This window comes from Rubrivivax albus (genome assembly GCF_004016515.1).
GTDB classification, from domain to species: domain Bacteria; phylum Pseudomonadota; class Gammaproteobacteria; order Burkholderiales; family Burkholderiaceae_C; genus Rubrivivax; species Rubrivivax albus.
In genome coordinates, this window is sequence record NZ_SACT01000007.1 from 1 (window position 1) to 222,132 (window position 222,132).

Genomic DNA, 222,132 nt, shown 5'->3' on the forward strand with positions numbered 1-222,132 from the left:
CGGGCCATCACTCGTATCTCCACTGCTTGCTCCTGGGTCAACATCGACGGCCAAAAGGCCGTCAGCTTCGCCCAGGTGGGTCAGATTTACTTCGGCGCAGTGGGTCAGTTTTGCATCGGCGGCGACATATGGTGACTGCCAGGTAGCAGTCGTCGGCGCGGCGCCGATCGCGCCTCGGGAGTGACCGCTCTAGGAAGTGCAGCCGACGTCGGGTGCGGCCGAGACCCGCCACTTTGGACCGAACGACAGCTGCGTCCAAGGGCGAACTGGTACTACCGACCCTGACCCGACATCCGAGGCCCTGGCCGTAATACGGTCGTCGGCCCTGTTCGCGGGTCCGGAGAGAGGTCCCGTAGTGGCGGGCACACATCTGCAGGTGGCTCTCTGGGCGACTGCGGCTTTGCTCAAGGATCTGTCGGCGCGCGCACCGGGGCAGGTCGTGACGACGAAATGGCTGGCGTTGCCCGCGGCTGAAGTTCAGGACCGCGGGCATCCAATCGTCTGCCGCACTGCAGCGCGAAGAGGTACGGATCCGTTGGAGGCTATGCGCCGATGCAGCCACCCAGATCGTCTGGCGATCAGGTACGCCGCCTTCACCTCAAGCCGACGTCCACCCACTCCAGCGTGAAGTGTCCGCTGCCGTCGTTGCGGTAGACCAGGCCGGTCGAGTCGATGCTGGTTCCGCTGGCCAGGTTGTCGGGGAACAGGTCCAGGTCGCCATCGGCGTCGATGTCCTGCACGCGCAGCCACGGGAACCAGTCGGTGCCGCCGAAACCGGGCTCGCCGGTGGGCTTGTCGACATGGGTCGCGGTGACGTCACTGAACTGCCGGTTACCCGAGTTCAGCAGAACCTGCACCGTGCGGCCCATGTAGAAGCCCAGACCCGGGCCGTCGTCGCCGTCACGGGTGCGGTTGAGTACCAGGTCGCGGTCGCCGTCGCCGTCGAGGTCTTCAGCGTCGAAGTCCAGCACCGCGCCGTAGGGTGCGGCGACCGGGATCAACGTGCGCCTGGCCGCGCTGTAGGCCCCGGTCGAACTGCCCCAGTAGATGGCGGTGCGGTCGCCGTCTCGCTCATGCGCGCCCAGCAGCAGGTCGACGAAGCCGTCCTGGTCGACGTCGATCAGTTCGGCGCTGAACACCTTGCCCATGCTGTCGTCGAATCGGTTGGTGACTTTGGTGAAGCCCGCGGCGCCGTCGTTGACGTAGAAGAACGGGTCGGAGCCACCGACGAAGATGTCGATGTCGCCGTCGTGGTCGATGTCGGCAGCCGCGCCGCCATGGTGGAAGCCCACGTCAGGCATGCGTGTCCAGCTGAACGTGCCGGGGGCGGTCTGCAGGATCAGCTTGGGTGCGGCGCCAGGGAACGGGGGAGCGTCGAAGCCGTGGTCGAACACGAAGATGTCGGCAAGTCCGTCGCCGTTGAAGTCGGCCGTGATCGACTTGCGCGCATGCTCGGCCGGGGGCAGTGCGCCGCCAAAGGCCTGCGGCGTGGCGGTCTGCCACGCGAAGATGTCGGCTCCGGTGTTGAAGGTCAGGAAACTGCCGGTCTCGCCGATCAGCAGGTAGTCGCCGGTGGCCATGAAGACATCGGTGTCGCCGTCGCCGTCGGCATCCAGGTAGGCCACCGCGTCGCGCAGGCTGCCCACGCCGGCCGGCGGATGTGGCAGGAAGTAGTACGAGATGCGGATGTCGGGCGCAGCGTTCGTGTACGAGCTGCCGGCGTCGGCGTTCGCCTGCGGCGACAGGCCCAGGTCGACGAGTGCGGAGCCGCCGCCCGACCCACCGCCGGAAGAAGCCGTTTCGTTGCCGCCGCCACCACAGGCAGCCAGGGCCAGCACGGTGGCCACGGCCGTAGCCTTTGTGAATCGCTCGATCCTCATACACGCCCCTACGGTGATTGCCGGTCAGCGCGACCGCCCCAATGGCGCCGTGTGATCCGCAGTGGGCAATCGGCGATTCGTTGGGACAAATGAACCCATGGCCCGCCATCGGTGGCAGACGGCGTGAACGTGGTCACGCGCGTGCCGGTGCTCTGGACGAGGCACTGCGCCCGAACGGCAAGCGCCACGTCAGCTCGACGCAGGAAGTACGGCCCGAGCGGCGCTGCCGAAGTGACGGCCAGTGGATCAGGCTGCGCTGACGGCGGCCCTGCGGTTGCTCCTGCCGCCAAACGTAAAGGACGGCAAGCCAGAAACCCGCCAGCCGACTCCGCCAGCTCTTGGCCGGGAGCGCCAGTTGACTCGCTCGTCAGGTAGCCGCCATTAGGCAAGGCAGCCGCACCAACACAACGGTTGGTGCGGCTGCTGATAGCGACCTCAGATCTCCGTCTGCTCGGAGATCTCCAGCGCGTCATCGACCTCGATGCCGAGGTACCTCACCGTGGACTCGAGCTTGGAATGGCCGAGCAGCAACTGCACGGCGCGCAGGTTCTTGGTGCGCCGGTAGATGAGCGTCGCCTTGGTCCTGCGCATTGAGTGCGTGCCGTAGTCGGCCCGGTCCAGGCCCTGCTCGTCGACCCAGTGGCCGAGGATCCTGGCGTACTGCCGGGTCCCGAGATGTGGCGAGTCGTGCAGACGGCTGGGAAACAGGTAGTCGTCGGGCTCCAGCGCGGCCTGCCTGATCCAGGCCCTTAGCGCCGCCCGTGCCGGCTCGGTGATCTCGAACTGCACCGGGCGTTGCGTCTTGTGTTGCATGACGACCGCCCGAGACGCGACCTGGTCGCCGTGGCACACGTCGCGCACCTTCAGCGCGACCAAATCGCAGCCCCGAAGCTTGCTGTCGATGCCCAGGTTGAGCAGCGCGAGTTCGCGCACGCGGCCCTCCATCTGCAGGCGCACTCTCAGCGCCCAGATGTCCTTGAGCTTGAACGGCGCCTTCTGTCCGACGAGCTTGCCCTTGTTCCAAGGCTCGCGGTGGATGCGGGTTTCGGTTGTGGTGTCCATGGTGGACTCCTCGTTGGCGGCTCGGCGCCGCCGCCCTGACGCCGACGCCAGTAGGCGTCGGATGTCCATCTTTGACATTCCTTGATAAACTGAGAAGCCCCAACCCTAGAGGCCACGCCGTGGGCATGAACGTCAACCTCACCCCGCAACTCGAGGAACTGGTCCGCGCCAAGGTGGCGTCGGGCATGTACACCTCGGCCAGCGAGGTTGTTCGCGAGGCGCTGCGGCTGATGGACGAGCAGGACCGCCTGCGCGCCGCAAAGCTCGAACAGCTTCGGGAGGACGTCCGCCAAGGCTTGGCCAGCGGGGCGTCACAGCCCTGGAGTGCGTCAACGATGAAGTCCGAAGCCCGTGCGCGGCGAGTGCGCAAGACCGCGTAGCCGAGCTGCAGTGGCAAACGTCGTTCGGCGCCCGCTGGCGGCGCTCGACATCCTGGACGTCTGGGATCACATCGCCGATGACGACATGATGGCGGCGGACCGTTGGGTCGACGATCTCGACGCCGCGTTCGGCCGGCTGGCGACGCAACCGTTGATGGGCTCGGGCACGGCCCGAGCTTGCTACGGACCTCAGGAGCTTCCCGTTCCAGCGCTACGTGATCTTCTACGTCCCTCTACCGGACGGGATTGACGTGGTGCGGGTGCTGCATAGCGCCCGGGACATTGATGGCGACCTTCTCGCTGGCAACCCCTGAGAGCTGGCAAGACTCGGAACTGCGCGCACTGCTGTCGTTCGAGGGCCGAGTTCGGCCATGAGCGGTCGCACACGATTGACAGCTATGTGCCCCGGCCCTCGGCCCGGACTTCGTTGTCGACCTTCAGCTTCTTCATCTTCTCCCAGAGGGTCTTTCGACTGATGCCCAGCAGCTCCGAGGTCTTGATGACGCTGCCCCCAGTGCGCTCCAGGGCGCTGCGGATGTGCCGGCGTTCTGCCTCCTCGACCATTGCGTGCAGCGGTGCGAACGCGCCGGACGTGCCTTCGACCGGCGACGCACCGCGCTGCGTCACAGCGGCGTCGGGCACGTCCAGGATGCCTGCTTCGCTGAGCACCACGGCTTCTTCCAGGAACGAGCGCAGCTCCCTGGCGTTGCCCTTCCAGGTCCGGGCCATCACATCGCGCATGAACGCTTCGGACATGGCCATGGGCCGGCCCTGCTCGACGGCGATCTGCTGCAGCATGCGCTCGGTCAGCCAGCGGATGTCTTCCGGGCGCTCGCGCAGCGGCGGCAGCCCTATGCGGATGACGGCGAGCCGGTAGAACAGGTCTTCGCGGAAGGTGCCGGCCGCCATGTCGGCGTGCAGGTCGCGGTTCGTGGCGGCAATGATTCGGAAGTCGCTGCGCGTCACTTTCTCAGAACCCAGGCGGAAGAAACTGCGCTCCTGCAGCGCGCGCAGGAGCTTGGCCTGCATGCTGGCTGTCAGTTCGCCGACCTCGTCGAGGAAGAGCGTGCCGCCGTCAGCGCGCTCGAGGTAGCCTCGGTGCATGCGGGCCGCGCCGGTGAAGGCGTTCTTCTCGTAGCCGAAGAACTCAGCCTCCATCATCGTCTCGGGCACTGCCGCGCAGTTCACCGCGATGAACTCGCCCTGGCCAGCCCGCTCGCCCAGCCGGTGGATCAGCTGGGCCGCCACCTCCTTGCCGACCCCGGACTCGCCAGTCAGCAGCACCGGCACGCGCTGCTTCGCGACCTTGCGCACCAGCGCCTCGGCATGCCGCATCGCAGGCGAGATGCCGAGCACGCTGTCCTCCGGGACGGTCGTGGCCGGCGAGCTGGCCTCCTGGACCATGGCGACCAGGCGCTCGATGTCGAAGGGCTTGGTCAGGTACTCGCGCGCGCCGGCGCGCACCGTGGCCACGGCGTCGTTGACGCTGCCATAGCCGGTGAGGAAAAACCAGGGCAGCTCCCGCTGCGCCGTGGGCAGTTCCATGAACCACTGCGTCGCCAGGCCATCGGTCAGGCGCACGTCGCTGATCACGGCGCTGAAGCCGGCGGGCAGCGCCTCGGCGGCTTCTGCCAGCCTGCGACACCACTGCACCGTGAAGCCTTCGAGCTCGAAGCGCTGCACCAGCGACTCGCCCATGATCGGGTCGTCCTCAATCAACAACAGGCTCTTCATGGGTCTCTCGATTGGGTATCCAGAACACAAGGCGCGTACCCTGCCGGTGCGAGTCGTCGACGTCGAAGCCGCCGCCGTACTGGGTGGCGATCTCCCGGCAGACCCACAGGCCGAAGCCCCGGGGGTCGTCGCCGCTCTCAGCCGCCACCGTGCTTTGCAGGCCCTCCGCGGTGAGCGTCTTGCCGCCGTGGGCGACGCTGAAGCTGACGCGGTCGGCGTCGGCGCGCAGCTCGGCATGCACAGCGCCGGGCTCGCCCGCCGCCGAGACGCCATTGAGCAGCATGTTCAGCATCACCTGACGCAGCGCCGCCGAGGGCACGCGGATGGCGGACTCGACTTCGACGGCGGTCGTGAGCTTCACGTCGCGATGCGACACGTCGGGGTGGGCGAGGGTGACCACGTCGGCGAAGTCGTCGATCTCCAGCGCACGGTCCTCTACGCGCGCCTGTGGTAGCAGGGCCGCCACGGTGGTCTGGATCTGGTTGAGACCGCGCTGCAGCAGGTTGAGCGTGCGCCTGCGGGTCTCCTCTGAGGCGCCATGCACGCTCAGCGTCTGGGTGGCCGTGAGCAGGCCCGCCAGCGGGTTGTTGATCTCGTGCGCTACCGCGGCGGTGATGCGGCCCACGGCGGCCATGCGCTCGGCCGACAGCGCGCGCCGCTCCGCCTGCTGGCGCACCTGCATCTCGGAGATCAGCTGCTCCACCGCCGCGCTGATACGTCCGAGTTCGGGGTCCTTGGTGTGCGGCAGTTGTTCCTTGAGTCGGGCCGGCTCGTCCCGTCCCAGTCGCTCGATCACGCTCGCCATGCTTAGGACAGGGGCTGTCATGCGTCGGCCGATCCACCACCCGGCCGGCAGCAGGATGAAGGCGGCGAGCCCGACGCCGATCAGCGCGGGCTCGGTGAGCGCAGCCCAATCGGCCGCGAACACCGGGGCATCGACCTCGATGTAGGTGAAGCCGAGCACCTGTCCGTCCTCGCTGCGGATGGGTTCGACGAGTGCGATCGATCCGTCTGGCCGGTCGATGCGCAGGCGCTTCGTGACGGCAGCCGGTGAGGGCAGGGTGAAGCCATTGACTGGCTGGCCCATCAGGGCGCTCGCGGTCCGCAGCAGTTGCGGGGCCGAGCTGGCGAAGACCCGGCCTTCGCTGTCGAGCACCGCCGCGCGGGCCTGCCCGGTCGCAGCGCCGGGCAGGAAGGCCGCGGTGTTGCGCAGCAGCGCGAAGACACGCCAGATGTCGTCGGCGGCCAGCAGCGGCAGCGACTGCGCCGACAGCAACTGTGCGGCACGGTCCACCGTGGCCAGCGTGTCGGTGCGCGCGGTGCGGGCGAAGATCTGCGCCGCAACAGCGGTGACCAGCAGCGCCGCCAGCACGACCGCCAGCGACAGCCCCAAGGGGATCTGGACGCGATAGGGCAGCCGCGACAGCACTAGGTTGTCACCCCGGAGCCCGGCACGCTGCGCGCGAGCTGCCGGATGGAATCGAACAGTCCCACCTGGCCGGCGATGAAGCCGTCGAGGTTGAGCGATTTCAGGAGGGCTCGCCCGGCATCGTCCTTCTGCATGTCGAGCAGGCTGCGCCGCAAGGCCTCCATGCGGGCCGACGCCGCACCCGTGGCGGCCACCAGCGGCGGGAAGCCGTGCAGGCTCGACTTCCAAATCACCTCGGTTTGGCTCGCCCCGGCCATGCCTTGCAGCTTCATCGTCTCCCAGACGTACCCGTCGATCGAACCCGCATCCGCCAGGTGCGATGCCACCGCATCGGCCACGTTGCGATGCCCGTGCGCGAAGAACGTGCGCTTGAGGTCCCGCTGGCCGATGCCCGCCTTCGCGAACTCACCCTGGGCCACCAGCCAGCCCGAGTTCGACAGTGGGTCCGAATAGGCGAAGACCTTGCCGGCCAGCGACGACCACCCGGTCACCGTCGAATCGCCCAGCGGTCGGATCAGGTAGGACTGGTAGCTCGGTTGGCCTTGGTAGAGCGGCACGGCCACCAGTTGCAGTTGCGACTGGAAGCGCACGAACGGATAGCCGCAGGTCCAGGCCGCATCGATCTGGCCGTTGAAGAGCAGGTCGTGCACCGTCTGGTATTGGTCGCGCGACACGAAGGTGACGCGGGTGTCGAGGCGCTGCGAGAGGTAGTCGGCCCAGCGCGCCAGGAAGGCAGCCTGGTCCGCCAGGATCACCGCCGTCAGGCCGATGCGCAGCCGCTCCTGGGCCAGCGCCAAGCCCGGCGCAGCCGCCATCACGGCGGCCCCCCTCAGCAGTCTCCTTCTGTGCATGCCACGCTCCGGCGGTTTCGTTTCCGTAACGTACACCCGGCGACTCTCGTTACGCCATCCGGACTAAGCCCTAAGCGCCTGCAGCCAAGTGCTTGATTTCATTGAGTTGGCTTCTTGGCATGTGGCTTGCTGTGCATGAGCCGTTCGGATCACAACACCCCAGGAGACAAGCCATGCAAGAGCACAAGCTCAACCGCCGCATATTCCTCAAGTCCAGTGGCGGCGCTGCGGCCGTCGTCGGCACGGCCGGCGCAGCGCTGGTGCCGGGCGCGGCCCAGGCGGCATCGCCGGCCGGCAGCACCTCGACGAACCTCAACTATCCCAAGCGCAGCGTCGGCAAGGCAGGCGGCATGCCCGTCAACCAGGCCGTCGGCTTCAGTTACCCCGACGCCAGTTCGCCCTGTGTCGCACTCCGCATGGGCTCTGCCGTTCCGGGCGGTGTAGGCCCGAACAAGGACATCGTGGCCTTCAGCTCGCTGTGCACGCACATGGGCTGCCCGGTGGCCTACGACGGCGGCACCAAGACCTTCAAGTGCAGCTGCCACTTCTCCATCTTCGACCCCGAGAACGGCGGCCAGATGGTGTGCGGGCAGGCCACCGAAGACCTGCCGAAGGTGCTGCTGGAGTACGACGCGAAGACCGACACGGTCGCCGCCGTCGGCATCGAAGGCCTGATCTACGGCCGCCAGGCCAACATCCTGTAAGGAGCGCGGCATGAGCACCCAGATCAAGGACCGCATCGCGCTGCCCCCGAAAGACGCGCAGAAGACCAACATGACCTGCCACTTCTGCATCGTGGGCTGCGGCTACCACGTGTACAAGTGGGACGCCAACCGCGAGGGTGGCCGCGCTGCCAGCCAGAACGCGCTGGGGGTCGACTTCACGCGGCAGGTGCCGCCGCTGCAGATCACGATGACCAAGGCGATGACCAACACGGTCACCGACCACAGCGGCAAGCGCTGGAACATCATGATCGTGCCCGACAAAGCGTGCGTGGTGAACAGCGGCCTGTCGTCCACGCGCGGCGGCAAGATGGCCTCGTACATGTACGCGCACGACGGCATCGGCCGCGACCGCCTGAAGAGCCCGCGCATCAATCGCGGCGACCAGTGGCTCGACACCAGCTGGGACAACGCGCTGGCGATCTACGCCGGCCTGACCAAGAAGATCCTCGACAACGACGGCCCGAGCGGCCTGCTCTACGACTGCTTCGACCACGGTGGCGCCGGCGGCGGCTTCGAGAACACCTGGGGCACTGGCAAGCTGATGTTCAGTGCGCTGCAGACGTCGATGGTGCGCATCCACAACCGGCCGGCCTACAACAGCGAGTGCCACGCCACGCGCGAGATGGGCGTGGGCGAGCTGAACAACAGCTACGAGGACGCCCAGTTGTCCGACTGCATCGTCGCCGTCGGCTGCAACTCCTACGAGACGCAGACCAACTACTTCCTCAACCACTGGCTGCCCAATCTCAACGGCGGCACGGTGGACAAGAAGAAGGCCCGCTTCGCGGGCGAGACTGCGGCGGCGGCGAAGATCGTCATCGTCGACCCGCGCCGCTCGGCCACAGTGGCCATCTGCGAGCAGATCGCCGGCAAGGACAACGTGCTGCACCTGGACATCGAGCCGGGTTCGGACACGGCGCTGTTCAACACGCTGCTGACCTACGTGGTCGACCAGGGGTGGCACGACAAGGCCTTCATCGCCAAGTTCACGCGCGGCTTCGACGATGCGATGAAGGTCAACCGCATGTCGCTGGAGGATGGTTCGAAGGCGACCGGCATCCCGGCGGCGAAGATCCGCCAGGCCGCGGAGTGGGCCTACAAGCCCAAGGCCTCGGGACACCGCCCGCGCACCTTCCATGCCTACGAGAAGGGCATCATCTGGGGCAACGACAACTACGTCATCCAGAGCGCACTCGTGAGCCTGGTGCTGGCCACGCAGAACGTCGGCAGGCGGGGCACCGGTGTGTGCCGCATGGGCGGCCACCAGGAGGGCTACACCCGGCCGCCGTACCCCGGCGACAAGAAGATCTACATCGACCAAGAGGTCATCCAGGGCCGCGGGCTGATGTACACGATCTGGGGCACCAACCCGTTCCAGACGACGCTGAACGCCGAGGAGCACCGCCGCGTGCTCGGGCGGCGTGCACAGATCGTCAACGAGGCCATGGCGCGGGCCAAGGGCGCGAGCGTCGAGCAGATGGTGGACATCATCTACGACGCCTGCAAGAACAAGGGCGGCATGTACGTGGTGGGCATCAATCTCTACCCGACCACTCTGGCGGAGGAGGCGCACATGCTGCTGCCGGCCGCGCACCCGGGCGAGATGAACCTGACCTCGATGAACGGCGAGCGGCGACTGCGGCTGTCCGAAAAGTTCATGGACCCGCCCGGCTCGGCCAAGCCCGACTGCCTGATCGCCGCCGACATCGCCAACACGCTGAAGGCGATGTACTTGAAGGACGGCAAGGCCGACATGGCCACGCGCTTCGACGGTTTCGACTGGAAGACGGAAGAGGATGCCTTCAACGACGGCTTCCGCCGCGCCGGCCGTCCCGGCGCGCCACCCATCGACAGCCAGGGCGGCGACACCGGCCACCTGGCCACTTACGCGCTGCTGCGCAAGGCGGGCAACAACGGTGTTCAGTTGCCGATCCAGCGTGTGGAAGGCGACAAACTGATCGGCACCGAGATCCAGTATGCCGACGGCAAGTTCGATACCAAGGACGGCAAGGCCGAGTTCAAGCCGGCACCTTGGAACGGCTTGCCGAAGATCGTGGCTGACCAGAAGGCCAAGCACCGGTACTGGATCAACAACGGACGCGCCAACGAGGTCTGGCAGACGGCGTACCACGACCAGTACAACAGCTTCGTGCGCGACCGCTACCCGATGGCTTACCTCGAGATGAATCCCGAGGACGCGCGCACGCTGGGGGTGGCCGCCGGCGACGTGGTCGAGGTCTTCAACGACTTCGGCAGCACCTACGCGATGGCCTACCCGATGAAGGCCATCAAGGCGGGCCAGACCTTCATGCTGTTCGGCTATATCAAGGGCGTGGCGGGCGACGTGACCAGCCCCTGGGTCGACCGCAACGTGGTGCCGTACTACAAGGGCACCTGGGGCAGCATCAAGCGGGTGGGCAGCGTCGACGACTGGAAGCAGAGCATCAGCTACAAGGAACGGCGCTTCGCCTGAGTGCTGCGTGCTCCGGGGTGCCGGCGGGCACCCCCTTTCGACGAGGACTCTTCCGATGAACATGGACCACGCAGACCCCGGTGAGCGCGAAGGCCGGGGCCGATCGCAGCACACCAGTCCGCCCGCGATCGGCCACGAAGGTGATGCCGTCGGCTTTGCGCAGGCCCTGATCGGGTCGCGCCAGAACGTCTCGCCCAAGCGCCTGGTGGAGCCGGGCCCGACCGCCGAGCAGTTGCACGAGCTGTTGTCCCTGGCGGCTGCGGCGCCCGACCATGGCTTGCTGACGCCCTGGCGCTTCATCATCGTGCCGGCCGGCCAACGCCATCGGCTGGCCGAGGTGTTCGCGCTGACCCTGATCGACCGCGACCCCAGTGCGACGCTCGAACAGATCGAATCGGCCCGCGAGAAGGCCCACCGTGCGCCCCTGCTGATGGTGGCCATTGCGTGCCTCGGGCCTCGCGAGCCGGACACACCGGCGCTGGAGCGCATGGTGTCCATGGGGGCCGCGATCCAGAACCTGCTGCTCGGCGCCCATGCGATGGGCTTCGGCGCCGGCCTGACCAGCGGTCAGGCGATGGCCTCGAAGCGATTGAGCGAGCTGTGCGGACTGGCGGCCGACGAGGTGCCGGTGTGCTGCGTCAACATCGGCACCGTCAGCAAGCGCAAGCCGGGAACCAGGGTTCGCCCCTTGCCATCGTCGTTCGTCAGCGAACTGGGCGGTGGCCAGGCGGCCGGGCGCGTGCAGTAGCCCGTCAGGTGGGCACGAGGGCGCCTGCAGGCAGCGGGGCGCGGACCAGCTTCGACAACTCACCGAGGCCGATCGGTGGCACCGGCAGCCAGGGCAGCGCATACAGCCGCTGCGCGAGGCCTGAGGACATGCGCTCGATCTGCTTGCGTTCACCCGCGAGCCGGGCCTGCAGCAGCGGATCGTGCGTTCCCGCCGCCAGCACGCTCTTGTTGAGCACCCAGGCATAGGGTTCGATGCGGGCGCGGCGCAGGTCGTCCTGCAGCGCGGCGGCCTGGGACACCGGCGTCACCTCGGGCAGGGTCACCAGGATGATCCTCGTGTAAGCGGCATCCTGCAGCCGCATCAGCGGCGTCACGATGCGGGCTCCGCCATGGCCTTCGAACTCGCGCGTCATCTGACGGTGGTAGGCGCCGGTCGCGTCCATCAGCAGCATCGAGTGGCCGGTGGGGGCGGTGTCCAGCACCACGAAGGCGCTGCGGCCTTCGCTGACGATGCGCGAGAAGGCATGGAACACCGCCACCTCTTCCGTGCACGGCGACTGCAGGTCTTCCAGCAGCAGGGCCTGTTCCTGCGCGTCGAGCTGCGGCGACCTGGCGGCCATGATCTTGTCGATGTAGCGCTGCGTCTCGACCTTCGGGTCGATGCGGCTCACCTTCAGGCCCGGCAGGTCGCCATCCAGCGTGCCGGACAGGTGCGCGGCGGGGTCGGTGGTGCTCAGGTGCACGGTCTTGCCACGCTGGACCAGGCCGATGGCCAGCGCCGCGGCGATGGTGGTCTTGCCGACGCCGCCCTTGCCCATGACCATGACCAGGCCGTGACCGGCCGCGGCCAGTTGATCGGCCAGCGCCGCGAGGTCGGGAAGCGGATCAGTCTCTCCGGCGGGTGCCACCGCGCGCAGGGCGACCGGGGCAACGCCGGGGACCAGCAGTGCGCGCAGGGCCGGCAGGCCGACGGTATCGAAGGGGCGCAGAGGCACTCGGTCCTGCGGCAGTGCCCGCAGCGTGGCCGGCAGGGCCTCCACCGCCCGCTGCCCTAGGTCTTCGAGCGCGCAGGCCACCGCGTCACTGCGGTCACTGGCATGGAACACGCCGTTGATCGCCAGGCGCTGGTTGTCCAGCCCCAGCTCGCGCAGTTCGACTGAAGTGCGCGCCGCCTCTTCGATCGCGCCACGGTCGGGCCGGGTCACCACGACGACCGTGGTCTTCGCGGGGTCGCCCAGCGCATCGAGCGCGGCCTGGAAGCGCGCCTCCTGCATCTTCAGTCCCGAATGCGGGCCCAGGCAAGATGCGCCGCGGTCGTTGCCGTCCAGGAATCCGGTCCAGGCCTTGGGCAGGCTGAGCAGGCGCAGGGTGTGACCCGTGGGCGCGGTGTCGAAGACGACGTGGTCCCAGTCTTGCGCGCCGTCGGCCAGCAGGGAGGAGAACTCGTCGAACGAGGCGATCTCGGTCGTGCAGGCCCCCGACAGTTGCTCGCGAACGGTCGACAGTTCCTCGGCCGTCGCGCTCGCACCCATCTGCGCCAGCACGCGCTGGCGGTACGACTCGGCGGCGGTGTCGGGGTCGATGTTCAGGACCGACAGGCCGGGCGCGCCGGGCACCGGCACGGGCGTGTTGTGCAGTTCGATGCCGAGCATCTCGTCGAGGTTCGACGCGGCATCGGTGCTGACGAGCAGCACCTTCTTGCCGGCATCGGCCAGCGTCAGCGCGGTGGCGGTGGAGAGCGAGGTCTTGCCGACGCCGCCCTTGCCGGTGAAGAAGAGGTGCCGGGTCGCGTGCTCGATGAACCCGACGCCGGCCGGCTTGAACCACGCCTGCACCGCTTCGTGCGATGGGATGCCTCCGCTGTGCACCACCCGGCCTTCGATGACGACCGCCGGCGTGACGTGCACGCCGAAGGCCATGATCCTGTCGTGATCCTCGACCTTGACGATCTCGACCTCGACGCCCGCGTCGCGGGCCGTGCGTTCGATGATGCCGATCGTGCTGCGGCACTTGCTGCAGCCTGACCCTAGAACCTTGATCTGCATGACGCGTCCTTTGTGACCACTATGCGCCTTCGCAACTGCGAAACCTTGACGTCAATCATGCGTCCGGCGATGACCTCATCGGTGCGATCGATCGGCCCGGCGGCGTGGCTCAGCCTCTCGCGCCGGCCTCGTACCAGGCCTTGCTCTGGTTCACGAACCGCACCACGAGCAACATCACCGGCACCTCGATCAGCACGCCGACCACGGTGGCCAGCGCGGCACCCGACTCGAAGCCGAACAGGCTGATCGCCGCGGCCACGGCCAGCTCGAAGAAGTTGCTGGCGCCGATCAGCGCCGACGGGCAGGCCACGCTGTGCGATTCGCCGAGCCTGCGGTTGAGCCAGTAGGCCAGTCCGGAGTTGAACAGCACCTGGATCAGGATCGGCACCGCGAGCATCGCAATGACCAGCGGCTGCTTCAGGATGGCCTCGCCCTGGAAGCCGAACAGCAGCACCAGCGTGGCCAGCAGCGCGGTGATGGACCACGGCCCGATTTTCGCGAGCGTGGCGTCGAAAGCCGCCTGTCCTCTGGCCAGCAGCGCCTTGCGCCAGAGCTGCGCGATCACCACCGGGATCACGATGTACAGCACCACCGAGGTGATCAGCGTGTCCCAGGGCACGATGATCGACGACAGGCCGAGCAGCAGCGCGACGATGGGCGCGAAGGCGAACACCATGATGGTGTCGTTCAGCGCCACCTGGCTGAGCGTGAAGAGCGGGTGGCCGTGGGTGAGCCGGCTCCAGACGAAGACCATCGCCGTGCAGGGCGCCGCGGCCAGCAGGATCAAGCCTGCGATGTAGCTGTCCGCCTGGCCCGCCGGCAGGTAGGGCGCGAACACATGGCGGATGAAGATCCAGCCCAGCAGCGCCATCGAGAAGGGCTTGACGGCCCAATTGACGAACAGCGTCACGCCGATCCCTCGCCAGTGCTGCTTCACCTGGCTCAGTGCGCCGAAGTCGACCTTCAGCAGCATCGGGATGATCATCACCCAGATCAGCAGCCCGACCGGCAGGTTGACCTTCGCGATCTCCATCCGGCCGATGGCCTGGACCGGGCCGGGCAGCAGTTGGCCCAGGGCAATGCCCACGACGATGCACAGGAAGACCCAGACGGTCAGGTAGCGCTCGAAGACGCTCATCGGTGCCGGTGCGGCCGGCCGGGCGGGCAGGGCGGCGCTCGACATGGTTCAGCGCGTCCCGATGTCCTTGATCTCTCGCTGGATGGCCATCTTGTCCAGCGACGCCAGCGGCAGCGCCAGCATCAGCTCGATGCGGCGCTTGAGCACGATCGCGGTATCCCAGAAGACCTTGGCCTTCTGCTCGTCAGTGCCCGCGAAGGCGGCCGGATCGGCCACGCCCCAGTGCGCCGTCATCAGCTGGCCAGGCCAGACCGGGCAGACCTCGCCGGCCGCCTTGTCGCAGACCGTGAACACGAAGTCGAGTTCGGGCGCGCCCGGCCGCGCGAACTCGTCCCAGTCCTTGCTGCGAAAGCCATCGGTCGGGATGCGCAGCGCCGACAGGGTCTTCAGCGCGAACGGGTTGACCGACGTGCCCGGGTGGCTGCCCGCCGAGAAGGCCTGGAAGCGACCGCGGCCCAGGCTGTTGAGGATGCCCTCGGCCATGATGGATCGCGCCGAGTTGTGCGTGCAGACGAAGAGCACGTTGTAGACCTTGTCGCTCATGAGGCGTCTCCGTAGGTGGCGGTGGTTCGGTTCAGCAGGTGGTGCATGGGTTGTCGGACGCCACGGGCGCCCCATCGCGGGTGACGCATGAGACGGCCTGGCAGCAGTGCGCCGACAAGTAGGCGAGCAACTCGTTCATGGTGTCGATGCTCGGCCGGTAGATCAGGTGCCGGCCGTCACGCTCCTGCGTGATCAGGCCGGCATACAGCAGTTCCTTGACGTGGAAGGACACGGTCGAGGGTGGGACGGTCAGTTCGCTCGCAATGGCGCCCGGTGTCATGCCGGCGGGGCCAACGCCGACGACGGCGCGATAGATGCGCAGGCGCACGTCCTGCGCCAGCGCTCCCAATGCACGAACGGCGGCCTTCTCGTCCATCACGGTCAGGTCCCCTGGTGTGTCGCGGCTGCGGCGGGCGCCTGGACCTTCCGGTCCAGATCCACGCCCTGGGCCTCGGCGCCATCGAGCGCGGGTCGTTTGGAGACCTGCAAGCGTGTCGGAAGCGCCAGCGTGACCAGCCAGCAGGTCACGAGCAGCACGGCCGACCCGGCCAGCGACCAGGCCAGCCCGCCCCACTGGTACAGCAGGCCCGACAGCAGGGTGCCGAAGAAGCGGCCCAGGGCATTGGCAGCGTAGTAGAAGCCCACGTCCTCGGCAGCCTTCTCTGAACCGGCATAGGCGAGGACCAGGTAGGAGTGGACCGAGGAGTTCACCGCGAAGGCGAAGCCGAACACGGCGAGCCCGGCGACGACGACCCACTCGAGGTTCGGGACCTTTGCGAGCACCAGACCGGCCAGGACGATGGGCACGAGCGCGAGCAGAGTCGACCACAGGCGTGCTGCAGGCACCTCGGCGCTCAGGCCATCGTCGCTGCGCCGGACGATGGCCGGGGCGGCCGCCTGCACCACGCCGTAGCTGATGGTCCACAGCGCCACGAATCCGCTGACCATCGTGAAGGTCCAGCCCGAGGCGTACAGGAACACCGGCACGCCGACCACGAACCACACGTCGCGCGCGCCGAAGAGTGCCACCCGTGCCGCTGCGAGCAGGTTGATGCCGCGGTTCTTGGCGAACAGCTCCTTGGCCGACTTTGAAGCCTTGCTCTTGCCCATCAGCGGCGGCACGAAGCTGACGACGCCGACGAAGACGATCGCCAGCAGCCCGGCCATGATCCACAGCGCGGCCTGGAAGCCGACGGCCTGCAGCAGCAACCCGCCGAGGAAGAAGCCCACGCCCTTCATCGCGTTCTTGCTGCCGGTGAAGAAGGCGACCCACTTGAACAGCTGGCCCGAGGCATCGCCGGCCGTGGCCTTGATGGCGGACTTGCTGGCTGTCTTGGTCAGGTCCTTGGCGACGCCGCAGATGCCTTGCGCCGCGACGACCCAGGCGACCGACAGCGCCACCGACCAGCTCGGCGACAGCGCGGACATGAGCAGGAAGCCGGTGATCTCGGTGAAGAGGCCCACCGTCAGCATGCGCTTGATGCCGTAGCGCGTGGCCAGCCAGCCGCCAATCAGGTTGGCCACCACGCCCATGGCCTCATAGAGCAGGAACAGGAAGGCCAGCGTGAAGGGTGAGTAGCCGAGCCGGTAGAAGTGCAGCAGCACCAGCATGCGCAGCGCGCCGTCGCTGAGGGTGAAGCCCCAGTACGCGGCGGTGACGATGGCGTAGTTGCGGGTGCCCTGGTTCATGGCTGCCTCAGATGCCCTGGCGTTGCATGTGGCAGGCGAGATCGACCATGCGGCACGCGTAGCCCATCTCGTTGTCGTACCAGGCGTAGACCTTCAGCAGCGTGCCATCGGTCACCATCGTCGAAGGCGCGTCGACGATCGAGCTGCGCGTGTCGCGTGCGTAGTCCGCGCTGACGAGCGGGCGCTCCTCGTAGCCGAGGATGCCGGCCAGCGGCCCCTGGGCGGCATGCGCGAACAGGGCATTCACCTCGGAAGGTGTGGTCTCGCGCTTGAGCTCGAACACGCAGTCGGTCAGCGAGGCGTTGAGCACCGGCGCGCGCACGGCGTGGCCGTTGAGCTTGCCCTTGAGCTCGGGATAGATCAGTGCGATGGCGGTGGCACTGCCTGTCGTCGTCGGTGCCAGGCTGAGCATCGCGCTGCGGGCGCGTCGCAGGTCCTTGTGCGGCGCATCGACCATCAGGTTGGTGTTGGTCGGATCGTGGATGGTGGTGATCTGGCCGTGGCGGATGCCGATGGCCTCGTGCACGACCTTGACCACTGGCGCCAGGCAATTGGTGGTGCAGGAGGCGGCGGTCACGATGCGGTGCCGGCCGGGTTCGTAGAGATGCTCGTTGACGCCGACGACGATATTCAGCACGTCGCCGACCTTGACGGGCGCAGCGACGATGACACGCTTGGCACCGCGGTCCAGGTGGCCCTGGATCGTCTCCGGCGTGAGGAACTTGCCGGTGCACTCCAGGACCACGTCGACGCCAGCGTCGCCCCACGGAATCTCCGCAGCGGTGGCATGCGACGAAAAGCCCAGCTGTCGATCGCCGATCCGGATGGCCGACTCGCCTTCCGCGGCGATGCGTTTGCGCCAGCGGCCCTGCACGCTGTCGAACTCCAGCAGGTGCGCGGTGGCGGCGGCGCCGCCCTTCAATTCGTTGAGGTGCACCACCTCCAGGCGGTTGCCTACGCGGGGATCATCCGCGGGGCGTTCGGCCGCGCCCATCGCGGCGCGCAGGGCCAACCGTCCAATGCGTCCCATGCCATTAATGCCAACTCTCACGATCGCTTCTCCCTCGGGAAATCAAACGGTACTTCCATCAGTGTAGAAATGATGGATGACAGTTCGGTGACACGCGCCGACGCTGCCGGCGCTTGCCCGGCGTGCCCGAGCGTTCAGCAGCAGGACGACTGCGACTTCACCGGGATGCTGATCGGCTTGCCTCGGGGGTTCGGCGTGCAACAGGCGGCGGACTCGGCCACGGCCAAGGCAGGGGCAGCCGTTTCGGTCGCGGCCGGCGCGGGCGTGCAACAGGCCGTCGCAGTGGCTCGCGCTTCCGCGGCTTCGTTGAAGACTGGGATGTTGCCCAGCGTGTGGAAATGCTCCCAGGCGATGCCCTGGGGATCGGTGACCCAGTGTTTCTCGCTGCGGGCGTAGCAGCAGGTGGTCTCGCCTTCATCGAGCAACGCAATGTCGGCGGCCTCGGCCCGCGCCTTCAGGGCCGCGAGTTCCTCGGCGTCGTCGGTCTGGAAGCCGAGGTGGTCGATGCCAGCCTTGCTGCCGCGCGTGGAGATGGCGAAGTTGATGCGCGGGTCCTCAAGCATCCACTTGGCGTAGTCGCCCTCGATGCGCGTGGGCTCGGCCGCGAACAGCTTCGAGTAGAAGCCGATGCTCTTGGAGAGGTCGTCGACATGGACGTGGACATGGAATCGCTTCATGAGGTTCTCCGGGTCAGCAGGTGGTGCGGCGCTTGGCGCCGGTGGGTGCGCAGGCCTGGCCCTGGCAGCAGTGCGCCGTGAGGTAGGCCAGCAGATCGTTCATTTGCTTCAGCGCCGGTCGGTAGTGCAGATTGCGGCCGTCGCGCTCGGCGCTCACGAGGTCGGCGTGCATCAGCTCCTTCAGGTGAAAGGACAGCGTGGAGGCCGGGATGTCGAGCATTGCCGAGAGCGCACTGGGCGTCATGCCCTCGGGGCCCGCGCCGACGAGGGCGCGGAACACGCGAAGGCGTGCCTCCTGGGCTAGGGCGGCGAGCGCGGAGACGGCGGCTTTTTCGTTCATAGTTCTAAGGTTATAGAAACATAGTGGAAAGTCAAGGGGCCAGCGACGGCCAGATGTTGCGACAGAGGCGCCAGGCCCATAGGACTGGCTATGAGGGGAATGAGCTCGCGCGGCCCTGAATGCCTGCTATCTGGCATTCGGATTTGCCTTAGCTAGGTCTGCTTTGGGTCGGTAGGTCCAGTTCGCCGCTGGTGACAGCGGTCGTTCGACCGCCGCCACCCACGCGGCGCCGGTAGGCTGTCCGGTCACGAACACGGAGCGGTCATCGGTGTTGCCGCCCCGCGTAGGGCGGCTTGTGGCCAAAGCCGTAGCTCAACCGTCGAGCGCGAGTGGCTGCACCCAGTCTGTAGCTGATGCTCGACGAGGGGTGGCAGCCAACCCACTGCTTCTGGCTTCCCGAAGTCTTGGTCTGCGCCAAAAGCTCCGCCACCAACTCGTTGGCAACTCAGGTCACCGTTCTTCGCTCTCCCCAACCACATCACCACCACCCAGCTCGCGCTCGATCTGCTCGATGCTGGGCAGGCTGGTCTGCAGTTCCGGCGGCAACGATTCCAGCAGCTTGTACTCGGCCACGCCCATGGGCTGTGATTTGTCGCCCAGCGCGTACTCGGCCACGATCTTGTTCTTGCTCTTGCACAGCAGCAGGCCGATGGTGGGGTTGTCGTGTTCGCTCTTCACCTGGCGGTCCACCGCCGTGAGGTAGAAGCCCAGCTGGCCCAGGTGCTCGGGCTTGAACTTGCCTCCCTTGAGCTCGATCACCACGTAGCAGCGCAGCTTCAGGTGATAGAAGAGCAGGTCGATGAAGAACTCGTCGCCGCCCACGTCCAGCAGAACCTGCCTGCCGACGAAGGCGAAACCGGCGCCAAGCTCCAGCAGGAACTCGGTCACGTGGCGCACAAGCGCATGTTCGATGTCGCGCTCCTGCGCTTCGTCGCCCAGGCCCAGGAAGTCGAAGCGGTACGGGTCCTTGATGGATTCCCGCGCCAGGTCCGATTGCGGCGCCGGCAGCGTGGCCGGAAAGTTGGTGACGGCCTGACCGCTGCGCTCCAGCAGCCGGGTCTCGATCTGCATCACCAGCACGTTGCGCGACCAGCCGTGCGCGATGGCCTTGGCGGCGTACCAGCGGCGTGCCTCCGGGCCTGGCAGCTTGTCCAGCAGCGCCAGCTGGTGGTACCAGGGCAATTGTGCAAGCACCGCTTGCACAAACTCGCCGTCGGGCCAGGCCTCGGCAAAGGCGCGCATGTACTTCAGGTTGCGCGGCGAGAAGCCCTTCATGTCGGGGAAGGCGGCCCGCAGGTCCTTGGCCAGCCGGTCGATCACCTTGGTGCCCCAGCCCTGCGCGGCCTGGCGCACCAGGATGTCGCGCCCGATCTGCCAGTACAGCAGCACCAGCTCCCGGTTCACCGCCAGCGTAGCGCGCTGCTGCGCCGTATGGATGCGCTGCTTCAGCGCCACTAGCCAATCGGCATAGCCTGCGGGCGCCGTGCCCAGCCCGGGCGACTTGGTCGGCGCGGGTGGGGTGGGTGCCGGCGCCTTGCCGGTTCGTGGCTTGCTCATGCCGTGGCCCTTCCGATGCTCGCGCCACCGTCGTTGCAGCGTGCTGACTGCTTGGCGAGCGTGAAGTCAGCGACGGCGAAAGGCCGCTGAATCGGGTCCAAGTGGGCTAGGTCGACGGCTTCTGCGTTCATGGGCATCCGCGCGCCCCATGGGCGCTGCGGGATGGTAGCAACCATGGCGTGGCGCTTGGTGGCGGCCATCAGCGGGCCCGGTCCGGGTTTCGTGGGGCGGGGCCAAGCATCGCGTCTTGACGATCACGCGTGGGCTGCGGGGCACGGGCCAGGCTTTGCGCATGATCTCGGATCGCAGCGCCCAGGCGCTGATCCGAAGCTTGTGCTGACCCGGCCAACGCAGCCGCAAGCGCCTGCCACGCGTCCCGCGCCGCGGCGCGGTTGGCGTTGGCCGCGGCACCGGTGCGCTGCCCTGGGCGGGGGAAGGCCAGCCTTTGGGCTTCCGCGGCCTTGATCTGCCACAGCGCGGCGGGCTGACGTCGCGCGCCCCGAGTGGCCTGCCGCGTGGCCTCGGCATCGATGCCCTGCTCGTGCAGCTGCTCGGCGAAGGTCTCGCGCCAGCGGTGCAGGTCGGTCTTGCGCGGGTTGAGCCGCCGGCCCTGGGCCGATTCGGCGCGCACGCTGAGGTGCACATGCGGGTTGGCCTGGTGGTCGTGCAGCACCATCACGTACTTGTGCCCGGCCAGTTCGGCCCGGGCAAAGGCGCGCGCGGCACGCTGCACAGCCAGCGGGTCGGTGCCGCGGGGCATGGACAGCATGATGTTGAAGGCTTCGCGCCGGTGGCCATACTCGGCATCCTCGGGGATCAATGAGCCGCCGAACCGCCACTCGTCTGCCAGGCCGCGCAGGCCCTCACGGCCGTGGATGGCCTCGCCGCGCTGGTCCTCGATCTCCAGACGGCCGTTCTTGCTGATGTAGCGAAAGTGCGCCGCAATGGCCTTCATGCCGCGCCCGCCGCCGGTGACCTTGACCATCACCTGCGGCGCGCGGCGCACCACGGTGGCCCGGATGCGGCCGCGGATGTGGTCAGCGCGTTGCTGCAGGCCCTTGCCCATCAGGCGCGGCGCGGGCCGCGACTTGACGATGCGGTTGCCCGGATAGAAGAGCCGATCACCCCAGGTGACCAGGGCCTGGTCGATGGCGGGATCTGATGGCATCGGTTCTCTCCCGGTTGTCAGCGTGCCCACACGTCGGCGGGCTGTGCCGTGCCGCGGCGTGGCTGCAGATCGGCCAGCACCGTCGATGCCAGGGCCAAGTGGCGCCGAACGTCGGCGTTCAGCGAGGCCAGCATGGCGCGGTAGGGGCGAGCGGCTTCGACGTTCCCTGAAGCCAGCAGCGTGGCCAGCCGGTGGAGGTGCCGGCTTAGGGTGGCCAACTCGGCGGTGGAGGCCATCAGCGCGCCGACATGCGCTTGCCGCGTGCCGCCGTCGGTGAACACCGGCACGCCGGCGGCCAGGCCGGACAGGTAGTCGCCCACGGAAACGCCCGATCGCCTGGCACCTTCGTGGATCCGCCGCGCCTCGGCCGCGCCCATGCGCAGGCTGAGCCTGACCCGGCTGGCGCGGACACGAGTCGGGCTGGTCGATGTCGGATGCGAAGCGGCGTCCTGTGGTGGACCCAGCTGCGCGGCCAGCATGCCGCGGATGAACGCCGACGGGGTGAGGCGCTGCGCCTGCGCACGAGCCAGCAGCGGGGCCTTCAGGCCACGGAGATCGACGCTGAGGCGGTCCCTCGACGAGCGTTCCATGCGAGTCCTCCTGACATGCCGGGCGTGTCAGACATCGGCGCCGCTGCGCCTATCCTGCACTCACCCTTGGATGCAGTCTGGGCTTGGGCACATGCCTGGACGGCGATGATTTCCGCCTGGAAATCAGCGATCCAGGCCGAGTGCCTGCCTTTCTGCTGGAGGGTCGTGGCCCGGTTCCGGCCCACACGCGCAGCGCTGGCGTGCCGAATGCGGTCCGCAGGCGAACCGTCAGCGGGCCGAGAGCGAGCCAACCTCGCTGCAGCGACAGTCCAGGCAGGTCCCGGATCGTCCCGGCGATGAAACTGCGTGCCGATTCATCGCCGCAAGTGTTATGGGCCAAGCCCAGACTAAGCGCACTGCCGAATCACCCTGACGCCGTGGAACTCGCCCCCAAGCTCCCGCCCGGCCGGGCCACCCGCAAGGCGCTGGCCTTCGCGGCCGAGATTCACCGGCTGCGTGCGGCAGGCTATAGCTTCGAAGCCATCCGCCAGGCGCTGCGCGATGCCGGGGTGATCGTCAGCAGCAGCACCGTCAAGCGCGAGGCGGCAAAGCCGCTCGCGTCTGCGCCCTCTGCGCCGTCCATACAGACGGCGCCGCGACCGACAGCCTGTGCGCCGGCGCTGCACCAGGCCAGGCAGACAGTCACTGCACCGTCACCCTCCCCCTACACCGGCGACCCGCGCAGCGGCCGGCAGATTGCCGACAGCTTCATGCAGGGCCGAGTCACCAACCCGCTGATGCAGGAGACCCCCGCCCATGAAAATCGCCGTGATTAGCTTCTCCGGCAACGTCGGCAAGACCACGATCGCGCGCCACCTGCTGGCGCCCCGTCTGCCAGGCGCGCGCATCGTCGCCATCGAAAGCATCAACGCCGGGGACGACGAAGACCACGTGATCCGTGGCCGGCAGTTCGCTGAACTGCAGGAGTACCTGCAGGTGGTGGACAGCGTGGTGGTGGACATCGGCGCCAGCAACATCGAGGACCTGCTGGCGCTGATGCGCCGCTACCGCGGCAGTCACGAGGACTTCGACGCCTTCGTCGTGCCCACGGTGCCCGCGGGCAAGCAGCAGCGCGACACGATCGCCACCCTGGCGGAGCTGTCGCGCCTGGGCATTCCGGCCAGCCGGGTGCACGTGCTGTTCAACATGGTCGACGACGGCACGGAGCTCGAGCGTGTGTTCGAGCCGGTGATCGCGTTCCTGCAGCAATCTTCGGTGGCCACGGCATCGTTGGACTGCCGGCTCGGCGTCAACGAGATCTACGGGCGCGTTCAGGGGTCGGCCGTGAACCTGGCGGACCTGGCTGCCGACCGGACCGACTACAAGGCCTTGATCGCCGCGGCCACCGACAGCGGCGTGCGGCTGGCGCTGGCCCAGCGCCTGGCGACACGGCGGCTGGCCATCGGCGTGGTGCCGGAGCTCGATGCCTGCTTTGCGGCGCTGCAGCTCGGTGCATTTGCCGACCAACATGCCGACGCTGCGTCGGCAGCTGGCGTGAACCCTTGAAGCCAGCCACCACGGCACGGGAGGCCTTGATCGCCGAGGCGCTGGGCGAACTGGCCCGGTTGCTGGACCGTGTGGAGGCGCTGCAAGCCAGGTCGGAAGCATCGCGGCAGGCGCTGGACGACGCGCAGCAGCAGCTGGCCGAGCAGCTCGCCGGATTCGAGGCGCGGATCCAGGCCCTGACCGAGCAGGCGCGGTTGCAAGCCGTGCAGCACATTGTGGCGCGCACGGACGAAGCGGCGCGGCAGGCCATCGATCGGCAAAGCCGCGCGATGGACGACGCGGCGCGCGTGGCCTTTGGCGCCGAACTCGGCGCGACGCTGCAGCGCCTGCAGTCAGCGCTGGCGCGACAGCCCGTCGGCGTGCCGGCCTGGCTCAGCCATGCGGCGACTGCCGCGGTAGCCTCGGCCGCCACCTGGGCGCTCGTCGACCTGCTACGGTTGTTGTAAGGGCCGGCGTCAGCCGGCCTGCGCGCGGGTGTGCCCCATGAGATGGCCCACCGCCAAGCGGTGGGCCACATTGGAGCTTGCGGTTTCAGGCCTTGAGCTTGCGCATCTCCTCGGCCAGCATCCACAAGGCGCGGTTGAGGCTGACACCGCGGTCGATGCTGCCCACCGGCCTTGTCTGCGTCCGGCGGCCCTGCGCGCTGCGGCCCGGCTGGCCGCCGCGGATCACGTTCTCCTGCACGCGCTGGAAGGTGTGCCACAGGCTGTGGCCGATGTCCTCGGGCCGCCGTGCCTCGATCAGCTGCTCGGCCGTCACCGGCGCCGGCTGGTGGCCGCAGGTGTCGGCCACGGCGCGCTCGCCGAAGCGCAGCGCCAGCGCGGCGGTGGCAAAGGCCACCTCCTCCGGCGAGTCGAGCTGTAGGGCCTTCATCGCCTCGGTGTGTTCGCCCACGGCCTCGAACTCGTCCAGCACGCGGAAGGCGCCTTCGATCACCTCGCCCTGGATGTTGCCCTTGTGCGGGATTCGGATGTCCTCCACCACGTCGCCCACCACCAGGCCGTTGCAGCAGACGAAGCGGAACATCCCGGCCAGCATCTGGTAGCTGCTGGCGCCGTCGTGGCTGTTGATGAGGATGATCTCGTTGGCCTCGGCGCGGGCCTGCAGCGCGCCGGCGTGGCCGCCGCGGTGGCGCATGCGGATCATGTGCTTGGTGTAGGCGGCCTTGCCCTCCACCCGGCTGCCGCCCTGGGCCACCATGAAGGGCTCGAAGCCTTCGCGGCGCAGGCCGCGCAGGACCTCGATGGTGGGGATGTAGGTGTAGCGCTCGGAACGGCTGGCGTGCTTGCCGGCGGCGAAGATGGACGGCGCCGCACAGCGCATCTGGTCCTCGGTCAGCGGCTCGTCGGCGCGCAGGACGCGGGTGTTGCGGGCAAAGCGGGTGGCCAGGGTCGGCATCGTGTGCATGGTGTGATCTCCTTCGATCGGATGGGGTGGCAGCGGATGGCGCGGCCGGTCAGGCCTTGGCGCTGCGGCGCGCGGGTCGGGCGTCACGGGCTGGGGCCTGGCCGCTGGTCTCGTGCGCCTGCATGTCGGCCACGAAAGCCTGGCGCCCTTCCCGGGCCTCGCGTTCGGCGCGGGTGTCCAGGTAATCGACCTCGTCGGCCGTGAAGTCCAGGCCGTAGACCGTGGCACCGTCCTTCTCGTAGCGGTGGTTGCGCACCCAGCCGACCACGTTGACGTGCGAGCCCGTGCCCAGGTAGCGGGCGGCGTTCTCCGCCTGCCGGTCCCACAGCGTCCACTGGATGGAGGTGGGTTCGTCCTCACGGGCATCGCCGGCACCGCGGCGCGTATTGCTGATGGCGATGAAGATGGCGCGCGCGATCTTGCCTTCGCGCCCTTCGACCATGTCGTAGCGCACCGGCCCGGCGAGGTGGGCATTGCGCTGGATCACCTGGATGGCAGCCATGGGGCTTCTCCTTGCGATGAGCGGTCAGCCGGGTCCGGATCTGGTGCCCTGAAAACTGATCCTCTCGCTCGGCTCTCCTCGCTCCCGCCCACGGGCGGGCGGGGGGTGGGCATGGCCCCTTCCCTCACGGGAAGGGGTGGGGGATGGGTGAGGGGTCCTTGGCAGCTGTTGCGGTGCGCCGGCTTCCCGGCCCACCGCTTGAAAATCCCCCCACAAGTCCCCCTCGCCCGAAGACGGGGGCTTGTGGGGGGAGCGCGGTGGGACGCCCGGCGCACGGCGGCCTCCCCTTGTCGGGCGGCGCAGCAACGCGAAGCTGCACGCCCGTTCCCGTGCCGCGGCGGCCCTGCGGCCACCGTGCCATCAAGCGGCTGCCAGGCCGCGACTGGCGCGGCGGGCGAGCCGCGGCACGCCAGCTGGGGTGTTGGGTTTCAGCGGCCCGGCATCGGGCGTGGCGGGTGCACGGGGTGGCGATCTGGCCGGCGGGCCGCGAACGGAGCGCAGCGGAGTGATCGTCGCGCCGGCCAGTTCGCCAAGCGGGCCTCGTTCACGCGCAGCGTGAAGGAATCAGGGCCCGCGGTCCCCGGGCACGGGACGGGCCGCGTTGTGTTGCTGCCGGCAGCGCCGGCCTGGCCGTGTTGCGTGAGGGATGGCAGCCCGACAGGGGCGAGACGCCGGCCCTGGCCGGTGGCTCGACGCGCAGCGCAACAGCCCGGCCCCGCGGAGCGGGGACACGCCCTTGCAGTTCGAGGTTTGACGCTGCAGAGCCCCGGCGGCTCGCTACGATGGATGCATCACAAGGGAGGCCCGCAAGTTGAACGCCAATGACAACGACGAATCGAGATCCGTTGCGCTGTACTGGGACTTCGAGAACCTGCACGCGGGCCTCTTCGAGGCCAAGTACAGCGACGGCGCGTACACGAAGCCCGACAACCGCTTCTAGGTTCAGGAGCCCTTGAGCGATGTTCAGGCCCTGGTCGAGCTTGGTGCCTCGTTCGGGCCGGTGGCCATCAATCGCGCCTACGGGAACTGGCAGTACTTAGGCCGCTACCGCGACAGCCTGCTGCAAAGCGCCGTCGAGCTGATCCAGCTCTTCCCGCCTGGCGCGTCAGCCAAGAACAGTGCCGACACCAAGCTGTGCCTGGACGCCACGGAGGACATCGCCCGCTTTCCACACATCGGCACCGTGATCATCGTCGGCGGTGACAGCGACTTCATGCCCGTGGTCAAGAAGATCAAGGCCGCAGTCCGAACGCCGATCGGCGTCGGCAATCGAAGGAACACCAACAAGCACTGGGCGAGGAGTTGACACGAGTTCAGGTACTACGACAGCTTGGTCGAATCGCCCGAGGTCACGGAGCAGTCGGCAACGCAAGCGACGCCGGATGCCTCGGTGCCGCCGCCCTACTACCCGACCGCTGAACTCCTTCGGCGCGCTGTCGGCCTGCTGGCCGAGACCAAGGGCGCGGCCTGGGTGAACACGGGTTCGGTATGGCAAATTGTCGGACCGCAATTCGATGGGTGTCGCCCCGCCATTCTGGCGCTTTGCGGACAACGCCGTCTAGCGCGGGTGTTCGTGTGGTCAGTCTGGATCGCCCCCATTGCGGCAATGAGGTGCCCTCACCTGTTGACGGTTGATCCTCCTGCCCTCCGCCCTCGGCGCCCAGTCCGAGCAGATCGGCCAGGTCGATACCGTGTTCAAGCTCATCGGGTTCGATCACAGGATCAGTGTCGACGCCCATGACGACACCGAGGTTCAAAGCGTCACATCCCACGCTTCGCGTGCCAAGACCGGTGGCATCAAGGGTGGACGGGGCTGGCGGCAGACGAAGCATGGGCTGCCATCACCCGCAGGCAGACGGGGGCGATGTCCTGCCCGAAGCTGGTCAATGTGAAGCACAGCGGTCGGACGACCCGACACGGGGCGTGGAGTGCAGATCTCGTGACGGCGGGTCGCCCGCCAAGAAAACTTGCGCGATCGACTCAACCGGGTGCGCGAACCCCACCACGGACAGAACGCCGCCATTCGCGCATCCACTCGTGGTGGTTGGGTTCAGGGAAGGCATGCAGGCAACTCCGCCTGGTGGCGCGAGGCTTGACCATGTACAAACACCTGCGTGTCCGCATGGCCGTTGGCGATCGCCTCGAGCTATCGAAGGATCAGCACCGGGACATCGCTGAGCCGCAGCAGGCTGGCGGTCGTGCTGCCGAACAGCAGTTGTCGCAGCCGGGAGTGCCCGAAGGCGCCCATCACCAGCAGCGCGGGCGCCTGACGCTTGACGAGTTCAGGCAGTACATGATGTGGCTCGCCAGCAGCCAGTTCCGCCTCCGCATGGGCCCCGGCACTCTGAAGCACGGTCCGCGCCTCCTTGATCTGTTGCCGTGCGGCCGGGGTATCGGGCGCGGCCATGGCCACCAGCACCGGCAGGCCTGCCACCAGCGGGTGCGTCGCCAGCCGGGCCAATGCCTTGCGGGCACCCGGGCTACCGTCAAAAGCCACGACCACCCGCTGCGGCGCCTCGAACGCTTCGGCCGTGGCCACGAGCACCGACGACGACACGCTCCGGATGACGCGCTCGAGGTGGTGTTCGGCGCGCGTGCGGGCTTGGGCGGCAGCATGGTAGTGCTCCCCCAGCACGAACAGGTCGACCTCGCCCTGCAGCTCAATGGCCGTGTCGATGAAGTCACCATGACGCAGCCGCGCATCGAGGCGCCGCGCACCGGCGGCGGCTGCCCGGTTGCGCGCATGGCTGAGCAGTCCGCGCCCGGCGTTGCGCATCGCCACACTTTGCTGCTCGTCCTGGTCGCTCAGTTCCTTCAGCAGAGACTCCTGCGCATCCACCCCGATGGCCCCGCTGAAATCGGTCACGGCGGCCACCTCGGGGTGACGCTCCAACACATGCAGGAACTCCAGGGGGCCATCCAGCCGGACCGCGGCCCAAGCCGCCCAGTCGATCACCGCGTCGGTGTTGCCGCGGGTGTCGATGCAGGCCAGTATCTTGTTCATGGAAGTGTCCTTCAATGCATCAGCTGTTCGACGGCGCCGGGCTTGTCGTGCACTGCGAAGCGATCGACCATCGTGGCACTGGCCTCGTTCAGGCCGATCACCTCGACCTCGGCGCCTTCGCGCTTGAACTTCAGCACCACCTTGTCGAGCGCGCTGACAGCGGTGATGTCCCAGAAATGGGCCCTGCTGACGTCGATGACCACGCGGTCGATGACCTCCTTGAAGTCGAAAGCGTTTATCAGCGTCTCGGCCGAGGCGAAGAACACCTGGCCCACGACGCGGTAGGTGCGCGAGTGGCCGTCGTCGCTGAGGCTGCGGTCCACGCGCAGCACACGTCCGACCTTGTGCGCGAAGAATATTCCCGACAGCAGCACGCCGACGAAGACACCCTTGGCCAGATCGTGCGTGGCCACGGTGACCACCACGGTAGTGACCATCACGACCGACGAACTGGGCGGGTGCTCGCGCAGCTTGCGCACCGAGTCCCAGCTGAAGGTGCCGATGCTGACCATGATCATCACGGCCACCAGCGCGGCCATCGGGATCCTGGCCACCCAGTCGCCGAGGAAGACCACCATCACGAGCAGGAAGGTGCCGGCTGCGAGCGCGGACAGACGCCCGCGTCCGCCGGATTTCACGTTGATCACGCTCTGGCCGATCATCGCGCAGCCCGCCATGCCGCCGATGAAGCCGGTGGCGATGTTGGCCACCCCCTGGCCAACGCACTCGCGGTTCTTGTTGCTGGGGGTGTCCGTCAGCTCGTCAACGATGGAAGCGGTCATCATCGATTCCAGCAGACCGACGACCGCGAGCGTCACCGCGTAAGGCAGGATGATCGTCAGCGTCTCCAGGCTCAACGGCACATCGGGCAGCAGGAACATCGGCAGACTGTCCGGAAGCTGGCCCATGTCGCCCACCGTTCGGATGTCCAGTTCCAGCACCAGGCTCACCGCGGTCAACACGACGATGGTGATCAGCGGAGAGGGCACGGCCTTCGTGACGTAGGGGAAACCATAGATGATGGCCAGCCCGGCCGCCGTCATCGCATAGACCACCCAGCTCACGTTCGTGAGTTCAGGCAGCTGCGCCATGAAGATGAGGATGGCGAGCGCGTTGACGAAACCGGTGATCACCGAGCGCGAGACGAAGCGCATCAGCGAACCCAGGCGCAGCATGCCGGCAACGATCTGCAGCACGCCGGTCAGAACGGTGGCGGCCAGCAGGTACTGCAGGCCATGCTCCTTGACCAGCACCACCATGACCAGCGCCATCGCGCCGGTGGCGGCCGAAATCATGCCCGGCCGGCCGCCGGTGAAGGCGATGATGACGGCGATGCTGAACGAGGCATACAGACCGACCTTGGGGTCCACGCCGGCAATGATCGAGAAGGCAATGGCCTCGGGGATGAGGGCCAGCGCGACGACGAGGCCGGCGAGCAGATCACCGCGGACATTGGACAGCCAGTCCCGGCGCATGGTGGATGACAACATGGATATCACGCGGTCGCCCGCGCCGGCGGCCGTCATTCAAGGGTTTGGAGGGCTCGCGCCCTGGATCGGGCGCAGATGGGGAGGCGGGAGAAGTCTCGACCGCGTGCGCCTAGGGCGGCGTCAGGGTGCAGAAGTAACCGCGCGCGAGTTTCTTGCCGACGCCAAGCGTGGTGAGCCAGGGGCGGTTGCTTGTTTGCTGCACTGCGACAGTCTACCGCACGCGCCCTGAGGAATCCGATTCGAACGTCGCGAGAACCTCCCCGCTGGCGCGACATTCGGCATCCCGTCCCACGAGCCCGTCGGGCTGTGGGTGATGGCCCCGTTGTGGTCGGTACCTATCGGGACGCTACTGGCCGAGTCCGTGAGTGTTCGGGTGATGCCGGGAACATGCCGTCGACAGTGGGCGGCGCCTCGTCAGTTGACCCCAGACGCCGTCAGGAAGCACGACCTCGGATAGCGGTTTGCTCCAAGGCCTCGAGTTCACCACCCAGCTCGATGCTCATGTAGGGCGCGGTCGCTTCAGGCCTGGAGTGGTTACACAACAACCGAACGGCCCACAGGTTCTGGGTACGCCAGGAGATCGGCATTGCGGTTGTCATGGGGATAGCGTCCAAACACGTGGTGGAAGTTGACAGCCAGGTAGGGCAGGATTCGCGCGACTCGGTGGATCACGGCCAGCAGGCACTTCGATGCAGTCTCGCTGACAGTCTGCGGGCCATCAAGCTACATGTAGCACCGGTTAAGGCGGCACTCGTCGTTGAGCTCGAGCTTCATGGCGCCGACCTAGCGCACTATGGCCACTTCGTTCGGGAATGTGCCTCGACGTTAGTCCGCTGCTTGACCTTCGCATCGAGCCCCTCCGGTGGATTCGTCCAACGAATCGCGCCCAGCGCGCTCAAGGAAAGGTCAAGAACGCCAACACGTCGTGCCGGGCCTCATCCAACAGCGCACCGAGCTTTGAGAACCTCCCTCGCAGCCGGTCGGAGCCCGAGCGCAACTGCGCTCGGGCGTTGTCGACCGAGTCCTGCCCATAAACCATGCCGCCGACGCCGGGGTGGTCCTCGCGAGCCTCACCAGTGCTCGCCGCAGCTGCAGTGAACGCATATGCAACGTCGGATTCATTCGTTCCCAGTTGACTTCGGGCTGCCTAGGATGCGTTGCATTCCCCGCTGACCGGAGCCCTGGCATGACCCGTCCATCCCTTTCGACCCCAGCTTCTCATCACGTCGCCGCATCCCTCCTCTCTCGCCTGCCGCGCCTGCTCGCCATCACGGCGCTCGCGCTGGGCACGGCCTGGGCCGCGGCCAAGGACATCACCCTGCTCAACGTCAGCTACGACCCCACGCGCGAGCTGTACAAGGAGTTCAACGCCGCCTTCGCCGCCCACTGGAAGCAGAAGACCGGCGACAACGTCGCCATCCGTCAGTCGCACGGCGGTGCTGGAAAGCAGGCCCGCTCGGTGATCGACGGCCTGGAGGCCGACGTCGTCACGCTGGCGCTGGCCTACGACATCGACGCCATCGCCGAGCGCGCCAAGCTGTTCCCGGCCGACTGGCAGAAGCGGCTGCCCCACAACAGCAGCCCCTACACCAGCACCATCGTGCTGCTGGTGCACAAGGGCAACCCCAAGGGCATCAAGGACTGGGACGACCTGGCCAAGCCTGGCGTCTCGGTGATCACGCCCAACCCCAAGACCTCCGGCGGCGCGCGCTGGAACTTCCTGGCCGCCTGGGGCTACGCGCTGAAGAAGACCGGCAGCGAGGACAAGGCGCGTGACTTCGTGCGCGACGTCTACCGCAACGTGCCGGTGCTCGATTCCGGCGCCCGCGGCTCGACGGTGACCTTCGTCGAACGCGGCATCGGCGACGTCTTCATCTCGTGGGAGAACGAGGCCTTCCTCGCGCTCAACGAACTGGGCAAGGACAAGTTCGAGATCGTCGTGCCGTCGATCAGCATCCTGGCCGAGCCGCCGGTGACGGTGGTGGACAAGGTGGTGGACAAGCGCGGCACGCGCGAGGTGGCCACGGCCTACCTCGAGTACCTGTACTCGCCGGTGGGCCAGGACCTCGCCGGCAAGCACTACTACCGCCCCACGGCACCTGCGGCGCAGGCCAAGTACGCGGCGCAGTTCCCGAAGGTCAACCTGTTCGGCATCGACGAGGTCTTCGGCGGCTGGCAGGCGGCGCAGAAGCGCTTCTTTGCCGACGGCGGCGTCTTCGACCAGATCTACACCGCCAAGTGACGGAGCTCGGGCCGCTGGCGCCCGCGCCTTCCTCGTTTTGCGCATGAACATGCGCGAAACGCTTCTGATGCGAGGACCGCATCGTTCTTACGATGCGGTCCTCGCTTTTTGCAGATCCCATGCCACTCTCACGCGCCCTGCTCCGCCGCCACAGCGTGCTGCCCGGCTTCAACCTGGCCCTGGGCTTCGCGTTGCTGTATGTCAGCCTGCTGGTGCTGATCCCGCTGTCGGCGGCCTTCCTGAAGACCTTCACGCTGACCTGGCCCGAGTTCGTGGACGCCGCCTTCAGCCCGCGCGTGATGGCCTCCTACCGGCTGAGCTTCGGCGCGGCACTCGCCGCCGCCGCACTCAACGCCGTGGCCGGTCTGGTGGTGGCGTGGGTGCTGGTGCGCTACCGCTTCCCCTCCCAGCGCGTGGTCGATGCGCTGGTGGACCTGCCGTTTGCGCTGCCCACCGCCGTGGCCGGCATCGCGCTGACGGCGCTGTACGCCGAGAACGGCTGGATCGGGCAGCACCTGCCGTTCAAGGTCAGCTACACGCCGCTGGGCGTGTTCGTGGCGCTGGTCTTCATCGGCCTGCCCTTCGTGGTGCGCACGGTGCAGCCGGTGCTCGAGGACGTGAGCCGTGAACTCGAGGAGGCCGCCGCCACGCTGGGTGCCAGCCGCTGGCAGACCTTCCGCCGCGTGCTGCTGCCCATCGTGCTGCCGGCGCTTCTGACCGGCTTCGCACTCGCCTTCGCGCGTGCGCTGGGCGAATACGGCTCGGTGATCTTCATTGCCGGCAACATGCCGATGGTCAGCGAGATTGCGCCCCTGCTGATCGTGACCAAGCTCGAGCAGTATGACTACGCCGGCGCGACCGCGATCGCGGTGGTGATGCTGGTGGCCGCCTTCATCCTGCTGGCGGCGATCAACGGCCTGCAGGCCTGGGCGCGCCAGCGCCAGGGGCGGATCTGAACATGTCGACCACCATGAGCCCGCCGGTCCAGCCGCTGGCCGTGGCCGCGCACCGCCGCGGTGCCGCCGAAGAACCCGCCTGGGTGCGCCGCCTGCTGATCGCGCTGGCGCTGGCCTTCCTGGGCCTGTTCCTGTTCGTGCCGCTGACAGCGGTCTTCGTCGAGGCGCTGCGCAAGGGCTGGGAGGTCTACGTCGCCGCACTGATCGAGCCCGACGCGCTGGCCGCCGTGCGGCTGACCCTGCTGGTCGCGGCCATCTCGGTGCCGCTGAACCTGGTGTTCGGTGTCGCGGCAGCCTGGGCCATCGCCAAGTTCGACTTCCGTGGCAAGAACCTGCTGCTGACGCTGATCGACCTGCCGTTCTCCGTCAGCCCGGTCATCGCCGGCCTGATCTACGTGCTCGTCTTCGGGCTGCAGGGCTGGTTCGGCGAGTGGCTGCAGGCCAACGACATGAAGGTCATCTTCGCGGTGCCGGGCATCGTGCTGGCCACGATCTTCGTGACCTTCCCCTTCGTCGCGCGCGAGCTGATCCCGCTGATGCAGGCCCAGGGCATCGAGCAGGAGGAGGCCGCGCGGGTGCTCGGCGCCAGCGGCTGGCAGATCCTGCGCCGCGTGACGCTGCCCAACGTGAAGTGGGCGCTGCTCTATGGCGTGATCCTGTGCAACGCGCGCGCGATGGGCGAGTTCGGCGCCGTCAGCGTCGTCAGCGGTCACATCCGCGGGCTGACGAACACGATGCCGCTGCACATCGAGATCCTCTACAACGAGTACCAGTTCGCGGCCGCCTTCGCGGTGGCCTCGCTGCTGGCGCTGCTGGCACTGGTGACGCTGGTGCTGAAGTACCTGGTGGAACAGCGCGTGAAGGCGCAGATGAGAAGCACGGCGGAAGGAGTCGGCGATGAGCATTGAGGTGCGTGGCCTGCAGAAGGCCTTCGGCCCGGTGGTGGTCTGCGACCATCTGGACCTGGACATCGCCAGCGGCGAGCTGGTGGCGCTGCTGGGCCCGTCGGGTTCGGGCAAGACCACGCTGCTGCGCATCATCGCGGGGCTGGAGGTGCCCGATGCCGGACAGGTGCTGTTCAATGGCGAGGACACCACGCACACCGACGTGCGGCAGCGCCATGTGGGTTTCGTGTTCCAGCACTACGCGCTGTTCGCGCACATGACGATCTTCGAGAACGTGGCCTTCGGGCTGCGCGTGCGGCCCAAGGCCACACGGCCTTCGGATGCCGACATCCGGCGCAAGGTACAGGAGCTGCTGCAGCTGGTGCAGCTGGACAGCGTGGGCCACCGCTACCCGCACCAGCTCTCCGGCGGCCAACGCCAGCGCATCGCATTGGCCCGCGCGCTGGCCGTGGAGCCGCGGGTGCTGCTGCTTGACGAGCCCTTCGGCGCGCTCGACGCGAAGGTGCGCAAGGAGCTCCGCCGCTGGCTGCGCCGCCTGCACGACGAGGTTCACCTGACCAGCGTCTTCGTCACCCACGACCAGGAGGAGGCGATGGAAGTGGCCGACCGCGTGGTGGTGATGAACCAGGGCCGTATCGAGCAGGTGGGCACGCCCGAGGCGCTGTACGACACGCCGGCCACGCCCTTCGTGCTGCGCTTTCTGTCCGACGTGGCGCCCTGGGGCGAAGGCTTCGTGCGCCCGCAGGACCTGACGGTGCAGCCCCATGCCGGCGAAGGCACCGTGCCTGCGGTGCTCGCCCAGGTGCTCACCGCCGGCCCGCGCACGCGGCTGGAGTTCCGCCGCGCCGACGGCGGCGGCGACATCGACGTGGAGCTGCCGCGGGAGCAGGTGCAGGCCCTGCGCGCGACCACGAGCCTTCGGCTCGGGCACACGCTTCACCTGCGGGCCGAGCGCGTCACCCGGTTCCAGGGCTGACGCGCACCCGCCGGCCTGCCACGCCGGCGCTCAGCGATCCTGCGCCTGCGCCGCGCGCACCACCTCGCGCGTCAGCGCCGGCGCGAAGGTCTGGATGAAGCGGTAGGCGTACTCGCGCAGGTAGGCGCCGCGGCGCACCGCGATGTGCGTGGTGTTAGGTGCGAACAGCGTCGACGCGTCCAGCGCCAGCAGCGCACCGTCGCGCGCCGGCTCGTACGCCATCTCGGCGACGATGCCCACGCCCACGCCCAGTTCCACGTAGGTCTTGATGACGTCGGCGTTCATGGCGAGGATGGTGAACTGGGGAGTCAAGTCTGCAGCCGCGAAGGCCTGGTCGATGTGCGCACGACCGGCGTACACACCGTCATAGGTCACCAGCGGGTATTCGGCCAGGCGCTGCAGCGTCAGCGGCGCACCATCGGCCAGCGGGTGGCCCGGCCGCACCAGCACGCGGTAGCTCCACTCGTAGCACGGCAGCACCACCAGGTCCTCGTAGGCGGGCAGCACGTCGGTGGCGATGCCGATGTCGGCCTCGCCCTGCAGCAGGCGCTGCGCCACGCTGGCCGGCGAGCCCTGCAGCAGCTGCACCACGACACGCGGAAAGGCCTCGCGGAAGGCCTGCACCGCCGCCGGCAGCCGGTAGCGTGCCTGCACATGGGTGGTCACGATGGTCAAGGCGCCGGAATCCTCCCGCGCGTACTCTGCGCCAGCGCGCTTGAGGTTCTCGGCCTCCAGCAGAAGACGCTCGATGATGGGCAGGACGCCGCGCCCGGGCGGCGTGAGGCCGGTCACCCGCTTGCCGGCGCGCACGAAGATCTCGACGCCGAGTTCGTCCTCCAGCTCGCGGATCTGGCGGCTGACGCCGGGCTGCGAGGTGTGCAGCGCCTCGGCTGCCTCGGTCAAGTTGAAGCCGCGCCGTACGGCCTCGCGCATGGCGCGCAGCTGCTGGAAATTCATGGTGCGCATGAGCATATCGGCTCACGCCTTGACGCCCAAGGACGCGATGCGCAGATCCATATTCGGAAATCTTCGATCGGCGGCATTGGAAGTCCAATGACCACGGAGAGCGCCAACCGCTGGGCTGGCGCATGCAGGGTCTATCGATCAACCTCGGGTCGTGCCCGACACCCTCGTCCTGTTCATGCGCGCCGAACCGGTCGGCGGTGTCCGGCAACAGTACCAGCGGCAGCTCGCTACGCGCTACGAACACTTCCTGGGACATCATCCGGGACGACACCGGGTCACGCGCATGCATCAGGACTCGATACCAGACATCCTGGTCGCTAAGGATGGCTGCGCGACGGAGTCGTCAACGCAGCGGCAAGTCTGCGTCACCTTCATCCGATGAACATTGCTGACGCGACAGCGCCCACCCATCTCTCCAGTGGCCGCAGCCACCCTGGGGTCGGGGCACTCACGAGCAGGCCAGCGAGCACGGGCGATGTCGACCGCCTGGAGGTGGTCGGATAGCGGCCGCTCCGCCTGCCGCCGACGGACGAATGAGTCGCCGTCGTCGTGGCTGGCTGCCATCCTGTGCGCCGGCCGGCAGGCCACGACCCGAGACGATCGATCAATCGGACAAGACGATCGAACACAAGGTGAACGGCCGAAACCCGCAAGCTGATCGGAGCTGTGAACCCTGCGAGGAAAGGCGACCAGCGATGAACCTGACCTGCAAGGCCGTGCTCTTCGACACTGGCGGTACCGTGCTGGACTGGCACGGTTCTCTCGTTCAGGCCCTGGGCGCCCTGACGCCCTGGCCTGCGGGCACCGTGGACGCGCATGCCTTCGTCAACGAATGGCGGCGTCGCAGCATGGGCGGGATCGTCGGGCAGGTCCGACCACCCTTCGACATGGACGATGTCCATCGAAGCGCGTTGAAGGCCACGGTCGAGCACTTCGGCCTGACGCCGATGCCAGAGCCAGCCGCCACAGGACTCTGGCAGGCCTGGCGCCGGGTCTCGGCCTGGCCGGACTTCGCCCCCGCGTTGCAGCGCCTGCGCGGCACGTTGCCCGCGGTGTCGTTCACCATGCTGCCCACGTCGCTGGTGGTCGATGTGTCCCGACACAACGGGCTGACCTGGGACGCCATCGTCTCGTGCCAGATGATCGGCATCTACAAGCCCCACGCCGAGGCCTACCAGACGGCGGTCCGCTGGCTGGGCCTCGGGCCGGCCGACGTGCTGATGGTGGCTTGCCACAACTTCGATCTCAACGCAGCCCAGGACCAGGGCATGCGGACGGCCTTCGTGCGTCGCCCCGCCGAGTGGGGCCCGGCCGGACCGCCGGACCCTTGGCCAAACCGGGTCTATGACCTCGTCGTCGACGACTTCGACACCCTGGTCGACGGCATCCTGGGGCGTGAGACCGGCTGAGCCCGTCAACCCGACGCTTCGGGCAACCAGGCCAGCAACGGCGCGTAGCCGTCCTCCGCCAGCGCCTTGCCGCGGCTGGCGTAGAGCTCGTCGCTGCCCTTGATGCCATGCCCCTCGAGCAGCCGGTTCATCAGGTTGAACAGGCCGATCGTCAGCACTGCGTCGTGCAGGTCGCGTTCGCTCCAGCCGGCATCGAACGCGGCCTGCGCGTCGGCCGCGGCCATTCGCGACGGCGTCAGCGTCAGCTTGCGTGCGAATGCCAGCAGCGGCCGCAGCCTGGGCTCGACCGGCGCCTGCTCGAGGTCGCTCAGCAGGGCATCGAGCAGCCCCGCGTCGACCCCGAAGGCGATGGCCGTCTCGCGGTGCACGCCGTGGCAGTACTGGCAGGCGTTCAGCCCCGACACGTAGGCGGCCAGCAGTTCCTTGTCGCGCGCCGTCAACGCCGTGTCGTGGCGCAGCACGGCGCAATGGAAGGCCACCAGCGCGCGGCCGGCCTCCGGGTTCAGCGCCAGGAGGTGACGCGCGCCAGCGTCGGCCGGCAGGCTGGGGAAGAAGCTCATCGGGTCTGCTCCTGCGATGGGTGGGAGATCAAGGATGGCGTGGCGCGTCGCCCTGGGCTCAGCGACGCAACACCGCCAACCAGTCGCGCTGCGCGGCGTCGAGGGCAACCTCAGGCGTCAGGACGGCCCCGACGAGGGCCTGGCGTGCCGCCGGTTCTGGCGTCGGCAGGGGCGCCGCCAACAGGGAAGCCAGCAGGCGCCTGGCCGCCGCCAGTGTGTGCCCGTAGCGCTCGAAGATCGTCTGCACCTGCGCATGCTGCGCCGGGTCGTCCATCCAGCTGTCGTAATCGGTGACCAGGCCGACGGTGGCGTAGCCCAGCTGCGCTTCGCGCGCCAGGAAGACCTCGGGCACGTTCGTCATGCCCACCAGATGCGCTCCGAAACTGCGCAGCAGGTGGCTTTCGGCGCGGGTGCCCAGGCGCGGGCCTTCCACGCAGGCGTAGGTGAGGCCGGAAGCGACCGTCAGCCCGATGCGCTCACCGGCCGCCACCACCGCCTCCGCCAGCCGCGCACTCACGGGCTCGGCGGTGGACACGTGGGCCGCGACACCCTTGCCGAAGAAGGTCTGCGTCCGGCGACCTCGGGTCCAGTCGATGTACTGCGCCGGCATGGCCAGCGCGCCGGGCGCCAGTACTTCGTCCAGGCTGCCCACGGCGGAGAAGCCCAGCAGTTGCGTGGCGCCAGCCCGCTTGAGGGCAAACACGTTGGCCCGGTAGTTGACTTCGTGGGGCAGCCATCGGTGCCCGGCGCCATGACGGGCCAGGAACAACAGGGGCTGGCCCTGGACGCGACCGAGGTGCACCTCGCCGGAGGCCTCGCCAAACGGCGTGGCAGCCGACAGCCGCGCCTCGATCTCCAGGCCCGGCAGCTCGTAGAAGCCGGTACCGCCGACGATGGCGAGCATGGGTCAGTCCTCCGAGCGCACGGCGTCGGCCACACGGTAGGCCGGCCCGTGCGCGATCCGATCGAAGTAGGACAGGTGCGCGTCACTGCCTTCCGGCCAGGTGGCCTGAAACCGTGCACGCCACGTCGCCGCATCGACGTCGATGGCGATCGCCTCGGCGTGCACGTGGTCCAGCCCTGCGCGTACACCAAAGCGGCGCTCCGGCCCACGGTATGGGCGCAGTGCGATGCGTGTCAGCAGCCCGGCACCATCGCCCTGGAAGTTGGGCATGCCGGCCGCGCCGTTGTTCAGGATCCAGTGCCGGGGCGCAGCGTCGGCCTCGAGCCGCAAGCGCTGGAACACCGGCAGGCAGGTGTGCGAACAGGCGAAGGCATCGACCCCGCTCGCGGCGAACCACGGCCTGGCCAGGTCGCGGCCCGCCGGCTCACGCAGGTGTTCCTGGGCGAAACCCCAGCCGGCCAGCGACTGCGCGTCGCCATGCACGATGCCCACCCGGCAGCCACCCACATCCGCGCGCAGCCACATCGGCAGTTTGGCCAGCGTGCGCCGCTGTGCTGCGGAGGTCACGCTTCGCAGGCGGGCATGGATCCGATTGGAACGGTCCACCACGGCGTTGTCCACCCAGTCGGGGTAGGCGCAGCCACAGCCGGCATCGCCGGCCGCGGCCTCGTCGGCCAGTTCGGTCTCGACATTGCCGCGTATCGCCCAGTGCGCCAGCACCCCCTGCTGTACTGCGTCGAACCACGCCGGCTCGGCGTCGAACCAGTGGAAGTCGCCGTTGAAGACCAACGCCTTGCGGCCCGACTCCTGCGAAAACAGCTGCAGGACCCGGTGCAGCGCGACCAGGTTGCCGTACAGGCCGCCGACGACGTACAGGACCTCGAGGTCCTGCAGCCCTGCCGGCGGCGGCACCGCCAAATCCTCCGGGCGATACCGGTAATGCAGCGGACAACTGCGCCCCGGCGCCGGCGGTGTCGGGGCCACGTCGGCAGCACCGAGGGCCTGCACAGCCGGGCTCATGGCGCGACGACGGCTGCGGCCAGACCTGCCAGCGCCTGCCCCAGCCGCACGGCGGCCGGGCAATCTCTGGCGCCATGGCGGTGCGCGATCCAGGCGGGTTCGTTCCAGCCCAGCCAGACCTGCCCGCCAGCGTCGGTCCAGACCAGCGCCTTCATCGGCAGGTCGATGCCCGCGGTCTGCGCGCACTGCATCAACGGCGTGCCGGCCTGCGGGTTGCCGAAGATCACCACCACGGTCGGCGCCAGTGCCTGCCCGACACGTTGTGCCGCGGCCGCGTGATCCACCCGCGCCGCCACGGTCAGCTGGCGCTGCGTCAGCTGCGCCTCCAGCCTGGCCAGGGTCTGCGCCTGGGTGTGTGGGCTGCGCAGAGTCTGCAGGCCGTGCGCGCCGGCGGAGGCCGTGTCGGCCCGATGGCCATGCGGCCCGGCACAGCCGGCCAGCACCACGGCCGAGACGCCGGCGGCCAGCAGCGTGGCGGCGCTTCCACGCGCGCGGCCGACGATGGCGCGTGGGGATGGGGTCAGGGCGTCAGGCGTGTTCATTTCAGCTCGAGTGGGGGTCATCGACGGTCTCCTTCAGTGTGTTGAGGGTCGGCAGGGATCGCGGGGCGCATGGTGAGCGGGCTGCAGCATGCGCGGTGATGGGCAAGGTGTTGTCGCACCGATGTTCAGCCCGTGCCTGCCTGCGACAGCAGGCCGGCGTGGACCGACCCGGGGGCACGCGCGGCCGGCACCGAGGCCGATGCCGACGCCGAAACCGAGGGCGAAGCCGGCATCGGCCCGGTGACGACGGCGTCGGCCGACGCCGGGTCGTAGAGCGCCGCCAGGTGTTCGTGCCCCAGCGCCGCGCGGGGCAGGTCCCAGCGGATCCGCCCCCCGGACATGCCCACCACGCGGTCGGCCAGCAGCGGCAGCAGCGCGAGGTCATGGACCACCGTGAGCAGGGAGCGCCCGCCACCGGCCAGCGACCGCAGCGCGGCACACACGTGGCGCGTGGCGGCCGGGTCCAGGGCCGAGGTGGGCTCGTCGGCCAGCACCAGCTGCGGCTGCTGCAGTTGCAGCCGCGCCAGGGCCACCTTCTGCCGCTCTCCACCGGACAGGCGGTCGCTGCGCACGCCGGCCTGCTCCGCCAGGCCGACCGCAGCCAGCGCCTGGTCGGCTTCGGTGACCAGCGCTGGCGGGTAGCGGCGCCACCAGCTGCGCCAGGCATCCAGGCCCTGCAGCCTGGCCAGCGCACCAATGAGCACGTTCTCGCGCGCCGTGAGCCGCGGCACCGGGTGCAGGCCCTGCGACAGCAGACCCACCTCGCGCCGGTGCTGCCGGCGCACCTGCAGCGGCGCAGCGTCGGCCACATCGCGGCCGAGCACCGTCACACGGCCGCTCGCAGCGGCGACCTGCCCGCCGATCAGGCGCAGCAGTGTGCTCTTGCCAGCCCCGTTGGGGCCCACCAGGGCCACGTGCTCGCCAGCCGTCAGCCGAAAATCCGCCACCTGCAGCAACGTTCGCCCGCCAGCCTCCACCGTCACGCCGTGCAGGCTGACCGCCGCGCTCATCGCACCGCCAGCGCCCCGCGTGGCTTGCGCACCACTCACAGCAGGGCCTCCCTGATGCGTCGCGACAGGGCGTCGAAGCCGACGACCAGCGCGATCACCACGAGCAGCAGCGTTGCCAGCCGGCTCCACTGGAACAGACTCACGGCCTCGCTGATCAGCAGCCCCAGGCCACCGGCTCCGATCAACCCGAGGATCGTCGAGTCGCGGATGTTGAATTCCCACACGTACAGGTGATGGCTGACGAACTGCGGCAGCACCGACGGCCAGACCCCGTGAAAGAACACTTGCATCGGCGAGGCGCCGGTGGCGCGCACCGCTTCGACCGCGGCCATGTCCAAGGACTCGATGCTCTCGGCAAACAGCTTGCCGTACGTGCCCATCGAATGCAGGGCGATCGCCAGCACACCTGCGGTCGGCCCGAGGCCCACGATGCCCACGAGGACCAGCCCGAACACCAGGGTGTGCACTGCGCGCGTGACGTCCAGCACCGCCTTGGCCCCCCACGCCAACGGTCGCGGCGCACGCAGGTTGCGCGCCACCAGCAGCGCCAGGGGCAACGCGAGCAGCGCGGCCAGCAGCGACCCGAGGGTGGCGATCTGGAAGGTGACCCAGGTCGCACGCGCGAGCCCGGCCAGGTACGCGGCTTCCACCGCCCGTCGGTTTTCCACCCGCAGCACCGTGCCGTCGTCGCTGCGGTACTCGAGTCGCTCCGGCCCGAACCACGCGTCCAGCAGGCTGGGCCGCGCGAACTCCGACAAAGTCTTGAGCAGGTTGTCCCAGGGGCTGCGACCGAAACTCAGGTCGCCGGTGGCCACCAGGGTGGCCAGGCACAGCACGACCAGCGCTGCGTAGCACGCCATCAGCAGCGCGAATCCGGCTCGGCCCGCCGGCCACCACCAGCGGTTCACCGCGTGGGTGTGGGTCACGGCATTCATCGCACCAGGCACCGTGCCGACCAGAGGCGGTGGGTCAACGAGGCTCCAGCTTGCCGGTGGCCAGGCCGGCGTCGCGAATGGGCTTGTAGAAGGCGTTGTCACGGGCCACGAAGCCGGTGTAGTTGGCCGGCAGCAGTTGGGCCTGCGTCGCCAGCAGCGGGCCCACCTCGGCCAGGGCCTCCTGCAGGCGGCGCACGAAGGCGGCGTCCCTGGCCAGCGTGGCGCTCACGGCCACGGCATCGTTGGGCAGGGGCGCCGACTGCCAGATCACCTTGCTGCGTGCCGCGGAGATCAGCCCCTGGGCGATCATCGCGTCGCGGTTGCGGTTGTAGTCGGCACCGGCGTCCAGTTGACCGGCCGTGACCTGCGTCTGGATCGCCTGGTGCTTGGTGTAGAGCACCCGCGAGAAGTGCTTCTCCGGGTCGATGCCGCGCTTCTGGAATTCGAAGTACGGGATGAGGTAGCCGGAGGTGGAACCCTTGTCGCCAAAGGCGAAACTGCGGCCGCGGCCCTTCGCCCCCAGCAGGTCGTCCAGGGTCTCCAGGCCCGAATCCGGGTGGGTGACGATCATGCCGAAATACTCCGGCTTGCCTTGGTAGAGGATCGTGGAGACCACCTGCGCACCGGCGTAGTGGTTGGCCAGCACGTAACCCCAGGGGCCCATCAGCGCCAGGTCGGTCTCACCATTGGCCAGACTCTTGGCCAGGCCTTCCCAGCTGTCGACCGTGCGCAGGTTGACCGGCCGTCCGAGGCGTGCCGCCAGGTGTGCGGCCAGCGGACGGTAGGTGGCGTCGTTCTTCTCGCGGTCCGGCTGGAACATGCCCACGCCGAAGTTCAGCGGTGTGCCTTGGGCGCGCAGCGCCGCGGGCAGCGCCAGGGCGGTTCCGGTGGCCAGGACGTTGAAGTGTCGGCGGGTCAGGTTCATGTCGTCTCTCCGGTTCGGGTAGCCACGGGATCGGCCACGAGGGGGGCGTTGTCGGCCGGTGCGTCGACCCCGGGCGACGCACGCAGGCGGGCGAGAAATCGGCGATCGATGCGGTCCTTCCAGGCCCAGGCCCACGCACCTTCGGCGCCGAATCGGCCTCGGGCGGCGATGGCGCGCCGGTCGCCGGTGGCCAGCAGGGTCAGAAAGTGCCGCTGCGGGCGATGTCGCTGAAACGTGCCACCGGCGCTGCAGGCCGTCAGCAGGTTGTGCGTCAGGACCGGCCCCATCCGCACGGCGTGCACACCGGCCTTCGGCAGCGGTCTGCCGGGCCAGCTGGCACAGTCACCGGTGGCGAAGATCTGCGGATGCGAGACCGAGCGCAGATGGATGTCGATGGCCACGAAGCCATCGTCATCGACCGCCAGTGCACCGCGCCGCGACGGATCCAGCTGCCAGTCGTGGGCCTGGGCGCCGGTGGCCCACAGCACCACGTCGCTGCTGCGGTCCACGGCGTCGCACCAGCTGCTGCCCAGCTGCACGGTGACCCCGGCGCGGTCCAGCGCACGCAACGCGGCCCGGCGAGCAGCCGGCGCCAGGCCTGGCAGCACCGATGTCCCACGCACCAGCCAGCCGCCCTGCACCACCCGATCCGGACGCAGCTGGCGCAAGCGCTGCAGCAGGGCCAGCAGCGCTTCGAAGCCGGCGGCGCCGCCACCGACGGCCGTGACGACGAACGGCTGCTCGCCGCGGTCCGCCTGCCATGCGGCCAGCAAGGCCTGCACGCGCGTGTGCAACGCCGACAGCGGTCTCAGCGGCAGCATCTGCGCGTGCCGCGCCGCGGGCGGGCGCAGCGTCGAGCCCAGGTTCAATGACAACAGGTCGTAGTCGAGCGCGTCGCCGTCCTGCAGGAACACACGCCGGCGCGCCGGGTCCAGCGCCTGCACCTCGCCCTGACGCCAATGCGCGCCCGCGGCCCTGGCCAGGGGTGGGAAGTCGACGGCAATGTCGCCGTAGGTGTACAGCCCCGCCAGCCAACCGGGCACCATGCCGGAGTACGGCGCCAGAGGCTCCGGCGACACCACCACGACCTCGACAGCGGTCGGTCGGCGCTGCGCCATCGCTCGCAGCACCAGGGCATGGGCGTGTCCGGCGCCGGCCAGCACCAGGCGCTTCACGACGTGGGCTCCGGTGCCGCCCCGGGCACGCCCCAGTGCGGGGGGAGGTGCTCCAGGTCGGCCGGCTCGTCGACGTCGGCCACTGGTGGCAGTTCGATCCAGCGCGCCCCGGCAGCCTGCAGCCGGCGCCGCGTATCGGCCATGACCTGGTCGTGGCTCCAGCGCATGCCGTCGAACCAGCGCGGGTCGGCCCGCCGCAGGCCCACGAGCGCGTAGCCGCCGTCCTGCGCCGGCACGAAGACCGCGTCGGTCTCGCGCAGCGCCTGCGCCGCCGTGCGCAGCATCCGGGCGTCCAGCGCCGGCGCATCGGTGCCGATGACGATGGCGCGGCCGTGGCGGGACAGGACGCGCATGAAGCAGCGGTGCATGCGCAAGCCCAGGTCCCCGTCGCCCTGTGCCGTGAGCGCGGCGCCGGCGGCTCGCGCCGCCTCCATCAGCGCGGGGTGGGCAGTGTCCGGTGCGGCGCACAGTTCGACCGGGCCCACGTCGGCGGCCACCGCCTGCGCCAGCGTGTGCTCGAGCATGCGCGCAGCCAGCTTCGCAGCGCCGTCGGCACCCAGGGCCGGAATCAGGCGCGTCTTGGCCAGACCAGCCACGGGCGCCTTGGCGAAGACAACCACGATCGCACTCAACGGTAGGCCTCCGCCAGGGCCGTCGCCGAGTCGCCACGCCAGTAGCGCCAGCGCAGGCGCCACATCAGGAAGATCGTCGACCAGACGCCACGCTGCTCCCAGCGTCGGCCGGACGTGACGACCCGCGCCGTCAGGCATGCGGGTGCCGCCCGGCGCTTGAGCCGGCGGCAGATCTCAACGTCCTCCATCAGCGGCTGACGCGGGAACCCGCCGACCTGCTCGAAGGCCTCGCGCGTGACGAAGATCGCCTGGTCCCCGGTGGCAATGCCGGTCCACCGCGAACGCCGGTTCATTGCCGCGGCGACGATGCGCAGCATCCAGGGCCGGCCAGCGATCCGGACGTCGAACCGGCCCCAGCACGCGCCGGACGACACGGCCTGCAACACCTGCGCAAGCGCATCCACGGGCAGCCGGGTGTCGGCATGCAGGAACAGCAGCACCGGCCCGCGGGCGCTGGCTGCGCCGGCGTTCATCTGCGCAGCGCGGCCACGCGGCGCCATCACCAGCTGGTCGACCCAGGGCACCGCCCGGGCAGGCGTGCCGTCCAGGCTGCCGCCGTCGACCACGACGAGCTCGACGCCGCGCTGGCGCAGCGGCTGCAAGGCCCGCAACGCGGCGTCGATGCCGGCGGCTTCGTCCAGGGTCGGGATCACGATCGACAGTGCGGGCGTCATCGGCTGTCGTTGAGTGCCCAGTCGTAGTCGTCGAAGACGATCTCCACCTGGCCGGCGGCGATGCGTGCGCGGTCGGCCGGGTCATCGGCCAGAAGCTGCGCGTGGCGGCCCGCAAAGGCCGCCAGCGAACCGATGCCCCGGTGGCCAAGGCGGAAGTCCTCCCCGTACCATTCGAAGATCTTCGACAGCACCAGCCGCTGGCGCCGGGCATCGAAACGGTTGCGCGACCGGTCGCTCATGAAGCGCACGGTCTGCTCGTCGAGCTGCTTGTCCAGCCGCGCGCCGACGAATGCCTCCTCGCGCAGCGCCGGGCAGCCGATGCTCGCGCAGTTGACCGCGAAATGCACGCGCGGGTCGTCGTAGTCGCCGCGCCTGCGCAGCATGGCGTGTTCGATGTCGTCGAGCGATACCGTCTTGCCAAGCAGCGGAATCCAGCGTGGCGCCCAGGGGCTGCTGAACAGGCTGCCCAGGTCCTTGATCGACTTCAGCGCCGGATAGCGCGTGAGGATGAGTTCCACCGTCCACGCGTTGTAGGCGTTGATGAGGAAGGCCTGCCGTTGCGCCTTTGGCCAAGCCGCGAATTCCGCGGGCGAGACGGCACTCAGGCTGTCCAGGTAGGCCTTCAGCGCCTGTCGATCCGCCGCGAAGCCGGCATAGTCGACCTGGGTGGCCTGCCCGTTGCGCAGCAGGTGCACGTGGCGGCGCAGCAGCGCGGTCCAGGCGGCGTGTTCGGCGTCGAAGGACGCTGCACGTGCCCATGGCTGCGCCCAAGGGCCGATCGATACCCCCACGGCCAGCAGCCAGTCGCGGCGGCTGGGGCCGCGGACCTGTCGGCGCCCGTTCATGCACGCTCCCACGCGTGGTAACGCCCGACCCATTCCAGCAACCGGGCCGGCGCGTGCGCCCGCTTCCATTCGCCAGCCACGTACTTGTTGGCCTCCGCCAACGTGGGGTAGGTGTGGATCGTGCCGAGGATCTTGTTCAAGCCGAGACCATGTTTCATCGCCAGCACGTATTCCGCCAGCAGGTCACCGGCATGCTCACCGACGATGGTGACGCCCAGAATGCGGTCCTTGCCCGGCACCGTGAGCACCTTGACGAAGCCATGGGCCGTGCCGTCGGCGATCGCGCGATCGAGGTCATCGAGGCCGTAGCGTGTCACTTCGAATGCGATGCCGCGTTCCCGGGCCTCCGTCTCGCTTAGGCCCACACGCGCCACCTCGGGATCGGTGAACGTCGCCCAGGGGATCACCCGGTAGTCCGCCTTGAACTTCCGGAAGCGCCCGAAAAGGGCGTTGACTGCGGCATACCAGGCCTGGTGAGCCGCCGTGTGCGTGAACTGGTACGGGCCGGCGACATCACCGACGGCATAGATGTTGGGGTACAGCGTCTGCAGATGGTCGTTGGTCTCGATGGTCCTGCGGCTCGTCAGCGGCAGCCCCAGTTCCTCGAGCCCGTAGCCCGTGACCCGGGGGCTGCGACCGACAGCGCACAACAACTCGTCGAACGGAATCACGACCTCGTGACCGTCGTGTGTTGCGATCAGCCGCTTCTCGCCGCCCTGACGTTCAACCCGGGTGGCCTGATGACCGGTGAGCACCTGCACGCCGTCGGCACGCAGCGAGGCGGCCACCAGATCCGACACCTCCGGATCCTCGCGCACCATGATGCGCGGCGCCATCTCCACCTGCGTGACTTCACTGCCCAGGCGCGCGAAGCTTTGCGCCAGTTCCGAGCCAATGGGCCCGCCGCCCAGCACCACGAGGCGCCGGGGCAGTTCGGTGAGCCCCCAGACCGTGTCGCTGGTCAGGCAACCGACCTCTGCCAGCCCCGGGATCGGCGGCACGAACGGGCTCGCGCCCGCTGCGATGACGATGGCACGCGTGCTCAGGGCCTGCACCTTGCCGTCCGCTCCCGTCACCTCCACCGTCCACGGGCTGGTGATGCGCGCATGCCCTTGCAGCACCTCCACGCCGAGACTCGTGTATCGCTCGACCGAGTCGTGCGGCGCGATGTCCTTGACCACTTGCTGCACGCGCTGCATGACGGCCGCAAAGTCCACCCGCCCACCGGCGTCGGCCACGCCGAGCTCGTGCGCCTTGCCGAGCTGCTTCGCCAGTTTGGCCGACCGGATCAGGGCCTTGCTGGGCACGCATCCGAAGTTCAGGCAGTCGCCGCCCATCCGGTGGCCCTCGACCAGGGTGACCTTGGCCTTGACTGCTGCGGCGATGTAGGCCGAGACCAGCCCGCCGGCACCGGCGCCAATGACCACCAGGTTCCGGTCGAATCTGCGCGGTCGGGGCCAACGGGCGTACAACTTGCGCTGGCGGACCCAGGCCACCACCGCCTTGGCGACCAGCGGAAACAGACCCAGCAGGATGAAGCTGACCAACAATCCGGGCGACAGGATGTCCGACGGCGACTGGATCGCGCCCAGCTGGGTGCCGGCGTTCACGTAAACCACCGTGCCCGCGAGCATGCCGACCTGGCTGACCGCATAGAAGCGGGCTGCGCCGATTGGCGTCAGCCCCATCACCAGATTGACCAGCCAGAACGGGAATACCGGCACCAGGCGGAGCGTGAGCAGGTAGAACACGCCGTCCCTGCGCATGCCATCGTTGACCGGTGCCAGGGCCTGGGCGAAGCGCGACTGGACGACGTCGCGCAGCAGGTAACGGGCCACCAGAAACGCCAGCAGGGCGCCGACACTGGATGCAAAGCTGACCAGCAGCAGCCCCCAACCCAGACCGAACATGGCACCGGCCGCCAGGGTGAGGACCACCGCACCCGGGATCGAGAGCGCCGCCGCAGCCACGTAGACCACGAAGAACGCGGCGGCCGTGCGCAGGGGTTCGGCCGCCACTAGGGCCTGCAGCGCATCGCGGCTGCCCTTGAGTTGTTCCAGCGTGAGGAGGTGGCCGAGGTCGTAGTGGCGCCACGCCCAGGCCAGGACCATGGCCAGCAGTGCGACACCCGCCCACAGCGGGGTCTTGGAGCGCCGCGCCATCAGCGGGCCCCGCCAGCGGCAAGCGTCGTCGTCTCGGCCGCCACGGCGTCATCCAGTGCGCCGCCGCAACTGCTGCCCTGCCCCGCCGTGCACCCGTAGCAGTGATCGGCCACGCGGATGGCGTGCCCCGCCGGGTCGTGCCGCAGCAGGTCCCGCAGGTGCGGCCGAGGCACGCTGCCCAGACGCGTGCGTAGCCCCAGCATCTGGTTGAAGTCGCAGTCGTAGAGGTCGCCCTGCCAGTCGACGCTGACCATCGACCGACACATCACGGTGGCCAGGTTGTCGTCGCGTGAAGCGTCTCGCAGCAGCTTCATGTAGGCCTGAAACCCGCCCTTGCTGATCAAGGTGCTGCCGAAGCGCTGGATGGGCATGTTGGCCAGCGCGAAGAGCCGGTCGAACCGGATGCCGAAGTGCTGCAGCAACTCGCGCTTGTAGTCGGCCTCCAGGGCCGCCTGAGGCGGCGGCAGCACGGGCCCTTGCGGGTTGTAGACGAGGTTGAGCACCAGACCGCGTGCGGGATCCCCGTATCCCAGCGCATTGAGCTGTCGAAGCCCGGCGATGCTGCGGTCGAAGGCGCCGTCGCCACGCTGTCGGTCGACATTGGCCGGCGAGTAGCAGGGCAGCGACGCCGTCACCTCCACCCCATGTGCCGCGAGAAAGGCCGCCAGATCCTCCTGCCCGGGTTCGGACAGGATGGTCAGGTTGCAGCGGTCGATCACTCGCACCCCGATGTCTCGGGCGGCGTGCACAAGGCGACGAAAGTGGGGGTTGAGCTCGGGCGCACCGCCCGTGAGGTCCAGGGTGCCGACGCGACGGGCACGCAACACCTCGAGCACGAGATCGACGGTCTCGGCGGCCATGACCTCGGTACGCTGCGGGCTCGCAGCCACATGGCAATGCAGGCAACTCTGGTTGCAGCGATAGCCGAGGTTCACCTGCAAGGTTTCCAGCACGCGCCGGCGCAGGGGGGGGAAGTCGGTGGCAGCCAGCAGCGGCAGCGTGTCGTGCATGATCAGCGGAGGGGAAAACCCCGGGGGCGGAGCGTCTCGGACGCGAACCCAGGCTTGGTCGCAGGGCCCCCTGCAATCCTTACAGCGATGGTCGACGCCGCCTCGGGCCGTCGCCGGAGACGCGGTCTCCCGCCTGCTGTTGGTCAGCCGCCACCGCGCTGGGTGGCGAGATCGAACCGGCGTTGCACCGCATGCCGGCCGGCTGCGTCGAAACCGACGTAGCGGAAGTGCACCACCAGCACGGGGATCTGCAGCAGCGCGATGCGCCGTGGCGGGCGCGACTGCCAGGACAGTTCGAGCACGGCGCCGCCAAAGTTCGCCACGGCCTTGGACGCCTGCGCGTCCACACGCAGATCGGCCCCGGACAGCGCCTTCGGCAGCACGGCCAGCAGGTCGGCCGTGGTGCACCCCATCTCGCGCGAGAAATCCGGCGGCACGCTGTCCGGCGTCACCGCGGGGCCACCTTGAACCACTTGAAGAAGAGGAAGTTGTCGGCCCGTTGCACGGCGGTGACGGTGTCGCGGACGCCCCAGCTCAGGAATTGCTGGTGCAGCGGCAGATGGCCGAATTCGTCCCGGTGCTGCGCCAGCGCCCGGCCGAGCAACGCCGTGCGCCGCTGGACATCGGTCTCGGCCTGCGCGGCGTCGATCAGTGCGTCGGTCTCAGGGTGGCTGTAGGCGCCCAGGTTCCACTGACCGCGCGGCGGTGCGGGTGTGCCCACCAGCGCAAAGAGCGCGTTGTGCGCGTCGTAGCCGGCGGGTGACCATCCCGCCATGAAGAAGCTGGTGTCGCGCCGCAGCACCTTGGGAAAGTACGTGGCCTTGGGCTGGGCCTGCACACGCACCCGCACGCCGACCCGAGCCAGCTGCGCGGCCACGGCCTGGCAGATCTCGCTGTCGTTCACGTAGCGGTCGTTGGGGCAGTCGAGCGTGATGTCGAAGCCGTCGCCATAACCGGCCTCGGCCAGCAGACGGCGCGCCGCCGCCGGGTCGTGCGGCACCCGCCTGTCGAGCGTCGCGTCCCAGCCGCGAATGCCCGGCGCAACCATCAGCCCGGCCGGTCGCGCAGCACCGCGCATCAGCTTGTCGACGATGGTGTCCACGTCGACCGCCTGCGCAAACGCCTGCCGCACACGCTTGTCCTTGAACGGGTTGCGCCCCTTCACGCTGGCATACAGCAGTTCGTCGCGCCGCTGGTCGAAGCCCAGGAACACCACGCGCGACTCCGGCCCCTGCAGCACCTTGGCACCGGGCTGTCGGCTCACGCGGGGCACGTCCTGTAAGGGCAGCGGGTCGATCAGGTCGACCTCGCCGGAGACCAGCGCCGCCACACGGGTGGCGTCGTTGGCCACCGGGGTGAACACCACTTCCTCGACGTTGCCCTCGACGGCCCCCCAGTAGCCTCGGTGACGGACCAGGGTCGTGCGCACGCCGGGCTGGCGTTCGCGCAGCCGGTAGGGGCCGGTGCCGTTGGCGCGGAAGGACGCGGCGTTCTCCACACCCTTGCGGCGATCCACCGGGCGCTGCGCGCCCTGCTGCTCGGCCCAGCGAGCACTCATCATGTACAGCGACGTGATCAGGTCCGGCAGGATGGGGTTGGGCACCCGCGTCTCCACGTCCACGGTGAAGGCGTCGACCTTGCGCACGGCCGTCACCGTGGCCACCTGGCTGCGCATGTCGGAACCGTCGCCACGCGCACGCTCGATGGAGAAGACGACGTCGTCGGCATCGAAAGCTGCGCCGTCGTGAAAGCGCACCCCGCGCCGGAGCTCGAATCGCCAGACGTTGGGCGATATGAGGGACCAGCGCGTGGCAAGCGCGGGCTGCAGCTCGAGCTGCTTGCCGCGCGTGACCAGCGGTTCGTAGACGTTACCCAGGAACGACAGCTGAACCGCCTCGGCCAGCGAGTGCGGGTCCATCGACAGCGCATCGCCCTGGGTGGCCACCCGCAGCGTCGCCGACTGCGCCCCGGCGGCGACCAGCACCAGCGCCGACACCAGCAAAGCCTGCATGGCCTGCACGAGCCGCGGCGCGCGCCCGCCGGGCGCTTGATGCACGCTGGAAATGCGGTCGAGTTTCATGCCCTGATCTTCCATGGCGGCAAATCACGAAGGATCGCACAGGAACCGCAACACATGGCCCGCAGCCCGAGGTGCCCGAGGGCCGGTCGGCACGCCACCTGGCCCCCGGTCGGCCAGACCAGGGCAGCACCGCCCGGCCGTCCGACCGTGCCGCCACGCCCCTCGGAAGCAGCGAACAGCGTGAAGCCAGGTCTTCACTTCAGGCCACGCGATAGGCCGCGAAGGCCGGGTCGACCTCTGTCGCGAAGGCGTGGTTGCTGAAGTTGCTCAGCGTCTTCACGGCCATTGCCAGAATGATGTAGAGCACATCGCGCTCCTGGTAGCCGGCATCGAGGAAGGCCTGCAGGATGGCTGGCGCAGGCCGGCCCTGGCTGCGGACCATCTCGGTGGTCAGCGCGTGCAGCGCGGCCAGGCGCGCATCGGGGATCGGCTGTCCACCGCGGATGGCCTGCAGCACATCGGCCGACACGCCGGACTTCTTGTCGGCAATCATGCTGTGGGCCGCCGTGCAGTAGCTGCAGCCATTGGCTGCGCTGATGGCCAGAAACACCACCTCCTGCTCGGCGGGCGTCAGGCCCGACTCGCTGCGGAATCGCGCATAGCCGAACAGGTAGGTGGACAACACCGCCGGCGCATTCACCATGTTGGCGTACATGTTGGGAATGAACCCGACCTGGGCCAGGGCCTGGTCGAGGACCTCCTTTTGCGCACCCTCGGCCTGGTCGTGCTTCACGGCGTCGAGCGCGTGGAGGTAGCGGGTGGTGGTCATCGCAAATCCTTGGCTGTCGTGGAAGAAGCCCCGATGCTGGGGCCGAGCCTCAGGACCCCGTGTGTGCGTGCGTCGCGTCGATTTGATCGAGCGTCTCGCGCAGCCAGGCGGTCGGCGCCCGGCCCGTGTGCCGCTGGAACGCCCGCGTCAAGGCGGCAGAACTGCCGTAGCCCACCTCGGGTGCGATGGCCTTGAGCGGCCGACCCGCACGGAGCAACCCCTGTGCCAGGCCCACCCGCCAGCGCGCCAGGTACTCCGCCGGCGTCTGCCCGACCTGGGCGTGGAAGCGCAGCGCGAATCGGGCCCTCGATAGGCCCGCGATGTCGGCCATGGCGTCGAGTGTCCACATGCGCGCCGGCGCGGCGTGCACTGCCGCCAGCGCGCGCCCCAGACGGGGATCGGCCAGCCCGGCCAGCGTGCCGGGCTGCAGCTGACCCGCTGCCATGCAGTGGCGCAGCAGGCGGATCAGGACCAGTTCGCACAGCCGATCGAGTGCCGCCTGCCGGCCCAGCGCCGACGCCTGCGTCGGCGACGACGCGCCTGGCGACTGCGGTCCACCAAAGGCTTCGGCCTGCATCGACGACAGGAGCGGCTCGATGCCGCCCAGTTCGGCCAGTGGCACCTGGACGAGGGCCGGGAGCGCATCGGTCACGGGGTTCACGCCACCGCCGGCCACGCTGACCTCGGCACACACGACGTCGGCGCCGTGTCGCCTGTTGGCCACCAGCCTGTGGAATTCCGGGCGCGGCATGAACAGCAGCGTCGGCTCGTCGATGCGCACACGGCGACCGTCCGCATCGGCAAGTGTGACGGGGCCCTGCCGGATCAGATGAAAGTGGCCGCGGCGGTCGTCACGGTCGAAGTCGTGGATGCCGCAGATCTCGCCGACATGGAACACCGCCGCATGAAGCGGAAAGCGCTGCAACAGCAATGACAGAGGATCGGGCAACACGGCGGGGCGTCTCGGAGCGGAGTGCAGCCTAGCACGCCGTGCCGCTCGCCCCGCCGGCCCGACACGATCAACGCGGCACCTGGGCGCCGGCCTTCGCCAGGCGATGGTCGCGCTGCACATCGATCCGGTGCGGGTTCGGGTTGGCCTCGCCCCAGGACAGCCGCTCGCCGGCCGCGATGGCGGCGAGCACTTCCGCGCGCACGGCGGCGCGGGTGCGTGTCGAGCCGCCCATGGCCTGCAGGGCCCGGGGATCGGCCTCGCCCCAGGACAGCCGTTCACCGCGCGCCAGCGCCGCCATCACCTCCTGGCGGACTTCGGCGCGCGACTTGAGCGACACCGGCTCGTCCTCGAACAGCGTGGCCTCCTGGGCCAACACACCGAGGGACAGTGACATGGCGCCGCTCAGCGCGACGGCGTGGACGAGGGTGCGAAGGGTGCGGTTCATGGTGGACTCCTTGAAGGACGGGGCGGTGGAGTCGGCCCACCCCGGGGCCGGGCGATGCAGCCCTGCGCTGCACCGATACGGCATTGGTCGCAGCAAGGTTCAATAACGTGACGCCGCCTTCGCGCCATCGCGCCATCGCGCTCTCGAGCCTTTGCGCCGGCGCGCCTGCGACGAGCCAGCGGCTTCGGGCCCATGTTCCACGCCGAATCCAGCAGATCGCCGCACGCCACCGTCTGCAGGTTCGCGACGGCGTCGACCTCAACGGCCACGCACCCGGTCGCCTGCCGGGTCGGCACGCGGCCCACCGAATCGAATCACCATCGTCCACACCGGCCGCGCCGCAGCGCTTTGGCCAGGGCCTTGGTGCCCTTCGGCCTCGCCGGCCGTGTGCGCAGGTTGCCCCCACCGCTCGCCTGGCGGGAACCGCCCCACGGACGGCTCTCGCCCGGACGTGCCCTGGACATCGTGGCCGAGAACTGCCCGCGCCGACGCGCCGGTCGGCCAGCCCCAGGTTCATCCAGCCGGGGTGCGCAGCGACTGCGCGGCCATTGCCACGGCTATGCCCGCGCACATGGCCGGCCACGCCAGCAACGCCGCGGGCGCGCCCATGGGCAGCTGGTTCAACAGCACGCTGTCGTTGCCGCCGCCGACCAGCGCAGCGCCAACGCCCATCAACATCCCGGCCAGCAGATGCTGCAACGTCGCGGTCCGGGACGGCATACGCCAGGCCACGGTGCCCGATCGCCAGGCGGAGCCCACCACGCCGGCAAGCAGTGCCGCCGCCAGGGAAAACCGCCAGGCCATCGGGGTGTCGACGGCATTGCCGGTCTGGCCAGCCAGATCGCGCAGCGTCCCGGTATACGCCCACGGGCCCTGGACGGCGTACAGAAGACCGGCCAGCACCCCCAGTGGCGCCATCCCGCGCGGGTGCAGATGCGCAGCAACCTCGCGCCAGGTGAGCGCGGCCCCGCGCAGCCTCGTCGACACCAGGGCTGACCCCAGCCAGAGGATGGCAAAGGTCGCGAACAGGCGCCAGGGGGCCGCGTCGCTGGTCAGCCACGCCGGGTCGTACCGCGTTGGCACGGGCCACAGGCCCGCCATGTCCGTCCATTGCAGCGACGCGGCCGGCACCACCCCGAGCACGAAACCGGCCAGAGTGGCGACCATGGCACCCTCACCTTGGGCCAGGCGATTCAGGGTCGACACCGAACAGCCCCCGTTGGCAGCGGCCCCCACGCCGAAGAGCAGGCCGCCGATCAGTGCGGGAACGGCGCCCGCGGCCACGGGCACCGGTGCGTGCTGCACGCCGGCCACGCCCGCCGACGCCAGTGCGGCTGCCAGCATGGCAAAGGCCACCGCCATCGTCTGACCCTGCAACGGACGCAAGTCCCGCCGGCGCCACAGCGCCTCGATCGCACGCACGTGGCACACGCTGTGGCGCTGCGCAAGCGCACCCACGCTCGCCGCCGCGAGCAAGGACAGCGCGTCCATCCAGATCGCGAGGGACGGCGTCATCGCGGTGGGCGTCGGCGCTGTCGAGCGCCGCACGACGGGTGATGGCGACGGGGGGTCAGGCGAGGAACGCCTGGCGTGGCCAGCGCGGCGCGTGCTCCGCGGTCCCTGACACGCCCCGTCATGATCGTGGTGAGGTCACACGTTGATCAGGCACAGATGGCCGATTCGCTGCCGGGTGTCAACGCCGCCTGCACCAGCGTGCCGGCGCGTACCGCCCAGCGAGACCCGCGGCGCAAGCTGTCGAGAACCTGGCCGGTGGCCGGCGCGAAGAACAGCGACTCGGCGATCCCGTGGCGGTCGAGCAGGGTGCGCAGGCTTCGGGTGCGGGTGCGCACCGCGCCTTCGCCGTCCAGTCGCTCTCTGGGTTCGCGCATGAACAGCTCGGCGCTCTCCCGCAGGCAGCGCAGCGCATGCGCATCGGCGGCGGGCACGGCGCGCGGCGCGGCCAGCCGAGGCTGACGCAGGTGAGCGATCGGACCGACCACCAGCCCCCACGGACGCTCACCGCCAGCCGGATCGACCACCAGGGCCTCGGTGCGTGTGAGCCCGAAGTGCCTGGCCAACGAGAGCCGCGCCGCCAGCGCAGGATCGACGGCGCGAAGGGCGCGCAAGGCGAGCACCGCGTCGGCGTCGGCCCCCGGCACCGGCAACACCAGCGAGGCCAGAACCCGGGCGGCCAGCGCGTCACCCTGCTCACGCGCCAGGTGCAGCCATGCGATGGCGGTCTCGCTGTCCTCCAGCGAGCGCGCCTCGCGCAGCAGCAGCACACCCAGGCGCCGCTGGGCTTCGGCGATCCCACCCTGCGCGGCCTTTTCCAGGAAGAACCTGGCCATCTGCGGGTTGGCCACCGAACAACGGTGGTCAGCGGCCAGGGCGTGCAGCAGCATCCAGGCCTGGACCCGGCCGGCATCCGCGGCGCGCAACAGCAGCGCGGTGCCGCGGCGGAGATTGCGCTCGCGCGACAGGCTCTCAGGCGACATGGCGCCGCAAGGCAGACCGGCAAGTGCCCGTCCGAGCCGGAAGCAGGCGCGCGCATCGGCGCGCTCGGCGGCCGCGGTCAGCAGCCTTTCGGCGATGGCCACCGGCAGCCCGTGCAGGTGCACGCCCAGGTCCTCCAGCCACTCCAGTGATGCCACCACCTCGCTGGCGAGGCCGTCCTGGGTCTTCGCATCGGCGGACGACAGCAGTGCCAGGCACCAGCACAGCGCACACTCGACACGATCGGCATCCACACCGGCGGTGCCGCTCTCGCCCAAAGCCGCACGCCAGGCCAGCCGCAGCGTCGCAGCGCCGTCGAACCGGCCGGCGCGCGACATCGACCAGAAGATGGCGCGGGCGCGTTCCGCTTCGTCGCCAACCCCCTGGGGGCCCGCCAACATGCCCGAACCGGTGCGCGCGGCCAACACACGCAGCATCTGCAGACCACCCCGCCGCTGCGCGGGTTGCGTCAGCCACCACAGCGCGAGCTTCTCGGTGGCGATGTCGATGCCCTGCGCCGCGGCCTTCTGCAGAAGCGGCAACAACCCGGACTCGAGCAGTTCCACCACCGACAGGTGCGCGCAAAGCGACGCCAGTGCGTCGGTTCGTCCTGCCACCGACGGGTGGGTCAGGTGCTCGATGCCGCTGCGCAGGTGGCGCGGAAAGCTGCCGCTGCCCAGCAGGTAGGCCGTGCCGGCCCGCACGTGTGCGTCGGCATCGCCGGCGCGGGCGGCGGCCAGCAGTTGAATGTCCTGTCGATTCATGGGCTTGCTCCGGGTGGCGTGCGTCCGGACGGACGCAGCGCGCGGTCGTGTGTCCTGACATGAGTCGCACAAGGACCGTCGCGCGTGACGTCGCGACCCACAGCACCGCACAGGGGTTTTCCCGCCCGTGGCGGGCCGGACACATCGCCGTCCGTCAACACCCCCGCCGCGCTTGCGCGGCAGGGCTGCTTTCGGCCCGCAGGCTGACGCGGTGGCACGGTCCGCCGCAACCTGCCGCCAGGCCCCGTGACGCGGGGCCAGCTTCACCCCCCAAGGAGTTCACCATGCAACACATCACACGCTCACCCCGGCCTGCTGCCCGCGTAGCGCTGGCCGCGGCCCTGCTCTTCGGCGCGGCAGGCGTCTGGGCCCAGAGTTCGGTCACCATCTATGGCCTCATCGACATCGGTGTCGTCAAGGGCAACGGGGGCACCGCGGCCAACCCCTTTGCGCTGGGCACGTCCAAGGCTTGGACGCTGCAGGAGCGCTCGGGCTCGCGCCTGGGCTTTCGCGGCAACGAGGACCTCGGCGGCGGCCTCAGCGCCCAGTTCCAGATCGAGCACCGGTTCCGGCCCGACACCGGCGCGGTGACCAACCCGACCTTCTGGCACGGGCGGACGTACGTGCAGCTCCAGCACAAGTCCCTGGGCGCCGTCTACGGTGGTCGGGAGTACTCACCCGCCTATTGGCCCGCCTACTTCACCGACCCCGCCGGTTGGGACGGCGTGGGCACACTGGGCACGCACCAGTACGCGGGCTTCCGGTCCACCGGTGGCATCCGTACCAACAACACGGTGGGGTGGCGTTCACCGACCTGGGGGGGCCTCAGCGTGGCGGGTGCCGTCAGCCTGGGTGAAGGTGCGGCCGGCCGCGACTCGGCCTTCAATGTCCAGTATCGCAGCGGGCCGTTGTATGTCGGTGCTGCCTACGAGCGCATCAGTGGCGGCCCGGCCGCCAACGACGGCGACACGCTGGCCAACCTGGGCGCGAGCTGGGACTTCGGTGGGTACAAGGTGATGGCCTACCTGGCCCGCGCCGAGACCGGCGGCGGGACCCAGGACAACGACGCCTATTCCCTGGCGGCCACCGCAAAGCTGGGGCCGGGCGAGGCCTACCTGGCCTGGGGCGTCTTCGATCCCGATGGCGACGCAAACAGCCAGCGCAAGATCGGCGCCGGCTACAAGCTGCCGCTGAGCAAGCGCACCAATCTGTACGCCGATGTGGGCCAGGGACGCGAAGACGGCAAGACCGACAACACCGCGTACGCGTTCGGCATCAAGCACAGCTTCTGATGGGCATCACCCGGGCGGGCCCCTCGCGGCCCGCCCCGGGACACCATCGGGGCGGCGCCGACGTCATTCGCCCGACGCGGCGTCGCCCCAAGTCAGACCGTGGTGGTCGAAATCCGCCCGCAGCGTCGGCTTGACGATCGCGAAGTACGGTGACACGTCGAAGTCGCGTGGCACGAAGAGGCTGTGGTGGCGCACGTGCAGGATCTCGTCCATGCAGCCGGGGCACATCGGGTCCGTCGAGGGCACGCTGCGCACGTCCGGCAGGATCGGATAGCGCACCGACTGGAAGGCCTGCGCGATCAGCGTCGAGCAGATCGCCCGTGTCGGGTCGCCACTGCCCAGCGCCAGCATGCGGCGGCGCCAGCGCGTGGGCACCGGCGGCGTGGGCAGCAGGTAGCGCGCGAGATCGAACACGTTCTTTAGGTCGTAACGCATGCCGATGCGCTCGATCACGTAACCCGTCACGGCCGCAGTTTCGTGCTCGCGCAGGCTGGCTGGCCGGCAGATGCGGCAGTGCAGTCCCGCGAACTCGTCGATCGGCACGGCGCGCACACCGTCACGGATGTCGGCTTCGACGAACAGGCAGCGGCGCCCTTGCGCGTCCTGCCGGTCCAGCGCCGGGCCGACGTACAGGGCCGCGTGCGACCAGGTGCTTTGCGTGAGGTACTTGATGGCCGTGCTGACGCGGGTCTGCCCCTCCACCAGCAGCACGTCGCATGGCCGCAGGCTGGCCAGCAGCGCCGCCGGATCGGCCGGCGTGGCCGTGCCGTGGACATGGCGAACGGCACTCAGGTAGCGGCCGAGCTGCGCTCCGATCCAGGCCGCCAGCCGCCCACCGATCGACCTCATGGCCCCGGCCTCCAGCGGAAGAAGTACTCGCCGTCGCCGAACGGCCTGGCCGCGAGCACGTGGTCGAAGCAGCCCCAGGCCATCAGCCGCTGCAGCACGATCCAGGCGTCGATCCGGTCCACCGACCAACGTTCGACCACCCGGTCTACCGCGTCACGGCCGACCCAGCTTTCGGCGTAGTCGTGCCCCAGGTGCGAACGGGTTCGGGCCGGCAGCACATCGGGGTCGCGCAGATGGGCGTACACCGCCTCTAGTGGCACCGCATCGGCGCCCGGCGACCAGGCCAGGCGATAGAACAGATCCGCGTCCTGGAACGGATGCTCCTGCGTCACATGGCTCAGCAGACCCAAGGCACCCATGGCCTGGCCCAGGGCGGTCGCGTCGCCACGCCCCAGGTCGTGCAGGCGGGTGATGTGCCCGACCGCCTCGCTGCCCAGCAGGCAGCGCGGCCACGTCCGCAGGTGGTATCGACGGTCGGCCACGGGCAGATCGTTCAGCCACAGCGCGGCCACCGCCTCCGGGTTCTGGCCGGTCAGCGCATGCACCAGCCCACGCGCGTCGGTGGCGGCCGATGCGGGCCGCATCACCTGCACGAATCGCGTCAGGGTCGCGGCCGTGGGCGGCGCCACGGCGCAATGCCCGGCCACTGCCGCCACCCAGGCCTGCAGGTCCGCGCCCGCCGCACCGTGGCCCAGGTCCGCCAGCAGCCCCGCGAAACCCAGGGCCTGAACCCAATCGCGGTCGGCAGCCGACACGTGCCCGCCCCCGAATCGCGTCAGCCACGTCCGGCGCCGCACCGACTCCGGGATCGTCCGAACCGCGCGCTCCAACGGACGGCCAGGGACCATCGGGTCGGCAGTCACGTCGAAGACCACGGCGCCTGGCGCGCCCTGCGCCAGGGGTTCGAGTTGTCGCTGCCAGGCCCCGGTGTCGGCGTGCAGCACCTGCGGCAGGATGTCGGCGGCCATCAATGCGGCGCGAAGCCGGCCCGCCATCGGCGTGTCCGGCAGGTGGAGCCAGGCGAAGGCCTGAGGCATGGGTACGGTCTCCTTGCTCTGGCCCCCAGCGTGGGTCATGCGGGGGCTCAGTGCTTGGTCGCTCCGCCCGGCCCCGGCCTTACGCCTGCCCCGGCGCAGCGCCGGCTGTAATGAATGTCGGGGTGTTCGCGTCCAAATCGCGGGCGGGCCCGCATGTCGCGGCAACCCTGCCCGGGACTTTCGAGGAGACCCGGACCATGAGACATTCGCTTTCCGCCAGCCTGAGCCGCACCGTGGCGTCGGCCGTCGTCACCGCAGCCGCCCTGGGCGGCTGCGCCATGATGGGCTGCGCCGGCCGCAAGTGCGGCACCCATGCCGCCATGCACAAGTGCGGTGCCTGCAAGGCCAAGTGCGGTGCCTGCAAGGCCAAGTGCGGTGCCTGCAAGGCCAAGTGCGGCGCCTGCAAGGCCAAGCAGTGACCACGCCCCTCGGTCGCCATCGGGGATGCCCGTGCGCTCGGACAGGCGCCTGAGGCTGCCGTCGCTTCGCGGCTGCGGGCACACCGGATGAACCCGGCAGACACGCCCAACACCAGCGCCACGCGGCCCGGCGGCCGCGCGGGGAACGCGTCGACAGCCCTGCAAGCGCATTGGCGCACCTTGGACGCTGGCCAGCTGCAGCAGGTCTGGCAAGAAGCACGCGCCGGCGTGGCCGCCTTCCGCGTGGTCACCCGTCGCTTCGGGTCTCCCATCCAGGCCTGGGTGCGCGGGCAGGCCATGCACCGCGACGCCCACTATCCGGCCACGGATGTGGTGGACACCGACTCGGGGTCGCAGTACTTCTATCACGCCCATCGGCATGGCGACCGCGAGCACGGGCACCTGCACCTGTTTTGGCACGCACGCGCCGATGGCAGGCGATGGCGTCACCGTGCGCGCCGCGCGCCGGCGGGCGGCGCCAGTCATTTGCTGGCCATCGGCCTGGACGACCGTGGGGTGCCGCTGAGCCTGTTCACTGTCAATCGCTGGGTGACCGACGGTGGCTGGTTCAACGCCGCGCAGACGCTGCGCATGGTTGACCGTTTCCAGCCCGGACCTGTATCGGGCTACACCGACGTCAACCGCTGGCTGGTGTCGTTCCTGCGCCTGTATCGCCCGGCCGTGGCCACCCTGCTGGCACGGCGGGACGGCCGACTGAGCCGCTGCCATGCCGACGATCCCTTGTCCGACACGAAGCTGGAAGTGCTCAGCCGACTGGAGGTCGACTGGCTTGCCGACCTGGCCCATCTGGAGCACCTGTGCGCACCCTGACCACCCTCCGGCTGCCACTGCCACGGGCCGACACGGCCGTTCGACGGCGGGTGGACCACCCGCCGCGGTACAGTCCGGCGCGACGCCTCGCCCGCTCGACCGCTACCGTGACCCGATCATCGCCTCCCCGCGCCGCGCCTGCACCCACACCGTCCGCCCCGACTTTCGATGGTGCGGCGCTGTCGGCGCTGCGCGGAGACATGCTCCGATTCGCGCGCCTGCAGCTGCGCGATGCCGCTGCAGCCGAAGATGTGGTCCAGGAAGCGATCGAAGCGGCATGGCGGCAGTCGACATCCTTCGCCGGCCAGTCGTCGCTGAAGACCTGGGTCTTCGCGATCCTGCGTCATCGCATCGTCGACCACATCCGCCGTGACCAGCGCACGGTGAGCTTCTCTGCCTTGCTGGATGCGGAGGACGAGGCCGACTGGCAGCAAGGCCTCGACCAGCTCTTCCAGCGCTCAGGTCAGTGGCAACCGATGCACCGACCCGCGGAGTGGCCGGACCCGGAGGCGGCGATGGCCCATCGCCAGTTCTGGCAGGCCCTCGAACAGTGCCTGCAATTGCTGCCTGCAGCGACAGGCAAGGTGTTCATGATGCGTGAGTTGCTCGGCTTCGAAGTCGCGGAGATCTGCGCGCGCCTGGACATCAGCAGCGGCAACTGCCATGTCATCCTGCACCGTGCGCGCATGAAGCTGCGAAGCTGTATCCAGCCGGTGGCAGCGCACGCGGGAGACGCCGCATGCTGAGCTGCCGCGAAGTCACCGCGCTGTGTTCACAGGAACTGGATCGACCACTGGGCCTGCGAGAGCGGCTGGCCCTTCGCACCCACTTGATGATGTGCAGGGGCTGCTCCCGTTTCCGCGCCCAGATGGGCACCATGCACAACATGTTCCGGCGGTACGCCGCGGGCGAGATGCCGGGTGACGAGCACTTGCCGGGTGACACCCGGAACTGACCCCGCGCCGGCCTGCCGCCGGCATCGCTCCCACTTCCGCCGGCCTCAAGTCCAACGCGAACCCGCCGATATCCAAGGAGGGCCGATGGGTCTGAGGCGGCCGGCTCGCCGCCCGCCCCCCGACCTTCATATGGAGACCTGTCCCCATGTCCCAACGCATCCTGCTCGCCCGTCCGCATGCCTTCATCGTCAACGAGATGAGGCCGTTCCTCCTCGAGGCCGGCTTCAGCCCCGTGAAGCCCGAGTCCAAGGTGCAGCTGCTGGAGGAGCTGGGCCGGCCGGCGCAGGGCATCGTGATCTCCACCGCCGTCAGCTCGAACGTCGAGGGTGACGCCGAGGCCGTGTTCCGCTGGGTGCGGGAAAAGCAGCCGAACGTGCCGGTGGCCTTTGCCGGCATGACCGATGCGCGCTTCATGCGGCTGGCGGTGGAGCAGGCGGTCAAGGCCCTGGTGCACCAGCCGGTGATCACCGGCGCCGCCGACTACCTGGCCGCCGCCCGTGGTCACACGCGCTCCGGTGTCTTCCTGTTCCTGCGCAAGGATGACCTGTCGCCGGGGGCGGGACGTCAGGTGGCGATGGCCGCGCTGCGGGCCCATTTCGCCTGATCTGCCCACGCGGAACATGGCGTCAGGCGGCAGGAACATGGCTTCTTCCGTGCGCCCCCCCGGTCTGTGGGCGCTGATGCTGCGCCCGCCGGCATTGAAGGCGGCCCTGCGCATTGCGGCCGTCGTGGGCACCGTGCTCAATGCCGTGAACAACGGTCCGCCGTGGTGGGCCGGCGAGCCTGTCAGCGCCTGGAAAGTGGTGATGAATTATGTGGTCCCGCTGTGCGTGGCCAGCTACAGCGCAGCGCGCCAGGAGCAGCGACGCCTGGCCGCGTCCATGACGCCGGCCCCGGGTTTGCACGAGGACCGCAGCCTGTAAGCCTTGCGGGGTCAGGGACGACTGAACCGGTGTCGTCGCAGCCGCCTCCGGCGCGGCGACGGATCCGATTCACACCGCATGTTTCCAGGAGCTGTCCCATGTCCCAGACCCTCTCGACCCAAGCTACCGCCGCCGCGCTCGCGCTCGCACTCGGCACCGCACTGACCCTGGCCCACGCGCCGGCCCAGGCCCAGGGCGCCGACAAGGAGAAGTGCTACGGCGTGGCCCTCAAGGGCAAGAACGACTGCGCCGCGGGCCCCGGCACCACCTGCGCCGGCACCTCGGTGCGCGACTACCAGGGCAACGCCTGGTCGTTCGTGGCCAAGGGCACCTGCGAGAAGACGGCTTCGAAGACGTCCTCCACGGGCTTTGGCCAGCTGGCGGCCTTCAAGGAGGAGAAGAAGGGCTGATCGCTCCTGAGCGGTCGCGCCGATCATGACGACCACCGCCGTCCTGGCCGGCGTCGGCCTGAAGCCGCAGCACCTCGGGGCGCTGCGCCAAGGCCCTGCGGCGGTGGATTTCTTCGAAGTGCACGCCGAGAACTACATGGTCGCCGGCGGCCCGTTCCCCGCGCACCTGCAATGGGTGCGCGAGCGCTGGCCGCTGTCGATCCACGGTGTGGGCCTGTCCATTGGCGGCGATGCACCGCTGGACGCGACGCACCTTGATCGCCTCGCGGCCTTGCTGCGACGCTTCGAGCCGCGCTGGTTCTCCGAGCACCTCGCCTGGTCCAGCCACGGCGGCCACTTCTTCAACGATCTGCTGCCACTGCCTTACGACCTGCCGACGCTGTTGCGTGTCTGCGACCACATCGACCAGGTGCAGCATCGCCTGCAGCGACGCCTGCTGCTGGAGAACCCGAGCACCTACCTCGCGTTCAGCGCGTCCACGATGGACGAGGGCGGATTTCTGCATGAAGTCGTCCGCCGCACCGGTTGCGGCCTGCTTCTGGACGTCAACAACGCCTATGTCAGCGCCGTGAACCACGGCCAGGACCCTCTGGCCTGGGTCGCCAGCCTGCCTCTGCAGGCCGTCGGCGAGATTCATCTTGCGGGCCACGCCCAGGACCGCGACGCCGCAGGCGACCCGTTGCTGATCGACGACCACGGTTCGCCGGTGCGCGACGAAGTCTGGCAGCTCTTTGCCGACACCGTGTCCCGCATCAGGCCCGTGCCCACGCTGATCGAACGGGACAACAACGTGCCACCGCTGGCCGCCCTGCTGCGCGAGGCCGAACAGGCCCGCAAGCTGCTGCGTGCAGCAGGCCAAGTCGGTGATCCGGCGCCCCAACCGGTGCGGAGCCTGGCATGACGACCACCCCCGCCCGCCCGACGCAGCGCGCGTTCGCCCGTGCGCTCCTGGATCCCGCCTGCCCGCCGCCGTCCGGGCTGTGCACGTGGAACGGCAGCGACCCGGGACCGCGGCTGGATGTCTACCGCAACAACGTCGTCGTCTCCCTGGTCGCGGCACTGGCCGACACCTTCCCGGTGGTGCAACAGTTGGTGGGCGGTGAATTCTTCGAGGCCATGGTCCGCCTGTACATCTGCGAGTCGCCGCCAACCTCGCCCGTGCTGACCGACTACGGGGACGGCTTCGCCGACTGGGTCCATCACTTCGAGCCCGCAACCACCCTGCCCTACCTAGCGGACATGGCCCGCCTCGAACGGGCCCGCGTGCGTGCCTTCCACGCCGCTGACATCGAGCCGGTACCCCCGCAGGCGTGGCAAGCGGTGTTGTCGGATCCGTCGCGGCTGGTGGGCTGCAGCCTGTCACTGCACCCGTCGCTGGCCATCGTGCACAGCGCGTACGCCCTGGTGTCGCTCTGGCAGGCCCACCAGCACGACAACCCGGACACCATTGACGCCGCGGTCGCTGCCGTCACGCTCGATCACGCCGAACAGGCCCTGGTGTGGCGGGACGGCGATGCCGTGCTGGTCCAGCCCGTGGCACCGACCACGGCCGCCTTCGTCCTGGCGCTGCGCGCGGGCCAGCCGCTGGGCACCGCCATCGAACAGCTGGCCGGCGCCGAACTGGCGGCGCCGCTGGGCCTGCTCGTCGGCCATCGCCTGGTCACCCACATCCAATCCAACGGAGAACAACCATGAGCACCACACCGTCACCGATCACCGACCTGATCACCCGCGCGCACGCTCTCATGGCGCGCATCCCCGAGTCGGCGGTGGCACTGCTGGGCAGGTTCTCGGTGGCAGCCGTGTTCTGGAAGTCGGGGCAGACCAAGATCGAGGGGCTTCAGATCGACATCGTCGACGGCAGCTTCGAACTGGGCTGGCCACGCCTGTCGTCCTCGGCGGTGGACCTGTTCCGCGACGAGTATCAGCTGCCCCTGCTGCCCCCCGAGCTCGGTGCCGTCATGGCCGCGGCCGGAGAGCATCTGCTGCCGCTGCTGCTGCTGGCTGGCCTGGGCACAAGGTTTGCCGCGCTGGGCCTGCTCGGCATGACCGCGGTCATCCAGTTTCTCGTCTATCCAGGTGCCTACCCGACGCATGGCGTCTGGGCCGCCGTGCTGTTGTGGCTCATGGTGCGCGGCCCTGGTCGCCTGTCCATCGACCACTGGCTCGCCCGCAGGTGACACCGTGACGTCGAGCGCAGCGACATCCACGCGCACGTCGGAAGGCGAACTCTCGAACGCCGTGCTTCAACCGCTTCGCCAGCGGCTGTTGCGCCACGCCAGGCACGCCCTGGCCAGCACATCGGTGGCCGAGGACCTCGTCCAGGACACCTTGATGGTGGTCGTGGTGGCTGCCGCCGCGCGCCGCGGTGAGTCATCGTTGCAGACCTGGGCCATGGGCATCCTCAAGCACAAGATCGCCGACTGGTACCGATCGCCCGCGCGCCGCGTGACGGTGAGCCTGGACGCCGACGACGAGGCGCTGGAGCGCGACGTCGACGCGCTGTTCGACGCTGCCGGTCGCTGGGCCGAACCGGTAGTGGCCTGGTCACGACCCGATCACGACGAAGAGCGGCGCCAGCTGGTCCGCACGCTCGACGAGTGCCTGAACCACTTGCCCGCGCAAACCGGGCGCGTGTTCGTGATGCGCGAGTGGCTGGGGTTCGAGAACCCGGAGATCGCCGAACGGCTGGGCCTGAGCCCGGACAACATCCGCCAGATCCTGCACCGGGCGCGCATGGGGCTGCGCCAGTGCATGCAGGCCCACTGGACACCGATGGGGAAACCGGCATGAAGCTGATGCACTCGTGCGAAGAGGCCTCGCGCCTGCTGTCGCGCGCGCTGGACGAAACACTGGGCCTGCTGGACCGCTCCCTGCTGCAGATGCACCTGTCGTTGTGCGGCCACTGTTCGGAGGTCGACCGCCAGTTCAAGGCGATGCGCAGCCTGGGTGCCGAGGTCTTTGGCGACGTGGGTGAGCAGCCGGCGGGAGGTGACGTCTGAATGGCGTCATGACCGGGCCTATGTTCCCGGCGTCGATGCGCACACGGCACTCAAGTCCGCCACCCCTCGGCCGAAGTTGACGGCAGGGCCGGCCGACTTGCTGGTGGGCCGATGCTTCCAAGAGATGTCGCAGCCGCCTCCCGCCCCGAGATCACGTCGCCCGATGGCACTGGGTCTGCGCCTGGGCCTGGGGTTCGTCCTCGTCCTCGTGCCGCTGCTTTTCGTCGTGTTGCTGGCCGGCGCCCGCCTGCGCGAGATGCAGCAAGTCTCGGCAGATCTGGTCACGCATGGCATGCCGCGCCTGCTGGCCATGCAGGAACTGGTGGAACATGCCCAGGGACACGGCGCGGCGATGGCCGCACTGCTCACGGCACCACGGAGCGAACGAGAGCACCTCTACCCCGCGCTGGATGCCGAGTCGGCTGCCATGGATCGCCTGATGGCCGCACTGGCCGCCCCGCCTGCCGCGTCGCCGACCGCGTCGCCGGCCAGGTCGCCGGGTGCTGCGCTGGCTGCGGTGGACGAGGCGCGCCATCGGTATCGGGCCGTCTTTGCGGAGGTGGGCGAGCGCCTCGAGGCCGGCGATGCCAGCGGCGCAGCTGCGCTGTTCACCGCCAGCGGGCGGCCGTCGCTGGAGGCCCTCATGCAGCAGGCACGCGCGCTGCGCGCGCAGGAGCAACGGCTGCTGACGGCACGCCAGGCCGAGATGGCCGAGCGCATTTCCCAGGCGGAGTGGCAGCTGGCCGTGCTGTCGCTGGCGGCGCTCGGGCTGGCAGGCCTGCTGGCCTGGCGCTCGACCACCGGTATCACTCGGCCCATGCTGCGCCTGGCCGACATGGCCCGCCGCCTGGCGGCCGGCGACTACAACGCCCGCACGGACCTGCGCGCGACGCGCGAGATCGAACGCGTTGCCACGGCCTTGAACGGCATGGCCGATGCCGTCGCCGCCAGGGACGCCGAGGTCGGCCGCATCGCCTTCGTCGACGCCACCACGGGGTTGCCCAACCGCGCCGCCATCCGCCGCCACCTGGGTGCGCAGGCCGACAGCGGCAGGGCCGTGATCGTGCTCGACCTGGCCCGGCTGAGCGCGGTCAACGACGTGATGGGCTACGAGTCTGGCAACCGGCTGCTGCGCGCCGCAGCGGATCATCTGCTCCAGGTCGCCGACGGCGCGCATCGAGGATCCGACAGCGGGCATGACGGCGAACATTGGCAGCTGGGTTGCCTGGGTGGCGGCGTCTTCGTGCTGGCCGGTCGTGGCGTGGACAGCGAAGCCGTGCAGACCAAGGCCGAGACATTGACACGGGCTTCCAGCCTGGTGCTGGGTCCCGACACCGGCAGCGTGGACCTGCAGTTCGTCGCCGGGCTGGCCTTGTCGACCCCGATCGACACAACTGGGTCAGCTGCAGACGCTGACCGGCTGCTGCGCGACGCCGAGCAGGCGGTTGGCGCCGCGAAGGCGAGTCATCGCACCTGGTCCTGGCACCGGGCGGACGACCCGGCGCAGCGCCAGCGGCAGCTGAACCTGCTCGGCGGCCTGCGCCGCGCCGCCGCCAAGGGCGAACTTCAGATGTGGCTGCAGCCCAAGTGGCCATGTGTGTCGCAGCTCCATGGTGCCTCGCAGATCGAGGGTTTCGAGGCCTTGGTGCGCTGGCGGCACCCTCAGTGGGGCTGGATATCGCCCGCGGAGTTCGTGCCATTCGCCGAGCGGGCCGGCCATGTAGGCCTGATCACCGACGCCATGCTGTCCATGGCGCTGGCGCAGCTGGCGGTCTGGCGACCGACCCATCCGGCATGGCACATTGCCGTCAACGTCAGCACGGCCGATCTGCTGGACCCGGGCTTCGACCAGCGGGTGCGGCGCATCGCGACGCAAGCGGGGGCCCCGCTGCACCGACTGCGCCTGGAGATCACCGAGAGTCGCCTGATGCAGGACGCCGACCGTGTTCTGGAGGTCATGTGCCGCATGCGCGAGGCCGGTGTGCGCTGGTCGATCGACGACTTCGGCACCGGCTATTCGTCATTGGCCTACCTCCAACGCCTGCCGGTGGACGAGTTGAAGATCGACCGCAGCTTCGTGACCGAAGTCGACCTCGACGACACCCGGGCGCGCCTGCTTCGCACCATCGTCGACCTCGCCCGCAGCCTGCAGCTGAAGGTCACGGCCGAGGGCGTGGAGCGCCCCGAGGAACTGAGCCTCCTGGCCGATGCGGGGTGTGACTGCGTCCAAGGCTACCTGCTGGGCCGGCCCATGCCAGCCGCCGACGCCGCAACGTTCACCGCTCCCGCGACGGCAGCATCGCCCGCCGTCGGGGCGACCGCCCTGCGGTCTGCCTCAGCGCTGCCCTGACGTCGGCGGCGCGATCGGCGCTGCCATCGTCGGGCTCTCCATCAGCTCGGTGCGCGGGTGGAAAGCCACCCACGCGAACCAGTACGCCGACATCGACGGCAGCAGCCGCCCCTGGACGTCGCGCACCTCGGCACTGCGCGCGGTGCGGTCGAAGTGCAGCACCACATCCAGCCCGCCCAGGTGGTCGTGCAAGCGACCCTTGCCATCGGCCTGCCGCTCCAGCCAGTCGAACGGGTAGGCCCGGGTCACGCCACCCAGGCGCAGGCCCAGCACCCAGGCGTTGGAGGGGAGCCGGTCGTCCTGGTGCTGCACGGAGAACATGGGCCGCGCCTCGTGCTCGTAGCCGACATAGGGGTCGCGCGCGTAGTTCCGCCGGTGGCCGGTGTCGGTGGACAACACCTGGGTGGCGGGATGCCGCCGGCGCCAGGCGCCCCAGGTCGTGTGCGCCAGCGGCAACGGACGCAGCGTCTCGCCGCGCATCGGCCCTGTGATGGCCTGCATCAGTATCTGCGACCACAGCGACTGCGTCGTGCGGTCATAGAGCAGCACGTCGCTGTTGTAGAGCAGGCCGGAGACACCGAAGTCCAAGGTCCGGCCACCGACCGTGGCATCGAAGGCGACGCCAGTGCCGCACAGCGGGCAGTAGGTGATGGCGACCTGGCGCGTGCCGATGCGATCGTTGACGATCTCGTGCCAGTTCAGGATGCGCACCGGATAGGCCCGCACCTGGCCGTCCAGCGCCAGCCCGAGCACGCGGTCCCGGTCCTGGAGACCGGCGTCTCGCGCCGGCACGAAGCGGGGTGCATCGATCGCCGGGATGCCGTCGCGTGGTGGACCACCGCGCTCGATCGCTTCGGCGGGAACCAGCGCGTTGCGCAGATCGAAGCCGTTTGGGCCGTAGGCCTCGTTCGACGCGGCCTGGGCCGTCGCGCGGCTGGCCCTGCCCCCCAACCAGCCGGCAAAGACCAGCCGTGCCGTCATCGTCCGCCTTCGCATGCTGATCACCTCTTGATGGTTGCAGTGATCCGGGCACGCTGACCCCAAGGTCCGGCTCGGCGCCACCCGGTACGCTGTCGGCCGCCCCTCGACACCTCATGCCGAACCGGCGCCCTGGCCGCATCCAAGATCGGTCGGCGCAATGCGCCATCCCTTACAGGACGCTGGCACGGTCGGGCATCGCCGCCGCGTTGCGCGGCGCGCAGGGTCATGGGCGACACTGCATCCATGACCGACCCCAGAGTGACCGTGCTGGTGGCCTGCCTCTGCGCGGCCTGGTGCCGAACCTGCGACGCCTATGTCGAGACCTTCCAACACCTGCGCACCGAGTTTCCGACGGCACGTTTCGTCTGGGTCGATGTCGAGGACCACGCCGCGCTGCTGGACGACCTGGACGTCGTGGACTTTCCGACGTTGGTGATCGCATCCGGTGACCGGCCGCTCTTCGCCGGCCCGGTGCTGCCCCAGCCCGCTGTCGCATCGCAGTTGATCCGTACGGCCCTGGCGGGTGGGCTCAGCGGCACGGCAAGCATGCCGCCATCCGTCCTGCACGGGTTGCAGCAACTGGCCGCTGTCGATGCCGCATGACACGACCGGTCGTCGGCGGCAGGGTGGTCCTGTAATGAATGCGGACCACTGCACGACCAAGTCACTGGCGTCGCCGCAAGGGCTGGTGAGCGCAGGTCGTCCTGTCACCGCCGGCACGGGTCGATACGGCGAAGCTGGCGGCCGGACGTGTGCCGTTGGCACGTTGCACCAGCATCCGGCGCGACACGAAACGCCTGACACCTCACCCACGGAACCGCTGCATGGGACATGAATTTGATCTGATCGTCGTTGGCGCGGGGTCCGGCGGTGTCGCCGCGGCACGCCGTGCCGCGGCCCACGGCGCCCGCGTGGTGATCGTCGAGGCCGGGCGTGTCGGCGGCACCTGCGTCATCCGCGGCTGCGTGCCCAAGAAGCTGATGATGTACGCCGCCGCCCACGGCCGCGGCATCGCCGAGGCCCGGGCCTACGGCTGGACGGTGGACCTTCCCCGCTTCGACATGGGGCACTGGGCTCGGGCCAAGGCAGCCGAAACCGAACGGCTCGAGACCTTGTACGGGCGCATGCTGGCCGAGGCTGGCGTCACTCTGGTGCGCGGGCACGCCGAACTGCAGTCGGAAGCTGCGGTCCGCGTCGGCGCAAAGGTTCTCCAGGCGCCCCGTATTCTGGTGGCGACGGGCGGCGCGCCGTCACGCGATGCGATACCGGGGCTCGCCGAGGCCATGACCTCGAACGACGTGCTGGACCTCAGCGCGTTGCCGTCCGATCTGCTGGTGATCGGCGGTGGCTACATCGCCGTGGAGTTCGCCAGCATCCTGCAAGGCCTGGGCTGCCCGGTGACGCTGGCCTTCCGCGACGCGCTGCCCTTGCGCGGGTTCGACACCGGCCTGCGCGAGCGGCTGGCCCTGGCCCTGCAGCAGCGTGGCATCACGCTCGCTGGCGGCGTGGCGCTCGCGTCGTTGACGCGCGACGCCGACGGCTTCCGCCTGTTGCGAAGCGACGGTACCGTGCTTCGTGCCGGCGCTGCGCTGAACGCCACGGGCCGCCACCCGGCCACCGATGGCCTGGGGCTTGCCGCGGCTGGCGTGCGCACCGACGAACGCGGTGCCATCGCCGTCGACGCCGACAGCCGCACGAGCACGCCAGGCATCTGGGCGGTCGGTGACGTCACCCAGCGCATGAACCTGACGCCGGTGGCGATCGCCGAAGGGCGCGCCTTCGCCGACACCGAGTTCGGTGCCCGACCCACGCGCGTGGACCACCGCACGATCGCCAGCGCCGTGTTCACGGACCCCTCGCTGGCCACCGTCGGCCTGACCGAGGAAGCCGCCCGCCAGCGCGGCCCGGTCGACGTCTACGAAGCCGACTTCCGCCCCATGAAGACCGCGTTCGCCGGCAGCGAGGAACGGACGTACATGAAGCTGGTGGTCGACGGCCTCGACGACCGCGTGCTCGGTGTCCACATGCTGGGCGCTGACGCGCCGGAGATCGTGCAGAGCCTGGCGGTGGCCATGGTCGCCGGCGCCACCAAGCGCGACTTCGACCGAACCATGGCCATCCACCCGACAGCCGCCGAGGAGTTCGTCCTCATGCGCAGTCCGGTTCGCCGCTGGCCCATGCATGATCGGATGCCGGCCTGAATGTCGACGACCAACGGCGAAGATGTCCGAGGCCATAGGGCCGACCCACCGGCGAGGAAATCCATGTCCCACGTCATTGAACCCGACAGCACCCAGCAGGCACGCGAACTGCTCGGTGCCACCGGCACGCCGGTCCTGGTCGACTTCGCGGCCACCTGGTGTGGTCCCTGCCAGGCTTTCGCCCCCGTGCTGGAGGGATTTGCGGCGGAACGTGCCGCCAACCTTAAAGTGCTCAAGATCGACGTCGGCCACTTCGCCGAACTGGCACGGGAAGTCGGCATTCGAAGTGTGCCGACGCTCATGGTGATCCGCGACGGTGAAGTGCTGGCGGCCAAGGCCGGTGCCTTACCACGACAGGCGCTTGCCGCCTTCGTCGACGGCGCGTTGCGCTGACGAGGCGCGGGTATGCTCAGCAGCGGCGCCTTCAGTGCCGTTGCTCGCACCCTCAGCCGGCCCGGACGTCATGCCCAGCGCGTAACAGGCCACGTCCTGACGGTTGGCCCCCTACGGTTGCCCGGTGTGACCTTTGGCCGTGCGCGTCATCGGGCCGCTGCGAACCACACGTGGTCGCCCCTTGCGCTTGAACACCCGTACCGTACCGGCCGCCGACGCAACGAACAGGCTGGTCAGCGCCAGGACCGCAATCCGCCAGTGCTCGCCGAGGAACTCGCGGGGCGAAGTGCGGCAAGCACGGCGATCCAGATCGACAAGTGGCAAGGACAGGTCGCAGCGGCCAACGCCGCGAGCGGGCAGGCGGCCATGCGTTGCCGCGCGGTGTGCCCGCTCGCAGCCTTCGGACTCGCGTCGGCGCGCACCATACGCCCGTCAGCCGGAGCAGCACGAGAGTTGCTTGACGTCCTTGGTGAAGGTCTGTGCGCAAAGCTTGAGCCCTTCGACCATCGTCAGGTACGGGAACAGCTGATCGGCCAGGTCGTGCACGGTCATGCGCGCGTGCAGCGCAAGTGCAGCGCTCTGGATCAGTTCGCCCGCCTCGGGCGCGACCGTCTGCACACCCAGCAGCCGACCGCTGCCCGCCTCGGCCACCAGCTTGATGAAACCGCGGTTATCGAAGTTGGCCAGCGCGCGCGGCACGTTGTCCAGAGTCAGCGTTCGCGAGTCGACGTCCATGCCCTTGGCGCGCGCCTCGAATTCGGTCAACCCGACGGTGGCCACCTGCGGGTCCGTGAAGACCACGGCCGGCACTGTGTTGAGATCGAGTGCAGCCGCTCCCCCGGTCATATTGATCGCCGCGCGAGTGCCGGCAGCGGCGGCCACGTAGACGAACTGCGGCTTGCCCGTGCAGTCACCGGCGGCGTAGATGTTCGCCACGGTCGTGCGCAACGCCGCATCGACGACGATCGCACCCTGCGCGTCGACAGCCACGCCTGCCGCATCGAGCCCTAGACCATGCGTGGCAGGCGTGCGGCCGGTGGCCACCAGCACACTGTCGGCTCGCAGTTCACCGCCATCGGTCGCGAGAACGAACTCGCCGTCGCTGTGGTTCACCCGGCTGACTTGTGTGTGTTCGAGCACCGTGATGCCCTCGGAGTGGAAGGCCGCCGTCAGGGCCTCGCCGATCGCGGCGTCGTCGCGGAAGAACAGCGTATGGCGCGCGAGCACCGTGACCCTGCTGCCCAGCCGCGCAAAGGCCTGCGCGAGTTCCATGGCCACCGCCGACGAACCGATCACCGCCAGGCGCGGCGGGACAACGTCGCTGGCCAGCGCTTCCGTGGAGGTCCAGAACGGGGTGTCGTTCAAGCCGGCAATCGGTGGGACCGTCGACTGCGCACCGGTGGCGATCAGGCAGCGGTCGAAAGCCAGTTCGCACTCGCCGCCTTCGGCAAGCTTGACGACGAGATGGCCGCCGTCCTTGAAGCGCGCCTCACCGCGCAGCACGGCGATCGCCGGCGTGCGCTCGAGGATGCCCTCGTACTTCGAATGCCGCAGTTCGTCGACGCGGGCCTGCTGCTGCGCGAGCAGGCGAGCCCGGTCGATGACGGGCCTGTCCGCGGCGATCCCCGCGTCGAACGGACTCGCGCGCCGCAGATGCGCCACGTGCGCCGCGCGGATCATGATCTTCGACGGCACGCAACCCACGTTGACACAGGTGCCGCCGATCATGGCGCGCTCGATGAGCGTCACGCGTGCGCCGCGTTCGGCTGCCTTCAGCGCCGCGGCCATCGCGGCGCCGCCGCTGCCGATGACCGCGACGTGCAGCGCCTGGTCCCCGCCGTGCACCTTTCGGCCATCGTCGAGACTGTGGCGCGCCTGGTCAAGCTGGCTGTCACGCGGACGGACGGCCTTCCCGTCTGCGACACGGGCCCTGTAGCCCAGCGCGGTGACGGACGACACGAGTGCCGTCAACGGTGTGTCCGGGGCAAGCACGAGCTTGGCTGTGCCCATGGGGTAGGACACTTTCGCGGATCGCACGCCGAGGACACTCTCTAAGGCCTGAAGGACCCGTGTGGCGCACGCGTCGCAGGTCATGCCGCTAATCACGAGTTCAGTCATGGGATCGCTTTCACCATGAACTGGCACTGCGCTTTCAGGATCGCCTGGCTGGGACGTCGCAGCCCTCGACGCCGCGGCGCCGGATTGACGGTGCGAGCAAGTCACACTGGGAGACCGCGACCATCGCTGCCCGACCGACATGATGGCCTCCTCACCGCTGCTGCGGTTCAGCGCCTGACGGTGGACGGGTAGCCGGCGTTCCCTGTGGCCTCGGTCAGCTTATGCACGCTGGCCTTGGCGTCGTCGAAGCTCACCACGGCCTGGCGCCTCTCGTAGCTCACCTCGACCTTGCTCACACCGTCGATCTTCGAGATCGCTTTCTTGACCGTGATCGGACAGGCCGCGCAGGTCATGCCGGGCACGTCGAGCGTCACGATCTGCGGTACCGCCTGCGCAGCGGCGGCGATGGCGAGCATGGCGGTCAGGAACAGCTTCTTCATCGAGAACTCCGGATCAGTAGAACAACGGAAGGACGTAGGGAAAGGCCAGCGCAATCAGCACCAACGCGCCGACGATCCAGAAGAGGACCTTGTAGGCGGACCGCACCTGCGCAACGGCGCAGACCTCGCCGGGCCTGCAGGCCAACGCTGGCCGATAGATGCGTCGCCATGCGAAGAACATCGCGACGAGCGCGGCACCGACGAAGATCGGCCGATAGGGCTCGAGCACCGCGAGGTTTCCGATCCAGGCGCCGCTGAAGCCCAGGGTGACCAGCACCAGGGGGCCCAGGCAGCAGGTGGACGCCAGTATCGCGGCCAACCCGCCGGTGAAGAGGGCGCCACGCCCGGTCGTCGGTGTTTCAGTCATGCACTTCGCTAGGCAAGTCTCGAGACGTTGGCGTAAGCTTATTTCCGTACTCACGTACGGAGTCAAGCGGCATGGAACGCGATCAGAACCACCCGATGAACGGCCTGACGATCGGGGCTGTGGCCAAGGCAGCCGGGGTGAACGTGGAGACCGTGCGCTTCTACCAGCGCAGGGCCTTGCTGCCCGAGCCCGACCGGCCCTACGGCAGCATTCGGCGCTACGAGGCGGAGGACGTCGCCCGCGTGAAGTTCGTGAAGGCTGCACAGCGCCTGGGATTCAGCCTCGACGAAGTAGCAAGCCTGCTCAAGCTTGACGACGGCACGCATTGCGATGAAGCGCGCCAACTTGCCGAGGGCAAGCTCGCTGACGTCCGCAAAAAGCTGAAGGACTTGCGCCGGATCGAGTCGGCGCTGGCTGGCCTCGTCAGTGGCTGCGGCACGAGGCGGGGCAAGCTGTCGTGCCCCTTGATCGCGACCCTGCACAAGCAGTGATCGCGGCCTGATTCAGCGGTCCATCGCCGGCCGCTCCGGGCCTGGAGGTCGGGCGGCAGCTCGGGCGCGCCCGACTGTCGGAACCGGACTCAGTGGCGCCCCGGAAGCGCGACCTGCACCACCTTGCCGCCGTAGCCGAAGCGGCTGTCGCGGGCCTGGACCACGACGGTGCGCGTTCCGGCTGGAATGGTGACGCCGTGCAGGTCGCGGGTGAAGGGTTGCTCCCCGGCGTGGTCATGCAGCAGCCTGCGCTCGCCGTAGACAGCGCCACGGGTGGAGGTCACGCGGAACGCATCGGCATAGCGCGAAGGCGTGTCGTAGGACGAGGATACGGTAACGTCGAAGTCGAAGCGGCCCGACCCGCTCGCGCGGACCTGGACAGCGACGACATCGGGATACCTCTGCGCCGCTGCGTCCGACGTTTGAGCTTTCACGATCGGGCCGGCCAATCCGAGAGCCGCCAACACAAGCGCCGATGCTTGAAGACATCGACGGCGAGCGGATGCCGTGACCGTCGGCGTCACAGCCAGTACTCCCCGTGCCAGCTGCCACGCCGATGGTCGATCCATACGCGCCTGGGCGCCAGCTTGCTCACGATCGGGCCAGCAAGATCCACCTCGGGCTGCCGCCCGAGGCGATCGGCCAGGTCCATCGAGCAGGCCGAGGAGGTGACCGGGCGGAACACCAGCCTAAGCTGTTCGGTCACTGTGATGGAATCGCCCGCGGGCGCTGACTCGTGGAAATGCACGAACTTCTTGACGAGGCAGGAGAAGTAGAGCTCGAGTTCCACGGTGAGGGGGAGCTCGCGGCGGTCCAGCGCAGCCTGGGCGGCGGCCGACCATTCAACGTACACCGGCTTGCCGTTCACCCGGACGTGCGCTCCATGGCGTCGGCGCCAGCCCCCGAAGAAATGGAACCCTTGCCCCTTGCCGCTGGCGGCGCTGGATCGCTGCATACCAATTCCTCGCGCGGTCGATGACCGCATAGACGAAGCGACACGCCGGATTCTTACGCAGCCTGCCCCGGCCGCAGGACGCTCAGGCGGCGATGAGCGGCTGCGGCGCGTTCTCGGACGTGTTCGAAAATCGCCGCATCTCCTTGGGAGCCATGGGCTTGGCAAACAGATCGCCGCGCTCCCGTCATGGAGACGCGCCGTCCGTAGTCGCCCGCTGCGATGCGGTGGGCTGCTGCCTCGACGTGCCCCATCGGCCGTATCGCGACGACGGTGGTCCGCCAGGCGAGCGTTACCGTCAGGCTCACGGCGACAGCGGCCAACATGGCGCCCCGTTTTAGCCTGCTGACCTGCCTCGAGTGCGGCCACGCCAAGCTCGAGGTCATGCGCGCGTCGGTGATGCCTTGGCAGGCGTAGAGTCTCGGCATGCAGCCGAACACCAGCGTGGCCTTCTTTGACGCCCAGTTCCGGCGTCAGATCGAGGCGGCGGATCGTTGCTCAATCCGTTCGAGCAGATGGCGCTGCCCCATTTGTGCGGCAGCATGCTCGACTACGGTTGCGGGATGGGCAACCTGTCGCTGGCCGCTGCACGCCAGGGCTGCCGCGTCCGAGCGTTGGACGCCAGCGCGGCGGCGATCAACCAACTCCGCCGGATCGCACGTGCCGAATCACTGCCGATCAACGCCACGCAAGCAGACCTCAGGACGCACGTCATTCGCGGCAAGTTCGACGCCGTGGTCTGTATCGGCCTGCTGATGTTCTTCGACTGCCCGACTGCATTTGCCCAGTTGGGACAACTCAAGGCAGCGTTGCGGCCTGGTGGCGTCGCTGTCGTCAACGTGCTGATCGAGGGCACGAGCTACATGGACATGTTCGATCCCTCCGAACACTGCCTGTTCGCGCACGACCAGTTGGTCGACCACTTCGCCGGCTGGCCTATCGAATCCGAGGTCTACCAGGACTTCTCTGCTGAATCGGGGACGAACAAGCGCTTCGCCACGATCATCGCTCGCCGACGTCGTCTGGAGGAACCGAACTGAGGCCGGAGTTCGACGGTACCGCAGCCGCACCGAATGAGACCGCGTGCCGATGGGTCTGGGCAACGCGGCGCCGTACCGCATAGACTTCCGCCCATGCTGAAGAGGCTGCTTGCCATCTTTCTGTGCCTCGGCCTCGTGCTGCAGGCCGGGGCAGTGCCGCCCCTCCATCAGGCACCGTGCCCGATGGAGGAGCACATGCAGGCGGCGCTGGAGGCAGGCGAGGCTCTGCTCGGCGAACTGCCCGATTGCTGTCAGGATCTCCTGACCTTCGCCACGACCGGCAAGGCCTGCAAGGCCCAATTCGACTGCGGCTTCACCGCGGCGATGCCCGGTTCTGTCTCGATCGATGCCAGACCGCCCGGCACATCGGTGCTGCCGCGCGCGTACAAGGCCTGGCTTCCGCCCGTGCCCATCGCTGGGTCCTGGCGACCTCCGGCACTGGGCTGACCCTAGCACGCACGTTGCGTGCGTACGTCGGTGACCCAGTGCCTTGGGCAGTGGGTCAGTCAGTTCATGCGTGCGGTCCGCACCATTCTGCGGCCGCGCCCTCCGGAGGTTTTCCATGCTGAGGTTGCCCCGCTTGTCCAGCGGTGCCAGCGGAGTTTCCGCGCTTGCCCTGCTTCTCATCGCCTGGCCCGCGTCAGGCGCGTCCTTGACTCCGCTCTCGCTGGCCGAAGCCCAGCAGCGTGCCGTCGCCCGGGCGGCGGCGCCGGCCGCCGCGGACCTGCGTGCACGCGCAGCCCGCGAGAAGGCCGTGGCTGCTGCCCAGCGTCCCGACCCCGTGCTGAGCCTTTCGCTCGTCAACCTGCCCGCAGACGGCCCCGACCGCTTCAGCACCACACGCGACTTCATGACCATGCGCTCGGTGTCGCTGATGCAGACCTTCACGCGCGAGGACAAGCGTCAGGCCCGGGCCGACCGCTACCTGCGCGAGGCCGACGCCGAGCAGGCCGAGCAGACCCTGCGGGCGAACGATGTGCGGCGCGAGGTGTCGCTGGCCTGGTTCCAGCGGCGGGCGGCCGAGCAGCGCCTGGCGCTGCTGCAGGCCCAACGCAGCGAAGCGCTGCTTCAGGTCGATGCCGCGGCGGCAGCGCAGCGCGCGGGCCGAGGCAGCAGTGCCGACGTGCTCGTGGCGCGTGACGCGGTCGTGCAGATCGATCAGGCGCTGCTCGCGGCCGAGGCGGCAGTTGCCACGGCACGGAGAAACCTGGCCCGGTGGACGGATGAACCGGTCGAACGGCCGCTTGCCGACGCGCCCACCATGGACCGGCACGGGCTCGTCGATCGACCCTTGGCGGCGCAGTTGGCGCAACATCCCGGTCTGGCGCAGTTGGCGGCCCGCGAGGCCGTGGCGGTTTCCGCCGCCGCGGTTGCCCGAGCCGAGCGCGAGCCCGACTGGAGCGCCGAGCTGATGTTCAGCCAGCGCGGCAGCCGCTACTCGAACATGGTGTCGATCGGCGTGTCGGTACCGCTGCCGTGGGACCGGCCGCAGCGCCAGGACCGCGAGCTCGCCGCCAGTCTGGCGCAGGCCGACGCGCTGCGGGCAGAACGCGTGGAACTCGAACGTCAGGTCCTGGCGATGGTCGAAGGCTGGATCGACGGCTGGCGTGCCGCGCTGGCGCGACTGGCCCTGATTGACCGCGAGCGCGAGCCGTTGGCGCAGCAGCGCGTGGAGGCGGTGCTGGCCGCCTACCGCGGCGGCACGGTCCCGCTCGGCGCCGTGCTCGACGCGCGCCGCTCCGCGCTGGCGCTGCGCATGGAGCGCATCGACATCGAACTCGACGCGGCCCGAGTCTGGGCCGCGCTGGACACCTTGATCCCCGCGGCAGGAGACGCACGATGAAGCGCAGCACTCTCGTCTACGCAGCCGCGGCATTGGCCGCTGCGGCGGGACTCGTCGTGGCCGCCTGGTGGCTGGGCATGCATCAGGGCATGGCGATGATGGCGTCGCCGGCGGCGATCGCTGCGGCGCCGGCCGACCCTTCGCAGTGGACCATCCCACAAGGCGAGGAGGCCACGCGGCGCCACGTCCGCGACGGACTGAAGGCCGGCGACACAGACCCGGTCACCGGGTTGCGGATCCTGAACTATCACGACCCGATGGTGCCTGGCCGCAACTTCGAGGCGCCGGGCAAGTCGCCGTTCATGGACATGATGTTGGTGCCGCGCTACGCCGGTGGCGACCAGGCCGATGCGTCGACCGTCAGCGTCAGCCCGCGCATGCAGCGCAACCTCGGGCTGCGCGCCGCGCCGGTGGTCGAGGGCACGCTCGCACCCGAGGTGGCCGCGGTCGGCAACGTGGCTTGGAACGAACGCCTGCAGCAGGTCGTGGCCGCACGCGCGATGGGCTTCGTCGAGAAGCTGCATGTCCGGGCGCTCTTCGACAAGGTCCGCGCCGGCGCGCCGCTGGTCGAGCTGTACGTGCCCGACTGGGTCGCGGCGCAGGAGGAGTACCTGGCCTTGATCGCCATGCGCGGCGATGGCCTCGATACCTTGCGCGATGCAGCGCTGGCCCGCATGCGGCAGGTGGGCATGAGCGAAGCACTGATCGGGCGCGTGGCGCTCGAGCGCAGGGTGTTGGCGCAGGTGACGATCCAGGCGCCGATCGACGGCGTCGTGACGGAGCTGCCGGTGCGTGAGGGCACGACGGTGATGGCGGGCATGCCGCTGCTGAGGCTGCAGGGCACCGCCAGTGTGTGGGCCGAGGGCGAGGTGCCGGAGAGCCAGGCGGCGGCGCTGGCGCCGGGCATGGCGGTGACGGCGACGAGCCCGGCGCTGCCAGGGCGGACCTTCGAAGGCCGCGTGCAGTCACTGCTGCCCCAGGTCGACCCGGCTACGCGCACCCGCCGCGCGCGGCTCGAACTCGTGAACGCCGGTGGACCGCTGGTGCCGGGGATGTTCGTCGAGATGCGCTTCGCCACGCCTGCGCGTTCACCGACCCTGCTCGTCCCCATCGACGCCGTGATCCACACCGGGCGCCGCAGCGTGGTGATGCTGGCCGAGGACGGCGGGCGCTTCCGGCCGGTGGAGGTGCGCACAGGCCGAGAGACCACCGACCAGGTCGAGATCCTCGCCGGCCTGCAGGCCGGCCAGCAGGTCGTGCTGTCGGGGCAGTTCCTGGTCGACTCCGAAGCCAGCCTAAGGGGCCTGGAGGTTCGCCTGAACGCCGGGGAGCCCGGTGCGGCGGTGCCGCCTTCGGCCGCGCCGTCGCCCGCCGCCCTGCCGACCCACCGCACCGATGCCCGCGTCGAGGCCGTCGATGGCGACACCGTGACGCTGGACCACCCACCGATCGCGTCGCTGCAATGGCCGCAGATGGTGATGGACTTCAGGCTGCCTCCGCACTCGCCCGCCGGGCTGTCGCCCGGCGACCGCGTGCGCGTCGAGTTCCGCATGCAGGAAGGCGACGTGCCGCAGATCACGGCGATCGAGCGGCTGACCGCGCCGATGGGTGGCACTGGGGGAACGCGATGATCGCCGCGCTGATCCGCTGGAGCCTGGCCAACCGCTTCCTGGTGCTGGTCGCCAGCGTGCTGCTCACCGCGTGGGGGCTAGTCGCGCTCTCGCGCACGCCGCTGGATGCGCTGCCCGACCTGTCGGATACCCAGGTCATCATCCGCACGACCTGGCCGGGCCAGGCGCCGCAGTTGGTTGAAAGCCAGGTCACCTACCCGCTCACGACGACCATGCTGTCGGTGCCCGGCGCCAAGGCGGTGCGCGGTTTCTCGATGTTCGGCGACAGCTTCGTCTACGTCATCTTCGACGACGGTGTCGACCTGTACTGGGCCCGGTCGCGGGTGCTGGAGTACCTGAACCAGGCGCAGTCACGGCTGCCGTCGACGGCGCGCTCGTCGATCGGGCCGGACGCCACCGGCGTCGGCTGGATCTACCAGTACGCCCTGGTGGACCGCAGTGGGCGGCACGACCTGGCCGACCTGCGCGCGTTGCAGGACTGGTTTCTGCGCTTCGAGTTGAAGACCGTGCCGGACGTCGCGGAGGTCGCCACCGTGGGCGGCATGGTGCGCCAGTACCAGATCGTGCTCGACCCCGACCGGCTCGCCGCTCACCGCATCACGCAGGCCATGGTCGCCGACGCGGTGGCGCGCGCCAACCAGGAGGCCGGCGGCTCGGTGATCGAGCTCGGCGAGGCCGAGTACGCGGTGCGCGCCCGCGGCTACCTGACGTCGCTCGACGACTTCCGGGCCATCCCGCTGCGGACCACCGAGGCCGGCGTCTCCGTGCGCCTGGGCGACGTGGCGCGCATCCGGCTCGGCCCCGAGATGCGGCGCGGGATCGGCGAACTCGACGGCGAGGGAGAGGCCGTCGGCGGCGTGATCGTCATGCGTTCCGGCAAGAACGCGCTGTCGACGATCTCCGCCGTCAAGGCGAGGCTGGCCGAGTTGCAGCGCGGACTGCCCGAAGGCGTCGAGATCGTGCCGGTCTACGACCGCTCCGGCCTGATCGAGCGGGCGGTGAACAACCTGGCCGGCAAGCTGGTCGAGGAGTTCGTCGTCGTCGCGCTGGTGTGCCTGGCGTTCCTGTTCCACCTGCGCAGCGCCTTCGTTGCAGTGGTCTCGCTGCCGCTGGGGGTCCTGGCCGCCTTCGTCGTGATGCAGCAACAGGGCATCAACGCGAACGTGATGTCGCTCGGCGGCATCGCGATCGCGATCGGCGCGATGGTCGACGCCGCGATCGTGATGATCGAAAACGCGCACAAGCATCTGGAACGCTGGCAACACCAGCACCCTGGGCAAACGCTGCCCGACGAGCAGCGCTGGCACGTCATTGGCCGCGCCGCTGAGGAGGTGGGCCCGGCGCTGTTCTTCTCGCTGCTCGTCATCACACTCAGCTTCGTCCCGGTGTTCGCGCTCGAGGCCCAGGAAGGCCGGCTGTTCGCGCCACTGGCCTACACCAAGACCTACGCGATGGCCGCGGCGGCCGGCCTGGCGGTGACGCTGGTGCCGGTACTGATGGGCTACCTGATCCGCGGCCGCATCCCGCCGGAGACGGCCAACCCGTTGAACCGAGGCCTGATCGCCGTCTACCGGCCGCTGCTGGAAGGAGTCATCCGATTTCCCCGGATCACGCTGGCAGCGGCGGCTCTGGTCCTGATCGGCAGCCTGTGGCCTCTGCAGCACATCGGCAGCGAGTTCATGCCGCCGCTGGACGAGGGCGACCTGCTGTACATGCCAACCGCGCTGCCGGGTCTGTCGGTGGCCAAGGCGGCGGAACTTCTGCAGCAGACCGATCGCCTGATCAAGACCGTGCCCGAGGTGCAAAGCGTCTACGGCAAGGCCGGCCGTGCCGAGACCGCCACTGATCCGGCGCCGCTGGAAATGTTCGAAACCACGATCCAGTTCAAGCCCCGCGACCAATGGCGGCCTGGCATGACGCCGGACGCCCTCGTCGAGGAGCTGGACCGCATCGTGCGTGTGCCGGGCCTGGCCAACATCTGGGTGCCGCCGATACGCAACCGCATCGACATGCTGGCCACCGGCATCAAGAGTCCGGTGGGCGTCAAGGTGGCCGGCCCCGACCTCGCGACGATCGACCGCCTGACGGCACAGATCGAGGGCGCGGTGAAGCCGGTGCCCGGCGTCAGCAGTGCGCTGGCCGAGCGGCTGACCGGCGGGCGCTACATCGACGTCGACATCCGGCGCGACGCCGCGGCGCGCTTCGGGCTGAACATCGTCGACGTGCAGGAGATCGTGGCCGGGGCGGTGGGCGGCATGAACATCGGCGAGACGGTCGAGGGGCTGCAGCGCTTCCCGATCAACCTGCGCTACCCGCGCGAGTGGCGCGACTCGCTTGCGGCGCTGCGCACGCTGCCAATCGTCACGCCGAGCGGGCAGCGCCTGGTGCTGGCCGACGTCGCCGAGATCCGCATCACCGACGGCCCGCCGATGCTGCGCAGTGAGAACGCGCGGCTGGCGGGCTACGTCTACGTCGACATCCGCGGCCGCGACCTGCGCGGCACGGTGCGCGACATGCAGAGCGCCGTGGCCGAGAAGGTGGCGCTGCCGCCGGGGTACTCGGTCAGCTGGTCGGGCCAGTTCGAGCACCTGCAGCGTGCGGTTGCCAAGCTCAAGCTGGTGTTGCCGTTCACGCTGCTGATCATCCTCGTGCTGCTGGTCATGACCTTCCGCAGCGTCGGTGAAGCCCTGCTGATCATGGCCACCCTGCCGCTGGCCCTGGTGGGCGGCGTGTGGCTGCTGTGGGCGCTGGGGCACAACCTCTCGGTGGCCGGAGCCGTGGGGTTCATCGCGCTGGCCGGTGTGGCCGCGGAGTTCGGCGTCATCATGCTGCTGTACCTGAAGCAGGCCTGGGCCGAACGGGTAGCCACGGGTCGCACTGGCGAAGCGGACCTGCTGGATGCCGTGCGTGAGGGTGCCGTGCTGCGGGTACGCCCGAAGGCGATGACCGTGGCCACCATCGTGGCTGGTCTGCTGCCGCTGTTCTGGGGTTCGGGCACCGGCAGCGAGGTGATGCAGCGCATCGCCGCGCCGATGGTCGGCGGCATGGTCAGCGCGCCGCTGCTGTCGATGTTCGTGATTCCTGCGGCCTATGTGCTGATGCGGCGCCGGCGTGCACCCGCCGTTGCCCTTTCTTCGGGAGACCCTGCTCATGCAACGACGTGACCTGATGAGAGCTGCCGCGCTAGCCCTGTTGACCGCCTGAAGCGAGGCCCGCGTTGAGCCCGCGCCACGGCCGATCCGCGCGGCCGACGTCACCGTCGCGACGGCAGGGGAGCCGACGATTCCGGTAAGGGTCTATGGCGGGCAACTAAAGGGCCCTTCGCTGTGCTGACGGCGCGGCGACGTGCTCGAATTCAAACTGGTGATTGGCCCGTCCAACACAGCCTGTCCGCGCCAACGGAACTTTGATCGGTTAGATGTCGGTTGGCGACAAGCCACTGAGATCGATGCAGACTCGCTGATCATCACCTTTGTCGTCGGGCGCGACGGGAGACGAGCCACTGTCTCGGTCAACGAGCGACCAGGATGTCTAGCCGACGAAGCAGGTCACCCGCCGCCCCGCGGAGCGGTGTTTCGTCGGATCGTCGCGCCAACGGGCCAGTGCGGGCCTCATGAGCCGGAACCAGATCGAGGGTACCAGGCTCGTGAACATCAACACGACGTACCCAGCCGGAAGGCGGGGCGACCCCGGCACTAGGGACAAGCGGTAGTACGGTAGCCGAGATTCCCTGTGGTGAATGTCGTGCAAGCTGATGTTTAACGTGATCCACGCCTGGAACCGGCAGTCGTCCTCCCATCCACGCCCATAGGAGACCGCGCTACCGAGGGAGTCCTCGCCCAGGCCCCAGTGCTGGATGTAGGTGATGATCTGCACGCCAACGGCGACGCCCAGCGCCGTTGCGGCGAACGTGATGCCGCCAGGCCATCCAGCGATCGTGACGAAGCCCATGGCTGCGACCGCAGTGGCCCCCAGGGCCCATCGGATGCGCTTGGTCGTAGCGCCGGTATGAAGCGGAGCCCAGACCTGAGAACGCCGTCCGAGGAACTCGGCTGCTATCCGCAAAAGCCGACGCGTTGCGAAGGACCAGACGCTCTCGTCCAGGGCGGGAACCTCGGCCACGTGCACCTGGCCGGGTCGCGCATGGTGGGCAAGGTGCTCTGCACCAAGCACCGGGTACCCGCACATACCCGCAAGCAAATGCCCAAGCATGGCCTCGGCAGGATGGCGTCGATGGATGAGTTCATGCACAACACAGGTCGCGAAGAGCCCCGTCATCCACAGGCTCAGTGCGAAGCCGACCCAGTCGAGCGCGCTGGCGTTGCCAGCCATCACCGACAGCGAACCGACCACGCTCGACAAGTAGACGGGCACGTACGCCAGAGGCAGTTTGTCGAGGAACGTTGCCAGCCACTCGCTCCACGTATACGCGTTTGGCCTCATCGCACCGAACAGCACGCGCAGGAGCGAGAACACGACGACGACGGCACCGAAGGCGAGCCATGGCAGGCCCGCCACCACACCTGCCCACAACAGCAGTGGCATCAAGAACATCGCCAGATACCCGGCGGCGCTGCAGCACTGTCGCAACATGCCGTTCTCCTGTTGGGGTCAGATCAGTCCGTACTCCGCAGCCAACTGAGCAGCAGCCTTCCGATTGGGCACCCCCAGCCGGGCGTTCATACGCTGGAAGCGCGAGTTGATGGCATTGGCCGACAGGTCGACCATGCTGGCAATGGCCTTGGTGCACAGGCCACTGCGCTCATGACGAAGCAGAAGCAGGTCCTCGTCGGTCAAGCGCGCCATGGACAGCAACTCGGTCTTGAGGCGTTCGATCCACCAGCCATGGAGTTCCATGGCCAGTGCACGCGACAACGCTCGCAGCAACGGGAACGTGTCGGCGTCGAAGAACGACGCCTGCGCTGAACCTAGGCACAAGACACCCAGTCTGGACAGGTGACCGCTGGCAGGTGCCGGCACGATCAAGGCGTCCTGGAATCCAAAGGCGCCTGCCAGCGCCACGATCTCGCGCTGCTGCTGGGACTTGACCTCGATGTCACGCGCTAGCGCGGGTTCGGTATGCTCCCGCGCGTAGGCCAGCCAAGGATCGCTGGCGTACCAGGCACGTTGCTCGTACTCGGCGCACCAGACCGGGTCGCAGGCAAGCAGGAATCGGAAGGCATCGTGCGTGTCATCGTCCTTGACGAAGCTGACGAAGGCCGCAGCATCCGCGCCGACAGCGGCGACACAGCCGCGCAAGAGTCCCAGGGCTTCGGCCTCGTCCCGCGCGGCGGCAATCCTTGCCGTGATCGCTGCCATCGCCGTCGCGAACGCGGGAAGCGCGATGGTGTCATCTGGCGGCAGCATCGGTCTCCGTGGCGCGGAATGCCAGCTCGGCTGCACGCGCCAGGGAAGCGTGCAGCACCGGACTGTCGAACCGGAGGGGATCTGCGTCGCGCCAGCGTCGGAATGACTCCGGCGACTCGAATATCACGGCCTGGGTGAGATGCCCTGTCCGAGGGCACTGGACATCACGCTGCAGATACACACCCCCTCGAATCGCACGAACAACGAACCGTATCCGGCCGTCCTGGCTGGCGACCGTGGTCGCCCGATCATTCGAGCAGTTGGTCCTCGAGCCTGCCATCGTCGTCATCGCATCCAAACCTCGTGTCGCAGACGGAACAACGGGCAGCGGCAACCTGCTCGGCTGTCGGCCGGCCCGGCCAGGTGATGACGTTTTCTTCTGTGCAGTGAGAGCACTCGAACACCAGCCGGTGAAAGGGCATGCGGCAAGCATCGCACCGCAGCGTTACAACGGTCTCGTTGTCGAGCGCTTCGAAGCTGTCGTCGTCCTGCGCGCCGCAGTGCGGGCACTGCGTGCTGAGGGTATCGACATCAACGATCGGGTCGTGAAGATCGGAACCGGACATCGTTGGCCTCCGTGTCTTCCACAGCTTCTGCACAACCCTATCAACAGATGCTGTGGATACCAACGTTCGCCGGCCCCAGGAGTGCATCGAGACGTTACGAGCGTGCGCCTGGGTCACGAAACGACACCGTGTCGGTTCTGCCCCCATCGCTCACCGAGTAGCGTCGGCACGTGTTCTCGGAGCACACCGCATGTGGCCATTCATTCCCGCCCCTCCGCTGCCGGCCAGATCACTCTGGCCTGGTCGCAGGGTTGCTGGCGTGATCGACGCGCTTGCGTGGCCCGGCGCCGTCACTTTGGCCGCCTCAACCATGGTCCCGGCGCCGGGGGTGATCCTGCCGGCATTCCTGGTGCTCTGTTGCTCCGTCGCATGGGCATGCGCAAGGCGGGCATGGCGCCGGAACAGCAACTATCGATTCACCACGTGGCGCATTGCCATCGCAATTGCATGGGTGATCGTGCTGGCCCAGACCTTTGGGATGGCAACCAGCCTGAACTGAGGCGTACGGTCAGTGGTCGACCGAGGCGAGGGACTCGCTCCATCGATCCAGATCCTCGCGGCGCCATCCAACCGCACGACCTGTCAAGCGAACCGGCGGTGGAAACTGCCTGGCAGCAATCATGCGGTAGATCGTCGACCGGCCAAGTCCGGTTCGGGCCAGAACGGCCGACATGCGAAGGATCTGGTGCCGAGGGGTGCCACCGCCGGTTCGCTCGGAACCGTGGCGGTCCAGTTCATCGACGATGTTCGGCCAAGGTTGCCCCATGGCATCGACTGTAGGATCGAGCGAGAGGACTCAGACCGATGAATTCACGCCCAGAACATGCGCGCAACGCACACGGCATAAAAGGGGCTAACGCCGATTCGGACACAGATCGGACAGCGCTGATTGCTGCCGTCCTGCGGTCAGTGGCCACTTCGCCGCCAGACCGCATGAAATATGGTGGGCCCTGTAGGATTCGAACCTACGACCAACGGATTAAGAGTCCGCTGCTCTACCAACTGAGCTAAGAGCCCTTTTAGTTCAGCCCGCGAGTATAGCGCACCGTGCCTGCGCCGGAGAAGCCGATGCGCTCATCGACGGCTTGCGCCTGGCCCATCACGTTGGCCCGCCAGCAACTGCCCGTCCGCCCTTGACCGTGAAATCGGCAACCGGGCGGTATCCCGTGGAACATGGACGGGGGCCCCATCCCGGCCGTCACAATCGACCACCTGCACCGTGGCCGTTGGCCTCCGCTGTCGGCACTGTCCGGCATTCGTCCCCATGCATCGCCCGCCGTCATCCGCCGCCCCACCCGCCAGCCAGTTGCTGCCGGAGGAAGCCGCCGTGTTCCACCGCAACCGTTGGTTCGGCCGCCTGCCCGAGGTGGTGCGCCACCAGGTGCTGGCGCTGTGTCGCGTGCAGCGCCTGCCGGCTGGTCACGTGCTGGCCCGCCGCGGCGACCCTGCCGGCGCGTGGTACGGGGTGGCCGCCGGTGCGCTGAGCCTATGCTCGGTGCTGCCGGACGGCCGGTCGTTCCGGCTCAACGTGATCGGGCCCGGCCGCTGGTGGGGCGACATCGCCGTCATCGACGGCAAGGTCCAGGACCTGGACATCCAGACGCAGATGGCCACCACGCTGCTGTCCTTGCCCCGTGCCGACATGCTGGACCTGATGCAGGCCCGGCCCGACCTGCGCGACGCCTTGCTGCAACTGCAGTGCGAACGCCTGCGTCACCTGTTCCGGCGCACCGAGGAGTTGCAGGCCCTGCCGCTGCACCAGAGCGTCGCCCGCCTGGTGCGGCGACTGGGGCGGGAGTTCGGCCAGGCGGGCGAGCATGGCCTGTGCATCGACCTGAACCTGACGCAGAGCGATCTGGCGGCCATGATCGGCGCCAGCCGCCAGCGTGTGAACGCCAGTCTGCGCCAGTTGCACAAGCAGCAGGTGATCGAGCTGCAGAGCACCCGCCTGTGGATCCGCGACGAGGTCGCGCTGCGCGCGATTGCCGACGCCTGAAAGCGCAACGCCACCGGATCCGGTGGCGCTGTGGCTCGATGCTGGGTGTGGTGGGTCGTGCAGGATTCGAACCTGCGACCAACGGATTAAAAGTCCGAAGAGCCATCCCAGGCACTTGAACTAAGCTGTTGTTTTCATTGCGCTTTCGTTTGTACGCGTTCGCCTCTAGTTTTCCTGTTTGACCGTCAATCCGCCTACACTGGCGCCTACACGGGAGAACAGCGGATGAATGCAGCGGACAACCCCACTCAAAACCCGGCGCCTACACGGACCCTGCCTACACGGGCCGCAGCGGCGCGCCTGACCGAGCGCAAGGCCTTGGCCTACCCGGCACCGGCGACGGGCTACACGCTGCACTGGTGCCCCCACACGCGCGGGTTTGGCGTGCGTGTGACTGCCAACGGCGCGCGAGCCTGGGTGTCCGAGCGCAGGGTCAACGGCAAGACAGTTCGGCGCACGTTGGGCAAGGTCTCCGGCTGGGGTGCAATCAGTGCCGACGCCGCGCGCCGCCTCATGGTCGAGATCAGCAGCGAACTGCAGCGCGGGATCGACCGGTTGGAGGAACAACGCACCGAGCGCGAAGAGCGGAAGAACTCGACCGAGGCCGAGGCCCTGACCCTTGAGAAAGCCGTCGCACAGTACGTGAAGGAGAAGAAGCGAGGCAAGGACTCCAAGCACCTCAAGGAACGCACGAAGGCCGACTATCTGTCGATGGTGGCCGCCCCAGGCGAGACAAAGACCGGCGCGCCGACCCTGGCCGGCGAACTGCACGCGCTGGCCGCCAAGCCACTGACCAAGATCACCGCCGACGAAGTGCGCAGCGTGTACCGGGCAGCATCGGCGCGCGGCGCGCGGCGCGCCACGTACGCCATGCAAGTGCTGCGCGCCGTGCTGAACTGGCACGGCGTGAAGGTACCCGGCAGCCCGTTGAACCGCGACGTTGCCGGGAAGGATCGCATCATGCTGGCGCCGACCGCAGGCGACCCGCGACCGATCCCGCCCGAACGACTCGCCGCCTGGTGGCAGGCCGCGACAGTGCAGAGCCGCGAGGCCGCCGACTTCTATCGCGTCATGCTGCTGACCGGCGCGCGAGGCGGAGAGCTCAAGGCCGTGACCGTTCGCGACGTTGACGCCGAGGGCGGCCGCGTGGTGCTGCGCGACACGAAGAACCGCACCGATCACACGCTGCTACTGGCCACACAGACGGCCGCCATCATCGCGCCCTACCTCAAGGGCAAGCGGGCCGGGTCGAAGCTGTTCACGATCGGCGACCCGCGCAAGACGCTGGCCACGATTAACACCGCGGCCGGCGTGAAGATCACACCACACGACCTGCGCGCTACCTTCGCCAGCGTGGCCGAAGAACTGGTCTCGGCGTACACGCTCAAACGCATGCTGAACCATGCCGAGTCAGGCGACGTGACCGGCGCCTACTACGTCGGCAAGAGCGAGGCGCAGCTGCGGGCCGGGTGGCAAGCCGTGGCCGACTTCATCGCGGGGGGCAAGCAATGAGACGCGCACCGCGCAAGGTGGCCGCCGAACGGTGGGCACAGATCGCTGCAGGGGATTTCTCCCTGGAGAACCGGCAGTGGTTGCAGCAGGTAGCGCGCGACCTACTGAAGGCTGAAGCGATCGGCTACCAGAACGACAAACGCATGGAGATTTGCGCCGCTGTGGGGTTCGCTCACCGAGGCGAAGAATCGGTCATCCCCGACATCGTCGAGATCGTCCGCAACATGCCGCCGGACTACTACGACGAACCGAGCCACCGACGCGAACTTGAAGTTACCGTGCGCAAGATGCGTGGCGACCCACCGGGCTTGAGCATCGAAGCAATCCGCGCTCAGATTAAGCGCGCCCGAGACCACGTCAAGCGCTGGCCCTAGTGTGGCATCTTGGGTGTACCCCCATGAGCACCCCAGACGTCAAAAAATGCGCCTCATACGAATGGAGGCGCAGCAATGCAAACCGCTACCGACCGACTGGCAGTCGACGAACACGAAGCCGCCGAGCTACTCGGCATAAGCGTTCACACGCTGCGGAAAGACCGCACCAAGGCACGTCGGATCCCGTTCTTCAAGATCGGAGGATCCGTGCGCTACAGCGTCGACAGGATCCGCGCCGCGCTGGCCGAGTATGAACACGGTGGGCCCCAGACGGTAAGCCGTAGGGTCGGACGCTGACCGTGGGTCCAGTCATGACGCCGAAATGGCGCCACGTGGTGTGCATCCACGAGTCTGCCCACGCGGTTGTCCACGCGCTTTGCGGGACGTCCGTTGTCCGACTCTCCGTCGCCCCTGAGGGGGCAAGCACGTGGTCCTTCATCGATCGGGGCGGCAAGGTCCGAAACGACCTCTGGGGAGTGTGTGAGCCCAGCGTGTTCACCGCCGGCTTCCTCTTGCGATGGGACAACGAAGAGTGCCGCATGGTGTCCGATCGCCCGGCATTTCGAAGGGGCCGCGAGTTCTTCGGCAGCAGTGCAGCGCCCAGAATCGTACGTGGTCGAATCTGCGCCACGCTGGCCGGGCCCATCGCTGAAGCCATGATCTCCGACCCGCACAGTCTGCCCCTCTTTGAGGAAGATGCGTCCCTGGAGGGGCCAGACGATGTCGGCGTAGCGTCTGCACTAGCGAGGCTTCTCCACCGCCGCTGTGAGTTTGACCACTGCGCGGACGCCACGGAGCAAGCGCTTCGCAGGCCCGCCGTTTGGGCCGCGCTTGAGCGAGTCGCGGCCGAGCTCGCCCGGTGCGGAACCCTGGACGAAGAAGCGCTAGAGGCCCTGCTTCCGCCACCCATGAAGGACTGGCCGCCCGCGCCACCGCGCCGGCGTAGTTAACCGACCCCGCATCAAGAAAAAGGCCCGCGCGGGGCGGGCCGAATACCTTGCAAACGGACATGAGCCTACATGAATTGCGCACCTCGGCGCAAGGGTCACCCCTGCCCGACCATCCCCTCGGACCGCTGGCGCCGCTGGCCGAGTGGCACCAGTTCATAGTGGCCACGATCGAGCCCGGGACGAACGGGAAGACCGACAAGATCCCGCGCCACTGGATCACCGGCGAGGTCTGCAACGCGCACGAACCGGCGAACTGGACGACCTACGACGCCGCCGCGACCATGGCCGCCACGCGCGGCGCGCGTTGGGCCGTCGGGTTCGTGATCACTGCCGCCGACCCCTGGATGTGCATTGACCTCGACCACGTGCTGCAGGCTGATGGCACCTGGCACCCAGCCGCCGTGGAGCTGGTCCAGTCGCTGCCCGGCGCAGTGACTGAACGATCACAGTCCGGGCAAGGCATGCACGTCTGGTGCCGGTATCCCGACCCGCCTACGCACCGCAAGCGCCGCCGCGATCTCGCGATCGACCTGGAGTGCTACAGCGCCGCCCGGTTCATCATGCTGGGCACCGGGCAGGTCGGCACGCTTGCGCCGCGCTGCGACGCGTTGCCGGCCGTCCTGGCACGCTACTTCGAGCCCGCGGCCGCCCCTGACGCCCAGGCGCACGGCGACGGCCCGCGCGCCGACTGGTCAGGCCCGACCGACGACGACGAACTGATCCGCCGCGCGCTGCAGTCCCGATCGGCCGGTGCCGCGTTCGGCGGGAAGGCCTCATTCGCCGACCTGTGGAATCGCAACGTCGACGCGCTGTCGCGTACGTACAAGGGCACCGACGAGGGCGGGGTCGACTGGTCCAGTGCCGACGCGGGACTCGCGCAGCACCTCGCCTGGTGGACTGGGGCCAATCAGGCCCGGATGATTGCCCTGATGCAGCGTTCGGCGCTGGTGCGCGACAAGTGGGACAACCGCGAGGACTACCTGCCGCGGACCGTGGCCAACGCCTGCGCCAAACAGCGCGACGTGCTGCAGGATCGGCCGCCCGAACGGCCGCCGGCACTCACGATCGAGGACGCCACCCGGCAAATGATCGGCGTCAAGCGAGACGAGGCGCTGATCGTGTGGCGGACCGCCGCGCCGCAGTTGTCGCCGACGGATCGAGAGGCGTTTCTCACGACCGCCGAGGCAGTCACGGGTATGGGCCGACGCGCATTGAACGCCGAGTTGCGCGAGGTGATGCGGGCCGACTCACTACAGCGTGAGCATGCCGCGTTCGAGGCCGGCCTGGGCGGCCGTGTGGCCATCGAGCACGAGAAGGGCAACGCCACGTCGCAGGCCGACCTGATCGAGCGCGCGATCGTGCAGCACTGCGCGCCCGGGGCGTACGTGCGGTTCGGCGGCAAGCTGTCGCAGGTCACCGCGGCAGAACTGCCCTATACCCACGCGATCGACAAGCCGGACGGCACGCCGCCTGATGTCCCGGTGATCAAGGCACTGACCCGGGCCGAGTTGCGCGCCCACGTGGAGGCCCGCGTGCGGTTCTACGAGACCACGCGGGGCGGTCACCGGAAGTTTCTGGACGTGCCGCCGGTCATCCTTGACGCGCTGGCAGACCGCCACACGTCGGCCTGTCCCCGCGTCTCGGGTCTGCTGGCGCATCCGTTGGTTCTACCCAGTGGAGAGATCCTTTCGGGCGCCGGCCTGCACGCGACCGGTCTGTTCCTGGCTGGCGCCCAGGTGCCGGGCCTACGGGCATTCAATCAAGCGGAGGCCGGCGCCGCGCTGGCCTGGCTGCGCGAGGTGCACCTCGAGGGCTTCGAGTTCGCGTCCGACCTTGATCGCGATATCGCGCTGGCTGCGCTGTTGACCGGCGTTCAGCGTCGAGTGCTGCCAATGGCGCCCGGCGTGGCGATCCTGGCGAACACGCAGAGCAGCGGCAAGACAACGCTGGCGCGCCGTCTGCACGTGACCTTGACCGGTCGCGACATGCCCGTTTCGACGTTCGCGCTGGGCAACGAGGATGAGGTGCAAAAGGCGCTGCTGGCGATGCTGATGCGTTCGCCGGCCATGGTCTGCTTCGACAACGTGCCCGACGGCTACACCTTTCAATCCGGGTCGCTGGCGGCCGCACTCACGGCGTCGGAGGTCAATCAACGCCTACTCGGCGGCAACGAGACTGTGGCCGTACCGACGAACGTCCTGTTCGCCCTCACGGGGAACAACCTGTCGTTGGGCAATGATGAGGTGACCCGATGGCTAGTCGTTCGTCTCGCCCCAAAGCATGCGCGGCCGGAAGAGCGGAGGTTCAAGCACGCCGACGTGGTGGGCCATGCGATCCAGCTGCGGGCCGAAGTACTGCGACACGTGGTCGGCATCGTGGCTGGCTACCTGACCAGCGACGCCCGGCTGCAACTGGCGGACGGCACACGGTACGCGCGCTGGGACGAGATGGTGCGGCAGCCGCTGCTATGGGCAGGCGCGCACGACGTCGCCCAGGTGTTCCGGGCGAACGCCGAACAGTCGGAGCCGGTCCGCGCGCACCGGGCATTGGTCGCCAGACTGTGCGAGGCGTTCCCCGATGGCGCCGAGTTCAGCGCCGCGCAGATCGCCGACCTTGCGTCCCGGGCGTTTCCCGCGCCGGACCCGGACCTGCGCGAGGCGATCGAGGCACTCGGTGCGAGGGATCATCGAAGCCCCAGATCGGTCGGCCGAGTGCTGAAGGCGAAGGTCGGCAAGGCCGTCGATCTCGGCGGTCACCACATGCGGATCGTCGCGGCGCCGGAAGACCGAAATGGTGTCGGGCGCTACCGCCTGGACCGGGTCGGTTGACCACATGGTGGGGGTGCGGGGTTTGCGGGGTTTAAAGGCCGATTCTCTATCTCGCAGCTCGTGGAACTTGATTTTCGAATTACGTGTTTCATGGTCCGTCAGGCTGGAGATCGACAGTTAAACCCCGCAAACCCCGCAGCGATCCTTGTGCACCATCATGTGGGTTTAGAAATTTCCCTTCCCCCATAATTTCGCCCGCACGAAATAGGTTTCTGGAAGGATCACCACACCGCAATTCGCGGCACAACTGGAGATTCCGACCATGACCCGATCGACCGCTGAAATCGTCCGCGACCTTGTCTCCCTGCACGCGATCCTGCCCGGGCCGATGAACCAAGCCCGCGCCGCCCTGTGGGCGATGCATGAGCTACTCGACCGCCCTGATCCGCTGATGTCCGCAGCTGTCGAGATGGCCGTCGACGCACTCGACCGACCGGACGATGACGACGCCGAAGAACGCGCCATCCTCGAGGCCGCGCTGGCGTTAATGCTGCCGCAGGTGTGGGCAATCCATGCGAGCGACACGTGCCCTGTGGCCGGCGATGCTGTCGTGCTGGCCGACCTGGGCGACGGCGCGGAACTGGTCGAGCGTGCCGCGCTGCTGGACTGGTCTGCAGGCGCTGGGCCTGCTGGTGAGGGGCGAGTGCACCGGTTCAAAGTCCTGGGCCCGTACGCCTGAGCGTGCCCCGGATCCTGGCCGCTGGCCGCCGCGATGGTGGCCGGCCGCCTGGCCGTCAATCGTGGGCTAGTGCAACATCATGGTGAAGTAGGGGGCCCCTGGAAATAGCTATTTTCGACGCGGGGACTTCGAAGCGCACCAATCCGGAGCTTGTGGCACGAAAATTGTTGATTGAGTGTCTCAAGATGAACGACTCTCGCAATTGGCGAGCAATTAGCACTCAGACCGACCCGCACGCCGCCGCCTGACTCACTCGGAGTTAGCGAAATTCCAGCAGTGGACCCGCCGCGCAATCGCGCCTGAGACTCGCGGCATGAACACCCCGCAAAACACAGGCGATCCGCGCGGCACGCCTGCCCTCGTTAAAGCCGCGCAAGTCGCACGCCGCGCAGGCCTGCCGAAACGGACCCTGCTGTCCGAGATCGAGGCCGGCCGGATCCCCATCGGGATCGTCCGGATCGGCATGAACGGCGTGGCCTACCTGAACCGTGCCGATTCCGCGCGGTTCCTCGAGACCGTGGGGGCCACACTATGACCGCCTGGACCCACATCGGCCGTGCAGGCCTGTCGCGCGGCGAACCCTTCGAATTCCAAAAGCAGCTGGCCGCCCGGTTGGTCGCTGTCGGTCTGCCCAGACCCACCGCCCACCGTGTGGCCGACTGGGTCGAGACCGGCGCCGAGTGCCGACGCGTTCACGCGATGATCGACGTGGCCGTGGAAGCCGGCGCCGTGCACCTCGTGCCCCTGGCCGTGCAACACGGTATCGAGCCGCCCCGGTTCGCGTCACTGTTGCGCGCTGCTGGCGCCACCGATGGCCGCAAGCTGAACCCCGCCGCGATCGATGCGGTCCGCCGCGAGTTGTACGTGCGGCCGAAGCCCCGGGGCCCGTGGCCGAGTCCGTATCTGGAGGGTCGCAGCAATGACTGACCGCTACGACCTTGCCAAGCTGCGCCGCCTGCAGCGACAGCGCGACTCGCTGGCCGCCCGCGGAAACGCGATCTCCGACCTGTTGCAGGCTGAGACCGAAGCCGCCCGGTTCTACCGGCAGAGCCTGGAGTCTCAGTTCCGGCAGGCTCAAGCACTCGGCCGATGCGTGGCCGCCGAGTTCGATGAGGTCCCGGACTGGTCTGACGACCAGATGAAGGCCGAGGGCATCAGCCCGAAGACCCGCACCCAGTGGCGCGACGCCACCGAAGCCGCCGACGCGTACCGGCGCGAGCTCGCCGCACTCAGTCAGGCCGCCGCCCCCCTGCGCCGCCTGGTCGCCGCCTGCGAGCGACTGGTGCCCTCGGATGCCGTGATCCTGCCCGGCGTGGCCAAGAAGGAGACCTGACCCATGGCCACGAAACGAACCGCCACCGGCGCGTCATTGCCCGAACGCCTGGACGCTGCGCGCGCCGCCGTCGAAGCTGCCCGCACCGCACGCGACGAGATCGCCGAGCTACCCGAGCGCAGCCGCGCCGAGACCCGCGAACGCATGCGCCTGATGCTGCAGGCCGCCGCCGAGGATCCCGCTCGCACGCTTCGTGCCCATGTGCTGACCGCCCAGGCCGGGCACCGCGCAGACGGCCCGATGCTTGGTGCCACCGTGGCCGGCGACATGACCGGCGCCCTGGCCGCGCTGCTGGGTGTCGACCACATGCTCGAGATGCTGGCGCCGATCCTGGCCCGCATCCCCGACGGCCCGCCCAGTGCCGAACGTGCCCGCCTGCTGGCCGACGCTGACGCCGCGCTGTTCGCCGCCGAACTGGCTGAAGAAAAAATCGTCGTACAGCTGGAGGCGCAAGGCCTGCCCGTCGTGCGCCGCGCCGACGCCGATCCGCGCGCCGTGCTCTGGATGGATGACGACGCCGAGGCTGCAGCGTGAGTGACGCGCAGATCAGCGACAAGCAGGGCCGCGGGCTGACCGTTGGGTGGCGTGATCCCGCCGACCCCGGCGCCGCGGATCGCACGATGGCCGAATTGATCGAGCCGGCCGGCGACGACCCGCCGCCACCGGAGGCCGAGACCCCGCGCACGTACCGCACCCGGGCCGTGTGGGAACTCTACGGCCCCCCAGGCGCTGGAATCGACCGCCTGCTGATGCTGGCCGTCGAAGTGGGCCTGCAAGCCGAGGCCATCACCGCCGGCACTCGATACCGCGTGTGGGGGTCCATGGACGCCCTGCAGTCGCTGGCCGGGTTCGTGAGCGAGTGGGCCGTGCCCGGCACCGGCTTGCAGCCTGAGGCCGCGCCGCCTGGCCTACGATTGGCGTTCAAGCTGGCACCGGCGAGGCCGCCTGTCCGGTCCGCCATCGTGCACGGCACGACCGAACCGGAGCGCGCTGTCGCCCGTGCGATCGACGCAGGCCTGCAGGCGCGTGTCGTCGGGCTGTCTAGGTTCGTCATCACGGGGCCGAGCCGGCTGCACCTCGCGTGGCTGCAGATGCTGTTCCAAGTCCCCCAGGCCCGGGCCCTGGAGATCATGCAGACCACGCTCGAGGCCCTGCAGGCTGAAGACACGGCCGCCCCGATGCCTGAGATCGTGGTGAACCTGCCGACCCGGCAGACCACCTCAGAAATCGAGCGCGACATGCGCGGCGACATCACCCGCGTGACCCAGACCGAACGGAGCGTCGACGATGGCAACCCGTAACCGCGACGTCCGACTCGGCGTCGCCATCGAGACCACCGGCGAGGAGTCACTCGACAAGCTGGCCGACGACCTGCGCGACCTGGGCAAGGCCGGCGACCTGACCGCCGAGGAACTGCAGAGCCTGACGACCGAGGTTCAGCAGCTGGCCGCCGCCACGAAGGCCCGCCGCGACGCCGAGGCCACCGCCCGGGCCGACGAACGCGCCGCACGCGACGCCCTGGCCGCCCGACGCGAGGAACTCGCACGTCTGCGAGCCGAGACCGACCGCGCAGGCCGCCAGACCGTCGAGTTCCAGACCGCCGAACGCGCGCTGAAGGTCGCCATCGTCGACGCGACCACGGCCGTACGGCAGGCCACCGCCACGCGCCAGACCGCGAACAACGCGACCCGGGCCGCGATCACCGCGGAGTCCGAGCTCGCCGCCACCATCCGGCGCAGTGCCGAAGCATCACGCGCCGGCATCGCGACCCAGACGGCCGCCGGCGCCACGTTCCGGGGCGAGCTCGACAAGATCGGCGTCGCGCTGCGCAACGTGCAGGCCCTGGCCGGCGTGGCCATCGGCGGAACGCTGCTGACCAGTGCAGCGCGCGACGTGGGCGAGACTGCCGACGCGTACGCGAACCTCGCCGCCCGCGTGAAGCTGGCCACCGGCGAGGGCGCGGACTTCCAAGCCACGTTCGCCGAACTGTTCCAGATCGCGCAGCGCACCGGCGTGGCGATCGATGATGTCGGCGCGCTGTTCACGAAGCTGTCCCAGGCCGGCCGGGAACTGAAGCTGTCGACCGCCGACGCGCTGGGCCTGACCGAGACCATCACGCAGGCGCTGCAGCTGTCGGGGGCGAGTGCCCAGGAAGCCGCATCCGGCGTGCAGCAGTTCGCCCAGGCGCTGGCATCCGGCCGCCTGCAAGGCGATGAACTCCGGTCGATCCTCGAGAACGCGCCGCGCCTGGCGCGCGCCCTGTCCGAGGGCCTGGGCGTGACCGTCGGCCAGCTGCGCGAACTGGGCGCCCAGGGCACGCTGACCGCGGACCGTGTGATCGCCGCCCTGCAAGGCCAGTCTGCCGCGCTGCAGTCCGAATTCGATCGGCTGCCGCCGACCGTCGGCCGCGCGCTGGCGAACCTGTCGACCGCCTGGACCCAGTACATCGGCGAGTCCGACGCCGCCACCGGCGCGAGCGCTGCAGCGGCCGCAGCGATCAACGCCCTGGCCGCGAACCTCGACACACTGGGAACGCTGCTGTACAGCGCGGGCAAGGCCGCGGCCGCGTATCAGGCCCTGAAGCTGGCGCAGACGTTCCTCGGCATCGCCACCGCCACGAAGGCCGCCACCGTCGAGACCGTGGCCTACACGGCCGCCCAGACGGCCGCAACGACCGCCACCGCCGGCACGGCCGCCGCCGCGTCGCGGTTCGCCGCCATCGTCGGCGGGCTGAAGCTGGCCGCGCTGGTGGGCGTGGTGACGAACCTGCGCGAGATCGGGACGTGGATCGGCGAGAGCGTGGCGCAGCTGGTGGGCTACCGTGACCGGACGGCCGAGATCGAAGAGGAACAGCGCGCCGCCGAACGGAGCGCGGCCGCCTGGGCCCAGCAGACCGCCGCCCTGGCCGCCGAGCAGCGACGCGCGAGCGAGGCCGCCGCAGGCCTGACCGTCGAGAGCCGGCGACTGGTGGGCGAGTTCGAACAGGCCCGCACGAAGGGCGACAGCGTGGCCGCCGCCCTGGACAAGGTCCGCAAGGCCCTGGACCTGTCCGACGCGCGCGGGATCTCCGATGCGATCACGGCCCTGGACGTGCTGCGCGAGCGTGGCGAGATCACCGGCGAGGCCCTCACGCAGGCGCTGGCCGGCGCCCTGAACGGCCGCGACCTGGGCGTGTTCGCAGCGACGGCCCGCGCCGTGTTCGACGACACCGAACAGGGGGCCCGGCGACTGGGTGCCGCCCTCGAGGCCGTGGTCGGCGAGTCGCTGCGCCGTGCCGGCACCAGTGCCCGCGAACTGCAGACCGGGTTCAGCGAGGCGGCCGCGTCAGCGATCAACGACGTCGACAGCCTGGCCGACGCCCTGGACACGCTGGGGGCCGATGCGGGCACCGCCGGCCGTCTGCTGGCCGACGCACTGGACCGGGCGACCGACGCCGCCGGCACCGAGCGCGCCGTGCAGGCCGTGATCGACCGGGTCGAAGCGCTGGGCGAGGCCGGGAAGCTGACCGGGGAAGCACTGGCTGACGCACTGACGACCGCCCGGGCCAAGCTGGACGAACTGCGCCCAGGTGTGGACAGCCTGGCCGAAGCGCTGGCCGCGTTCGGGATCAAGACCCGGACCGAACTGCAGGCCACCGCCGACAAGCTGGGCGCCGCGTACCGGCAGATCGCACAGGCCGTCGACGTGTCGCTGACCGACAAGATCCGGGCCTTCAACGCGTACCGGGATGCCGCGATCGCCGCGAATGGTGGCGTGGAGTCGTCCGATGTGGCGCTGCAGCGGAAGATCCTCGAGACGCAGGCCGCGGCCGCGGGTCTGGGCGACGTGATCGAGTCCAGCATGCGGCGAGCCCGCAAGGCCACCGACGAAGCCACCGCGGCCGTGAACCGGTACGGGGAACGGCTGAACCAGACCGCCGGCAGCCTGGGCGGGTCGGTCGACGGTCTGCGGGGTCCGGGCGACCCGCTGACGACGCCCAGCATCCGCGACACGCCCGCGAGCGCTGGCGGTTCGTTCCAGCCCGCGAAACCACCGGGCGACGGTTGGACGTTCGTTCCCGATCAGCGCGCGTTCGGTGGCGTGAGCCCTGCCGATGCCGTGGCCGGCCGGTACCCGATCGCACCGACGACCACACGGGTCGCGGTCAATGGCGTGGGCTACTGGGTGCGGTCGCAGGCCGACGCGAACGCCAGCAGCACGAAGGCCGGCGCGACCACGTATGACAGCCCGTTCGGTGGGTACGCGGGCAGCAGTCAGCAGCGCGCCGATCAGGCCGCCGCCCGGACGATCCGCCTGGAGCTCGCCATGCCCTCGGGGCGAACCGTACCGGCGACCGTGGCCGAGTCCGACGCCGCGGGCCTGATGCGTGAGCTTGAACTCGCACGGGGCACAGGGGGCTGATGATGAACTGCGCGCCACAGGTGCACGTCGCCATCCCGGCGAACGAATACATCGCGATCATGACCACGCTGCGCGAGCTCACGGCGTCGCTGGGCGCGCTGAACGCGCAGGCCGACGCGCAGACCCTGCCCGCGCTGGCGTCATCCGCCTATGGTCTGTGCGCCATGGTCGGCCGCCGCCTGCAGACGGCCCCGGCGTTCCATGCCTGGATCGATGGCGGTCGTGTGGTCGAACTGCGGCCGCCGCGCCCCCCGATGCCATGATCACGACGACACGCTTGGACCAACTGCGGGCCGAACGGTCGCGCCTGCGCGATGTCAGCGGCGACCCGCTGGCGCTGTTCTGGGAGGGCGGTTACCGGCAGGCCGCCGCAGGCATGCCCTGGCTGACCATGGATCGGCTGATGGAACTGCACGCCCGCTGGGATGAACCCGGCGTGGCCGCCGAGGCCCGTCTGCTGATCGAACAACAGTGCGGGCTGTCGTTGACCGGTGATCAGGCCCGCGCGTTCCTGGCAGGCGTGGCGGCCGTGTGGCGACTGGTGTAGGTGGGCTGCTACTGCTTTTGCATCCAGCGGTTGCTCCGAGCGCTCGTCACTGGAGTAGCAGTTACGCCTCATGTAGATGCAAAGTTGCGCAATCGCGTTTGCGTTCCGCACGCGGATCGGCATAGACTCGGATGACGCCCGGACCTCTTGCACAGGTCCGGGCGTCGTTGCGCGGAGTGGGCGACGTACGCCTTACTTGCTGATCGGGACGATGAGCGGGAATGCCCGCTTACCGACCTGAGCTGCAAAAAGCTTCTTGCCGTTCTTGAGGGTGATCCACGGTCGGAACACCAGCTTGAACCCCTCAGGGATCGGCAGCGGTAGCTTCAGTTGCTTCACTCATGCTCACCTCCTTTCTGCCGTCAAAACGGCGGTTTGGTTGGTTGGGGTGCCGCCCACGCGGCGCTTGCTTTGGCCCGTGGTGCATGTCCGATCAAGCACTCGCACCACGGGCCCTCTCTCTCTTCACTCGTCGTCTTGCGTTCCGTGCACCATGCCGCGGATATCCCTTGATCGAGGGATGACTCTAGCAAGGCGCTATGGACACGCATGCACATTGTATATACAGTGCATAGCTCAGGCAAGAACAAGCAGGGAGCAACATGCCGCTGTTCATTTCGCCCCGTGTTCGCGAGAAGCTCAAGACGAAGCACAACGTGACCGAGGCCCAAGTAGTCCAATGCTTCGCCAACCGTTGCGGCGGCGATCTATTGGACCGGCGACCGCAGCACCAGACGAATCCGCCGACCCGTTGGTTCATAAGTGAGACCGACTACGGGATCAAACTGAAGGTCTGTTTCGTCTATGACCCAACCACAAAGTTGGTTGAGATCAAGAGTGCTTTTCCGCCAAACGAAGACGAAATCGCAATCTACAAGAAGCGATTCGGATAGCCCCTCAGCGCACAACGCGCTCAATCAAGGAGAACGATGATGAATGCGAAGACGAAGACCCCCCAGGTTGAGGACGTTTGGGAGGATCGGACCGTCGGAGCAGAAGAAGAGCACGTAGAAGTCGCCCCCGACATCAGTGCCGAACTCGACGCGGCTCTCGACCTGCACCCGATTTCGATCCGCCTACAGCGGAACCTGGTTGAGAACCTCAAGGCCCTTGCCCAACTGCACGGGCTTGGCTATCAGCCCTTGATCCGTCAGATCCTTACCCGCTGGGTAGACGGCGAGGTCAAGCAAATGATTGCCCATCGCGCAAACGAGCGGGCGGACAAAGACCCCCTACCGACTGCGATGCCGCGGGCCAATAAGGAGAAGTTGAAGAAGGCCGCGTGAGTAGGAGCCGACAAGACGAGTCGGCTCAATCCGACCTAAAGTGATGAGGGGCCCGTGCATGCGGGCCCCTTGTCTTTTGAGCGCTGCAACGTCATGCGTCGGAGCCTTCACAGGCGCCTACACGGGTCGCCAGATGGACGAAGGGGTTAGCAGTCACTCACCGCCAACCCCTTATAAACACTTGGTGGGTCGTGCAGGATTCGAACCTGCGACCAACGGATTAAAAGTCCGCTGCTCTACCGACTGAGCTAACGACCCGTTTGCCGTGCAGCAAAGCCCATCATTATAGACGCTTGATCAGGACACCCTCGATCGCCGCGGCCGCGGCGGCGAGGCCGAAGGCCGCGGTGACCATCACGCTGGAGCCGTATCCGTGGCAGTTGAGGCTGCCGTCCATGCCCGCGGTGCCGCCGTCGTCGGCGGATGCCTCGGCGGCGCACACCGCCTCCGGCCGCTGCACCGCCTCGCGCGAGAACACGCAGGTCACCCCGACTCGCCCCTGGCGCGGGGCGCCATGGTCGCGCCTCAGGCGCTGGCGCAGGCTGGCCAGCAGCGGGTCGTGCGTGACCTCGGCCAGGTCGCCCACCTCCACGCGCTGCGGCTGGCGCTTGCCGCCGGCCGCACCCACGCACACGGCGGGCACGCCGGCGTCGCGCGCCCACGCGGCGAGCGCGGCCTTGGCACGCACCTGGTCGCAGGCGTCCACCAGGGCATCCACGGAACGCGGCAGCAGCGCCGGCCAGTTGCCGGGCTCGACGAAGTCCTCGACCATGTCGACGTGGCAGCCGGGATGGATGTCGGCGATGCGCTCGCGCAGCGCCAGCACCTTGGCCTGACCCAGCGTGCGGCCCAGGGCCTGCACCTGGCGGTTGATGTTGGATTCGGCCACGTGGTCCAGGTCGATCAGCACCAGCCCGGCCACGCCGCTGCGCGCCAGGGCCTCGGCCACCCAGGAACCGACGCCGCCCACACCCACCACCGCCACGGTCAACGTGCGCAGGCGCGCATAGGCCGCATCGCCATACAGGCGCCGCAGGCCACCGAATCGGCGCTCGGTGTCGAACTCATCCGGTGTCGCCAGCGCAGTGGGCGGCATCACAACAGCCGTTCCAGCCGCCAGGCCTGGTAGCGGATGCCGGCCACGGCGCCACCGGCGATGCCGGCCACGGCGATGAAACTGCCCAGCGACAGGGTCGACAGGCCCGACAGGCCCTGTCCCACGGTACAGCCGAAGGCCGTGACGCCGCCGATGCCCATCAGCACGGCACCGACCACGTGGTTGGCCGTGTCTTCGGTGCCCGCAAAACCTTCCCAGCGGAAGCTGCGCGTGGCCACCGCCACCACGGCCGAACCGACGATGACGCCGAGCACGCTCATGATGCCGAAGGTGAGCAGCTTGTTGGCGTCGCTGTAGAGGATGAACCAGTCCAGCGTGTAGGCGATGGGCGCGACGAAGGTGAACGACTCCATGCTGCGCGTGTTGGTGGCCAGGAAGGTCTCCTCCAGCGTCAGCGGGTGCTCGGTCAGGTGCCCGTGCACGCCCGACAGCCACCAGGCGGCCACGATCACCGCGCCGATGCCCAGCCCACCGAGCAGGTTGTCGGCGCTGCGCCCCTCGGGCCGCGCCAGCGCCCAGCCGGTGAGGGCGAGCCCGAAGCTGCCGCCCAGCAGGGCCACGGCCAGCGGCCGGGACAGACCGGTGACGTGCTGCAGCAGCGACGGCAGGTCCTGGCCCACTGGCAGTTCCACCATGGCCCGGTCCAGCGTCTCGACGCGCCACACTGCGGTGAGCCCGCGCAGCGTGGCATACGACGCCAGCCCCAGCACGCAGAACACCACCAGCGCCTTCAGGTTGCCCCCGCCGATGCGCACCAGCGTCTTGCTGCCGCAGCCCGAGGCCAGCACCATGCCGAAGCCGAACAGTGCACCGCCGGCCAGGTTGGACAGCCAGATCAGCTGCGGCCGGGCGTAGACGCTGTCGGTGGCGTCGATCCAACCCGCCGCGGCCATCGCGCTGAAACCCAGCGTGGCCACACCGACGGCCAGCGCCCACATGCGCAGCCGCGTCCAGTCGCCCATCGTGACGATGTCGGCCAGCGCACCCATGGTGCAGAAGTGCGCGCGCTGCGCGACGGCGCCAAACAGGGCGCCGAGCACGAAGGCGCCCCACAGCACCTGCTGGACCAGGCCAGGGAGTTGATCTGCCGACATCGGGCGCGGATTCTAGGCGGGGCCCCTGGGCCGGCGGCTACAAGGGTGGGACGCGCCACAGGCGCGCGCGGCCCTTCAACGCTACTTCAGCGAGGCCAGGCGTTCCTTGCCCGCGGTGGCGGCTTCGGAGTCTGGGTAGGACTTCAGCAGTTCGTCGAGCGTGCGACGGGCGCTGCGGGTGTCTTTCATCTCGGCCTGGCTGTTGGCCAGCGCCAGCAGGGCTTCCGGCGCCTTCGGGTGGTCGGGATTGGCCTTCACCAGGTCGCGGAAGGTGCCCACCGCACCCTTGTAGTCCCGCTTGCCGTACTGCGCATTGCCGAGCCAGAAGCGCGCCGAGGCGCCGTAGCCGGTGGTCGGCCACCGCTCCAGCAGGTCGCCCAGGCCCTTGGCGGCGCTGTCGAAGTCGCCGTTTCGGATGGCGGCGATCGACGCGTCGTAGAGCTGGCGCTCGTCGGAAGAGGCGACGAACTCGCGACCATCCAGCGCCACCTTCTGCGGCTCCAGCTTGCGCAGCCGGTCGTCGAAGTTCTGGTTGGCGTCCTTCTGGCCCTGCTGCAGCGTGGCCACGTCGCGCAGCAGCTGCTCGCCGTCGCCGCGCAGCTTGGCCACCTCGCCACGCAGCACCTCGAGCTGATTGTTCAGCTCGAGCAGGCTGCGCTGCAGCGTGGCCACCTGCTGCACCAACTGGGTGTTGGTGGCCACCAGCTCGGCGATCGCCTTGCTCGCCGTCTCGTCGTTGGCCTGGATGCGGGCGCGCAGGTCGAGGATGGCTTTGCGCGCCTCCTCGTCGTCGAACAGGCCGGCGTGGGCCGCCGGCAGGCTCAGCGCCAGGGCCGCGGCAGCAGCCAGGGAGCGCCATGACGCGAAAGGCATGTCAGCGGTCCTTGATCTCGACACGGCGGTTCTTGGCCCAGGCAGCCTCGTTGGAGGCCGGGTCGGCCGGGCGCTCCTCGCCGAAGCTCACAGCCTCGACCTGGCCGGCCTGCACGCCCAGCAGTTCCATGGCGCGGGCCACGGCCTCGGCACGCTTCTGGCCCAGGGCCAGGTTGTATTCACGACCACCGCGCTCGTCGGCATGGCCCTGCAGGCTGAGCTTGCGGTCGCGCTGCGCCACCAGGGCCTTGGCATAGCCTTCGAGCACCGGCTTGTCCTCGGCGCGCAGCAGGAAGCTGTCGAAGTCGAAGTACAGCACGCGCGGCAGGTTGGCCATGGCGGCGGCGGCCTGTGCGGCGGCCGCGGCTTCGGCCTCGCGGCGTTGGCGCTCCAGGTCCACCGTGGCCACGCGCGACTGCGGCGTCGCCTGCGACTGCGCCGGGGTCTGCGTGCTGCCGCCGGTGCCGCCCTGGGTCACCGGCGCCGGGGTGGTCGCCTTGGGTTCGTCCAGCTTGACCGGCGACGAGCAGGCGGCCAGCAGGGCCGCCGTGGCGATGAGGGTCGGCAGGGCAAGAGGGCGAAGGGTCATCGGGTTCTCCTTGGTCGGGGGCGTGAAGGGCAGATAGAGGTTGGAGCGATCAGCGGCCGAACGGGCCCCAGGCGGGTTCGCGCACGTCGGCACCGCTGGTCAGCAGGCGGGTCTTGATCCTGCCATCCAGCGTGGTGGTCATCAACACGTCACGGCCTTCCAGCCGTGTCGCATACACGATCAGGCGGCCGTTGGGCGCAAAGCTGGGGCTCTCGTCGTCGCGGGTGGCGGTCACGCCGCGCACGGTACCCGTGCTCAGGTCCAGGGTCATCAGCTTGAAGGCCGACCCGCCCACGCGCGACACATAAGCCAGCAGGCGCCCGTCGGGGCTCAGCGTGGGGCTGATGTTGTAGTCGCCGTCGAAGGTCACGCGCTCGGCGCTGCCACCTTCGGCGGGCATGCGGTAGACCTGCGGGCCGCCGCCGCGGTCGCTGACGAAGTAGATCTGCTTGCCGTCGGCGGTGTAGACCGGTTCGGTGTCGATGGATCGGCTCTCGGTCAGGCGCAGCGGCGTGCCGCCCGCCGCAGGCATGCGCCAGAGCTGCGTGAGCCCGCCGCGCGACAGCGCCACCGCGACGAACTGGCCATCCGGCGACCACGCCGGGGCGCTGTTGGAGCCGGGAAAGTCGGCCAGCTTGCGCCGCGTGCCACTGGCGGTGTCCTGCACCCAGACCACGGCCTTCTGGCTCTCGAAGGACACATACGCCAGCTGGCGGCCGTCCGGTGCCCAGGCTGGGGAGATGATGGGGTCCAGGCTGTTGAGCGCCACCTGCGCGTTCTCGCCGTCGGCGTCGGTCACCAGCAGTGCATAACGTGGACCCTGCTGCACCACGTAGGCGATGCGGGTGGAGAACACCCCCGCCTCGCCGATCAGGTTCTGGTGGATCTCGTCGGCGATGCGGTGGGCCGCCAGGCGCAGGTCGCCGGCCACCACCGTCTGGCTCTGGCCGATGAGTTCCTCGCCGCGCACCACGTCCCAGAGCTTGTAGCGTACGTCGAAGCGGCCGTCGGTCAGCCGCGTGACCGAGCCGGCCACCAGCGCGTCGCTGCCACGGGCCTTCCAGTCGCCCAGCTGCGGCAGGCTGCGCTCGTCCATCGGCACCGGCATGGCGCCGGGGTCGACCAGCCGGAACAGGCCGCTGCGTTGCAGGTCCGCGCGCACGATGCCGGCAATGCCGGTGCCGGCGGCGCCCTCGTCGCGGAAGTCCACCACCGTCACCGGCACCTGCGTCGCGCCGACGCCGGTGATCTCGATGCGGAACTGCGCCCATGCCGGGCCCGCGGCGGCGGCCAGGGCCGCGCTGCCGAAGGTGGTGAGCAGGGCTTTGCGTCGGGAAACCATGGGCATGGAAGCCATGGATCCTTGGGGATGCCGTTGGTTCACCCGACCGATTGTAGGCAGCCCCGATAATCCGCCCGATTCCTGCCATGCCCAGCCTAGCCCAGCGACTCGCCCGCCTGCGGCCCTACCTGCGCCCCGGCCGCCGCGGACTGATCGGCGCCGGGCTCGGCGCGCTGGTCGGCGCCGCCACCGAACCGGCCATCCCGGCGCTGCTCAAGCCGCTGCTGGACGAAGGCTTCGGCGCCGAGCGCAGCTGGCCGCTGTGGTGGGTGCCGGTGCTCATCGTGGGCCTGTTCACGCTGCGCGGGCTGGCCGGCTTCGTCGCCCAGTACGGCCTGGCCTGGGCGGCGCAGCGCGCCGTGCTGGCCCTGCGGCAGGACCTGTTCGCCCACCTGCTGGCGTCGCCGTCGGGCCTGTTCACACGCCAGTCGGCCAGCCAGCTGACCAACACCGTGGTCTACGAGGTGCAGCAGGGCGCGACGCTGCTGATCAACGCCCTGCTCACGCTGGCCAAGGACTCGCTGACGCTGGTGGCGCTGCTGGTCTACCTGCTGTGGCTGAACTGGCAGCTCACGCTGCTGGTGGGCCTGCTGTTCCCGGCCCTGGCCGTGGTGATGCGCCACCTGGGCCGCCGGCTTCGGCGGCTGACGGTGGCCGGCCAGCAGGCCACCGACGAGCTGGCCTACGTGGTGGAGGAGAACGTGCTGGCCTGGCGCATCGTGCGCCTGCACGGGGCCGAACCGGCGCAGGCCAGCCGCTTCGGTGCCCAGGGCGAGCGCCTGCGCCGGCTGATGATGAAGGTGGTGGCCTCGTCGGCCGCGATCACGCCGCTGACCCAGGTGCTGGCGGCCTGTGCGCTGAGCACGGTGATCGTGCTGGCGCTGTGGCAGAGCCAGGGCGCCGGCGGCACCGTGGGCGGTTTCGTGGCCTTCATCACCGCGATGCTGATGATCGTCTCGCCACTGCGCCACCTGGCCGACGTGGTGGCCCCCATCACGCGCGGGCTGGCGGCCATCGAGCGTGGCCTGGACCTGATGGCCGACATGCCGCGCGAGGCCGGCGGCACCCACGATGGCGGCCGCGCCCGCGGCGAGATCGTGCTGCAGGACGTGACCCTGCGCTACCGCGACGACGGCCTGCCGGCACTCGACCGGCTGACCCTGACCGTGCGCGCCGGCGAGACGGTGGCCCTGGTGGGCCCGTCGGGTGCGGGCAAGAGCACGGTGGTGAACCTGCTGCCGCGCTTCGTGGAGGCCGGCGAGGGGCGCGTGCTGCTGGATGGCGTGCCGGTGGGCGACTGGGACGCCGGCGCGCTGCGCCGCCAGTTCGCGCTGGTGAGCCAGGACGTGGTGCTGTTCAACGACACCGTGGCCGCCAACGTGGCCCTGGGTGCCGATGTGCCGCACGAGCGCATCCGCGAGGCGCTGGCCGGCGCGCAGCTGCTGGACTTCGTGGACGGCCTGCCGCAGGGGCTGGACACGGTGATCGGCCACAACGGCAGCCAGCTCAGCGGCGGCCAGCGGCAGCGGCTGGCCATTGCACGTGCCATCTGCAAGGACGCGCCGGTGCTGATCCTCGACGAGGCCACCTCGGCGCTGGACACCGAGAGCGAGCGCGGCGTGCAGGCGGCGCTGGAGGTACTGATGCGTGGCCGCACGACGCTGATCGTGGCCCACCGGCTGTCGACCATCGAGCACGCCGACCGCGTGGTGGTGATCGAGGGCGGCCGTGTGGCCGAACAGGGCCCGCACGCCGCGCTGATCGCGCAGGGCGGGCTCTACGCCCGCCTGCACGCGATGCAGTTCAAGACCTGACCTTCAGATCCACGCTGGTCAGAGGAGGTTGCTGGCCGCACCTTCGAAGGCCGCGATGCTGTTGGTGCAGGTGCCCGGCAGCTCGTGCTCGCTGTTGCCCTTGAACGTGCCCTGGCCCTGGGTAAGCACGTTGCCCCCGGCCAGTTCGAGCAGGTTGCCCTCGAAGAAGCCCTCGACCGACGCGGTGACCGACCCGCCGTCGTACTCCTCGATGCCGCCCTTGAACGACTGCCCCGCCGCCACGGTGACGCTGACGCTGCCGTTGCCGGTCTCGATCACCGAGCCCTCGAAGCTGCCGCTCGACGCGACGACCGTGACGCCGCCATTGCCGCTCTCCAGGATGTCGGCGTTGACGACGCCCGGGCGGTCCACGGTGACGTTGACACCGCCGTCGCCGGACTCCTCGATGGACCCGCCGATGGTGCTGCCGCCGCGTACGCTGACGCCACCGAGGTCGGCCTCAGACACGTTGCCGCCGGTGCGGCCGCCGGCAATCGTGATCGAGCCGTCTCCGGACTCCTCGACCGCCCCGTTGACCGCGCCGCGGATCACCAGGTTGCCAGGCCCGGTCTGGATCAGGTTGCCATTGACCGACGCACTGGCGGCGATGGTGCATGAGTAGCCTGCAGCCACCACGTCGTCGTTGACGCTGCCGGTGACGGTGTTGTTGGGGAAGCTGCTGCACTGGACCGCGGCCTGGGCGCCGGTCATGGTACCGAGGGACAGCAGGATGAAGAGGATGCGCTGGGTCATGTCGAGCTCCGGGAGTCAGGGTTGCGGCGGTTCGCCCCTGACACCCTGTCAGGGGCGCCGCCAGCACACGGAGCAGGCCCGCGGCCCGCTGATACATCGCGCCGGAACCAACCCGAACCGAGGGGGCCTGCCCCGTTCCGTCGTCGCCACGGCAGGTACGATCCGTGCATCACCTCGACCCGCGCCTCGGGCGCGCCCAGCCTGCCATGTCGCCGATCTCACGCTTTCCCGTCCCTGAGCTGACCGACCTGCCGGAGGACATGCGCGCACGCATCCTGGAGGTGCAGGAGAAGGCCGGCTTCGTGCCCAACGTCTTCTTGGCGCTGGCCCACCGGCCGGCGGAATGGCGTGCTTTCATGGCCTGGCACGACGCGCTGCTGCTCAAGGAAACGGGCGGCCTGAGCAAGGGCGACCGCGAGATGATCATCGTGGCCACGTCGGCGGTGAACCACTGCCTGTACTGCGTGGTGGCGCACGGCGCCATCCTGCGCATCTACGAGAAGAAGCCGCTGGTGGCTGACCAGGTGGCCATCAACCACCGCAAGGCCGACATCACGCCGCGCCAACGCGCCATGCTGGATTTCGCGCTGAAGGTCTGCAGCGCTTCGCACACCGTGGACGACACAGATTTCGAGGCCCTGCACGCGCACGGCTTCAGCGACGACGACATCTGGGACATCGGCGCGATCACCGCCTTCTTCGGCCTGAGCAACCGGCTGGCCAACCTGAGCGCGATGCGACCCAACGACGAGTTCTACCTGATGGGCCGCGTGCCCCGCAGCAAGGGCTGATACGGCGCGGACGCTTCCGTCATGGCCCGCCCACCGTCCAGCGCCAGCGCCAGCGAATGGACCACGGCCGTGGAGGCCGCGGTGCATACCGAACTGCTGCGCCGCAGCCGGTTGCTGAAGTGGGCCGTGGCGTTGTCGCTGCTGGTGGGCGCGCTGGCCGTGTGGCTGGCGATCGCGATGCGCGGGATGACCTGGGAGGAGATCGCGCCCCGGGTGGTGCAGACCGCCGAACCACTGGTGCAGCAGCGGCTGGCGCCGGTGATCGACACGCAGGTGCTCCAGGGGCAGACGCAAGTCGACATGGCTCAGGCGCTTGAGCAGCTTGAGGCCGACATCGAGGCGCTGCGTACCGAGGTTGCACGGCACCAACACCGGCGCGACCCGGAGATCGCTGCACTGCGCCAGCGCGTGGTGCTGCTGGAAAGGGCGCTTGCGGCATTCGCGACTGCCGAGGTTCCACCGGCCGCGCCATTGCCCCGAAATTGACGAAAGCAGCGCCGAGGCCAAGGCTGCGAGTGCCAGGCCCGCGGTCAGCGCGCCGCAACGGGATCCTGCACCACCTTGCTGCGCAACAGGCGCCGTCTTTCGATGGCGGCCGCCATGGCGGCTTGGAGTGCAGAGAAGTCAATGGGCTTCGCAACATGCTCGTCCATGCCCGCATCAAGACAGGTCTGCCGATCCTCGGGACGCGCATTCGCCGTCATCGCGATGATGGGCACGTTGGCCGCTTCCTCAGGCAACCGACGGATCCAACGCGTGGCCTCGCACCCGTCGACTTCAGGCATCTGCATGTCCATCAGCACCAGGTCGAAGCCACCGCTGGCCAGTCTGTCCACGGCGTCACGCCCGTTGCCCACCACCTCCACCTCGTGACCGAGGTGGTGCATCAGCGCCTGGATCAGCACCTGGTTGACGGTGTTGTCTTCGGCCACCAGCACCCTCAACGGAGCGGTGCTGCCAGGCGCTGCCGCCATTGCTTGCACCGTTGACGACGTCTGCGCGGCCGCGAAGCTGCAGGGCAGCGTGACCGTGAAGGTACTCCCGGCACCGAGCACACTCTGCACCTCGATGTGCCCGCCCAGCCGCGTCACCACCTCCCGCGTGATGGCCAGACCCAGGCCACTGCCGCCATGGCGTCGGGTAGCGCTGCCATCGGCCTGCACGAAACGTTCGAACAGTCGGGGCAGCAGCTCGGGCTCGATGCCCACACCCGTATCCTCCACGGCCACACGCAGCATGCACCCCGGTGAGTCGCTGCCGCCGCGCAGGATTGCAAGTCTGACGCTCACCCGGCCATGCTCTGTGAACTTCAGCGCATTGCCCACGAGATTGAACAGCACCTGGCGCAGACGCAGGGCATCGCCGAGCAGGCGTGTCTCCGGCGGCGTGTGGTCCTCCAGGGTCAGCATCAGGCGCTGTGACTCGGCGCGGTCCGCCAGGACAGCAAGCACCTCCTGAGCCACCTGCCGAGGGACGAACGGCTCCTCATGGACCTCGAAGAGCCCGGCCTCGATGCGGGAGAGGTCAAGCACGTCGTTGATCAGCGACAGCAGCAACTGCCCGGAAGTGCGCATCAGCTCGGCATACCGTCGCTGGGACTCGTCCAGCCGCCCCTGCAGCAGGAGTTCGTTCAACCCCAGCACGGCGTTCAGCGGCGTGCGGATCTCATGGCTCATGTTGGCCACGAACTGGGACTTCGCCTCGTTGGCAGCCTCGGCCTCGGCCTTGGCCTGCGCCAGTTGGCGCTCCTTGGCGGACATGTCGTGGTAGACGCTGACGATGCCACCGTCGGGCATCCGCCGCTCGACGATGCTGACGATCACCCCGCTGTGCAGTGCCTGTTGGACAACTCGACCGTCGGCAACCTGCCTGCGTTCCTCCACGCGCGCCTTGGCCCATGCAACTGCTTCCTGAGTCGCGTCGGGGCCGAAGCGCTTCTTCGCTGCCGCCAGTGCAAGCTCGCGATAGGTCACACCGGGCCGCAGCACAGGCTGCAGCCACGGGAAGATCTCTTCATAGCGCGCGTTCCACCGCAGCACGCGATCGTCCACGTCGCACAACAGGAAAGCGTCACCCATCGCATCGAGCGCCTGCTCCAGCAGTTCCGCGGATGCGGCCGTCTCCTGCCGGGCCCGCGCCAACCGTGCCACCTGGGCCCGGGCAGCGGCCGCCGCGGCCACAATGAGCAAGACAAAGAAGGTCGCAACGGCGCCGATCCAGACGGCCTGTTGACGCCAGTCGGCGAACACATCGCCGAGGTCTCGACGCGCCACCACGTACACGCCGTCGTACAGGGTCGGCCGGGTCGCGACGCGCTCGTTGATCCCGTCTTCGGCCCGCGAGGTCACGGGTTGACCTGACAGTGGACGCAAGGTGGGCATCTCCCTGCGGACAGTCATGGCGCGGTCATCTGCCGGCTGGGTGGCCAGGACCCGCCCGTCGGACCTCTCGACCGACAACGACAGGCCGGGAACGCCCATCACGGTGGCCGCACTGGTGGGCAGCAGCAGATCCAGCGGCACCTCGGCCACCGCAACGGCCGACGGCAGACCGGGCAGCGAGACCGCACGCCCGATGATCAGGCTCCGTTCGCCCGTCGCGCGGCTGACGATGGGGTCGCTGAGCACGACCGTCGCGGACGGCCGGCGCCGGATGCTCTCGATGAATCCGTGAGGCAGGGCCGGACCGGTCAGCCTCGTGGCACGCAAGGCCGTGCCAACGACGCGCCCATCGGCATCCAGCACGGCCAGGTCGCTGATCAGCAACTGCCGTTCCTGCAGACCAGCCAGCACAGGCCCCAGCGCATCGGCGTCGGATGTGTCCCCGAGGATCAAGCCTGGCAGGCTGGCGAGTTTCATGTCGACGTTCAACACGGCGCGGTTGAATTCGATCTCCGCGGCAGCCACGGCGCGCTCGATCTGCTCGTCGGAACGCGCGATGGCCTGAGAACGGATCTCCACGAGCACGGTCGAGGCCACGGCCACGACGGCCAGCAGGAAGCCGGCAGCCACCTGGAGTATCCGGCTCGACAGCGGATGGTTCGGCATCGTGGGCGGACTCCAGGATTCCGAGCGTGCCGTCATCGGCCGGTGGCCATCACGCCGGACACGGGCGCCAACCACTGGTTCCACGCCGCTGCGCAGGGTTCGCCACAGCGGCCGACCCACTGCGGCAGGACCTCGCGTGCGAACAAGGTCCGACGCAGTCCATCATCGCTGGTGGCAGGCGGCTGCAGCTTCATGCGGCCCGGCGGGCCGGCCGTGCACGGGCCGGATCCGGTGCTGCAACGCACCCCCTCGTCCGTCTCGCGCTCTGCCTCGTCCCAGATGGCGCGCTCCAGCAACGGCAGTTCACGGAGCAGGACCGCGCGCAGATCCTGCGGGAGGCTCTGCCAGTGCGCCCGGTTCGCGACGAACACCGACAGGCCCCACGTCACCGGCAGCGGCAGCAGGTGGCTCGTGATCTCATGAAGCCCGATGGTGTATCCGGACATCGTGCCCGTGATCGCGCACTCCATGTTCCCGGACTGCATGTTGCCTACGAGTTGCGCGAACGGCACGGTCAGCGGCAGCCCGCCCAGTGCCCGGATGAAGTCCGACTGCGTCGGGCTCGACGTGCGCACGCGAAGACCTTGCAGGCCGGCCAGACTGGCCACCGGACGATTGCAGAACAGCACCTGCGCCGGATACGCATACACGGCCAGAAGTTCCGCGCCGTGGCGCTCTCGCAGCAGTGTGGTCAGGTGAGGCCGCCATGCCGTCACCACGCGACGCAACGTGGCAATGTCCGGACTCAGACCTGCCAGGTCCGGTGCGGCCAGTTCAGCGTCGCGCGGGGACGCCTGGCTGAGCAGCAGCGTCCCGAATGGCAGCGACCCGAGACGGACCATCGTCAGCAACTCGGCACCGCGAATGCCTGCGCGATCGAAAGGCACGATCTCCGCGGTGTACCGCCCAGCCGTCAATGCCGAGAGGCGTTCACGCCAGAACGGCGATTCGTGTCGGGTGTACTGATTGACACCCGCCAGACCGCCCACGATGCGCAGGGCCTGTGTCGGCGCCGTGCCGCCGGTGTCAGGTGGCACCTGGGCCATCGTCAGCGACGCCGCCCCCGCACAGACCAACCCCAGCAGCACGGTGCCCAAGGCGCCGCGCAACCCGCCCGTCGATGGCTGGCTTCTGCGCATCTAGCTGCTCCCCGACTGGACACGGCGCAGAACCACCCTGTTCTGCTGCGCACAAGTGTCACGGTCGGGAATCTACGCGCGATCGGGCCGTCATGCCAGGCGAAACCAGGGCGTGGCCTGGGATCACGCACCGATGCGTGCCAAATTGCTGGTCAATTGGCAGGCCGGCACGGTGTCATCCCTGCCCGTACCTCGGCTCACGACCAACAGGTGGCCCGGACGCGGGCCTGTCGGGCTCACGTAACCCGGTTTGCTTCGAACGCCAGCGCGGCCTTGGTCTGGCGAAGGTCGATGACCGCCCCGGGGAGGCCGGGCGTCAGGCTTGCCGGATGGCCAGCCGACGTCGAGCGATCCACCCCATGAAACCCAGCCCGGCCAGCAGCAAGGTGGGTGCCGCGGGCTCGGGCACCGGGGTGGTGAACACCAGCGCGTAGCCTTCCAACCGAAGCGCATGGCTCACCGGCGCACCGGTCAGGTTGCTGAACGTGTAGGACATGCCTGCCAAGGTCTGGCCGATCTGCACGTCCACCGACGCCGAACGGGCCGCGTTGGCCTGTGTATCGAGGCTGATGAACTCGTTGAAGTAAGCCTGGTTCGCCCCACCCGGCGCGTCGAGGTCCAGGTCCCAGGCGTAGAGCTTCAAGCCGGCAAACGCCACGCCGTCATCGCCCGGCGCCGCGGCCAGGGATACCAATGCCGCATCGTCCGCATAGGTCAGCGTAGCCTCCGAGAAGGGTGCCAGCGTGAACACGAAGTCATAGGCGAACATGCCGCCCGCCGACACGTTGCCCAACGCCCCGGTGACGAACGCGTCGGCGTAGTCGGCGATGACGCTGCTCGTGTCTCCGCGGTCGAGGTAGGCCACCGCGCTGCCGCCGGCGGGCACCAGGGTCTCGTTGTAGAAGTAGGCTTGATTCCAAGCGGTGCCGTCCCAGGCCTGGAACTGGAAGTCGACGGGGATGCCGTTGCCTTCGCCATACGTGGTGCTCACGCCTTCACGGTCGGCGTCCCAGGTCCAGTGGCCGGACCAGTCGCTGACGCCGAAGTCCACGCCCAGGCTGGGCAAGGTGATCGAGGCGTCCCACGCCAGCACAGGAGGCGCCGCCGCCAGACTGGACAGTGCGGCGGCCAGAGCCAGGGCGCGGCGTGGAACGAAGGGCATACGGAAAGCGCTCATGAACTGCTCCTGGGTAGGCGTTGAGCGCCGCCCGCCAGCTGGGCTCATACCCGCTCGGGCGGCGGCACGGCTGATGCCGTACGCGCAGCAGTCTGCAGTGGCAGCGTTCCGCGATCGTTCCGACGCCGGCCCGCGACGGCCGGGGACGCACCCCCTGTTCAGGTGGTCCGAGGTGGGCACCGCGGGCAGCGTGCGTGCCGGGGCGTTGCCCTGGCGGCGGCTACATCAGCACGATGTCGTACTGCTCCGGGTTCATCGTCGGCTCCGCGCTCAGGCTGATCGGCTTGCCGATGAACTCGCTCAGCCCCGCCAGGTGCGTGCTCTCCTCGTCCAGCAGCATCTCCACCACAGCAGCGCTGGCGATGACGCGGAACTCCCTGGGCGCGAACTGCCGCGCCTCGCGCAGGATCTCGCGCAGGATGTCGTAGCAGACGCTGCGCACGGTCTTGATCTGGCCGCGGCCGCTGCAGGTGGGGCAGGGCTCGCACAGCATGTGGGCCAGGCTCTCGCGCGTGCGCTTGCGCGTCATCTCCACCAGGCCCAGCTGCGTGAAGCCGCTGACCGTGGTGCGCACGCGGTCGCGCGCCAGCTGCTTGCGCAGTTCGCCCAGCACCGCCTGCTGGTGTTCTTCCCTCACCATGTCGATGAAGTCGACGATGATGATGCCGCCCAGGTTGCGCAGCCGCAGCTGGCGCGCGATGGTGCCGGCGGCCTCGAGGTTGGTCTTGAAGATGGTGTCGTCGAAGTTGCGCGCACCGACGAAACCGCCGGTGTTCACGTCCACCGTGGTCAGCGCCTCGGTCTGGTCGATGATCAGGTAGCCGCCGCTCTTGAGGTCGACGCGGCGACCCAGAGCCCGAGCGATCTCCTCCTCGATGCCGAAGAGGTCGAAGATCGGCCGCTCGCCCTTGTAGTGCTCCAGCTTGGGCAGCGTGCCCGGCATGTAGGTGGCGCCGAAGGCCTGCAGCGCGTCGAACTGCAGCTTGGAGTCGATGCGGATGGTCTGCGTGCTGTCGGTGGTCAGGTCGCGCAGCACGCGCTCGGCCAGGCTCAGGTCCTGGTGCAGCAGGGTGCCGGGCGGCTGCTTCAGGCCCTGGCTGCGGATGTGCTCCCAGGTCTTGCGCAGGTAGGCGATGTCGTCGGCCAGTTCCTCGTCGGTGGCTTCCTCGGCGTTGGTGCGCAGGATGAAGCCGCCCCCACCGTTGGGGTCGGCGCCGGCCAGGCGCTGCATGCGCTCGCGCAGCGCCTCGCGGGTTTCGGGGCTGCCGATCTTCTGGCTGATGCCGATGTGGCGATCCTGCGGCAGGAACACCAGCATCCGCCCGGCGATGCTGACCTGCGTGGACAGCCGCGCGCCCTTGGTGCCGATGGCGTCCTTGATCACCTGCACCATCAGCGTCTGGCCTTCGTAGACCCGCTTTTCGATGGGCACCAGCGGCACGTCGCCGTTGTTGCGCGGCCCATGGCCCTGGCCGGCGGCGTGCAGGTCGGCCACGTGCAGGAAGGCGGCACGCTCGCTGCCGATGTCGATGAACGCGCTCTGCATGCCGGGCAGCACGCGAGCCACCTTGCCCAGGTAGACGTTGCCCACCTGCCCGCGCTCCAGCGTGCGCTCGAGGTAGAGCTCCTGCAGCGCGCCGTTCTCGACGACGGCCACGCGCGTTTCCTGCGGGGCCCAGTTGATCAGGATGTCCTGGCTGGCCATGTGCTTGTCTGTCTCCGCCCGGTCTACAGGCCGGTTGCCACGCCGGCTTGGCGCAGCAGCTGTGCCGTCTCGAACAACGGCAGCCCCATGATGCCCGAATGGCTGCCGGCGATGTGCGCCACCCAGCCGGCCAGCGCACCCTGGATGGCGTAGCTGCCGGCCTTGCCGAACGGTTCGCCACTGGCCACGTAGGCGCGGATGACCTTGGGCGGCAGCACAGCGAAGCGCACCAGCGACACCTGCACCCCCTGCCAGCGTCGGCGGCCGGCCTGCACCGCCACCGCCGTGAGCACGCGATGCGTGCGCCCGGAGAGTCGCGCCAGCGTGGCGGCGGCCTCGGCGGCATCCGCCGGCTTGCCCAGGATGCGCCGGCCCAGGGCCACGGTGGTGTCGGCGCACAGGATGGCGCCGGGTGCCAGCCCACGCTGCCGGTGGCGCGCCACGGCGGCCTGCAGCTTGGCGGCGGTGACCCGCTGCACGTAGGCCGCCGGCAACTCGCCAGGCTGCACGGCCTCCAGTGCCTCGGCGTCCTCGTTGGCACCGGGCAGCAGCAGCATCGGCACGACACCGATCTGCGCCAGCAACTGCAGGCGACGCGGGCTCTGCGACGCGAGGTACAGCGGCAGGGTCATCGGCGAAGCCTCACTCGCGGTGGTAGGGGTGGCCGGCATTGACCGACCACGCGCGGTACAGCGCCTCGGCCAGCAGCACGCGCACGAAGGCGTGCGGCAGCGTCAGGTCCGACAGGCGCAGCGTGTCATCGGCGGTCTGCTTGAGCGCCGGGTCCAGGCCGTCCGGCCCGCCGATCAGCAGCGCCACGTCGCGGCCGTCGGCCTGCCAGCTGGCCAGGCTCTCGGCCAGCTGCACGGTGGTCTGTCGCTGACCCCGTTCGTCCAGCACCACGCGGCGCCAGCCCTTGCCCAGCGCCGCCAGGGTGGACTCGAAACGCGCCGCCTCGGCGGCCATGCACTGCGCCGCGGTCTTGCCGGCATCGCGCGGCTCGGCCTTCAGCGCCTTGAGCTCGAAGCGCCATTCAGGCGGGAAGCGCTTGGCAAAGTCGGCCCAGGCAGCGTCGGCCCACGCAGGCTGGCGCTGGCCCACGGCGAGCACGGCCACGCGCACGGGTCAGGCCCGGGGCTTGGCGGGGTGCTTGCGGGCCGGGGCAGCCGTCTTCTTCGCAGCCGTGGCCTTCGAGGCAGACGAGACCTTCTTCGCCGGTGCGGCCTTCTTCGCCGGTGCGGCCTTCTTCGCCGGTGCGGCCTTCTTCGCCGGTGCGGCCTTCTTTGCTGGTGTGGCCGGCCTGGCGGGAGCAGGCCGCTTCGCCGGGGCCGCCTTCTTCGCAGGCCCGGCCTTGGTGGCGGTTGACGCCTTCCTGGCCGATGCCGGGGCCTTGGCGGGCGCGGCCTGCTTCGTCGGCGACTTCTTCGCCGGCGCTTTCTTCACCGCCGCTGCGGTCGGCTCCGACGCCTTGACCAGGCCGGTCTTCACCGCACCGAGCTTCATCGACACCGGCTTCTCGCCCCAGATCTCCTCGAGGTGGTAGTACTCGCGGATGGCCGGCTGCATGATGTGGGCCACCGCGGCACCGCAGTCGACGATGATCCATTCGCCGCTGGCCTCGCCCTCGGTGCGCAGCACCTGCATGCCACGTTGCTTGACGCTGTCGCGCACGCTGGCGGCCAGCGCCTTCGTCTGGCGGTTGCTGGAGCCGGTGGCCACGATCACGCGCTCGAACAGCGGCGACAGGTGCTCGGTGTTGAAGACGACGATGTCCTTGGCCTTGACGTCTTCGAGCCCGTCGACGATGGCGCGCTGCAGCTTGCGGATGTCCATTCAATCCCTGTAGAGGTGGTGCTGGTCAATATAGCGTGCGACGGCCGGCGGGACCAGATCGTCGACCCGGTCCCCCCGCGCCACGCGCGCACGGATGTCTGTGGAGGCGATGTCGAGCATCGGCAGCGGCACCACGCGGTGGGGGCGCCGCTGCACCGCGGGGTCGGGGGCGGCATGCGTGCCGGGGCGCTGCGCGACGGCCAGCACCGCGAGCTCCAGCAGCTGCTGCCAGCCGCGCCAGGTGTGCAGGTTGGCGTACTGGTCACCGCCGATCAGCAGCACCCATTCGGTGCCCGGTTCCTCGGCGCGGAAGGCGTTGACGGTGTCCAGCGTGACACTGGGGCCGCTGCGCTCGAGCTCGATGCGGCTGAGCACCTGGCCCGGCGCGTCGCCGATTGCCAGGCGCACCATGGCCTCGCGATGCTCGGCCGGTGTCATCGCGCGCGCCTTCTGCCAGGGCTGGCCGGCGGGGATCCAGCGCACCTCGTCCAGCGCCAGCGCCTCGCGGGCGGTGCGCGCCAGCGCCACGTGGGCGTTGTGCGGCGGGTCGAAGCTGCCGCCGAAGATCGCGACACGACGCAGCGTCAAGCGCCGTCCCTGGCGAGATCCGCCCAGTCGCGCGGGCGCAGGAAATCGCTGTACAGCCGGGCCTCCGGCGTGCCCGGTTCAGGCTGCCAAGCGTAACGCCACTTCACCACCGGCGGCATGCTCATCAGGATGCTCTCGGTGCGCCCGCCACTCTGCAGGCCGAACAGTGTGCCGCGGTCGAAGACGAGGTTGAACTCCACGTAGCGCCCACGCCGGTAGGCCTGGAAGTCGCGCTCGCGCTCGCCATAGGGCGTGCCGCGGCGCTTCTGCACCAGCGGCAGGTAGGCGTGCACGAAGGCGTCGCCCACCGCCCGCGTCATGGCAAAGCTCTGCTCGAAACCGAGTTCGGCGAAGTCGTCGAAGAACACGCCGCCCACGCCGCGCGGCTCGCCGCGGTGCTTGAGGAAGAAGTACTCGTCGCACCAGCGCTTGAAGCGCGGGTAGAGCTCGGCGCCGAACGGCGCCAGCGCGTCTCGGCAGGTGCGGTGGAAGTGGGCGGCGTCTTCCTCGAAGCCGTAGTAGGGCGTCAGGTCCATGCCGCCGCCGAACCAGACCACCGGTTCGCGGCCCTCGGGCAGCGCGGCGAACATGCGCACGTTCATGTGCGCCGTGGGCACGTAGGGGTTGCGCGGGTGCATCACCAGCGAGACGCCCATGGCCTCGAACGGCGCGCCGGCCAGCTCCGGCCGGTGCTGCGTGGCCGACGGCGGCATCGCCGGGCCTCGCACGTGGCTGAAGTTGCAGCCGCCGCGCTCGAACACCCCGCCCTCTTCCACCAGGCGGCTCAGGCCGTCGCCCTGCAGGCGTTCCTCGGGGCCGCGGGTCCAGCCGTCGCGCAGGAAGTCGTGGCCGTCCTCGGCCTGCAGCGCGCCGATGATGCGGTCCTGCAGGCCCAGGAAATAGGTGCGGACGTCCTGCGTGTTCATGGGTCTCCTTCAGGCCAGCTTGATCGGCGCGGCGAGTTCCGGCCGTCGGCCGCGCACGCCATCGAAGCGTCGCGCGATCTCGGCCATGTCGGTCTCGGCATTTCCCCCGAGTTGCAGCACCGAGTGCACACCCACGCGCTTGCGGCCGAAGTCCAGGTGCACCAGGGCCAGCGGCACGCCGGCCTCCACGGCCACGCGGTAGAAGCCGCTGCGCCAGCCCGTGCCGGCCGACCGCGTGCCCTCGGGCGCCAGCGCCAGCCAGAGGAAGTCGCCGCGCTCACGCGCCCCGCGCATGCGGGCCACCATGTCAGGCACGATGCCCTTGGGGTTGGCGCGGTCCACCGGCACGCCACCCAGCCAGCGCATCCAGCGGCCGAACAGCGGCGGTCGGAACAGCGTGTCCTTGCCCCAGAAGGTGACGTGCAGGCCCAGCGCCCACTTGGCCAGCAGGCCCACCGGAAAGTCCCAGTTCGACGTGTGCGGGTAGACGGCCAGCACGCCCTGACGCGTCGGCAGGCCGTCCCACAGCAGCTGCCAGCCCAGCAGCCGCAGCACCATGCGCGCCAGACGGCTGCCGCGCAGCTGCACCGGGCGTTCAGTCAGTTCGACGGGGGCGGCAGGTGGCGTCAAGCGGCAGGTCTGGCAGGCCAGCGGGCGGACGGCGGCGCCGCTCAGCGCGGCTTCACCGCGCGGTGGCCGATGTCGCTGCGCCAGACGGCGCCGTCCATCGTGATGCCGCGCACCGCGTCGTAGGCACGCTGCTGGGCCAGGCGCACGGAGTCACCCAGCGCGGTCACGCACAGCACGCGCCCGCCGCTGGTGACCAGCGTGCCGTCCTGCAGCATGGTGCCGGCGTGGAAGACCTTCAGGTCCTCGGCGTCGGCCGGCAGGCCGGTGATGGTGTCGCCACCGCGCACCGCGCCCGGGTAACCGTGCGCGGCCATCACCACGCCCAGCGCGATGCGACGGTCCCACTGCAGATCGGCCTGGTCCAGCGTGCCGTCGGTGGCGTGCATCAGCAGCTCGAAGAGATCGCTCTTCAGGCGCATCAGGATGGGCTGGGTCTCGGGGTCGCCGAGGCGGCAGTTGAACTCCACCGTGCGCGGCTTGCCGTCGGCGTCGATCATCAGCCCGGCGTAGAGGAAGCCGGTGAACGGCGTGCCGTCCTTGGCCATGCCCTGGACGGCCGGGTGGATGATCTCGCGCATCACGCGTGCGTGCACGTCGGGCGTGACCACCGGCGCAGGGCTGTAGGCGCCCATGCCGCCGGTGTTGGGGCCGGTGTCGCCGTCGCCCACGCGCTTGTGGTCCTGGCTGGTGGCCAGCGACACCACGTTCTTGCCGTCGCTGACGACGATGAAGCTGGCCTCCTCGCCGGCCATGAACTCCTCGATGACCACGCGTGCGCCACCGGCGTTGTGCTTCACGCCCAGGCGGTTGGCGCCGAGCATGTCGTCGATGGCGGCATGCGCCTCGTCGGCCGTCATGGCCACGACCACGCCCTTGCCAGCGGCCAGGCCGTCGGCCTTGATGACGATGGGGGCGCCATGCTTGTCGACGTGCGCATGCGCGTCGGCGGCGCTGGTGAAGCTGGCGTAAAGCGCGGTCGGGATGCCGTGGCGCTGCATGAAGGCCTTGGCGAAGGCCTTGGAGCTCTCCAGCTGCGCGGCCGCCTGCGTGGGGCCGAAGATGCGCAGCCCGCGGGCGCGGAACAGGTCCACCACGCCGGCGGCCAGCGGTGCCTCGGGGCCGACCACGGTGAGCGCGATCTTCTCGGCCTGGGCGAAGTCGGCCAGCGCCGCGATGTCGGTGATCGGGAGGTTGTGCAGCGCCGGGTCGGCCGCCGTGCCGCCGTTGCCGGGCGCGACGAAGACCTGCTGCACGCGCTCGCTCTGTGCGAGTTTCCAGGCGATGGCGTGTTCGCGGCCGCCGTTGCCGATCACCAGGACTTTCATCAGGCTTCGATTTCCGCGTTGTGATAGACGGCCTGCACGTCGTCCAGGTCCTCGATGACGTCGAGCAGCTTCTGCATGCGTGCGGCGTCGTCGCCCGTCAACGGGACGGTGTTCTCCGCACGCATCGTGACCTCGGCGATTTCGGCGTTCAGCCCGGCCGCGGCCAGCGCGTCGCGCACGGCTTCGAAGTCGGCGGGGGCCGTGAGCACCTCGATGGCGCCGTCGTCGTCGGTGACCACGTCTTCGGCGCCGGCCTCCAGCGCCACCTCCATGACCTTCTCCTCCGACGTGCCGGGCGCGAACACCAATTGCCCGCAGTGCTTGAACTGGAAGGCCACGGAACCGTCGGTGCCCAGGTTGCCGCCGTACTTGCTGAAGGCGTGGCGCACCTCGGCCACCGTGCGCACGCGGTTGTCGGTCATCGTGTCGACGATGATGGCCGCGCCGCCGATGCCGTAGCCCTCGTAGCGGATTTCCTCGTAGTTGACGCCTTCCAGCGCACCCGAGGCCTTGTCGATGTTGTACTTGATGCGGTCGGCGGGCATGTTGGCCGCCTTGGCCTTGTCCACCGCCAGGCGCAGGCGCGGGTTGGCCGTGATGTCGGCCCCGCCCTGGCGCGCCGCGACCGTGATCTCGCGGATGATCCGCGTCCAGATCTTGCCCCGCTTCTCGTCCTGACGGCCCTTGCGGTGCTGGATGTTGGCCCACTTGGAATGACCGGCCATGCTGCTTCTGCCCTGACGGGCGGCGTTTGGGAAAACCCTCGATTCTACCGCGGCAGGTCGGGCGTGGTGGCCGGCGCCTTACCCCCTGCCGGCGGCAGATGCGGCGCCTGCCCGGTGCGCGCCACATACACCGCGTGCGCCGCTTCGATATCCGCCTGCAACGCATCAGGCGGCACGACAGGCGCTGCCTGCACATGCGCATGCAGGTCGGCCAGCCAAGGCCCGGCCCGCGGATCGCCCAGGGCATCGAGCACCTGGAAGGCGGCCCAGCGCGCCGCCCGGGCACCACCGGCCAGCGAGTTGACGCGGTCGGCATCAAACATCGGCAGGGCAGCCTCCAGCTTGGCCCTGGCCTTGTCGGCGCGGCCCAACGTCCAGTGGCACCACGCCGCGTGCAAAGCCGCCGCCGAAGCATTGGCGGCATCACCCATGCGGTCGCCAAACACCTGTTGAGCCGTCTCGAAGGCCACCAGCGCACCGGCCCGATCGTCCAGTTCTGCGAGTGCGCGTCCGCATCGGTAGCTGGCCGCCGCCCAGTTGCGCAGGTCGCCGTTGCCCTGGGTGATGGCGATCGACTCTTGCCACGCGGCCACCGCCCCGGCGGCGTCGCCGGTGCGCCGGGCGAGTTCGGCCAGGTGCATCAGCGCATGGGCCACGCGCGGTGTGGCCCCGGCACGGCGTGCCTGCTCGAGCATGGCACCGGCCCAGCGGCGGGCGTCGTCCAGGCGGCGTCGCTCGAGCGCCACGACCGCCAGGTTGTCCAGACAGCCCAGGCGCAGGCGCACCTCGCCGATCTGGTCGGCACGGGCCAGGGCCAGCTGCAGCGTGGCATCGGCCGCGTCCAGCGCACGCTCCTCCTTCGACACCATGGCCGACAGCACGAGCAGCTTGGTCTCGGACTCCACCAGCGCCGGGTCGCGGCGCGCATGCGCGAGCCCGGCGTCGACACGTTGGCGCGCCTGCGTGACGTCGCCGGCCGTCATGGCCAGCCAGCACAGCAGCCCTTCGAGTTCAGCGGCCACCCGCCAGTGCCCGCAGTGCTCCGCCAGCACCACGGTCTCGAGCGCGATCGACCGGGCCTGGTCGTGATGGCTGAGGCGATCCTCGAAGAGCGCCCGCGCATAGCCAGCTTCGGCGCGCCGCCGGTCGTCGGGATGCCGCTGCAGCAGCGCATCGACCTCGTCCATCACCTGGCGCTGCAGGTCACGCTCGCCGACCGCGTCGGCCAGGTCGTCCAGGCGCTTGAGCAGGCCGTAGCTGCGGTGCGGGTCGCTGTCGCCCAGCAGGTCGATCGCGCGCCGCAGGTAGTGCAGCGCCGCCGCGTTGGCGTAGCGTTGCCGGGCCTGCAGCGCGGCGCGGTCAAAGCAGTCCACCGCCAGAGCCACGTCGCCGGCACGCTCGGCATGGTCGCCGGTCAGCGCCAGAAACTCCGGCCCGCGCTCGCGGGCGCGGGTCAGCAGCCAGCGCGCAGCCGCGGCATGCCCTTCCCGCCTTCGCGCCAGCGGGATGGTGTCGTAGGCCACCTGGTGGAGCAGATGATGGTCGAAGGTCCACTCGGTTGCGGTCTCGATGGCGCTGGTGTGCTGTGCGTGCACCACCGTGCGTTGGGCCAGCACGGGCAGCGCCTGGGGCGCGTCGACATCGATCTCGGCCAGTGCCGCGTCCCAGAACACGTGGCCGACGATGGCGGCATGCTGGGCGGCGTGGCGGGCGGAGGGCGGCAAGGCGTCCAGCCGCGCCTGCAACAGGCCCACCAGCGTGCTCGGCAAGGACAGGTCGTGCAATTGTGCGCCGTGCAGGGTCCACGGGAACCGGCCGGTGTCGATGACACCGTCATCGATCAGCCGGCGCACGATCTCCTCGATGTAGTAGGGGTTGCCATCGGCCTGGGCAGCGATGCGCTCGATGAGCCCGTCCGGCACGCTGTCCAGGCCACCCAACAGCGTGCGCAGCATGGCCCCGGTGTCGGCCGGCGAGAGCGGCTGCAGGGTCAGCACTTCGCCGGGGTGATCCGGCGGCAGACCCGGTCGGCTGGTCATCAGCAGCGCGACCGGCACGCTGGCATCGGAAGCCAGGCGGTGCAGCAGCACACGCGAATCGGGATCGGCCCAGTGCATGTCCTCTACCAGCAGCACCGGTGCCCGGCCTTCGCGGGCTGCCAGCGCCTGCAGCGCGCGGCCACAGGCGGCAAGGGCACGGTCGCGCAGCAACTGGGGATCCTGGCCCGCGACGTGCGGGCTGTCGGCGAAGTCCAGGCCGGCCAGATGGCCGAGTTGGTGCGCTGCGGCACGGGCCTCGGTAACCGTCATCCCGGCATCACGCAGCAACCGCCGCAGGCCGGCCGTCAGGCGGCGCCGCGCCCGCGCCGCCGGAGCGTCGTCGAGGATGCCGAATCGCTCGGTCAGCAACTGGCGCAGCAGGCCGGCGGGCCGCAAGGCGCCATCGGGAAGGGCGCGCAGACGCAGCAGGCGCCCTGCGGGCAGCGACGCCGTGAGCTCGCGCAGCAGCCGGCTCTTGCCCAGACCCGCGTCGCCCACCAGGGTCAGCACGGCTGGCGGGCCCGAGTGCCCGGCGCTGGCGACCACCGCGTGCAGCCGGTCAAGTTCAGTGGACCGGCCCACCAGCGACAGGCGCAGCCCGGGGATGCCGCGTTCGGCATCGTCGGCCCCCGGCGGACGCAGCCCGAGCACCACGTAGCTGCGCACCGGCACATCCACACCCTTGAGGCTCAAGGGCGGCCGTGGTTCGACGTCGAAGCGGCCGCGCACGTGCGACCAGGTCTCTTGGCTGATGTGCAGGCTGTTCAGCGGCGCGCTCTGCTCCATGCGCGCCGCCAGATGCACCGTGGCGCCCACTGCGGTGCGGTCGTCCTCGTAGCCGGCACCGATGGCCACCGGCCCGGTATGCACGCCGATGCGCAGCGGCATCTCGAGCATGCCATGGCGCCCACGGATCGCCTCGGCATGGGCGCGACCCTCGGCCAGCATGGCCAGGCCGGCGCGCAGCGCCCGTTCGGCATCGTCCTCGCGCGCGCCATCGCCACCGAAGACGGCCTTGAAGCCATCGCCGGCGAACTGCAGCACGCGCCCCTGGTGCGCACGCACGACGGCGGCCAGCCGCTCGACCATGCCGCCCAGGATCTCCAGCGCGTCCTCCGCGTCCAGCCGTTCCACCAGCGCGGTGGACCCGGCCACGTCGGCGAAGAGCACGGTCACGAGCCGGCGCTCGACCTCGCGTGGGCGCTGCAAGGCCTGCAACTCGGACCGCAGCGGCTGCAGCGCCACGTCGACCACGTCGCTGCCAAGAAGCGCGCGTTGCGCGTCCAGCGCGGCGATGGCCGTGCGCAGTGCCTCGACCCTGGATGCGGCGGCAGCGGGATCCACGGCGGCAAGCATGGCACGAAACGCGGCAGCCGTGAACGCGGGGCCCTCCCAAAGCCCGACAGCCTCCTAGTCATCCCCTAGACTCCCGCCGACGCGGTCCCGAGATGCCGCGCATGGAGCCGCCCGCGATGCCCGACCCCATCCTCGTCGCCCGCCATGGCGACATCGAATGCCTGCTGCTGCCCGGCATGGCCAACCGCCACGGCCTGATCACCGGCGCCACCGGCACCGGCAAGACGATCACGCTGCAGACGCTGGCCGAGAGCTTCAGCCGCATCGGCGTGCCGGTGTTCATGGCCGACGTGAAGGGCGACCTCACCGGCATCAGCCAGACCGGCGCCATCCCGCCCAAGGTGGCGAAGATCCTCGAAGAGCGCGGCCTGCCGCAGCCCGAGCCCACGCGCTGCCCGACCACGCTGTGGGACGTCTTCGGCGAGCAGGGCCACCCGGTGCGCGCCACCGTCAGCGACATGGGCCCGCTGCTGCTGGGGCGCATGCTGGCGCTCAACGAGACGCAGTCCGGCGTGCTGAACCTGGTGTTCAAGATCGCCGACGACCAGGGCCTGCTGCTGCTTGACATGAAGGACCTGCGGGCCATGCTGCAGCACGTGGGCGAGAACGCGAAGCAGTTCACCACCGAGTACGGCAACATCAGCGCCGCCAGCGTGGGCGCCATCCAGCGCGGGCTGCTGCAGATCGAGGAACAGGGCGGCGACTGCTTCTTCGGCGAACCGATGCTCGACCTGTCTGACTTCCTGCAGACCGAGAACGGCCAGGGCGTGGTCAACATCCTGGCCGCCGACCGGCTGATGAACGCGCCGCGGCTGTACGCAACCTTCCTGCTGTGGATGCTGTCGGAGCTGTTCGAGATGCTGCCCGAGGTGGGCGATCTGGAGAAGCCCAAGCTGGTGTTCTTCTTCGACGAGGCGCACCTGCTGTTCAAGGACGCGCCGACGGCGTTGGTGGAGCGCATCGAGCTCGTGGTGCGCCTGGTGCGCAGCAAGGGCGTGGGCGTGTACTTCGTGACGCAGAACCCGCTGGACGTGCCCGACACCGTGCTCGCCCAGCTGGGCAACCGCGTGCAGCACGCGCTGCGCGCCTTCACGCCGCGCGACCAGAAGGCCGTGAAAGCGGCGGGTGACACGATGCGCTCGAATCCGGCGATCAAGGACATGTCCGCGGCGATCACCGAACTCGGCGTGGGCGAGGCGCTGATCAGCTTCCTAGATGCCAAGGGCCGACCGGGCGTGACCGAGCGCGTCTTCGTGCTGCCGCCAGGCAGCCAGATCGGTCCGATCACGCCGGCACAGCGCCAGGCGCTGATCAACGGCTCGCTGGTGGCCGGCCGCTACGAGCAGACCGAGGATCGCGAGTCGGCCTACGAGAAGATCAAGGCGCGCGTGGCGGCCACGCCGACGGCAGCCGAAGCCGCGGCCGCGGCGAAGCAGGCCCCGGCCGGGGCCGCGGCGGGCGGCGGCATGATGGACGGCCTGAAGGATGTGATCTTCGGCAGCACCGGCCCGCGCGGCGGGCGTCGGCCGGGCCTGGCGGAGGCCGCCGCGTCGTCGGCCGTGCGCAGCATCGGCTCGGCCGTGGGCCGCGAGATCATCCGCGGTGTGCTCGGCTCGCTGTTCGGCGGTCGCAAGCGCTGACCTTGGGCTGATCAGGGCCGGGCCATGACCCGCCGCACCATGTCCAGGCGCGGCAGCAGCCCGTGGGTGAACCAGCCATGGGCGGTGTCCGGTTCCAGCGCGGCGGCCACGAGGTTGGCCAGCGGCTGGTCCAGCGGCACGTAGAAGCTGCCGGCCGTTGCGAGCCACTCGGTGGCGGCCAGCGTCGCGGTGATGCGCTGCAGGGTGCCGGTGTCGTCACCGGCCGCATCGCCTGCGAGACGCGCGGTCTCGACATAACGCTCGCCGTGCAGCGGCCGGTCCCCCGGCAGCGTCTGCACCTGCACGCCCCAGCGGTGAAGCCGGACCACGGCCTCGGTGGCGTCGGCGGCCAACCAGTAGCCGCAGGGCCGCGGCCGGGTCAGCACCGGCCGCAGCTGCAGCATGTCGTCCCAGTCCACCGCCACCGGGTGGTCGGCACCGGTGGCCGGGTCGATCATCAGCAGCGTGCGCTGGCGGCGCGTCGGCGCGGCGTCCAGCACCAGGGTCCCCGTGCAGGCCTGGTCCGCAACACCGGTGGCCACTGCCGCCAGCTGCCCGGGCAGGGTCATCGCCTGCGCCGCGGCGCTGCGCAGCAAGCTGTGCAGGGCCACCACGTGGCTGTGCACGCGGCGGCGTGCGTGCAGGCGGCCGAGGTCGAAGCCGCGGGACTCCAGCAGCACGCTGACCATCTGCTTAAGGCCGCCGGCATTGCGTGCCAGCCCGGGTTGCGCCCCGCCCATGGTCAGCAACCGTGCCGCCGGGTCTCGCGTGTTCGTGTAGTACCACTCGTGGGTGATGCCGGCATCGTCCAGCGCCGTCAGCAGCGGCTGGCGGAAGCCCTGCTCGGCCAGTGCGGTGAGGTCCGGCGGCAGGTTGGGCGTGGTGGCGTACTGGATCAGCAGGTCGTGGCCCTTGATACCGCCGAAGCCGGCCACGTAGCGGCCCAGTGCGATGTGTTCGTGAACGTCGACGAACAGCACCGGCTGCCAGCGCGCCACCAGGTCGGCGATGACGCCGGCCTCGCGCGTGCGCAACAGCAGGTGGTCGCGGTTGATGTCCAGGTTGGCGGCGTTTCGGCGCCGCGCCAGCGCCGCCCCGTCGGGGTTGGCGCGCGGCAGCAGCAGCACGTCCAGCTGGTCCAGCACCGCCGACAGCGGGTGCCGCGGGTTGGCCAGCTGCAAGGCCAGGGCCAGCAGCGCCTCGCCACCGGCCGGTTCGTTGCCATGCTGCTGGCCCACCACCAGCGCCAGCGGCCGGCCCGGGCCGCGACTGAAGCGCAGTGCCAGCAGTTCGGCACCGGTGTCGGTGCGGCCCAGATCCAGCATCTCGGCGGCGCCGGCGCCGGCCAGCGTGCGCAGGGCGGCAGCCAGCTCGGCGTTGTCGGTCCAGCGCTCGCGCCCGGGCTGCAGCCCGGGCGTGGGGTAAACCTCGACCGGCTCGGCAAAGCGCGCCGCCACGGCGGGCGCATAGGGCAGCGGCGCCTCGGCGGCCGCCGCGGCACCGACGACACAGGCACCCGCCAGCAGGGCTCGGACGAGGGCAGACAGGCGACGCATCCCGCCATCTTGCCAGCAGGCGAGAATGGGCCTGTTTCAACTTGGAAGAAGCCACGATGCGCTGGAGCACGATCGCAATCACCGTGGCCGCCGCATTGCCGGTGCTCGTCTTCGTCGCCGGGCAGGCGGGCCTGCTGTCGGGCCGCATGCCCGACGACCTCGGCGTGACCGACGGGCGGCTGAAGGCGCCGTCGCGCACTCCCAACAGCGTGAGCAGCCAGTTCGCGCTGTGGCCCGGCTCGCCGCATCGCGAACTGGCCGAGGTCGCCCCGCTGCCGCTGCGCGGCGACGGCCCGGCCACCATCGCCCGGCTGCGCCAGATCGTGCAGGCCATGCCCGGCGCCGAGATCGTCACCGTGCGCGACGACTACCTCTACGCCCGCTTCACCACGCGCTGGCTGAAGTTCGTCGACGACACCGAGTTCTGGGTCGACCCGCAGGCGCAGGTGGTGCAGGTGCGCTCCGCCTCGCGCGTGGGGCGGCGGGACTTCGGCGTCAACCGGGCCCGGGTGGAGGCCATCCGCGCGGCGCTGGCGGCCGGGGGCTGACACCCATCGGCGACGCCGCGCGACGCTTGGCGTCGCCGGCGCGCCGTTTCGCGACGCGACGCCACCGGTCGTCGCTGTCGGCTCGGTGCTGTCGGCCCGGGCCCGCACAATGCGCGGCATGACTTCCGCCATCGCCGCCCCGTCCTGGCGCCGCCTGGCCCGCGGGCTGCTGTCGCTGGCCGTGCTGTGCACCACCATCGCGGCCTTCCTGGCCGTGCTGGACGGGCATTTCGGCATCAAGCTGGTGTACTCGTTCGCGATCGGGCTATCGTGCTGGGGCGTGATCGACGGCGGGCGGGCACTGCTGAATCGGCTGCCACGTCGCGGGGGCAGCGCTGAAGGCGCCCGCACCGGCTGGCCCGGCCTGCTGCTGTTGATCGCCGCCGGCGCGCTCGTAGGCCCGACGTTGGGCATGTGGATCGGAGATGCACTCACCGGTGGCCAGTCCATCCCGCTGTGGCGCTGGAACTCGCGCGCCACGCAGATCACGCTGGCGGTGACGCTGCTGGCCATCGTGGTGTCGGTGCTGGTGTCGCGGGCGCAGGACATCGCCGCGGCCGAGGCCCTGCGCGCCGAGGTGGCACAGCGCGAGGCCGCCGAGGCGCAGCTGCGCCTGCTGCAGAGCCAGCTCGAGCCGCACATGCTGTTCAACACGCTGGCCAATCTGCGCGTGCTGATCGGTCTGGACCCGGCACGCGCCCAGGCCATGCTGGACCGGCTGATCGCCTTTCTGCGCAGCACGCTGGCCGCGAGCCGGGCCAATGAACACGCGCTGTCCGACGAGTTCGCGCGCCTGGACGACTACCTGGCGCTGATGCAGGTCCGCATGGGCCCGCGGCTGCAGGTGGCGCTGGACCTGCCGCCGGCGCTGGCAGCGCTGAAGGTGCCGCCGCTGCTGCTGCAGCCGCTGGTGGAGAACGCCATCAAGCACGGGCTGGAAGGCCATGTCGACGGCGGCACGCTGCGCGTGTCGGCCGTGCGCGACGGCCGCCAGCTGCAGCTGTGCGTGGACGACGACGGCCTGGGCCTGCCCCCGGGCGGCGTGCCCGCGCTGCCGGTGGCCACGGCCGCGCCGGCCGCCGGCGGCTTTGGCCTGGCCCAGGTGCGCGAGCGCCTGGCCGCCCGCTACGGCCCGCAGGCCCGGTTCACGCTCGACGCCGGCCGGGACGGCCGCGGCACCCGTGCCTGCATCCTGCTGCCCCTCGACGACACGCCATGACCACCCGCCCCACCGCCCTGATCGCCGAAGACGAACCGTTGCTGGCCGCTGCGCTGCAGGCCGAGCTGACCACCCATTGGCCCGCCTTGCAGGTCGCGGCCACCGTGGGCGACGGCGCCTCGGCGCTGGCGCAGGCCCTGGCGCTGCAACCGACCCTTTGCTTTCTGGACATCCGCATGCCCGGCATGAGCGGCCTGGAAGCGGCGCAGGCCCTGGCCGAGGACTGGCCCGACGGCGTGCCCTTCCCGCTCATCGTCTTCGTCACCGCCTACGACCAATACGCCCTGCAGGCCTTCGAGGCGCAGGCGGTGGACTACCTGCTCAAGCCGGTGGACGGCGATCGACTGGCCGCCTGCGTGGCGCGGCTGCAGGCGCGGCTGGCCGAGCGCCAGGCCGCCGCGGCCACCGTCACGCCGGCCGCCGAGCTGGCACGCAGCGTGGAGCAGTTGCGCGGCCTGCTGGCCGTTGCCGGCAGCGCCCCGGCCACCGCCGCGCCGAGGCTGGACGTGGTGACCGCCCAGGTGGGCGCCACCGTGCACCTGGTGCCGGTGGACGAGGTGATCTACTTCGAGGCCGCCGACAAGTACGTGCGCGTGGTGACGGCCGAGCGCGAGCACCTGATCCGCACGCCGCTGAAGGACCTGCTGCCACAGCTGGATCCGCAGCGTTTCTGGCAGGTGCACCGTGGCACCGTGGTGCAGGCGCGCTGCGTGCGCAGCGCGCGCCGCGAGGAGTCGGGCAAGGTAACGCTCACGCTGGCCGGCCGGCCGGAGACGCTGACCGCCTCGCGGCTGTACGCGCACCTGTTCAAGGGCATGTAGCCCATCCATTGGCGGCGCACTGGCGCCGTTTCGTCGCCAGGGTCGTCGATCCGTCCCGGCCGGGCTGACGAGCGCCGGGCGCCCCGCCACCATGGCGACCATGGACATCCTGCACCGCTTCGCCCTCCTGCTCGACCGCCACCCGGTGGTCTTCGCCCACCTGATGATGGCGCTCGGCGCGCTGCTGCTCGGCGCGGTCGTGCTCTGGGGCCGCAAGGGCACCACCGCGCATCGCAGCCTGGGCTGGACCTGGGTGGCGCTGATGGCCGGCGTGGCCATCAGCGGCGCCTTCATCCGCGACTACCACCTGCCCAACCTGTTCGGCTTCACGCCCATCCACCTGTTCGTGGTCTTTGTGGCCTGGCAGCTGCCCAGAGCGGTGCTTTACGCGCGCCGCGGGCAGCTCGAGGCGCACCGCAAGGCCATGCGCGGGCTGTACCAGGGCGGCTGCCTGGTGGCCGGGGCCTTCACGCTGCTGCCGGGTCGGTTCCTGGGCACGATGCTGTGGCGGCAGGTGGGCCTGATGAGCTGAGGGCGTCGGGGCCCGTCGATAGAATTCGACGATGTCTGCCGCTGCCAAACCAACGCCTGCACCCGCCAACTTCCTGCGCACCGTCATCGAGCAGGACCTGGCCGCAGGCACCTACGACGGCCGGCACTTCGGCGGCAGCCCTGGCGACGCGGCGCACCACGCCGCCGGTGCGGTGGACCCGGCACGCATCCGCACCCGCTTCCCGCCCGAGCCCAACGGCTACCTGCACGTGGGGCACGCCAAGAGCATCTGCCTGAACTTCGGCCTCGCGCGCGACTTCGGCGGCATCTGCCACCTGCGCTTCGACGACACCAACCCGGAGAAGGAGGAGCAGGAGTACGTCGACGCCATCGTCGAGATGGTGCGATGGCTGGGCTTCGACTGGGAGACGGGCGGCACCTCGCATCTCTACTACGCCAGCAACTACTTCGACTTCATGTACCGCGCCGCCGAAACGCTGATCGAGCGCGGCCTGGCCTACGTGGACGAGCAGACGCCCGAGCAGATGCGCGCCAACCGCGGCGACTTCTCGACGCCCGGCACCGACAGCCCGTTCCGCAGCCGCACGCCTGCGGAGAACCTGACGCGCTTCCGCGAGATGCGCGACGGCCTGCACGCTGACGGCGCCATGGTGCTGCGCGCGAAGATCGACATGGCCAGCCCCAACATCAATCTGCGGGACCCGGCCCTCTACCGCATCAAGCGCGCCCACCACCACAACACCGGCGACCGCTGGTGCATCTACCCGATGTACACCTACGCGCACCCGATCGAGGACGCGCTGGAAGGCATCACCCACAGCTTCTGCACGCTGGAGTTCGAGGACCAGCGGCCGTTCTACGACTGGCTGCTCGGCCAGCTGGCCGACGCCGGCCTGCTGGCGCGTCCGTGCCCCAAGCAGGTGGAGTTCGGCCGTCTGAACCTGACCTACGTGATCACCAGCAAGCGCAAGCTCAAGGCCCTGGTGGACGAGAAGATCGTGACCGGCTGGGACGACCCCCGCATGCCCACGCTGGCCGGCCTGCGTCGCCGCGGCTACACGCCGGCAGCCGTGCGCAGGATGGCCGACGACACCGGCGCCAGCAAGACCAACATCTGGCTGGACTACGCGGTGCTGGAGCAGTGCCTGCGCGACGACCTCGAAGGCCAGGCGCCGCGTGCGATGGCGGTGATCGACCCGGTGCCGCTGGTGCTGACGAACTGGTCCGAACTCTTCGGTGCCGAGCACCGCGAGCCCTGCCACGCACCGGCGCACCCGCAGCACCCGGCGTGGGGCCTGCGGCAGTTCAGCCTGGGGCCGGAGGTCTGGATCGAGCGCGACGACTTCGCCGAGGTGCCGCCCAAGGGCTTCTTCCGCCTGTTCCCTGGCAACAAGGTGCGCCTGAAGTACGGCATGGTGATCGAGTGCACCGGCTGTGAGAAGGACGCCGAGGGCCGCATCACCCGGGTGCTGGCCACCGTGGTGCCCGACACCAAGAGCGGCACGCCGGGGGCCGACGCGGTCAAGGTCAAGGGCAACATCACCTGGGTCGGCGTGCACGACGCCGTGGCCACCGAGCTGCGCCTGTACGACCGCCTGTTCCGTGAAGCCCAGCCCGACGCCGGCGACCGCGACTTCCGGGAGGCGCTCAACCCCGACAGCCTGCGCGTCACGCGCGGCTGGCTGGAACCGTCTCTGGCTGGGTGGCCGGCCGAGCGCCACGTGCAGTTCGAGCGCCATGGCTACTTCGTCAGCGACCGCAAGGACCACCGGGCCGACGCCCCGGTGTTCAACCGGGTCACCGGGCTGAAGGACGGCTGGGGCGGAAAGTAAGCGAAGCCCCGCGCACGCAAACTTCTGCAAAGTCGCTGGCCCGGTGGCGCGGTCGGGTTCACCATGGGGTGTCCACGGGTTTGCCCACCGAAGGAGGTCGTCATGAGCATCCTTGCACGCTCTTCCCGCTGCCTGTCCGCCGCCGGCCTTGCGGCCCTGTGTGCCGTCGGCCTGCCCGCGCACGCCACCGGTGCCGCCGAGGTGCACTACGCCCAACCCGAGCGCTTCACCGACGCCGGTTTCGGGAGCGTGGAGCGCGAGCGCACCCAGGCACGGCTGACGGCCGAGATCGAGCGCCTGGCCAGCCGCCTGCCCGATGGCCAACGTCTGAGCGTGACTTTCACCGATGTCGACCTGGCCGGTGAGATCGACCATTTCAGCCCGCACGGCCTGCGTGTGATGGGCCTGCTGCCGGATGCACCGAGGCTGTCGCTGCGCTTCGAACTGACCCAGGGCGGCGAGGTCGTCGCCCGCGGCGAGGAGCAGTTGCGTGACCTGTCCTACCTGGTGCGCCGCAGCGGGCTGGACCACCGCGCTGCGCTGCCCTACGAGAGCCGGCTGCTGACCGAATGGTTCGAACAGCGCTTCGCCGCCGCGCGTTAAGCGCCGGCTCTCCGGGACGACAGGCGGGATGCGATGATCCGGTCATGAACGCAATCCGCCTCTTTCCCACCCTGGGCGCCGCGCTGGCGATCGGCCTGCTGGCCGGCACCGCGCTGGCCGCCGACAAGGTCACCACCGCCAGCGGCCTGGTCTACGAGTCCACCCGCGACGGCCAGGGCGCATCGCCCCAGGCCACCGACACCGTGATCGTGCACTACCGCGGCACCTTCCCGGACGGCAAGGAGTTCGACAGTTCCTACTCGCGTGGCCAGCCCGCCGAGTTCCCGCTCAACCGCGTCATCCCCTGCTGGACCGAAGGCGTGCAGCGCATGAAGCCCGGCGGCAAGGCCAAGCTGACCTGCCCGCCGGCCATCGCCTATGGCAGTCGCGGTGCTGGCAAGGTGATTCCGCCCAACGCCACCCTGCACTTCGAGGTGGAGCTGGTCGGCGTGCGGGTCAGCCGCTGACGCCGTCTTCCGCCACGGCCGGCAGGCCGCTGCGACCGGCCGGATGCCCGGCCCGGTAGTCGTTCAGTCCGCACAGGTCGTCGCCGCGCAGCAGCCACAGCGGCCGCTGCGCGAAGTTCACCGGCACGCCACTCTGCCCGTTCACCGGCCGCAGCCGGCGGTCGAAGTGCGAACTGGTGGGGAAGTAGCGCAAGGCCACACCGGTGCGGCGCTGGTTGGAGCGGTTGGCGTCGGCGCCGTGGATCATGTAGACGTCGTGTAGCGACATCTGCCCAGGCTGCAGTTCCAGGTCCACCGCCTGGGTCGGGTCGAAGGCACCGTCGGCCATGCGCTGGTTCAGCGTCAGGTCGCTGCGGTCCTCGTGCAGGTGCGCGCCCAGCGTCTGCGCCCGGTGCGAGCGCGGGATCACGCGCAGGCAGCCGTTCTCGCGCGTGGACGGCTCCAGCGCCACCCACACGGTGCAGGTGGCCAGCGGGCGGATCGGCCAGTAGTGGCCGTCCTGGTGCCACGGCGTTTCGTAGCCTTCGCCGGCGGGCTTGCAGAAGACATGGCAGCCCCAGAGCGCCACATGCCCGCCGATCAGGCCGGCCACCATCTCGACGATCTCCGGGTCGCGCGCCAGGTCCAGGAAGTCGGCCACGCCACGCACGCCCTCACCGTTGTCGCCGTCGATGTGGGCCGACACCAGCTTCTCCGGGCGAACACCGGGGTTGCGGCGCAGCAGTTCATCGAGCGCGCCGCGCAGCGCTTCGGTGCGCGCTGCAGGCAGTTGCCAGCGCGGGATCAACCAGCCTTCACGCTGGTAATGGGCGATCTCGTCGGCGTGCAATCTCGGCATGGGTGCCCTCCGTTCGACGTCAGGCGCGGCGCATCCGCTGCACCCCGGTCACGCCCGCGAGCACGATGGCGCCGGCCACCACACCCGCGATCGCATTGCCCAGGGCCTCCAGCAGCCAGCCGGCGGCGGCCCCGCCGGCTGCGGCAAAGCCCAGCACCGCGTGGTGCAGCCAGGGCAACCCGTGCACCAGGATGCCGCCGCCGACCAGGAACATGGCCGCCGTGCCTGCCACCGACAGCGCCTTCATCAGCCTGGGCGCAAAGGCCAGGAGGCCGCGACCCAGCGCGGCCGCCGCACCGGCCCGGCGTGAGAGCCACAGGCCCAGGTCGTCGAGCTTGACGATGCCGGCCACCAGGCCGTAGACGCCCAGCGTCATCGCGACCGCGATCAGCGACAGCACCGCCGCCTGCGTGCCCAGGGGTGCGCCCGCCGAAGCGCCCAGCGAGATGGCGATGATCTCGGCCGAGAGGATGAAGTCGGTGCGCACCGCGCCCTTGATCTTGTCGCGCTCCATGGCCACCAGGTCCACCGCCGGATCGGCCACCGCCTGGGTCAGCGCGGCGTGGTGCTCGGCGTCCTCGGCCGCACTGTGCAGGAAGCGGTGGGCCAGCTTTTCCGCACCTTCGTAGCAGAGGAAGGCACCGCCGATCATCAGCAGCGGCGTCACCGCCCAGGGCGCGAAGGCGCTGATGGCCAGCGCCGCCGGCACCAGGATCAGCTTGTTCATCAGCGAGCCCTTGGCCACGGCCCAGACCACCGGCAGTTCGCGGTCGGCGCTGACCCCGGTGACCTGCTGCGCATTGAGCGCCAGGTCGTCACCCAGCACGCCGGCGGTCTTCTTGGCCGCCACCTTGCTCATCACCGCCACATCGTCGAGGATGGTGGCGATGTCGTCGATCAGGGCGAGCAGGCTGGAGGCGGCCATGAGGCATCCACGGGCTGGGAAGTCCCGGATGCTACCCAAGCCCTGCGACCGCGCCGCGCGGCCTACTCGCCGTCAGGCGGGATCGGCCGGCACCACCTCGGGTGTCGCGAACTCGCGCCCGACCACCGCACGTGCGTAGAGGTAGTTGGCGCGCTCGCGCTCGCAAAGGCGGTCGAGGTCGACGTGGCCCTGGGCGTCGCAGGGGAAACTCAGGCCGCGCCCGGGGTGGAACAGCGAGCCGAAGCGCAGCAGGTGGCCGTGGGTTTCACAGAGGACGGCGGGCATGGCGTGGGGTGGCAGTGCCGGCATCAGAGGTCGATGCAAAAGCCTAGGCTGCCGCCGCGGGCTTGCCCACGGCCGCATGGCGCAACCGGCTGTCGGCGCCCGTCGGAGGTGGGTGTCGGCATTCGTCCGACAGACGGCTTCAGCCAAGGTCCGAGCGGCCGATAACCCGCCAATGACCGCCGTCCTCACGCCCGCCCGCCGCGCCGACGACATCACCCGTGAACTGGATCACGCCCGTACTCGGGGGCCGCTGCAGCAGATCGTGATCCCCCCGTGCCCCGAGTTGCTGACGCGCTTGCAGCAGGTGCTGGCCGCGGCAGAGCCCGACCTTGGCGAGGTCGCGCGGATCGCTGCGGCCGACGTGGCCATGAGCGCCACGCTGATCCGTGCCGCCAGCGGTGCCGCCTTCGCCGGCTTCGCTCCGGCGCAGACGGTGGGCCAGGCGATGACGCGCCTGGGCCTGGAGCAGACGGCCGCGGTGATGACGGGCTTCCTGACTCGCAAGGCGATCCCGGCCGACAGTCGCCACCTCCAGCGCTTCTGGGAGCGTTCGACCCTTCGCGCCGTGGCGCTGGACCACCTGGCGCGGCAACTGCCGGGCCTGTCGCCGGACGTGGCCTACACCTTCGGGCTGTTCGCCCACGTGGGTCAACCGGTGATGCTGCAGAGCCTGCGCGGCTACGGCAGCACCATCGTCGAGGGGCTGGCGCGGCGCGACCGCACCTTCGTGCAGACGGAGAACGCCAACCACCGCACCGACCACGCCGTGGTCGGTGCCCTCGTGGCCCGGGTGTGGCGGCTGGCGCCCACGGTGGTGGCAGCCATCCGCCTGCACCACGACATGGACCTGCTCGGGGCTGCCGGCGTGGAGCCGGAGGTCAAGACGCTGGTGGCCGCGGGCGTGGTGGCCGAGCACCTGATGCGCCGGCTCGAGGGCCTGGACCCGGACGCCGACTGGATCGGCCACGCCGAACCGATGCTCGACTGGCTGCATGTCGGCCGCGACGACGTGGACACCTGGGAAGAGTCGCTGGAACCGCGCCTGGACGACGCCGTCAGGCCCTGATCCACCGGCCCTGCTGGCACCAGCACATCGGGCTCACGCCTTTCAGGCGTCAGCCCACCGCGGTCTCAGTGCCGACCAGACACGCGCCGACGGCGCGCCAGCAGCACCGCACCACCGGCCACGAACAGGGCCCAGGTGCCCGGCTCGGGCACCGCTGCCGCGATCATGGCGTCGGCGAGGAGGGCGTGGCCGGCCACCGTCGGGTGGATGCCGTCCCAGAAAAGCGCGGTGGCGGGGTCGCAGCCGTTGCTCAGGGCGCCGCAGGCGTCGGTGACGTTGGCCAGACCATAGGCCGCTGGATCGGCCACGACGGCACCGACCAGGCCGTAAACGTCGAAGATGCGCACCCCGGCCTCGCCTTCCAGCCGCCGTGCCAGCGCCTGGTTCATGACGTTGCCGATGACGCCCGCCAGGAAGCTGGCCTCGCTACCCAGGGAGGTCACGGCAGGCGCGAGGCCGATGTTGGGCGCGTTCCAGACGATGATGTCGGTGGCGCCGGCGGCCTGCAGTGCATCCACCATCTGGCCGACGTCGCGCGCGTAGGCCACGGCCGTGGCCAGCGCCGTGCGCAGCGGCGGCGCACCGTCGAAGCCGATGGCTTCGAGCGCCGCACGGGCGTTGTTGCCGCCGCCGGCCAGCACGTACAGGCTGTCGCTGGAGGCCACGCCGCCGGTGGTGTCGAAGTACATGCCCAGCTGCGAAATCAGGCTGGGCGACCCATTGGACTCATCGCGCGTTTGCGCGCCACCGAAGGCGTAGTTGCTGCCACCCAACAGCGACGGTGCTGCCGTGGTGCCCAGCGCCGCCGCGAAGCCATCGACCCAGGTGGCGCCGTTGGTGAAGGTGCTCGAGGCATAGGGCATGGACGGCACGTAGGTGTTGCCGTCGATCACCTGGCCCGGGTCGGTGCCGATCAGCGCCGCCACGTTGCCGCCATCGGACAGGCTGTCGCCGAACACCACGACGTCGACGTAGGCGTGGGCGGCCCCCGCCACCAGCAGGGCGGCAGCGGCGATCCAGGGGCGAAGGCGGATGAGCGACATGGTATTGACTCCGGAAGAATGGCAGAGTGTTTACGCACGGCGGCCGCACCGCCATCCGCGTCCACCCGCCCTCCCCGCGTTTGAGGGGCACTCTGCGGGTCGGCGACCTCGCGCCTACACTGCGCGCCGATGCGCGAGCTGTTCCCGCTCGACCCGAGGGTCGTCTTCCTGAACCATGGCAGCTTCGGCGCTTGCCCACACGAGGTTGTCGCGGCGCAGCGCAGGTGGCAGGACGAGCTGGAGCGCAACCCGGTCGAGTTCCTCGGCCGGCGGTCGGCCAGCCTGCTCCGCCAGGCCCGCGACGCCCTGGGCGGCTTCGTCGGCGCACGAGCAGACGACCTGGTGTTCGTGCCCAACGCCACGACGGCGGTGGATTCCGTGGTGCGCTCGCTGCCCCTGGAGCCGGGCGACGAGGTGCTCGCCACCGACCTCGAGTACGGCGCCTGCGACGCCGCCTGGCAGCGGCGCTGCGCCGACACCGGCGCCACCTACCGGCGGGTCGCCGTGCCGCTGCCGTTCGACCGCACCACCTTCGTCGATGCGCTGCTCGCCCAGGCCGGGCCGCGCACGCGGGTGGTCTTCGCAAGCCACGTCACATCCACGACGGCCCTCGTGCTGCCGGTGGCCGAACTCTGCGTCGCGGCACGCGCGCGCGGGCTGCTCACGCTCATCGACGGTGCCCACGCGCCCGGTCAGGTCGACCTGGACCTGACCGCCCTGGAGGCCGACTTCTACGCCGCCAACCTGCACAAGTGGGTCTGCGCGCCAAAGGGCGCCGGCTTCCTGCACGCCCGCACGGAACACCACGCCATGCTGCAGGCCACGGTGACCAGCTGGGGCTACGCCGAGGGCACGGGGGGCCACAGCGGCTTCGACGCCTACCTGGGCACGCAGCTGCTGGAACGCCGCCTGCAGTGGCAGGGCACACGCGACATCACGCCGTGGCTGACGGTGCCGGCGGCACTGGACTTCCACCGCCGGCACCTGGCCCCGGTGCGTGAACACCAGCACGCGATCGGCGCGGCCCTGCTGCACCGCGTCGCGGCGCGGCACGGCTTGTCGCCCATCGCCGATGCGGCCGACCACGCGCTGATGTTCCCGCTGCCGGTGCGTGCTGCGGACCCAGAAGCGCTGCGGCGACGGCTCTTCGACCACCACCGCATCGAAGTGCCGGTGACCACGCACGGCGGCCGCACCTTCGTGCGCGTGTCGGTGGCCGGCTACACCACCGAAGACGAGCTGCAGGCCCTGGAGACAGCGCTGGAGACAGCGCTGGCGGCCGAACACTGAAGAAGGACTGGATGGCCCATCCCCCCCTGAGCATCGACGACCTGCACGCGATGGATCGCGTCGGTGGCTTGGCCCTGTCGCCCGACGGCGCGCAGCTGGCCTGCACCGTGACACGCGGCGACATGGCCGCCAACCGGACCAACAGCGCCTTGTGGCTGCTGCCCGTGCAGGGCCAGGTTCGCCCGCGCCGCCTGACCACCTGCGGAGAGCGCGATGGTGCGCCCGCATGGTCGCCGCGCGGCGACCGCATCGCCTTCCTTGCCAAACGCACGCAGGACGGCGAGACCGACAAGACCGCGCAGCTCTACCTCATCGCCCCCGACGGCGGCGAGGCCCGGCGCGCCAGCCGATTCGCCCCAGGCATCACCTCCTTCCGCTGGATGCCCGACGGCCGGCGCGTGCTGTTCGCCGCCTGGACCTGGCCGGACCTGAAGGGTGCGGCCGCCCAGGCGAAGCACCACCAGGCGTTCGTCGATCGCAAGGAAACCGGCTACGCCACCGGCGAGGCGCTCTACCGCCACTGGGACCAGCACCTGCCGCAGGGCCGCGTGTTGCACCTGTGGCTGCTGGACGTGGACAGCGGCCGCGCGGTCGACCTGTTCGAGGGCACGGCGCTGGAACTGCCACGCACCGACGCCGGTTCCGCGGCCTATGCGCCGCACCCGGACGGCCGCAGCGTGGCCTTCGTGCACGACCCCGACCACCCGCCACGGCCGGCCGGGCGCTGGGCCTTGTCGGCCCTCGAACTGCGAAGCCGCCGCGTGCGCACGCTGGTGAACGACCCGGCCTGGGACCTGGGCGCCCCCGCCTGGCGGCCCGACGGCCGCGCCCTGGCCTTCACCGCCGCGCCCGTCGGCCAGCGCCACACGGCGCTGAACCGGCTGGCGCTGATCACCGACGATCACCGCTGGCGCTGCGTCAGCCCGGCCGACTGGGACCACGACGTCGACGGCCCGCTGCGCTGGTCGGCCGATGGCAGCGCCGTGCTCTTCGGCGCCGAGGAACGCGGGCGCCGCCACCTGTGGCGGTACGACTTGGCCAGCGGCGGCATCACCCGTGTGTTCGCAGGCGGCTGGCTGCAGGGCTTCGACAGCCAGCGCAACCAGATCGTGGTGGCGGCCGACAGCGCCCTGCATCCGCCGCGTGTGCTGGCGCTGGGCGCCGACACCGAGGAAGGCACCACCCCTCGCCGCCTGGAGCGGTTCAACGACGCGCTGCTGTCGCGGCGCCGGCTGGGTGTGCAGCGCGAGGTCACGGTCACCGGGGCCCAGGGCGACCCGGTGCAGCTCTGGCTGACCTTCCCGCCCGGCGTCGACCCGGACCGTCCGCCGAAGAAGAAGCTGCCCGTGCTGCACGTGCTGCACGGCGGCCCGTACTCGGCCGCCGGTGACAGCTTCAGCCTGCGCTGGAACGTGCACGTGCTGGCCTCGCGCGGGCATGTGGTGGCGCAGGTCAACTTCCACGGCAGCAGTGGCTTCGGCTTCGCCTTCCGCGACAGCATCATGGGCCGGCAGGGCGAACTGGAGCTGCAGGACATCGAGGCCGCGAGCGACTGGCTGCTGCGCCAGCCCTGGGCCGACGCCACGCGGCTGGACGCCAGCGGCGGCAGCTACGGCGGCTTCCTGGTCGCGTGGATGAACGGCCACGCCACCCCCGGACGCTACCGGCGCATGGTCTGCCACGCCGGCGTGTTTGACCGCGTGGCCACTTTCAGCGCCGACAGCTTCCTGCACCGCCCGCGCGACCTGGGCGCCTTCTACTGGGACGACATGGCCAAGGTGCTGGCGCAGAGCCCGCACGCCGCCGCCGGCCGCATGGCCACGCCCACGCTGGTCATCCACGGTGCAAAGGACTACCGCGTGCCCGACTGCAACGGGCTGGCCTACTACAACACGCTCCAGGCGCGTGGCGTGGAGGCCCGGCTGCTGTGGTTCGCCGACGAGAACCACTGGATCCTCAAGCCGCGCAACGCGCGGCAGTGGACCACCGAATTCCTGGACTGGATCGCACCGCGGCAGCGGTCGGCCCGTGCCAGCGGCTGACGTCCGATTCCACCCGCCAACGGAGACTTCCGCATGTTCTCGCACATCATGATCGGCACCAATCACCTGGAGCGCGCCAAGGCGTTCTACGACGCCGTGCTGCAGCCCCTGGGCGTGCCGCCCGGCATGGTCGACCGCCACCGCGTCTTCTGGCGCACACCCACCGGCGTGTTCTCGGTGACGCTCCCGATCGACGGCCAGCCGGCCACGGTGGGCAACGGCGGCACCATCGGCTTCGCCTGCAAGTCGGCCGCCGAGGCCGATGCCTGGCACGCCGCCGGCCTGGCCCACGGCGGGGCCACCTGCGAGGACCCGCCTGGGGTGCGCGAAGGCGCCGCCGGCCGCCTGTACCTGGCCTACCTGCGCGACCCGGACGGCAACAAGATCTGTGCGCTGTACCGGATGCCCAAGGCCTGAAGGGGCCCAGGCAACCCTCAGAACGCGCCGTCGCGCCGGGTGCCCTGCACGTCGATGCGCTCGCGCACCTCGCGGCGCGTCGACGACCCTTCCTTCGTCCTGACGGCCAGCCGGTCGAGCTTGACCTCGTCGGACGTGAAGACGACCGTCAGGCTCTCCGTGCGCCAGCCCGGCTTGTAGAGGAGCTTCGGGCCCAGCGCGAACTCGGCCTTGCGCAGAGGCGCGGCGGGGTGGTAGCGGAAGTGCACGCTCAAGGTGTCGACCTGCGCCGGCAGGGTCACGCCCAGCGCCAGGCTGGCGACGTGCATCGTCCGGCCGTGGCGCTGCTCGGGGCGAGTGCAGAACTGGCGGTGCCAGGGGTTGGGCGCCCGCGTCAGCACACCGTCCAGGCGCCAGGCCAGGTCGTGCACGCACAGAGGGCGGTCGGCTTCCAGCTCGAACGCAAGCCCGAAGGGCTGCGAACCTTCGGCCACACGCGGCGAGGGCTGGGCGACCTCGCCCGGGACGGATGAGGATCGCTCCGTGGACACCGGGCCAACGACGGCCAGGCAGCCGCTCAGTGCGACCAGTGGAAGGAGGAAGAGGAGCTTGTGCATCGGCGCGGGCCTGGCGGCCACGAAGTCACGGGTTGGGCTGTCGGCCCGGCGGAGGCGCCGGCGCCGCCGTCGCGGGCCACCCGCGCGCGGTCATCGGCAGCCGCAGGGGCGTCCCCGTGTTGTCGGCAGAACGGGCCGAAGCTGAACGCCGCGATGACTGGCCAAGGCCGGCCCGCACCACGCGGGCCGTTGCACGGACTGAACCTCAGCGCCGCCGAGAGCAGCGCCGGACCGCCAGCGTGTACAGCCCGGCGCCGAGCAGCACCGGCCAGAGGAAGGCGCACTGCAGCGTCCACCACAGCCGGCTCTCGGCAAAGCCGCCTTCGCCAGGGCGCCCGGGGCGCGTGCTGCCCTCGCTGAAAAGATGCCGCTTGGGGTGGCTGACCAGGCCGAACAGCGCGCCAGCGGCCAGGAAGAGCACGATCGTCCAGTTCATCCCGGCCCCTTTCAGCGGTCACGTCCGAGATTGACAGTCTATGCCGTCAACCAGATCTGACAAGTGCAGCCGAGAGCCCGCGCCGGCGGTCAGCCCTTTCGCCGCGGCGGCAACCCGGTGTGCTGGGTCAGCACGGTGCCCTTGCGCGGCGTGCCGGTCTTCGGTGCAGTGCGCGCGGCCAGCTTGGCCGAAGGTTTGGCCGGCGTGCTGTTGGCCCGCCGCGCGCTGCTGTAGCTGCCGTCGGTGGCCGGCTGGTAGCGCGGGATCAGGTGCTGCTTGCCGTTGCCGATGAGGTCGGCACGGCCCATTTCCTGCAGCGCCTGGCGCAGCAGCGGCCAGTTGTTCGGGTCGTGCCAGCGCAGGAAGGCCTTGTGCAGGCGGCGGCGCTTCTCGCCGCGCACGATGTCCACCTTCTCGGCCCGCGCGTCGCGGTGGATGCCGCGCAGCGGGTTCAGGCCCGAGTGGTACATCGCGGTGGCGGTGGCCATGGGGCTGGGGTAGAAGGTCTGCACCTGGTCGGCCTTGAAGCCGTTGCGCTTGAGCCAGAGCGCCAAGTTCATCATGTCCTCGTCGCGCGTGCCCGGGTGCGCGGCGATGAAGTACGGGATCAGGTACTGCTTCTTGCCCGCCTCGGCGCTGTACTGCTCGAACATCTGCTTGAAGCGGTCGTAGGTGCCGATGCCGGGCTTCATCATCTTGCCCAGCGGCCCGGCCTCGGTGTGCTCAGGCGCGATCTTCAGGTAGCCGCCCACGTGGTGCTGCACCAGTTCCTTCACGTACTCCGGGCTCTGCACCGCCAGGTCGTAGCGCAGGCCGCTGCCGATGAGGATCTTCTTCACGCCGCGCAGCGCGCGGGCCCGGCGGTAGAGCTTGACCAGCGGCCCGTGGTCGGTGTTCAGGTTGGGGCAGATGCCGGGGAAGACGCAGCTCGGCTTGCGGCAGGCGGCCTCGATCTCGCGGCTCTTGCAGGCCAGGCGGTACATGTTGGCCGTGGGGCCGCCGAGGTCGCTGATGACGCCGGTGAAGCCCTTCACCCGGTCGCGGATGTCCTCGATCTCGCGGATGATGGAATCCTCGCTGCGGCTCTGGATGATGCGGCCCTCGTGCTCGGTGATCGAGCAGAAGCTGCAGCCGCCGAAGCACCCGCGCATGATGTTCACGCTGAAGCGGATCATCTCCCAGGCCGGGATCTTGGTCGGCCCGTCGTGGCCGCCCTGCTCGTCGGCGTAGGCCGGGTGCGGGCTGCGCGCATAGGGCAGGTCGAACACCACATCCATCTCGGCGGTGCTCAGCGGGATCGGCGGCGGGTTGATCCACACGTCGCGAGGGCCGTGGCGCTGCACCAGGGCGCGCGCGTTGCCGGGGTTGGTCTCGAGGTGCAGCACGCGGCTGGCGTGCGCGTAGAGCACCGGGTCGCTCTTGACCTGCTCGTAGGCCGGCAGGCGGATCACGGTGCGGTCGCGAGGCGGCAGCTTCACGGCGCCTGCCTTGCGGCTGGCCTGACCGTTCAGCGGCATCGCGACCACCGCCGTGGCCGGGGTGGCGGGCGCCGTCTCACCCTCGGCCTTGGCGCAGGTCTCGCCTCGCGACGCCGCGGCCTCCTCGGGCATCTGGTAAGGGTTGATGTGCTCGTCGATGCGGCCGGGCTGGTCGACCTCGGTGGAGTCGATCTCCTGGAAGCCCTGCGGCGCGTGGGCCGACCGCACCAAGAAAGCCGTGCCGCGCACGTCGGTGATGGCCTCCACCGGCTCGCGCCGCGCCAGGCGGTGCGCGATCTCGACGATGGCGCGCTCGGCGTTGCCGTAGAGCAGCAGGTCGGCCTTGCTGTCGGCCAGCACGCTGCGACGCACCTTGTCCTGCCAGTAGTCGTAGTGCGCGATGCGGCGCAGGCTGGCCTCGATGCCGCCGATGACCACCGGCACGTCCTTGTAGGCCTCCTGGCAGCGCTGGGTGTAGACCAGGGTGGCGCGGTCGGGCCGCTTGCCGGCTGCGCCGCCGGGCGTGTAGGCGTCGTCGCTGCGGATCTTCCGGTCGGCGGTGTAGTGGTTGATCATCGAATCCATGTTCCCGGCGGCGACGCCGAAGAACAGGTTGGGCCGCCCCAGCGCGCGAAACGGGTCGGCGGAATGCCAGTCGGGCTGGGCGATGATGCCGACGCGGAAGCCCTGCGCCTCCAGCACGCGGCCGATCACGGCCATGCCGAAGCTGGGGTGGTCCACATAGGCGTCGCCGGTGACGATGATCACGTCGCAGCTGTCCCAGCCCAGACGCTCCATCTCCACACGGCTCATGGGCAGGAACGGCGCCGGGCCGAAGCGCTTGGCCCAGAAGGGACGGTAGCTGCCCAGGGACTTGGCGGCAGGCAGGGTGACGGCGGCGGACATCCTTCGATTGTCGGCGCAGGAGCCGTCCGGTGCCGGCCGAAGGCCTTAGTCGGCGCCGGGTGTCCAGCGCATCACCACCTCCAGCCCCGGCGCGGCGTTGCGGACCACCAGCGTGCCGCCGTGTGCCTCGGCCACGCGCCGGCACAGGTGCATGCCCAGGCCCACGCCGCCGGCGGCCCGAGTGCGGGCGCTGTCGGGGCGGTAGAACGGCTCGGCCAGGTGGGCCAGCGCCTCCGGCGGCACGCCGGGGCCGAAGTCGCGCAGGCCGAGTTCCAATGCCTCGTCGGCGCGGCGCAGGAACAGCACCGGCGGCCGCGGCGCGTCGGCCGCGTGGCGGCGTGCGTTGGCCAGCAGGTTGCGCAGCAGCAGGCCCAGTCGGGCCGGGTCGGCCTGGACGGTCCCCAGGCCCGCCGCCACCGAAGGTTTCGCGCCGGCGTCGGCCGCCGCCTCGCGCACCAGCGCGCCCAGGTCCACCGTCTCGGTGGTCAGTGCCGCGGCGCCGGCGGCCAGGCGCTCGCTCTCCAGCAGGTCGGCGATCAGGTCGCGCATCTCGGCCAGGTCACGCACAACGGCGTCCTTCTCGGGACCGTCGGGCAGCAGCTCGGCATTCAGGCGGGCCCGGGTCAGGGGGCTGCGCAACTCGTGGCTGACCGCCAGCAGCTGCGTGCGCTGCGCCTGCAGCATGCCGTGCAGGCTGGCGGCCATGGCGTCGATGCGGTCGGCCAGCCGGCCCAGCTCGTCACCCCGGCGCGCGGCGATGGGGGTGTCGAAACGGCCGCGGCCGTAGCGTTCCGCGCCGGCACCGATGGCATCCAGCGGTGCCAGCCAGCGGCGCACCAGTGCATAGGCCAGCGCGGTGCAGACCAGCAGCACCGTCAGCGGCACCCAGGCGCCGCCGCGCGGGCGCCAGCCGTCCGGCGGGGCCGCCAGGCCCAGCGTGATGCGGTGGCCGTCGGCGGTGGTGCGCACCAGTGCGAACGGGGTGCTGTCGTCGTCATCGTCCCGATGCCGCCGCCGCGATTCCTCGTACGGGGCCCGCGAACCGTCGTAGCGCACCACCGGCCCCTCGATGCGCACCCGCACCGGCAACCTGGCCTCCAGCGCCGCGGCGCGCGCCGGGTCGGGCGGACTGCCCAGGTCGGCGGCCAGCCGGTCGACATAGTCGCCCAGCAGCGGCTGCGCCCAGGTCTGCCAGCCGGCCGCCACGGCACGCTGCAGGCCGCCCAGGAACACCACGGTGCTGGCCAGCGCCAGGGCCAGGAACAAGCCGACCAGGCGCCAGCGCAGGGACAGGCGGGGCAGCTTCACGGCAACCGCGGCAGCGCCAGCGCATAGCCGGCGTTGCGCAGGGTCTTGATCGGATCCAGCGGCTCGAGCTTGCGACGCAGCCGGCTGACCAGGATGTCCACGGCACGCGAATGCAGGTCGGCGTCGGTGCCGCGCAGGCGGTTGAGGATGTCGTCGCGGCTGAACACCTTCTGCGGCTCGCGCGCGAGCAGGCACAGCAGTTCGTACTCGGTGCCGGTGAGCGGCAGCACCTCGCCGTCGCGCGCCACCTCCCGGCGATCAGTGTCGATGACCAGGCGATCGAAATGCCACTGCGCACCCGCCGTGGCGCTGCGTGCGCGGCGCAGGATGGTCTGCAGCCGTGCGGCCAGTTCACGCGGCTCGAAGGGCTTGGGCAGGTAGTCGTCGGCGCCGGATTCCAGGCCGACGACGCGGTCGCTCAGCTCACCGCGCGCGGTGAGCATCAGCACCGGCACGGCACTGGTCTGGCGGATGCGCCGCAGGGTCTCGAAGCCGTCCATCTCGGGCAGCATCACGTCCAGGATCACCGCGTCGATGTCGCCGCGCGCCAGCCGTGCCAGGCCCTCGGAGGGGCGGTGCGCGGCCACCAGCGCGAAGCCGAAGCGCTGCAGGTAGGCCGCCAGGGGCGGTGCCAGCGCTTCGTCGTCGTCGATCAGCAGCAGCGTGGGCATGGCGGCGGTGGGCGCAGCGCGGGCATGCGCCCACTGTATCGCCAAGGCTTCCCTGCGCCGGGCGCGTCAGTCGCGGTCCCGGCCACGGTGCCCATGGTCGCGGCCCTGGGCCAGCCGCTCGCGCAGCCGGGCCTGCTGCTCGGGGTTCAGGCCGTCGTAGAAATCGCCGAAGGCGGCAATCACGGCCGGCGCACCGGCCCGCAGGGCGTCGGTCTTGGCCATCAGCAGGGCCTCGGCGCCGGCACGGTCGAAGCTCGGGCCGGCCACCAGGCCCTGCAGCGCCGCACGCGGCTCGGTGCCGGCGAGCAGGGCCTTGCGCTGGGTCAGCAGCGTTTCGGCCAGCGTGTCGAGCTGGGCGCGCTGGGTGGCGTCGAGGTCCATGCGGCCAGCGATGCGCTCGACGGCATGCGTCTTCGCGCGGGCGAGATCGGCGTCGCTCATCTGGTGGCCGTAGTGGCGGTGTGCCACCGCGGCGGCGCCGATGCCGAGGGCGGACACGGCGGCCAGGCCGATCAGGGTGCGCTTGATCCAGGTCTTCATGGGGAACTCCTTGCAGGGGTGGTGGAAGGTGTGTCCATGGTGGCCACCGGCACGCTCGGCGTCCTTTCAGAGGCGTCGCACTGCGTAACGTTTTTTCTCAGCGACTACAGTGGCGGCATGCAACGCAGGGCATGTCTCGTCGTCGTGTGCGGGTTTCCCGCGCTGGCCTGGTCAGAACAGCAGACGCTGTCGCTCTACGGCCTGGCCCTGAAGGACGCCACGGTGAACGCCTTCGTGGCTGCGGCGCGCGCCGTCGGCGCCACGCCGCTGCCCACACCCTTCGGCACCGCCGCTGCGCTGGACGTGCGTGCCGTCGGCGTGCCGGCGCTGCAGCGCCTGGTCGTGACCGGCCACGACGGCCGGGTGGCGCAGGTGGAGTTCACCGTCAAGGCCTACGGCGAGGACAACCTGGCCCTGCGTCAGCTGCTGCTGGAGAAGTACGGAGCGCCGCTGACCGAGTCGGCGCGGCCCCTGCCCTTCGGCGGCTTCGGCAGCCGCAGCTCGCCACGCGGAGGCTTCCAGTGGCTCTTCGACGACGGCCTGCGGCTGGTCTACACGCACCCGACGATCGGCGACGCCACGCTGCGCTACGTCGACGATGCGCGGATGGCCCAGTTCAACGCGCCGGCGGCACCGGCGGATCTGCGCAACCGGTTCTGAGCCCGGCCAGGCCGCGCCTGCGGCGCTCAGCCGGGCCCGGCCAGGGCGCCCTGCAGCAAGGCCAGCACGGCGTCGGCGGCGGTGCGGGCTTGTCGCGGCTGGTCGCCGCCGATGCCGAAGAAGTCCTGGCACTGGCCCTCGATGACCAGCATCGCGAAGCCATGCACCGCCGACCACGCCAGCAGCAGCCGCTGCGGCAGCGACGCCGGCGGCAGCGCGCGCGCGGCCATCACATCGGCCATGGCCTCCTGCAGTGCCGCGGCGCTGCGGCCGCCGCAGCGCTGGAGTTCGGCATCGTCGCGGTCCAGGCGGTCGGCGCCGAACATCAGCAGGAAGTGCGCGCGGTGGTCGAGCGCAAAGTCGATGTAGGCGCGGCCGACGGCCACCAGGCGCGCTTCCGGCGTGGCCGGCGCGGCGTCGCGGTAGCGCGCCATCAGATCGGCCATGCGGTCGAAGCCGCGCGCGGCCAGCGCGGTGAGCAGGCCGCGTGCATCGCCGAAGTGGTGCGCCGGCGCCGCATGGGACACGCCGGCCCGCCGCGCGCACTCGCGCAGCGTGAAGCCGGCGGCACCCCGCTCGGCCAGCAGGGCCTCGCCGGCCGTCAGCAGGGCCTCGCGCAAGGCGCCGTGGTGGTAGCTGTCACCGGCCGGCGCGACAGGCACGGCCGGCCGGGGTGAACGCCGCGTGGTCATCGCGTCATTCTAATCTTGACAGCGTCCAGATCAGCCCGTAGAGTCACCCACATCTTGACAGTGTCAAAACCATCTCGTCCCGCCTGATCGTCTCGACCAACCCAACCAACCCCACCCATGTCACTTGAAACCGCCTTCTCGCTGGCCAGCACCGTCGCCCTGCTGGGCTGGCTCGTGCTGCTGGCCGGCCTGTGGGCCCCGGTGCGCAGGCGCCCGGCCCTGCTGTGGGTGGCCGGCCGGCTCGTGCCCCTGCTGCTGTCGGCCGGCTATGCCGCGCTGATGGCGCTTCATTGGGGCACGGCGCCGGGCGGTGGTTTCGGTTCGCTGGCCCAGGTGACGGCCCTGTTCAGCGCGCCGGGCCTGCTGCTGGCCGGGTGGGTGCACTACCTGGCCTTCGACCTCTTCGTCGGCCGCTGGATCGTGGACGAGACGTTGGCGCACCGCCTGTCGCGCCTGGCGGCGCTGCCCTGCCTGGTGCTGACCTTCCTGGCCGGGCCGGTGGGCCTGCTGCTGCACGTCGGGGTCCGGTCCTGGCAGGGCTGGCGCGGGATCGGGAAGGGAACCGGCCATGCACGCTGACCTCTCCTCGCCAGGCGTGATCGCCACCCCGGGTCTCGCGGGACCGTGGGCCTGGGCAGCAGCCGCCAGATCCCGCACGCCGTGGCTCTGGTGGTCGGGCTGGGCCGTGCTGGCGATGACCTTGCCGCTGCTGCTGCTGATGGCGATGGACGGGCGCAGCTTCAACGGCGTCAGCGTCTGGCTCAAGCCGTGGAAGTTCCACCTCTCGGTGGGCGTGCACCTGCTGACGCTGGCGCTGGTGGCCGCGGCGCTGTCCGAGACACCCGGGCGCCGGCGGGCGCTGGGCCGGCTGAGCGCGGTGGCGGTGGTCACCGGCGTGTTCGAGCTGGCCTACATCACCTGGCGCGCGTCGCGCGGCGAGGCCTCGCACTTCAACGTGGCCGATCCCATGGCCGGCCTGCTGTACGGGTTGATGGGCGTGGGCGCGGTGCTGCTCACCGGCTGCGCGGGAGTGCTGGCGTGGTGGGTGGCGCGCGACCGCGGCTTCGCCAGCGGCCCGGTGCTGCAGCGCGGGCTGGCCCTGGGCCTGCTGGCTGGCTGGCTGCTGGGCACGCTGACCGGCGCGGTGGTCTCGGCACAGAGTGGCCACTGGGTCGGCGGCACGCCCAGCGACGCCGGCGGCCTGCCGCTGCTGGGCTGGTCGCGCGACGGCGGCGACCTGCGGGTGGCGCACTTCTTCGGCCTGCACGCCATGCACGTGCTGCCGCTGGTGGCCTGGGCGCTGGCACGGTGGCTGTCGCCGCGGCGCGCGCTGGCGGCCGTGTCCCTGTTCACCGTGATCTACACCGGCTGGACCCTGTTCACGCTGCTGACCGCTTGGCGCGGGCAGCCACTGGTCTGACGAACGGTCCCCACTCGAAGCACTGGCACCCTTGGAAGGACACGCGATGACACGCCTGCTGATCGGCGCCTTGACGGCGGCCTGCCTGGTGCCCGCTGGCGCGGCGGCCGCCCCGGCCGCTGCCGACCTGGAGATCACGATCCGCAATGTGCTGCCTGGGCAGGGCGAACTGCGCATCGCCCTGTTCGACACCGCGAACGGCTTTCCGGACGAGCCGGCCTCGACCCAGCCGACGCTGCGCCAGCGCGCCGACGGTGAGACGGTGCGCGTGCGCTTTCCCGGCCTGCCCCAGGGCCGGTGGGCGGTGATGGTGCTGCAGGACCTCAATGGCAACGGCCGCATCGACTCCAACCTGCTGGGCATGCCGCGCGAACCCTATGGCGCCAGCAACAACCGGCTGCCGGCGTTGTCGCCGCCGCGCTTCGAGGAGGCACTGGTCACGCTGGGGCCGCAAGGCGCACAGATCCAGATCGATCTCAAGCAGCCGTAGCATCCTGCCGGTCGGCGATGCCCGCCCGCCGTGACACCCAGGCTCAAGCCGGGACAAGCGGCCGTCGATAATCCTGGCTCGATTCGCGCCCACAGGAAGCGGCGGCTTGAGCGAGCAACCCGTACAGGATCCCACCGACCCGCTGGCCGAACCTGCGCCGAACGGGTGGCGCGGTGCGCTGATGCGCATGGGTCCCCGCCGGGCCGTGGTGGCGATCACGCTGCTGTCGATCGTGCTGTCGGTGTCCATCACCCTCGCCGCCGGCCTGGCACGCGACCCGGTGGAACTGGCCTGGATCGACCTGACCATTGCGGTGACCGTGCCCTCCATCGTCGCGCCGCTGGCGGCGTCGATGATCGTCACGCTGATGCACGAGGTCGAGGTGTCCCGCCGCGCACTGCGCGAACTGGCCCTGCGGGACGACCTGACCCGCCTGTACAACCGACGCTACTTCATGGCCCGGCTCCAGGCCGAGGTGGCGCGCGCGCACCGCGAGCAGACACCCCTGGCCGTGTGCATGATCGACGTCGACCACTTCAAGCGCATCAACGACGAGCGTGGCCATGCCGCGGGTGACGCCGTGCTCGCGCACCTGGCCGGCGTGTTGCTGGGCAGCCTGCGGCCCTACGACCTGGCCGCGCGCTGCGGCGGGGAGGAGTTCGCGGCCTTGCTGCCCGGCGCCACGCTGCGGGAGGCCGAGCAGGCCGCACAGCGTCTGCGCCAGGCCATCGCGGCGGCACGTGTGCCGGCCTTTGGCGCCACACCGCTGCCGCACGTCACCGCCAGCCTCGGCGTCAGCGGCCTGGGCCCGGGCGAGGACGGATCGGCACTCCTGACACGCGCCGACCGGGCGATGTACGCGGCCAAGACCGGCGGCCGCAACCGCTGCGTGAGCCTGCCCGCGGCGGTGGTGCGCGACCCGCAGATCCTGGGGGACACCCAGGCCACCTGACCCGCTCTCAACGCACCGGCGGCTCCCCGTCGCCCGCCGCGCGGGTCATCGCGTCACCCAACGCGACATGCCCGCGCACGGCCAGCGCCTGCGCCGCGCCGTGGCGATCCTCGGCCGCCTTGTTCTGGCCCAGCTTGGCCTTGCCCACCAGCGCCGTCACCACCACCTCGATGCCGACGATGCGCTGCAGCATGTCGTCGATGTAGTCGGCCGGCGCATCGCCCATCTTCCAGGGCTTCGGCTCGGCGGCTTCATGGTGGCGGGTGAGCCGCGCCACCAGGCCGCGCAGGAAGCGCACATCGTCTCGCACCACCAGCGTGCCCACGGCGTGCACCACCGTGTAGTTCCAAGTCGGCACCTGGCGGTGCGTGGCGTGCTTGCTGGGGTACCAGCTCGGCGAGATGTAGCCATCGGCGCCCTGGAAGATCACCCGCACCGGCGTGCCCGTGGGGCAGCGCTGCCACAGCGGGTTGGCCCGCGCCACGTGGGCGCGCAGCAGGCCCAGCGGGGCGCCGTCGGCCGGCGACGGGTCGTACTCGAACGGCAGGTGGTCGGCGTCGGGACCGTCCGGCCCCGGGTGCACCAGGGTGCCCAGGGGGTGCTCGCGCATCAGGCGCTGCAGGGCGGCGGGGTCGCTCTGGGCGAAGTGGTCGGGCAGGTACATGGTCGGTGCGCCTCTCACCCTCTCAGGCCAGGGCCGGCGTGGTGTCGTCGTCTTCCGTCGTCTCGTCGCCGTCGTCCTCGCCGAGGAAGCCGCCGCTCTGGTGCGCCCACAGCCGCGCGTAGAGCCCGCCCTGCGCCAGCAGCTGCGCGTGCGTGCCCATCTCGACGATGCGGCCATGGTCCATCACCACCAGCCGGTCCATCGCGGCGATGGTGGACAGGCGGTGGGCGATGGCAACCACCGTCTTGCCCTCCATCAGCCGGTACAGACTGGCCTGGATGGCCTGTTCGACCTCGCTGTCCAGCGCACTGGTGGCTTCGTCGAGCAGCAGGATGGGTGCGTCCTTGAGCATCACGCGGGCGATGGCGATGCGCTGGCGCTGGCCTCCGCTGAGCTTGACGCCGCGCTCGCCCACGTGGGCGTCGTAGCCCTTGCGGCCCTTGGGGTCGGTGAGACCCTGCACGAAATCGTGCGCCTCGGCGCGCTCGGCGGCGTGCACCATGTCGCGCTCGCTGGCGTCGGGGCGGCCGTAGACGATGTTGTCGCGCACCGAGCGGTGCAGCAGCGAGGTGTCCTGCGTGACCATGCCGATTTGCGCACGCAGGCTGTCCTGGGTGACGCCGGCGATGTCCTGGCCGTCGATCAGGATGCGGCCACCGGCCACGTCGTAGAAGCGCAGCAGCAGGTTCACCACCGTGCTCTTGCCGGCGCCGGAGCGGCCGACCAGGCCGATCTTCTCGCCCGGGCGGATGTGCAGGTCCAGCGCGTCGACGACCTTGCGCGGGCCGCCGTAGGCAAAGTCCACGCGTTCGAAGCGGATCTCGCCACGGCTGACCCTAAGCGGCACGGCCTCGGGCCGGTCGACCACGCTGCGCGGGCGCGACAGCGTGAGCATGCCGTCCTGCACGGTGCCGATGTGCTCGAACAGGCTGGCCATCTCCCACATCACCCAGTGCGAGATGCCGTTCAGGCGCAGCGCCATCGCGCTGGCCGCGGCCACAGCGCCCACACCCACCTGCCCCTGCATCCACAGCGCCAGCGCCACGCCGGCGGTGCTGGCGATCAGCAGCACCGACAGCGCCTGGTTCACCACCTCGAAGCCGCTGACCAGACGCATCTGCCGGTGCACCGTGCCCAGGAACTCCTGCATCGCGCTGCGCGCATAGCCGGCCTCGCGCTGGGCGTGCGAGAACAGCTTGACGGTGGCGATGTTGGTGTAGGCGTCGGTGATGCGGCCCGTCATCAGGCTGCGCGCGTCGGCCTGTGCCTGGGACGTGGTGGCCAGCCGGGGCACGAACCATCGCATGGCCACGACGTAGCAGCCCAGCCAGAGCAGGAAGGGCCCGAGCATCCAGGCGTCGAAGCCGCCCAGGATGGCGGCCATGGTGACGAAGTAGATGACCACGTAGACCAGGATGTCGGCCACGATCATCCACACGTCGCGCACCGCCAGCGCGGTCTGCATGACCTTGGTGGCGATGCGGCCGGCGAACTCGTCCTGGTAGAAGCCCATGCTCTGGCCGAGCATCAGGCGATGAAAGTTCCAGCGCAGCCGCATCGGGAAGTTGCCGGCCAGCGCCTGGTGCTTGAACATGGTCTGCAGCGCCGCCAGCACGATGCTGCCGGCCAGCACCGCGGCCAGCCCCATCAGCGTGCCGCCTTCGCGGGCCCACAGGTCCGCCGCCGGCACGTCGGCCAGCCAGTCGAGGATGCTGCCCAGCATGGCGAACAGCACGGCCTCGAAGGCGCCGATGGCTGCGGTCAGCAGCGTCATCAGCAGGATGTACTTCCGGGTGCCTTCGCTGGCGGCCCACAGGAACGGCCGCAGACCCTTGGGCGGGGGTGCGGGCTCGGTGGCGGGATAGGGGTCGACGAGGCGTTCGAACCAGGCGAACACGGGTGGCTTTCGATCGGGAAAGCGCGCGAGTTTGCCCGCTTTCGGTGTCAGGCTGAATCCCCCAGGACCGACCCACCCGACAGCGCCGGGCCTTTCGGTCAGGATGCGTACGTTCGGAACCTTCCGCCCCCCAATGGCCGCCCGGACCGACGGCGACAGACCAGGAGCAACATGCCCGATGAACGACAGAACTTGCGGCGTCTCACGCCGGTCCGTGGTGTGCGCACTGGGCTGCAGCGCGATTTCTCTGCCCGAGGTGACCATGGCCCAGGCTGAGCAGATCGTGGACGCGCGCTATGCCGAGCCGGTGACGCGCTACGGCCACTTCGCGCTCGGCCGGCCCCACGAATACGCACGCGTGGTGGCGCGCACCGACGCCGGCCGCGAACTGGCGCTGGTGCTGCCCGAACACGAGGTGTTCGAGGACCTGACCCCCAGACTGGTCCGCCTGACGCCGGGGGCGCCGGTCCAGCTGCTGGCCATCCTCAGTGCACGACACAGCGGCGCCCGCCTGGCCCTTCTGGGCCTCGTCGGCGGGCGGCTCGCGGTCGTGGCCGAATCGGCGCCCATCGGCACGCCCAACCGCTGGCTGAACCCGGTGGGCGTGGCCGACCTGGACGGCGACGGCATGGCCGAGATCGCCGCCGTGACCACGCCGCACATCGGTGGCGTGCTGCGGATCTACCGACGCGACGGTGCCCGACTCATGGAACTGGATGCGCAGCGCGGCTTCTCGAACCACGTGTACGGGCAGGAGCAACTGGGCCTGTCGGCGCCGGCCCGCCTGGCGGGCCGGATGCAGCTGCTGGTGCCCGACCAGCCCCGCACGACGGTACGCGTCATGGCGCTGGTCGATGGCCGGCTGACGGAGACCGCGCGCTGCACCTTGCCCATGCCCGTCGACGGCCCGGCCGAGCTGGCCGCGTGCGCCGATCGGCTTGGCGCCACGCGTTGACAGGCACGCCACGCGCCGGCACCCGACCTGTCCATAATGCGCCGCATGTCGGCAGGCCACGACCACGATCACGACAGCGATCACAGCCACCTCGGCGAGATGGACCTGCGCGTGCGCGCGCTGGAGACGCTGCTGGTCGGCAAGGGCTATGTGGACCCGGCCGCCGTCGACCGACTGATCGAAACCTACGAGACCCGCGTGGGCCCGCACAACGGCGCCCGCGTCGTCGCCCGGGCCTGGGCCGACCCGGCCTATGCACAGCGCCTGGCCGACGACGCCACCGCGGCCATCGCCGAGCTGGGCTACAGCGGCCGCCAGGGCGAACACATGGTGGCGCTGTTCAACACGCCGGACGTGCACCACATGGTGGTTTGCACGCTGTGCTCCTGCTACCCCTGGCCGGTGCTCGGGCTGCCACCGGTCTGGTACAAGTCCGCGCCCTACCGCGCTAGAGCCGTGATCGAGCCGCGTGCGGTGCTCGCGGAGTTCGGTGTGCAGATGCCGGAGACCACGCGCATCGTCGTGCGCGACTCCACCGCCGAGGTGCGCTACCTGGTGGTGCCGATGCGCCCGGCCGGCACCGACGGCTGGGACGAAGCCCGGCTCGCCACCCTGGTCACGCGCGACGCGATGATCGGCACGGGCGTCGCCCGCCAGCCCTGAAGGACCAACCGTGAACGGCGTGCACGACATGGGCGGCCTGCAGGGTTTCGGCCCGGTGCAACTGGAAACCGACGAACCGCTGTTCCACGCCGCGTGGGAACGCCGGGCGCTGGGCCTCACGCTGGCCATGGGCGCCACCGGCGCGTGGAACATCGACCAGTCGCGTGCGGCGCGCGAGAGCCTGCCGCCGGCGCAGTACTTGGGCTCGAGCTACTACGCGATCTGGATCGCCGCGCTGGAGCGGCTGATGCGGCAGCGCGGGCTGGTGACCGCCGACGAACTGGCCGCCGTGCACCAGGGCACGGTCGCCGCGGCCGCCGCCGGTCCGGCGCTGCGCGTGCTGCGTGCCGGCGAGGTCGACACCGCGCTCGCCCGAGGCACGCCGGTGAGCCGCCCGGCGGCGGGCCCAGCCCCCTTCGCCATCGGCGACCGCGTGCGCGCGCGCAACCTGCACCCGCCAGGCCACACGCGGCTGCCACGCTACGTGCGCGGCCACGTCGGCACGGTCGTCGGCGTGCATGGCGCCCACCTGTTCGCCGACGCGCATGCGGAAGGCCGCGACGAGGCGCAGTGGCTGTTCACGGTGGAGTTCAGCGCCGCCGACCTCTGGGGCCCTCAGGGCGACCCGCGCGACCGCGTCAGCGTCGACGCCTGGGCGTCCTACCTGGAGGCCGCATGACACCCGACCCCGACCTCTCGGCCCTGCCCGGCCTGCGGCTGGGCGACGACGGCCCGGTGTTCGGCGAACCCTGGCAGGCCCAGGCCTTTGCGCTGGTGCTGGCGCTGCACGAGCGTGGCGCCTTCAGCTGGCCGGAGTGGGCTGCAGCGCTGACCGCCGCCATCCGCGACGCGCAGGCACAGGGCGACCCGGACGACGGCGGCCGCTACTGGCAGCACTGGCTGAACGCGCTGGAGTCGCTGGTGCTCGCCCGCGGTCTGGGCGATGCCGCGCAACTGCAGGCGCTGGCTGGCGCCTGGGCGGAGGCAGCGGAGCGCACACCGCACGGGCAGCCGATCGTGCTGGACGAGGCCGACCGAGCGCGCCTGGTCTGACGAGCGTTCACCGAGCCCGCCACGTGGGCCGGCGCATCATGGTGTGCCAGCCGCTTGCAGCACCAGCAGGCCACCAGCGGCGGCGGCATCCGCCGCCGGCCACAGCGGCACCGTCTGCCCTTCGGACCAGGGGGTCGCAAAGTTGCGGTAGGCCGCGGCCCAGGGCAGCCCGCTCTGGCCGCTGCTGTGCATGAAGCGCGACTTCGTGCGGTCGCCCACGTCGTACAGCGCGCGCAGGCTGGGGCCGTGCGTGCTGCGGTAGCGCTGCGCGTCCGGCCCCGACAGGCTCACGCGCATCGCGTCCACGGTGTAGGTGTCGCCGGGCACCGGCACCGAGACCTCGAACCAGGGCGCCAGCGCCGCCACCTTCGAGAACGGCCGGTGCTCGGACACCGCGCGGTGCGCGTCGTCCCAGCGCCAGCGCGCCGGGTTGGCGCCGAAACGGGCCGAGAGCTCGTCCAGCGCATCGGCCAGCGCCGCGCTCACCTGGTCGGCGCAGGTCTCGGCCGCCGGCGTGCGCTTGTGGTCGCACCACCAGGCGTCGTCGCGCGCCAGCACGGCCTCCATCGCGTCCTGGAACGTGCGCCCACCGAAGTGCTTGCCGAACAGCGCCTCGCCCACCTCGTCCTCGAACAGCCGCCGTGCCAGTGCGCGCTGCCACGCCCAGTGGATCAGCGGTGCGGCACGGTCACCGGCCATCGTGCCGTCCCAGCCGGCCAGCTGCTGTTGCGCCGCACCGGCCAGCGCATGGGCCGGGCGTGCCTGCTTCAGCCAGGGCAGCAGCTTGGCGGCGGCGAGCGACTTGACGTCGGCCTGGATCGCACCCAGTTCGTCCAGCGTGTGCTTGGCCTTCTCGGCCAGGCGCTGCTCGATGCGATGCTGGCGGTAGGGCAGCGTCCAGTCGTGCGTCAGGTGATGCCGGTAGTCCGGCGGCGTGATGCGCTGGTTGGCGGTGGCGATCCAGCCGCGCGCCGGGTCGACCTCGCGTGGCGTCTCGCCCGCCGGGATCCAGCCGATCCAGTCGTAGCGCGCGTCCCAGCCCGGGACGGGCACCTGGCCGGCGAGATCGTTGTCGGGCTGGCGCAGCGGCACGCGGCCCGGCGAGATGATGCCGATGCGGCCATCGGCGTCGGCCACCACCATGTTCTGCATCGGCGCCACCCAGCCTTCGGCGGCGGCGATGAAGGCCTCGACACTGGCCGCGCGCATCATGCCCAGGCTGGGGGCGATGGGGTCGCTGTCGGCATCCAGCGCGGTCCAGCGCATCGCCAGCACGTGGCCGGCGTTGCTGACGTCGTCCATGCCGGCGGCGTCGGAGATCACCGGCCCGTGGCGGGTGCTGCGCACGGTCATCGTGACCGGGTCGCCGCCTTTCACGCGAATCGTCTCCTGCCGGGCCTCGAAGGCTGCCCATCCCTGCGGTGTGCGGTAGCGGCTGGCATCGGCCGGGTCTACCTGCTCGATGTAGAGGTCCTGCACGTCGGGCCCGGTGTTGGTGAAGCCCCAGGCGATGCGCGCGTTCTGGCCCAGCACCACGCTGGGCAGGCCGGGCATCGTGGCGCCGCCCACGTCCAGCGTGGGGGTCTTCAGTCGCGCGAAGTACCACAGCGCCGGCGTCGTCAAGCCCAGGTGCGGGTCGTTGGCGAGCAGCGGTTGGCCGGTGGCGCTGCGCGCGCCGGCGAGCACCCAGTTGTTGGATCCGGTGCCCTCGATGCCGGACTCCGGCGCCAGCGTCGGCAGTGCCGTCCAGGCCTGGCGCACCGGCGCACGCAGCAGGCCCAGGTCACGGTAGAGCTGCGGGTAGTCACGCTGCACAGCCGGCAGGTCACCCGGGTAAGGCGGCATCAGCTCGTCGATGCGTTCGCGCGGCAGCACCGCGGCCAGGCGCATGCGCAGCAGTTCGTTGCGCCAGTTGCCGCCCAGGTCCCAGGCCATCATCAGCGCCCACGCCAGGCTGTCCACCGGCGTCCAGGCCTCGGGCACCACGCCCAGCACCAGGAATTCCGGCGGCCGCGCCTTCACCTGCAACAGTGCGGCGTTGACGCCCGCGCTGTAGGCCTCCAGCACGGCGCGGCTCTCGGCGGGCAGGCGGTCCCACTGGGCCTGCGCCGCCTGGCGCACGCCCAGCGCGCGCAGGAAGCGGTCGGTGTCCAGCGCCGCGGGGCCAAAGGCCTCGGCCAGACGCCCGCTGCCGATGCGGCGGTGGGTCTCCAGCTGCCACAGGCGGTCCTGCACGTGCACCACGCCCAGCGCGAAGAAGGCATCGGCGTCGCTGGCCGCGTGGATGGTGGGGATGCCGTGCACGTCGCGCGCGATGCGCACCTCGGCCTGCAGGCCGGGCAGGGCCAGCCGGCCGTCGTGCAGCGGGTTCGCGCGCTGCACGTAGAACCAAGCGGCGGCGGCGATCAGCGCGCAGAGGAACAGCAGCGCCAGCACGGCGCGCGTCAACCAACGCATCGGGGTTTCTCCTGGTATCCGGGTCTCTAGAGGCGTGAGCCTAACGTGGGCGCACGCCGCGGGAATCGGCAGCCACCCGGTCTAGGATCATTTCATGACAGACCGCCATGACTACGTGATCGTCGGCGGCGGCTCGGCTGGTGCCGTGCTGGCCGCACGCCTGAGCGAGAACCCGGACACCCGCGTCGCGCTGCTGGAGGCCGGCCCGCCGGACCGCAGCGTGCTCATCCACTGCCCCGCCGGGCTGGCCGTGATGGCGCAGACCGGCACCGCCAACTGGGCCTTCCAGACCGTGCCGCAGCCGGGCCTGGGCGGCCGCCGCGGCTACCAGCCGCGCGGCAAGGTGCTGGGCGGCTCGAGCTCGATCAACGCGATGATCTACCTGCGCGGCCAGCCGCAGGACTACGACCACTGGGCGCAGCTGGGCAACCCGGGCTGGGCCTGGGACGACGTGCTGCCCTACTTCAAGCGCGCAGAGCACAACGAGCGCGGCGCCGATGACTGGCACGCCCAGGGCGGGCCGCTGAACGTGATGGACCTGCGCAGCCCGAACCCCTTCGGCGCGCACTTCGTGCAGGCCTGCCTGCAGGCCGGGCTGCCGGCCAACACGGACTTCAACGGCGCGTTGCAGGAAGGCGCGGGGCCCTACCAGGTCACGCACCGGAACGGCGAGCGCTTCAGCGCGGCCAAGGGCTACCTGACGCCGAACCTGGGGCGGCCGAACCTGCAGGTGATCACGAACGCGCGCGCCACGCGCATCCTGCTCGACGGCACGCGCGCCACCGGCGTCGAGCTGCGGCGCGACGATGGCAGCACGCAGACGCTGCTCGCCCAGCGCGAGGTCATCGTCTGCGCCGGCGCGCTGCAGTCGCCGCAGCTGCTGATGCTCTCTGGCATCGGCGACGGCACCGCGCTGCGTGAACACGGCATCGCCGTCGCGCACCACCTGCCCGCGGTGGGCCGCCACCTGCACGATCACCCGGACGTGGTGCAGATCGTCGACACGCCGGGTCTGCACGAGCTGTTCGGCCTGTCGCCGGCCGGCGCCTGGCGCGCGCTGAAGGGCATCCTGGAATGGCGTCGCGCGCGCAGCGGCATGCTGACCACCAACTTCGCCGAAGCGGGTGCCTTCTTCCGCAGCACGCCCGACGTGGCCACACCGGACCTGCAGCTGCACTTCGTGATCGGCAAGCTGATCGACCACGGCCGCAAGCCGGTGTTCGGCCACGGCTATTCCTGCCACGTGTGCCTGCTGCGCCCGCGCAGCCGCGGCAGCGTGGGCCTGGACAGCGCCGACCCGCTGGCCGCGCCGCGCATCGACCCCTGCTTCCTGACCGACCCCGACGACCTGCATCGCATGGTGCTGGGCTTCAAGGCCATGCGCCGCATCCTGCAGCAGCCGGCGCTGGCCCGCTTCGGTGGGCGTGAGCTCAACGCCACCGCGGTGGCGCAGACCGACGAGCAGATCGAGCAGGTGATCCGCGCCCGTGCCGACACCATCTACCACCCGGTGGGCAGCTGCCGCATGGGCCCGGACCCGGCCCACGACGTGGTGGATGCGCAGCTGCGCGTGCACGGGCTGCAGGGGCTGCGGGTGGTGGACGCGTCCATCATGCCGCGCATCGTCTCCGGCAACACCAACGCGCCGGTGATCATGGTGGCCGAGAAGGCGGCGGACCTGCTCAAGGCGGCCTGACGCGCTGGCGAGGATCACAATGGCGGGGTGAGACTCTCCATCCTCGACCAGTCGGTCTGGGTCGCCGGGCGCGGCCAGGACGACGCCATTCGCGACACGCTGGACCTCGCGGTCTTTGCCGAGGGCCTGGGCTACCACCGCTTCTGGGTCAGCGAGCACCACGCGCTGCCCACCATCGTCGGCACCGCGCCCGAGGTGCTGATGGCCGCCATCGCGTCACGCACCACGCGCATACGCATCGGCAGCGCCGGCGTGATGCTGCCGCACTATGCGGCGCTGAAGGTGGCCGAACAGTTCCGCGTGCTGGACGCGCTGGCGCCGGGCCGCATCGACCTCGGCGTGGGCCGCGCGCCCGGCAGCGACGGCCGCACCGCGCGGCTGCTGAACCCGAACGTCGCCGGCAACCCGGACGACTTTCCGCAGCAGGTGCAGGAACTCATCGCATGGACACGCGGCCTGCCGGCGCACGGCGTGCCGGCGCACCCACTGCCGCCCGAAGGCAGCGGCCTGGCGCGTGCGCCGGACGTCTGGATGCTGGGCAGCTCCGACTACGGCGCGCAGCTGGCCGCTCACCTGGGCCTGCCCTACGCCTTCGCCTACTTCTTCATGGACGGCCAGGGCGTGGAGCAGGCGCTGCACCTGTACCGCACGCTCTACCGACCCAGCGACCGCCACCCGGCGCCGCGCGCGACGATCTGCGTCTGGGCCCTGCTGGCCGACACCGACGCCGAGGCGCAGCGCCAAGCGCTGAGCCGCGACCGCTGGCGGCTGGACCGCGCACGGGGTCGGCTGGGCCCGCTGCGCTGGCCCGACGAGATCGCCGCCACCGGCTTCGACGAGATGGAACAGCAGCAGCTGGCGCCGATGCGCGCGCGGTCCTTCGTCGGCAGTGCCGCCACCGTCGGCGCAAAGCTGCGGGCGCTCGCAGCCGAACTGCAGCTCGACGAGCTGGTGGTCAACACCTGGGCCACAGACCCGGCCGTGCGGCGGCACTCCTACGCGCTGCTGGCGCGCGAGTTCAAGCTGGCCCCCTGAAAGCAGAAACCCCTCCGGGCCGTTTCGACCGGGAGGGGCGTGGCGGACGGTGCCGCCTGCGGAACTCCGGAGATTTTCGTCCGACGTTCCTGACGCACAGAAGACTGTGCCGTCTCAGGGTGCCTTCGTGGAAGGCAATTCAACCTTAGGACAAGCCAGCGGCACGCGCAAGACGGGCGGGGGCATTTCCGCGCCGTCTTTACATTCGCGCTGACACAGATCAACCGCTGCAGATCAACGGCCGGCGACCAGGCGCTCCACCAGCGGCGCCATGCGCGCCGTCACCGTCGCGTCCATGCCCAGCGCACGGCCCCACTCGCGGGCCGTCTCGCCGGGCCACTTGTTGGTCGCGTCCAACCCCATCTTGCCGCCCAGGCCGCTGACCGGTGAGGCGAAGTCCAGGTAGTCGATGGGGGTCTGGTCCACCAGCGTGGTGTCGCGCACCGGGTCCATGCGCGTGGTGATGGCCCAGACCACCTCCTTCCAGTCGCGGATGTCCACGTCGTCGTCCACCACCACGATGAACTTGGTGTACATGAACTGGCGAAGGAAGCTCCACAGGCCGAACATCACCCGCTTGGCGTGGCCCGGATAGGCCTTGCGGATGCTGATCACGGCCATGCGGTAGCTGCAGCCCTCGGGCGGCAGGTAGAAGTCGGCGATTTCGGGAAACTGCTTCTGCAGGATGGGCACGAAGACTTCGTTCAGCGCCACGCCCAGCACCGCCGGTTCGTCCGGCGGCTTGCCGGTGTAGGTGGAGTGGTAGATCGGCTCGCGGCGCATCGTCAGGCGCGAGAGCTCGAACACCGGGAACCAGTCCTGCTCGTTGTAGTAGCCGGTGTGGTCGCCGAACGGGCCTTCCAGCGCGTGCAGGTAGCCGCCCTTCTCCTTCAGCGGCACGCCGGCGGCCGAGGTGCCGGTGTAGCCCGGCGCGGCCGGCGGGATGTGGCCCTCGAGCACGATCTCGGCACTGGCCGGCACCTGCAGCCTCAGCTCACCTTCGCCCACGCTGCTGTCCACCAGCTCGGTGCGGCTGCCGCGCAGAAGACCCGAAAACTGGTATTCGCTCAACGTGTCCGGCACCGGCGTCACGGCGCCCAGGATGGTGGCCGGGTCGGCGCCCAGCGCGGTGACGATGGGGAACGGCTGGCCGGGGTTGGCCCGTGCGAAGTCGCGGAAGTCCAGGGCCCCGCCGCGGTGGGCCAGCCAGCGCATGATGGTCTGCCGCGGGCCGATGACCTGCTGGCGGTAGATGCCCAGGTTCTGCCGCCGGCGCGGCTGGGCCACACCCTGAGGGCCGCGCGTGACCACCAGGCCCCAGGTGATCAGCGGGCCGGCGTCGCCGGGCCAGCAGGTCTGCACCGGCAGTCGGCCGAGGTCGATGTCGTCGCCGGTGAGCACCACCTCCTGGCATGGGGCGCTGCCCTTGACGGCGGGTTTCATGTCCCACACCGCCTTGGCCATGTCCCAGAGCTTGCCCACCTCTTTCAGGCCCTTGGGCGGCTCCGGCTCCTTCAGCGCGGCCAGCAGACGACCGACGTCGCGAAGATCCGACAGCGACGACGCCCCCATGCCCAGGGCCACCCGTTCAGGGGTGCCGAAGAGGTTGGCCAGCACCGGCATGGTGTGCCCCGCAGGCCCTTCGAACAGCAGCGCAGGGCCCTCGGCACGCAGCACGGCGTCGGCAACGGCCGTCATCTCCAGGGCAGGCGACACCGGATCGGCCACCCGGCGCAGCTGCCCCTGGCGTTCGAGCTGGCCCATGAAGTCTCGCAGGTCGCGGTATTTCATACTCAGAAGTAATTAGAGACGCATTCCATATTCTTGACCGGGTATAGGCCGGTTCCTAGAATCCGCCGCGCTGAGACGAATCCGGGTTAACCCGAAAGCCCGAACACGCAGGCCGCGCCTCCCCCTACGCTGGGGTCTTTGCGATGAGCGCCTGCCACGTATTGTGAGACCCGACCCGCGCCGACCACGGCGCCGGGGTCTCGATGGAAGGAGAGCCATGCAGACCCTCGCCGCATTCCGCGACGTGCAGCGCGCCACTGGGCGCGGTCTGTCCGTGTTCCTGCGCGACGTGGGCCACGGGGCCCTGGAACTGGGCCACAACACGCTGGCCCTGGTGGGCCTGGCCACGGTGGCCGCGGCCATCTTCGCTGTCGGCCGGCCCGACCTGCGTCACGAGGCCGAGTCCGTGGCCCTGAACTGGCTGCAGGACCGCTTCGAGCAACGTGCCGTGGCCTCCGGCGATCTGCTGGCCGTCGTGGGCGAGCCCACCGCAGTGGCCCGCGCCACCGCCGCCGACCCCGCGGAGCTGACCCGCGAACAGGCGTCGGTGGCGCGCTGGCTGTCGCGCCGCTACCGCGTGGCGCCGGAACCGGTGGCGCGCCTGGTCAAGGAGGCCTGGGACATCGGGCAGCGTTCGCGCCTGGACCCCACGCTGCTGCTGGCCATCATCGCCATCGAGTCCAGCTTCAACCCGTTCGCGCAGAGTTCGGTCGGCGCCCAGGGCCTGATGCAGGTGATGACGCGGGTGCACGACGACAAGTACGAGGCCTTCGGCGGTGTGCACGCGGCCTTCGACCCGGTGAGCAACCTGCGCGTGGGCGCGCAGATCCTCAAGGAATACGTCCGCCGCACGGGCAGCGTCGAAGGTGGTCTGAAGCACTACGTGGGCGCCGCGCTGCTGGAGACCGACGGCGGCTACGCAGCCAAGGTGCTGTACGAGCAGAGCCACATCCAGCGCGTGGCGCAGGGGCAGTCGGTGGCGGTGAACGTGCCCAGCACCCCACCGGCGCCGCCCCCGGAGCCGGAGGCCCTGCCGGCCGACACAGCCGCCGAACGCGTCGCCATCGCGCCGCAGTCCTGAAGCACCGACGCCGGCGCGTCGCACGCTACACTGGCGAGCCGCGCGACTGGCGATGAGGGGCGTCCTGCCCCGAGGTGGGCCACCACCGGGGAGCGCGGCGGCCGAGGCAAGCCCACGGGGTACCTGGCCGCAGTGCCGTTCGCCTGGGCAGCCCTCCGCCGGTGACTCCCCTGGAGCGCCGGCCTGCGCAGGGCCAGGCCACCGTCCACGAGGAACCGTCCCCATGTTCGACCGCACCCGCTCCACCCTCGAGCTGATCGACCCCGAGGTCGCCGCTGCCATCGCCGCCGAGAACCGCAGGCAGGAAGAGCACATCGAGCTCATCGCCAGCGAGAACTACACCAGCCCTGCCGTGATGGCCGCGCAGGGCAGCCAGCTGACCAACAAGTACGCCGAGGGCTACCCCGGCAAGCGCTACTACGGTGGCTGCGAGCATGTGGACGTGGTCGAGACGCTGGCCATCGAGCGCCTGAAGCAGCTCTTCGGTGCCGGCTTCGCCAACGTGCAGGCCAACTCCGGCAGCCAGGCCAACCAGGCCGTGTTCTTCGGCCTGCTGCAGCCGGGCGACACCATCATGGGCATGAGCCTGGCCGAGGGCGGCCACCTGACGCACGGCATGCCGCTGAACATGAGCGGCAAGTGGTTCAACGTGGTCAGCTACGGCCTGGATGCCAACGAGGCCATCGACTACGACGCGATGGAGCGCCTGGCGCACGAGCACAAGCCCAAGCTGATCATCGCCGGCGCCAGTGCCTACAGCCTGCGCATCGACTTCGAGCGCTTCGCGAAAGTCGCGAAGGCCGTGGGCGCCTACTTCATGGTGGACATGGCCCACTACGCCGGCCTGATCGCCGCCGGCGTCTACCCGAACCCGGTGCCGCATGCGGACGTGGTGACCAGCACCACCCACAAGAGCCTGCGCGGCCCGCGCGGCGGCATCGTGCTGATGAACGACGAGGCGATTGCCAAGAAGATCAACAGCGCCATCTTCCCCGGCATCCAGGGCGGCCCGCTGATGCACGTGATCGCCGGCAAGGCCGTGGCCTTCCACGAGGCGCTGCAGCCGGCGTTCAAGACCTACCAGGCGCAGGTGGTGGCCAATGCGAAGGTGCTGGCCGAGACGCTGATCGAGCGCGGCCTGCGCATCGTCAGCGGCCGCACCGAGAGCCACGTGATGCTGGTGGACCTGCGGCCGAAGAACCTGACCGGCAAGGAGGCCGAGGCCATCCTGGGCAGCGCCCACATGACCTGCAACAAGAACGGCATCCCCAACGACCCGCAGAAGCCGATGGTGACCAGCGGCATCCGCCTTGGCACGCCGGCCATGACCACGCGCGGCTTCAAGGAAGAGCAGGCGCGCCAGACCGCGCACCTGATCGCCGACGTGCTGGACCACCCGCACGACGAGCAGACCATCGCCGCCGTGCGCGCCAAGGTGGCCGTGCTGACGCGCGACTTCCCGGTCTACCGCTGACCCGCCAACCGGGCGACGACAGGCCATGCACTGCCCCTTCTGCGACCATGACGACACCCAGGTCGTCGAGACGCGGGAATCCGACGAGGGCGACGTCATCCGCCGCCGGCGTCGCTGCCTGAAGTGCGACAAGCGCTTCACCACCTACGAACGGGTGGAAGTGGCGCTGCCGGCGCTCGTCAAGCGCGACGGCCGGCGCGACGAGTTCGACCCCGACAAGCTGCGGGCGTCGATGATGCTGGCGTTGCGCAAGCGCCCGGTGGGCATGGAACAGATCGACGCCGCGCAGGAGCGCATCCTGCGCAAGCTGCAGAGCAGCGGCCTGCGCGAGGTGCCCAGCACGCGCGTGGGCGAGATGGTCATGCGGGAACTGAAGAGGCTGGACAAGGTCGCCTACGTGCGCTTCGCCAGCGTCTACCGCAGCTTCGAGGACGTGGACGAGTTCCGGCAGCTGATCCAGGACATCTGAGGCCACCCCCCGGCCGGGGGACGACCGTTCCGGGGCCCCCGCCGAGCCCTCCCTGCGCGGGTTCCGGGCAATGAAGGTGCTGCCTAGAGTGCAGGCATTCCAGCCCGCCTCCAGGAACACCGTCATGACCATCCGCCGCATTTCACAGACCGGCTTCAGCCTGGTCGAAGCCCTGATCCCGCTCACCGTCGCCGGCGTGCTGCTGGGCAGCGCGTTGCCCACGTTGGTGGGTCTCAAGGAACGCCACCGGCTGGAAGGCACGGCTGCACAACTGGAGACCGACATTCAACTGGCGCGGGCAACGGCCGTCGCTCGCAACGAAGTCCTCCGCATGGACTTCCTGCAGGAGCCGGGCGGCGACGGGTGCTACGTCGTGCACGACGGCGCCCCTGGGGACTGCACCTGCACCGCTGATGGACCGGACTGTGTGCCGGAGGTCACGCCGCTGCGAACGGTGCTGCTCCCGATGGCACAGCCCCTCTCGTTGCAGACCAACGTGCGAGGCGTCAGCTTCGATCCCACCGGCGGGACAGTGACGCCAACCGCGACGCTGCGCCTCCACGGGCGGGCGGGCACGTTGCATCTGGTCGTCAATGTCATGGGGCGGACCCGTACCTGTACCCCGGACGAGGCCCTACCTGGTCAACGTCGATGCTGAGCTTCCGAAACCCGAACCGGCAAACAAGGGGGAGTGCGACCGGCGGGAGCGCTCCGGCGACGAACGGTCCGCACTCGCAGCCTCTTTCGGGTCGACCGGCGTGAGAATCTGCACATGTCCTGCCTGCCCCTGCACACGGCTCGTCCGCCGGCGCCTCAGCCTTGCCAAGACCGCCGTGGTTTCACGATGGTGGAGTTGCTGCTGGCGATCGTGGTGGTCGCCATCCTGGCGGCCATTGCGGTGCCCGCGTACAACGAGTCCGTACGCAAGAGCCGGCGATCCGAAGCCTACACGGCGCTGGCTGCCGTGCAGCAGGCGCAAGAACGCTGGCGAAACAACAACGCGTCGTACACCACCGCGCTGACGGCGGCCGGTGGCGACGACCCGCCCGGGCTGGGGCTGTCCGATGTGACGCCCGGGGGTTACTACGCGGTCAGCATCGATGCTGCCGACGCCACTGGCTACACGCTGACGGCCTTCGGGAGAGACGGCACGTCGCAAGCCAGCGACGAGTGCCGCGGCCTGCGCGTTCGTCTGGCGGGTGGCAACCTGACCTATGCAGGTTGTGGCACTGCAGACTGCGGCGGCTTTGCCGCCACGCATACATGCTGGACGCGATGACACGACATCGACGCCAACGCGGCCTGACGCTCGCGGAACTGCTCATCACCATCGCCGTGGCAGCAGCGTTGCTCACGATTGCCGCGCCCAGCTTTCGTGAGTTCATCCTGACGCAGCGCCTGAAGAGCATCAATGGTCAGTTGGTCACTGATCTGCAGTACGCACGGTCGGAAGCAGCCGCGCGTGGGCTGAATGTGACTTTTCGAGTCAGCGCAGCTACCGCCGACAGTCCGCAGACCTGCTACATCATCTACACGGACCCATCAGCCGACCCTCCCAGCCAGGCATGTGGGTGTCACCGCGTTGCAGGCGCGCGATGCGATGGAGATGCACGCGAGATCCGCACCGTCGCTGTACCCACGAGTGATGGCGTTGCACTTTCGGTGCCGATCGACCAGGCCGACCGCTTCACCTACGACCCGATCGCCGGCGGTATACGCCTGCCCATCATCGAGGTCGGCGCCGCGCCGGGTTCGCAGTTCGCGGTCGGCGCTTCTGTGGACGCTGCCCGGAGCCTGCTGACAGTGGTCGGCCTCAGCGGGCGTCCCAGTGTCTGCAGTCCTTCGGGATCCACGATGCATGAACCGTCCTGCGACGACTGAACCGCGGAGTCCAATGCCGATGCACGCCGATAGCATTCGATCCAACCAGCGCGGCCTGACGCTGGTTGAACTGATGGTCGGCTTGGCGGTGGGGCTCTTCGTGCTCGCTGGCGCCACACTGGTCGTGTCCTCGCAACTCAACGACAACCGCACGCTGCTGCTGGAAACCCAGATCCAGCAGGACCTGCGCGCCAGTGCCGACATCATTGCACGCGAAATCCGCAGGGCGGGAGCACACGGCAGCCCCAGCCAGCTGATCGTCACAGTTGGTGGCCCGGCACCAGTGCGCAACGGATTTGCCGACGTGGCCATTGCCGGCACCAGCGAGATCACCTTCAACTACCGGCGCAACCAGCAGCAGGGGCCTTACGGCTTCAGGCTCAGCGATGACGGCGTCATCCAGACACTGCTGGGCAACGGCGGCTGGCAAGCCCTGACCGATGGCAACACGATGCGCGTCACGGAACTGACGGTAACGGCGATGCCGGAAACGGTCGCCCAGATACAGTGTCCAAAGGCCTGCAGTGCCGACCCTGAAGACACGGCATGCTGGCCATCGCTGGCGGTGCGCAGCTACCAGATCGACATCGTCGCGCGTGCAGCCACTGATCCACGCATCCAGCGAAGCATTCGCAGCGTGGTACGCGTTCGCAACGACGACCTGCGCTTCAACGATCCGCTGAACCCGGCCCTGGCATGCCCGGCATGAGACCTACCCGCACCCCCTACGTCGGGCGACGGCAGCGTGGCGTCACCACGCTGATCATCGTCAGCGTGCTGTTCTTCATCCTCGCGCTGGTGGCCGCGTACACCAACCGCAACATGATCTTCGAGCAGCGGACCGCGGGGAATCAGTTCCGGTCGACACTCGCGTTCGAGGCTGTCGAGGCCGGCGTGGAGTGGACGCTGTCCATGCTCAACAACGGCCGCATCGACGACGACTGCCTTTCGAGCGACGACGCGGCTCAGCTGTCGTTTCGCCAACGCTACCTGAACATGTCCGCCGACACCGGTCTCGTTGATCCCGGTCCGGCGTTCGGCGCCGACCTGGGGGGCACGGTCTGGCCGAGTTGTGTCTTCAACGGGGCCGACTGGACATGCAGTTGCCCGGTCAACGGCGACCCCGCGCTGGTGGAGCCCGTGGGTGCAGGCGTGTTCCCCGCATTCAGGGTTCGCTTCGTACGCCACGTCCCTCAGCGGCCGGGGCTGGTCTGGTTGGAGGTCAACGGCTGCACCCGGCTGGATGACACCTGCCTCGATTTCCCGGCCGCGCCCGTGGCGGGGGAAGGCCGCATGCGGGCACGCGTGTTGGTGGCGCTCAAGAGCGCGTTGCCGGCCGTACCCTCTGCCGCGATCACGGTGCTGGGGGACGTTGACGTCCCTGGCGGCGGAACCACGCTGTGGGCCATCAATGGCAGCGCAGGCAGTGGCGGTCTCGCGGTGATGGCAGGTGGCAGTGTCGACACCGACGTATCGCTAGGCAGTTCCCCGGGCTCACCGGCCGACCGTGCACGCGTCGTGTCCGAGGCGGACCCTTCGCTGGTTGCAGCAGTCTTTCCCCCGGACGCTGCGGATGCGAGGAATCGCATGTTCTCCAACGTGTTCGCCACCACATTCGATCTCTACCGTGACCAGGCTGCGACCCTTGTGCTGGATTGCGACCCTTGCGGTGCCGCCGATGTCCGCGAAGCGGCCGAGCGCCACCCGGGCCGCATTCTCTGGTTGGCCGGTGATGCGTCGCTCGACAGCGGCGGCGGCATCGGCTCACCAGCGGCCCCGGTGATGCTCGTCGTCAACGGCGCACTCGCACTCGATGTGCCGTTGCACGGCGTGGTCTACAGCCGTGGCGAATCGTTGGCCTTGAGCGGGGCCGGTGGCAGCATCCAGGGCGCGCTGATCGGGGAAGGCGATCTCGATTTTGAAAGCGGCAGCACCCTGACCGTGACGCACGAGGCGCAGACGCTCAACCGATTGCGCTGGACACACGGCACCTTCGTTCGTGTTCCGGGCGGCTGGAGGGACTTCTGATGGGCCGCCTGCCGTCGACCGAGCGTGGCATCTCGCTGGTCGAAGCCCTGGTGGCGCTGGCCATCATGGCCTTCGGCACCCTGGCCGTGTTGGGCGTGCAGACCACGTTGCGATTCAACAGCGACATCGCCAAGCAGCGAGGCGAGGCCGTGCGCATCGCTCAGGAGACGCTGGAGGCTGTGCGCGCCAGCGTGGAAACACTCGCCGACTACGATGCCATCGTCAGCGCCGCCGCTGCCGACGTGGCCGGCTACGACGTGGCCAACACCACCTACCAGGTGGCGCAGTCCGTGGTCGATGCGGCTGAGGGCGACATCCACGCCCCGCGCCGCAAGGCCGTGGTGATTGATGTCACTTGGCAGGACCGCACCGACCAGACACAGTCCGTGCGGCTCAGCGCAGCCTTGCAGGGTACGCCACCAGCGCTTGCCGGGTCGCTTCTGGTCAACTCGGATGGCACCGGCGTACGCCGGCCCCGAGGCCGACATCCCGCGGTACCGGTGGAAGCCATCGACATCGGCGACGGCACGAACAGCCGCTTCCAGCCCCCGGGTGCTGGCGTGTCATGGGTGTTCAACAACACCACCGGCTTCATCACCCAGGTCTGTACTGGCGACGCCTGCACGGCCTTCAACGCCCGTCTTCTGGCCGGCTTCGTGCGCTTCTCGGCCAACCCGGCAGCGCCTTCGAACGCGGCTGAGGCGGAGAACCCGCTCGGTGCGAGCATGCCGGTGGAGCTGACCGTGGTGCAGTCTGCGCCCGCGGACCAGGCAGGCAGCCAAGCTTGCTTCGAGACCCAGCAGCCGCTCTATGTGGCCTACTACTGCGCCGTTCCATTGGGCACCGGCGATCGCTGGTCGGGACGGTCACTGGTGGTTCATCCGGACATCGTCGCTTTGCTTGGCGATGCCACGGCCGGCAAGTGGCGGGTGTGCCGCTACACGCCCAAGCTCGGCCACTACCTCGTGCCCAGCGAGATGAGCAACGAAGAGCACCCGCTCGACTACGTCAACGTACGCACGTCGCTGGTGAACCAGAACTTCCTGATGATTGGCGCCGGTGACGGAACCACAGCCTTCACCTGCCCGAACGAGACCGACAATACCGGTGTGCTTGAGTTCATCGACGGCGATACCTACCGCCACCAGCCTGCGTCCTGAGCGTCATGCTGACGGCGTTGGATGAGGCGCGCCTGGCACAGGCGCTGGCGGAGGCCGAGCACGCGATTGGTCTGAGTGAACCCAACCCCCGTGTCGGCTGCGTGATCGGCCGCGCAAATGGCACCGTGCTGGGCACCGGCTTCACGCAGGCGCCGGGTCAGGCACATGCCGAAGTGATGGCACTGCGTGACGCCGCGCGTCAAGGCCAAGATGTGCAAGGCGCCACCGCCTGGGTCACGCTGGAGCCCTGTGCGCATCACGGACGCACGCCCCCGTGCTGTGATGCATTGATCAGTGCCGGCATCCGGCGCGTGGTGGTCGCTGTCGAGGATCCGTTCCACCACGTGGCGGGCCAGGGGCTCGCGCGCATGCGTGCCGCTGGCATCACGGTCGACCTGGCCGAGGGCAGCCTCCGTGATGCGGCGCTCGATCTGAACGTCGGCTTCTTCTCGCGCCAGTTGCGTGGCCGGCCATGGGTCCGGCTCAAGACCGCCTCCTCACTCGACGGCCGCACGGCCCTGCCCGATGGCAGCAGCCAGTGGATCACTGGCCCAGCGGCGAGAGACGACGGTCATCGCTGGCGCCGTCGCGCCAGCATGGTGCTCACCGGCATCGGCACGGTCCTGGCCGACAACCCGCAGATGACGGTGCGGGCCGTGCCCACTGCGCGCCAACCTCTGCGTGGCGTGCTGGACAGCCATCTGCGCACGCCACCAACGGCACGCTGCCTGGCCGGTGGCGGCACGGTGCTGTTCGCCGCCGAAGGCGTCGACACGCCTGGACACGCCCTGACACGGCAGGGCGCCGAGATCGTGCGGCTGTCAGTGGCCACAGATGGCCTGGACCTGGGTGCGCTGATCGACGAGTTGTCCCGCCGGCAGGTCAACGAACTGCATGTGGAGGCCGGCGCGCGGCTGACCGGTGCGTGGCTTAGGTCGGGGTGGGTAGACGAGTGGGTGGCCTACGTGGCGCCTGCGCTGCTGGTGGCAGGCGCACCGATCGCACAGATGCCCCCACCCGCGACCCTTTCTTTGGCGCCGCGGTTCAAACTGCAGGACCTGACCCGCGTCGACGGCGACGCCCGACTGCGTCTGCAGTCGAGTACGTCGTCACCCGACACGTGGTGGCGTTGACAGACAAACCCGTGGGCGCCTGAAGCGCCCCTAGGGTGGCAAACACCAAACGACAAGCGGGGCCCAGAAGGGCCCCGCACATCACTAAGGCTCGCACCACCTGGTGCCGGCAGCCAGTTCGGTGGCGTCAGCGTACGCGACGACGTGCCACACCAAGGCCCGCCAGAGCCAGCCCGGCCAGCATCAACGAACCCGGCTCCGGCACCGGGTTCGAGCGGCGCGCATCGTTGTCAGTGTCCTGGCGGAAGCTGAAGTCCGTAGCCGGCCCGGTGTCGTCAAGGAAGTTCACCGTCATCACGTGGTAGATGTCCCCCACCGCGGCATTGGGCGCAATCGCGACCGGGATGCTGTACACGACGTTCGCATCGCAGTTGTCGCACCCGCCAAAGAACTGGAAGTCGCGGCCGTTGGCAGAGCCTTCCGTACCGGGCTGAGGGTCCGATGTATCGAAGACGGTGAACGCGTTCAAGGCACCGCCGTCAAGGGTGAACGACGTCAGCTGGCCCAAGCCCGCCTGCCCATCGATGGTGAATTCCCAGGCAGCACTGAAAGTGTCGCCCGAGACCGACAGTCCCCACCCGCCGAGCGTGCTGGTGACCCCACCCGAACCCGCCCCAGTGGCTGCCCAGGTCAGGGTCTCTTCGATGGGACCGTCACCGACACCACTGAACCGAGCAGTCACGGTCATGCCGGTCATGTCGTCACCCAGGGTCACGAATCCGGTCAAGCCAGGGATTGTGAAGGGGTTCGAATTGTCCTTCTGCACCGTCACAGCCGCCTGAGCACCTGCGCCCGCCATGGCCAGCATCGCCGCCAGACTGATTGCCTTGAACAGTTTCATAAAAACTCCGGTCATCTGCAGCCTGGAAGATCCTGGACATGCAATGTTGAACTTGCCATCCATTTGCAAATGGCATGCCAATACAAAATTTCTTTTTGACATCATATAGTTAGCACGAAAGCCTACTGCATCGCGCAAGATGACCCGATGCCGAGTGTCAGCTCGATCGACAGTCTCGCAACAGCATCGTCCGACCGCACGAGACTCGGTGCCGGCGCAGGCGCTTGGTCACCACGGCGACGCGGAGCGCCTTGGTCGCCCGCCTACAATCCCGCCATGCCGATTTCCCCCGTCCCCGAGCTCGTTGCCGACCTGGCCGCTGGCCGCATGGTGATCCTCGTCGACGAGGAGGACCGCGAGAACGAGGGCGACATCGTCATCGCTGCCGAGCACGTCACGCCGGAGGCGATCAACTTCATGGCCCGTCACGCCCGCGGCCTGATCTGCCTGACGCTGACGCGCGACCGCTGCGAGCGGCTGCGCCTGCCGCCCATGGCCAGCCGCAACGGCACCCAGCACGGCACGGCGTTCACCGTCTCCATCGAGGCCGCCACCGGCGTGACCACCGGCATCTCGGCGGCCGACCGCGCACGCACCGTGCAGGTGGCCGTGGCGCGCAACGCCCAGGCCAGCGATCTGGTGCAGCCGGGTCACATCTTCCCGCTTCAGGCTCAGGATGGCGGCGTGCTCATGCGCGCCGGCCACACTGAGGCCGGCTGCGACCTCGCCGGCATGGCCGGCCTGGAACCCGCCGCCGTGATCTGCGAGATCATGAAGGACGACGGCACCATGGCGCGGCTGCCGGACCTGGAGATCTTCGCGCGCGAACACGGCCTGAAGATCGGCACCATCGCCGACCTGATCGAGCACCGCAGCCGGCACGAAACCCTGGTGCACCGCGAAAGCGAGCGCCCGCTGACAACACCGCACGGCGCCTTCCGCTGCGTCAGCTACCGCGACGCGGGCGGCGGCCTGCACCTGGCGCTGGTGCACGGCCAGTGGACCGCCGAAGAGACGGTGCCGGTGCGCGTGCACGAGCCCTTCACCGCCTTCGACCTGCTCGACGCCGCCGGCGGCGGGCATTCCTGGCCGCTGCCGGCGGCGCTGGCGGCATTGCACGCCGGGCGCTGCGGTGTGGCCGTGCTGCTGAACTGCGGTGCCGGTGTGCAGGCGCTGCTGCCGCAGGTGACCCCCCCGGCCGAGCCGGCACCGCGCCGCGCGGCCGCCATGGACCTGCGCACGTACGGCGTCGGCGCGCAGATCCTGCGCGACCTGGGCGTGACCCGCATGCAGTTGCTGGGCAGCCCACGCCGCATGCCCAGCATGGCCGGCTACGGCCTCGAAGTCACCGGCTTCGTGGCCCCCGAAACCCGTTAAGGACCCCCATGCAAGGCGCCGACAAGGGCACCGCCGGCGAACTGGCCGGCGAAGGACTGCGCATCGGCATCGTGCGTGCCCGCTTCAACGATGCCATCACCAACAAGCTGGCCGAGACCTGCATCGCCGAGCTGCTCACCTTGGGCGTGGTCGCACGTGACGTCGTGCACCTCACCGTGCCCGGCGCGCTGGAGATCCCGGTGGTGCTCAAGGCCCTGGCCGAGGACGGTGACTACGACGCGCTGATCGCGCTGGGCTGCATCATCCGCGGCGAGACCTACCACTTCGAGCTGGTGGCCAACGAAAGCGGTGCCGGCGTCACCCGCGTGTCGCTGGACCACCGCCTGCCGATCGCCAACGCCATCCTCACGGTGGAGGACGAGGCCCAGGCCTGGGCGCGCGCCGAGGAGAAGGGCCGCGACGCCGCCCGCGTGGCGGTGGAGATGGCCAACCTGCTGGAGGACCTGCCGTGAGCGACGAGAACCGCTCGGCGCCGGCAACACCTCAGGCGCCTGCGAAGGCGGCCGGCAAGTCGGGTGGCAAGCCGCCCGCCAAGCGCCGGGCCCCCACCAAGTCACCGCGCCGGCGCGCGCGCGAGTTTGCGCTCCAGGGCCTGTACCAGTGGCTGCTGGCCGGCGAGGACGCCGGCGTCATCGACGCCCTGATGCGCGAGCAGGACGGCTTCGACAAGGCCGACAGCGCCCACTACGACGCCCTGCTGCACGGCTGCATCACAGACGCCGCCACGCTGGACGCGGTGCTGGCCAGGCACGTGGACCGGCGCACCAGCCAGCTCTCGCCCATCGAGCATGGCGTGCTGCTGATCGGCGCCTACGAGCTGAAGAACTGCATCGACGTGCCGTACCGCGTGGCCATCAACGAGGCGGTGGAACTGGCCAAGGAGTTCGGCGGCACCGACGGCCACAAGTACGTCAACGGCGTGCTCGACAAGGCCGCGGCCGACCTGCGGCCGGTCGAGGTGCAGGCCGCGCGGCGCGGCGCGGCGCGCTGAGCCAACCAACGCCACCGCCCATGAAGCTCGCCTCCCGGCTCGACCACATCGAGCCCTTCTACGTGATGGAGTGCGCCAAGGCGGCCGACGCCATCGCGCGCAGCCCGGCCTGCGACCCGGCGCGGGGCGGCGAGCCGATGATCTTCCTGAACATCGGCGAGCCGGACTTCACCGCGCCGCCCCTGGTGCAGGACGCTGCCGAGCGCTGCCTGCGTGGCGGCCGCACGCAGTACACCCACGCCACCGGCCTGCCGGCGCTGCGCGAACGCATCGCCGCCTGGTACGCCCAGCGCTTCGGCGTCGACGTGGACCCGGGGCGCATCGTGATCACCGCCGGCGCCTCTGCCGCGCTGCAGCTGGCCACGCTGGCCCTGTTCGAGCCCGGGGACGAGGTGCTGATGCCCGACCCCAGCTACCCCTGCAACCGGCACTTCGTCAGCGCCACCGGCGCCACGCCGCGCCTGCTGTCGGCGTCGCCGCAGGCGCGCTTCCAGCTCGACGCCGCGTCGGCGCGTGCACACTGGACGCCGGCCACGCGCGGCGTGCTGCTGGCCTCGCCGTCCAACCCCACCGGCACGTCGATCGCACCGGCCGAGATGGCGGCCATCGTGCAGGCGGTGCGCGAACGCGGCGGCGTGACGCTGGTCGACGAGATCTACCTCGGCCTGAGCTACGACGACGCCTTCGGTGCCAGCGCGCTGACGTTGGGCGACGACGTCATCTCCATCAACAGCTTCAGCAAGTACTTCAGCATGACCGGCTGGCGCCTGGGCTGGCTGGTGCTGCCACCGGCCCTGGTGCCGGCGGTGGAGAAGCTGGCGCAGAACCTCTACATCTGCGCCTCCAGCATCGCGCAGCAGGCGGCGCTGGCCTGCTTCGAGCCGGAATCCATTGCCGAATACGAACGCCGGCGTGCCGCCTTCCGCGAACGGCGCGACATGGTCGTGCCGGCGCTGAACGCGCTGGGCCTGACGGTGCCGGTGGCGCCCGACGGCGCCTTCTACGCCTGGGCCGACTGCAGCCGCTTCAATGCCAGCAGCTGGGACTTCTGCTTCGACATGATGCAGCGCGCCCACGTGGCGCTGACCCCCGGCCGCGACTTCGGGCCCGCAGCGGCCGAGCGCTACCTGCGCCTGTCGTTCGCCAGCAGCCTGCCGCAGTTGCAGGAAGCGCTGGCGCGCCTGAAGCGCGAACTGGCCTGATCCGGCGGCCACCACAGGGCCCGCCTGCAGTCGGCCGGACCGGCGTGAAACAGTGCCCGCCGCCCGGTAAGCACGGGTGACAAGCCGTTAACCGGCAGGCCAATCCCCTGCTTTTCATCGCCAGCGCCCCGGCCGGCGCGCCTAAGCTCTCGGCTTGTGGGACTGCATGCCAAACGCTCGCCGCAGGATGCCGGCGACTCCGACTTCGCCGCGACGGTGGCTTCGCTGCCGCCGTCGATGGACGGGCGCTGGCCGGAACCCGCTGAACCACTGCCGCTGAACAGCGAGCCACCGCCGGCCGACGAACTGTCCGCGGAACCCACGCTGCAGCACATCGGCCGCTACGCGCTCAAGCGCAAGCTGGGTGAAGGTGGCCTGGGCAACGTCCACGAAGCCTGGGATCCGCTGCTCTCGCGCACGGTGGCCGTCAAGACCCTGCAGTTCGACGTCGACCCGCCGGAACGCCTGGCGCTGGACCGGCTGTTCCTCAACGAGGCACGGGCCGTCGCCGGGCTGAACCACCCGCACATCGTCACGGTGCACGACGCGGGCCTCTCGGCGCACGGCGTCTACATCGCGATGGAGCGCCTGCGCGGGCGCGACCTGCGCCAGGCCATCGCCAGCGGCTGGCGCCCGCGACCGGGCCAGGCCGCCTACCTGGTGCGCCGCGTGGCCGACGCGCTGGCCTACGCGCATGCGCGGGGGGTGGTGCACTGCGACATCAAGCCGGCCAACATCTTCCTCACCGGCAAGGACAAGCCCACGGTGCTGGACTTCGGCATCGCGCGCATCGCCCACGGCGCGCAGTGCACGCTCAGCGCTGCGCAGCCGGCACTCGACGGTCTGGTGGCCGGGTCACCGCACTACCTGGCGCCCGAGCAGTTGCAGGGCGGCACCATCGACGGCCGCACGGACGTGTATTCGCTCGGCGTCGTGCTCTACGAGCTGCTGGCCGGGCGCAAGGCCTTCGAGGGCGACTCGCTGCAACAGATCACCAACGCCGTGCTGCACGTGAATCCGGCACCGGCCGATGCGCTCCAACCCGCGGTGCCCGCGGGGCTGGCCGCGGTGGCGTCCAAGGCCATGGCGCGCGACCCGGCCGAGCGTTTTGCCAGCGCGGCCGAGTTCGCGTTGGCGCTGCGCCCGTGGCAGGAGCGCACCAGTGCCGAAGAACCTCGCAAGGGCGCCGACCCGGGCCAGCGCCGCCGCCTGCTGGTGCTGCTGCCGATGCTGGGCGCGGCGATGGCGCTGGGCGCAGCCTCGACTTGGTGGTGGCATGCGCCTGCCGACGCACCTGCCTCGACGGCCATCGCCGTGGCAGCCACGCCGCCCGCCGCCGCCGCGCTGGTCCCTCCGGTGGAAGCCACGCCCGCCGAAGACGCCTTGGCCAACGATGCCGCCGCTTCCGCACCGGACGCTGTCCCTTCCGCGACGACCGTCGCCGAGGCTCCGCCCCCTCCGACGGCCGCCAAGCCACGCCCGCGGCCAGCGCGCACCAAGCCGGCCGCACCGGCCCCTACGCCAACGGCCGCCCCGCCGGCCATGGGCACCGTGCGCCTGGCCATCAGCCCCTGGGGCGAGATCGAGGTGAACGGCCAGCCCGCCGGCCTGACACCCCCGCTGGCCACGCTCACCCTGCCGGCGGGCAGCCACCGCATCACCGTGCGCAACGGCGACTTCCCGCCGTACAGTACCCAGGTCGATGTCGACGCCGACCAGCCCGTGACCCTGAGACACCGATTCGGCTCATGACCCTGCCCCCGGCCCATCCGCTTCGTCACCCGCGTCAACGTCGCCTGTGGCCAATGCTGCTGGCCAGCACGCTGGTCGCCGCCTGCGCCACGCCGGCGCCTCCCCCGCCGCCGCCGCCCCCTGCGCCGGTGGGTCTGGCCGAGCTGATGGAACGCCCCGCCGAACGCGCGCTGGTCGAGGGCATCCGCCTGTACGACAACGCGCAGTACCCGGCCGCCGAGGCTGCGCTGCAGCGCGCGCTGGCAGCCGGCCTGGTGAGCATCCGTGACCAGGCCAGTGCGCACAAGCTGATCGCCTTCATCGCCTGCACCAGCGCGCGTGAAGCCGAGTGCGAGGCCGCCTTCCGCGCTGCCCGCGTGGCCGACCCGGCGTTTGCGCTCAGCCGCGCCGAGGCCGGCCACCCGATGTGGGGGCCGGTGTACCGGCGCGTCACGGGCCCCTGATCGGGGCAAGCCCTTACGCAGTGCCGCGCAGGCGCGACTGACGCATACACCGGGGCCACCCGGGGCGGTGCGTCGGCACAATCTACCGGGGCGATCGGACCGCCCGGACCCATGGCACGCCTGCGCACCCAGATCATCGTCCTCGCCGTGCTGCCGCTGCTGGCCGCGCTGGCCGCGGTGGGCGCGTTGCTCGTCTACGAGATGGACGCGCTGGAACGCGAACAGAGCCGCGCCCAGGAGCAGGCCTTCCTGGCCGCCAAGCGCGAAGGCCTGCGCAACGTGGTGCAGCTGGCCATGGCCGCCATCGCCCGCCAGTACGCCAGCGCGCCCGACGACGAGACGGCGCGCCAGGACGCACTGGCCATCCTGCGCCGCATGGACTTCGGCGCCGACGGCTACTTCTTCGTCTACGACCAGGCCGGGCGCAACCTGATGCACCCACGGCTGCCGGAACTCGAAGGCCGGCTGCTGCTGGACCTGCAGGACAGCGACGGTGTCTACGTGATCCGCGAACTGCTGGCCCGCGCCCAGGAAGGCGGCGGCTACCAACGCTATGTGTGGCCCAAGCCGTCCTCCGGCCAGCCGACCCCCAAACTGGGCTACGCGGTGATGCTCGACCGCTGGGGCTGGATGCTCGGCACCGGCCTGTACCTGGACGACGTCGAGGCCGCGATGGCCGGCTGGCGGCGTGGCGTGGTCGCCGTCGGCCGCGAGACGCTGGTGGTTCTGGCCATGGTGGCGGCCGTGGCCATCGTCTCGGTGTTCGCCGGCGGGCTGGCGCTGAACATCGCCGAGCAGCGCCGCGCCGACCGCCGCATCCGCCACCTGGCCGACCGCGTCGTGCTGTCGCAGGAGGAGGAGCGCGCGCGCGTCTCCCGCGAACTGCACGACCACGTCTGCCAGCTGCTGGTGTCGGTGAAATACAGATTCGAGCTGGCCGCCCGCCAGGTGGACGCCGGCGACCCGGACGCCGGCGGGCGGCTGCGCGAGGCGGTGGACAGCCTGGCCGGTGCCATCGGCACCGTACGCCGCATCTCGCACGAACTGCGCCCGGCGCTGCTGGACGACCTGGGTCTCGATGCCGCACTCACCCTGCTGGCCGAGGACCTGGCACAGCGCGGCGGCCCGCAGGTGACGCTGGACCTGCGAGCGCCGGCATCACCGCCTCAGGCCCAGGCCGTGGCCCTGTACCGCATCGCGCAGGAAGCCCTGGCCAACGCCGAACGCCATGCGCGGGCGAGCACGCTGCGCCTGCTGCTGGACGGCGACGATCAGGAGACGCGGCTGGAGATCGCCGACGACGGCAAGGGGTTCCGCCTCGACGGCAGCGACGCCGGCGGTGGTATCGGGCTGTCCAACATGCGTCAGCGGGCCGAGAGCCTGGGCGGGCGGCTGCAGGTGCAGTCCACCGCTTCGGGCACCACCGTGCGCGTGGCACTGCCGCGCGCACCCGATCCCCGCCGGATGGTGGACGCATGACCGACGACCCCACCGCCCTGCACCTGCTGATCGTGGACGACCACCCACTGGTGCGTGCCGGCCTGCGGGCACGGCTGCTGGCCGAGCGCTGGATCGCCGAGGTCGTGGAGGCCGGGGACGGCGCCGAAGCGCTGGAGGCCCTGCAGGACCAGCCACCCGACCTGATGCTGGCCGACCTGAGCATGCCCGGCATGAACGGGATCGAACTGCTGCGCCGCATGCGAGAACTGCGGCTGGACACGCCGGTGATCGCTCTGAGCATGTTCAACCACCGCGAGTACGTGATCGCCGCGGTTCGCGCCGGCGCGCGTGGCTACGTGCTCAAGGACGGACCGCTGGACGAGATCGTCGACGCCGTGCGCGAGGTGATCGCCGGCCGCCAGTACTTCAGCCGCCCGGTGGCCGACCTGGCGCTGGGTGTCCCCGACGGCGAGCCACAGATCACCGACCGCGAACGCGAGGTGCTGCTGCTGGTGGCCCATGGCCGCAGCAACAAGGAAGCCGCGCGCGAACTGGGCATCAGCGTGCGCACCGTCGAGGCGCACCGCCTGAGCATCCGCCGCAAGCTCGGCGTCGAGTCGTCCAGCGAGTTCCTCAAGCTGGCCGTCGCCCAGGGATGGACGCACCTGTGAAACGCCGCATCGTCACGTTCCTGTTCGCCCTGCCCGGCCTGTGGGCGGGCGTCGCCCCGGCACAGACCAATGGCGCTGGCGCGCCGATCCGCATCGGACTGATCGCCCCACTCAGCGGCGGCTCGGCCGATTTCGGCACCAGCATGCACCATGGCGCACGGCTGGCCGTCGACGAGATCAATGCCCTCGGCGGCTACCTGGGCCGCCCGCTGGAGCTGGTGGTGCGCGACGACCGCGCCGTGCCCGACACCGGGCTGGCCGCCGCCGAGGAACTGGTGCAGCGCGAGCGCGTGGACTTCACCATCGGCTTCTGCAACACCGGCGTGGCGCTGCGCGCTCTGGAGGTCTTCGAGCGTGCACGCCACCTGCTGATGGTGCCATGCTCACAGGGCACGGCGGTGACCACGCGCACGCCGCCGGCGAAGAGCCATGTCTTTCGCATGGCACCGCGCGACGACATGAACGCCGCCGCCCTCGTGCGCGAGATCGTCGACCGGCGCGGACTGAAGCGCGTGGCCCTGCTGGCCGACCGCACCGGCTACGGCGAGGGCGGCCTGCGCGACCTGACGGCGCAGCTGGCACAGCGCGGCCTCGCGCCGGTGCACGTGGCGCGCTTCGCGCTGGGCGTCACGTCGCTGCGTGACGAGCTCGCGCAGGCTCGCGCCGCCGGTGCCGAAGCCGTCGTCAATTACACCGTGGGCCCGGAGCAGGCCGTGGCCGTGCGTTCACGGGCCGAGCTCGGCTGGCGCGTGCCCTACTTCGCGCCCTGGCCGCTGAGCTTTGCCAGCGTGCTGCAGCAGGCCGGGCCGGACGCGCTGGAAGGCACGCTTACCGTGCAGAGCATCATCCAGGACGCCGCGCACGAACGCCGCAGCACCTTCATCGCGCGTTACGCCAAGGCCTACCCGGCGGAACGACCGATCGGCAGCCTGATGGCCGCGGCTCAGTCCTACGACGCGGTGCACCTGATGCTGCGCGCGCTGTTCCAGACCCGCGGCGCCACCGACGGGCCCGCACTGAAGGCCGCACTGGAAGACCTGCGGGAACCCTACCGCGGCGTCGTCACCACCTACGACAAGCCCTTCGACGCCACAGACCACGACGCCTTCTCCGAACGCATGATCTGGCTCGGCGAGTGGAAACGCGGCCGCATCGTCTACCACGACCCCAGCGACGCCCGGCTGTCGGCGATGATCCGGCGCAAACGCGAGTAGCCGACTGTCACCGCATGTGAAGCTCCGGCGCCGCGGGCCATGCGGCTTGCATAATGCCGGCGGTCCATGAGTTCCCCCGCCCCGTTCCGTCATGCCGTGCGCGTCTACTGGGAAGACACCGACGCCGGCGGCATCGTCTTCTACGCCAATTACCTGAAGTACTTCGAGCGCGCGCGCACCGAGTGGCTGCGGTCGCTCGGCGTGCAGCAGCAGGCGCTGCGCGAGACCGTCGGCGCCATGTTCGTCGTCGGCGACACGCAGCTGCGTTTCCTGCGCCCGGCCCGGCTGGACGACCTGCTGGACGTGACCGCCGTGCTGCGCGAGGCCGGCCGCGCGTCACTGCAGCTGGCGCAGCAGGCCTGGCGCGGCACGGAACTCCTGGCCGAAGGCGAGATCCGCATCGGCTGCGTCGACGCGACCACGCTGCGGCCCCGCCGCATCCCCGATTCCATCCTCCAGGCCCTGCACGCATGAACTCCGACATGTCCATCCTCTCGCTGGTGATGCAGGCCAGCCTCGTGGTTCAGCTGGTGATGGCCGGGCTGCTGCTGGTGTCGCTGACGAGCTGGACCGTGATCTTCGGCAAGCTCTTCGGCCTCAAGCGCGTGCGCGGCGGCAACGAGGACTTCGAGCGCGAGTTCTGGTCCGGCCGCAGCCTCACCGAGATGAGCGCCGAAGTGGAGAAGCGCAGCGACTCCGCCCCGATGGCACGCCTTTTCGCCAGCGGCATGAAGGAGTTTTTGAAGCTGCGCGAGCGCCGGTTGGACGGCCCGGCGCAGCTGGACGGCGCGCGCCGCGCCATGCGCGCGAGCTTCCAGCGCGAGCTCGACACCATCGAGAGCCACCTGAGCTTCCTGGCGTCGGTGGGTTCGGTGAGCCCCTACGTGGGCCTGTTCGGCACCGTGTGGGGGATCATGCATGCCTTCGTCGGGCTGTCCAACCTGCAGCAGGTGACGCTGGCCACCGTGGCCCCGGGCATCGCCGAGGCGCTGGTGGCCACCGCCATCGGCCTGTTCGCCGCCATCCCGGCGGTGGTGGCCTACAACCGCTTCGCGCGCGAGATCGACCGCATCGCGATCCAGATGGAGACGTTCATGGAGGAGTTCCTGAACATCCTGCAGCGCAACGCCGGCACGCCGGCGGCGGCGGGGCGCTAGGCGCAGCGTCGATGCCAGGCGTCGCCACCCGCGGCCGCGGCCGCCGCACGATCAACGAGATCAACATGGTCCCGTTCATCGACGTCATGCTGGTGCTGCTGATCATCTTCATGGTCACCGCGCCCCTCATCACCACCGGCGTGGTGGACCTGCCCAGCGTGGGCAAGGCCAAGCAGGCGGAAGCCAGGGTGGTGGAGGTCAACATCAGGCTCGATGGTCAGTTGAGTGTGCGCATTCGTGGGGACGAGACCGATCAGGACGCCCAGACCACGCTTTCGGCGCTTGCTGCCTTGGTCAAGCAGCGCCAAGCTGGCAATCAGCAAGTGCCAGTCGTGATCACGGCCGATCGCAACGTCAAGTACGACGCGGTGGTCCAGGTCATGGACAGACTGCAGCGCGCCAACGTACAGCGCGTGGGCCTGTCGGTGCAGCAGGGGCGCTGAGCACGTGTCGAGCACTGCCGCCCTGCCCCACGGCACCCTGCAGCCCCGCCCGCCGGGCGGGCTGCTGCCGGGCGCCGGGCTGTCGCTGGTGGTGCACGCGGGCCTGGTGGTGGCCATTGCGCTGGGCGTGAGCTGGCAGCGCAGCACGCCGGTGGAATTCAGCGCGGAGCTGTGGTCGGCGCTGCCGGAGGTTGCCGCGCCGCGCACGGTGGCGCCCGAGCCCGCGCCACCGCCCCCACCGCAGCCGGCACCGGCCCCGGCGCCACCGCCGCCCGCTCCCACGCGCTCGGCGGCCGACATCGCGCTGGAGCGCGAGCGCGCGGCCCAGCGCGAGCAGGCCGAGCGCGAGGCCAAGCTGAGGCGGGAACGCGAGGCCGAGGCCAAGCGCGCCAAGGCCGCCGAAGAGGCCGCGCTGAAGCGCCAGCGCGACCTACAGAAGCAGCGCGAGGAAGAACTGGCGCGCAAGGCCGAGGAGGAGCGGCTGGAGAAGCAGCGGCTGGACAACCTGAAGCGCCTGCAGGCCCAGGCCGGCGGCGGCAGCGGCGGGCCGTCGAGCACCGGCACGGCGGCGCGCAACGCGGCGCCGTCACAGCAGTACGGCGGGATCCTGCGCGAGCATGTGCGTTCGAAGCTGAAGTTCGACACCGTCGGACTGCCGTCGACGCTGGAGACCGTGGTCGAGATCCGCGCCACCGCCAGTGGCAACGTGCTGTCGCGTCGCGTCGTGCGGCGCAGCGGCAACGACGCCTGGGACAACGCCGTGCTGCGCGCCATCGACGCCGCCAGCCCGCTGCCGCGCGACAAGGACGGCACCACGCCAGGCTCGATCGAGATCGTCTTCCGGCCGGTGGACTGACGCCCGAAGGCGCGCGCCTCAGGCGCTCCCGCCGTAGCGTCGGATGAATCCGCGGTCGATGCGGTCCTTCCACCACCACACCCAGCGGCCCGACGTGGCCCAGGGACCCCAGGACGCCACGGCGTGCCGCCGCCCGGTGGACAGAAGGTACAGCGTGCGCGCCTGCGGCATGTACGGCTGCAGTGCGCCGCCCGCCAGTGCACGGCGCAGGTTCAGCGCCAGCGGCGGGCCGGCCCGCACGGCGTAGACGCCGCTCTTGGGGTGTGGCGCATCCATCCGCGTGGCCACGTCGCCGGCGGCGAACACCTCCGGGTGCGACGTGCTCTGCAGCGTGGCGCCGGTGGCCACGAACCCGCATTCGTCCAGCGCCAGGCCGCTGCCCTGCAGCCACGGCGGTGCGCTGGTGCCCACGGCCAGCAGCGGCACGTCGCAGGCCAAGCGCGTGCCATTGGACAGCGTCAGGCGGCCGGCCTCGATGGCGGTGCAGGTGTGCGGCAGCAGCGTCACGCGGTGGCGCTGCAGCGCGCGCAGCACCGGCTGCCGCACCCCTTCCGCAAAGCCGGCCAGCGGCCCGTCAGCTCCGGCCACCAGGCTCACCCGCGTGGCCGCGCCTTCGCGCTGCAGCCGCCAGGCCAGCGCCAACGCGATCTCCACGCCGCCGGCGCCGGCACCCACCACGGCCAGGTCCAGGGGTTCGGCCAGGGCACGCGCCAGCAACGTCTCGAACAACCGCACGAAGTGCTCCACCGGGCGCAGGAACAGCGCGTGCTCACGCGCGCCCGGGATGGCATCGCGGTCCATCACCGGGCCGGTGTCCAGCGACAGCAGGTCGTAGTCGATCACACGCCCATCGGCCAGCGTGGCGCGGCGTGCGTTCGCGTCCAGGCCGGCGATGCGCCCATCTATCAACTGCACGCCAGCGGCCAGGGCCAGCGCCGGCAGCGGGATGACGATCTGGTCCTCGCCGTAGTGCCCCGCCACCCAGCCCGGCAGCATGCCGGAGTACATCTGGCGGGCGAACGGCGTGACCAGCAGCACCTCCACCCCGGGCAGCGGCTCGCGCGCCAACGCCGTGAGCACGTGCACGTGGGCGTGGCCACCGCCGGCCAGCAGCAGGCGCTTCATGGCTGCAGGCCCACAGCCGCCACCCAGCCCACGCTGCGGCCGCCGGTGTTGTCGGCATCGGCACCGAGCGCGATGGCCTTCAGCGGCGGCACCGTCGGCGCCTCCTCGCCGAAGGCGCGAAGGAAGTCAGCGTGCAGGTCGTGCCGCTCGGCCTGCCAGGTGCCCAAGGAGACGCCGCTGCCGCGGGCGACGATCCAGCGTAGCCGCGGCGAGTGCGCATTGGGCAGCAGCGTGCCCGCCGGCAGTGACGGGTCGAAGACGTAGCACAGCGTGGCCGCCGGCAGCCACTGGCCGGAGACGGCGCGCGCCATGCGCATCTTCGCGCGCTCGACGATGCCCAGCGCCTCCAGCGGCAGGTCGAACAGCGCGCAGACCTTCAGCGCGGCATCGTCACCGGCCTTGGTGCGCAGGTCGGCCGAAGCCAGCGGCGTGTCCAGCTTCCAGCGCCATTGCAGCCAGCGGCCACCGAGGCCCTCGGGAAGTTCGTGCACCAGGTTGCCGTAGGAGGCACTGGCCTCGATGCGCAGCACGGGCCGACCGTCCTGCGCGGTGAACCCGAAGCGCGTCATCGGCAGCGTCTGCTTCGGCAGGCCCACGACCTGCCAGCCGGCGCCGTCCTGCAGCGGCGGCAGCGCCATCGCCCCGGTGGCCAGGCTCGCGAGCAGCAACGCCAGCGCGGACCTCATGCGCCGCGCCGCCAATCGTGGAAGCGCTGCACCCAGCGCAGCAGGCCATGCGGCTGGTGCGCGCGCTTCCACTCGCCGGCGGCGTACTTGTTGGCCTCGGCCAGCGTGGGGTAGGTGTGGATGGTGCCCAGGATCTTGTTCAGCCCGAGACCGTGTTTCATGGCCAGCACGTACTCGGCCAGCAGGTCGCCGGCGTGGGTGCCGACGATGGTGACGCCCAGGATCCTGTCCTTGCCCGGCACCGTGAGCACCTTGACCCAGCCGTGCGCGCTGCTGTCGGCGATGGCGCGGTCCAGGTCGTCGATGCCGTAGCGCGTGACCTCGTAGGCCACGCCCTTCTCCTTCGCCTCCTGCTCGTTGAGGCCCACGCGCGCCACCTCGGGGTCGATGAAGGTGGCCCAGGGGATCACCGAGTAGTCGGCCTTGAAGCGCTTGAACGGCGCGAACAGCCCGTTGACCGCGGCATACCAGGCCTGATGCGCGGCCGTGTGCGTGAACTGGTAGGGCCCGGCCACGTCGCCGGCGGCCAGGATGTTGGGGTAGATCGTCTGCAGGTACTCGTCCACCTGCACCGTGCGCTGGGTGGGGATGCCCAGTTCCTCCAGCCCAAAGCCCTTCAGGCGCGCCACGCGGCCCACGGCGCACAGCAGCTCGTCGAAGGGCAGGCGCTGCTCGGCGCCGTTCGCTTCCACCACCAGCCACTTGCCCTCGCCGTCCTGCTCGCAGCGCAGCGCCTTGTGGCCGGTGAGCACGCGCACGCCGTCCGCTTCCAGCGCCTGGCGCGCGTAGGCCGACACCTCCTCGTCCTCGCGGATCATGATGCGCGGCGCCATCTCCACCTGCGTCACGGCGCTGCCCAGCCGCGCGAAGGACTGCGCCAGTTCGCAGCCGATGGGCCCGCCGCCCAGCACCACCAGGCGCTGGGGCAGCGTGCGCAGGTTCCACAGCGTGTCGCTGGTCAGGCAGCCCACCTCCTTGAGCCCCGGCAGCGGCGGCACGAAGGGCTCGGCGCCGGTGGCGATCACGATGGCGCGGGTGCTCAGCACCTGCTCGCCCCCGTTCGCCCGGGCGATCTTCACGTGCCACGGATCGACGAGGGTGGCCTTGCCCTCCACCACGTCCACGCCCAGGCCGGTGTAGCGCTCCACGCTGTCGTGCGGCGCGATGTCGGCGATCACCTGGGCCACGCGGTCCATCACCTGCGCGAAGTCCAGCTGCCATTCGGCCTTGGCGATGCCGTAGTCGGGGCTGTGGCGCATCTGGCGCACCAGGGTGGCGGTCTTGATCAGCGCCTTGCTCGGCACGCAGCCGTAGTTCAGGCAGTCGCCGCCCATCTTGTGGCCTTCCACGAGCGTGACCTTGGCCTTGACCACGGCGGCGATGTAGCTGGTGACCAGGCCGGCCGCGCCGGCGCCGATGACGACCAGGTTGCGGTCATAGGTCCTGGGCTTGCGGCCGGCCCACTTCGCGTAGACCTTGCGTGCCTTGACCACGTCCACGATCTTCTTGGCCACCAGCGGGAACAGCCCCAGCAGCACGAAGCTGCCGATCAGCCCCGGGCTCAGGATGCCCTTGAGCGAGTCGATCTGCGCCAGCTGCGTGCCGGCGTTCACATACACCAGCGTGCCGGCCAGCATGCCCAGTTGGCTGACGACGTAGAAGGTGCGCGCCTTCATCGCCGTCAGCCCCATCACCAGGTTGACGACGAAGAACGGCACCGCCGGCACCAGGCGCAGCGTGAACAGGTAGAAGGCCCCGTCGCGCTCGACGCCGCGGTCGATCTCGGCCACGCGCTGGCCGAAGCGGGCCTTGATGCTGTCGCGCAGCACGTAGCGCGCTGCCAGCATCGCCAGCGTGGCGCCGATGCTGGACGCGAACGACACCACCAGCAGGCCGACCCAGAGCCCGAAGATGGCGCCGCCGGCCAGCGTCATGATCGCCGCGCCAGGCAGCGACAGCGCCGTCACCGCCACGTAGAGCGCGAAGTAGCTGCCGATCACGGCCAGTGGCCGCTCGGCGTACAGCGCCGCGAACTCACCCTGGGCCGACTTCAGGTACTCCAGCGTCAGGAAGCGCTGGAGGTCGAAGGCGAAGAAGAGCGCGATGCCGGCCACCAGGGCCAGCAGCAGCAGCACACGTGAACGCGTCATGTCAGCATCCTCCAGCCGGCCCACAGGCGCGACACGATGGTCAGGCCGCACAGCGCGGCGAATCCACAGGCCCAGAGCGCGAACTGCGCCGGGAACAGGCACATCAGTGCAAAGCAGATCAGCGTCTCGGTGGCCTCGGTCAGCCCGCCCAGGTAGTACAGGCCCTTGTTAGGGTAGGCCGTGCTCTGCAACCCGCGTCGGCCCGCCAGCGCCGAGAAGGCCAGAAAGCTGCTGCCGGTGCCGATGAAAGCGGCCAGCAGCAGCGCCGCCGGCAGCGCATTGTCGCCGGGGTTGGCGAAGGCGAAGGCCAGCGGCACGCTGGCGTAGAACAGGAAGTCCAGCGTGATGTCGAGGAAGGCGCCACGGTCGCTGGGCGTGGTCAGGCGCGCGACGGCGCCGTCCAGCCCGTCGCACAGGCGGCTCAGCGCGATCAGCACCAGCCCGGCCGTGTAGGCCTGCAGCGCGATGGCCGCAGCCGCGGCGATGCCGATGGCGAACCCGGCCAGCGTCAGCGCATCGGCGCCGACGCCGGCACTCACCAGGACACGCGCGAGGCCACCGATGGGCGGTGCCAGCAGGCGCAGCGCCAGGCGGTCAAGCATGATCGTCCAGCCTCACGATGCGCGCGCCCGGCGGCACGTCGGCCGCATCGTGCGTCACCAGCAGCGCCGGCACGCGCGCGGCCCGCAGCGCCTGCCAGGTGTGCTCGCTCATGCGCGCGCGCAGCGCGGCGTCGAGCCGGGAGAAGGGTTCGTCCAGCAGCAGCGCCCGCGGCTGCGCCAGCAGGGCCCGCATCAGCGACACGCGGGCGCGCTGGCCGCCACTGAGCTCGTGCGGCCTGCGGGCGCCCAAGCCCGGCAGTTCGGCCGCCGCCAGTGCATGTTCCACCGCCGCCTCGCGCTCGGCACGGAGGCCCTTCGGCAGCGCGAACAGCAGGTTCTGGCGCAACGTCCAGTGCGGGTACAGCAGATCGTCCTGGAACAGCAGGCCGACGCGGCGCTGCTCGGTGGGCCAATCGCTCACGTCCTGCCCGTCCAGCCACACGGCACCGTCGGCCTGCAAAGGCGCGATCGGCAGTCCCGCCAGCCAGGCCAGCAGCGTGCTCTTGCCGCTGCCGCTGGGACCCATCACCGCCAGCACCTCGCCGGCGGCGATGTCGGCCGTCAAGGGCCGAAGCAGCGTGCGCCCGGCCAGGCGCAGCGACACGTCCTGCAGCCGCAGGCTCACCGGACGGCCCTCCGATGCACCAGCCGCGCCGCCCCGAAGGCCAGCAGCGGCAGCAGCGCCTGCAGCAGCGCAAAGGCGGCCGCGGTACGGCGGTCGCCTCCGCTGGCCAGCGTGACGGCCTCGGTGGTGACGGTGGGCAGGCGGCCCGCCCCCAGCATCTGCGTGGCCAGGAACTGCCCGGTACTGACCGCGAAGCCCACCGCAGCGGCGCCCGCGATCGGCGCGGCCAGCAGCGGCCGCTGCACCTGCCAGCGGAAGGCCCAGCGGCTGCGGCCCAGCGTGGCCGCGGTCTGCGCCAGGCGCGGGTCGAGGTCGCGCCAGGCCGGGCGCAACACGATGAAGACGTAGGGCAGGACCACCAGCACATGGGCCCACAGCACGCCGGCGGCGCGGGCGTCCAGCCGCAGGTGCAGCGCACCCTGGTACAGGCCGGTCATCAGCATCAGCGGCGGCAGCACCAGCGGCGCCAGCACCACCGGCGTGACGCGTGCGTCCCAGCGCGCCGGCGTCGATTCCAGCCACGCGGCCACCAGCACCAGCGCGATGGTGGTGCTGCCCAGCGCCAGCGCCGCGGTGAAACCCACCGTGCCCAGCGACGCCGCCACCGCCTGCCAGCCCATCGGCGTGAACGCCGACGGCCAGGCGTCGGGGAATGGCCAGGGGCCGGCCACGCCCAGCAGCAGCAGCACCACGCCCACCGCGGCGTACAGTCCCGGCAGCGTCCACCACAGGCCACCGGTGACCACACGCCAGGCCGTGCGTCGGACCACGGGCGCCCGGCGGCCACCGACGGCCGCGGACGTCCACGCGCGACGCAGCGCGGGCCACCCCATCGCCACCAGGGCCAGCAGCGCCGCCAGCAGCAGCGCCAGCGCCACCGCGCCGGCGGCGCCACGCGCATTGCGCAGCGGGTCGGCGTGCTGCAGGTCCTGCCACGCCAGCACCGCCGCGGTGGGCGGCGTGGTGGGGCCGACGATCAGCGCCAGGTCCACCACCGTCAGGCCGTAGGCCAGCACCGCCAGCAGTGGCCAGGCCAGCAGCGGCAGCAGCTGCGGCCAGCCGGCGCGCCACCACCAGGCGCGCGGCCCGTGGCCCAGCGTGCGCGCGATGCGCTGCTCCGCCGCCAGCCGCGCCGCCAGTTCCGGGCGCGCCAGCAGTGCGGCGACGCTCCAGAGCAGGAACGGCGTCTCCTTCAGCGCCAGCACCAGCGTGAGGCCGAACGCATGCGGGTCGTTCACCGTGGCCCAGGCCGGTGGTGCCGCCCAGCCGACCAGCGGCGCCAGCGCGCGCGCCAGGGCACCGGTGGGCGCGATCAGCCAGGCCAGGCCGATGGCGAAGGCCGCGTGCGGCACCGCCAGCAACGGCGCCAGGCTGGTTGACAGCCGGGCCCAGGCCGGGCTGCCGTGCAGCGCCGTCACCAGCACCATCGTCAGCGCCAGCGCCAGCAGCGTGGACACCCCGGCCGAGCCCAGCGACGACGCCAGCGCGGGCGCCCACTGCGGATCGGTCCACAGCGCCTGCCAGGCGGCGGCGGACGCCGCTTCGCGCAGCGCCAGCACCAGCGCGGCGGCCAGCGGCAGCACGAACAGCCCCACCACGGCCGTGCGCGCCAGCCAGGCGCCCGGCGACGCAGCCCGGCGCCGCGCCCGGGGCGCCCCGTGCGTGCTGGCCGGGGCAGGCCCGATCAGGCGCCGTAGCGCCGCAACCATGCGGTCTCGAGCGGTTCGACCCAGCTGCCATGCGGCTCGGGGATCACCGGCGCCGGCTGCTGCACCTGGCCGGGCATCGCGGCACCGGCGAACAGCGCACGCTCGGCCGCCGGCAGACGGTCCACCGCCAGCACGGTGGGGTCGCCCCAGACCGACAGGTCGGCCTTGCGCGCCTGCGCCAGCGGCGACAGCAGGAAGTTGGCCACCACCTGCGCGCCCGCCTGTGCAGGTGCGTTGAACGGGATGGCGACGAAGTGCGTGTTGCCGATGGTGCCGCCGTCGAGCTGGAAGGCCCGCACCGTGGCCGGGAAACGCTTCGCGGCGATGGCGTTGGCCGCGTGGTTGGGGTTGAAGCTCATGCCCATGGCCAGTTCACCGTCGGCCAGCATCTGGTCGGCCGCGGCCGGGCTGGCCGGGAAGGCCTTGCCGCCGCGCCACAGCAGCGGGTGCAGGGCATCGAGGTGGCGCCACAGCGCCGGCGTCAGCGCGGCAAAGGCCTCGGGCGCGTGCGGCCGGGCCAGCGCACTGCGGTCGCCGTTCAGCGTGGCCATCGCCTGCTTCAGGAAGGTGGTGCCGACGAACTGCGGCGGCTTGGGGTAGGTGAAGCGCCCCGGGTGGCGGCGCGCCCAGTCCAGCAGGCCGTCCAGCGTGGCCGGCGCCGGCAGCGGCGCACGCGCGGTGTCGACGAAGAAGCTCAGCTGCGCCATGCCCCAGGGCGCTTCCAGGCCCTCCACCGGCTCGGCGAAATCGATGCGCGTGGTGGGCTTGCCCTGCACGTCCACCAGCGCAAAGTTCGGCAGCTGCTCGGCCCACGGCCCGTGCAGCAGGCCTTCTCGCTTCATGGTCAGGAAGTTCTCGCCGTTGATCCACACCAGGTCGGCCGAACCGCGCGCGCGGCCAGCGGCCCTTTCGGCGCGGATGCGGCGCACGAACTCGGCGGTGTCGGCCAGCTTGACGTGTTCCAGCACGACGCCGTGGCGCGCCTTCAACTCGGCGGCCACCCACTGCAGGTAGGCGTTGGTGCGTTCGCTGCCGCCCCAGGCGTTGAAGACCACGGTCTGGCCGCGGGCGGCGCCTTCGATGGCGGCCCAGCCGCCCTGGGCCCGCAGCGGCGCCGCCGCGGCCAGGGCAGCGGCCGCGCTCAGGAGATGTCGTCGTTGCATGGCGATCTACGATAGCCGACGCGCGAGCCAGGCATCGAGCGACCAGCGGCCCGGCCCCCACAGCAGCAAGGCCAGCGCCAGGCTGCCCCAGAACTGGTGCTGCTGCAGCGCCGCCGGCGCGATCTCCGGCAGCGCCAGCACGGCCACGGCGTTGACCACGAACAGCCCTGCCGCCGCCAGCCGGCCGGCCAGGCCCAGCACCAGCAGCACCGGCAGCACCAGTTCGCCAGCGGTGCCGCTGAACGCCGCGAGCGTCGGCGACAGCAGCGGCACCTGGTACTCGTGTTCGAACAGCAGCAGGGTGCTCTCCCAGTCGCGCAGCTTGGTCAGGCCGGCGAGGAAGAACACCTGCGCCAGGTACACGCGGGCCGCCAGCTGGGCCCACGGTTGCAGGCGCTCCAGCTGGGCCACGGCCTGGCGCGCCAGGTGCCAGGTCGTCGTGATGGCGGTGCTCATCGAATCTCCACATCGGACAGCCACTGCCGGCCCAGGGCCTGCAGCAGCCAGGTTTCAAAGTCCAGCGTCGGCGCGGCGTCCAGCGCATCGGCCAGCGAGCCGCCCGCCAGCACGGCGACCGTGAAGACGGCCTGGTCCGGCGTCAGCGCGGCGACCTGCCCCCGCCAGCCCTGGCGCCAGACGAAGGCGGGCTCGCCCTGCCCTGTCGCGATGGCCGCGCGCACGGGCGCGAAGCGGTCGGTCGCCGTGCTGCGGTGGGCCTGCCAGATCGTCGCCACTGGATGGTCGGAAAACAGCAGCGCGGCGCCGGGCGCCAGCTGCAGGTGCAGGCGGGCGGCATCGGCGTCGCCCAGCCGCGCCAGGCGGGCCGGGTCGATCACGGCGTCGGGCGCCATCTCGGCCCGGTGCACGGCCAAGTCCACCCGCGCCACGTCGGCCAGGAACGGTTCGTCGGCCAGCGCGGGGTCCTGCGCCAGCCACGCCGGCAGCCCGTCGCCCCACTGCGCCAGGTCGCCGCGCGTGGGCGGTGCGGCCTGCCACAGCCGCCGCGCCACCGCGGCAAAGGTCTCTTCGCCCAGCAGCTGCTGCACGGTGGGGCAGGCCGCGGCCAGCGCACGCTCGGCCGCCGCGGCCGCGTTGGCCCGGTAGGCCGCGAGCCCGCGGATCTCGAAGCCGCCGCCCTCACCCCCCGTCTGCCCCGCCAGCGCCGTCAGCAGGCGCTGCTGGCGTGCGGCTTCGCTGTTCACGTTCATCGCACGCACAGCCGGTCGGCCTCGGCCGCCTCGTGCAGCAGCACGTCCAGCGTCGGCAGGTCGGTGTCCCATTCCACCAGCGTCGGCCGCGGGCCGAAGCGCGCCACGGCATGCGCGTAGACCGCCCACACCGGCGGCTTCACGCGGCTGCCGTGGTCGTCGATGACCAGGTCGGGCGTTTCGGCGTAGCCGGCCAGGTGGATCTCGCCCACCGGCGCATCAACGCCGAGCGCGTCGATCCATGCACACGGTGCGGCCACCGGGTCCTGCCCGGCGTTGAGCGCGTTGACGACGAGGTTGTTCACGTCCAGCAGCAGCCAGCAGCCGCTGCGCCGGGCCAGTTCGGCGAAGAACCGCGGCTCGGGCATGGCCTCGGGCGCGTCGTCGAAACGCAGGTAGGCCGACAGGTTCTCCACGCCCAGCGGGCGCTTCAACCTGTCCTGCACGCGCTGCACGTTGGCCACCAGGAGATCCAGCGACGCGGGCGTGAAGGCGATGGGCAGCAGATCGTTGGCGTGGTGGCCGAGACCACGGGCAAAACTGGCGTGGTCGCTCACGCGCAGCGGGTCGATGCGCTCGACCAGCCGCGCCAGGCGGTCCAGGTGCCACGGGTCCAGCCCGGCGGCCGAGCCCAGCGCCAGACCCACGCCGTGCAGGCTGACGTCCACCTGCTCGCGCACGTCGTTCAGCACCTGCAGCGCGGCCCCGCCGTCGCCGAAGAAGTTCTCCGAATGCACCTCCACGAACGGCAGGACCGGGCGCTGCGCCATGAAGGCCGCGTAGTGCGGCTGGCGCAGACCGATGCCGGTGACAGCGGGCACGGTGAATCCCTCGGGGACGGCGGGCCGGGTCATCACTTCTTCATCATGGCCGACTTCTTGGCCTCGTCGGCGGTCATGCCCTTCATGTCCTTGCAGGTGCCCTTGGCCACGTACTTCCACTCGCCCGGATCCATGTCCACCTTGCTCTGGCCGGCACAGGAATGGGTGCCCGACAGGTTGGCGCAGTCGTTCTGGCCCGCCTTGGCGATGCCGTAGCACTTCTCCTTGGCCTGGGCCGCCGCGGGGCCGGCCAGGCCCAGGGCCATGGCGGTGGCGAGGGCGGACGTGAGGACGATGCGACGCTGGTTCATGCGAAAGCTCCTTGAGGGGATGACGCCGCACGACGTGTGCGACGTTCGGAGCCTGCGTCGCGGCCGGCGGCCGCGAACTTACAGCGGCGCTTCAGTCGATGCGGCCGGCGGTGCCGCCCAGATCGGTGTCGTGCGCCAGCGCCGCTGCCAGCGCCACGCGGACGCCGGCGGCGATGGTGTGGGCGTCGAGGTCGCCACCCACGTGCAGGAAGCCGGCGCGCGGCACCGGCAGCGCCATCGCGGCATGGAAGACCTGGTTGCACACGTAGGTGCCGGCGCTGTACGACACGTCGGCGTCGAAGCCCTCGGCCCGCAGCGCCGCGGCCATGGCCTTGACCGGCAGCGTGGTGAAGGCCGCCGGTGGGCCGGCCGGGTCCACCGGCGCGTCCACCGGCTGGGCACCGGCGTTGTCGGCGATGCGCGCGTCGATCAGGTTGATGGCCACGCGTTCGAGGTGGAAGCCACGGCGCGACGCCGCCAGCCCCAGGCACAGCAGCAGCACGGGCCGGTGCGCGTCCACCAGCGCACGCAGGCGCAGCGGGGCCTCGGCAAAGACACAGGGCAGCACGGCGCCGCGCACGACGTGGCCGGCCATCACGTGGCCGTGCAACAGCCGCGCCGCGTCGCCACTGGGGTTGGTGGCGTCGCCGCCGAAGGGCTCGAAGCCGGTGACCAGCAGGGTGGCGCTCACGGCAGGCTCACAGCACGTTCTGGCCGGCCACCACCAGCGTCGCCTCGTAGGCCGGCAGCAGCTCGGTGCCCTTGGTGTCCACGAAACGCAGCGTCAGCGCATAGCGGCCGTCGGGCAGGTCGAGGTTGAGCTGCGTGGCGCCGTTGTCCAGCACGTGGCGGCGTGCGGCGCGGCCTTCCTGCCGCAGTTCGAGCACGAAGTGGCCGGTGCGCTCGGCCGTCTGGCCAGCGGCGCAGACGCCGAAACCGTCGACACCGAAGCGCAGGTTGAAGGGGCTGGGCACCGGCTCGCCGTCGCGCAGGTTGAGCACGGTGACGTACTCACCGGGCGGGCGCGGGCGCACCAGCTCGTCGGCCAACCACGCGGCGCAGGACTCGCGGAAGTTGCTGCGCGTGATGGGCAGCGGCTGCGCCGTGCGCGGGCCGGTGACCTCCACCTCCACCTCGGGGCTGAAGACGAAGTACGGCCGGTGCTCGTGGTCGGCGAACAGCAGGCGCAGGCGGTGGCGGCCGGGCGGCAGGTCCAGCGCAACGCCGGTCTGGCCCTTGCCGAAGTGCTTGTGGGTGTCGCTGAAGGGGATGCCGGCGCGGATGTCGGTGGGCAGCGGGGTGTTGATCAGGATATGGTGGTGGCCGGCGCCTTCCAGCGGCTTGCCGGCAGGCACCACACCCATGCCGCGGATGGCGAAGTCGACCTGGAACGGGCTGCGCACGCGCTGGCGCCGGACCAGGTTGGAGAAATCCACACCCGTCGGCTCGCGGAAGTTCACACGGGTGCGCTCGCGGGTGCTGGCGAGCCAGCACTCGCGCTGCAGCGGGTCGGTGGGCAGGGGTGCGGACTGGACATCCACCACCAGCACGGTCATCGCCACACCCAGCGCCACCCACGGGCGCCCCACGTCCAGCCGCATGTCCAGGTTCCTCCCCTGCCCGCGAGTCTACGCACCACCCGTCGCGCCGTAACCGCCCCCACCGGGGGTCTCGACGACGAAGACGTCGCCCGGCGCCATGTCCACCTGGCCGATGTGGTCCAGCGGCTCCACCGTGCCGTCGGCACGCTCGACACGGTTGATGCCCAGCGCGCCCGGCGCGCCGCCGTCCAGGCCGAAGGCCGGCACGCGCCGGCCATTGCTGAGGATGCTGGCCGTCATGGGCGCGAGGAAGCGCACGCGGCGCACACCGCCGTCGCCGCCGCGCCAGCGGCCGGCGCCGCCGGATCCGGCACGGATGGCGTAGCTCTCCAGCCGCACCGGGAAGCGGAACTCCAGCACCTCGGGGTCGGTGAGGCGGGAGTTGGTCATGTGGGTCTGCACCGCCGACGTGCCGTCGAAACCCCCGACGACGCGCCCCGCGTCGTCCTTCACGACACCGGCACCGCTGCCGCCGCTGATCGTCTCGTAGTACTGGTGCGTGACGTCGCCGAAGGTGAAGTTGTTCATCGTGCACTGGCTGGCCGCCATCACACCCAGCGCGCCGTAGAGCGCGTTGGTCACGCACATCGAGGTCTCGACATTGCCTGCCACCACCGCCGCCGGCGGGTTGGGGTTCAGCATGCAGCCCTCGGGCACGATCACGTGCAGCGGCTTCAGGCAGCCGGCATTCAGCGGGATGTCGTCGTCCACCAGGGTGCGGAAGACGTACAGCACCGCGGCCATCGTCACCGCCTTGGGGGCGTTGAAGTTGTTGGGCAGCTGGGCGCTGGTGCCGCTGAAGTCGATGGTGGCGGCGCGGGTGGCGGCATCCACCTTCACCTGGACCGCGATGCGCGCGCCGTTGTCCAGTTCCAGCGTGTACGCACCATCCTTCAGCGCCGTGATCACGCGGCGCACCGACTCCTCCGCGTTGTCCTGCACGTGCTGCATGTAGGCCGCCACGGTGGCACGGCCGAACTGCGCCACCATCGCGCGCAGCTCCTGCACGCCCTTCTCGTTGGCGGCGATCTGCGCGCGCAGGTCGGCGATGGTCTGGTCGGGGTTGCGCGCCGGGTAGCGGCCCGAGGCCAGCTGCGCGCGCAGGGCCGCCTCCTGCAGCACGCCATCGCGCACGAGCAGGAAGTTGTCGAACAGCACGCCCTCCTCGTCGATCGTGGCCGAGAACGGCGGCATCGAGCCCGGTGTGGCGCCGCCGATGTCGGCGTGGTGGCCGCGGCTGGCGACGTAGAAGCTCGGCGCGCCATCCGTCGCATCGAGGTACACGGGCGTGACCACGGTGACATCCGGCAGGTGCGTGCCACCGTGGTACGGGTCGTTGAGCACGTAGACGTCGCCCGGCCGCATCTGCGGGTTGCGCGCGATCACGGTCTTGATGCTCTCGCTCATCGAGCCCAGGTGCACCGGCATGTGCGGTGCGTTGGCGATCAGTTCGCCGTCGGCGCTGAACAGCGCGCAGCTGAAGTCCAGCCGTTCCTTGATGTTGACCGAGTAGGCGGTGTTCTGCAGTCGCAGCCCCATCTGCTCGGCGATGTTCATGAACAGGTTGTTGAAGACCTCCAGCATCACCGGGTCGGCGGCGGTGCCGATGGCCGTCTGTTTCGGGCGCGGCTGGGTGCGCTGCAATTCCAGCGCGCCGGCGGCCGTCAGCCGCGCCTGCCAGCCGGGCTCGACGACGGTGGTGGCGTTCTGCTCGGCGATCACCGCCGGGCCGTCGACGACGGCGCCGGGCTGCAGCCGTTCGCGCACGTGCAGCGCGGCGTCGAACCACTGGCCGCAGTGCATGCGCACGCGGGTGACCGGTTCGGGCACGTGCGCCGCGGGCGCGCTGCCGGCTGAGGTGGCGTCGTGCGCCTCGCCTGGCGCCACCGCCTCCACCGACACGGCCTCGATCACCAGCGGCCGGTCCGGCATCAGGAAGGCGAAGCGCTGGCGGTAGGCGGCTTCGAACGCGGCGCGCAGTGTGATGTCGTTACCGGCGTCGACCACCAGCGCCGTGTCGGTGCCGTGGTAGCGCAGGTGCACGCGCTCGCGCCGCTGCACACGTGCGGCCGGCACGCCCTGGTCCAGCAGTTCCTGCGCGGCCGCATCGCCCAGCGTGGCCAGCGCGGCACGCGCGGCGGCCAGGCCCTCGGCGCCCAGCGGCTGCTCCACGCTGGCCTCGCGCATCGCGATCTGGTCGGCCAGGCCCATGCCGTAGGCGCTCAGCACGCCGGCCAGCGGGTGCACGTAGACGCGCTGCATGCCCAGCGCATCGGCCACGCCGCAGGCGTGCTGGCCGCCGGCACCGCCGAAGCACTGCAGCGTGTACTGCGTGACGTCGTAGCCGCGCGCCACCGAGATGCGCTTGATGGCGCCCGCCATGCTCTGGATGGCGATCTGCAGGAAACCCTCGGCCAACGCCTCCGGCGTCATCGTGCGGCCGCTGGCGGCCTGCACCTCGGCGGCCAGTGCCGTGAAGCGCGCGGCCACGCCGTCGCGGTCCAGCGGCTCGTCGGCGCCGGGGCCGAACACGCGCGGGAACCAGTCGGGCTGGATGCGGCCGAGCAGCACGTTGGCGTCGGTGGTGGCCAGCGGGCCGCCGCGGCGGTAGCAGGCCGGGCCGGGGTTGGCGCCGGCGCTTTCGGGGCCCACGCGCAGGCGTGCGCCGTCGAAGGCCAGCAGGCTGCCGCCGCCTGCGGCCACGGTGTGGATGCTCATCATCGGCGCGCGCATGCGCACGCCGGCCACCTGGGTCTCGAAGGCGCGCTCGAACTCGCCGGCATAGTGACTCACGTCGGTGCTGGTGCCGCCCATGTCGAAGCCGATGACCTTCGGGTGGCCTGCCGCCACCGCGGTGCGCACCATGCCGACGATGCCGCCGGCCGGGCCGGAGAGGATGGCGTCCTTGCCCTGGAAGTGGTGCGCCTCGGTCAGGCCGCCGCTGCTCTGCATGAAGAACAGGCGCACGCCGGGCATCTGCGCAGCCACGCGGTCCACGTAGCGGCGCAGGATGGGGCTGAGGTAGGCGTCCACCACCGTGGTGTCGCCGCGCGAGACCAGCTTCATCAGCGGGCTCACCTCGTGGCTGGCGCTCACCTGCGTGAAACCCACCTCGCGCGCGATGCGCGCCGCCGCCGCCTCGTGCGCGGTATAGCGGTAGCCGTGCATGAAGACCACGGCGCAGGCGCGCAGGCCGGCGTCGAAGGCGGCCCACAGGCGTTCGCGCAGGTGGTCCTCGTCCAGCGGCAGCAGCACGTCGCCGTGCGCACCCACGCGCTCGTGCGCCTCGATCACGCGCTGGTACAGCAGTTCCGGCAGCACGATGTGGCGGTCGAACAGCCTCGGCCGGGCCTGGTAGGCGATGCGCAGTGCGTCGCGGAAGCCGCGCGTGGTGACCAGCAGCGTGGGCTCGCCCTTGCGCTCCAGCAGCGCGTTGGTGGCCACCGTGGTGCCCATCTTCACGCAGTCGACCTGTGCCGGCGAGATGGCCTCGCCCGGCTGCAGGCCCAGCAGGCGGCGGATGCCTTCGACGGCGGCGTCGGGGTACTGCTCGGGGTTTTCCGACAGCAGCTTCAGTGTGCTCAGCGTGCCGTCGGGCGCGCGGCCCACCACGTCGGTGAAGGTGCCGCCGCGGTCGATCCAGAACTGCCAGAGGGCGGCGGTGGTGGGTGCTGGGGGCATCGGGCGGGGTCCTCGCAAGCGTGTGGGTGTGCGCCGGGCACGACGGGCCCGTCAGGGGCCGGCGTGGCGCGAAACGTCGCATTCTGTCGGAGGACCGGTGGCTTGCCCTGCTGGCTGCCCCCGATCTTGGTGCACGCCAGCGCCGGTGCTACCCTGCCTGCAACCCGGCGGCCGGCGCGCACCGCACCGGCCACGCCGAAGAACCAGGAGAACCCCGTGGAGACAGCCCCGAAGCCGACCCCGCCCGCCCTCGACGGCGGCGACGGCAGCGAACGCATCGACGCCGTCGTCGCCCGCCTGCGCGAGCGCCTGCCGGCGGCGCAGCAGCCGCTGCTGGAGACCTTCGTGCGGCGCTACTACGCCGACGTCGACAGCGAGGACCTGGACGAACGATCGGCCGACGACCTCTACGGCGCGGCGCTGTCGCACTGGCACTTCGCGCGCGGCTTCGCCGGCGGGCAGCCGCGGCTGCGCGTGTTCAACCCGCGGGTGGACGAACACGGCTGGCAGTCCACGCACACGGTGATCGAGATCGTCAACGACGACATGCCCTTCCTGGTGGACTCGATCACGATGGAGGTCAACCGCCAGGGCCTGACGCTGCACCTGATCGTGCACCCGGTGCTGAAGATGAAGCGCGACGCGGCCCACCAGGTGCAGGCCCTGCTGCCGGCCGACGACCACGGCGAAGGCCGCATGGAGTCGCTGATCCACGTGGAGGTGGACCGGCGCACCGACCCCGCCCGCCTGCAGGCCCTGCACGACGGCCTGCTGCGCATCCTGGGCGACGTGCGCGCGGCGGTGGACGACTGGCAGCCGATGCGCGCGCAGTTGATCGACGCCGTGCGCGTGCTGGAACGGCAGCCCCCGCCGGTGCCGGCGGAGGACCTGGCCGAGGACCTGGCCTTCCTGCACTGGCTGGCCGAAGACAACTTCACCTTCCTGGGTCAGCGCGATTACGACCTCTTCGAGGAAGGCGGCGAGGACGTGCTGCGCGTGGTGCCCGGCTCCGGCCTGGGCATCCTGCGCGCCGGCGCCGGGGCGGAGGCGGCATCGGCCTCCTTCGCCGCGCTGCCGCCGGAAGTGCGCGCCCAGGCCCGCCAGGCCCGCGTGCTGCTGCTGACCAAGGCCAATGCCCGGTCCACCGTGCACCGGCCCGGCCACCTGGACTACGTGGGCGTCAAGCGCTTCGACGCCAGCGGCCAGGTGGTGGGCGAGCGCCGCTTCCTGGGCCTGTTCACGTCGGTGGCCTACAGCGCCAAGGCGGTGGACATCCCGCTGCTGCGGCGCAAGGTGGCGGCGGTGACGGCGCGCGCCGGCTTCGTGCCGCGCAGCCATGCCACCAAGACGCTGATGACGATCCTGGAGCAGTTCCCGCGCGACGAGTTGTTCCAGATCAGCGTGGACGACCTGCACCGCATCGCCACCGGCATCCTGCGCCTGGGCGAACGCCAGCGCACGCGGCTGTTCCTGCACCGCGACGTCTACGGCCGCTTCGCGTCGTGCCTGGTCTACGTGCCGCGCGAGAACTACAACACCGACGTGCGCGCCCGCATGCAGGCGGTGCTGACCGAGGCGCTGAACGGCGAATCCAGCGAGTTCTCGGTGCAGTTCTCCGATTCGCCGCTGGCGCGCGTGCTGATCGTGGTGCGCACGCCCGCCGGCGAGGCGCGCGACGTGGACGTGCACGCGCTGGAACAGCGCCTGGTGCGCATCACCCGCCGCTGGGAGGACGAGCTGCGCGTGGCGCTGATCGAGGCCTGCGGTGAGGAGCGCGGCAACGCGCTGCACGAACGCTACGCCCACGGCTTCTCGCCCGGCTACCGGCACGACCACGGGCCGCGCCAGGCGGTGCACGACATCGAGCTGATGGAATCGCTGCAGGCGCCCGGCAGCCTGGCCATGAGCCTGTACCGGCCGCTGGAGGCCCCGCCCGGACGTCTGCGCTTCAAGCTGCTGCGCAGCGGCGAACTGGCGCCGCTGTCTCAGAGCCTGCCGCTGCTGGAGAACATGGGCGTCAGCGTGATCGAGGAGCGGCCCTACGAGATCCACCGCCACGACGGCACGGAACTCTGGATCGACGACTTCAGCCTCGCCCTGCCCACGGAAGACGACGTGGACGTGGAGGCGCTGCGTCCGCGCTTCCAGGAAACCCTGCGCCGCACCTGGCGCGGCGACAACGAGAACGACGGTTTCAACCGCCTGGTGCTGCTGGCCGGGCTGGACTGGCGCGGCGTGGCGCTGCTGCGCGCCTGCATGCGCTACATGAAGCAGGGCGGCTTTGCGCTCAGCCGCGCCTACATCCAGCAGACGCTGACCGCCTACCCGGCCATCGCGGCCGATCTGGTGGCACTGTTCCAGGCCCGCTTCGACCCCGACCTCGCCGGCGACCGCGACGACCTGCAGGCGGCCATCGTGTCGCGCCTGACGGCCGCGCTGGACACGGTGGCCAACCTCGACGAGGACCGCATCCTGCGCCAGTTCCTGTCGCTGATGCTGGCCACGCTGCGCACCAACTTCTACCAGCGGGCCGCGGACGGCGGCTTCAAGCCGGTGATCGCGATCAAGCTCGACCCGGCCGAGGTGCCCGGCCTGCCGGAGCCGCGGCCGCTCTACGAGATCTTCGTGCATTCGCCGCGCGTGGAAGGCGTGCACCTGCGCTTCGGCCGCGTGGCGCGCGGCGGGCTGCGCTGGTCGGACCGGCTGGAGGACTTCCGCACCGAGGTGCTGGGCCTGGTGAAGGCGCAGCAGGTGAAGAACACCGTCATCGTGCCCGTGGGCAGCAAGGGCGGCTTCGTGGTGCGCAACCCGCCCCCGGGCGGCGACCGTGAAGCGCTGCTGGCCGAAGGCGTGGCCTGCTACCAGGCCTACCTGCGCGGCCTGCTGGACGTGACCGACAACCTGGACGGCAACACCGTGGTGCCGCCGCCGCGGGTGGTGCGCCACGACGGCGACGACCCCTACCTGGTGGTGGCCGCCGACAAGGGCACGGCCACCTTCTCCGACATCGCCAACCGCACGGCGGCGGAGTACGGCTTCTGGCTGGGCGACGCCTTCGCCTCCGGCGGGTCGGCCGGCTACGACCACAAGAAGATGGGCATCACCGCCCGCGGCGCCTGGGAATCGGTGAAGCACCACTTCCGCAGCCTGGGGCACGACACGCAGACGCAGGACTTCACCGTCGTCGGCGTGGGCGACATGAGCGGCGACGTGTTCGGCAACGGCATGCTGCTGTCGCGCCATATCCGGCTGGTGGCGGCCTTCGACCACCGGCACATCTTCATCGACCCCCAGCCGCAGGCCGCCAGCAGCTACGCCGAGCGCGAGCGCCTGTTCGCGCTGCCGCGCTCGTCCTGGGCCGACTACGACAAGGGCCTGATCTCCGCCGGCGGCGGCGTGTGGCCGCGCAGTGCCAAGACCATTGCGCTTTCCCCCGAGGCTCGGGCCACGCTGGGCATCGACGACGACGTGAAGCAGATGTCGCCCACCGAGCTGGTGCACGCCATCCTGTTGGCGCCGGTGGACCTGTTCTACAACGGCGGCATCGGCACCTACGTGAAGGCCAGCGACGAGAGCCATGCCGAGTGCGGCGACCGCGCCAACGACGCCACCCGCGTGAACGGGCGCGAACTGCGCTGCAAGGTGGTGGCCGAAGGCGGCAACCTGGGCTGCACGCAGCGCGGGCGCATCGAGTTCGCGCTGGCCGGCGGGCTGGTGAACACCGACGCCATCGACAACTCCGCCGGCGTGGACTGCTCGGACCACGAGGTCAACATCAAGATCCTGCTCAACGCCGTGGTGCGCGACGGCGAGCTCACGCCCAAGCAGCGCGACAAGCTGCTGGCACAGATGACCGACGACGTGGCCGCGCTGTGCCTGCGCGACAACACCTTCCAGAACCAGGTGCTGGGCGTGGCGCTGATGCGCGGCGTGGACCTGCTGGACGAACAGCAGCGCTACCTGCGCCACCTGGTGGCCAGCGGGCGGCTGAACCGTGCGCTGGAGTTCCTGCCCGACGACGACACCCTGGCCGAGCGCGCCAAGACCGGCACAGGACTGACCACGCCGGAGCAGGCCGTGCTGCTGGCCTACGGCAAGATGGAACTGTCGGACCAGGTGGTGGCGTCCGACGTGCCCGAGGACCCCTACATCGCCACCACGCTGCAGCGCTACTTTCCGGCCCAGCTGGCCGAGCGCTACCCGGACGCGCTGCAGCGCCACCCGCTGCGGCGCGAGATCATCGCCACCCACGTGGTCAACAGCATGGTCAACCGCGTGGGGCCTACCTTCGTGCACCGCCTGGGCGAGGAGACCGGCGCCGCGGCCCCGGACATCGTGCGCGCCTACTTGGGCACGCGGCAGATCTTCGACCTGGTGCCGCTGTGGCAGGCCAACGACGCGCTGGGCCACATGGTGAGCCACGCCACGCGCAACGGCATCGTGCTGGCCACGCTGCAATTGATCGAGCGCGGCACCGTGTGGCTGCTGCACGAACGCGACGCGCTGCACGACATGGACGCCACCATCCGCCGCTTCGCCCCCGGCGTGGCCGAGGTGGGCGCCGGGCTGGAGCGCTGGCTGGTGGACAGCGAACGCCAGGCCCTGGAGGCCACGGCGGCCCAGCTCACGGAGGCCCAGGTGCCGCCGGCGCTGGCCCAGCGCGTGGCGCGGCTGGACGCGCAGCTCTCGGGCCTGGACATCGTGGAGGTGGCCGGCGAGCTGGGCCTGCCGGTGGACACCGTGGCCGGCGTCTACTTCGGCGTAGGCGGGCGGCTGGCGCTGGGCTGGTTGTCGCAGCAGATCGTGGCCCTGCCCGCGCGCAGCCACTGGCAGGGCCTGGCCCGGCTGGCGATGCGCAGCGACCTGTCGTCCCTGGCGCGCGAACTGGCGCGGTCGGTGCTCAAGGACGCCGGCGCGGAGCGCGACGCGGCGGCGCTGATCGAGCATTGGTCTGGCCAGCGCGGGTTCCGGCTGGGGCGGTGCCAGCAGCTGCTGGGGGAACTGCAGCCGCTGGCAAGGCTGGATCCGTCGATGCTGGCGGTGTTGTTGAGGGAGTTGCGGGCGTTGGTGTAGGCGCGGCAGGGCCTGCAGGTCACCACGCCTTCAACCAGCGGCCAGACTTCCCCGCCTCACTGGCTGCGACTGCCTGAACAAGGCGCCCGGAGGCTATCTGTGGACAAAGATCTCCGACACGAGGGCCGGACGTCCGGCAATCGATTCGCGCACCAGCGAACTCGCGCTGGCGGTGGGCAGCCGCTGCACCAGGACAGCTCCGGCAGCATTGCGGAGCTGGAAGCGGCGATTGCTGTGCTCCTGCAGCGGCAACGGTGACAGCGAGCAGATGGCTAGCGCTGGCGTGCGATCGGCCGAGAGTACCTCCTCCGCAATGCCGAATTCGGTCATCTGGTCGAGGTCGACGACCATCGGTTGTTGAACCGCCCAGCCGCCGACCAGAACGTACTTCCAGAAGGTGACGCGGCTGTGCAGCCGCAACGCGAAGTTGCGTCGCGACTCGTCTTCATGGCCTGTCAATCGCAGCACGACCTCGAACGCCGGCAGCGCGGCCACCGGCTGGTGCTCGCCACCGGTCATCGCGGTGATCCCGGTGGCTGCGGTGCCGAGAAGCCACCTGCCGGTACCGGTGTCGAGTTCAGCTTCTCCGCTGTCGAACCGGGCCAAGCCGCCGTCGCCGGTCAATGCGGGCGTGACGTTGACGAAGAGCGGGTCTGCCGCTTGGACCGAAAAGGTCAACGCCACAGACGAGGCGTCGTCCAGGACACCGGGCGGCGCGAACAGATCCAGGCGTCCGCCTGACGCGCGGAAGAAGCTGCCCGTGCGTCTCAGCCAGGCCGAGGCGTCGGGCGAGGGGACGAACTGCAGACCTGTCCGCGAGGGCGACGCGTAGAACTCGTGGATAACCTCCAACGAGCACAGCATTCGGTAGTCGGACATGGGCGCGCTGTTCTCGAGGGTCGTAGAAAAGTGCGTGCAGTGCGACAACCGGCCAGCCGCACGGCGCAGATCAACGCTGGCTGGCCAATCCTACTGGCACGAAGCCAAGGGCGTTCATGGGCTGCCACGGCCCGTGCACCGAGGTCGCTGCCGAGTCGACGAGGTGACTGCCGTCCATCCGACGGCTGCCGGCGCGCCGCCGTACACGTCCGCAGCGAGTGGGACCATCCCCGGAGGCGCCAGCAGTCAGCAGATCACAGTCGCACGAAGGTCCGTCAGGCGCCATCCTGACGAGGTCAGCGCCGCCCGCAACGCCCGCGCATTCGCCACCGCCCCCGGCGTATCGCCATGCACGCAGATGCTGTGCATGGCAGTCTTCATCACCTTGCCGCTGACCGACACGATGCCGCCAGCGTCCAGCATGCGCATCACATGGGCCAGCACGGCGTCGTCGTCGTGCAGCACCGCGCCGGGCTGGCTGCGCGGCACCAGGGTGGCGGCGTCGGTGTAGGCGCGGTCGGCAAAGACCTCGGCCGCCACGCGCAGGCCGGCGCGTTCGCCGGCGGCCTGAAGTTCGGACAATGCCGGCGCCAGCAGGATCAGCTCGCGGTCGAACGCGCGCACGGCGCGCGCCACGGTGTCGGCCAGGGCGGCGTCTTCGCAGGCCTGGTTGTTCAGCGCGCCGTGCGGCTTCACGTGCACCAGGCGCCCGCCCTCGGCCGCGGCCAGGCCGGCCAGCGCGCCGATCTGGTAGATCAGCGCCGCCTCCAGCTCGGCCGGCGCCATCTGCATCGGCCGGCGGCCGAAACCCTGCAGATCGGGGTAGCTGGGGTGCGCACCCAGGCCCACGCCGGCGTCGAGGGCCGTGCGAACGGTGCGCCGCATCACCAGCGGATCACCGGCGTGGAAGCCGCAGGCGATGTTGGCCGCGCCCACCACCTGCAGCAGCGCGGCGTCCTCGCCCATGGTCCAGGCGCCGAAGGATTCGCCCAGGTCGGCGTTGAGGTTGATCTTCATGCGGGTGCGCTCCTCGGTTCGCCTTCTATGCGGGCCGGTACTCGGTGGACAGCGCGTGCACGACGCCGGACACCAGGTTGCCACCATACAGCGCGGCTTCGTCCACGCCGCCGGGCAGCAGCGGGTGCAGCGTGGCCAGCAGCGCCTGCGTCTGGGCTTCGGCAGCGCGGGCCAACTGCTCGCCCTGCTCGGCCGTCACCCACGCGAAGCGCAGTGTCTCGCCCGGCCGCGCGCCGGCCACGCGCGCCAGGTCGGCGCCGATGACGGTGCCGATCTTGGGGTAGCCGCCGGCGGTCTGCGCGTCGGCCAACAGCACGATGGGCTGGCCGTTGCCAGGCACCTGGATGGCGCCGGGCACGATGGCGTCGGACACGATCTCGGGTGCGCCCTGGTGCGCCAGCACCGGGCCCTGCAGGCGCACGCCCATGCGGTCGGCCTCGGCAGTGACCTGGTAGCCGGCCTCGGCGAACGCGGCACGCGTTTCGGGCGCAAAGTGGTCGGCCTGCGGGCCGGGCACCACGCGGATGGGGCGGGTGTCGGCGCGCAGCGGCTTGGGCAGCGTGAGCTCGCGGCGCGCAGTGGCCGCGGGCACGGGCAGCCGCGCGCCGGGCGCCAGCGCGCGGCCGTCCAGCCCGCCCAGGGCGGCGCGCGGGTAGGTGCTGGCACTGCCCAGCACCGGCGGCACGGCCAGCCCTTCCACCGCCACCACCACCAGCCGGCCGTGCAGCAGGCGGCGCACGCGCAGGCTGTCGCCGTCGGCCAGGGTCAGCGATCGCCAGGCGTCCAGCACGCGGCGTTCGCCGGCCACGGCGTGTTCCAGCTCCGCGGGGCCGGCCACGGCCACGCGCACGGGGCCACCGCGCGCGGCCAGGTGCAGGCCACCGTCCAGCGCCTCGATGACGGGCGTGCCGGGTTCGTTGCCGGCCAGGGCGTTGGCCAGGCGCATCCCGCGCGCGTCCAGCACGCCGGCCACGGGCACGCCGTAGCGCCGGTAGCCACGGCGGCCGGCGTCCTGCACCGACGCGTAGGCGCCGGGCGAGACCACTTCCAGCGTGACCTCAGCCGTCATCGCGCATCCGCCAGTGCCCGGGCGCCAGTTCACCGGCGCGCACGGCGGCGGCGATGCGCTGGAACTCGGCCACGTCGATCGGCTGGATGTGCACCCGGTCGCCAGCGGCCAGCAGCGCCGGCACCGGCCACGCGGGGTCGAACAGGCGCACGGGGCAGCGGCCGATCAGGTGCCAGCCGCCGGGGCTTTCCCAGGGGTAGATGGCGGTCAGGCCACCGGCGATGGACACGCTGCCCGCCGGCACGCGCACGCGCGGCTGCGTGCGGCGCGGGCTGTGCAGGCCGGCGGGCAGGTCGCCCATGAACGGGAAGCCGGGCAGGAAGCCCAGCATGTACACGCGCCAGACCGTGGCGCAGTGCTGCGCCACCAGGGTGTCGGGCGTCACGCCCAGGGCCTGCGCTGTCTCGGCCAGGTCGGGCGCCATGTCGGGCTCGTAGCAGACGGGCAGCTGCCAGTGGCGCGCGACGCGACCGTCTTCCGACGGCACCGGCGCGGGCGCGTCCAGCAACGGCTGCAGCGCGCTGATCAGCGCGGTGCGGCCGGTCACCAGCGGGTCGAAAAACACCGTCAGCGACCGGAACGTGGGCATGGTCTCCACCAGCCCCGGCAGGTGGCCTTGCACCTGCGCGCGCGCAATGGCAGCGTCCAGCGCACCCACCGCGGCGGCCAGCGCCGGGTCGATGCTGCTGCCGAACTCGATGGTGAAGGCGGCATCCCCGGCATCCAGCAGCCGGGGCCGCGGGAGCGTCGACGCCTGGTGCAGCTCGGGCGACATGGCGGGAGTATCAGGCGCTGATCGGCCGCACCCTACATGTGGCTGGGCAGCCAGAGGATCACGTCCTGGAAGTAGTAGGACAACAGCGCCGCCACCAGCATCAGCAGAAACATCGGCGTGGCGGTGCGCGCCACGTAGGTGAGGTCGTGCTTGGTCAGCCCCTGCAGCACGAACAGGTTCAGCCCCACCGGCGGCGTGATCTGCGCCAGTTCCACCAGCAGCACGGTGAAGACGCCGAACCAGATCAGGTCAAAACCGGCGGCCTGCACCGTGGGCAGCAGCACGCCGATGGTCAGCACCACCATCGAGATGCCGTCCAGGAAGCAGCCGAGCACCAGGTACAGCACCGCCAGCGCCAGCACCAGGGCCAGCGGCGACAGGTTCATCGCGCCGATGGCCTCTGCCAGGTGGCGCGGCAGTCCTACGAAGCCCATGGCCAGCGTCAGGAAGGCGGCACCGGCCAGGATGAAGCCGATCATGCAGTACACGCGGCAGGCGGCGCCCAGGCCGGCGGTGAAGGTCTTCCAGCTCAGGCTTCCCTCCACGGCGGCCAGCACCAGCGACCCCAGCACGCCGATGGCCGCCGCCTCGGTGGCGGTGGCCACGCCGGTGTAGATGGAGCCCAGCACGCCGCCGATGAGCAGCACCACCGGGATCAGGTGGCGCGACGCGTACAGCTTGGCGCGCAGCGTGGTGGCCGGATCGGGCGCCGGGATCTTCTTCGGGTTCAGCAGCGACCAGACGACGATGTAGCCCATGAACAGCGCCGCCAGCACCAGCCCGGGCACGATGCCGGCGATGAAGAGCTTGGCGATGGACACGTCGGCCGCCACGCCATAGACGATCATGATGATCGACGGCGGGATCAGCAGGCCCAGCGTGGCCGCGCCGGCCAGCGAGCCCACGGCCAGCGATTCCGGGTAGCCGCGCTGGCGCAGTTCCGGCAGCGCGATGCGGCCCACGGTGGCGCAGGTGGCGGCCGACGAACCCGACACCGCCGCGAAGATGGTGCTGCCGATGACGTTGACGTGCAGCAGCCGGCCCGGCAGCCGGTTGAGCCAGGGCGCCAGGCCGCGGAACATGTCCTCGCTGAGCCGCGTGCGCACCAGGATCTCGCCCATCCACAGGAACAGCGGCAGCGCGGTCAGCGTCCAGCTGGACGTGTGCCCCCAGATGGTGAGCACCATGCTGTCGCCCACCGGGCGCGGCGTGGAAAGCGCCATCGCCACCAGCGCCACGCCGATCAGCGACATGCCGATCCACAGCCCCGAGGCCAGGGCCACGAAGAGCAGCACGATCAGGCCGGTGGCCAGCAGGATGTCCATGGCGCGCTCCTCAGTCGACGTGGGTGGCTTCGGCCGAGGGCTCGGCGAAGAAGGCCTGGCCCGACAGGCGTGACCACAGCGCCTGGGCAAAGGCCAGCGCAAAGCCCACCGCCCCGAGCGCCATGCTCAGCTGCGGGATCCACATGGGCGTGGCGTCACCGGTGGGCGCCACGTCGTGCAGCGTGTACGACACCCACACCAGCCGCACCGAGAACCACGCCAGGTAGGCCGACAGGCCCACGCCCAGCGCCAGCGACAGCAGCTCCATCACACCGCGCAGGCCGAGCTTCACATGGTCCAGCAGCAGCGTGGCGCGGATGTGCTCGTTGTGCTGCAGCGTGGCCGGCAGGGCCAGGAACAGCGCTGCGGCGATGGCATAGCCGGCGTAGCCGTCCAGGCCCGGGATGTTCCAGCCGAACAGCCGGGCCAGGATGTTCAGGCCGATGGCGGTGAAGGCGCCCACCATGGCCACGCCGGCCAGGGCCAGCAGCAACCGGTAGAACCCGAGCATGAAGCGGTGCAGCATCGCCTGTCCTCCGGTGTGTGCGGGTGCCCGTGGCCGGCAGGCGTTCAGCGCCTGCCGCGTCGGGGCTGGCGTCAGTTCTTGCGGTAGGCGTCGATGATGGCCTTGCCTTCGGCACCGGCGGCGGCCAGCCATTCTTCGGTCATCGTGTCGCCGATCTTCTTCAGCGCCGCCTTCACGCTGTCGCTGGGCGGCGCGATGGTCACCCCGTTGGCCTTGAGCACGGCGATGGAATCGGCGTCCACCTGCTCGCTCATCTTCCAGCCGCGCGCCTCGGCATCGGCCGCGGCCTTCAGCACCGCGTCCTGCGTGGCCTTGTCCAGCGCGTCGAAGGCCTTCTGGCTGACGGCGGTGACGTTGCGCGGCAGCCAGCCGTTGACGGGGTAGAAGTACTTCACCTGCTCGTAGAGCTTGCCGTCGGCGCCGCTGGCGCTGCTGGTGAGGAAGTTGTTGGCCGCGCCGGTGGCCAGCGCCTGGCCCAGCTCGGGGAGCTGGATCGTCACCGGCGACGCGCCCAGCATCGTGGCGATCTTGGTCGTGGCCGGGTTGTAGGCGCGCATCTTGGTGCCCTTGAAATCGTCGGCACTGTTGATCGGCTTGACCGAGTACAGCGACTGGCCAGGCCAGGGCACCGAGAACAGCATCTTCACGCCCTGCTTGCCCAGCACACCGGCCTGCACCGGCTTGGCGGCGTCGTAGAGCTTCTTCGCGTCCGCATAGCTGGTGGCCAGGAAGGGGATGGAATCGGCGCCGAACAGCGGGTTCTCGTTGGCCAGGCCGGAGATGATGAACTCGCCCGCCGGCACCAGGCCGGTCTGGATGGCGCGCTTGATCTCCGGCTGCTTGAACAGCGACGCGCCCGGGTGCACCGTGATCATCAGCTTGCCGCCGGTGGCCGCCTTCACGTCGGCAGCGAACTGCTCCAGGTTCTTGGTCTGGAAGGTGTTGGCGCCGTAGCCACTGGCCAGGTCCCATTTCGTCTGGGCACTGGCGGAAGCAGCGAGGGCAAGGGCCGTCAGGCCGAAGGCGAGCGATTTCATGTCAGGGCTCCTTCTGGGTGAACTGGGTTGTGGGTCAGTGGCTGGCCAGCTGGTGGTTCAGCAGGTCGGTGATCAGCATGGCGCCCGGTGCATGCGTGATGCACAGCGGCGGCCGGGCGCGCTTGAGCGCAGCCTGAGGCGTGACGCCACAGGCCCAGAACACGGGGATCTCGCCGGCTTCCACCGGCACCGCGTCGCCGTAGTCGGGTGCCGACAGGTCGGCAATGCCCACCTGGGCCGGGTCGCCCAGGTGCACCGGCGCACCGTGCACCGCCGGAAAGCGCGAGGTGATCTGCACCGCGCGGATGGCGTGGGCCGCCGTCATCGGCCGCATCGACATCACCATCGGCCCGCCGAACGGCCCGGCCTCCTGGGTGGCGACGTTGGTGCGGTACATGGGCACGTTGCGGCCCAGGTCCACGTGCCGGATGGGGATGCCTTCGGCACGCATCGCCCACTCGAAGCTGAACGAACAGCCGATGGCGAAGCTCACCAGGTCGTCGCGCCAGAGCGCGCGCACGTCGGCGCACTCCTCCACCAATTCGCCGTCGCGCCAGACGCGGTAGCGCGGCAGGTCGGTGCGCAGGTCCAGGTCGCCCGCCAGCGTCGGCAGGGCCGGGCTGCCGGCGTCGCTGACCGCCAGCACCGGGCAGGGGCGCGGGTTGCGCTGGCAGAACAGCAGGAAATCGGCGGCCCAGTCGCGCGGCAGCACCACCAGGTTGGCCTGCACCAGGTCGTCGGCCAGGCCGCTGGTGTGCGCCGCCGGCGCGCCGGCGCGGAAACGGCCGCGGGCTTCCGAACCGCGCCGGGCGGCGTCCGCGTCGAAGGTCGAGGGGGTCGGGTGGTTCGGCATGGGCGCATGCTGCGCCGAAGAACGCGCGCCGACAAACAGAAGTTTTCTCGCTCAGGTCATCGATATTTTCGATGATTGGGGTCAACCCCAAGATGGCGCAGCAGGCTGTCGACCACCGGCCGCTGGGCGGCGGAACTGGGGTCCATGCGCCAGCTCAGGTGCACCGGCAGCGGCGGCAGCGTGCTGTCGCAGGCCAGCGCCTTGAGCGGGCCACGGCCGCGCAGGCGCTCGACGACGGCCGACGGCAGGGTGGCGATGCCCAGGCCGTCCTCCACCAGCCGCGCCAGCGCGCTGATCGACGACACGGTGTGCACGCGCCGTGGCTCGATGCCGGCGCGGTGCAGCAGGTCCAGCAGCGCCACGTGCGGCTGCGAGCCGCGCTGGAAGGTCAGCAGCTCGTGGCCGGCCAGGTCGGCCAGCGTCCACTGCCGGCGGCGGTGCTGCTGGGCGTGGCCGACGAACAGCATCGGCATCGACGGCAGTGCGATGGCACGCACGCCGGTGCCGGCCGCGGGCAGTGCCGCGATGGCCAGGTCCAGCGTGCCGCGCGCGAGCTGGTCCACCAGCACCGGCGAGGTTTCCACCGTCAGCTCCAGCGCCATCTCAGGCTGCGCGGCGTGCAGCTGGCGCACCCAGTCCATCAGCCACGAGTGCAGGGCCGACTCGAACGCCCCGACGCGCAGCAGCACGGGCTGTGCGGCCGAGGCGCCCAGCTCGGCGCGGATCTCCTTCTGCATGGCCAGCAGCTTCTCCGCATGGCCCATGAAGCGCTGGCCGGCCACGGTGAGGCGGAACTGGCGGTCGCCGCGGTCGAGCAGCAGCGTGCCGAGTTCCTGCTCCAGCGCCGCGATGCGGCTGGACATGGCCGACTGCGTGAGGTGCAGCTTCTCCGCCGCGCGCGTGACACTGCGCAGCGTGACCACCCAGTAGAAGGCTTCGACGAAACGCAGGTTCATGGGGTTCGTGCTGTCGTGGGTGTCATGGCAGCGCGGCCCAGCGCGCGTGCAGCAGCGTCATCACGTCGTGCACCGGCCGCCCGCAGGCGCGCGCCACGGCGTCGCTGTAGGGCGGCATGTTGGTGCACTCCAGCACGATGGCGCCGATGGCCGGGTGGGTCGTGATCAGCGCCCGTGCAGCATCGACCACCTGCTGCTCGGCGTCCACCGGGTCCAGCGTGGGCCGGTCCTCCAGCAGCGTGCGCGCGAAGGCGCTGTCCGGCCGTATGCCCTGCACCGGCGTGTCGGGGCCGGCCCCGGCGGCGCGCAGCACGGCCGCATCCAGCGCGCTGCCGTCCACCGTCACCACACCTGGCCGGCGCTCGGCGAGTTCCGGCAGCCACAGCAGGGCCGACGTCCACACCGGCACCGGCAGCGCCGCCTGCAGCTCGGCCTGCCAGCGGGCCAGGAAGCCGCAGCTGGTGGTCAGGGCGCGCGCGCCGTCGGCCACCATCGCGCGGCCGGCCTCGATGAAGGGGGCGATCAGCGCCGGGTCGCCCTGTTGCACCACACGCACCGGCGTCGCGCCCTGCACCACGCGGTGGCGCACCGGCATGGTGAAGCTGCCGGCATAGCCGATGTCGCCCGGCAGACGGGGGAAGCGGGTCTGCAGCATCAGCACGCCGAGATGGGCCATGGTGGGGCTTCGGTGAAAGTCCCGGGCAGACGGACGTCTGGCACGCCCTATGCTCCGGCACCGTTTTCCAGACCCGGAGTGTCCATGAAAGCCAGCCACGTTCTCGTCTCCGCCGCCCTCGGTGCCCTGGTGGCCGCCGGCCCCGCCCTGGCCCAGACCAAGTGGGACCTGCCCGCCGCCTACCCGGCCACCAACTTCCACAGCGTCAACCTGCAGGCGTTCGCCGACGAGGTGAAGGCTGCCAGCGGCGGCAAGCTGGAGATCACGGTGCACGCCAACGCGTCGCTGTTCAAGGCGCCGGAGATCAAGCGCGCGGTGCAGGGCGGCCAGGCGCAGATCGGCGAGATCCTGCTGGTGAACTTCGGCAACGAGTGGCCGATCTTCTCCGCCGACGGCCTGCCCTTCCTGGCCGACAGCTACGACAGCGCGATGAAGCTCTACGCCGCGCAGAAGCCGATGCTGCAGAAGAAGCTCGGCGAGCAGGGCATGATGCTGCTGTACGCCGTGCCGTGGCCGCCGCAGGGCATCTACAGCAAGCGCGCCGTCAACGCGGCCGCCGACCTCAAGGGCCTGAAGTGGCGCGCCTACAGCCCGGCCACCGCGCGCATCGCCGAGCTGGTGGGCGCGCAGCCGGTGACGGTGCAGGCTGCCGAACTCAGCCAGGCCATGGCCACCGGCGTGGTGGAGAGCTACATGTCCAGCGGCTCCACCGGCGCCGACACCAAGACCTACGAGCACCTGAAGTTCTGGTACGACACCCAGGCCTGGCTTCCGAAGAACGCGGTCATCGTCAACAAGCGCGCCTTCGACGCGCTGGACAAGGCGACGCAGGACGCCGTGATGAAGGCCGCCGCCACGGCCGAGTCGCGCGGCCTGGAGGCCAGCAAGAAGGTCAACACCGAGAGCCTGGACAAGCTGCGCGCCGGCGGCATGCAGATCCTGCCGCCGTCGCCGCAGCTCAAGGCCGACCTGCAGAAGGTGGGCGAGACCATGCTCAAGGAGTGGCTGGACAAGGCCGGCCCCGAGGGCCAGGCGCTGGTCGACGCCTTCCGCAAGTGAGCGCAGCAAGCCGCTGACGTGCTGCGCCGCGCGCTCGACGCCCTGTACGACGGTGCCGCCTGGCTGGCGGCGCTGGCGATGATCGGCCTGCTGGCGATGGTGCTGCTGTCCATCGCCAGCCGGCAGCTGGGCTTCCACGTGCCCGGCACCGACGCCTACGCCGGCTACCTGATGGCGGCCTGCGGCTTCCTGGCGCTGGCGCACACCTTCAAGCGCGGCGAGCACATCCGCGTCACGCTGATCCTGCTGCGGCTGAAGGGCCGGGCGCGGCGCGCGCTGGAACTGTGGGCGCTGGCCGCCGGCACGCTGCTGGCGGCGCTGGCGGCGTTCTACGCGGTGCGGCTGTCCTGGCAGTCGCACCTGTTCCACGACATCTCCACCAGCAACGACGCCACGCCGCTGTGGATCCCGCAGCTGAGCATGGCAGCCGGCAGCATCATCCTGCTGGTGGCCTTCGTGGACGAGCTGGTGCTCGAGGTCCAGGGCCGGCGCTCGCACGCCACCCCCGACGAGGCGCTGCGCAATGAGTGACCTCGCCATCACCGCGCTGCTGGTCGCCAGCCTGTTCCTGATCCTCGGCAGCGGGGTGTGGATCGGGCTGACGCTGTCGGGCGTGGCCTGGATCGGCATGCAGCTGTTCAGCAGCCGGCCCGCGGGCGACGCGATGGCGGTCACCATCTGGGGCAGCGCCAGCAGCTGGACGCTGACCGCGCTGCCGCTGTTCGTGTGGATGGGCGAGATCCTGTTCCGCACCCGGCTGTCCAACGACATGTTCCGCGGCCTGGCGCCGTGGATGCAGGCGCTGCCGGGCCGGCTGCTGCACACCAACGTGGTGGGCTGCACCATCTTCGCCGCGGTGTCGGGCTCGAGTGCCGCCACCGTGGCCACCATCGGCAAGATGAGCCTGCCGGAGCTCAAGCGCCGCGGCTATCCGGATGCCATCGTCGTCGGCTCGCTGGCCGGTGCCGGCACGCTGGGCCTGCTGATCCCGCCGTCGATCATCATGATCGTCTACGGCGTCACTGCCGAGGTGTCGATCGCACAGCTGTTCGTCGCCGGCGTGCTGCCGGGGCTGATGCTGGGGGCGCTGTTCTCCGGCTACCTGGGACTGTGGTCGCTGCTGAACCCGGGCCGCATCCCGCCGGCCGACGGCGGGCTGACGCTGGCGGGCAAGCTCAAGGAGTCGCGCCACCTGATCCCGGTGCTGCTGCTGATCGCGGCGGTGCTGGGCAGCATCTACGGCGGCATCGCCACCGCCACCGAGGCCGCGGCGCTGGGCGTGGTGGGCGCGCTGCTGATCTCCGCCACGCAGGGTTCGCTGACCTGGGCCACCTTCCGAGAATCTCTGCTCGGCGGCGTGCGCCTGTACTGCATGATCGCGCTGATCCTGGCCGGCGCCGCCTTCCTGACGCTGGCCATGGGCTACATCGGCCTGCCGCGCCACCTGGCGGAGTGGATCGGCGGCCTGGGCCTGGCGCCGTGGCAGCTGCTGCTGGCGCTGGCAGGCTTCTACATCCTGCTGGGCTGCTTTCTCGACGGCATCTCGATGGTGGTGCTGACCATGGGCGTGATCCTGCC

226 protein-coding genes, 2 tRNA genes and 1 pseudogene (1 of these 229 only partly in view) are annotated in these 222,132 nt (G+C 70.1%); 111 read left to right on the forward strand and 118 right to left on the reverse strand.

Annotated features, from left to right (window positions below; translation table 11 throughout):
* Window positions 1-593 precede the first annotated feature (593 nt).
* Together ENE75_RS18075 and ENE75_RS18080 are read right to left on the reverse strand one after the other, a co-directional pair.
* Window positions 594-1,847: an FG-GAP repeat domain-containing protein gene (locus tag ENE75_RS18075; protein ID WP_158288992.1), complete on the reverse strand. Its 1,254-nt coding sequence runs from the start codon at window positions 1,845-1,847 to the stop codon at window positions 594-596.
* 468 nt (window positions 1,848-2,315) lie between these two features.
* The gene (locus tag ENE75_RS18080; protein WP_128199743.1) at window positions 2,316-2,942 is read right to left on the reverse strand and encodes a tyrosine-type recombinase/integrase; all 627 of its coding nucleotides are present in this window, start codon (window positions 2,940-2,942) and stop codon (window positions 2,316-2,318) included.
* Between the two features lie 125 nt (window positions 2,943-3,067).
* On the opposite strand from ENE75_RS18080, the gene ENE75_RS18085 reads away from it, so the two are divergent.
* The 3 genes from ENE75_RS18085 to ENE75_RS25645 are packed head-to-tail and all read left to right on the forward strand — an operon-like array spanning window position 3,068 to window position 3,636.
* Window positions 3,068-3,322, forward strand: coding sequence for a type II toxin-antitoxin system ParD family antitoxin (locus tag ENE75_RS18085; protein ID WP_128199744.1), 255 nt, complete (start codon window positions 3,068-3,070; stop codon window positions 3,320-3,322).
* A gap of 10 nt (window positions 3,323-3,332) precedes the next feature.
* On the forward strand, window positions 3,333-3,572 hold the full coding sequence (locus ENE75_RS25640; RefSeq protein ID WP_259371716.1) for a type II toxin-antitoxin system RelE/ParE family toxin: 240 nt from the start codon (window positions 3,333-3,335) through the stop codon (window positions 3,570-3,572).
* Window positions 3,538-3,636: a hypothetical protein gene (locus ENE75_RS25645; protein ID WP_259371717.1), complete on the forward strand. Its 99-nt coding sequence runs from the start codon at window positions 3,538-3,540 to the stop codon at window positions 3,634-3,636. Before ENE75_RS25640 ends, ENE75_RS25645 begins: the two co-directional genes overlap by 35 nt.
* An 82-nt stretch (window positions 3,637-3,718) precedes the next feature.
* On the opposite strand, the gene ENE75_RS18095 is transcribed toward ENE75_RS25645, so the two are convergent.
* Genes ENE75_RS18095 through ENE75_RS18105 form a run of 3 tightly spaced genes read right to left on the reverse strand, consistent with a single transcriptional unit; the run spans window position 3,719 to window position 7,282 of the window.
* The gene (locus ENE75_RS18095; protein WP_128199745.1) at window positions 3,719-5,056 is read right to left on the reverse strand and encodes a sigma-54-dependent transcriptional regulator; all 1,338 of its coding nucleotides are present in this window, start codon (window positions 5,054-5,056) and stop codon (window positions 3,719-3,721) included.
* A complete protein-coding gene (locus tag ENE75_RS18100; protein ID WP_128199746.1) occupies window positions 5,034-6,485 on the reverse strand; it encodes a sensor histidine kinase in 1,452 nt (483 codons plus the stop codon). Before ENE75_RS18100 ends, ENE75_RS18095 begins: the two co-directional genes overlap by 23 nt.
* Window positions 6,485-7,282: a substrate-binding domain-containing protein gene (locus ENE75_RS18105; RefSeq protein ID WP_233259156.1), complete on the reverse strand. Its 798-nt coding sequence runs from the start codon at window positions 7,280-7,282 to the stop codon at window positions 6,485-6,487. Before ENE75_RS18105 ends, ENE75_RS18100 begins: the two co-directional genes overlap by 1 nt.
* Before the next feature lie 227 nt (window positions 7,283-7,509).
* Between ENE75_RS18105 and ENE75_RS18110 the strand changes: the two genes are divergently transcribed.
* The 3 genes from ENE75_RS18110 to ENE75_RS18120 are packed head-to-tail and all read left to right on the forward strand — an operon-like array spanning window position 7,510 to window position 11,282.
* Window positions 7,510-8,040, forward strand: a complete 531-nt coding sequence (locus tag ENE75_RS18110) for an arsenate reductase (azurin) small subunit (protein WP_128199748.1) — start codon at window positions 7,510-7,512, stop codon at window positions 8,038-8,040.
* A 10-nt stretch (window positions 8,041-8,050) separates the two neighbouring features.
* The gene (locus tag ENE75_RS18115) at window positions 8,051-10,534 is read left to right on the forward strand and encodes an arsenate reductase (azurin) large subunit (RefSeq protein WP_128199749.1); all 2,484 of its coding nucleotides are present in this window, start codon (window positions 8,051-8,053) and stop codon (window positions 10,532-10,534) included.
* Between the two features lie 55 nt (window positions 10,535-10,589).
* A complete protein-coding gene (locus ENE75_RS18120; RefSeq protein WP_233259157.1) occupies window positions 10,590-11,282 on the forward strand; it encodes a nitroreductase family protein in 693 nt (230 codons plus the stop codon).
* A 4-nt stretch (window positions 11,283-11,286) separates the two neighbouring features.
* Here ENE75_RS18120 and arsA read toward each other — a convergent pair whose 3' ends face one another.
* The 12 genes from arsA to ENE75_RS18175 form a co-directional block, all read right to left on the reverse strand.
* Window positions 11,287-13,308: an arsenical pump-driving ATPase gene (arsA, locus tag ENE75_RS18125; protein WP_128199750.1), complete on the reverse strand. Its 2,022-nt coding sequence runs from the start codon at window positions 13,306-13,308 to the stop codon at window positions 11,287-11,289.
* A 109-nt stretch (window positions 13,309-13,417) separates the two neighbouring features.
* Window positions 13,418-14,491, reverse strand: coding sequence for an ACR3 family arsenite efflux transporter (gene arsB, locus ENE75_RS18130; RefSeq protein ID WP_128199751.1), 1,074 nt, complete (start codon window positions 14,489-14,491; stop codon window positions 13,418-13,420).
* A 3-nt stretch (window positions 14,492-14,494) separates the two neighbouring features.
* The gene (locus ENE75_RS18135; protein WP_128199752.1) at window positions 14,495-14,989 is read right to left on the reverse strand and encodes an arsenate reductase ArsC; all 495 of its coding nucleotides are present in this window, start codon (window positions 14,987-14,989) and stop codon (window positions 14,495-14,497) included.
* A gap of 31 nt (window positions 14,990-15,020) precedes the next feature.
* Window positions 15,021-15,365, reverse strand: coding sequence for an ArsR/SmtB family transcription factor (locus tag ENE75_RS18140; RefSeq protein WP_128199753.1), 345 nt, complete (start codon window positions 15,363-15,365; stop codon window positions 15,021-15,023).
* A gap of 5 nt (window positions 15,366-15,370) precedes the next feature.
* Window positions 15,371-16,678 (reverse strand): organoarsenical effux MFS transporter ArsJ, encoded by a 1,308-nt coding sequence (arsJ, locus tag ENE75_RS18145; protein ID WP_128199754.1) that lies wholly within the window; start codon window positions 16,676-16,678, stop codon window positions 15,371-15,373.
* A gap of 7 nt (window positions 16,679-16,685) precedes the next feature.
* Window positions 16,686-17,729 carry an ArsJ-associated glyceraldehyde-3-phosphate dehydrogenase gene (locus ENE75_RS18150; RefSeq protein WP_128199755.1) on the reverse strand — a complete coding sequence of 348 codons (1,044 nt, stop codon included), beginning with the start codon at window positions 17,727-17,729 and terminating at the stop codon, window positions 16,686-16,688.
* 113 nt (window positions 17,730-17,842) lie between these two features.
* Window positions 17,843-18,385, reverse strand: coding sequence for an ArsI/CadI family heavy metal resistance metalloenzyme (locus ENE75_RS18155; protein WP_128199756.1), 543 nt, complete (start codon window positions 18,383-18,385; stop codon window positions 17,843-17,845).
* 13 nt (window positions 18,386-18,398) lie between these two features.
* Window positions 18,399-18,725, reverse strand: coding sequence for an ArsR/SmtB family transcription factor (locus tag ENE75_RS18160; RefSeq protein WP_128199757.1), 327 nt, complete (start codon window positions 18,723-18,725; stop codon window positions 18,399-18,401).
* Between the two features lie 450 nt (window positions 18,726-19,175).
* Complete coding sequence (locus tag ENE75_RS18165) at window positions 19,176-20,282, reverse strand: PDDEXK nuclease domain-containing protein (protein WP_199232347.1); 1,107 nt, start codon at window positions 20,280-20,282, stop codon at window positions 19,176-19,178.
* Window positions 20,279-20,482, reverse strand: a complete 204-nt coding sequence (locus ENE75_RS24895; RefSeq protein WP_158288993.1) for a hypothetical protein — start codon at window positions 20,480-20,482, stop codon at window positions 20,279-20,281. The genes ENE75_RS18165 and ENE75_RS24895 overlap by 4 nt, the downstream gene beginning before the upstream one ends.
* Window positions 20,482-21,450 carry a relaxase/mobilization nuclease domain-containing protein gene (locus ENE75_RS18170; protein WP_199232348.1) on the reverse strand — a complete coding sequence of 323 codons (969 nt, stop codon included), beginning with the start codon at window positions 21,448-21,450 and terminating at the stop codon, window positions 20,482-20,484. The genes ENE75_RS24895 and ENE75_RS18170 overlap by 1 nt, the downstream gene beginning before the upstream one ends.
* 17 nt (window positions 21,451-21,467) lie before the next feature.
* On the reverse strand, window positions 21,468-22,040 hold the full coding sequence (locus ENE75_RS18175) for a hypothetical protein (protein ID WP_128199758.1): 573 nt from the start codon (window positions 22,038-22,040) through the stop codon (window positions 21,468-21,470).
* 296 nt (window positions 22,041-22,336) lie between these two features.
* On the opposite strand from ENE75_RS18175, the gene ENE75_RS18180 reads away from it, so the two are divergent.
* Genes ENE75_RS18180 through ENE75_RS18190 form a run of 3 tightly spaced genes read left to right on the forward strand, consistent with a single transcriptional unit; the run spans window position 22,337 to window position 23,992 of the window.
* Window positions 22,337-22,816, forward strand: a complete 480-nt coding sequence (locus ENE75_RS18180) for a hypothetical protein (protein WP_128199759.1) — start codon at window positions 22,337-22,339, stop codon at window positions 22,814-22,816.
* Complete coding sequence (gene stbB / locus ENE75_RS18185; protein ID WP_128199760.1) at window positions 22,797-23,546, forward strand: StbB family protein; 750 nt, start codon at window positions 22,797-22,799, stop codon at window positions 23,544-23,546. Before ENE75_RS18180 ends, stbB begins: the two co-directional genes overlap by 20 nt.
* A 26-nt stretch (window positions 23,547-23,572) precedes the next feature.
* On the forward strand, window positions 23,573-23,992 hold the full coding sequence (locus ENE75_RS18190; RefSeq protein ID WP_233259158.1) for a hypothetical protein: 420 nt from the start codon (window positions 23,573-23,575) through the stop codon (window positions 23,990-23,992).
* Between the two features lie 85 nt (window positions 23,993-24,077).
* Here the strand turns inward: ENE75_RS18190 and ENE75_RS18195 are convergent, their stop codons facing one another.
* Complete coding sequence (locus ENE75_RS18195; protein WP_128199762.1) at window positions 24,078-24,953, reverse strand: DUF932 domain-containing protein; 876 nt, start codon at window positions 24,951-24,953, stop codon at window positions 24,078-24,080.
* Between the two features lie 49 nt (window positions 24,954-25,002).
* Window positions 25,003-25,455 (reverse strand): single-stranded DNA-binding protein, encoded by a 453-nt coding sequence (locus ENE75_RS18200; RefSeq protein ID WP_128199763.1) that lies wholly within the window; start codon window positions 25,453-25,455, stop codon window positions 25,003-25,005.
* An 811-nt stretch (window positions 25,456-26,266) separates the two neighbouring features.
* On the opposite strand from ENE75_RS18200, the gene ENE75_RS25650 reads away from it, so the two are divergent.
* From ENE75_RS25650 to ENE75_RS18210, 3 genes are all read left to right on the forward strand, one after another.
* Window positions 26,267-26,395 carry a hypothetical protein gene (locus tag ENE75_RS25650; protein ID WP_259371718.1) on the forward strand — a complete coding sequence of 43 codons (129 nt, stop codon included), beginning with the start codon at window positions 26,267-26,269 and terminating at the stop codon, window positions 26,393-26,395.
* Window positions 26,396-26,407: 12 nt separating this feature from the next.
* Window positions 26,408-26,761: an NYN domain-containing protein gene (locus ENE75_RS25435; protein ID WP_259371719.1), complete on the forward strand. Its 354-nt coding sequence runs from the start codon at window positions 26,408-26,410 to the stop codon at window positions 26,759-26,761.
* A gap of 385 nt (window positions 26,762-27,146) precedes the next feature.
* Complete coding sequence (locus tag ENE75_RS18210; protein ID WP_445677791.1) at window positions 27,147-27,347, forward strand: CreA family protein; 201 nt, start codon at window positions 27,147-27,149, stop codon at window positions 27,345-27,347.
* Window positions 27,348-27,601: 254 nt separating this feature from the next.
* Here the strand turns inward: ENE75_RS18210 and ENE75_RS18215 are convergent, their stop codons facing one another.
* Both ENE75_RS18215 and ENE75_RS18220 read right to left on the reverse strand, forming a co-directional pair.
* Window positions 27,602-28,459: a universal stress protein gene (locus tag ENE75_RS18215; protein ID WP_128199764.1), complete on the reverse strand. Its 858-nt coding sequence runs from the start codon at window positions 28,457-28,459 to the stop codon at window positions 27,602-27,604.
* Window positions 28,460-28,470: 11 nt separating this feature from the next.
* The gene (locus ENE75_RS18220) at window positions 28,471-29,949 is read right to left on the reverse strand and encodes a SulP family inorganic anion transporter (RefSeq protein ID WP_199232349.1); all 1,479 of its coding nucleotides are present in this window, start codon (window positions 29,947-29,949) and stop codon (window positions 28,471-28,473) included.
* Window positions 29,950-31,135: 1,186 nt separating this feature from the next.
* Here ENE75_RS18220 and ENE75_RS18225 point away from each other — a divergent pair.
* The 4 genes from ENE75_RS18225 (at window position 31,136) to ENE75_RS18240 (ending at window position 35,028) form a co-directional block, all read left to right on the forward strand.
* Entirely contained in the window at window positions 31,136-32,191 is a 1,056-nt protein-coding gene (locus ENE75_RS18225) for a sulfate ABC transporter substrate-binding protein (protein WP_128199765.1), read from the forward strand.
* Between the two features lie 119 nt (window positions 32,192-32,310).
* Complete coding sequence (cysT, locus tag ENE75_RS18230) at window positions 32,311-33,147, forward strand: sulfate ABC transporter permease subunit CysT (protein ID WP_128199766.1); 837 nt, start codon at window positions 32,311-32,313, stop codon at window positions 33,145-33,147.
* 14 nt (window positions 33,148-33,161) lie between these two features.
* The gene (cysW, locus tag ENE75_RS18235; protein ID WP_375138498.1) at window positions 33,162-34,055 is read left to right on the forward strand and encodes a sulfate ABC transporter permease subunit CysW; all 894 of its coding nucleotides are present in this window, start codon (window positions 33,162-33,164) and stop codon (window positions 34,053-34,055) included.
* Window positions 34,045-35,028 carry a sulfate/molybdate ABC transporter ATP-binding protein gene (locus ENE75_RS18240; RefSeq protein WP_128199768.1) on the forward strand — a complete coding sequence of 328 codons (984 nt, stop codon included), beginning with the start codon at window positions 34,045-34,047 and terminating at the stop codon, window positions 35,026-35,028. Before cysW ends, ENE75_RS18240 begins: the two co-directional genes overlap by 11 nt.
* A 30-nt stretch (window positions 35,029-35,058) precedes the next feature.
* On the opposite strand, the gene ENE75_RS18245 is transcribed toward ENE75_RS18240, so the two are convergent.
* Window positions 35,059-35,985 carry a CysB family HTH-type transcriptional regulator gene (locus ENE75_RS18245; protein WP_128199997.1) on the reverse strand — a complete coding sequence of 309 codons (927 nt, stop codon included), beginning with the start codon at window positions 35,983-35,985 and terminating at the stop codon, window positions 35,059-35,061.
* A 160-nt stretch (window positions 35,986-36,145) separates the two neighbouring features.
* Here ENE75_RS18245 and ENE75_RS18250 point away from each other — a divergent pair, with 160 nt between their 5' ends.
* Together ENE75_RS18250 and ENE75_RS18255 are read left to right on the forward strand one after the other, a co-directional pair.
* Window positions 36,146-36,376 carry a hypothetical protein gene (locus ENE75_RS18250; protein WP_128199769.1) on the forward strand — a complete coding sequence of 77 codons (231 nt, stop codon included), beginning with the start codon at window positions 36,146-36,148 and terminating at the stop codon, window positions 36,374-36,376.
* Between the two features lie 313 nt (window positions 36,377-36,689).
* Window positions 36,690-37,403, forward strand: coding sequence for a haloacid dehalogenase type II (locus ENE75_RS18255; RefSeq protein ID WP_158288994.1), 714 nt, complete (start codon window positions 36,690-36,692; stop codon window positions 37,401-37,403).
* A gap of 5 nt (window positions 37,404-37,408) precedes the next feature.
* On the opposite strand, the gene ENE75_RS18260 is transcribed toward ENE75_RS18255, so the two are convergent.
* The 20 genes from ENE75_RS18260 to ENE75_RS24900 all read right to left on the reverse strand — a co-directional run bounded on the left by ENE75_RS18260 (window position 37,409) and on the right by ENE75_RS24900 (window position 57,300).
* Complete coding sequence (locus ENE75_RS18260) at window positions 37,409-37,963, reverse strand: carboxymuconolactone decarboxylase family protein (RefSeq protein WP_128199771.1); 555 nt, start codon at window positions 37,961-37,963, stop codon at window positions 37,409-37,411.
* 58 nt (window positions 37,964-38,021) lie between these two features.
* Window positions 38,022-38,867: an MTAP family purine nucleoside phosphorylase gene (locus ENE75_RS18265; RefSeq protein ID WP_128199772.1), complete on the reverse strand. Its 846-nt coding sequence runs from the start codon at window positions 38,865-38,867 to the stop codon at window positions 38,022-38,024.
* A gap of 3 nt (window positions 38,868-38,870) precedes the next feature.
* A complete protein-coding gene (locus ENE75_RS18270; protein WP_128199773.1) occupies window positions 38,871-39,887 on the reverse strand; it encodes a metallophosphoesterase family protein in 1,017 nt (338 codons plus the stop codon).
* Entirely contained in the window at window positions 39,884-40,429 is a 546-nt protein-coding gene (locus ENE75_RS18275) for a DUF302 domain-containing protein (protein ID WP_128199774.1), read from the reverse strand. The genes ENE75_RS18270 and ENE75_RS18275 overlap by 4 nt, the downstream gene beginning before the upstream one ends.
* 125 nt (window positions 40,430-40,554) lie before the next feature.
* A complete protein-coding gene (locus tag ENE75_RS18280) occupies window positions 40,555-41,478 on the reverse strand; it encodes an ATP-binding cassette domain-containing protein (protein ID WP_158288995.1) in 924 nt (307 codons plus the stop codon).
* A complete protein-coding gene (gene phnE, locus ENE75_RS18285; protein ID WP_128199776.1) occupies window positions 41,475-42,374 on the reverse strand; it encodes a phosphonate ABC transporter, permease protein PhnE in 900 nt (299 codons plus the stop codon). The genes ENE75_RS18280 and phnE overlap by 4 nt, the downstream gene beginning before the upstream one ends.
* A gap of 34 nt (window positions 42,375-42,408) precedes the next feature.
* Window positions 42,409-43,299 carry a phosphate/phosphite/phosphonate ABC transporter substrate-binding protein gene (locus tag ENE75_RS18290; protein WP_128199777.1) on the reverse strand — a complete coding sequence of 297 codons (891 nt, stop codon included), beginning with the start codon at window positions 43,297-43,299 and terminating at the stop codon, window positions 42,409-42,411.
* Window positions 43,296-44,474, reverse strand: a complete 1,179-nt coding sequence (locus ENE75_RS18295; RefSeq protein ID WP_158288996.1) for an FAD-dependent oxidoreductase — start codon at window positions 44,472-44,474, stop codon at window positions 43,296-43,298. The genes ENE75_RS18290 and ENE75_RS18295 overlap by 4 nt, the downstream gene beginning before the upstream one ends.
* The gene (locus ENE75_RS18300) at window positions 44,471-45,106 is read right to left on the reverse strand and encodes a TIGR04282 family arsenosugar biosynthesis glycosyltransferase (RefSeq protein WP_128199778.1); all 636 of its coding nucleotides are present in this window, start codon (window positions 45,104-45,106) and stop codon (window positions 44,471-44,473) included. Before ENE75_RS18300 ends, ENE75_RS18295 begins: the two co-directional genes overlap by 4 nt.
* Complete coding sequence (locus ENE75_RS18305; RefSeq protein WP_128199779.1) at window positions 45,103-45,780, reverse strand: TIGR04283 family arsenosugar biosynthesis glycosyltransferase; 678 nt, start codon at window positions 45,778-45,780, stop codon at window positions 45,103-45,105. The genes ENE75_RS18300 and ENE75_RS18305 overlap by 4 nt, the downstream gene beginning before the upstream one ends.
* Window positions 45,777-46,625, reverse strand: a complete 849-nt coding sequence (locus ENE75_RS18310) for a DUF547 domain-containing protein (RefSeq protein WP_128199780.1) — start codon at window positions 46,623-46,625, stop codon at window positions 45,777-45,779. The genes ENE75_RS18305 and ENE75_RS18310 overlap by 4 nt, the downstream gene beginning before the upstream one ends.
* On the reverse strand, window positions 46,622-48,787 hold the full coding sequence (locus ENE75_RS18315; protein WP_128199781.1) for a dihydrolipoyl dehydrogenase family protein: 2,166 nt from the start codon (window positions 48,785-48,787) through the stop codon (window positions 46,622-46,624). Before ENE75_RS18315 ends, ENE75_RS18310 begins: the two co-directional genes overlap by 4 nt.
* The gene (arsS, locus tag ENE75_RS18320; protein WP_128199782.1) at window positions 48,787-49,797 is read right to left on the reverse strand and encodes an arsenosugar biosynthesis radical SAM (seleno)protein ArsS; all 1,011 of its coding nucleotides are present in this window, start codon (window positions 49,795-49,797) and stop codon (window positions 48,787-48,789) included. Before arsS ends, ENE75_RS18315 begins: the two co-directional genes overlap by 1 nt.
* Before the next feature lie 143 nt (window positions 49,798-49,940).
* Complete coding sequence (locus tag ENE75_RS18325) at window positions 49,941-50,249, reverse strand: hypothetical protein (RefSeq protein WP_233259161.1); 309 nt, start codon at window positions 50,247-50,249, stop codon at window positions 49,941-49,943.
* Entirely contained in the window at window positions 50,246-51,808 is a 1,563-nt protein-coding gene (locus ENE75_RS18330) for an ABC transporter substrate-binding protein (RefSeq protein WP_128200000.1), read from the reverse strand. Before ENE75_RS18330 ends, ENE75_RS18325 begins: the two co-directional genes overlap by 4 nt.
* A 268-nt stretch (window positions 51,809-52,076) precedes the next feature.
* Window positions 52,077-52,646 (reverse strand): carboxymuconolactone decarboxylase family protein, encoded by a 570-nt coding sequence (locus tag ENE75_RS18335; protein WP_128199783.1) that lies wholly within the window; start codon window positions 52,644-52,646, stop codon window positions 52,077-52,079.
* Between the two features lie 49 nt (window positions 52,647-52,695).
* Window positions 52,696-53,598 (reverse strand): AraC family transcriptional regulator, encoded by a 903-nt coding sequence (locus tag ENE75_RS18340; protein WP_233259162.1) that lies wholly within the window; start codon window positions 53,596-53,598, stop codon window positions 52,696-52,698.
* Window positions 53,599-53,665: 67 nt separating this feature from the next.
* On the reverse strand, window positions 53,666-54,043 hold the full coding sequence (locus tag ENE75_RS18345) for a DUF4148 domain-containing protein (RefSeq protein WP_158288997.1): 378 nt from the start codon (window positions 54,041-54,043) through the stop codon (window positions 53,666-53,668).
* 513 nt (window positions 54,044-54,556) lie between these two features.
* On the reverse strand, window positions 54,557-55,558 hold the full coding sequence (locus tag ENE75_RS18350) for a YeeE/YedE thiosulfate transporter family protein (RefSeq protein WP_128199786.1): 1,002 nt from the start codon (window positions 55,556-55,558) through the stop codon (window positions 54,557-54,559).
* A 146-nt stretch (window positions 55,559-55,704) separates the two neighbouring features.
* The gene (locus tag ENE75_RS24900) at window positions 55,705-57,300 is read right to left on the reverse strand and encodes an SEL1-like repeat protein (protein ID WP_158288998.1); all 1,596 of its coding nucleotides are present in this window, start codon (window positions 57,298-57,300) and stop codon (window positions 55,705-55,707) included.
* Between the two features lie 284 nt (window positions 57,301-57,584).
* Between ENE75_RS24900 and ENE75_RS24905 the strand changes: the two genes are divergently transcribed.
* Window positions 57,585-58,592, forward strand: coding sequence for a porin (locus tag ENE75_RS24905; RefSeq protein WP_158288999.1), 1,008 nt, complete (start codon window positions 57,585-57,587; stop codon window positions 58,590-58,592).
* 63 nt (window positions 58,593-58,655) lie between these two features.
* Here ENE75_RS24905 and ENE75_RS18360 read toward each other — a convergent pair whose 3' ends face one another.
* Window positions 58,656-59,441: a YiiX/YebB-like N1pC/P60 family cysteine hydrolase gene (locus tag ENE75_RS18360; protein ID WP_128199787.1), complete on the reverse strand. Its 786-nt coding sequence runs from the start codon at window positions 59,439-59,441 to the stop codon at window positions 58,656-58,658.
* Window positions 59,438-60,517 carry a DEP domain-containing protein gene (locus tag ENE75_RS18365; protein WP_128199788.1) on the reverse strand — a complete coding sequence of 360 codons (1,080 nt, stop codon included), beginning with the start codon at window positions 60,515-60,517 and terminating at the stop codon, window positions 59,438-59,440. Before ENE75_RS18365 ends, ENE75_RS18360 begins: the two co-directional genes overlap by 4 nt.
* 158 nt (window positions 60,518-60,675) lie before the next feature.
* On the opposite strand from ENE75_RS18365, the gene ENE75_RS18370 reads away from it, so the two are divergent.
* From ENE75_RS18370 to ENE75_RS18430, 13 genes are all read left to right on the forward strand, one after another.
* A complete protein-coding gene (locus ENE75_RS18370; RefSeq protein WP_128199789.1) occupies window positions 60,676-60,897 on the forward strand; it encodes a hypothetical protein in 222 nt (73 codons plus the stop codon).
* Between the two features lie 87 nt (window positions 60,898-60,984).
* Window positions 60,985-61,728: a DUF6969 family protein gene (locus ENE75_RS18375; RefSeq protein WP_128199790.1), complete on the forward strand. Its 744-nt coding sequence runs from the start codon at window positions 60,985-60,987 to the stop codon at window positions 61,726-61,728.
* Window positions 61,716-62,474 carry a sigma-70 family RNA polymerase sigma factor gene (locus ENE75_RS18380; RefSeq protein WP_233259163.1) on the forward strand — a complete coding sequence of 253 codons (759 nt, stop codon included), beginning with the start codon at window positions 61,716-61,718 and terminating at the stop codon, window positions 62,472-62,474. The genes ENE75_RS18375 and ENE75_RS18380 overlap by 13 nt, the downstream gene beginning before the upstream one ends.
* Complete coding sequence (locus ENE75_RS18385) at window positions 62,468-62,683, forward strand: zf-HC2 domain-containing protein (protein WP_128199792.1); 216 nt, start codon at window positions 62,468-62,470, stop codon at window positions 62,681-62,683. Before ENE75_RS18380 ends, ENE75_RS18385 begins: the two co-directional genes overlap by 7 nt.
* A gap of 146 nt (window positions 62,684-62,829) precedes the next feature.
* Window positions 62,830-63,288 carry a hypothetical protein gene (locus tag ENE75_RS18390; RefSeq protein WP_128199793.1) on the forward strand — a complete coding sequence of 153 codons (459 nt, stop codon included), beginning with the start codon at window positions 62,830-62,832 and terminating at the stop codon, window positions 63,286-63,288.
* Between the two features lie 49 nt (window positions 63,289-63,337).
* A complete protein-coding gene (locus tag ENE75_RS18395) occupies window positions 63,338-63,607 on the forward strand; it encodes a hypothetical protein (RefSeq protein WP_199232350.1) in 270 nt (89 codons plus the stop codon).
* A gap of 98 nt (window positions 63,608-63,705) precedes the next feature.
* On the forward strand, window positions 63,706-64,017 hold the full coding sequence (locus ENE75_RS18400) for a BufA1 family periplasmic bufferin-type metallophore (RefSeq protein ID WP_128199794.1): 312 nt from the start codon (window positions 63,706-63,708) through the stop codon (window positions 64,015-64,017).
* A gap of 25 nt (window positions 64,018-64,042) precedes the next feature.
* Window positions 64,043-64,918, forward strand: a complete 876-nt coding sequence (bufB, locus tag ENE75_RS18405) for an MNIO family bufferin maturase (protein ID WP_128199795.1) — start codon at window positions 64,043-64,045, stop codon at window positions 64,916-64,918.
* Window positions 64,915-65,712 carry an HvfC/BufC N-terminal domain-containing protein gene (locus ENE75_RS18410; RefSeq protein ID WP_128199796.1) on the forward strand — a complete coding sequence of 266 codons (798 nt, stop codon included), beginning with the start codon at window positions 64,915-64,917 and terminating at the stop codon, window positions 65,710-65,712. The genes bufB and ENE75_RS18410 overlap by 4 nt, the downstream gene beginning before the upstream one ends.
* Window positions 65,709-66,197 (forward strand): DoxX family protein, encoded by a 489-nt coding sequence (locus tag ENE75_RS18415; RefSeq protein WP_128199797.1) that lies wholly within the window; start codon window positions 65,709-65,711, stop codon window positions 66,195-66,197. Before ENE75_RS18410 ends, ENE75_RS18415 begins: the two co-directional genes overlap by 4 nt.
* Before the next feature lie 4 nt (window positions 66,198-66,201).
* Window positions 66,202-66,810, forward strand: coding sequence for a sigma-70 family RNA polymerase sigma factor (locus ENE75_RS18420; protein ID WP_158289000.1), 609 nt, complete (start codon window positions 66,202-66,204; stop codon window positions 66,808-66,810).
* Entirely contained in the window at window positions 66,807-67,019 is a 213-nt protein-coding gene (locus ENE75_RS18425; RefSeq protein WP_128199799.1) for a zf-HC2 domain-containing protein, read from the forward strand. Before ENE75_RS18420 ends, ENE75_RS18425 begins: the two co-directional genes overlap by 4 nt.
* A gap of 163 nt (window positions 67,020-67,182) precedes the next feature.
* Window positions 67,183-69,369 carry a putative bifunctional diguanylate cyclase/phosphodiesterase gene (locus ENE75_RS18430; protein WP_158289001.1) on the forward strand — a complete coding sequence of 729 codons (2,187 nt, stop codon included), beginning with the start codon at window positions 67,183-67,185 and terminating at the stop codon, window positions 69,367-69,369.
* On the opposite strand, the gene ENE75_RS18435 is transcribed toward ENE75_RS18430, so the two are convergent.
* On the reverse strand, window positions 69,355-70,365 hold the full coding sequence (locus ENE75_RS18435) for a DUF3179 domain-containing protein (protein WP_199232351.1): 1,011 nt from the start codon (window positions 70,363-70,365) through the stop codon (window positions 69,355-69,357). The genes ENE75_RS18430 and ENE75_RS18435 overlap by 15 nt on opposite strands.
* Before the next feature lie 243 nt (window positions 70,366-70,608).
* Here ENE75_RS18435 and ENE75_RS18440 point away from each other — a divergent pair, with 243 nt between their 5' ends.
* From ENE75_RS18440 to ENE75_RS18450, 3 genes are all read left to right on the forward strand, one after another.
* Window positions 70,609-70,953 carry a thioredoxin family protein gene (locus ENE75_RS18440; RefSeq protein ID WP_233259164.1) on the forward strand — a complete coding sequence of 115 codons (345 nt, stop codon included), beginning with the start codon at window positions 70,609-70,611 and terminating at the stop codon, window positions 70,951-70,953.
* A gap of 221 nt (window positions 70,954-71,174) precedes the next feature.
* Entirely contained in the window at window positions 71,175-72,551 is a 1,377-nt protein-coding gene (gene gorA / locus ENE75_RS18445; RefSeq protein WP_128199802.1) for a glutathione-disulfide reductase, read from the forward strand.
* Window positions 72,552-72,944, forward strand: a complete 393-nt coding sequence (locus tag ENE75_RS18450; RefSeq protein ID WP_128199803.1) for a thioredoxin family protein — start codon at window positions 72,552-72,554, stop codon at window positions 72,942-72,944.
* Between the two features lie 111 nt (window positions 72,945-73,055).
* Here ENE75_RS18450 and ENE75_RS25815 read toward each other — a convergent pair whose 3' ends face one another.
* From ENE75_RS25815 to merT, 4 genes are all read right to left on the reverse strand, one after another.
* Window positions 73,056-73,268 carry a hypothetical protein gene (locus ENE75_RS25815; protein WP_375138499.1) on the reverse strand — a complete coding sequence of 71 codons (213 nt, stop codon included), beginning with the start codon at window positions 73,266-73,268 and terminating at the stop codon, window positions 73,056-73,058.
* Window positions 73,269-73,376: 108 nt separating this feature from the next.
* Window positions 73,377-75,062: a mercury(II) reductase gene (gene merA / locus ENE75_RS18460; protein ID WP_128199804.1), complete on the reverse strand. Its 1,686-nt coding sequence runs from the start codon at window positions 75,060-75,062 to the stop codon at window positions 73,377-73,379.
* A 167-nt stretch (window positions 75,063-75,229) separates the two neighbouring features.
* Complete coding sequence (gene merP, locus ENE75_RS18465; protein ID WP_128199805.1) at window positions 75,230-75,502, reverse strand: mercury resistance system periplasmic binding protein MerP; 273 nt, start codon at window positions 75,500-75,502, stop codon at window positions 75,230-75,232.
* Window positions 75,503-75,515: 13 nt separating this feature from the next.
* On the reverse strand, window positions 75,516-75,869 hold the full coding sequence (gene merT / locus ENE75_RS18470; protein WP_128199806.1) for a mercuric ion transporter MerT: 354 nt from the start codon (window positions 75,867-75,869) through the stop codon (window positions 75,516-75,518).
* A 71-nt stretch (window positions 75,870-75,940) separates the two neighbouring features.
* On the opposite strand from merT, the gene merR reads away from it, so the two are divergent.
* A complete protein-coding gene (gene merR, locus ENE75_RS18475) occupies window positions 75,941-76,360 on the forward strand; it encodes a mercury resistance transcriptional regulator MerR (protein ID WP_199232352.1) in 420 nt (139 codons plus the stop codon).
* A gap of 89 nt (window positions 76,361-76,449) precedes the next feature.
* Here merR and ENE75_RS18480 read toward each other — a convergent pair whose 3' ends face one another.
* Both ENE75_RS18480 and ENE75_RS18485 read right to left on the reverse strand, forming a co-directional pair.
* The gene (locus ENE75_RS18480; protein ID WP_158289002.1) at window positions 76,450-76,884 is read right to left on the reverse strand and encodes a hypothetical protein; all 435 of its coding nucleotides are present in this window, start codon (window positions 76,882-76,884) and stop codon (window positions 76,450-76,452) included.
* A complete protein-coding gene (locus ENE75_RS18485) occupies window positions 76,881-77,315 on the reverse strand; it encodes a hypothetical protein (protein ID WP_128199808.1) in 435 nt (144 codons plus the stop codon). Before ENE75_RS18485 ends, ENE75_RS18480 begins: the two co-directional genes overlap by 4 nt.
* Before the next feature lie 485 nt (window positions 77,316-77,800).
* Here ENE75_RS18485 and ENE75_RS18490 point away from each other — a divergent pair.
* The 5 genes and pseudogenes from ENE75_RS18490 to ENE75_RS18510 form a co-directional block, all read left to right on the forward strand.
* Window positions 77,801-78,352, forward strand: a pseudogene (locus ENE75_RS18490) (class I SAM-dependent methyltransferase); the annotation flags it as partial.
* 93 nt (window positions 78,353-78,445) lie between these two features.
* Entirely contained in the window at window positions 78,446-78,799 is a 354-nt protein-coding gene (locus ENE75_RS18495; protein ID WP_128199810.1) for a hypothetical protein, read from the forward strand.
* A 205-nt stretch (window positions 78,800-79,004) separates the two neighbouring features.
* Window positions 79,005-80,195 carry a TolC family protein gene (locus tag ENE75_RS18500; RefSeq protein ID WP_158289003.1) on the forward strand — a complete coding sequence of 397 codons (1,191 nt, stop codon included), beginning with the start codon at window positions 79,005-79,007 and terminating at the stop codon, window positions 80,193-80,195.
* Window positions 80,192-81,826: an efflux RND transporter periplasmic adaptor subunit gene (locus tag ENE75_RS18505; RefSeq protein ID WP_128199812.1), complete on the forward strand. Its 1,635-nt coding sequence runs from the start codon at window positions 80,192-80,194 to the stop codon at window positions 81,824-81,826. Before ENE75_RS18500 ends, ENE75_RS18505 begins: the two co-directional genes overlap by 4 nt.
* Window positions 81,823-84,990 (forward strand): efflux RND transporter permease subunit, encoded by a 3,168-nt coding sequence (locus ENE75_RS18510; RefSeq protein ID WP_128199813.1) that lies wholly within the window; start codon window positions 81,823-81,825, stop codon window positions 84,988-84,990. Before ENE75_RS18505 ends, ENE75_RS18510 begins: the two co-directional genes overlap by 4 nt.
* Before the next feature lie 367 nt (window positions 84,991-85,357).
* Here ENE75_RS18510 and ENE75_RS18515 read toward each other — a convergent pair whose 3' ends face one another.
* From ENE75_RS18515 to ENE75_RS18525, 3 genes are all read right to left on the reverse strand, one after another.
* Window positions 85,358-86,419, reverse strand: a complete 1,062-nt coding sequence (locus tag ENE75_RS18515) for a fatty acid desaturase (protein ID WP_128199814.1) — start codon at window positions 86,417-86,419, stop codon at window positions 85,358-85,360.
* An 18-nt stretch (window positions 86,420-86,437) separates the two neighbouring features.
* Entirely contained in the window at window positions 86,438-87,193 is a 756-nt protein-coding gene (locus ENE75_RS18520) for a helix-turn-helix transcriptional regulator (protein ID WP_128199815.1), read from the reverse strand.
* A gap of 248 nt (window positions 87,194-87,441) precedes the next feature.
* Window positions 87,442-87,759, reverse strand: a complete 318-nt coding sequence (locus tag ENE75_RS18525; RefSeq protein ID WP_128199816.1) for a hypothetical protein — start codon at window positions 87,757-87,759, stop codon at window positions 87,442-87,444.
* A gap of 259 nt (window positions 87,760-88,018) precedes the next feature.
* Here ENE75_RS18525 and ENE75_RS25120 point away from each other — a divergent pair, with 259 nt between their 5' ends.
* On the forward strand, window positions 88,019-88,258 hold the full coding sequence (locus tag ENE75_RS25120; protein ID WP_199232353.1) for a hypothetical protein: 240 nt from the start codon (window positions 88,019-88,021) through the stop codon (window positions 88,256-88,258).
* Between the two features lie 9 nt (window positions 88,259-88,267).
* Here the strand turns inward: ENE75_RS25120 and ENE75_RS25740 are convergent, their stop codons facing one another.
* Window positions 88,268-88,525, reverse strand: a complete 258-nt coding sequence (locus ENE75_RS25740) for a helix-turn-helix transcriptional regulator (RefSeq protein ID WP_199232354.1) — start codon at window positions 88,523-88,525, stop codon at window positions 88,268-88,270.
* Between the two features lie 175 nt (window positions 88,526-88,700).
* Window positions 88,701-88,776: transfer RNA gene (locus tag ENE75_RS18535), tRNA-Lys, on the reverse strand.
* A 310-nt stretch (window positions 88,777-89,086) separates the two neighbouring features.
* Between ENE75_RS18535 and ENE75_RS18540 the strand changes: the two genes are divergently transcribed.
* From ENE75_RS18540 to ENE75_RS18605, 14 genes are all read left to right on the forward strand, one after another.
* Window positions 89,087-89,755 carry a Crp/Fnr family transcriptional regulator gene (locus ENE75_RS18540; protein WP_158289004.1) on the forward strand — a complete coding sequence of 223 codons (669 nt, stop codon included), beginning with the start codon at window positions 89,087-89,089 and terminating at the stop codon, window positions 89,753-89,755.
* Between the two features lie 225 nt (window positions 89,756-89,980).
* Entirely contained in the window at window positions 89,981-91,267 is a 1,287-nt protein-coding gene (locus ENE75_RS18545) for a tyrosine-type recombinase/integrase (protein ID WP_128199818.1), read from the forward strand.
* A complete protein-coding gene (locus ENE75_RS18550; protein ID WP_128199819.1) occupies window positions 91,264-91,641 on the forward strand; it encodes a hypothetical protein in 378 nt (125 codons plus the stop codon). Before ENE75_RS18545 ends, ENE75_RS18550 begins: the two co-directional genes overlap by 4 nt.
* A gap of 75 nt (window positions 91,642-91,716) precedes the next feature.
* Window positions 91,717-91,938 carry a helix-turn-helix domain-containing protein gene (locus tag ENE75_RS25820; RefSeq protein WP_128199820.1) on the forward strand — a complete coding sequence of 74 codons (222 nt, stop codon included), beginning with the start codon at window positions 91,717-91,719 and terminating at the stop codon, window positions 91,936-91,938.
* A 712-nt stretch (window positions 91,939-92,650) separates the two neighbouring features.
* The gene (locus ENE75_RS18560; protein ID WP_128199821.1) at window positions 92,651-95,419 is read left to right on the forward strand and encodes a phage NrS-1 polymerase family protein; all 2,769 of its coding nucleotides are present in this window, start codon (window positions 92,651-92,653) and stop codon (window positions 95,417-95,419) included.
* Window positions 95,420-95,681: 262 nt separating this feature from the next.
* The gene (locus tag ENE75_RS18565; RefSeq protein ID WP_128199822.1) at window positions 95,682-96,098 is read left to right on the forward strand and encodes a hypothetical protein; all 417 of its coding nucleotides are present in this window, start codon (window positions 95,682-95,684) and stop codon (window positions 96,096-96,098) included.
* Between the two features lie 313 nt (window positions 96,099-96,411).
* The gene (locus tag ENE75_RS18570; protein ID WP_128199823.1) at window positions 96,412-96,633 is read left to right on the forward strand and encodes a hypothetical protein; all 222 of its coding nucleotides are present in this window, start codon (window positions 96,412-96,414) and stop codon (window positions 96,631-96,633) included.
* Entirely contained in the window at window positions 96,630-97,025 is a 396-nt protein-coding gene (locus ENE75_RS18575; protein ID WP_128199824.1) for a hypothetical protein, read from the forward strand. The genes ENE75_RS18570 and ENE75_RS18575 overlap by 4 nt, the downstream gene beginning before the upstream one ends.
* On the forward strand, window positions 97,018-97,431 hold the full coding sequence (locus tag ENE75_RS18580; RefSeq protein ID WP_128199825.1) for a hypothetical protein: 414 nt from the start codon (window positions 97,018-97,020) through the stop codon (window positions 97,429-97,431). The genes ENE75_RS18575 and ENE75_RS18580 overlap by 8 nt, the downstream gene beginning before the upstream one ends.
* Before the next feature lie 3 nt (window positions 97,432-97,434).
* Window positions 97,435-97,965, forward strand: coding sequence for a hypothetical protein (locus ENE75_RS18585; RefSeq protein ID WP_128199826.1), 531 nt, complete (start codon window positions 97,435-97,437; stop codon window positions 97,963-97,965).
* Complete coding sequence (locus ENE75_RS18590; protein WP_128199827.1) at window positions 97,962-98,732, forward strand: hypothetical protein; 771 nt, start codon at window positions 97,962-97,964, stop codon at window positions 98,730-98,732. Before ENE75_RS18585 ends, ENE75_RS18590 begins: the two co-directional genes overlap by 4 nt.
* On the forward strand, window positions 98,719-101,832 hold the full coding sequence (locus ENE75_RS18595) for a tape measure protein (RefSeq protein ID WP_128199828.1): 3,114 nt from the start codon (window positions 98,719-98,721) through the stop codon (window positions 101,830-101,832). The genes ENE75_RS18590 and ENE75_RS18595 overlap by 14 nt, the downstream gene beginning before the upstream one ends.
* Before the next feature lie 2 nt (window positions 101,833-101,834).
* A complete protein-coding gene (locus ENE75_RS18600; RefSeq protein WP_128199829.1) occupies window positions 101,835-102,095 on the forward strand; it encodes a hypothetical protein in 261 nt (86 codons plus the stop codon).
* A gap of 14 nt (window positions 102,096-102,109) precedes the next feature.
* Window positions 102,110-102,379 carry a hypothetical protein gene (locus ENE75_RS18605; RefSeq protein WP_128199830.1) on the forward strand — a complete coding sequence of 90 codons (270 nt, stop codon included), beginning with the start codon at window positions 102,110-102,112 and terminating at the stop codon, window positions 102,377-102,379.
* A gap of 192 nt (window positions 102,380-102,571) precedes the next feature.
* Here the strand turns inward: ENE75_RS18605 and ENE75_RS24910 are convergent, their stop codons facing one another.
* On the reverse strand, window positions 102,572-102,718 hold the full coding sequence (locus ENE75_RS24910; RefSeq protein WP_158289005.1) for a hypothetical protein: 147 nt from the start codon (window positions 102,716-102,718) through the stop codon (window positions 102,572-102,574).
* A 263-nt stretch (window positions 102,719-102,981) separates the two neighbouring features.
* Between ENE75_RS24910 and ENE75_RS18610 the strand changes: the two genes are divergently transcribed.
* Window positions 102,982-103,272, forward strand: coding sequence for an ADP-ribosyl-(dinitrogen reductase) hydrolase (locus ENE75_RS18610; RefSeq protein ID WP_128199831.1), 291 nt, complete (start codon window positions 102,982-102,984; stop codon window positions 103,270-103,272).
* 39 nt (window positions 103,273-103,311) lie between these two features.
* Window positions 103,312-103,665 (forward strand): hypothetical protein, encoded by a 354-nt coding sequence (locus ENE75_RS18615; protein WP_128199832.1) that lies wholly within the window; start codon window positions 103,312-103,314, stop codon window positions 103,663-103,665.
* 182 nt (window positions 103,666-103,847) lie between these two features.
* Here the strand turns inward: ENE75_RS18615 and ENE75_RS18620 are convergent.
* From ENE75_RS18620 to tolB, 6 genes are all read right to left on the reverse strand, one after another.
* Window positions 103,848-103,923: transfer RNA gene (locus ENE75_RS18620), tRNA-Lys, on the reverse strand.
* A 25-nt stretch (window positions 103,924-103,948) separates the two neighbouring features.
* Window positions 103,949-104,761 carry a tRNA threonylcarbamoyladenosine dehydratase gene (locus ENE75_RS18625; protein WP_128199833.1) on the reverse strand — a complete coding sequence of 271 codons (813 nt, stop codon included), beginning with the start codon at window positions 104,759-104,761 and terminating at the stop codon, window positions 103,949-103,951.
* Window positions 104,761-105,876: a YeeE/YedE family protein gene (locus tag ENE75_RS18630; protein WP_128199834.1), complete on the reverse strand. Its 1,116-nt coding sequence runs from the start codon at window positions 105,874-105,876 to the stop codon at window positions 104,761-104,763. Before ENE75_RS18630 ends, ENE75_RS18625 begins: the two co-directional genes overlap by 1 nt.
* Before the next feature lie 81 nt (window positions 105,877-105,957).
* Complete coding sequence (gene ybgF, locus ENE75_RS18635) at window positions 105,958-106,749, reverse strand: tol-pal system protein YbgF (RefSeq protein WP_199232355.1); 792 nt, start codon at window positions 106,747-106,749, stop codon at window positions 105,958-105,960.
* A 1-nt stretch (window position 106,750) separates the two neighbouring features.
* Window positions 106,751-107,338, reverse strand: a complete 588-nt coding sequence (locus ENE75_RS18640; protein WP_128199835.1) for an OmpA family protein — start codon at window positions 107,336-107,338, stop codon at window positions 106,751-106,753.
* Window positions 107,339-107,387: 49 nt separating this feature from the next.
* A complete protein-coding gene (tolB, locus tag ENE75_RS18645) occupies window positions 107,388-108,680 on the reverse strand; it encodes a Tol-Pal system beta propeller repeat protein TolB (protein ID WP_233259177.1) in 1,293 nt (430 codons plus the stop codon).
* Between the two features lie 86 nt (window positions 108,681-108,766).
* Between tolB and msbA the strand changes: the two genes are divergently transcribed.
* Window positions 108,767-110,494 carry a lipid A export permease/ATP-binding protein MsbA gene (msbA, locus tag ENE75_RS18650; protein ID WP_128199837.1) on the forward strand — a complete coding sequence of 576 codons (1,728 nt, stop codon included), beginning with the start codon at window positions 108,767-108,769 and terminating at the stop codon, window positions 110,492-110,494.
* Window positions 110,495-110,512: 18 nt separating this feature from the next.
* Here msbA and ENE75_RS18655 read toward each other — a convergent pair whose 3' ends face one another.
* Window positions 110,513-111,247: a hypothetical protein gene (locus ENE75_RS18655; RefSeq protein ID WP_128199838.1), complete on the reverse strand. Its 735-nt coding sequence runs from the start codon at window positions 111,245-111,247 to the stop codon at window positions 110,513-110,515.
* Between the two features lie 206 nt (window positions 111,248-111,453).
* Between ENE75_RS18655 and ENE75_RS18660 the strand changes: the two genes are divergently transcribed.
* Both ENE75_RS18660 and ENE75_RS18665 read left to right on the forward strand, forming a co-directional pair.
* On the forward strand, window positions 111,454-112,038 hold the full coding sequence (locus ENE75_RS18660) for a peroxidase-related enzyme (RefSeq protein ID WP_128199839.1): 585 nt from the start codon (window positions 111,454-111,456) through the stop codon (window positions 112,036-112,038).
* A gap of 21 nt (window positions 112,039-112,059) precedes the next feature.
* Window positions 112,060-112,524 (forward strand): hypothetical protein, encoded by a 465-nt coding sequence (locus ENE75_RS18665; protein ID WP_128199840.1) that lies wholly within the window; start codon window positions 112,060-112,062, stop codon window positions 112,522-112,524.
* A gap of 44 nt (window positions 112,525-112,568) precedes the next feature.
* Here the strand turns inward: ENE75_RS18665 and ENE75_RS18670 are convergent, their stop codons facing one another.
* The 13 genes from ENE75_RS18670 to ENE75_RS18730 all read right to left on the reverse strand — a co-directional run bounded on the left by ENE75_RS18670 (window position 112,569) and on the right by ENE75_RS18730 (window position 128,516).
* Entirely contained in the window at window positions 112,569-115,085 is a 2,517-nt protein-coding gene (locus ENE75_RS18670) for an ATP-binding protein (RefSeq protein ID WP_158289006.1), read from the reverse strand.
* Between the two features lie 32 nt (window positions 115,086-115,117).
* Complete coding sequence (locus tag ENE75_RS18675; protein ID WP_233259178.1) at window positions 115,118-116,173, reverse strand: TRAP transporter substrate-binding protein; 1,056 nt, start codon at window positions 116,171-116,173, stop codon at window positions 115,118-115,120.
* Between the two features lie 367 nt (window positions 116,174-116,540).
* Window positions 116,541-117,401 carry a PEP-CTERM sorting domain-containing protein gene (locus ENE75_RS18680; protein WP_158289007.1) on the reverse strand — a complete coding sequence of 287 codons (861 nt, stop codon included), beginning with the start codon at window positions 117,399-117,401 and terminating at the stop codon, window positions 116,541-116,543.
* A 220-nt stretch (window positions 117,402-117,621) separates the two neighbouring features.
* Window positions 117,622-119,106 (reverse strand): ribonuclease G, encoded by a 1,485-nt coding sequence (gene rng / locus ENE75_RS18685; RefSeq protein WP_128199843.1) that lies wholly within the window; start codon window positions 119,104-119,106, stop codon window positions 117,622-117,624.
* A gap of 23 nt (window positions 119,107-119,129) precedes the next feature.
* Window positions 119,130-119,738 (reverse strand): Maf family protein, encoded by a 609-nt coding sequence (locus tag ENE75_RS18690; protein ID WP_128199844.1) that lies wholly within the window; start codon window positions 119,736-119,738, stop codon window positions 119,130-119,132.
* A 10-nt stretch (window positions 119,739-119,748) separates the two neighbouring features.
* Window positions 119,749-120,228 (reverse strand): 23S rRNA (pseudouridine(1915)-N(3))-methyltransferase RlmH, encoded by a 480-nt coding sequence (rlmH, locus tag ENE75_RS18695; protein ID WP_128199845.1) that lies wholly within the window; start codon window positions 120,226-120,228, stop codon window positions 119,749-119,751.
* Between the two features lie 3 nt (window positions 120,229-120,231).
* Complete coding sequence (gene rsfS, locus ENE75_RS18700) at window positions 120,232-120,939, reverse strand: ribosome silencing factor (protein ID WP_128199846.1); 708 nt, start codon at window positions 120,937-120,939, stop codon at window positions 120,232-120,234.
* Window positions 120,940-121,527 (reverse strand): nicotinate-nucleotide adenylyltransferase, encoded by a 588-nt coding sequence (gene nadD / locus ENE75_RS18705; protein ID WP_128199847.1) that lies wholly within the window; start codon window positions 121,525-121,527, stop codon window positions 120,940-120,942.
* A complete protein-coding gene (gene hemF / locus ENE75_RS18710) occupies window positions 121,524-122,453 on the reverse strand; it encodes an oxygen-dependent coproporphyrinogen oxidase (protein WP_128199848.1) in 930 nt (309 codons plus the stop codon). Before hemF ends, nadD begins: the two co-directional genes overlap by 4 nt.
* Window positions 122,454-122,462: 9 nt before the next feature.
* Window positions 122,463-123,083 (reverse strand): 1-acyl-sn-glycerol-3-phosphate acyltransferase, encoded by a 621-nt coding sequence (locus ENE75_RS18715; protein ID WP_128199849.1) that lies wholly within the window; start codon window positions 123,081-123,083, stop codon window positions 122,463-122,465.
* 41 nt (window positions 123,084-123,124) lie between these two features.
* The gene (gene purD, locus ENE75_RS18720) at window positions 123,125-124,408 is read right to left on the reverse strand and encodes a phosphoribosylamine--glycine ligase (RefSeq protein WP_128199850.1); all 1,284 of its coding nucleotides are present in this window, start codon (window positions 124,406-124,408) and stop codon (window positions 123,125-123,127) included.
* Complete coding sequence (locus ENE75_RS18725) at window positions 124,408-125,133, reverse strand: YebC/PmpR family DNA-binding transcriptional regulator (protein WP_128199851.1); 726 nt, start codon at window positions 125,131-125,133, stop codon at window positions 124,408-124,410. The genes purD and ENE75_RS18725 overlap by 1 nt, the downstream gene beginning before the upstream one ends.
* 44 nt (window positions 125,134-125,177) lie before the next feature.
* Complete coding sequence (locus tag ENE75_RS18730) at window positions 125,178-128,516, reverse strand: ATP-binding protein (protein ID WP_158289008.1); 3,339 nt, start codon at window positions 128,514-128,516, stop codon at window positions 125,178-125,180.
* A gap of 128 nt (window positions 128,517-128,644) precedes the next feature.
* On the opposite strand from ENE75_RS18730, the gene ENE75_RS18735 reads away from it, so the two are divergent.
* Window positions 128,645-130,168: a helicase HerA-like C-terminal domain-containing protein gene (locus ENE75_RS18735; RefSeq protein ID WP_128199853.1), complete on the forward strand. Its 1,524-nt coding sequence runs from the start codon at window positions 128,645-128,647 to the stop codon at window positions 130,166-130,168.
* Window positions 130,169-130,179: 11 nt separating this feature from the next.
* Here ENE75_RS18735 and ENE75_RS18740 read toward each other — a convergent pair whose 3' ends face one another.
* A complete protein-coding gene (locus ENE75_RS18740; protein ID WP_128199854.1) occupies window positions 130,180-131,724 on the reverse strand; it encodes a M14 family zinc carboxypeptidase in 1,545 nt (514 codons plus the stop codon).
* A gap of 56 nt (window positions 131,725-131,780) precedes the next feature.
* Between ENE75_RS18740 and ENE75_RS18745 the strand changes: the two genes are divergently transcribed.
* The 7 genes from ENE75_RS18745 to ENE75_RS18775 all read left to right on the forward strand — a co-directional run bounded on the left by ENE75_RS18745 (window position 131,781) and on the right by ENE75_RS18775 (window position 137,727).
* Window positions 131,781-132,272, forward strand: a complete 492-nt coding sequence (locus ENE75_RS18745; RefSeq protein ID WP_128199855.1) for a DUF1499 domain-containing protein — start codon at window positions 131,781-131,783, stop codon at window positions 132,270-132,272.
* A gap of 118 nt (window positions 132,273-132,390) precedes the next feature.
* Entirely contained in the window at window positions 132,391-133,491 is a 1,101-nt protein-coding gene (locus ENE75_RS18750; RefSeq protein ID WP_233259165.1) for a sensor histidine kinase, read from the forward strand.
* Window positions 133,488-134,312, forward strand: coding sequence for a LytR/AlgR family response regulator transcription factor (locus ENE75_RS18755; protein ID WP_128199857.1), 825 nt, complete (start codon window positions 133,488-133,490; stop codon window positions 134,310-134,312). Before ENE75_RS18750 ends, ENE75_RS18755 begins: the two co-directional genes overlap by 4 nt.
* Window positions 134,313-134,412: 100 nt before the next feature.
* Window positions 134,413-134,844 (forward strand): DUF2306 domain-containing protein, encoded by a 432-nt coding sequence (locus ENE75_RS18760; protein WP_128199858.1) that lies wholly within the window; start codon window positions 134,413-134,415, stop codon window positions 134,842-134,844.
* A 31-nt stretch (window positions 134,845-134,875) separates the two neighbouring features.
* Complete coding sequence (locus ENE75_RS18765; RefSeq protein ID WP_128199859.1) at window positions 134,876-136,657, forward strand: glutamine--tRNA ligase/YqeY domain fusion protein; 1,782 nt, start codon at window positions 134,876-134,878, stop codon at window positions 136,655-136,657.
* Window positions 136,658-136,759: 102 nt separating this feature from the next.
* Entirely contained in the window at window positions 136,760-137,260 is a 501-nt protein-coding gene (locus tag ENE75_RS18770) for a DUF3016 domain-containing protein (RefSeq protein ID WP_158289009.1), read from the forward strand.
* 44 nt (window positions 137,261-137,304) lie between these two features.
* Complete coding sequence (locus ENE75_RS18775; RefSeq protein ID WP_128199861.1) at window positions 137,305-137,727, forward strand: FKBP-type peptidyl-prolyl cis-trans isomerase; 423 nt, start codon at window positions 137,305-137,307, stop codon at window positions 137,725-137,727.
* On the opposite strand, the gene ENE75_RS18780 is transcribed toward ENE75_RS18775, so the two are convergent.
* The 3 genes from ENE75_RS18780 to ENE75_RS18790 all read right to left on the reverse strand — a co-directional run bounded on the left by ENE75_RS18780 (window position 137,717) and on the right by ENE75_RS18790 (window position 139,775).
* Window positions 137,717-138,565, reverse strand: coding sequence for a phytanoyl-CoA dioxygenase family protein (locus tag ENE75_RS18780; RefSeq protein ID WP_128199862.1), 849 nt, complete (start codon window positions 138,563-138,565; stop codon window positions 137,717-137,719). The two genes, ENE75_RS18775 and ENE75_RS18780, sit on opposite strands and share 11 nt — an antisense overlap.
* 19 nt (window positions 138,566-138,584) lie before the next feature.
* A complete protein-coding gene (locus ENE75_RS18785; protein ID WP_128199863.1) occupies window positions 138,585-139,490 on the reverse strand; it encodes a DUF808 domain-containing protein in 906 nt (301 codons plus the stop codon).
* Between the two features lie 72 nt (window positions 139,491-139,562).
* On the reverse strand, window positions 139,563-139,775 hold the full coding sequence (locus tag ENE75_RS18790; RefSeq protein ID WP_128199864.1) for a hypothetical protein: 213 nt from the start codon (window positions 139,773-139,775) through the stop codon (window positions 139,563-139,565).
* A gap of 172 nt (window positions 139,776-139,947) precedes the next feature.
* On the opposite strand from ENE75_RS18790, the gene ENE75_RS18795 reads away from it, so the two are divergent.
* Window positions 139,948-140,841 carry an HDOD domain-containing protein gene (locus ENE75_RS18795; RefSeq protein ID WP_128199865.1) on the forward strand — a complete coding sequence of 298 codons (894 nt, stop codon included), beginning with the start codon at window positions 139,948-139,950 and terminating at the stop codon, window positions 140,839-140,841.
* A gap of 65 nt (window positions 140,842-140,906) precedes the next feature.
* On the opposite strand, the gene ENE75_RS18800 is transcribed toward ENE75_RS18795, so the two are convergent.
* On the reverse strand, window positions 140,907-141,884 hold the full coding sequence (locus ENE75_RS18800; protein WP_128200007.1) for an SGNH/GDSL hydrolase family protein: 978 nt from the start codon (window positions 141,882-141,884) through the stop codon (window positions 140,907-140,909).
* A 129-nt stretch (window positions 141,885-142,013) separates the two neighbouring features.
* On the opposite strand from ENE75_RS18800, the gene ENE75_RS18805 reads away from it, so the two are divergent.
* Genes ENE75_RS18805 through ENE75_RS18815 form a run of 3 tightly spaced genes read left to right on the forward strand, consistent with a single transcriptional unit; the run spans window position 142,014 to window position 145,633 of the window.
* A complete protein-coding gene (locus ENE75_RS18805) occupies window positions 142,014-143,174 on the forward strand; it encodes an aminotransferase class V-fold PLP-dependent enzyme (protein WP_128199866.1) in 1,161 nt (386 codons plus the stop codon).
* Between the two features lie 11 nt (window positions 143,175-143,185).
* Complete coding sequence (locus ENE75_RS18810) at window positions 143,186-145,216, forward strand: dipeptidyl-peptidase 5 (protein ID WP_128199867.1); 2,031 nt, start codon at window positions 143,186-143,188, stop codon at window positions 145,214-145,216.
* Window positions 145,217-145,249: 33 nt separating this feature from the next.
* Window positions 145,250-145,633: a VOC family protein gene (locus tag ENE75_RS18815; protein ID WP_128199868.1), complete on the forward strand. Its 384-nt coding sequence runs from the start codon at window positions 145,250-145,252 to the stop codon at window positions 145,631-145,633.
* Between the two features lie 17 nt (window positions 145,634-145,650).
* Here the strand turns inward: ENE75_RS18815 and ENE75_RS18820 are convergent, their stop codons facing one another.
* The 6 genes from ENE75_RS18820 to ENE75_RS18845 all read right to left on the reverse strand — a co-directional run bounded on the left by ENE75_RS18820 (window position 145,651) and on the right by ENE75_RS18845 (window position 151,568).
* On the reverse strand, window positions 145,651-146,229 hold the full coding sequence (locus ENE75_RS18820; protein ID WP_128199869.1) for a hypothetical protein: 579 nt from the start codon (window positions 146,227-146,229) through the stop codon (window positions 145,651-145,653).
* A gap of 205 nt (window positions 146,230-146,434) precedes the next feature.
* Window positions 146,435-146,665: a hypothetical protein gene (locus tag ENE75_RS18825; RefSeq protein ID WP_128199870.1), complete on the reverse strand. Its 231-nt coding sequence runs from the start codon at window positions 146,663-146,665 to the stop codon at window positions 146,435-146,437.
* Between the two features lie 89 nt (window positions 146,666-146,754).
* Window positions 146,755-149,049: a YgiQ family radical SAM protein gene (locus tag ENE75_RS18830; RefSeq protein ID WP_128199871.1), complete on the reverse strand. Its 2,295-nt coding sequence runs from the start codon at window positions 149,047-149,049 to the stop codon at window positions 146,755-146,757.
* 45 nt (window positions 149,050-149,094) lie between these two features.
* Window positions 149,095-150,357: a sensor histidine kinase gene (locus tag ENE75_RS18835; protein WP_128199872.1), complete on the reverse strand. Its 1,263-nt coding sequence runs from the start codon at window positions 150,355-150,357 to the stop codon at window positions 149,095-149,097.
* A complete protein-coding gene (locus ENE75_RS18840; RefSeq protein ID WP_128199873.1) occupies window positions 150,354-151,028 on the reverse strand; it encodes a response regulator transcription factor in 675 nt (224 codons plus the stop codon). Before ENE75_RS18840 ends, ENE75_RS18835 begins: the two co-directional genes overlap by 4 nt.
* 66 nt (window positions 151,029-151,094) lie before the next feature.
* Window positions 151,095-151,568 carry a Spy/CpxP family protein refolding chaperone gene (locus ENE75_RS18845; RefSeq protein WP_128199874.1) on the reverse strand — a complete coding sequence of 158 codons (474 nt, stop codon included), beginning with the start codon at window positions 151,566-151,568 and terminating at the stop codon, window positions 151,095-151,097.
* Between the two features lie 117 nt (window positions 151,569-151,685).
* Here ENE75_RS18845 and ENE75_RS18850 point away from each other — a divergent pair, with 117 nt between their 5' ends.
* Complete coding sequence (locus ENE75_RS18850; RefSeq protein WP_128199875.1) at window positions 151,686-152,228, forward strand: hypothetical protein; 543 nt, start codon at window positions 151,686-151,688, stop codon at window positions 152,226-152,228.
* 26 nt (window positions 152,229-152,254) lie between these two features.
* Here the strand turns inward: ENE75_RS18850 and ENE75_RS18855 are convergent, their stop codons facing one another.
* Window positions 152,255-152,920, reverse strand: a complete 666-nt coding sequence (locus tag ENE75_RS18855) for a TetR/AcrR family transcriptional regulator (protein ID WP_128199876.1) — start codon at window positions 152,918-152,920, stop codon at window positions 152,255-152,257.
* Window positions 152,921-153,037: 117 nt separating this feature from the next.
* Between ENE75_RS18855 and ENE75_RS18860 the strand changes: the two genes are divergently transcribed.
* The 4 genes from ENE75_RS18860 (at window position 153,038) to ENE75_RS18875 (ending at window position 155,782) form a co-directional block, all read left to right on the forward strand.
* A complete protein-coding gene (locus ENE75_RS18860; protein WP_128199877.1) occupies window positions 153,038-153,499 on the forward strand; it encodes an ABA4-like family protein in 462 nt (153 codons plus the stop codon).
* Window positions 153,489-154,340, forward strand: coding sequence for a hypothetical protein (locus tag ENE75_RS18865; protein WP_128199878.1), 852 nt, complete (start codon window positions 153,489-153,491; stop codon window positions 154,338-154,340). The genes ENE75_RS18860 and ENE75_RS18865 overlap by 11 nt, the downstream gene beginning before the upstream one ends.
* 46 nt (window positions 154,341-154,386) lie before the next feature.
* The gene (locus tag ENE75_RS18870) at window positions 154,387-154,830 is read left to right on the forward strand and encodes a DUF2141 domain-containing protein (protein ID WP_128199879.1); all 444 of its coding nucleotides are present in this window, start codon (window positions 154,387-154,389) and stop codon (window positions 154,828-154,830) included.
* Between the two features lie 106 nt (window positions 154,831-154,936).
* Window positions 154,937-155,782 (forward strand): GGDEF domain-containing protein, encoded by an 846-nt coding sequence (locus ENE75_RS18875; protein ID WP_128199880.1) that lies wholly within the window; start codon window positions 154,937-154,939, stop codon window positions 155,780-155,782.
* Window positions 155,783-155,789: 7 nt separating this feature from the next.
* Here ENE75_RS18875 and ENE75_RS18880 read toward each other — a convergent pair whose 3' ends face one another.
* On the reverse strand, window positions 155,790-156,446 hold the full coding sequence (locus tag ENE75_RS18880) for an FMN-binding negative transcriptional regulator (RefSeq protein ID WP_128199881.1): 657 nt from the start codon (window positions 156,444-156,446) through the stop codon (window positions 155,790-155,792).
* A 22-nt stretch (window positions 156,447-156,468) separates the two neighbouring features.
* A complete protein-coding gene (locus tag ENE75_RS18885; protein ID WP_199232356.1) occupies window positions 156,469-158,343 on the reverse strand; it encodes an ABC transporter ATP-binding protein in 1,875 nt (624 codons plus the stop codon).
* 178 nt (window positions 158,344-158,521) lie between these two features.
* Here ENE75_RS18885 and ENE75_RS18890 point away from each other — a divergent pair, with 178 nt between their 5' ends.
* Genes ENE75_RS18890 through ENE75_RS18905 form a run of 4 tightly spaced genes read left to right on the forward strand, consistent with a single transcriptional unit; the run spans window position 158,522 to window position 161,014 of the window.
* Window positions 158,522-159,298 (forward strand): hypothetical protein, encoded by a 777-nt coding sequence (locus ENE75_RS18890; protein WP_199232357.1) that lies wholly within the window; start codon window positions 158,522-158,524, stop codon window positions 159,296-159,298.
* 45 nt (window positions 159,299-159,343) lie between these two features.
* Window positions 159,344-159,961, forward strand: coding sequence for a nitrile hydratase subunit alpha (nthA, locus tag ENE75_RS18895; RefSeq protein ID WP_128199884.1), 618 nt, complete (start codon window positions 159,344-159,346; stop codon window positions 159,959-159,961).
* Window positions 159,962-159,971: 10 nt separating this feature from the next.
* Entirely contained in the window at window positions 159,972-160,640 is a 669-nt protein-coding gene (gene nthB, locus ENE75_RS18900; RefSeq protein ID WP_128199885.1) for a nitrile hydratase subunit beta, read from the forward strand.
* Window positions 160,637-161,014, forward strand: coding sequence for a nitrile hydratase accessory protein (locus ENE75_RS18905; RefSeq protein ID WP_128199886.1), 378 nt, complete (start codon window positions 160,637-160,639; stop codon window positions 161,012-161,014). Before nthB ends, ENE75_RS18905 begins: the two co-directional genes overlap by 4 nt.
* A gap of 36 nt (window positions 161,015-161,050) precedes the next feature.
* On the opposite strand, the gene ENE75_RS18910 is transcribed toward ENE75_RS18905, so the two are convergent.
* Window positions 161,051-163,471: a penicillin acylase family protein gene (locus ENE75_RS18910; RefSeq protein WP_128199887.1), complete on the reverse strand. Its 2,421-nt coding sequence runs from the start codon at window positions 163,469-163,471 to the stop codon at window positions 161,051-161,053.
* Between the two features lie 94 nt (window positions 163,472-163,565).
* Here ENE75_RS18910 and ENE75_RS18915 point away from each other — a divergent pair, with 94 nt between their 5' ends.
* Both ENE75_RS18915 and ENE75_RS18920 read left to right on the forward strand, forming a co-directional pair.
* Window positions 163,566-165,167, forward strand: coding sequence for a GMC family oxidoreductase (locus ENE75_RS18915; RefSeq protein ID WP_128199888.1), 1,602 nt, complete (start codon window positions 163,566-163,568; stop codon window positions 165,165-165,167).
* Window positions 165,168-165,194: 27 nt separating this feature from the next.
* A complete protein-coding gene (locus ENE75_RS18920; protein WP_128199889.1) occupies window positions 165,195-166,202 on the forward strand; it encodes an LLM class flavin-dependent oxidoreductase in 1,008 nt (335 codons plus the stop codon).
* A 234-nt stretch (window positions 166,203-166,436) separates the two neighbouring features.
* Here the strand turns inward: ENE75_RS18920 and ENE75_RS18925 are convergent, their stop codons facing one another.
* On the reverse strand, window positions 166,437-167,993 hold the full coding sequence (locus ENE75_RS18925; RefSeq protein WP_128199890.1) for a UbiD family decarboxylase: 1,557 nt from the start codon (window positions 167,991-167,993) through the stop codon (window positions 166,437-166,439).
* Between the two features lie 217 nt (window positions 167,994-168,210).
* Between ENE75_RS18925 and ENE75_RS18930 the strand changes: the two genes are divergently transcribed.
* The 10 genes from ENE75_RS18930 (at window position 168,211) to ribD (ending at window position 177,219) form a co-directional block, all read left to right on the forward strand.
* Window positions 168,211-169,074 (forward strand): transglycosylase SLT domain-containing protein, encoded by an 864-nt coding sequence (locus ENE75_RS18930; protein ID WP_128199891.1) that lies wholly within the window; start codon window positions 168,211-168,213, stop codon window positions 169,072-169,074.
* Window positions 169,075-169,297: 223 nt separating this feature from the next.
* Window positions 169,298-170,548, forward strand: a complete 1,251-nt coding sequence (gene glyA, locus ENE75_RS18935) for a serine hydroxymethyltransferase (RefSeq protein ID WP_128199892.1) — start codon at window positions 169,298-169,300, stop codon at window positions 170,546-170,548.
* Between the two features lie 25 nt (window positions 170,549-170,573).
* Window positions 170,574-171,017, forward strand: coding sequence for a transcriptional regulator NrdR (gene nrdR, locus ENE75_RS18940; RefSeq protein ID WP_128199893.1), 444 nt, complete (start codon window positions 170,574-170,576; stop codon window positions 171,015-171,017).
* A gap of 124 nt (window positions 171,018-171,141) precedes the next feature.
* Complete coding sequence (locus ENE75_RS18945) at window positions 171,142-171,675, forward strand: GspH/FimT family pseudopilin (RefSeq protein ID WP_158289010.1); 534 nt, start codon at window positions 171,142-171,144, stop codon at window positions 171,673-171,675.
* A 114-nt stretch (window positions 171,676-171,789) separates the two neighbouring features.
* Entirely contained in the window at window positions 171,790-172,296 is a 507-nt protein-coding gene (locus ENE75_RS18950) for a type IV pilin protein (RefSeq protein WP_128199895.1), read from the forward strand.
* Entirely contained in the window at window positions 172,293-172,898 is a 606-nt protein-coding gene (locus ENE75_RS18955) for a GspH/FimT family pseudopilin (protein ID WP_158289011.1), read from the forward strand. The genes ENE75_RS18950 and ENE75_RS18955 overlap by 4 nt, the downstream gene beginning before the upstream one ends.
* 19 nt (window positions 172,899-172,917) lie before the next feature.
* On the forward strand, window positions 172,918-173,607 hold the full coding sequence (locus ENE75_RS18960; RefSeq protein WP_158289012.1) for a PilW family protein: 690 nt from the start codon (window positions 172,918-172,920) through the stop codon (window positions 173,605-173,607).
* Window positions 173,604-174,926, forward strand: coding sequence for a pilus assembly PilX family protein (locus ENE75_RS18965; RefSeq protein ID WP_158289013.1), 1,323 nt, complete (start codon window positions 173,604-173,606; stop codon window positions 174,924-174,926). The genes ENE75_RS18960 and ENE75_RS18965 overlap by 4 nt, the downstream gene beginning before the upstream one ends.
* A complete protein-coding gene (locus tag ENE75_RS18970; RefSeq protein ID WP_128199898.1) occupies window positions 174,926-176,086 on the forward strand; it encodes a type IV pilus modification PilV family protein in 1,161 nt (386 codons plus the stop codon). Before ENE75_RS18965 ends, ENE75_RS18970 begins: the two co-directional genes overlap by 1 nt.
* A 5-nt stretch (window positions 176,087-176,091) precedes the next feature.
* A complete protein-coding gene (gene ribD / locus ENE75_RS18975) occupies window positions 176,092-177,219 on the forward strand; it encodes a bifunctional diaminohydroxyphosphoribosylaminopyrimidine deaminase/5-amino-6-(5-phosphoribosylamino)uracil reductase RibD (RefSeq protein WP_128199899.1) in 1,128 nt (375 codons plus the stop codon).
* 127 nt (window positions 177,220-177,346) lie between these two features.
* Here the strand turns inward: ribD and ENE75_RS18980 are convergent, their stop codons facing one another.
* Window positions 177,347-178,060: a PEP-CTERM sorting domain-containing protein gene (locus ENE75_RS18980; protein ID WP_199232359.1), complete on the reverse strand. Its 714-nt coding sequence runs from the start codon at window positions 178,058-178,060 to the stop codon at window positions 177,347-177,349.
* A gap of 276 nt (window positions 178,061-178,336) precedes the next feature.
* Here ENE75_RS18980 and ribBA point away from each other — a divergent pair, with 276 nt between their 5' ends.
* The 13 genes from ribBA (at window position 178,337) to tolA (ending at window position 189,627) form a co-directional block, all read left to right on the forward strand.
* Window positions 178,337-179,437 carry a bifunctional 3,4-dihydroxy-2-butanone-4-phosphate synthase/GTP cyclohydrolase II gene (ribBA, locus tag ENE75_RS18985; RefSeq protein WP_128199900.1) on the forward strand — a complete coding sequence of 367 codons (1,101 nt, stop codon included), beginning with the start codon at window positions 178,337-178,339 and terminating at the stop codon, window positions 179,435-179,437.
* An 8-nt stretch (window positions 179,438-179,445) separates the two neighbouring features.
* Window positions 179,446-179,910: a 6,7-dimethyl-8-ribityllumazine synthase gene (gene ribH, locus ENE75_RS18990; RefSeq protein WP_128199901.1), complete on the forward strand. Its 465-nt coding sequence runs from the start codon at window positions 179,446-179,448 to the stop codon at window positions 179,908-179,910.
* A complete protein-coding gene (gene nusB, locus ENE75_RS18995) occupies window positions 179,907-180,449 on the forward strand; it encodes a transcription antitermination factor NusB (RefSeq protein WP_128199902.1) in 543 nt (180 codons plus the stop codon). The genes ribH and nusB overlap by 4 nt, the downstream gene beginning before the upstream one ends.
* A 20-nt stretch (window positions 180,450-180,469) precedes the next feature.
* A complete protein-coding gene (locus ENE75_RS19000) occupies window positions 180,470-181,651 on the forward strand; it encodes a pyridoxal phosphate-dependent aminotransferase (RefSeq protein WP_128199903.1) in 1,182 nt (393 codons plus the stop codon).
* A gap of 156 nt (window positions 181,652-181,807) precedes the next feature.
* On the forward strand, window positions 181,808-183,403 hold the full coding sequence (locus ENE75_RS19005; protein ID WP_233259166.1) for a serine/threonine-protein kinase: 1,596 nt from the start codon (window positions 181,808-181,810) through the stop codon (window positions 183,401-183,403).
* A complete protein-coding gene (locus tag ENE75_RS19010) occupies window positions 183,400-183,846 on the forward strand; it encodes a TssQ family T6SS-associated lipoprotein (protein ID WP_233259167.1) in 447 nt (148 codons plus the stop codon). Before ENE75_RS19005 ends, ENE75_RS19010 begins: the two co-directional genes overlap by 4 nt.
* 111 nt (window positions 183,847-183,957) lie before the next feature.
* Window positions 183,958-185,325 (forward strand): cache domain-containing protein, encoded by a 1,368-nt coding sequence (locus ENE75_RS19015; protein ID WP_128199904.1) that lies wholly within the window; start codon window positions 183,958-183,960, stop codon window positions 185,323-185,325.
* Window positions 185,322-185,957: a response regulator gene (locus ENE75_RS19020; RefSeq protein WP_128199905.1), complete on the forward strand. Its 636-nt coding sequence runs from the start codon at window positions 185,322-185,324 to the stop codon at window positions 185,955-185,957. Before ENE75_RS19015 ends, ENE75_RS19020 begins: the two co-directional genes overlap by 4 nt.
* Window positions 185,954-187,171, forward strand: coding sequence for an ABC transporter substrate-binding protein (locus ENE75_RS19025; protein ID WP_158289014.1), 1,218 nt, complete (start codon window positions 185,954-185,956; stop codon window positions 187,169-187,171). Before ENE75_RS19020 ends, ENE75_RS19025 begins: the two co-directional genes overlap by 4 nt.
* A gap of 66 nt (window positions 187,172-187,237) precedes the next feature.
* Window positions 187,238-187,645 carry a tol-pal system-associated acyl-CoA thioesterase gene (gene ybgC / locus ENE75_RS19030; protein WP_128199907.1) on the forward strand — a complete coding sequence of 136 codons (408 nt, stop codon included), beginning with the start codon at window positions 187,238-187,240 and terminating at the stop codon, window positions 187,643-187,645.
* A complete protein-coding gene (gene tolQ / locus ENE75_RS19035) occupies window positions 187,642-188,328 on the forward strand; it encodes a protein TolQ (RefSeq protein WP_128199908.1) in 687 nt (228 codons plus the stop codon). The genes ybgC and tolQ overlap by 4 nt, the downstream gene beginning before the upstream one ends.
* Before the next feature lie 11 nt (window positions 188,329-188,339).
* Window positions 188,340-188,771, forward strand: a complete 432-nt coding sequence (tolR, locus tag ENE75_RS19040) for a protein TolR (protein ID WP_128199909.1) — start codon at window positions 188,340-188,342, stop codon at window positions 188,769-188,771.
* Between the two features lie 4 nt (window positions 188,772-188,775).
* Entirely contained in the window at window positions 188,776-189,627 is an 852-nt protein-coding gene (gene tolA / locus ENE75_RS19045) for a cell envelope integrity protein TolA (protein ID WP_233259168.1), read from the forward strand.
* A gap of 18 nt (window positions 189,628-189,645) precedes the next feature.
* On the opposite strand, the gene ENE75_RS19050 is transcribed toward tolA, so the two are convergent.
* The 14 genes from ENE75_RS19050 to ENE75_RS19115 form a co-directional block, all read right to left on the reverse strand.
* Window positions 189,646-190,752: a slr1591 family oxidoreductase gene (locus tag ENE75_RS19050; protein WP_128199910.1), complete on the reverse strand. Its 1,107-nt coding sequence runs from the start codon at window positions 190,750-190,752 to the stop codon at window positions 189,646-189,648.
* A complete protein-coding gene (locus ENE75_RS19055) occupies window positions 190,749-191,438 on the reverse strand; it encodes a DUF3047 domain-containing protein (protein ID WP_128199911.1) in 690 nt (229 codons plus the stop codon). Before ENE75_RS19055 ends, ENE75_RS19050 begins: the two co-directional genes overlap by 4 nt.
* Window positions 191,435-193,588: a dihydrolipoyl dehydrogenase family protein gene (locus tag ENE75_RS19060; RefSeq protein ID WP_128199912.1), complete on the reverse strand. Its 2,154-nt coding sequence runs from the start codon at window positions 193,586-193,588 to the stop codon at window positions 191,435-191,437. Before ENE75_RS19060 ends, ENE75_RS19055 begins: the two co-directional genes overlap by 4 nt.
* Complete coding sequence (locus ENE75_RS19065; RefSeq protein ID WP_128199913.1) at window positions 193,585-194,190, reverse strand: CDP-alcohol phosphatidyltransferase family protein; 606 nt, start codon at window positions 194,188-194,190, stop codon at window positions 193,585-193,587. The genes ENE75_RS19060 and ENE75_RS19065 overlap by 4 nt, the downstream gene beginning before the upstream one ends.
* The gene (locus ENE75_RS19070) at window positions 194,183-194,815 is read right to left on the reverse strand and encodes an ATP-binding cassette domain-containing protein (RefSeq protein WP_128199914.1); all 633 of its coding nucleotides are present in this window, start codon (window positions 194,813-194,815) and stop codon (window positions 194,183-194,185) included. The genes ENE75_RS19065 and ENE75_RS19070 overlap by 8 nt, the downstream gene beginning before the upstream one ends.
* A complete protein-coding gene (locus tag ENE75_RS19075; RefSeq protein WP_128199915.1) occupies window positions 194,812-196,524 on the reverse strand; it encodes an ABC transporter permease family protein in 1,713 nt (570 codons plus the stop codon). The genes ENE75_RS19070 and ENE75_RS19075 overlap by 4 nt, the downstream gene beginning before the upstream one ends.
* Entirely contained in the window at window positions 196,500-197,687 is a 1,188-nt protein-coding gene (locus ENE75_RS19080; protein WP_128199916.1) for an ABC transporter substrate-binding protein, read from the reverse strand. Before ENE75_RS19080 ends, ENE75_RS19075 begins: the two co-directional genes overlap by 25 nt.
* 6 nt (window positions 197,688-197,693) lie before the next feature.
* The gene (locus ENE75_RS19085; RefSeq protein ID WP_128199917.1) at window positions 197,694-198,143 is read right to left on the reverse strand and encodes a DoxX family protein; all 450 of its coding nucleotides are present in this window, start codon (window positions 198,141-198,143) and stop codon (window positions 197,694-197,696) included.
* A complete protein-coding gene (locus tag ENE75_RS19090) occupies window positions 198,140-198,895 on the reverse strand; it encodes an HvfC/BufC family peptide modification chaperone (RefSeq protein ID WP_158289015.1) in 756 nt (251 codons plus the stop codon). Before ENE75_RS19090 ends, ENE75_RS19085 begins: the two co-directional genes overlap by 4 nt.
* On the reverse strand, window positions 198,892-199,716 hold the full coding sequence (locus ENE75_RS19095) for an MbnB/TglH/ChrH family RiPP precursor modification enzyme (protein ID WP_310733643.1): 825 nt from the start codon (window positions 199,714-199,716) through the stop codon (window positions 198,892-198,894). Before ENE75_RS19095 ends, ENE75_RS19090 begins: the two co-directional genes overlap by 4 nt.
* Window positions 199,717-199,748: 32 nt before the next feature.
* Window positions 199,749-200,027: a BufA1 family periplasmic bufferin-type metallophore gene (locus ENE75_RS19100; protein ID WP_128199920.1), complete on the reverse strand. Its 279-nt coding sequence runs from the start codon at window positions 200,025-200,027 to the stop codon at window positions 199,749-199,751.
* Window positions 200,028-200,118: 91 nt separating this feature from the next.
* Window positions 200,119-200,718 (reverse strand): pyroglutamyl-peptidase I, encoded by a 600-nt coding sequence (locus ENE75_RS19105; protein ID WP_128199921.1) that lies wholly within the window; start codon window positions 200,716-200,718, stop codon window positions 200,119-200,121.
* Between the two features lie 7 nt (window positions 200,719-200,725).
* Entirely contained in the window at window positions 200,726-201,628 is a 903-nt protein-coding gene (locus ENE75_RS19110) for a DUF4399 domain-containing protein (protein WP_128199922.1), read from the reverse strand.
* 27 nt (window positions 201,629-201,655) lie between these two features.
* A complete protein-coding gene (locus tag ENE75_RS19115; protein WP_128199923.1) occupies window positions 201,656-205,309 on the reverse strand; it encodes a hydantoinase B/oxoprolinase family protein in 3,654 nt (1,217 codons plus the stop codon).
* A 216-nt stretch (window positions 205,310-205,525) separates the two neighbouring features.
* On the opposite strand from ENE75_RS19115, the gene ENE75_RS19120 reads away from it, so the two are divergent.
* The gene (locus ENE75_RS19120; RefSeq protein WP_128199924.1) at window positions 205,526-210,382 is read left to right on the forward strand and encodes an NAD-glutamate dehydrogenase; all 4,857 of its coding nucleotides are present in this window, start codon (window positions 205,526-205,528) and stop codon (window positions 210,380-210,382) included.
* Between the two features lie 93 nt (window positions 210,383-210,475).
* Here ENE75_RS19120 and ENE75_RS19125 read toward each other — a convergent pair whose 3' ends face one another.
* The 10 genes from ENE75_RS19125 to ENE75_RS19170 all read right to left on the reverse strand — a co-directional run bounded on the left by ENE75_RS19125 (window position 210,476) and on the right by ENE75_RS19170 (window position 219,495).
* Window positions 210,476-211,261, reverse strand: coding sequence for a hypothetical protein (locus ENE75_RS19125; RefSeq protein WP_128199925.1), 786 nt, complete (start codon window positions 211,259-211,261; stop codon window positions 210,476-210,478).
* Between the two features lie 246 nt (window positions 211,262-211,507).
* Window positions 211,508-212,278 (reverse strand): LamB/YcsF family protein, encoded by a 771-nt coding sequence (locus tag ENE75_RS19130; protein WP_128199926.1) that lies wholly within the window; start codon window positions 212,276-212,278, stop codon window positions 211,508-211,510.
* Between the two features lie 25 nt (window positions 212,279-212,303).
* Window positions 212,304-213,347 carry a 5-oxoprolinase subunit C family protein gene (locus ENE75_RS19135; protein ID WP_128199927.1) on the reverse strand — a complete coding sequence of 348 codons (1,044 nt, stop codon included), beginning with the start codon at window positions 213,345-213,347 and terminating at the stop codon, window positions 212,304-212,306.
* The gene (gene pxpB / locus ENE75_RS19140; protein WP_128199928.1) at window positions 213,337-214,122 is read right to left on the reverse strand and encodes a 5-oxoprolinase subunit PxpB; all 786 of its coding nucleotides are present in this window, start codon (window positions 214,120-214,122) and stop codon (window positions 213,337-213,339) included. Before pxpB ends, ENE75_RS19135 begins: the two co-directional genes overlap by 11 nt.
* Window positions 214,123-214,154: 32 nt before the next feature.
* Window positions 214,155-215,447, reverse strand: a complete 1,293-nt coding sequence (locus ENE75_RS19145; protein ID WP_128199929.1) for a TRAP transporter large permease — start codon at window positions 215,445-215,447, stop codon at window positions 214,155-214,157.
* A 10-nt stretch (window positions 215,448-215,457) separates the two neighbouring features.
* Window positions 215,458-215,973, reverse strand: coding sequence for a TRAP transporter small permease (locus tag ENE75_RS19150; protein ID WP_158289016.1), 516 nt, complete (start codon window positions 215,971-215,973; stop codon window positions 215,458-215,460).
* A gap of 71 nt (window positions 215,974-216,044) precedes the next feature.
* A complete protein-coding gene (locus ENE75_RS19155; RefSeq protein ID WP_128199931.1) occupies window positions 216,045-217,010 on the reverse strand; it encodes a TRAP transporter substrate-binding protein in 966 nt (321 codons plus the stop codon).
* A 34-nt stretch (window positions 217,011-217,044) separates the two neighbouring features.
* Window positions 217,045-217,863 carry a putative hydro-lyase gene (locus tag ENE75_RS19160; RefSeq protein ID WP_128199932.1) on the reverse strand — a complete coding sequence of 273 codons (819 nt, stop codon included), beginning with the start codon at window positions 217,861-217,863 and terminating at the stop codon, window positions 217,045-217,047.
* A gap of 56 nt (window positions 217,864-217,919) precedes the next feature.
* Entirely contained in the window at window positions 217,920-218,819 is a 900-nt protein-coding gene (locus tag ENE75_RS19165; RefSeq protein ID WP_128199933.1) for a LysR family transcriptional regulator, read from the reverse strand.
* A 22-nt stretch (window positions 218,820-218,841) separates the two neighbouring features.
* Window positions 218,842-219,495 (reverse strand): aspartate/glutamate racemase family protein, encoded by a 654-nt coding sequence (locus tag ENE75_RS19170; protein WP_128199934.1) that lies wholly within the window; start codon window positions 219,493-219,495, stop codon window positions 218,842-218,844.
* An 84-nt stretch (window positions 219,496-219,579) separates the two neighbouring features.
* Between ENE75_RS19170 and ENE75_RS19175 the strand changes: the two genes are divergently transcribed.
* The 3 genes in view from ENE75_RS19175 to ENE75_RS19185 are tightly spaced (at most 21 nt apart) and all read left to right on the forward strand, a layout consistent with a single transcriptional unit that may run on beyond the window.
* On the forward strand, window positions 219,580-220,554 hold the full coding sequence (locus ENE75_RS19175; protein ID WP_128199935.1) for a TRAP transporter substrate-binding protein: 975 nt from the start codon (window positions 219,580-219,582) through the stop codon (window positions 220,552-220,554).
* A 21-nt stretch (window positions 220,555-220,575) separates the two neighbouring features.
* Window positions 220,576-221,085, forward strand: coding sequence for a TRAP transporter small permease (locus tag ENE75_RS19180; protein ID WP_128200013.1), 510 nt, complete (start codon window positions 220,576-220,578; stop codon window positions 221,083-221,085).
* Window positions 221,078-222,132: the 5' portion of a TRAP transporter large permease gene (locus tag ENE75_RS19185; protein ID WP_128199936.1), read on the forward strand. The gene runs 247 nt beyond the window's last position; 1,055 of the gene's 1,302 nt are visible here — the first part of the coding sequence; the start codon lies at window positions 221,078-221,080; the stop codon falls past the right edge of the window. The genes ENE75_RS19180 and ENE75_RS19185 overlap by 8 nt, the downstream gene beginning before the upstream one ends.

Excerpts from the sequence above, each read along its gene's own strand:
- ENE75_RS18080 (WP_128199743.1), bottom strand. The coding sequence starts at position 2,942 with ATGGACACCACAACCGAAACCCGCATCCACCGCGAGCCTTGGAACAAG.
- ENE75_RS18085 (WP_128199744.1), top strand. The coding sequence starts at position 3,068 with ATGAACGTCAACCTCACCCCGCAACTCGAGGAACTGGTCCGCGCCAAG.
- ENE75_RS18095 (WP_128199745.1), bottom strand. The coding sequence starts at position 5,056 with ATGAAGAGCCTGTTGTTGATTGAGGACGACCCGATCATGGGCGAGTCG.
- ENE75_RS18110 (WP_128199748.1), top strand. The coding sequence starts at position 7,510 with ATGCAAGAGCACAAGCTCAACCGCCGCATATTCCTCAAGTCCAGTGGC.
- ENE75_RS18115 (WP_128199749.1), top strand. The coding sequence starts at position 8,051 with ATGAGCACCCAGATCAAGGACCGCATCGCGCTGCCCCCGAAAGACGCG.
- ENE75_RS18120 (WP_233259157.1), top strand. The coding sequence starts at position 10,590 with ATGAACATGGACCACGCAGACCCCGGTGAGCGCGAAGGCCGGGGCCGA.
- arsA (WP_128199750.1), bottom strand. The coding sequence starts at position 13,308 with ATGCAGATCAAGGTTCTAGGGTCAGGCTGCAGCAAGTGCCGCAGCACG.
- arsB (WP_128199751.1), bottom strand. The coding sequence starts at position 14,491 with ATGTCGAGCGCCGCCCTGCCCGCCCGGCCGGCCGCACCGGCACCGATG.
- ENE75_RS18135 (WP_128199752.1), bottom strand. The coding sequence starts at position 14,989 with ATGAGCGACAAGGTCTACAACGTGCTCTTCGTCTGCACGCACAACTCG.
- ENE75_RS18140 (WP_128199753.1), bottom strand. The coding sequence starts at position 15,365 with ATGGACGAGAAGGCCGCCGTTCGTGCATTGGGAGCGCTGGCGCAGGAC.
- arsJ (WP_128199754.1), bottom strand. The coding sequence starts at position 16,678 with ATGAACCAGGGCACCCGCAACTACGCCATCGTCACCGCCGCGTACTGG.
- ENE75_RS18155 (WP_128199756.1), bottom strand. The coding sequence starts at position 18,385 with ATGAAGCGATTCCATGTCCACGTCCATGTCGACGACCTCTCCAAGAGC.
- ENE75_RS18160 (WP_128199757.1), bottom strand. The coding sequence starts at position 18,725 with ATGAACGAAAAAGCCGCCGTCTCCGCGCTCGCCGCCCTAGCCCAGGAG.
- ENE75_RS18165 (WP_199232347.1), bottom strand. The coding sequence starts at position 20,282 with ATGAGCAAGCCACGAACCGGCAAGGCGCCGGCACCCACCCCACCCGCG.
- ENE75_RS24895 (WP_158288993.1), bottom strand. The coding sequence starts at position 20,482 with ATGGCCGCCACCAAGCGCCACGCCATGGTTGCTACCATCCCGCAGCGC.
- ENE75_RS18170 (WP_199232348.1), bottom strand. The coding sequence starts at position 21,450 with ATGCCATCAGATCCCGCCATCGACCAGGCCCTGGTCACCTGGGGTGAT.
- ENE75_RS18175 (WP_128199758.1), bottom strand. The coding sequence starts at position 22,040 with ATGGAACGCTCGTCGAGGGACCGCCTCAGCGTCGATCTCCGTGGCCTG.
- ENE75_RS18180 (WP_128199759.1), top strand. The coding sequence starts at position 22,337 with ATGAAACTGCGTGCCGATTCATCGCCGCAAGTGTTATGGGCCAAGCCC.
- stbB (WP_128199760.1), top strand. The coding sequence starts at position 22,797 with ATGAAAATCGCCGTGATTAGCTTCTCCGGCAACGTCGGCAAGACCACG.
- ENE75_RS18195 (WP_128199762.1), bottom strand. The coding sequence starts at position 24,953 with ATGCACACGATGCCGACCCTGGCCACCCGCTTTGCCCGCAACACCCGC.
- ENE75_RS18200 (WP_128199763.1), bottom strand. The coding sequence starts at position 25,455 with ATGGCTGCCATCCAGGTGATCCAGCGCAATGCCCACCTCGCCGGGCCG.
- ENE75_RS18215 (WP_128199764.1), bottom strand. The coding sequence starts at position 28,459 with ATGAACAAGATACTGGCCTGCATCGACACCCGCGGCAACACCGACGCG.
- ENE75_RS18220 (WP_199232349.1), bottom strand. The coding sequence starts at position 29,949 with ATGTTGTCATCCACCATGCGCCGGGACTGGCTGTCCAATGTCCGCGGT.
- ENE75_RS18225 (WP_128199765.1), top strand. The coding sequence starts at position 31,136 with ATGACCCGTCCATCCCTTTCGACCCCAGCTTCTCATCACGTCGCCGCA.
- cysT (WP_128199766.1), top strand. The coding sequence starts at position 32,311 with ATGCCACTCTCACGCGCCCTGCTCCGCCGCCACAGCGTGCTGCCCGGC.
- cysW (WP_375138498.1), top strand. The coding sequence starts at position 33,162 with ATGAGCCCGCCGGTCCAGCCGCTGGCCGTGGCCGCGCACCGCCGCGGT.
- ENE75_RS18240 (WP_128199768.1), top strand. The coding sequence starts at position 34,045 with ATGAGCATTGAGGTGCGTGGCCTGCAGAAGGCCTTCGGCCCGGTGGTG.
- ENE75_RS18245 (WP_128199997.1), bottom strand. The coding sequence starts at position 35,985 with ATGAATTTCCAGCAGCTGCGCGCCATGCGCGAGGCCGTACGGCGCGGC.
- ENE75_RS18255 (WP_158288994.1), top strand. The coding sequence starts at position 36,690 with ATGAACCTGACCTGCAAGGCCGTGCTCTTCGACACTGGCGGTACCGTG.
- ENE75_RS18260 (WP_128199771.1), bottom strand. The coding sequence starts at position 37,963 with ATGAGCTTCTTCCCCAGCCTGCCGGCCGACGCTGGCGCGCGTCACCTC.
- ENE75_RS18265 (WP_128199772.1), bottom strand. The coding sequence starts at position 38,867 with ATGCTCGCCATCGTCGGCGGTACCGGCTTCTACGAGCTGCCGGGCCTG.
- ENE75_RS18270 (WP_128199773.1), bottom strand. The coding sequence starts at position 39,887 with ATGAGCCCGGCTGTGCAGGCCCTCGGTGCTGCCGACGTGGCCCCGACA.
- ENE75_RS18275 (WP_128199774.1), bottom strand. The coding sequence starts at position 40,429 with ATGAACACGCCTGACGCCCTGACCCCATCCCCACGCGCCATCGTCGGC.
- phnE (WP_128199776.1), bottom strand. The coding sequence starts at position 42,374 with ATGAATGCCGTGACCCACACCCACGCGGTGAACCGCTGGTGGTGGCCG.
- ENE75_RS18290 (WP_128199777.1), bottom strand. The coding sequence starts at position 43,299 with ATGAACCTGACCCGCCGACACTTCAACGTCCTGGCCACCGGAACCGCC.
- ENE75_RS18305 (WP_128199779.1), bottom strand. The coding sequence starts at position 45,780 with ATGACGCCCGCACTGTCGATCGTGATCCCGACCCTGGACGAAGCCGCC.
- ENE75_RS18310 (WP_128199780.1), bottom strand. The coding sequence starts at position 46,625 with ATGAACGGGCGCCGACAGGTCCGCGGCCCCAGCCGCCGCGACTGGCTG.
- ENE75_RS18315 (WP_128199781.1), bottom strand. The coding sequence starts at position 48,787 with ATGGCGCGGCGCTCCAAGACCCCGCTGTGGGCGGGTGTCGCACTGCTG.
- arsS (WP_128199782.1), bottom strand. The coding sequence starts at position 49,797 with ATGCACGACACGCTGCCGCTGCTGGCTGCCACCGACTTCCCCCCCCTG.
- ENE75_RS18330 (WP_128200000.1), bottom strand. The coding sequence starts at position 51,808 with ATGCAGGCTTTGCTGGTGTCGGCGCTGGTGCTGGTCGCCGCCGGGGCG.
- ENE75_RS18335 (WP_128199783.1), bottom strand. The coding sequence starts at position 52,646 with ATGACCACCACCCGCTACCTCCACGCGCTCGACGCCGTGAAGCACGAC.
- ENE75_RS18345 (WP_158288997.1), bottom strand. The coding sequence starts at position 54,043 with ATGAACCGCACCCTTCGCACCCTCGTCCACGCCGTCGCGCTGAGCGGC.
- ENE75_RS18350 (WP_128199786.1), bottom strand. The coding sequence starts at position 55,558 with ATGACGCCGTCCCTCGCGATCTGGATGGACGCGCTGTCCTTGCTCGCG.
- ENE75_RS24900 (WP_158288998.1), bottom strand. The coding sequence starts at position 57,300 with ATGAATCGACAGGACATTCAACTGCTGGCCGCCGCCCGCGCCGGCGAT.
- ENE75_RS24905 (WP_158288999.1), top strand. The coding sequence starts at position 57,585 with ATGCAACACATCACACGCTCACCCCGGCCTGCTGCCCGCGTAGCGCTG.
- ENE75_RS18360 (WP_128199787.1), bottom strand. The coding sequence starts at position 59,441 with ATGAGGTCGATCGGTGGGCGGCTGGCGGCCTGGATCGGAGCGCAGCTC.
- ENE75_RS18365 (WP_128199788.1), bottom strand. The coding sequence starts at position 60,517 with ATGACCCACGCTGGGGGCCAGAGCAAGGAGACCGTACCCATGCCTCAG.
- ENE75_RS18370 (WP_128199789.1), top strand. The coding sequence starts at position 60,676 with ATGAGACATTCGCTTTCCGCCAGCCTGAGCCGCACCGTGGCGTCGGCC.
- ENE75_RS18375 (WP_128199790.1), top strand. The coding sequence starts at position 60,985 with ATGAACCCGGCAGACACGCCCAACACCAGCGCCACGCGGCCCGGCGGC.
- ENE75_RS18385 (WP_128199792.1), top strand. The coding sequence starts at position 62,468 with ATGCTGAGCTGCCGCGAAGTCACCGCGCTGTGTTCACAGGAACTGGAT.
- ENE75_RS18390 (WP_128199793.1), top strand. The coding sequence starts at position 62,830 with ATGTCCCAACGCATCCTGCTCGCCCGTCCGCATGCCTTCATCGTCAAC.
- ENE75_RS18400 (WP_128199794.1), top strand. The coding sequence starts at position 63,706 with ATGTCCCAGACCCTCTCGACCCAAGCTACCGCCGCCGCGCTCGCGCTC.
- bufB (WP_128199795.1), top strand. The coding sequence starts at position 64,043 with ATGACGACCACCGCCGTCCTGGCCGGCGTCGGCCTGAAGCCGCAGCAC.
- ENE75_RS18410 (WP_128199796.1), top strand. The coding sequence starts at position 64,915 with ATGACGACCACCCCCGCCCGCCCGACGCAGCGCGCGTTCGCCCGTGCG.
- ENE75_RS18415 (WP_128199797.1), top strand. The coding sequence starts at position 65,709 with ATGAGCACCACACCGTCACCGATCACCGACCTGATCACCCGCGCGCAC.
- ENE75_RS18425 (WP_128199799.1), top strand. The coding sequence starts at position 66,807 with ATGAAGCTGATGCACTCGTGCGAAGAGGCCTCGCGCCTGCTGTCGCGC.
- ENE75_RS18430 (WP_158289001.1), top strand. The coding sequence starts at position 67,183 with ATGGCACTGGGTCTGCGCCTGGGCCTGGGGTTCGTCCTCGTCCTCGTG.
- ENE75_RS18435 (WP_199232351.1), bottom strand. The coding sequence starts at position 70,365 with ATGCGAAGGCGGACGATGACGGCACGGCTGGTCTTTGCCGGCTGGTTG.
- gorA (WP_128199802.1), top strand. The coding sequence starts at position 71,175 with ATGGGACATGAATTTGATCTGATCGTCGTTGGCGCGGGGTCCGGCGGT.
- ENE75_RS18450 (WP_128199803.1), top strand. The coding sequence starts at position 72,552 with ATGTCGACGACCAACGGCGAAGATGTCCGAGGCCATAGGGCCGACCCA.
- merA (WP_128199804.1), bottom strand. The coding sequence starts at position 75,062 with ATGACTGAACTCGTGATTAGCGGCATGACCTGCGACGCGTGCGCCACA.
- merP (WP_128199805.1), bottom strand. The coding sequence starts at position 75,502 with ATGAAGAAGCTGTTCCTGACCGCCATGCTCGCCATCGCCGCCGCTGCG.
- merT (WP_128199806.1), bottom strand. The coding sequence starts at position 75,869 with ATGACTGAAACACCGACGACCGGGCGTGGCGCCCTCTTCACCGGCGGG.
- merR (WP_199232352.1), top strand. The coding sequence starts at position 75,941 with ATGGAACGCGATCAGAACCACCCGATGAACGGCCTGACGATCGGGGCT.
- ENE75_RS18485 (WP_128199808.1), bottom strand. The coding sequence starts at position 77,315 with ATGCAGCGATCCAGCGCCGCCAGCGGCAAGGGGCAAGGGTTCCATTTC.
- ENE75_RS18495 (WP_128199810.1), top strand. The coding sequence starts at position 78,446 with ATGCTGAAGAGGCTGCTTGCCATCTTTCTGTGCCTCGGCCTCGTGCTG.
- ENE75_RS18505 (WP_128199812.1), top strand. The coding sequence starts at position 80,192 with ATGAAGCGCAGCACTCTCGTCTACGCAGCCGCGGCATTGGCCGCTGCG.
- ENE75_RS18510 (WP_128199813.1), top strand. The coding sequence starts at position 81,823 with ATGATCGCCGCGCTGATCCGCTGGAGCCTGGCCAACCGCTTCCTGGTG.
- ENE75_RS18515 (WP_128199814.1), bottom strand. The coding sequence starts at position 86,419 with ATGTTGCGACAGTGCTGCAGCGCCGCCGGGTATCTGGCGATGTTCTTG.
- ENE75_RS18520 (WP_128199815.1), bottom strand. The coding sequence starts at position 87,193 with ATGCTGCCGCCAGATGACACCATCGCGCTTCCCGCGTTCGCGACGGCG.
- ENE75_RS18525 (WP_128199816.1), bottom strand. The coding sequence starts at position 87,759 with ATGTCCGGTTCCGATCTTCACGACCCGATCGTTGATGTCGATACCCTC.
- ENE75_RS25740 (WP_199232354.1), bottom strand. The coding sequence starts at position 88,525 with ATGGGGCAACCTTGGCCGAACATCGTCGATGAACTGGACCGCCACGGT.
- ENE75_RS18545 (WP_128199818.1), top strand. The coding sequence starts at position 89,981 with ATGAATGCAGCGGACAACCCCACTCAAAACCCGGCGCCTACACGGACC.
- ENE75_RS18550 (WP_128199819.1), top strand. The coding sequence starts at position 91,264 with ATGAGACGCGCACCGCGCAAGGTGGCCGCCGAACGGTGGGCACAGATC.
- ENE75_RS25820 (WP_128199820.1), top strand. The coding sequence starts at position 91,717 with ATGCAAACCGCTACCGACCGACTGGCAGTCGACGAACACGAAGCCGCC.
- ENE75_RS18560 (WP_128199821.1), top strand. The coding sequence starts at position 92,651 with ATGAGCCTACATGAATTGCGCACCTCGGCGCAAGGGTCACCCCTGCCC.
- ENE75_RS18565 (WP_128199822.1), top strand. The coding sequence starts at position 95,682 with ATGACCCGATCGACCGCTGAAATCGTCCGCGACCTTGTCTCCCTGCAC.
- ENE75_RS18570 (WP_128199823.1), top strand. The coding sequence starts at position 96,412 with ATGAACACCCCGCAAAACACAGGCGATCCGCGCGGCACGCCTGCCCTC.
- ENE75_RS18575 (WP_128199824.1), top strand. The coding sequence starts at position 96,630 with ATGACCGCCTGGACCCACATCGGCCGTGCAGGCCTGTCGCGCGGCGAA.
- ENE75_RS18580 (WP_128199825.1), top strand. The coding sequence starts at position 97,018 with ATGACTGACCGCTACGACCTTGCCAAGCTGCGCCGCCTGCAGCGACAG.
- ENE75_RS18585 (WP_128199826.1), top strand. The coding sequence starts at position 97,435 with ATGGCCACGAAACGAACCGCCACCGGCGCGTCATTGCCCGAACGCCTG.
- ENE75_RS18595 (WP_128199828.1), top strand. The coding sequence starts at position 98,719 with ATGGCAACCCGTAACCGCGACGTCCGACTCGGCGTCGCCATCGAGACC.
- ENE75_RS18600 (WP_128199829.1), top strand. The coding sequence starts at position 101,835 with ATGAACTGCGCGCCACAGGTGCACGTCGCCATCCCGGCGAACGAATAC.
- ENE75_RS18610 (WP_128199831.1), top strand. The coding sequence starts at position 102,982 with ATGCCGCTGTTCATTTCGCCCCGTGTTCGCGAGAAGCTCAAGACGAAG.
- ENE75_RS18615 (WP_128199832.1), top strand. The coding sequence starts at position 103,312 with ATGAATGCGAAGACGAAGACCCCCCAGGTTGAGGACGTTTGGGAGGAT.
- ENE75_RS18625 (WP_128199833.1), bottom strand. The coding sequence starts at position 104,761 with ATGCCGCCCACTGCGCTGGCGACACCGGATGAGTTCGACACCGAGCGC.
- ENE75_RS18630 (WP_128199834.1), bottom strand. The coding sequence starts at position 105,876 with ATGTCGGCAGATCAACTCCCTGGCCTGGTCCAGCAGGTGCTGTGGGGC.
- ybgF (WP_199232355.1), bottom strand. The coding sequence starts at position 106,749 with ATGCCTTTCGCGTCATGGCGCTCCCTGGCTGCTGCCGCGGCCCTGGCG.
- ENE75_RS18640 (WP_128199835.1), bottom strand. The coding sequence starts at position 107,338 with ATGACCCTTCGCCCTCTTGCCCTGCCGACCCTCATCGCCACGGCGGCC.
- tolB (WP_233259177.1), bottom strand. The coding sequence starts at position 108,680 with ATGGTTTCCCGACGCAAAGCCCTGCTCACCACCTTCGGCAGCGCGGCC.
- msbA (WP_128199837.1), top strand. The coding sequence starts at position 108,767 with ATGCCCAGCCTAGCCCAGCGACTCGCCCGCCTGCGGCCCTACCTGCGC.
- ENE75_RS18655 (WP_128199838.1), bottom strand. The coding sequence starts at position 111,247 with ATGACCCAGCGCATCCTCTTCATCCTGCTGTCCCTCGGTACCATGACC.
- ENE75_RS18660 (WP_128199839.1), top strand. The coding sequence starts at position 111,454 with ATGTCGCCGATCTCACGCTTTCCCGTCCCTGAGCTGACCGACCTGCCG.
- ENE75_RS18665 (WP_128199840.1), top strand. The coding sequence starts at position 112,060 with ATGGCCCGCCCACCGTCCAGCGCCAGCGCCAGCGAATGGACCACGGCC.
- ENE75_RS18670 (WP_158289006.1), bottom strand. The coding sequence starts at position 115,085 with ATGCCGAACCATCCGCTGTCGAGCCGGATACTCCAGGTGGCTGCCGGC.
- ENE75_RS18680 (WP_158289007.1), bottom strand. The coding sequence starts at position 117,401 with ATGAGCGCTTTCCGTATGCCCTTCGTTCCACGCCGCGCCCTGGCTCTG.
- rng (WP_128199843.1), bottom strand. The coding sequence starts at position 119,106 with ATGGCCAGCCAGGACATCCTGATCAACTGGGCCCCGCAGGAAACGCGC.
- ENE75_RS18690 (WP_128199844.1), bottom strand. The coding sequence starts at position 119,738 with ATGACCCTGCCGCTGTACCTCGCGTCGCAGAGCCCGCGTCGCCTGCAG.
- rsfS (WP_128199846.1), bottom strand. The coding sequence starts at position 120,939 with ATGGACATCCGCAAGCTGCAGCGCGCCATCGTCGACGGGCTCGAAGAC.
- hemF (WP_128199848.1), bottom strand. The coding sequence starts at position 122,453 with ATGAACACGCAGGACGTCCGCACCTATTTCCTGGGCCTGCAGGACCGC.
- purD (WP_128199850.1), bottom strand. The coding sequence starts at position 124,408 with ATGAAAGTCCTGGTGATCGGCAACGGCGGCCGCGAACACGCCATCGCC.
- ENE75_RS18725 (WP_128199851.1), bottom strand. The coding sequence starts at position 125,133 with ATGGCCGGTCATTCCAAGTGGGCCAACATCCAGCACCGCAAGGGCCGT.
- ENE75_RS18735 (WP_128199853.1), top strand. The coding sequence starts at position 128,645 with ATGCCCGACCCCATCCTCGTCGCCCGCCATGGCGACATCGAATGCCTG.
- ENE75_RS18740 (WP_128199854.1), bottom strand. The coding sequence starts at position 131,724 with ATGCGTCGCCTGTCTGCCCTCGTCCGAGCCCTGCTGGCGGGTGCCTGT.
- ENE75_RS18745 (WP_128199855.1), top strand. The coding sequence starts at position 131,781 with ATGCGCTGGAGCACGATCGCAATCACCGTGGCCGCCGCATTGCCGGTG.
- ENE75_RS18750 (WP_233259165.1), top strand. The coding sequence starts at position 132,391 with ATGACTTCCGCCATCGCCGCCCCGTCCTGGCGCCGCCTGGCCCGCGGG.
- ENE75_RS18755 (WP_128199857.1), top strand. The coding sequence starts at position 133,488 with ATGACCACCCGCCCCACCGCCCTGATCGCCGAAGACGAACCGTTGCTG.
- ENE75_RS18760 (WP_128199858.1), top strand. The coding sequence starts at position 134,413 with ATGGACATCCTGCACCGCTTCGCCCTCCTGCTCGACCGCCACCCGGTG.
- ENE75_RS18765 (WP_128199859.1), top strand. The coding sequence starts at position 134,876 with ATGTCTGCCGCTGCCAAACCAACGCCTGCACCCGCCAACTTCCTGCGC.
- ENE75_RS18770 (WP_158289009.1), top strand. The coding sequence starts at position 136,760 with ATGAGCATCCTTGCACGCTCTTCCCGCTGCCTGTCCGCCGCCGGCCTT.
- ENE75_RS18775 (WP_128199861.1), top strand. The coding sequence starts at position 137,305 with ATGAACGCAATCCGCCTCTTTCCCACCCTGGGCGCCGCGCTGGCGATC.
- ENE75_RS18780 (WP_128199862.1), bottom strand. The coding sequence starts at position 138,565 with ATGCCGAGATTGCACGCCGACGAGATCGCCCATTACCAGCGTGAAGGC.
- ENE75_RS18785 (WP_128199863.1), bottom strand. The coding sequence starts at position 139,490 with ATGGCCGCCTCCAGCCTGCTCGCCCTGATCGACGACATCGCCACCATC.
- ENE75_RS18790 (WP_128199864.1), bottom strand. The coding sequence starts at position 139,775 with ATGCCCGCCGTCCTCTGTGAAACCCACGGCCACCTGCTGCGCTTCGGC.
- ENE75_RS18795 (WP_128199865.1), top strand. The coding sequence starts at position 139,948 with ATGACCGCCGTCCTCACGCCCGCCCGCCGCGCCGACGACATCACCCGT.
- ENE75_RS18800 (WP_128200007.1), bottom strand. The coding sequence starts at position 141,884 with ATGTCGCTCATCCGCCTTCGCCCCTGGATCGCCGCTGCCGCCCTGCTG.
- ENE75_RS18805 (WP_128199866.1), top strand. The coding sequence starts at position 142,014 with ATGCGCGAGCTGTTCCCGCTCGACCCGAGGGTCGTCTTCCTGAACCAT.
- ENE75_RS18810 (WP_128199867.1), top strand. The coding sequence starts at position 143,186 with ATGGCCCATCCCCCCCTGAGCATCGACGACCTGCACGCGATGGATCGC.
- ENE75_RS18815 (WP_128199868.1), top strand. The coding sequence starts at position 145,250 with ATGTTCTCGCACATCATGATCGGCACCAATCACCTGGAGCGCGCCAAG.
- ENE75_RS18820 (WP_128199869.1), bottom strand. The coding sequence starts at position 146,229 with ATGCACAAGCTCCTCTTCCTCCTTCCACTGGTCGCACTGAGCGGCTGC.
- ENE75_RS18825 (WP_128199870.1), bottom strand. The coding sequence starts at position 146,665 with ATGAACTGGACGATCGTGCTCTTCCTGGCCGCTGGCGCGCTGTTCGGC.
- ENE75_RS18830 (WP_128199871.1), bottom strand. The coding sequence starts at position 149,049 with ATGTCCGCCGCCGTCACCCTGCCTGCCGCCAAGTCCCTGGGCAGCTAC.
- ENE75_RS18840 (WP_128199873.1), bottom strand. The coding sequence starts at position 151,028 with ATGCCCACGCTGCTGCTGATCGACGACGACGAAGCGCTGGCACCGCCC.
- ENE75_RS18845 (WP_128199874.1), bottom strand. The coding sequence starts at position 151,568 with ATGAAGACCTGGATCAAGCGCACCCTGATCGGCCTGGCCGCCGTGTCC.
- ENE75_RS18850 (WP_128199875.1), top strand. The coding sequence starts at position 151,686 with ATGCAACGCAGGGCATGTCTCGTCGTCGTGTGCGGGTTTCCCGCGCTG.
- ENE75_RS18855 (WP_128199876.1), bottom strand. The coding sequence starts at position 152,920 with ATGACCACGCGGCGTTCACCCCGGCCGGCCGTGCCTGTCGCGCCGGCC.
- ENE75_RS18860 (WP_128199877.1), top strand. The coding sequence starts at position 153,038 with ATGTCACTTGAAACCGCCTTCTCGCTGGCCAGCACCGTCGCCCTGCTG.
- ENE75_RS18865 (WP_128199878.1), top strand. The coding sequence starts at position 153,489 with ATGCACGCTGACCTCTCCTCGCCAGGCGTGATCGCCACCCCGGGTCTC.
- ENE75_RS18870 (WP_128199879.1), top strand. The coding sequence starts at position 154,387 with ATGACACGCCTGCTGATCGGCGCCTTGACGGCGGCCTGCCTGGTGCCC.
- ENE75_RS18880 (WP_128199881.1), bottom strand. The coding sequence starts at position 156,446 with ATGTACCTGCCCGACCACTTCGCCCAGAGCGACCCCGCCGCCCTGCAG.
- ENE75_RS18890 (WP_199232357.1), top strand. The coding sequence starts at position 158,522 with ATGAACGACAGAACTTGCGGCGTCTCACGCCGGTCCGTGGTGTGCGCA.
- nthA (WP_128199884.1), top strand. The coding sequence starts at position 159,344 with ATGTCGGCAGGCCACGACCACGATCACGACAGCGATCACAGCCACCTC.
- ENE75_RS18905 (WP_128199886.1), top strand. The coding sequence starts at position 160,637 with ATGACACCCGACCCCGACCTCTCGGCCCTGCCCGGCCTGCGGCTGGGC.
- ENE75_RS18910 (WP_128199887.1), bottom strand. The coding sequence starts at position 163,471 with ATGCGTTGGTTGACGCGCGCCGTGCTGGCGCTGCTGTTCCTCTGCGCG.
- ENE75_RS18915 (WP_128199888.1), top strand. The coding sequence starts at position 163,566 with ATGACAGACCGCCATGACTACGTGATCGTCGGCGGCGGCTCGGCTGGT.
- ENE75_RS18925 (WP_128199890.1), bottom strand. The coding sequence starts at position 167,993 with ATGAAATACCGCGACCTGCGAGACTTCATGGGCCAGCTCGAACGCCAG.
- ENE75_RS18930 (WP_128199891.1), top strand. The coding sequence starts at position 168,211 with ATGCAGACCCTCGCCGCATTCCGCGACGTGCAGCGCGCCACTGGGCGC.
- glyA (WP_128199892.1), top strand. The coding sequence starts at position 169,298 with ATGTTCGACCGCACCCGCTCCACCCTCGAGCTGATCGACCCCGAGGTC.
- nrdR (WP_128199893.1), top strand. The coding sequence starts at position 170,574 with ATGCACTGCCCCTTCTGCGACCATGACGACACCCAGGTCGTCGAGACG.
- ENE75_RS18945 (WP_158289010.1), top strand. The coding sequence starts at position 171,142 with ATGACCATCCGCCGCATTTCACAGACCGGCTTCAGCCTGGTCGAAGCC.
- ENE75_RS18950 (WP_128199895.1), top strand. The coding sequence starts at position 171,790 with ATGTCCTGCCTGCCCCTGCACACGGCTCGTCCGCCGGCGCCTCAGCCT.
- ENE75_RS18955 (WP_158289011.1), top strand. The coding sequence starts at position 172,293 with ATGACACGACATCGACGCCAACGCGGCCTGACGCTCGCGGAACTGCTC.
- ENE75_RS18960 (WP_158289012.1), top strand. The coding sequence starts at position 172,918 with ATGCACGCCGATAGCATTCGATCCAACCAGCGCGGCCTGACGCTGGTT.
- ENE75_RS18965 (WP_158289013.1), top strand. The coding sequence starts at position 173,604 with ATGAGACCTACCCGCACCCCCTACGTCGGGCGACGGCAGCGTGGCGTC.
- ENE75_RS18970 (WP_128199898.1), top strand. The coding sequence starts at position 174,926 with ATGGGCCGCCTGCCGTCGACCGAGCGTGGCATCTCGCTGGTCGAAGCC.
- ribD (WP_128199899.1), top strand. The coding sequence starts at position 176,092 with ATGCTGACGGCGTTGGATGAGGCGCGCCTGGCACAGGCGCTGGCGGAG.
- ENE75_RS18980 (WP_199232359.1), bottom strand. The coding sequence starts at position 178,060 with ATGAAACTGTTCAAGGCAATCAGTCTGGCGGCGATGCTGGCCATGGCG.
- ribBA (WP_128199900.1), top strand. The coding sequence starts at position 178,337 with ATGCCGATTTCCCCCGTCCCCGAGCTCGTTGCCGACCTGGCCGCTGGC.
- ribH (WP_128199901.1), top strand. The coding sequence starts at position 179,446 with ATGCAAGGCGCCGACAAGGGCACCGCCGGCGAACTGGCCGGCGAAGGA.
- ENE75_RS19000 (WP_128199903.1), top strand. The coding sequence starts at position 180,470 with ATGAAGCTCGCCTCCCGGCTCGACCACATCGAGCCCTTCTACGTGATG.
- ENE75_RS19010 (WP_233259167.1), top strand. The coding sequence starts at position 183,400 with ATGACCCTGCCCCCGGCCCATCCGCTTCGTCACCCGCGTCAACGTCGC.
- ENE75_RS19015 (WP_128199904.1), top strand. The coding sequence starts at position 183,958 with ATGGCACGCCTGCGCACCCAGATCATCGTCCTCGCCGTGCTGCCGCTG.
- ENE75_RS19020 (WP_128199905.1), top strand. The coding sequence starts at position 185,322 with ATGACCGACGACCCCACCGCCCTGCACCTGCTGATCGTGGACGACCAC.
- ybgC (WP_128199907.1), top strand. The coding sequence starts at position 187,238 with ATGAGTTCCCCCGCCCCGTTCCGTCATGCCGTGCGCGTCTACTGGGAA.
- tolQ (WP_128199908.1), top strand. The coding sequence starts at position 187,642 with ATGAACTCCGACATGTCCATCCTCTCGCTGGTGATGCAGGCCAGCCTC.
- tolR (WP_128199909.1), top strand. The coding sequence starts at position 188,340 with ATGCCAGGCGTCGCCACCCGCGGCCGCGGCCGCCGCACGATCAACGAG.
- ENE75_RS19050 (WP_128199910.1), bottom strand. The coding sequence starts at position 190,752 with ATGAAGCGCCTGCTGCTGGCCGGCGGTGGCCACGCCCACGTGCACGTG.
- ENE75_RS19055 (WP_128199911.1), bottom strand. The coding sequence starts at position 191,438 with ATGAGGTCCGCGCTGGCGTTGCTGCTCGCGAGCCTGGCCACCGGGGCG.
- ENE75_RS19060 (WP_128199912.1), bottom strand. The coding sequence starts at position 193,588 with ATGACGCGTTCACGTGTGCTGCTGCTGCTGGCCCTGGTGGCCGGCATC.
- ENE75_RS19065 (WP_128199913.1), bottom strand. The coding sequence starts at position 194,190 with ATGCTTGACCGCCTGGCGCTGCGCCTGCTGGCACCGCCCATCGGTGGC.
- ENE75_RS19075 (WP_128199915.1), bottom strand. The coding sequence starts at position 196,524 with ATGGTTGCGGCGCTACGGCGCCTGATCGGGCCTGCCCCGGCCAGCACG.
- ENE75_RS19080 (WP_128199916.1), bottom strand. The coding sequence starts at position 197,687 with ATGCAACGACGACATCTCCTGAGCGCGGCCGCTGCCCTGGCCGCGGCG.
- ENE75_RS19085 (WP_128199917.1), bottom strand. The coding sequence starts at position 198,143 with ATGAGCACCGCCATCACGACGACCTGGCACCTGGCGCGCCAGGCCGTG.
- ENE75_RS19090 (WP_158289015.1), bottom strand. The coding sequence starts at position 198,895 with ATGAACGTGAACAGCGAAGCCGCACGCCAGCAGCGCCTGCTGACGGCG.
- ENE75_RS19100 (WP_128199920.1), bottom strand. The coding sequence starts at position 200,027 with ATGAACCAGCGTCGCATCGTCCTCACGTCCGCCCTCGCCACCGCCATG.
- ENE75_RS19110 (WP_128199922.1), bottom strand. The coding sequence starts at position 201,628 with ATGCGGCTGGACGTGGGGCGCCCGTGGGTGGCGCTGGGTGTGGCGATG.
- ENE75_RS19115 (WP_128199923.1), bottom strand. The coding sequence starts at position 205,309 with ATGCCCCCAGCACCCACCACCGCCGCCCTCTGGCAGTTCTGGATCGAC.
- ENE75_RS19125 (WP_128199925.1), bottom strand. The coding sequence starts at position 211,261 with ATGTCCGACTACCGAATGCTGTGCTCGTTGGAGGTTATCCACGAGTTC.
- ENE75_RS19130 (WP_128199926.1), bottom strand. The coding sequence starts at position 212,278 with ATGAAGATCAACCTCAACGCCGACCTGGGCGAATCCTTCGGCGCCTGG.
- ENE75_RS19135 (WP_128199927.1), bottom strand. The coding sequence starts at position 213,347 with ATGACGGCTGAGGTCACGCTGGAAGTGGTCTCGCCCGGCGCCTACGCG.
- pxpB (WP_128199928.1), bottom strand. The coding sequence starts at position 214,122 with ATGTCGCCCGAGCTGCACCAGGCGTCGACGCTCCCGCGGCCCCGGCTG.
- ENE75_RS19145 (WP_128199929.1), bottom strand. The coding sequence starts at position 215,447 with ATGGACATCCTGCTGGCCACCGGCCTGATCGTGCTGCTCTTCGTGGCC.
- ENE75_RS19150 (WP_158289016.1), bottom strand. The coding sequence starts at position 215,973 with ATGCTGCACCGCTTCATGCTCGGGTTCTACCGGTTGCTGCTGGCCCTG.
- ENE75_RS19155 (WP_128199931.1), bottom strand. The coding sequence starts at position 217,010 with ATGAAATCGCTCGCCTTCGGCCTGACGGCCCTTGCCCTCGCTGCTTCC.
- ENE75_RS19160 (WP_128199932.1), bottom strand. The coding sequence starts at position 217,863 with ATGCCGAACCACCCGACCCCCTCGACCTTCGACGCGGACGCCGCCCGG.
- ENE75_RS19165 (WP_128199933.1), bottom strand. The coding sequence starts at position 218,819 with ATGAACCTGCGTTTCGTCGAAGCCTTCTACTGGGTGGTCACGCTGCGC.
- ENE75_RS19170 (WP_128199934.1), bottom strand. The coding sequence starts at position 219,495 with ATGGCCCATCTCGGCGTGCTGATGCTGCAGACCCGCTTCCCCCGTCTG.
- ENE75_RS19175 (WP_128199935.1), top strand. The coding sequence starts at position 219,580 with ATGAAAGCCAGCCACGTTCTCGTCTCCGCCGCCCTCGGTGCCCTGGTG.